The 223,546-nt window shown below is 60.7% G+C and carries 225 protein-coding genes, 3 tRNA genes and 1 pseudogene (1 of these 229 cut by a window edge); 115 read left to right on the forward strand and 114 right to left on the reverse strand.

Annotation, left to right across the window (positions count from 1 at the left end):
- The 4 genes from Q1A63_RS06810 to fabI form a co-directional block, all read right to left on the reverse strand.
- Positions 1-549: the 5' portion of an aminotransferase gene (locus Q1A63_RS06810; protein ID WP_298969823.1), read on the reverse strand. Its footprint begins 633 nt before the window's first position; 549 of the gene's 1,182 nt are visible here — the first part of the coding sequence; its start codon is at positions 547-549; its stop codon lies beyond the left edge, outside the window.
- Positions 550-642: 93 nt separating this feature from the next.
- Positions 643-1,170, reverse strand: coding sequence for a xanthine phosphoribosyltransferase (gpt, locus tag Q1A63_RS06815; RefSeq protein ID WP_298969822.1), 528 nt, complete (start codon positions 1,168-1,170; stop codon positions 643-645).
- 1 nt (position 1,171) lies between these two features.
- Positions 1,172-1,777, reverse strand: a complete 606-nt coding sequence (locus Q1A63_RS06820; protein ID WP_298969821.1) for a LysE family transporter — start codon at positions 1,775-1,777, stop codon at positions 1,172-1,174.
- Positions 1,778-1,780: 3 nt separating this feature from the next.
- On the reverse strand, positions 1,781-2,587 hold the full coding sequence (gene fabI, locus Q1A63_RS06825; RefSeq protein ID WP_299631109.1) for an enoyl-ACP reductase FabI: 807 nt from the start codon (positions 2,585-2,587) through the stop codon (positions 1,781-1,783).
- A gap of 153 nt (positions 2,588-2,740) precedes the next feature.
- Here fabI and pdxH point away from each other — a divergent pair, with 153 nt between their 5' ends.
- The 4 genes from pdxH (at position 2,741) to Q1A63_RS06845 (ending at position 4,738) form a co-directional block, all read left to right on the forward strand.
- Entirely contained in the window at positions 2,741-3,346 is a 606-nt protein-coding gene (gene pdxH / locus Q1A63_RS06830; protein WP_299631111.1) for a pyridoxamine 5'-phosphate oxidase, read from the forward strand.
- A gap of 243 nt (positions 3,347-3,589) precedes the next feature.
- Entirely contained in the window at positions 3,590-4,162 is a 573-nt protein-coding gene (locus tag Q1A63_RS06835) for a cold-shock protein (RefSeq protein WP_299631113.1), read from the forward strand.
- Positions 4,159-4,620, forward strand: a complete 462-nt coding sequence (locus tag Q1A63_RS06840) for a DUF192 domain-containing protein (RefSeq protein WP_299404285.1) — start codon at positions 4,159-4,161, stop codon at positions 4,618-4,620. Before Q1A63_RS06835 ends, Q1A63_RS06840 begins: the two co-directional genes overlap by 4 nt.
- 41 nt (positions 4,621-4,661) lie before the next feature.
- Positions 4,662-4,738: transfer RNA gene (locus Q1A63_RS06845), tRNA-Pro, on the forward strand.
- 36 nt (positions 4,739-4,774) lie between these two features.
- Here Q1A63_RS06845 and Q1A63_RS06850 read toward each other — a convergent pair.
- Positions 4,775-5,299, reverse strand: a complete 525-nt coding sequence (locus Q1A63_RS06850; RefSeq protein WP_298969816.1) for a hypothetical protein — start codon at positions 5,297-5,299, stop codon at positions 4,775-4,777.
- A gap of 768 nt (positions 5,300-6,067) precedes the next feature.
- Between Q1A63_RS06850 and Q1A63_RS06855 the strand changes: the two genes are divergently transcribed.
- Together Q1A63_RS06855 and Q1A63_RS06860 are read left to right on the forward strand one after the other, a co-directional pair.
- Positions 6,068-9,721, forward strand: coding sequence for a vitamin B12-dependent ribonucleotide reductase (locus tag Q1A63_RS06855; protein ID WP_299631116.1), 3,654 nt, complete (start codon positions 6,068-6,070; stop codon positions 9,719-9,721).
- Positions 9,722-9,933: 212 nt separating this feature from the next.
- Positions 9,934-10,149 (forward strand): DUF3892 domain-containing protein, encoded by a 216-nt coding sequence (locus tag Q1A63_RS06860; protein ID WP_299631119.1) that lies wholly within the window; start codon positions 9,934-9,936, stop codon positions 10,147-10,149.
- A 464-nt stretch (positions 10,150-10,613) separates the two neighbouring features.
- Here the strand turns inward: Q1A63_RS06860 and Q1A63_RS06865 are convergent, their stop codons facing one another.
- Entirely contained in the window at positions 10,614-11,117 is a 504-nt protein-coding gene (locus tag Q1A63_RS06865) for a sigma-70 family RNA polymerase sigma factor (RefSeq protein ID WP_298969813.1), read from the reverse strand.
- Between the two features lie 305 nt (positions 11,118-11,422).
- Here Q1A63_RS06865 and Q1A63_RS06870 point away from each other — a divergent pair, with 305 nt between their 5' ends.
- Positions 11,423-11,617 (forward strand): hypothetical protein, encoded by a 195-nt coding sequence (locus tag Q1A63_RS06870; RefSeq protein ID WP_298970479.1) that lies wholly within the window; start codon positions 11,423-11,425, stop codon positions 11,615-11,617.
- Between the two features lie 107 nt (positions 11,618-11,724).
- Here the strand turns inward: Q1A63_RS06870 and Q1A63_RS06875 are convergent, their stop codons facing one another.
- On the reverse strand, positions 11,725-13,263 hold the full coding sequence (locus Q1A63_RS06875) for a trimethylamine methyltransferase family protein (RefSeq protein ID WP_298969812.1): 1,539 nt from the start codon (positions 13,261-13,263) through the stop codon (positions 11,725-11,727).
- A gap of 399 nt (positions 13,264-13,662) precedes the next feature.
- Here Q1A63_RS06875 and Q1A63_RS06880 point away from each other — a divergent pair, with 399 nt between their 5' ends.
- On the forward strand, positions 13,663-14,268 hold the full coding sequence (locus Q1A63_RS06880; protein WP_298969811.1) for an outer membrane beta-barrel protein: 606 nt from the start codon (positions 13,663-13,665) through the stop codon (positions 14,266-14,268).
- 50 nt (positions 14,269-14,318) lie between these two features.
- On the opposite strand, the gene Q1A63_RS06885 is transcribed toward Q1A63_RS06880, so the two are convergent.
- Positions 14,319-15,494, reverse strand: a complete 1,176-nt coding sequence (locus Q1A63_RS06885) for a pyridoxal phosphate-dependent aminotransferase (RefSeq protein WP_299631122.1) — start codon at positions 15,492-15,494, stop codon at positions 14,319-14,321.
- A 222-nt stretch (positions 15,495-15,716) separates the two neighbouring features.
- Here Q1A63_RS06885 and cysS point away from each other — a divergent pair, with 222 nt between their 5' ends.
- The 4 genes from cysS (at position 15,717) to Q1A63_RS06905 (ending at position 20,439) form a co-directional block, all read left to right on the forward strand.
- Positions 15,717-17,147, forward strand: a complete 1,431-nt coding sequence (cysS, locus tag Q1A63_RS06890) for a cysteine--tRNA ligase (protein WP_299631124.1) — start codon at positions 15,717-15,719, stop codon at positions 17,145-17,147.
- Positions 17,148-17,334: 187 nt separating this feature from the next.
- A complete protein-coding gene (cimA, locus tag Q1A63_RS06895) occupies positions 17,335-18,954 on the forward strand; it encodes a citramalate synthase (protein ID WP_298969808.1) in 1,620 nt (539 codons plus the stop codon).
- Positions 18,951-19,679, forward strand: a complete 729-nt coding sequence (locus Q1A63_RS06900) for a class I SAM-dependent methyltransferase (protein WP_298969807.1) — start codon at positions 18,951-18,953, stop codon at positions 19,677-19,679. The genes cimA and Q1A63_RS06900 overlap by 4 nt, the downstream gene beginning before the upstream one ends.
- A complete protein-coding gene (locus tag Q1A63_RS06905; protein ID WP_299631127.1) occupies positions 19,669-20,439 on the forward strand; it encodes a squalene/phytoene synthase family protein in 771 nt (256 codons plus the stop codon). The genes Q1A63_RS06900 and Q1A63_RS06905 overlap by 11 nt, the downstream gene beginning before the upstream one ends.
- A gap of 56 nt (positions 20,440-20,495) precedes the next feature.
- Here the strand turns inward: Q1A63_RS06905 and Q1A63_RS06910 are convergent, their stop codons facing one another.
- Positions 20,496-21,719: an MFS transporter gene (locus Q1A63_RS06910; RefSeq protein ID WP_298969805.1), complete on the reverse strand. Its 1,224-nt coding sequence runs from the start codon at positions 21,717-21,719 to the stop codon at positions 20,496-20,498.
- Between the two features lie 75 nt (positions 21,720-21,794).
- On the opposite strand from Q1A63_RS06910, the gene Q1A63_RS06915 reads away from it, so the two are divergent.
- The 4 genes from Q1A63_RS06915 (at position 21,795) to Q1A63_RS06930 (ending at position 24,512) form a co-directional block, all read left to right on the forward strand.
- On the forward strand, positions 21,795-22,538 hold the full coding sequence (locus tag Q1A63_RS06915; RefSeq protein ID WP_298969804.1) for a precorrin-6A/cobalt-precorrin-6A reductase: 744 nt from the start codon (positions 21,795-21,797) through the stop codon (positions 22,536-22,538).
- Positions 22,535-23,167: a DNA-3-methyladenine glycosylase 2 family protein gene (locus Q1A63_RS06920; RefSeq protein WP_298969803.1), complete on the forward strand. Its 633-nt coding sequence runs from the start codon at positions 22,535-22,537 to the stop codon at positions 23,165-23,167. Before Q1A63_RS06915 ends, Q1A63_RS06920 begins: the two co-directional genes overlap by 4 nt.
- Positions 23,164-23,829 (forward strand): alpha/beta fold hydrolase, encoded by a 666-nt coding sequence (locus Q1A63_RS06925; protein ID WP_298969802.1) that lies wholly within the window; start codon positions 23,164-23,166, stop codon positions 23,827-23,829. Before Q1A63_RS06920 ends, Q1A63_RS06925 begins: the two co-directional genes overlap by 4 nt.
- Positions 23,830-24,023: 194 nt before the next feature.
- Complete coding sequence (locus Q1A63_RS06930) at positions 24,024-24,512, forward strand: DUF995 domain-containing protein (protein ID WP_298969801.1); 489 nt, start codon at positions 24,024-24,026, stop codon at positions 24,510-24,512.
- A 143-nt stretch (positions 24,513-24,655) separates the two neighbouring features.
- Here the strand turns inward: Q1A63_RS06930 and Q1A63_RS06935 are convergent, their stop codons facing one another.
- Positions 24,656-25,645: an AraC family transcriptional regulator gene (locus Q1A63_RS06935; protein ID WP_298969800.1), complete on the reverse strand. Its 990-nt coding sequence runs from the start codon at positions 25,643-25,645 to the stop codon at positions 24,656-24,658.
- 138 nt (positions 25,646-25,783) lie between these two features.
- Between Q1A63_RS06935 and Q1A63_RS06940 the strand changes: the two genes are divergently transcribed.
- Positions 25,784-26,839 (forward strand): alpha/beta fold hydrolase, encoded by a 1,056-nt coding sequence (locus tag Q1A63_RS06940; RefSeq protein ID WP_298969799.1) that lies wholly within the window; start codon positions 25,784-25,786, stop codon positions 26,837-26,839.
- Between the two features lie 224 nt (positions 26,840-27,063).
- Complete coding sequence (locus tag Q1A63_RS06945) at positions 27,064-27,648, forward strand: HNH endonuclease (protein WP_298969798.1); 585 nt, start codon at positions 27,064-27,066, stop codon at positions 27,646-27,648.
- Between the two features lie 67 nt (positions 27,649-27,715).
- On the opposite strand, the gene Q1A63_RS06950 is transcribed toward Q1A63_RS06945, so the two are convergent.
- Positions 27,716-28,159 carry a hypothetical protein gene (locus Q1A63_RS06950; protein ID WP_298969797.1) on the reverse strand — a complete coding sequence of 148 codons (444 nt, stop codon included), beginning with the start codon at positions 28,157-28,159 and terminating at the stop codon, positions 27,716-27,718.
- Between the two features lie 80 nt (positions 28,160-28,239).
- Between Q1A63_RS06950 and Q1A63_RS06955 the strand changes: the two genes are divergently transcribed.
- Positions 28,240-28,683, forward strand: coding sequence for a MarR family transcriptional regulator (locus Q1A63_RS06955; protein ID WP_298969796.1), 444 nt, complete (start codon positions 28,240-28,242; stop codon positions 28,681-28,683).
- 12 nt (positions 28,684-28,695) lie between these two features.
- On the opposite strand, the gene Q1A63_RS06960 is transcribed toward Q1A63_RS06955, so the two are convergent.
- From Q1A63_RS06960 to xth, 9 genes are all read right to left on the reverse strand, one after another.
- Entirely contained in the window at positions 28,696-29,355 is a 660-nt protein-coding gene (locus tag Q1A63_RS06960; RefSeq protein ID WP_298969795.1) for a DUF2461 domain-containing protein, read from the reverse strand.
- 12 nt (positions 29,356-29,367) lie between these two features.
- Positions 29,368-29,712, reverse strand: coding sequence for a TfoX/Sxy family protein (locus Q1A63_RS06965; RefSeq protein ID WP_298969794.1), 345 nt, complete (start codon positions 29,710-29,712; stop codon positions 29,368-29,370).
- Positions 29,712-30,110, reverse strand: a complete 399-nt coding sequence (locus tag Q1A63_RS06970; RefSeq protein ID WP_298969793.1) for an MAPEG family protein — start codon at positions 30,108-30,110, stop codon at positions 29,712-29,714. Before Q1A63_RS06970 ends, Q1A63_RS06965 begins: the two co-directional genes overlap by 1 nt.
- Positions 30,111-30,133: 23 nt before the next feature.
- The gene (locus tag Q1A63_RS06975; protein ID WP_298969792.1) at positions 30,134-30,520 is read right to left on the reverse strand and encodes a VOC family protein; all 387 of its coding nucleotides are present in this window, start codon (positions 30,518-30,520) and stop codon (positions 30,134-30,136) included.
- Between the two features lie 68 nt (positions 30,521-30,588).
- Positions 30,589-31,824, reverse strand: a complete 1,236-nt coding sequence (locus tag Q1A63_RS06980) for a sigma-70 family RNA polymerase sigma factor (RefSeq protein ID WP_298969791.1) — start codon at positions 31,822-31,824, stop codon at positions 30,589-30,591.
- A 16-nt stretch (positions 31,825-31,840) separates the two neighbouring features.
- A complete protein-coding gene (locus Q1A63_RS06985) occupies positions 31,841-32,212 on the reverse strand; it encodes a YciI family protein (RefSeq protein ID WP_298969790.1) in 372 nt (123 codons plus the stop codon).
- 92 nt (positions 32,213-32,304) lie between these two features.
- The gene (locus Q1A63_RS06990; RefSeq protein ID WP_298969789.1) at positions 32,305-32,904 is read right to left on the reverse strand and encodes a short chain dehydrogenase; all 600 of its coding nucleotides are present in this window, start codon (positions 32,902-32,904) and stop codon (positions 32,305-32,307) included.
- The gene (locus Q1A63_RS06995; RefSeq protein WP_298969788.1) at positions 32,901-33,263 is read right to left on the reverse strand and encodes a MerR family transcriptional regulator; all 363 of its coding nucleotides are present in this window, start codon (positions 33,261-33,263) and stop codon (positions 32,901-32,903) included. The genes Q1A63_RS06990 and Q1A63_RS06995 overlap by 4 nt, the downstream gene beginning before the upstream one ends.
- A gap of 90 nt (positions 33,264-33,353) precedes the next feature.
- Positions 33,354-34,136 carry an exodeoxyribonuclease III gene (gene xth, locus Q1A63_RS07000; RefSeq protein ID WP_299631135.1) on the reverse strand — a complete coding sequence of 261 codons (783 nt, stop codon included), beginning with the start codon at positions 34,134-34,136 and terminating at the stop codon, positions 33,354-33,356.
- A 350-nt stretch (positions 34,137-34,486) separates the two neighbouring features.
- Between xth and Q1A63_RS07005 the strand changes: the two genes are divergently transcribed.
- Positions 34,487-34,768 carry a DUF6749 domain-containing protein gene (locus Q1A63_RS07005; protein WP_298969786.1) on the forward strand — a complete coding sequence of 94 codons (282 nt, stop codon included), beginning with the start codon at positions 34,487-34,489 and terminating at the stop codon, positions 34,766-34,768.
- A 95-nt stretch (positions 34,769-34,863) separates the two neighbouring features.
- Positions 34,864-35,913, forward strand: coding sequence for a hypothetical protein (locus tag Q1A63_RS07010; RefSeq protein ID WP_298969785.1), 1,050 nt, complete (start codon positions 34,864-34,866; stop codon positions 35,911-35,913).
- A gap of 43 nt (positions 35,914-35,956) precedes the next feature.
- On the opposite strand, the gene Q1A63_RS07015 is transcribed toward Q1A63_RS07010, so the two are convergent.
- Positions 35,957-36,280, reverse strand: a complete 324-nt coding sequence (locus Q1A63_RS07015; RefSeq protein WP_298969784.1) for an iron-sulfur cluster assembly accessory protein — start codon at positions 36,278-36,280, stop codon at positions 35,957-35,959.
- A gap of 83 nt (positions 36,281-36,363) precedes the next feature.
- Here Q1A63_RS07015 and Q1A63_RS07020 point away from each other — a divergent pair, with 83 nt between their 5' ends.
- The 7 genes from Q1A63_RS07020 to Q1A63_RS07050 all read left to right on the forward strand — a co-directional run bounded on the left by Q1A63_RS07020 (position 36,364) and on the right by Q1A63_RS07050 (position 43,266).
- A complete protein-coding gene (locus Q1A63_RS07020) occupies positions 36,364-37,506 on the forward strand; it encodes a deoxyguanosinetriphosphate triphosphohydrolase (RefSeq protein ID WP_298969783.1) in 1,143 nt (380 codons plus the stop codon).
- A 162-nt stretch (positions 37,507-37,668) separates the two neighbouring features.
- A complete protein-coding gene (gene argS, locus Q1A63_RS07025; RefSeq protein WP_298969782.1) occupies positions 37,669-39,411 on the forward strand; it encodes an arginine--tRNA ligase in 1,743 nt (580 codons plus the stop codon).
- A gap of 80 nt (positions 39,412-39,491) precedes the next feature.
- Positions 39,492-40,511, forward strand: a complete 1,020-nt coding sequence (locus Q1A63_RS07030; protein ID WP_298969781.1) for an SPOR domain-containing protein — start codon at positions 39,492-39,494, stop codon at positions 40,509-40,511.
- Positions 40,508-41,506, forward strand: a complete 999-nt coding sequence (gene nagZ, locus Q1A63_RS07035) for a beta-N-acetylhexosaminidase (RefSeq protein WP_298969780.1) — start codon at positions 40,508-40,510, stop codon at positions 41,504-41,506. The genes Q1A63_RS07030 and nagZ overlap by 4 nt, the downstream gene beginning before the upstream one ends.
- 15 nt (positions 41,507-41,521) lie before the next feature.
- Positions 41,522-42,313, forward strand: coding sequence for a ScpA family protein (locus Q1A63_RS07040; RefSeq protein WP_298969779.1), 792 nt, complete (start codon positions 41,522-41,524; stop codon positions 42,311-42,313).
- A gap of 50 nt (positions 42,314-42,363) precedes the next feature.
- Positions 42,364-42,969: an SMC-Scp complex subunit ScpB gene (gene scpB, locus Q1A63_RS07045; protein ID WP_298970477.1), complete on the forward strand. Its 606-nt coding sequence runs from the start codon at positions 42,364-42,366 to the stop codon at positions 42,967-42,969.
- A 72-nt stretch (positions 42,970-43,041) separates the two neighbouring features.
- On the forward strand, positions 43,042-43,266 hold the full coding sequence (locus Q1A63_RS07050) for a hypothetical protein (protein WP_298969778.1): 225 nt from the start codon (positions 43,042-43,044) through the stop codon (positions 43,264-43,266).
- Between the two features lie 10 nt (positions 43,267-43,276).
- On the opposite strand, the gene Q1A63_RS07055 is transcribed toward Q1A63_RS07050, so the two are convergent.
- From Q1A63_RS07055 to Q1A63_RS07090, 8 genes are all read right to left on the reverse strand, one after another.
- Complete coding sequence (locus Q1A63_RS07055; protein WP_298969777.1) at positions 43,277-44,353, reverse strand: 2'-deoxycytidine 5'-triphosphate deaminase; 1,077 nt, start codon at positions 44,351-44,353, stop codon at positions 43,277-43,279.
- A 67-nt stretch (positions 44,354-44,420) separates the two neighbouring features.
- Positions 44,421-44,497 (reverse strand) — tRNA-Pro (locus Q1A63_RS07060).
- Between the two features lie 56 nt (positions 44,498-44,553).
- Positions 44,554-45,816 carry a MerR family transcriptional regulator gene (locus Q1A63_RS07065; RefSeq protein WP_299631140.1) on the reverse strand — a complete coding sequence of 421 codons (1,263 nt, stop codon included), beginning with the start codon at positions 45,814-45,816 and terminating at the stop codon, positions 44,554-44,556.
- 4 nt (positions 45,817-45,820) lie between these two features.
- Complete coding sequence (gene ihfA / locus Q1A63_RS07070; protein ID WP_298969775.1) at positions 45,821-46,123, reverse strand: integration host factor subunit alpha; 303 nt, start codon at positions 46,121-46,123, stop codon at positions 45,821-45,823.
- Positions 46,124-46,221: 98 nt separating this feature from the next.
- Positions 46,222-47,193, reverse strand: coding sequence for a beta-ketoacyl-ACP synthase III (locus Q1A63_RS07075; protein WP_299631143.1), 972 nt, complete (start codon positions 47,191-47,193; stop codon positions 46,222-46,224).
- On the reverse strand, positions 47,190-48,263 hold the full coding sequence (gene plsX, locus Q1A63_RS07080; protein WP_298969773.1) for a phosphate acyltransferase PlsX: 1,074 nt from the start codon (positions 48,261-48,263) through the stop codon (positions 47,190-47,192). Before plsX ends, Q1A63_RS07075 begins: the two co-directional genes overlap by 4 nt.
- Before the next feature lie 49 nt (positions 48,264-48,312).
- Entirely contained in the window at positions 48,313-48,519 is a 207-nt protein-coding gene (rpmF, locus tag Q1A63_RS07085) for a 50S ribosomal protein L32 (RefSeq protein ID WP_159979744.1), read from the reverse strand.
- A gap of 209 nt (positions 48,520-48,728) precedes the next feature.
- Complete coding sequence (locus Q1A63_RS07090) at positions 48,729-49,292, reverse strand: DUF177 domain-containing protein (protein ID WP_298969772.1); 564 nt, start codon at positions 49,290-49,292, stop codon at positions 48,729-48,731.
- Positions 49,293-49,379: 87 nt separating this feature from the next.
- Between Q1A63_RS07090 and bamE the strand changes: the two genes are divergently transcribed.
- From bamE to Q1A63_RS07105, 3 genes are all read left to right on the forward strand, one after another.
- Positions 49,380-49,862, forward strand: coding sequence for an outer membrane protein assembly factor BamE (gene bamE / locus Q1A63_RS07095; RefSeq protein WP_298969771.1), 483 nt, complete (start codon positions 49,380-49,382; stop codon positions 49,860-49,862).
- 75 nt (positions 49,863-49,937) lie between these two features.
- Positions 49,938-50,657 (forward strand): GNAT family N-acyltransferase, encoded by a 720-nt coding sequence (locus Q1A63_RS07100; protein ID WP_299631145.1) that lies wholly within the window; start codon positions 49,938-49,940, stop codon positions 50,655-50,657.
- A gap of 84 nt (positions 50,658-50,741) precedes the next feature.
- Positions 50,742-52,550, forward strand: a complete 1,809-nt coding sequence (locus Q1A63_RS07105; RefSeq protein ID WP_298969769.1) for an ATP-binding cassette domain-containing protein — start codon at positions 50,742-50,744, stop codon at positions 52,548-52,550.
- Positions 52,551-52,552: 2 nt separating this feature from the next.
- Here Q1A63_RS07105 and Q1A63_RS07110 read toward each other — a convergent pair whose 3' ends face one another.
- On the reverse strand, positions 52,553-53,308 hold the full coding sequence (locus Q1A63_RS07110) for an SDR family NAD(P)-dependent oxidoreductase (RefSeq protein ID WP_298969768.1): 756 nt from the start codon (positions 53,306-53,308) through the stop codon (positions 52,553-52,555).
- 55 nt (positions 53,309-53,363) lie between these two features.
- The gene (locus Q1A63_RS07115; protein ID WP_298969767.1) at positions 53,364-54,248 is read right to left on the reverse strand and encodes a GNAT family N-acetyltransferase; all 885 of its coding nucleotides are present in this window, start codon (positions 54,246-54,248) and stop codon (positions 53,364-53,366) included.
- A 47-nt stretch (positions 54,249-54,295) separates the two neighbouring features.
- Between Q1A63_RS07115 and Q1A63_RS07120 the strand changes: the two genes are divergently transcribed.
- Positions 54,296-54,427, forward strand: coding sequence for a hypothetical protein (locus Q1A63_RS07120; RefSeq protein ID WP_298969766.1), 132 nt, complete (start codon positions 54,296-54,298; stop codon positions 54,425-54,427).
- Here Q1A63_RS07120 and tyrS read toward each other — a convergent pair.
- Positions 54,424-55,674 (reverse strand): tyrosine--tRNA ligase, encoded by a 1,251-nt coding sequence (tyrS, locus tag Q1A63_RS07125; protein ID WP_298969765.1) that lies wholly within the window; start codon positions 55,672-55,674, stop codon positions 54,424-54,426. The genes Q1A63_RS07120 and tyrS overlap by 4 nt on opposite strands.
- A 64-nt stretch (positions 55,675-55,738) precedes the next feature.
- On the opposite strand from tyrS, the gene Q1A63_RS07130 reads away from it, so the two are divergent.
- Positions 55,739-56,863, forward strand: coding sequence for an anhydro-N-acetylmuramic acid kinase (locus Q1A63_RS07130; RefSeq protein WP_298969764.1), 1,125 nt, complete (start codon positions 55,739-55,741; stop codon positions 56,861-56,863).
- Positions 56,864-56,886: 23 nt separating this feature from the next.
- Here the strand turns inward: Q1A63_RS07130 and Q1A63_RS07135 are convergent, their stop codons facing one another.
- Entirely contained in the window at positions 56,887-57,306 is a 420-nt protein-coding gene (locus tag Q1A63_RS07135) for a cupin domain-containing protein (protein WP_298969763.1), read from the reverse strand.
- 47 nt (positions 57,307-57,353) lie between these two features.
- On the opposite strand from Q1A63_RS07135, the gene Q1A63_RS07140 reads away from it, so the two are divergent.
- Positions 57,354-58,433: an FAD-dependent oxidoreductase gene (locus Q1A63_RS07140; protein WP_298969762.1), complete on the forward strand. Its 1,080-nt coding sequence runs from the start codon at positions 57,354-57,356 to the stop codon at positions 58,431-58,433.
- On the opposite strand, the gene Q1A63_RS07145 is transcribed toward Q1A63_RS07140, so the two are convergent.
- From Q1A63_RS07145 to Q1A63_RS07155, 3 genes are all read right to left on the reverse strand, one after another.
- Complete coding sequence (locus Q1A63_RS07145; RefSeq protein ID WP_298969761.1) at positions 58,423-58,935, reverse strand: GNAT family N-acetyltransferase; 513 nt, start codon at positions 58,933-58,935, stop codon at positions 58,423-58,425. The genes Q1A63_RS07140 and Q1A63_RS07145 overlap by 11 nt on opposite strands.
- Positions 58,935-60,209 (reverse strand): phosphopyruvate hydratase, encoded by a 1,275-nt coding sequence (gene eno, locus Q1A63_RS07150; RefSeq protein WP_298969760.1) that lies wholly within the window; start codon positions 60,207-60,209, stop codon positions 58,935-58,937. Before eno ends, Q1A63_RS07145 begins: the two co-directional genes overlap by 1 nt.
- Positions 60,210-60,270: 61 nt before the next feature.
- Positions 60,271-61,143, reverse strand: a complete 873-nt coding sequence (locus Q1A63_RS07155; protein ID WP_298969759.1) for a DMT family transporter — start codon at positions 61,141-61,143, stop codon at positions 60,271-60,273.
- Positions 61,144-61,442: 299 nt separating this feature from the next.
- Between Q1A63_RS07155 and Q1A63_RS07160 the strand changes: the two genes are divergently transcribed.
- Positions 61,443-62,414, forward strand: a complete 972-nt coding sequence (locus Q1A63_RS07160; protein WP_298969758.1) for a hypothetical protein — start codon at positions 61,443-61,445, stop codon at positions 62,412-62,414.
- An 85-nt stretch (positions 62,415-62,499) separates the two neighbouring features.
- On the opposite strand, the gene Q1A63_RS07165 is transcribed toward Q1A63_RS07160, so the two are convergent.
- Positions 62,500-62,913 (reverse strand): Fur family transcriptional regulator, encoded by a 414-nt coding sequence (locus tag Q1A63_RS07165; protein WP_298969757.1) that lies wholly within the window; start codon positions 62,911-62,913, stop codon positions 62,500-62,502.
- Between the two features lie 347 nt (positions 62,914-63,260).
- On the opposite strand from Q1A63_RS07165, the gene Q1A63_RS07170 reads away from it, so the two are divergent.
- Positions 63,261-64,574: a DEAD/DEAH box helicase gene (locus Q1A63_RS07170; RefSeq protein WP_298969756.1), complete on the forward strand. Its 1,314-nt coding sequence runs from the start codon at positions 63,261-63,263 to the stop codon at positions 64,572-64,574.
- Between the two features lie 72 nt (positions 64,575-64,646).
- On the opposite strand, the gene Q1A63_RS07175 is transcribed toward Q1A63_RS07170, so the two are convergent.
- The gene (locus Q1A63_RS07175) at positions 64,647-65,444 is read right to left on the reverse strand and encodes a tellurite resistance TerB family protein (RefSeq protein WP_298969755.1); all 798 of its coding nucleotides are present in this window, start codon (positions 65,442-65,444) and stop codon (positions 64,647-64,649) included.
- Here Q1A63_RS07175 and Q1A63_RS07180 point away from each other — a divergent pair.
- Positions 65,419-65,589 (forward strand): hypothetical protein, encoded by a 171-nt coding sequence (locus Q1A63_RS07180; RefSeq protein WP_298969754.1) that lies wholly within the window; start codon positions 65,419-65,421, stop codon positions 65,587-65,589. The two genes, Q1A63_RS07175 and Q1A63_RS07180, sit on opposite strands and share 26 nt — an antisense overlap.
- A 31-nt stretch (positions 65,590-65,620) precedes the next feature.
- Positions 65,621-66,508: a DMT family transporter gene (locus tag Q1A63_RS07185; protein ID WP_298970474.1), complete on the forward strand. Its 888-nt coding sequence runs from the start codon at positions 65,621-65,623 to the stop codon at positions 66,506-66,508.
- Between the two features lie 2 nt (positions 66,509-66,510).
- Here Q1A63_RS07185 and Q1A63_RS07190 read toward each other — a convergent pair whose 3' ends face one another.
- From Q1A63_RS07190 to mazG, 4 genes are all read right to left on the reverse strand, one after another.
- Positions 66,511-67,923: a protein adenylyltransferase SelO gene (locus Q1A63_RS07190; RefSeq protein ID WP_298969753.1), complete on the reverse strand. Its 1,413-nt coding sequence runs from the start codon at positions 67,921-67,923 to the stop codon at positions 66,511-66,513.
- 121 nt (positions 67,924-68,044) lie between these two features.
- The gene (locus Q1A63_RS07195) at positions 68,045-68,494 is read right to left on the reverse strand and encodes a GNAT family N-acetyltransferase (RefSeq protein WP_298969752.1); all 450 of its coding nucleotides are present in this window, start codon (positions 68,492-68,494) and stop codon (positions 68,045-68,047) included.
- A complete protein-coding gene (locus tag Q1A63_RS07200; RefSeq protein ID WP_298969751.1) occupies positions 68,491-69,432 on the reverse strand; it encodes a nucleoside hydrolase in 942 nt (313 codons plus the stop codon). The genes Q1A63_RS07195 and Q1A63_RS07200 overlap by 4 nt, the downstream gene beginning before the upstream one ends.
- Positions 69,433-69,715: 283 nt before the next feature.
- Complete coding sequence (gene mazG / locus Q1A63_RS07205) at positions 69,716-70,534, reverse strand: nucleoside triphosphate pyrophosphohydrolase (protein WP_298969750.1); 819 nt, start codon at positions 70,532-70,534, stop codon at positions 69,716-69,718.
- Between the two features lie 63 nt (positions 70,535-70,597).
- Here mazG and Q1A63_RS07210 point away from each other — a divergent pair, with 63 nt between their 5' ends.
- The 4 genes from Q1A63_RS07210 to Q1A63_RS07225 are packed head-to-tail and all read left to right on the forward strand — an operon-like array spanning position 70,598 to position 74,153.
- The gene (locus Q1A63_RS07210) at positions 70,598-71,767 is read left to right on the forward strand and encodes a M20 aminoacylase family protein (protein ID WP_298969749.1); all 1,170 of its coding nucleotides are present in this window, start codon (positions 70,598-70,600) and stop codon (positions 71,765-71,767) included.
- A 3-nt stretch (positions 71,768-71,770) separates the two neighbouring features.
- Entirely contained in the window at positions 71,771-72,739 is a 969-nt protein-coding gene (gene speB / locus Q1A63_RS07215; RefSeq protein ID WP_298969748.1) for an agmatinase, read from the forward strand.
- A gap of 2 nt (positions 72,740-72,741) precedes the next feature.
- Entirely contained in the window at positions 72,742-73,692 is a 951-nt protein-coding gene (gene speB, locus Q1A63_RS07220) for an agmatinase (RefSeq protein WP_298969747.1), read from the forward strand.
- Positions 73,693-73,751: 59 nt separating this feature from the next.
- Positions 73,752-74,153 carry a DUF1499 domain-containing protein gene (locus tag Q1A63_RS07225; protein WP_366524290.1) on the forward strand — a complete coding sequence of 134 codons (402 nt, stop codon included), beginning with the start codon at positions 73,752-73,754 and terminating at the stop codon, positions 74,151-74,153.
- Here Q1A63_RS07225 and Q1A63_RS07230 read toward each other — a convergent pair.
- Positions 74,091-74,378, reverse strand: coding sequence for a hypothetical protein (locus tag Q1A63_RS07230; RefSeq protein ID WP_298969745.1), 288 nt, complete (start codon positions 74,376-74,378; stop codon positions 74,091-74,093). The two genes, Q1A63_RS07225 and Q1A63_RS07230, sit on opposite strands and share 63 nt — an antisense overlap.
- A gap of 62 nt (positions 74,379-74,440) precedes the next feature.
- Between Q1A63_RS07230 and prfA the strand changes: the two genes are divergently transcribed.
- From prfA to Q1A63_RS07245, 3 genes are all read left to right on the forward strand, one after another.
- Entirely contained in the window at positions 74,441-75,496 is a 1,056-nt protein-coding gene (gene prfA, locus Q1A63_RS07235) for a peptide chain release factor 1 (RefSeq protein ID WP_298969744.1), read from the forward strand.
- A 14-nt stretch (positions 75,497-75,510) separates the two neighbouring features.
- The gene (gene prmC, locus Q1A63_RS07240) at positions 75,511-76,326 is read left to right on the forward strand and encodes a peptide chain release factor N(5)-glutamine methyltransferase (protein ID WP_298970472.1); all 816 of its coding nucleotides are present in this window, start codon (positions 75,511-75,513) and stop codon (positions 76,324-76,326) included.
- Between the two features lie 222 nt (positions 76,327-76,548).
- Positions 76,549-77,094, forward strand: a complete 546-nt coding sequence (locus Q1A63_RS07245) for a DUF4167 domain-containing protein (protein WP_298969743.1) — start codon at positions 76,549-76,551, stop codon at positions 77,092-77,094.
- Between the two features lie 36 nt (positions 77,095-77,130).
- Here Q1A63_RS07245 and rsmA read toward each other — a convergent pair whose 3' ends face one another.
- The 6 genes from rsmA to lptF are packed head-to-tail and all read right to left on the reverse strand — an operon-like array spanning position 77,131 to position 84,535.
- Positions 77,131-77,973: a 16S rRNA (adenine(1518)-N(6)/adenine(1519)-N(6))-dimethyltransferase RsmA gene (gene rsmA / locus Q1A63_RS07250; RefSeq protein ID WP_298969742.1), complete on the reverse strand. Its 843-nt coding sequence runs from the start codon at positions 77,971-77,973 to the stop codon at positions 77,131-77,133.
- A gap of 3 nt (positions 77,974-77,976) precedes the next feature.
- On the reverse strand, positions 77,977-78,951 hold the full coding sequence (pdxA, locus tag Q1A63_RS07255) for a 4-hydroxythreonine-4-phosphate dehydrogenase PdxA (RefSeq protein WP_298969741.1): 975 nt from the start codon (positions 78,949-78,951) through the stop codon (positions 77,977-77,979).
- Entirely contained in the window at positions 78,948-80,168 is a 1,221-nt protein-coding gene (locus tag Q1A63_RS07260) for a peptidylprolyl isomerase (protein ID WP_298969740.1), read from the reverse strand. The genes pdxA and Q1A63_RS07260 overlap by 4 nt, the downstream gene beginning before the upstream one ends.
- Before the next feature lie 5 nt (positions 80,169-80,173).
- Entirely contained in the window at positions 80,174-82,312 is a 2,139-nt protein-coding gene (gene lptD, locus Q1A63_RS07265; protein WP_298969739.1) for an LPS assembly protein LptD, read from the reverse strand.
- A complete protein-coding gene (gene lptG, locus Q1A63_RS07270) occupies positions 82,305-83,402 on the reverse strand; it encodes an LPS export ABC transporter permease LptG (RefSeq protein WP_298969738.1) in 1,098 nt (365 codons plus the stop codon). Before lptG ends, lptD begins: the two co-directional genes overlap by 8 nt.
- Positions 83,399-84,535, reverse strand: a complete 1,137-nt coding sequence (gene lptF / locus Q1A63_RS07275; protein ID WP_298969737.1) for an LPS export ABC transporter permease LptF — start codon at positions 84,533-84,535, stop codon at positions 83,399-83,401. The genes lptG and lptF overlap by 4 nt, the downstream gene beginning before the upstream one ends.
- 136 nt (positions 84,536-84,671) lie before the next feature.
- On the opposite strand from lptF, the gene Q1A63_RS07280 reads away from it, so the two are divergent.
- Positions 84,672-86,144 carry a leucyl aminopeptidase gene (locus Q1A63_RS07280; RefSeq protein WP_299631148.1) on the forward strand — a complete coding sequence of 491 codons (1,473 nt, stop codon included), beginning with the start codon at positions 84,672-84,674 and terminating at the stop codon, positions 86,142-86,144.
- Positions 86,145-86,147: 3 nt separating this feature from the next.
- Positions 86,148-86,606, forward strand: coding sequence for a DNA polymerase III subunit chi (locus Q1A63_RS07285; RefSeq protein ID WP_298969735.1), 459 nt, complete (start codon positions 86,148-86,150; stop codon positions 86,604-86,606).
- A 36-nt stretch (positions 86,607-86,642) separates the two neighbouring features.
- Here Q1A63_RS07285 and Q1A63_RS07290 read toward each other — a convergent pair whose 3' ends face one another.
- The 3 genes from Q1A63_RS07290 to Q1A63_RS07300 all read right to left on the reverse strand — a co-directional run bounded on the left by Q1A63_RS07290 (position 86,643) and on the right by Q1A63_RS07300 (position 89,864).
- Positions 86,643-87,224 (reverse strand): TIGR02281 family clan AA aspartic protease, encoded by a 582-nt coding sequence (locus Q1A63_RS07290; RefSeq protein ID WP_298969734.1) that lies wholly within the window; start codon positions 87,222-87,224, stop codon positions 86,643-86,645.
- A 50-nt stretch (positions 87,225-87,274) separates the two neighbouring features.
- Complete coding sequence (locus Q1A63_RS07295; protein WP_298969733.1) at positions 87,275-87,904, reverse strand: MarC family protein; 630 nt, start codon at positions 87,902-87,904, stop codon at positions 87,275-87,277.
- 97 nt (positions 87,905-88,001) lie between these two features.
- Positions 88,002-89,864 (reverse strand): ABC-F family ATP-binding cassette domain-containing protein, encoded by a 1,863-nt coding sequence (locus Q1A63_RS07300; RefSeq protein ID WP_298969732.1) that lies wholly within the window; start codon positions 89,862-89,864, stop codon positions 88,002-88,004.
- 229 nt (positions 89,865-90,093) lie between these two features.
- Here Q1A63_RS07300 and ndk point away from each other — a divergent pair, with 229 nt between their 5' ends.
- Positions 90,094-90,516, forward strand: a complete 423-nt coding sequence (ndk, locus tag Q1A63_RS07305; RefSeq protein ID WP_298969731.1) for a nucleoside-diphosphate kinase — start codon at positions 90,094-90,096, stop codon at positions 90,514-90,516.
- Between the two features lie 54 nt (positions 90,517-90,570).
- Here the strand turns inward: ndk and Q1A63_RS07310 are convergent, their stop codons facing one another.
- The 3 genes from Q1A63_RS07310 to Q1A63_RS07320 form a co-directional block, all read right to left on the reverse strand.
- On the reverse strand, positions 90,571-90,900 hold the full coding sequence (locus tag Q1A63_RS07310; protein WP_298969730.1) for a TfoX/Sxy family protein: 330 nt from the start codon (positions 90,898-90,900) through the stop codon (positions 90,571-90,573).
- 263 nt (positions 90,901-91,163) lie between these two features.
- A complete protein-coding gene (locus tag Q1A63_RS07315; RefSeq protein ID WP_298969729.1) occupies positions 91,164-92,171 on the reverse strand; it encodes an aldose epimerase family protein in 1,008 nt (335 codons plus the stop codon).
- Positions 92,172-92,186: 15 nt separating this feature from the next.
- A complete protein-coding gene (locus Q1A63_RS07320) occupies positions 92,187-92,864 on the reverse strand; it encodes a hypothetical protein (protein ID WP_298969728.1) in 678 nt (225 codons plus the stop codon).
- Positions 92,865-93,107: 243 nt separating this feature from the next.
- Here Q1A63_RS07320 and Q1A63_RS07325 point away from each other — a divergent pair, with 243 nt between their 5' ends.
- The 4 genes from Q1A63_RS07325 (at position 93,108) to choV (ending at position 99,311) form a co-directional block, all read left to right on the forward strand.
- Positions 93,108-96,341, forward strand: a complete 3,234-nt coding sequence (locus tag Q1A63_RS07325) for a chemotaxis protein CheB (protein WP_298969727.1) — start codon at positions 93,108-93,110, stop codon at positions 96,339-96,341.
- Between the two features lie 118 nt (positions 96,342-96,459).
- Complete coding sequence (locus Q1A63_RS07330; RefSeq protein ID WP_298969726.1) at positions 96,460-97,386, forward strand: choline ABC transporter substrate-binding protein; 927 nt, start codon at positions 96,460-96,462, stop codon at positions 97,384-97,386.
- A 63-nt stretch (positions 97,387-97,449) separates the two neighbouring features.
- Positions 97,450-98,283, forward strand: coding sequence for a choline ABC transporter permease subunit (gene choW, locus Q1A63_RS07335; protein WP_298970471.1), 834 nt, complete (start codon positions 97,450-97,452; stop codon positions 98,281-98,283).
- Positions 98,280-99,311 carry a choline ABC transporter ATP-binding protein gene (gene choV, locus Q1A63_RS07340; RefSeq protein WP_298969725.1) on the forward strand — a complete coding sequence of 344 codons (1,032 nt, stop codon included), beginning with the start codon at positions 98,280-98,282 and terminating at the stop codon, positions 99,309-99,311. Before choW ends, choV begins: the two co-directional genes overlap by 4 nt.
- Positions 99,312-99,320: 9 nt before the next feature.
- On the opposite strand, the gene Q1A63_RS07345 is transcribed toward choV, so the two are convergent.
- Positions 99,321-99,710 (reverse strand): cytochrome c, encoded by a 390-nt coding sequence (locus Q1A63_RS07345; RefSeq protein ID WP_298969724.1) that lies wholly within the window; start codon positions 99,708-99,710, stop codon positions 99,321-99,323.
- A 203-nt stretch (positions 99,711-99,913) separates the two neighbouring features.
- On the opposite strand from Q1A63_RS07345, the gene Q1A63_RS07350 reads away from it, so the two are divergent.
- Positions 99,914-100,405: a ClbS/DfsB family four-helix bundle protein gene (locus tag Q1A63_RS07350; RefSeq protein WP_298969723.1), complete on the forward strand. Its 492-nt coding sequence runs from the start codon at positions 99,914-99,916 to the stop codon at positions 100,403-100,405.
- Positions 100,406-100,420: 15 nt separating this feature from the next.
- On the opposite strand, the gene Q1A63_RS07355 is transcribed toward Q1A63_RS07350, so the two are convergent.
- The 4 genes from Q1A63_RS07355 to Q1A63_RS07370 form a co-directional block, all read right to left on the reverse strand.
- Positions 100,421-101,728, reverse strand: a complete 1,308-nt coding sequence (locus Q1A63_RS07355; protein WP_298969722.1) for an HlyC/CorC family transporter — start codon at positions 101,726-101,728, stop codon at positions 100,421-100,423.
- 187 nt (positions 101,729-101,915) lie between these two features.
- Entirely contained in the window at positions 101,916-102,878 is a 963-nt protein-coding gene (locus Q1A63_RS07360; protein ID WP_298969721.1) for a site-specific tyrosine recombinase XerD, read from the reverse strand.
- On the reverse strand, positions 102,878-104,419 hold the full coding sequence (locus Q1A63_RS07365; RefSeq protein ID WP_298969720.1) for a hypothetical protein: 1,542 nt from the start codon (positions 104,417-104,419) through the stop codon (positions 102,878-102,880). The genes Q1A63_RS07360 and Q1A63_RS07365 overlap by 1 nt, the downstream gene beginning before the upstream one ends.
- Positions 104,409-104,558: a hypothetical protein gene (locus Q1A63_RS07370; protein WP_298969719.1), complete on the reverse strand. Its 150-nt coding sequence runs from the start codon at positions 104,556-104,558 to the stop codon at positions 104,409-104,411. Before Q1A63_RS07370 ends, Q1A63_RS07365 begins: the two co-directional genes overlap by 11 nt.
- Before the next feature lie 82 nt (positions 104,559-104,640).
- Here Q1A63_RS07370 and Q1A63_RS07375 point away from each other — a divergent pair, with 82 nt between their 5' ends.
- Both Q1A63_RS07375 and aroB read left to right on the forward strand, forming a co-directional pair.
- Positions 104,641-105,234 carry a shikimate kinase gene (locus Q1A63_RS07375; RefSeq protein WP_299631149.1) on the forward strand — a complete coding sequence of 198 codons (594 nt, stop codon included), beginning with the start codon at positions 104,641-104,643 and terminating at the stop codon, positions 105,232-105,234.
- Positions 105,227-106,342 (forward strand): 3-dehydroquinate synthase, encoded by a 1,116-nt coding sequence (aroB, locus tag Q1A63_RS07380; RefSeq protein ID WP_299631150.1) that lies wholly within the window; start codon positions 105,227-105,229, stop codon positions 106,340-106,342. The genes Q1A63_RS07375 and aroB overlap by 8 nt, the downstream gene beginning before the upstream one ends.
- Here the strand turns inward: aroB and Q1A63_RS07385 are convergent.
- Together Q1A63_RS07385 and ssb are read right to left on the reverse strand one after the other, a co-directional pair.
- Positions 106,339-106,785 carry a GNAT family N-acetyltransferase gene (locus Q1A63_RS07385; protein WP_299631151.1) on the reverse strand — a complete coding sequence of 149 codons (447 nt, stop codon included), beginning with the start codon at positions 106,783-106,785 and terminating at the stop codon, positions 106,339-106,341. The two genes, aroB and Q1A63_RS07385, sit on opposite strands and share 4 nt — an antisense overlap.
- Positions 106,769-107,266: a single-stranded DNA-binding protein gene (ssb, locus tag Q1A63_RS07390; RefSeq protein ID WP_299631152.1), complete on the reverse strand. Its 498-nt coding sequence runs from the start codon at positions 107,264-107,266 to the stop codon at positions 106,769-106,771. Before ssb ends, Q1A63_RS07385 begins: the two co-directional genes overlap by 17 nt.
- Positions 107,267-107,448: 182 nt before the next feature.
- Here ssb and Q1A63_RS07395 point away from each other — a divergent pair, with 182 nt between their 5' ends.
- The 3 genes from Q1A63_RS07395 to Q1A63_RS07405 all read left to right on the forward strand — a co-directional run bounded on the left by Q1A63_RS07395 (position 107,449) and on the right by Q1A63_RS07405 (position 109,388).
- Entirely contained in the window at positions 107,449-108,060 is a 612-nt protein-coding gene (locus Q1A63_RS07395) for a lytic transglycosylase domain-containing protein (protein WP_298969714.1), read from the forward strand.
- A gap of 153 nt (positions 108,061-108,213) precedes the next feature.
- Positions 108,214-108,627, forward strand: a complete 414-nt coding sequence (locus Q1A63_RS07400) for a hypothetical protein (protein WP_298969713.1) — start codon at positions 108,214-108,216, stop codon at positions 108,625-108,627.
- Positions 108,628-108,881: 254 nt separating this feature from the next.
- Entirely contained in the window at positions 108,882-109,388 is a 507-nt protein-coding gene (locus Q1A63_RS07405) for a hypothetical protein (RefSeq protein ID WP_298969712.1), read from the forward strand.
- A gap of 152 nt (positions 109,389-109,540) precedes the next feature.
- Here the strand turns inward: Q1A63_RS07405 and Q1A63_RS07410 are convergent, their stop codons facing one another.
- From Q1A63_RS07410 to miaA, 5 genes are all read right to left on the reverse strand, one after another.
- On the reverse strand, positions 109,541-111,631 hold the full coding sequence (locus Q1A63_RS07410) for an ABC transporter ATP-binding protein (RefSeq protein WP_299498843.1): 2,091 nt from the start codon (positions 111,629-111,631) through the stop codon (positions 109,541-109,543).
- A gap of 100 nt (positions 111,632-111,731) precedes the next feature.
- On the reverse strand, positions 111,732-112,949 hold the full coding sequence (locus Q1A63_RS07415) for an ABC transporter permease (RefSeq protein WP_298969710.1): 1,218 nt from the start codon (positions 112,947-112,949) through the stop codon (positions 111,732-111,734).
- Between the two features lie 13 nt (positions 112,950-112,962).
- Entirely contained in the window at positions 112,963-114,006 is a 1,044-nt protein-coding gene (locus Q1A63_RS07420; RefSeq protein ID WP_298969709.1) for an ABC transporter permease, read from the reverse strand.
- 207 nt (positions 114,007-114,213) lie between these two features.
- Positions 114,214-115,020 (reverse strand): AraC family transcriptional regulator, encoded by an 807-nt coding sequence (locus Q1A63_RS07425; protein WP_298969708.1) that lies wholly within the window; start codon positions 115,018-115,020, stop codon positions 114,214-114,216.
- A 101-nt stretch (positions 115,021-115,121) separates the two neighbouring features.
- Positions 115,122-116,009, reverse strand: coding sequence for a tRNA (adenosine(37)-N6)-dimethylallyltransferase MiaA (miaA, locus tag Q1A63_RS07430; RefSeq protein ID WP_298969707.1), 888 nt, complete (start codon positions 116,007-116,009; stop codon positions 115,122-115,124).
- Positions 116,010-116,105: 96 nt separating this feature from the next.
- Here miaA and pyrH point away from each other — a divergent pair, with 96 nt between their 5' ends.
- From pyrH to lpxB, 13 genes are all read left to right on the forward strand, one after another.
- Positions 116,106-116,834 (forward strand): UMP kinase, encoded by a 729-nt coding sequence (gene pyrH, locus Q1A63_RS07435; RefSeq protein WP_298969706.1) that lies wholly within the window; start codon positions 116,106-116,108, stop codon positions 116,832-116,834.
- A 141-nt stretch (positions 116,835-116,975) separates the two neighbouring features.
- Positions 116,976-117,539 carry a ribosome recycling factor gene (gene frr, locus Q1A63_RS07440; protein ID WP_298969705.1) on the forward strand — a complete coding sequence of 188 codons (564 nt, stop codon included), beginning with the start codon at positions 116,976-116,978 and terminating at the stop codon, positions 117,537-117,539.
- 166 nt (positions 117,540-117,705) lie between these two features.
- Complete coding sequence (gene uppS, locus Q1A63_RS07445) at positions 117,706-118,446, forward strand: polyprenyl diphosphate synthase (RefSeq protein WP_298969704.1); 741 nt, start codon at positions 117,706-117,708, stop codon at positions 118,444-118,446.
- Positions 118,443-119,237, forward strand: a complete 795-nt coding sequence (locus Q1A63_RS07450) for a phosphatidate cytidylyltransferase (RefSeq protein WP_298969703.1) — start codon at positions 118,443-118,445, stop codon at positions 119,235-119,237. Before uppS ends, Q1A63_RS07450 begins: the two co-directional genes overlap by 4 nt.
- 3 nt (positions 119,238-119,240) lie before the next feature.
- On the forward strand, positions 119,241-120,413 hold the full coding sequence (dxr, locus tag Q1A63_RS07455; protein ID WP_298969702.1) for a 1-deoxy-D-xylulose-5-phosphate reductoisomerase: 1,173 nt from the start codon (positions 119,241-119,243) through the stop codon (positions 120,411-120,413).
- 3 nt (positions 120,414-120,416) lie between these two features.
- On the forward strand, positions 120,417-121,769 hold the full coding sequence (rseP, locus tag Q1A63_RS07460) for an RIP metalloprotease RseP (protein WP_298969701.1): 1,353 nt from the start codon (positions 120,417-120,419) through the stop codon (positions 121,767-121,769).
- Between the two features lie 99 nt (positions 121,770-121,868).
- A complete protein-coding gene (locus tag Q1A63_RS07465) occupies positions 121,869-122,000 on the forward strand; it encodes a hypothetical protein (protein WP_298969700.1) in 132 nt (43 codons plus the stop codon).
- Positions 122,001-122,230: 230 nt separating this feature from the next.
- Positions 122,231-124,522, forward strand: a complete 2,292-nt coding sequence (bamA, locus tag Q1A63_RS07470; protein ID WP_298970470.1) for an outer membrane protein assembly factor BamA — start codon at positions 122,231-122,233, stop codon at positions 124,520-124,522.
- Positions 124,523-124,526: 4 nt separating this feature from the next.
- On the forward strand, positions 124,527-125,087 hold the full coding sequence (locus Q1A63_RS07475) for an OmpH family outer membrane protein (RefSeq protein ID WP_299404498.1): 561 nt from the start codon (positions 124,527-124,529) through the stop codon (positions 125,085-125,087).
- An 81-nt stretch (positions 125,088-125,168) separates the two neighbouring features.
- Entirely contained in the window at positions 125,169-125,627 is a 459-nt protein-coding gene (gene fabZ / locus Q1A63_RS07480) for a 3-hydroxyacyl-ACP dehydratase FabZ (RefSeq protein WP_298969698.1), read from the forward strand.
- 6 nt (positions 125,628-125,633) lie between these two features.
- Positions 125,634-126,416, forward strand: a complete 783-nt coding sequence (gene lpxA, locus Q1A63_RS07485; RefSeq protein ID WP_298969697.1) for an acyl-ACP--UDP-N-acetylglucosamine O-acyltransferase — start codon at positions 125,634-125,636, stop codon at positions 126,414-126,416.
- Positions 126,416-127,207, forward strand: a complete 792-nt coding sequence (gene lpxI, locus Q1A63_RS07490; RefSeq protein WP_298969696.1) for a UDP-2,3-diacylglucosamine diphosphatase LpxI — start codon at positions 126,416-126,418, stop codon at positions 127,205-127,207. The genes lpxA and lpxI overlap by 1 nt, the downstream gene beginning before the upstream one ends.
- Positions 127,207-128,358, forward strand: coding sequence for a lipid-A-disaccharide synthase (lpxB, locus tag Q1A63_RS07495; protein ID WP_298970469.1), 1,152 nt, complete (start codon positions 127,207-127,209; stop codon positions 128,356-128,358). The genes lpxI and lpxB overlap by 1 nt, the downstream gene beginning before the upstream one ends.
- A 106-nt stretch (positions 128,359-128,464) precedes the next feature.
- On the opposite strand, the gene mnmA is transcribed toward lpxB, so the two are convergent.
- Positions 128,465-129,607 carry a tRNA 2-thiouridine(34) synthase MnmA gene (mnmA, locus tag Q1A63_RS07500; RefSeq protein ID WP_298969695.1) on the reverse strand — a complete coding sequence of 381 codons (1,143 nt, stop codon included), beginning with the start codon at positions 129,605-129,607 and terminating at the stop codon, positions 128,465-128,467.
- A 126-nt stretch (positions 129,608-129,733) separates the two neighbouring features.
- On the opposite strand from mnmA, the gene Q1A63_RS07505 reads away from it, so the two are divergent.
- The 5 genes from Q1A63_RS07505 to Q1A63_RS07525 all read left to right on the forward strand — a co-directional run bounded on the left by Q1A63_RS07505 (position 129,734) and on the right by Q1A63_RS07525 (position 135,396).
- Positions 129,734-130,012: a DUF1153 domain-containing protein gene (locus Q1A63_RS07505; RefSeq protein ID WP_298969694.1), complete on the forward strand. Its 279-nt coding sequence runs from the start codon at positions 129,734-129,736 to the stop codon at positions 130,010-130,012.
- Positions 130,013-130,110: 98 nt separating this feature from the next.
- Positions 130,111-130,830, forward strand: a complete 720-nt coding sequence (gene ctrA, locus Q1A63_RS07510; protein ID WP_298969693.1) for a response regulator transcription factor CtrA — start codon at positions 130,111-130,113, stop codon at positions 130,828-130,830.
- A 132-nt stretch (positions 130,831-130,962) separates the two neighbouring features.
- Positions 130,963-133,083 (forward strand): NAD-dependent DNA ligase LigA, encoded by a 2,121-nt coding sequence (gene ligA / locus Q1A63_RS07515; protein WP_299631153.1) that lies wholly within the window; start codon positions 130,963-130,965, stop codon positions 133,081-133,083.
- On the forward strand, positions 133,080-135,170 hold the full coding sequence (recG, locus tag Q1A63_RS07520) for an ATP-dependent DNA helicase RecG (protein WP_298969692.1): 2,091 nt from the start codon (positions 133,080-133,082) through the stop codon (positions 135,168-135,170). The genes ligA and recG overlap by 4 nt, the downstream gene beginning before the upstream one ends.
- A 97-nt stretch (positions 135,171-135,267) precedes the next feature.
- A complete protein-coding gene (locus tag Q1A63_RS07525) occupies positions 135,268-135,396 on the forward strand; it encodes a hypothetical protein (protein WP_298969691.1) in 129 nt (42 codons plus the stop codon).
- Between the two features lie 193 nt (positions 135,397-135,589).
- Here the strand turns inward: Q1A63_RS07525 and Q1A63_RS07530 are convergent, their stop codons facing one another.
- Together Q1A63_RS07530 and Q1A63_RS07535 are read right to left on the reverse strand one after the other, a co-directional pair.
- Positions 135,590-136,984 (reverse strand): methyl-accepting chemotaxis protein, encoded by a 1,395-nt coding sequence (locus Q1A63_RS07530; RefSeq protein ID WP_299631154.1) that lies wholly within the window; start codon positions 136,982-136,984, stop codon positions 135,590-135,592.
- 64 nt (positions 136,985-137,048) lie between these two features.
- Complete coding sequence (locus tag Q1A63_RS07535) at positions 137,049-137,501, reverse strand: iron-sulfur cluster assembly scaffold protein (RefSeq protein WP_298969689.1); 453 nt, start codon at positions 137,499-137,501, stop codon at positions 137,049-137,051.
- 78 nt (positions 137,502-137,579) lie between these two features.
- Here Q1A63_RS07535 and hisI point away from each other — a divergent pair, with 78 nt between their 5' ends.
- Positions 137,580-137,963, forward strand: coding sequence for a phosphoribosyl-AMP cyclohydrolase (gene hisI, locus Q1A63_RS07540; RefSeq protein ID WP_298969688.1), 384 nt, complete (start codon positions 137,580-137,582; stop codon positions 137,961-137,963).
- Here the strand turns inward: hisI and gluQRS are convergent.
- From gluQRS to trmFO, 3 genes are read right to left on the reverse strand one after another with little or no spacing between them, the layout of a single operon-like run.
- The gene (gene gluQRS / locus Q1A63_RS07545) at positions 137,960-138,814 is read right to left on the reverse strand and encodes a tRNA glutamyl-Q(34) synthetase GluQRS (protein ID WP_298969687.1); all 855 of its coding nucleotides are present in this window, start codon (positions 138,812-138,814) and stop codon (positions 137,960-137,962) included. The genes hisI and gluQRS overlap by 4 nt on opposite strands.
- Positions 138,811-139,425, reverse strand: coding sequence for a methyltransferase domain-containing protein (locus tag Q1A63_RS07550; RefSeq protein WP_298969686.1), 615 nt, complete (start codon positions 139,423-139,425; stop codon positions 138,811-138,813). Before Q1A63_RS07550 ends, gluQRS begins: the two co-directional genes overlap by 4 nt.
- Positions 139,426-139,447: 22 nt before the next feature.
- Positions 139,448-140,803, reverse strand: a complete 1,356-nt coding sequence (trmFO, locus tag Q1A63_RS07555) for a methylenetetrahydrofolate--tRNA-(uracil(54)-C(5))-methyltransferase (FADH(2)-oxidizing) TrmFO (RefSeq protein WP_298969685.1) — start codon at positions 140,801-140,803, stop codon at positions 139,448-139,450.
- A 345-nt stretch (positions 140,804-141,148) separates the two neighbouring features.
- Between trmFO and Q1A63_RS07560 the strand changes: the two genes are divergently transcribed.
- Entirely contained in the window at positions 141,149-141,577 is a 429-nt protein-coding gene (locus Q1A63_RS07560) for a PaaI family thioesterase (protein WP_298969684.1), read from the forward strand.
- A 45-nt stretch (positions 141,578-141,622) separates the two neighbouring features.
- Here the strand turns inward: Q1A63_RS07560 and Q1A63_RS07565 are convergent, their stop codons facing one another.
- Together Q1A63_RS07565 and Q1A63_RS07570 are read right to left on the reverse strand one after the other, a co-directional pair.
- On the reverse strand, positions 141,623-142,087 hold the full coding sequence (locus tag Q1A63_RS07565) for an NUDIX domain-containing protein (RefSeq protein ID WP_298969683.1): 465 nt from the start codon (positions 142,085-142,087) through the stop codon (positions 141,623-141,625).
- 172 nt (positions 142,088-142,259) lie between these two features.
- The gene (locus Q1A63_RS07570) at positions 142,260-142,493 is read right to left on the reverse strand and encodes a DUF1127 domain-containing protein (RefSeq protein WP_298969682.1); all 234 of its coding nucleotides are present in this window, start codon (positions 142,491-142,493) and stop codon (positions 142,260-142,262) included.
- Positions 142,494-142,586: 93 nt separating this feature from the next.
- Between Q1A63_RS07570 and Q1A63_RS07575 the strand changes: the two genes are divergently transcribed.
- The 4 genes from Q1A63_RS07575 to Q1A63_RS07590 all read left to right on the forward strand — a co-directional run bounded on the left by Q1A63_RS07575 (position 142,587) and on the right by Q1A63_RS07590 (position 146,362).
- A complete protein-coding gene (locus Q1A63_RS07575) occupies positions 142,587-144,002 on the forward strand; it encodes a PLP-dependent aminotransferase family protein (protein WP_298969681.1) in 1,416 nt (471 codons plus the stop codon).
- A gap of 162 nt (positions 144,003-144,164) precedes the next feature.
- Positions 144,165-144,626, forward strand: a complete 462-nt coding sequence (rplM, locus tag Q1A63_RS07580; RefSeq protein ID WP_298969680.1) for a 50S ribosomal protein L13 — start codon at positions 144,165-144,167, stop codon at positions 144,624-144,626.
- 2 nt (positions 144,627-144,628) lie between these two features.
- Entirely contained in the window at positions 144,629-145,123 is a 495-nt protein-coding gene (gene rpsI, locus Q1A63_RS07585) for a 30S ribosomal protein S9 (protein WP_298969679.1), read from the forward strand.
- Between the two features lie 207 nt (positions 145,124-145,330).
- Complete coding sequence (locus Q1A63_RS07590) at positions 145,331-146,362, forward strand: Hint domain-containing protein (protein WP_298969678.1); 1,032 nt, start codon at positions 145,331-145,333, stop codon at positions 146,360-146,362.
- 12 nt (positions 146,363-146,374) lie between these two features.
- Here the strand turns inward: Q1A63_RS07590 and Q1A63_RS07595 are convergent, their stop codons facing one another.
- From Q1A63_RS07595 to guaA, 9 genes are all read right to left on the reverse strand, one after another.
- Entirely contained in the window at positions 146,375-146,992 is a 618-nt protein-coding gene (locus tag Q1A63_RS07595; RefSeq protein WP_298969677.1) for a TetR/AcrR family transcriptional regulator, read from the reverse strand.
- Positions 146,985-147,854, reverse strand: coding sequence for a polyphosphate kinase 2 (gene ppk2 / locus Q1A63_RS07600; protein ID WP_298969676.1), 870 nt, complete (start codon positions 147,852-147,854; stop codon positions 146,985-146,987). The genes Q1A63_RS07595 and ppk2 overlap by 8 nt, the downstream gene beginning before the upstream one ends.
- Positions 147,855-147,902: 48 nt before the next feature.
- Complete coding sequence (locus Q1A63_RS07605; RefSeq protein WP_299631155.1) at positions 147,903-148,868, reverse strand: alpha/beta hydrolase; 966 nt, start codon at positions 148,866-148,868, stop codon at positions 147,903-147,905.
- A 1-nt stretch (position 148,869) separates the two neighbouring features.
- Positions 148,870-149,787 (reverse strand): homoserine O-succinyltransferase, encoded by a 918-nt coding sequence (gene metA, locus Q1A63_RS07610; RefSeq protein ID WP_299631156.1) that lies wholly within the window; start codon positions 149,785-149,787, stop codon positions 148,870-148,872.
- A gap of 90 nt (positions 149,788-149,877) precedes the next feature.
- Complete coding sequence (locus Q1A63_RS07615; RefSeq protein ID WP_299631157.1) at positions 149,878-150,726, reverse strand: ATPase; 849 nt, start codon at positions 150,724-150,726, stop codon at positions 149,878-149,880.
- Positions 150,727-150,790: 64 nt separating this feature from the next.
- On the reverse strand, positions 150,791-151,717 hold the full coding sequence (locus Q1A63_RS07620; RefSeq protein ID WP_299631158.1) for a DMT family transporter: 927 nt from the start codon (positions 151,715-151,717) through the stop codon (positions 150,791-150,793).
- A 107-nt stretch (positions 151,718-151,824) separates the two neighbouring features.
- On the reverse strand, positions 151,825-152,940 hold the full coding sequence (locus Q1A63_RS07625) for an outer membrane protein transport protein (RefSeq protein WP_299631159.1): 1,116 nt from the start codon (positions 152,938-152,940) through the stop codon (positions 151,825-151,827).
- Positions 152,941-153,073: 133 nt separating this feature from the next.
- A complete protein-coding gene (locus tag Q1A63_RS07630) occupies positions 153,074-153,937 on the reverse strand; it encodes a DMT family transporter (protein WP_299631160.1) in 864 nt (287 codons plus the stop codon).
- 61 nt (positions 153,938-153,998) lie between these two features.
- A complete protein-coding gene (guaA, locus tag Q1A63_RS07635) occupies positions 153,999-155,561 on the reverse strand; it encodes a glutamine-hydrolyzing GMP synthase (protein ID WP_298969669.1) in 1,563 nt (520 codons plus the stop codon).
- A gap of 197 nt (positions 155,562-155,758) precedes the next feature.
- Between guaA and Q1A63_RS07640 the strand changes: the two genes are divergently transcribed.
- Complete coding sequence (locus Q1A63_RS07640; protein WP_298969668.1) at positions 155,759-157,309, forward strand: trimethylamine methyltransferase family protein; 1,551 nt, start codon at positions 155,759-155,761, stop codon at positions 157,307-157,309.
- Positions 157,310-157,314: 5 nt separating this feature from the next.
- Here Q1A63_RS07640 and Q1A63_RS07645 read toward each other — a convergent pair whose 3' ends face one another.
- Positions 157,315-157,605, reverse strand: coding sequence for a DUF6477 family protein (locus tag Q1A63_RS07645; RefSeq protein WP_298969667.1), 291 nt, complete (start codon positions 157,603-157,605; stop codon positions 157,315-157,317).
- A 390-nt stretch (positions 157,606-157,995) separates the two neighbouring features.
- Here Q1A63_RS07645 and Q1A63_RS07650 point away from each other — a divergent pair, with 390 nt between their 5' ends.
- The 3 genes from Q1A63_RS07650 to Q1A63_RS07660 all read left to right on the forward strand — a co-directional run bounded on the left by Q1A63_RS07650 (position 157,996) and on the right by Q1A63_RS07660 (position 160,616).
- Positions 157,996-159,165 carry a DUF6456 domain-containing protein gene (locus tag Q1A63_RS07650; RefSeq protein ID WP_298969666.1) on the forward strand — a complete coding sequence of 390 codons (1,170 nt, stop codon included), beginning with the start codon at positions 157,996-157,998 and terminating at the stop codon, positions 159,163-159,165.
- Positions 159,166-159,359: 194 nt separating this feature from the next.
- The gene (lipA, locus tag Q1A63_RS07655; RefSeq protein ID WP_298969665.1) at positions 159,360-160,319 is read left to right on the forward strand and encodes a lipoyl synthase; all 960 of its coding nucleotides are present in this window, start codon (positions 159,360-159,362) and stop codon (positions 160,317-160,319) included.
- Between the two features lie 72 nt (positions 160,320-160,391).
- A complete protein-coding gene (locus Q1A63_RS07660; protein ID WP_299631161.1) occupies positions 160,392-160,616 on the forward strand; it encodes a hypothetical protein in 225 nt (74 codons plus the stop codon).
- Positions 160,617-160,628: 12 nt separating this feature from the next.
- Here Q1A63_RS07660 and Q1A63_RS07665 read toward each other — a convergent pair whose 3' ends face one another.
- The 3 genes from Q1A63_RS07665 to hpt form a co-directional block, all read right to left on the reverse strand.
- Positions 160,629-161,558 (reverse strand): cytochrome c, encoded by a 930-nt coding sequence (locus Q1A63_RS07665; RefSeq protein WP_299631162.1) that lies wholly within the window; start codon positions 161,556-161,558, stop codon positions 160,629-160,631.
- Entirely contained in the window at positions 161,525-162,007 is a 483-nt protein-coding gene (locus Q1A63_RS07670) for a cytochrome c (RefSeq protein ID WP_299404566.1), read from the reverse strand. The genes Q1A63_RS07665 and Q1A63_RS07670 overlap by 34 nt, the downstream gene beginning before the upstream one ends.
- Before the next feature lie 150 nt (positions 162,008-162,157).
- A complete protein-coding gene (hpt, locus tag Q1A63_RS07675) occupies positions 162,158-162,700 on the reverse strand; it encodes a hypoxanthine phosphoribosyltransferase (RefSeq protein ID WP_298969661.1) in 543 nt (180 codons plus the stop codon).
- Between the two features lie 69 nt (positions 162,701-162,769).
- Here hpt and Q1A63_RS07680 point away from each other — a divergent pair, with 69 nt between their 5' ends.
- Positions 162,770-163,225 (forward strand): type II toxin-antitoxin system RatA family toxin, encoded by a 456-nt coding sequence (locus Q1A63_RS07680; protein WP_298969660.1) that lies wholly within the window; start codon positions 162,770-162,772, stop codon positions 163,223-163,225.
- Between the two features lies 1 nt (position 163,226).
- Positions 163,227-164,540, forward strand: a complete 1,314-nt coding sequence (locus Q1A63_RS07685; protein WP_299631163.1) for an MmgE/PrpD family protein — start codon at positions 163,227-163,229, stop codon at positions 164,538-164,540.
- Here the strand turns inward: Q1A63_RS07685 and Q1A63_RS07690 are convergent.
- The 4 genes from Q1A63_RS07690 to ispD are packed head-to-tail and all read right to left on the reverse strand — an operon-like array spanning position 164,526 to position 166,615.
- Positions 164,526-164,990, reverse strand: a complete 465-nt coding sequence (locus Q1A63_RS07690; protein WP_298969658.1) for a CinA family protein — start codon at positions 164,988-164,990, stop codon at positions 164,526-164,528. The genes Q1A63_RS07685 and Q1A63_RS07690 overlap by 15 nt on opposite strands.
- Entirely contained in the window at positions 164,987-165,481 is a 495-nt protein-coding gene (locus tag Q1A63_RS07695; RefSeq protein WP_298970466.1) for a phosphatidylglycerophosphatase A, read from the reverse strand. The genes Q1A63_RS07690 and Q1A63_RS07695 overlap by 4 nt, the downstream gene beginning before the upstream one ends.
- A complete protein-coding gene (gene ispF / locus Q1A63_RS07700) occupies positions 165,481-165,960 on the reverse strand; it encodes a 2-C-methyl-D-erythritol 2,4-cyclodiphosphate synthase (protein WP_298969657.1) in 480 nt (159 codons plus the stop codon). The genes Q1A63_RS07695 and ispF overlap by 1 nt, the downstream gene beginning before the upstream one ends.
- Positions 165,950-166,615, reverse strand: a complete 666-nt coding sequence (gene ispD, locus Q1A63_RS07705) for a 2-C-methyl-D-erythritol 4-phosphate cytidylyltransferase (protein ID WP_298969656.1) — start codon at positions 166,613-166,615, stop codon at positions 165,950-165,952. The genes ispF and ispD overlap by 11 nt, the downstream gene beginning before the upstream one ends.
- Positions 166,616-166,794: 179 nt before the next feature.
- On the opposite strand from ispD, the gene dusB reads away from it, so the two are divergent.
- The 5 genes from dusB to Q1A63_RS07730 all read left to right on the forward strand — a co-directional run bounded on the left by dusB (position 166,795) and on the right by Q1A63_RS07730 (position 173,998).
- Positions 166,795-167,778, forward strand: a complete 984-nt coding sequence (gene dusB, locus Q1A63_RS07710) for a tRNA dihydrouridine synthase DusB (protein WP_298969655.1) — start codon at positions 166,795-166,797, stop codon at positions 167,776-167,778.
- Positions 167,775-168,851 carry an ATP-binding protein gene (locus Q1A63_RS07715; RefSeq protein ID WP_298969654.1) on the forward strand — a complete coding sequence of 359 codons (1,077 nt, stop codon included), beginning with the start codon at positions 167,775-167,777 and terminating at the stop codon, positions 168,849-168,851. Before dusB ends, Q1A63_RS07715 begins: the two co-directional genes overlap by 4 nt.
- Before the next feature lie 13 nt (positions 168,852-168,864).
- On the forward strand, positions 168,865-170,229 hold the full coding sequence (locus tag Q1A63_RS07720; protein WP_298969653.1) for a response regulator: 1,365 nt from the start codon (positions 168,865-168,867) through the stop codon (positions 170,227-170,229).
- 155 nt (positions 170,230-170,384) lie between these two features.
- The gene (locus tag Q1A63_RS07725; RefSeq protein ID WP_299631179.1) at positions 170,385-172,589 is read left to right on the forward strand and encodes a PAS domain-containing sensor histidine kinase; all 2,205 of its coding nucleotides are present in this window, start codon (positions 170,385-170,387) and stop codon (positions 172,587-172,589) included.
- Positions 172,586-173,998 carry a sigma-54 dependent transcriptional regulator gene (locus tag Q1A63_RS07730; RefSeq protein WP_298969652.1) on the forward strand — a complete coding sequence of 471 codons (1,413 nt, stop codon included), beginning with the start codon at positions 172,586-172,588 and terminating at the stop codon, positions 173,996-173,998. Before Q1A63_RS07725 ends, Q1A63_RS07730 begins: the two co-directional genes overlap by 4 nt.
- Position 173,999: 1 nt before the next feature.
- On the opposite strand, the gene Q1A63_RS07735 is transcribed toward Q1A63_RS07730, so the two are convergent.
- Together Q1A63_RS07735 and Q1A63_RS07740 are read right to left on the reverse strand one after the other, a co-directional pair.
- Positions 174,000-175,019 (reverse strand): nuclear transport factor 2 family protein, encoded by a 1,020-nt coding sequence (locus Q1A63_RS07735; protein ID WP_366524295.1) that lies wholly within the window; start codon positions 175,017-175,019, stop codon positions 174,000-174,002.
- A gap of 60 nt (positions 175,020-175,079) precedes the next feature.
- Positions 175,080-175,562, reverse strand: a complete 483-nt coding sequence (locus tag Q1A63_RS07740; RefSeq protein WP_298969650.1) for a hypothetical protein — start codon at positions 175,560-175,562, stop codon at positions 175,080-175,082.
- A gap of 104 nt (positions 175,563-175,666) precedes the next feature.
- Between Q1A63_RS07740 and trkA the strand changes: the two genes are divergently transcribed.
- The 4 genes from trkA to hflX all read left to right on the forward strand — a co-directional run bounded on the left by trkA (position 175,667) and on the right by hflX (position 180,264).
- A complete protein-coding gene (gene trkA, locus Q1A63_RS07745; protein WP_298969649.1) occupies positions 175,667-177,043 on the forward strand; it encodes a Trk system potassium transporter TrkA in 1,377 nt (458 codons plus the stop codon).
- Positions 177,044-177,046: 3 nt separating this feature from the next.
- Positions 177,047-178,600, forward strand: coding sequence for a potassium transporter TrkG (locus tag Q1A63_RS07750; RefSeq protein WP_298969648.1), 1,554 nt, complete (start codon positions 177,047-177,049; stop codon positions 178,598-178,600).
- A gap of 129 nt (positions 178,601-178,729) precedes the next feature.
- Positions 178,730-178,969, forward strand: coding sequence for an RNA chaperone Hfq (hfq, locus tag Q1A63_RS07755; RefSeq protein WP_007119530.1), 240 nt, complete (start codon positions 178,730-178,732; stop codon positions 178,967-178,969).
- Between the two features lie 17 nt (positions 178,970-178,986).
- The gene (gene hflX / locus Q1A63_RS07760) at positions 178,987-180,264 is read left to right on the forward strand and encodes a GTPase HflX (protein ID WP_298970463.1); all 1,278 of its coding nucleotides are present in this window, start codon (positions 178,987-178,989) and stop codon (positions 180,262-180,264) included.
- Positions 180,265-180,273: 9 nt separating this feature from the next.
- On the opposite strand, the gene Q1A63_RS07765 is transcribed toward hflX, so the two are convergent.
- Together Q1A63_RS07765 and Q1A63_RS07770 are read right to left on the reverse strand one after the other, a co-directional pair.
- Positions 180,274-180,837 carry a pseudouridine synthase gene (locus tag Q1A63_RS07765; protein WP_298969647.1) on the reverse strand — a complete coding sequence of 188 codons (564 nt, stop codon included), beginning with the start codon at positions 180,835-180,837 and terminating at the stop codon, positions 180,274-180,276.
- Between the two features lie 4 nt (positions 180,838-180,841).
- Complete coding sequence (locus Q1A63_RS07770; protein WP_298969646.1) at positions 180,842-183,307, reverse strand: penicillin acylase family protein; 2,466 nt, start codon at positions 183,305-183,307, stop codon at positions 180,842-180,844.
- 103 nt (positions 183,308-183,410) lie between these two features.
- Between Q1A63_RS07770 and Q1A63_RS07775 the strand changes: the two genes are divergently transcribed.
- Positions 183,411-184,283, forward strand: a complete 873-nt coding sequence (locus Q1A63_RS07775; protein ID WP_298969645.1) for an NAD(P)-dependent oxidoreductase — start codon at positions 183,411-183,413, stop codon at positions 184,281-184,283.
- A gap of 52 nt (positions 184,284-184,335) precedes the next feature.
- Here Q1A63_RS07775 and Q1A63_RS07780 read toward each other — a convergent pair whose 3' ends face one another.
- Both Q1A63_RS07780 and hemB read right to left on the reverse strand, forming a co-directional pair.
- Positions 184,336-184,902, reverse strand: a complete 567-nt coding sequence (locus Q1A63_RS07780) for a YSC84-related protein (protein WP_298969644.1) — start codon at positions 184,900-184,902, stop codon at positions 184,336-184,338.
- A 106-nt stretch (positions 184,903-185,008) separates the two neighbouring features.
- On the reverse strand, positions 185,009-186,013 hold the full coding sequence (gene hemB / locus Q1A63_RS07785; RefSeq protein ID WP_298969643.1) for a porphobilinogen synthase: 1,005 nt from the start codon (positions 186,011-186,013) through the stop codon (positions 185,009-185,011).
- A 121-nt stretch (positions 186,014-186,134) separates the two neighbouring features.
- On the opposite strand from hemB, the gene Q1A63_RS07790 reads away from it, so the two are divergent.
- Both Q1A63_RS07790 and mfd read left to right on the forward strand, forming a co-directional pair.
- A complete protein-coding gene (locus Q1A63_RS07790; RefSeq protein ID WP_298969642.1) occupies positions 186,135-186,662 on the forward strand; it encodes a component of SufBCD complex in 528 nt (175 codons plus the stop codon).
- 33 nt (positions 186,663-186,695) lie between these two features.
- Positions 186,696-190,163 (forward strand): transcription-repair coupling factor, encoded by a 3,468-nt coding sequence (gene mfd, locus Q1A63_RS07795; protein WP_298969641.1) that lies wholly within the window; start codon positions 186,696-186,698, stop codon positions 190,161-190,163.
- Here mfd and Q1A63_RS07800 read toward each other — a convergent pair whose 3' ends face one another.
- The 3 genes from Q1A63_RS07800 to Q1A63_RS07810 all read right to left on the reverse strand — a co-directional run bounded on the left by Q1A63_RS07800 (position 190,164) and on the right by Q1A63_RS07810 (position 193,663).
- Complete coding sequence (locus Q1A63_RS07800; protein WP_298970462.1) at positions 190,164-191,330, reverse strand: MFS transporter; 1,167 nt, start codon at positions 191,328-191,330, stop codon at positions 190,164-190,166. It lies immediately after the preceding gene.
- A 180-nt stretch (positions 191,331-191,510) separates the two neighbouring features.
- Complete coding sequence (locus Q1A63_RS07805; RefSeq protein WP_298969640.1) at positions 191,511-192,152, reverse strand: DsbA family oxidoreductase; 642 nt, start codon at positions 192,150-192,152, stop codon at positions 191,511-191,513.
- A complete protein-coding gene (locus Q1A63_RS07810) occupies positions 192,149-193,663 on the reverse strand; it encodes a class I adenylate-forming enzyme family protein (RefSeq protein ID WP_299631164.1) in 1,515 nt (504 codons plus the stop codon). Before Q1A63_RS07810 ends, Q1A63_RS07805 begins: the two co-directional genes overlap by 4 nt.
- 64 nt (positions 193,664-193,727) lie before the next feature.
- Here Q1A63_RS07810 and Q1A63_RS07815 point away from each other — a divergent pair, with 64 nt between their 5' ends.
- Entirely contained in the window at positions 193,728-194,351 is a 624-nt protein-coding gene (locus tag Q1A63_RS07815; protein WP_298969638.1) for an XRE family transcriptional regulator, read from the forward strand.
- Between the two features lie 10 nt (positions 194,352-194,361).
- On the opposite strand, the gene Q1A63_RS07820 is transcribed toward Q1A63_RS07815, so the two are convergent.
- Positions 194,362-196,077, reverse strand: a complete 1,716-nt coding sequence (locus Q1A63_RS07820; protein ID WP_298970460.1) for an extracellular solute-binding protein — start codon at positions 196,075-196,077, stop codon at positions 194,362-194,364.
- Between the two features lie 455 nt (positions 196,078-196,532).
- Here Q1A63_RS07820 and Q1A63_RS07825 point away from each other — a divergent pair, with 455 nt between their 5' ends.
- Together Q1A63_RS07825 and Q1A63_RS07830 are read left to right on the forward strand one after the other, a co-directional pair.
- A complete protein-coding gene (locus Q1A63_RS07825; protein ID WP_298969637.1) occupies positions 196,533-197,318 on the forward strand; it encodes a 3-hydroxybutyrate dehydrogenase in 786 nt (261 codons plus the stop codon).
- Positions 197,319-197,382: 64 nt separating this feature from the next.
- A complete protein-coding gene (locus tag Q1A63_RS07830) occupies positions 197,383-198,420 on the forward strand; it encodes a patatin-like phospholipase family protein (protein ID WP_299631165.1) in 1,038 nt (345 codons plus the stop codon).
- A gap of 1 nt (position 198,421) precedes the next feature.
- On the opposite strand, the gene Q1A63_RS07835 is transcribed toward Q1A63_RS07830, so the two are convergent.
- The 4 genes from Q1A63_RS07835 to Q1A63_RS07850 all read right to left on the reverse strand — a co-directional run bounded on the left by Q1A63_RS07835 (position 198,422) and on the right by Q1A63_RS07850 (position 201,864).
- Entirely contained in the window at positions 198,422-199,141 is a 720-nt protein-coding gene (locus tag Q1A63_RS07835; RefSeq protein WP_298969635.1) for a DUF502 domain-containing protein, read from the reverse strand.
- A 75-nt stretch (positions 199,142-199,216) separates the two neighbouring features.
- Complete coding sequence (locus tag Q1A63_RS07840) at positions 199,217-200,149, reverse strand: pseudouridine-5'-phosphate glycosidase (RefSeq protein WP_298969634.1); 933 nt, start codon at positions 200,147-200,149, stop codon at positions 199,217-199,219.
- Positions 200,146-201,039: a PfkB family carbohydrate kinase gene (locus Q1A63_RS07845; protein ID WP_298969633.1), complete on the reverse strand. Its 894-nt coding sequence runs from the start codon at positions 201,037-201,039 to the stop codon at positions 200,146-200,148. Before Q1A63_RS07845 ends, Q1A63_RS07840 begins: the two co-directional genes overlap by 4 nt.
- A 42-nt stretch (positions 201,040-201,081) precedes the next feature.
- Complete coding sequence (locus Q1A63_RS07850) at positions 201,082-201,864, reverse strand: DUF4198 domain-containing protein (protein WP_298969632.1); 783 nt, start codon at positions 201,862-201,864, stop codon at positions 201,082-201,084.
- Between the two features lie 25 nt (positions 201,865-201,889).
- Here Q1A63_RS07850 and Q1A63_RS07855 point away from each other — a divergent pair, with 25 nt between their 5' ends.
- Positions 201,890-203,035, forward strand: a complete 1,146-nt coding sequence (locus tag Q1A63_RS07855; RefSeq protein ID WP_298970458.1) for a HupE/UreJ family protein — start codon at positions 201,890-201,892, stop codon at positions 203,033-203,035.
- 4 nt (positions 203,036-203,039) lie between these two features.
- Here the strand turns inward: Q1A63_RS07855 and Q1A63_RS07860 are convergent, their stop codons facing one another.
- The gene (locus tag Q1A63_RS07860) at positions 203,040-203,660 is read right to left on the reverse strand and encodes a thiamine phosphate synthase (protein WP_298969631.1); all 621 of its coding nucleotides are present in this window, start codon (positions 203,658-203,660) and stop codon (positions 203,040-203,042) included.
- Between the two features lie 143 nt (positions 203,661-203,803).
- Here Q1A63_RS07860 and Q1A63_RS07865 point away from each other — a divergent pair, with 143 nt between their 5' ends.
- The 3 genes from Q1A63_RS07865 to Q1A63_RS07875 all read left to right on the forward strand — a co-directional run bounded on the left by Q1A63_RS07865 (position 203,804) and on the right by Q1A63_RS07875 (position 207,251).
- Positions 203,804-204,559, forward strand: a complete 756-nt coding sequence (locus Q1A63_RS07865; protein WP_298969630.1) for an RNA methyltransferase — start codon at positions 203,804-203,806, stop codon at positions 204,557-204,559.
- Between the two features lie 65 nt (positions 204,560-204,624).
- Entirely contained in the window at positions 204,625-205,779 is a 1,155-nt protein-coding gene (ctaA, locus tag Q1A63_RS07870) for a heme A synthase (protein WP_298969629.1), read from the forward strand.
- Positions 205,776-207,251 (forward strand): carboxypeptidase M32, encoded by a 1,476-nt coding sequence (locus tag Q1A63_RS07875; RefSeq protein ID WP_298969628.1) that lies wholly within the window; start codon positions 205,776-205,778, stop codon positions 207,249-207,251. Before ctaA ends, Q1A63_RS07875 begins: the two co-directional genes overlap by 4 nt.
- A 3-nt stretch (positions 207,252-207,254) precedes the next feature.
- On the opposite strand, the gene Q1A63_RS07880 is transcribed toward Q1A63_RS07875, so the two are convergent.
- Positions 207,255-207,605: a DUF6614 family protein gene (locus Q1A63_RS07880; RefSeq protein ID WP_298969627.1), complete on the reverse strand. Its 351-nt coding sequence runs from the start codon at positions 207,603-207,605 to the stop codon at positions 207,255-207,257.
- Positions 207,606-207,661: 56 nt separating this feature from the next.
- A complete protein-coding gene (gyrA, locus tag Q1A63_RS07885; RefSeq protein ID WP_298970456.1) occupies positions 207,662-210,379 on the reverse strand; it encodes a DNA gyrase subunit A in 2,718 nt (905 codons plus the stop codon).
- Between the two features lie 230 nt (positions 210,380-210,609).
- Between gyrA and Q1A63_RS07890 the strand changes: the two genes are divergently transcribed.
- Complete coding sequence (locus tag Q1A63_RS07890) at positions 210,610-210,879, forward strand: usg protein (RefSeq protein ID WP_298969626.1); 270 nt, start codon at positions 210,610-210,612, stop codon at positions 210,877-210,879.
- Positions 210,880-210,884: 5 nt separating this feature from the next.
- On the opposite strand, the gene Q1A63_RS07895 is transcribed toward Q1A63_RS07890, so the two are convergent.
- Complete coding sequence (locus tag Q1A63_RS07895) at positions 210,885-211,832, reverse strand: radical SAM protein (protein ID WP_298969625.1); 948 nt, start codon at positions 211,830-211,832, stop codon at positions 210,885-210,887.
- Positions 211,833-212,005: 173 nt separating this feature from the next.
- On the opposite strand from Q1A63_RS07895, the gene zwf reads away from it, so the two are divergent.
- From zwf to pgi, 3 genes are read left to right on the forward strand one after another with little or no spacing between them, the layout of a single operon-like run.
- Positions 212,006-213,472 carry a glucose-6-phosphate dehydrogenase gene (gene zwf / locus Q1A63_RS07900; protein ID WP_298969624.1) on the forward strand — a complete coding sequence of 489 codons (1,467 nt, stop codon included), beginning with the start codon at positions 212,006-212,008 and terminating at the stop codon, positions 213,470-213,472.
- The gene (gene pgl, locus Q1A63_RS07905; RefSeq protein ID WP_298969623.1) at positions 213,469-214,140 is read left to right on the forward strand and encodes a 6-phosphogluconolactonase; all 672 of its coding nucleotides are present in this window, start codon (positions 213,469-213,471) and stop codon (positions 214,138-214,140) included. Before zwf ends, pgl begins: the two co-directional genes overlap by 4 nt.
- Positions 214,137-215,729, forward strand: coding sequence for a glucose-6-phosphate isomerase (gene pgi, locus Q1A63_RS07910; protein ID WP_298970454.1), 1,593 nt, complete (start codon positions 214,137-214,139; stop codon positions 215,727-215,729). Before pgl ends, pgi begins: the two co-directional genes overlap by 4 nt.
- 29 nt (positions 215,730-215,758) lie before the next feature.
- Here the strand turns inward: pgi and Q1A63_RS07915 are convergent, their stop codons facing one another.
- Positions 215,759-216,241 (reverse strand): thioesterase family protein, encoded by a 483-nt coding sequence (locus Q1A63_RS07915; RefSeq protein WP_298969622.1) that lies wholly within the window; start codon positions 216,239-216,241, stop codon positions 215,759-215,761.
- Positions 216,242-216,371: 130 nt separating this feature from the next.
- Here Q1A63_RS07915 and Q1A63_RS07920 point away from each other — a divergent pair, with 130 nt between their 5' ends.
- Positions 216,372-217,991: a long-chain-fatty-acid--CoA ligase gene (locus Q1A63_RS07920; protein ID WP_298969621.1), complete on the forward strand. Its 1,620-nt coding sequence runs from the start codon at positions 216,372-216,374 to the stop codon at positions 217,989-217,991.
- Between the two features lie 116 nt (positions 217,992-218,107).
- A complete protein-coding gene (locus Q1A63_RS07925) occupies positions 218,108-218,551 on the forward strand; it encodes a hypothetical protein (RefSeq protein ID WP_298969620.1) in 444 nt (147 codons plus the stop codon).
- An 11-nt stretch (positions 218,552-218,562) separates the two neighbouring features.
- Here Q1A63_RS07925 and Q1A63_RS07930 read toward each other — a convergent pair.
- The 3 genes from Q1A63_RS07930 to Q1A63_RS07940 form a co-directional block, all read right to left on the reverse strand.
- Positions 218,563-218,636: transfer RNA gene (locus Q1A63_RS07930), tRNA-Gly, on the reverse strand.
- A gap of 50 nt (positions 218,637-218,686) precedes the next feature.
- A complete protein-coding gene (locus tag Q1A63_RS07935; protein WP_298969619.1) occupies positions 218,687-219,538 on the reverse strand; it encodes a methyltransferase domain-containing protein in 852 nt (283 codons plus the stop codon).
- On the reverse strand, positions 219,535-221,586 hold the full coding sequence (locus tag Q1A63_RS07940; RefSeq protein WP_298969618.1) for an ASKHA domain-containing protein: 2,052 nt from the start codon (positions 221,584-221,586) through the stop codon (positions 219,535-219,537). The genes Q1A63_RS07935 and Q1A63_RS07940 overlap by 4 nt, the downstream gene beginning before the upstream one ends.
- A gap of 327 nt (positions 221,587-221,913) precedes the next feature.
- Here Q1A63_RS07940 and guaB point away from each other — a divergent pair, with 327 nt between their 5' ends.
- The gene (gene guaB, locus Q1A63_RS07945; protein WP_298970452.1) at positions 221,914-223,362 is read left to right on the forward strand and encodes an IMP dehydrogenase; all 1,449 of its coding nucleotides are present in this window, start codon (positions 221,914-221,916) and stop codon (positions 223,360-223,362) included.
- 36 nt (positions 223,363-223,398) lie between these two features.
- Positions 223,399-223,524, forward strand: a pseudogene (locus Q1A63_RS07950) (RsmB/NOP family class I SAM-dependent RNA methyltransferase); the annotation flags it as partial.
- Positions 223,525-223,546: the final 22 nt, after the last annotated feature.

The raw sequence follows: 223,546 nt of genomic DNA on the forward strand, positions 1-223,546 counted from the left end.
CGCAGAAGGGTATTCGACACCAGCCGGATTGTTCGGCGACACCAGGGCGATGGCCCGGGTGCGGGGCGTGATCAACCGCTCTGCGGCCTCAGGTTCGGGCAAAAGCGCTGCGTTGGTTTTCAGCGGCACTGCTTTGATGCCGGACATATCCAGCCACATTTTATGATTGAAATACCATGGCGTTGGCAGGATAACTTCATCTTCTTCCGCGCAGAGTGAGGCGATGGCTGCGGCAAAGGCCTGATTACATCCTGAGGTAATCCCCACATGACCACTGGTGATCACCCCACCATATATCCGCGAGGTCTGTGCGGCGAGTTCCTCGCGCAACTCCGGCAACCCCAAAACTGGACCATATAGATGCGCGTCATCGCGCCCCAGGGCCACATCGGCCATGACCTGACGCAGCGCGTCGGGGGGCGGGTCAACCGGTGCGGCCTGGCTGACATTGATCAGCGGGCGATCACCCGGAAAACATACGCCCTCCAGCCAGCGCCGCGCCTCCATCACCGGCGGGGCAAAAGTCGTGGCCGTTCGCGACAAAATCATCTGCGTCCCTTTCGTCTGCCTGTTCCTTTGCAGAAACAACACCGGTTTCTTCTGGCCGGAAATATCCCCGCCGGAGGCATTAAACTCTTTGGCTCAGTCGGTGCCGCGATAGGGCTCGACATATTGCAGCGCCATATCCCAGGGGAAGAAGATCCAGGTATCCTGACTGACGCCGGTGATGAAGGTGTCGACCTGTGGCTCGCCCTGCGGCTTTGCATAAACGGTGGCGAAATGCGCCTCGGGATATTGGGCGCGCACCAGTTCGAGGGTTTTGCCGCTGTCCACCAGATCATCGATGATCAGGATGCCCGTGCCATCTCCCATCACCTCGGCATTGGGCGCTTTGAGCACTTGAGCATCGCGGCGCTGATCGGCTTTGCCGCCGCCGGAATGATACGACATAACCGAAATTGTATCGACCTTGCGAATATCAAGCTCGCGCGCAACGATCATTGCGGGGGCCATTCCGCCCCGGGTGATGGCTACAACCGCGCGCCAGGCCCCATCGTCAGGACCTTGCCCGTCCAATCGCCACGCCAGGGCGCGGCTGTCGCGATGCATCTGGTCCCAACTGATGTGAAAACCCTTCTCATGGGGCAGGCGGCTTGGATCTTTGCTCATGTCAGGTCCTTTCGACAAGCAGACGCAGCCCCAACGCCCCCAGAAGGGTTGCGGCGATGCGATCAAGAATGGGTTTTGCGCTCAGATATCCGCGTCGCGCGGGCGGGCTCGACAGTAAAAACGCAAAGAGGCTGTAGAAGCTGATTTCCAGCGCCAGGTGATTTGCAACGATCAATCCGATCTCCGCCCCGGTCAGCCCCTGCGGGAACACCACCAAAATCACCGCCGCGGCAAAGAGCATGGATTTCGGGTTGCCGATGTTTACAAGCAGCCCGGAAAGGAAGGCACGGCCCTTGGGGCGGTTGGTGTCGTTCAGCGGCTTGCGCGCGTGGCGCCACGTCTGCACGGCGATCCAGATCAGATACAGCGCGCCGCCGATTTTCAGCGTTGTGTAGGTCCAAGGAAAGAAACGAAACAGGCTCTCCAAACCCAGCAGCGCGCCCAAGGTCCAACAGGCGGCGGCAACCCCCAGCCCAACACCTGTGGCCAGCCCCGCTGTACGGCCTGACGCCACGCAGGTCTTGATAAAATAAAGCAGCGCCGCACCCGGGCTGGCGATGGCCGCCATCAGCACCAGATTGAACGCGATCAGGCTTTCGACACTCACCGGTTAGTCCTTGCTCATGTCCGGTGCGTCCACCGCCTTCATCCCGACCACATGATAGCCCGCGTCGACATGCAGGTTCTCGCCCGTGGTGCCGGAGCCCAGATCCGAAAGCAGGAAGAGTGCCGCCTTGCCCACATCTTCGGTGGTAACATTGCGACGCAGCGGCGAATTATATTCGTTCCACTTCATAATGTAGCGGAAATCACCGATGCCGGAGGCCGCCAGCGTCTTGATCGGCCCGGCGGAAATTGCATTCACGCGGATGCCGTCCTTGCCCAGATCTTCGGCCAGATATTGCACGGAGGCTTCAAGTGCTGCCTTGGCCACACCCATCACGTTGTAATGCGGCATCACCTTTTCCGCGCCGTAATAGGTGAGCGTCAGGCAGGACCCGCCTGCGTTCATCATCTTCTCGGCGCGTTGCACCACGGCCGTGAACGAATAGACGGAGATATCCATCGACATCGCGAAATTGCCCCGGCTGGTGTCCACGTAGCGGCCGCGCAACTCGTTCTTGTCGGAAAAGCCGATGGCGTGCACCACAAAATCCAATGTGCCCCAACGCTCCTTGAGGGCGTCGAAAAGCGCATCGAGTGACGCCTCATCGCTGACGTCGCAGGGCAATACGATGTCGCTGCCCAACTGCCCGGCCAAAGGGTCCACCCGTTTTTTCAGCGCATCGCCCTGATACGAGAAGGCAAGCTCCGCGCCAGCGTCCGCGCAGGCTTTGGCGATCCCCCAGGCAATGGATTTGTCGTTGGCCAGACCCATGATCAGGCCGCGTTTGCCTGCCAGAAGCTCATTTCCCATGAAGGTTCCTCGGTTGATATGTGGTGTTTTTATCCTGTCAGACCTTTAGGCGATTGCGCAGGGGCCATCAAGGCTGGTCGGTTCCTGCACCGCTGCCCCTTGACCTTTGCGCGACTTCCGCCACTTGCTGTGGCGTAAGCAAATGAGGGTGCCATGGAACGCAGAAGTGGAAAATTCGCCGGCGACAATCCGTTCGAGATCGCAAAAGCCTGGTTGGCCGAGGCCGAACAGGAAGAGCCCAACGATCCAAACGCCATCGCATTGAGCACTGTGGATGCCGACGGCCTGCCCAACGCGCGTATGGTGCTGTTGAAAGACATCGAGCCGGATGCCTTTGTCTTCTACACCAACTATGAGAGCGCCAAGGCGGGTGAGCTGGATGCATCGGGCAAGGCCGCCTTTGTCATGCATTGGAAGACCTTGCGCCGCCAGATCCGCGTGCGGGGCGTGGTGGAACGCGAAGATGGTCCTGCCGCAGATGACTATTTCGCCTCGCGTTCGCTGAAAAGCAGGCTGGGGGCCTGGGCCTCGAAACAATCGCGCCCGCTGTCGAGCCGCGGAGCTTTGATGGCAAAGGTTGCCAAGATCACCGCGACCCATGGCACCAACCCGAAACGGCCCCCGTTTTGGGGCGGGTTTCGGATCAGACCGCTGGAAATCGAGTTCTGGGCAGACGGTGAATTTCGCCTGCATGACCGGTTTCAATGGCGGCGTGCGGCGCTGGAAGAGGAGTGGTCAATCACCCGTCTCAACCCCTAGGGGTGCGAGGCGCTCCTCAGTCGCCTAAAAACTGTGTTTGTAAGCGCACAGCATTATGTGCAAAGATCGCAAGGGAAGTGGTTTATCAGACGATTACATCATGATTTTCAATCATGACGGGAAAACCTGAGATTTTCACGGACGCGTGATACTTGTGTATCGCATTATTGCTCTGTAGGCGGGTTTTTAGGTGGAATTTATTTTGTTTCAATTGCAAACATGAAAGTTACTTCAGCGAATACTATGCTAGAAGACCCTGCGACGATTGAAAGATTACGTGTGAGCGAGACCGAAGACATATCGTCCCCCGTTTCTGGGTTGGTTAAATGGTTTGATCCGGTAAAGGGGTTTGGCTTCGTCGTCTCTGACGCCGGTGGGCCTGATATTCTTTTGCATGTGAATGTGCTGCGGAATTTCGGACAAAGTTCCGTCGCCGATGGCGCGCGGGTCGAGCTCGAAGTCCAGCGTACGGACCGTGGGGTGCAGGCGACGCAGGTGATTGCGCTGCAACCGCCGCAAACCGGCGAGGCGGTGGGCCTGTCCGATATCGCGGCCCTTGATCCGGCCATCGTTGCCGCCGCGCCATTGGAGCCAGCACGGGTGAAATGGTTCGATAAAGGCAAGGGCTTTGGCTTTGCCAATGTCTTCGGGCGTCGCGACGATATCTTTCTGCATATGGAAGTGCTGCGCCGCTCGGGCCTGTCTGATCTGGCGCCCGGCGAGGCGCTGGCCCTGCGCGTGATCGAAGGCAAGCGGGGCCATATGGCGGCCGAAGTCTTCGCCTGGGAAGCGGCGCTGGATTCCTCCGACACATGAAGATCCGCCTGGCGTTGTGTCTGGCGTTTCTGGGGCAGGCTGCCGGGGCGCAGGAGTGCCGCGATGACACCGTCTTTCTGAAAGGGGAGTGGGGTCAGGCGCGATTCGCCGTCGAGATTGCCGATGATGTGGAAGAACGGGCCCAGGGGTTGATGCATCGCGAAAGCATGCCAACGTCGGCGGGCATGTTGTTTGTCTACGAACGCCCCCAAACCCTGTCGTTCTGGATGCGCAATACGCTGATCGAACTGGATATGCTCTTCATCGACGCCACCGGCACCGTGCGTCATATTCATCATTCCGCGCAGCCTTTGGACGAAACGCCGATTTTTGGCGGTGATGATCTGACCCATGTGCTCGAAATCAATGGTGGCTTGGCAAAAGCCATGGGAATTGCCCCCGGAACGGTGCTGCGCCACCCAACATTTTCAAATCCTGACACCGAATGGCCCTGTTAGGGGTTTTCAAACCGCTTGCCCCCGTCTAAAGAGTGCTTCGTCGGAGCGTGGCGCAGCCTGGTAGCGCACCTGTTTTGGGTACAGGGGGTCGGAGGTTCGAATCCTCTCGCTCCGACCACTTTCTCAGCATGATCCAATCCGCCTGCTGTTGGGCCTATGCCAACAAGGCGCGCGCCTTGCGAAGACGCACGGCCACCGCGCCCTTGGGGTGCTGTTGTGCCGCTTTTTCCAAAACCTCACGTGCGGCGGGCTGATGGTCGCGAAATTGATGCGCGAGCCGTGCCAGCCCGTAAAGCCCCCAGGCCTGCACGAGTTTTCTGTCGGATGTGGCCGCGGCCTGCGCAAACGACCATACGGCCTCGACGGTGTCCGGGGGAATGGCGATATGGTCCATGCACTGCAGGACATGCAGCCTGGCCTCCCAATGGGTGAGGTGCCGGGTCGCTTGATAATACTGTTGCCGCGTTTCTTTGGAGAACTGCACCGCGCCTTGCTCCAGATGATGTTTGATCAGCCATGTCGCGGCGCGTTCCGTCTCGGGCGCGCGACAAGACAGGACAAGCCCTTCGACAAAGCCGGGCATTTGATGAAACTGCGCGTAGAGGGCGGTGATGTCATCCGCTGAGCGCCCATCCCATCCGCGGAGCGCGGTTACAAGGTCGTGATCGGGGGCGGACATCGCGGTTTTCTCCTGCTGCTCTCGGGTGCCGTTTAAGCCTAGCGTGATCGGCCCAGACCTCGAAACCCGGAATCAGCCCCCCCGACTCCTCGAAAAACGCCCGTGAGCGCCGAAATAGAGGGCCACTAGATATAGTGGCCGTTGCGTCCGAATACGCGCGCCCTCACCATATCTGGGGAGGTCGCTTTTGTAGATTGCGCCGCGAGCGACACAAAATTGTAACACTCCGTGATTAGCTTGCGCGCCTTTGGCATTTTTCCGCAATTATCGTTCCGGTTGTGGATCCGAAGCGGACGGCCATTTTGTTAACTTATCCGATGCTTCAAATTTCCGGGCTAAATCTGCCAATTCAATAGATTATTGACGGTCCTGTCGCGCGGCCCGACAAACGGCTGGGTTGTGGATATTAACCAGCTGTTAACGTGTTGAATCACGGCGCCGTGAGCGCTGCTCAAAAAACCCAGACCGTCAAGCCGGTAAACTTCAAAAAAAGTATAAAAATATCGTTGACCGAGTAGGGGGTGATACGTCAGGTTGTGCAAGCCGACGATGACGCCACAACATGTAGTGGTTAACACACAGGGGTGCATCGGCGGGACAAGGGGCAAACAGACGATCAATATCATCGCTCTGAGGCAAAACGACGGCACCGTTATCGCGGCGCCGATCACAGAAGTTTTGTGCGCTTTTGACCGAAGGCATAAGCGAGACGTCCTGCAATGACAGGGTCGGCTCTTTGATGAAGACGCTGGAGATGAGGCAGCTAAAATGAAGATTGAACGTAAATTCACCAAAGTCGACCAAGACGCCTATGCTGAACTGGATTTCGTGACCACCGCGTCCGAGATCCGCAATCCCGATGGGACCGTTGTGTTCCGCCTGGATGATGTCGAAGTGCCCAGCTCCTGGAGCCAGGTCGCCAGCGACGTGATCGCGCAGAAGTATTTCCGCAAAGCGGGCGTGCCGTCAAAAACCCGCAAGGTGAAAGAAAAAGGCGTTCCCGAATTTCTGTGGCGCTCGGTCCCGGCTGAAGGTGCTGAGATGGGCGGCGAGATTTCCTCCAAGCAGGTCTTTGATCGTCTCGCCGGTGCCTGGGCCTACTGGGGCTGGAAGGGCGGCTACTTCAGCACGGAGAGCGACGCCAAGGCGTATTTTGACGAGATGCGCCACATGCTGGCCTCTCAACGTGCCGCGCCCAACTCCCCCCAATGGTTCAACACCGGTCTGCACTGGGCCTACGGCATCGATGGTCCGGCGCAGGGCCACCATTATGTCGATTACAAAACCGGCAAACTGACAAAATCCAAATCTTCCTACGAGCACCCACAACCGCATGCCTGCTTCATCCAGTCTGTCTCAGACGACCTCGTAAACGACGGCGGCATCATGGATCTGTGGGTTCGGGAAGCGCGTCTGTTCAAATACGGCTCCGGCACCGGCACCAACTTCTCCAGCCTGCGGGCTGCGGGGGAGAGCCTGTCGGGTGGTGGCAAGTCGTCCGGACTGATGGGCTTCCTGAAAATTGGTGACCGCGCAGCGGGGGCCATCAAATCGGGTGGCACCACGCGCCGGGCCGCCAAGATGGTGATCGTCGACGCGGATCACCCCGACATCGAGGATTTCATCAACTGGAAGGTCATCGAAGAGCAGAAAGTGGCGAGCATCGTCGCCGGCTCCAAGATGCACGAGCAGAAACTCAACGGTCTCTTCGAAGCGATCAAGACATGGGACGGTGCGGAAGCCGACGCCTATGACCCTACCAAGAACGACGCGCTGAAAATGGCGATCCGGGAGGCGAAAAAAGTTTCGATCCCAGAGACTTACGTCAAACGGGTGCTAGACTATGCCAAGCAGGGCCATACCTCGATCGAATTCCCGACATACGACACCGACTGGGACTCCGAGGCCTATAACTCTGTCTCCGGCCAGAACTCCAACAACTCGATCCGCGTGACCAACGCCTTCCTGACGGCCGTTGAAAAAGACGCCGATTGGGAGCTGATCAACCGCGTCGACGGCAAAATCACCAAGACCGTGAAGGCGCGCGATCTCTGGGAACAGATCGGCCACGCCGCCTGGGCCTGCGCGGATCCCGGCATCCAGTACCACGACACCGTGAACGACTGGCACACCTGTCCCGAAGATGGCGCCATCCGCGGCTCCAACCCCTGCTCGGAATACATGTTCCTGGACGACACCGCCTGTAACCTGGCCTCGATGAACCTGCTGACCTTCCTCAAGGACGGCACCTTCCAAGTCGAAGACTACATGCATGCGGCCCGCCTCTGGACCGTGACGCTGGAAATTTCGGTGATGATGGCGCAGTTCCCCTCCAAGGAAATCGCGCAGCGCTCCTATGATTTCCGCACGCTGGGTCTGGGCTATGCCAACATCGGCGGGCTGCTGATGAACATGGGGTACAGCTATGACAGCGACGAGGGCCGCGCCCTTTGCGGTGCGCTGACCGCGATCATGACCGGTGTGTCCTACGCCACCTCCGCTGAAATGGCGGGGGAACTGGGGCCTTTCCCGGGTTATGAAAAGAATGGCGCACATATGCTGCGGGTCATTCGCAATCACCGCATGGCCGCTTTGGGAAAAACCGACGGCTACGAAGACCTGGCGGTCAAGCCGGTTGCCCTGGATCACGCGGGCTGCCCGGATCAGAAGCTGATCGAAGTGGCCGTCTCCGCCTGGGACGAGGCGCTGGCATTGGGTGAAAAGCACGGCTACCGCAACGCGCAGGTTTCCGTCATCGCCCCCACCGGCACCATTGGCCTTGTGATGGACTGTGACACCACCGGGATTGAGCCAGACTTCGCGCTGGTCAAGTTCAAGAAACTCGCCGGGGGTGGGTATTTCAAGATCATCAACCAGTCGGTGCCCGCCGCCCTTGAAAAGCTCGGCTATGGCTCGGCGCAGATCGAAGAGATCATCTCCTACGCGGTCGGTCACGGCACCATCGGCAACGCGCCAGGCATCAACCACACCTCGCTTGCGGGCCACGGCTTTGGTGCCAATGAGCTGGCCAAGGTGGATGCGGCACTGGCCTCGGCCTTCGACATCCGCTTTGTCTTCAACCAGTGGACGCTGGGCGAAGAGTTCTGCACGCAAGTGCTTGGCATCCCAGCCGAAAAGCTGAACGATCCAACGTTCGACCTGTTGCGGCACCTGGGCTTCTCCAAGGCGGACATCGACGCGGCCAACGACCACGTGTGTGGCACCATGACGCTCGAAGGCGCGCCGTTCCTGAAAGACGAGCATCTGCCGATCTTCGACTGCGCCAACCCTTGCGGCAAGAAAGGCAAACGCTTCCTCTCCGTGAACAGCCACATCACCATGATGGCAGCGGCACAGAGCTTCATCTCCGGCGCGATCTCCAAAACGATCAACATGCCGAATGACGCCACCATCGAGGACTGCCAGAAGGCCTATGAACTCAGCTGGTCGCTGGGGGTGAAGGCCAACGCGCTCTACCGCGATGGCTCGAAACTCTCGCAACCGCTGGCGGCAGCGCTGGTCGAAGACGACGAGGACGCGCAAGAGACGCTGGAAAGCGGCAGCCAGCAGGAAAAAGCCACGGTGCTGGCGGAGAAGATCGTCGAGAAGATCATCGTGAAGGAGATTGTGAAATCTCACCGCGAAAAGATGCCTCAGCGTCGCAAGGGCTACACGCAGAAAGCCATCGTGGGGGGGCACAAGGTCTATCTCCGTACGGGCGAGTATGAAGATGGCAAGATCGGCGAGATCTTCATCGACATGCACAAGGAAGGCGCGGGCTTCCGGGCGATGATGAACAACTTCGCCATCGCGGTCTCCGTGGGCCTGCAATACGGGGTGCCGCTGGAGGAGTTCGTGGACGCCTTCACCTTCACCAAATTCGAGCCTGCGGGCATGGTTCAGGGCAACGAGACCATCAAGAACGCCACTTCGATCCTCGACTACGTGTTCCGCGAGCTTGCGGTCTCCTACCTTGATCGCACCGATCTGGCGCATGTGGCTCCCGAGGGCGCGACATTCGACACCATTGGACGCGGCGAGGAAGAGGGTGTGAGCAACATCTCCGAGCTCAGCGACACGGCGGCGACCAAGTCCCTGGAAGTGCTGAAACAAATCAGCTCCACCGGGTACCTGCGCAACCGGTTGCCACAGGAACTGGTGGTGCTGCAGGGCGGTCAACAAGGCTTTGCCGAAGACGCGGTTGCCTTTGACGGTCTGGCCCCGGTCTCCGACGGCAGCGTCGCGGTGGCCATGGCCACCACGGCGGTCTCCAGCGGATCGGTCAGCCTCGATGCCCGCACCAAAGCCAAGATGCAGGGCTACGAGGGAGAGGCTTGCGGCGAATGCGGCAACTACACGCTGGTGCGCAACGGGACTTGCATGAAGTGCAACACTTGTGGCGGCACGTCCGGGTGTAGCTGAGAAATTGAGGGTTGGGAGAAGGTGTTGGAGCACCTTCCCCCGGCTTACCCTTCCGCTCGATCAGTGTGTACGGAAGGGACAACCAATTCGACCTTCTTAGGTCGTACGAAAGGAGAGAACACGACTGGAATTGGCGATCAAGCACGCACTGACATACCCACAGGTTTGCCACCAACAAAAGCTCGTAACCTGTGGATAAGGAGGTCAATGAAATGGCCAAAACACCGAAGATTAAAGTGACCAAGGAAAGCTCTACTGGTTTGAATACGCGCTTCAAGGTGCGCGGGAAATCTGCGGAGGTTCCGAGGACAAAGTTAGTAAATGAAGTGAAGCAGGGAAAACACCCCGAATACCACGTCCGAAGCAATGGTCGGGTTGAGTACGTCGCTTCAAACCCAGACGGTTCGAAGAGGAACAACCTGGGCTAAGCCAAACGCGTCCCTGGGGGACGTGTAGGGGTCGCGGTTCTGCGAAGGCAGGCCGCACCCCGACGAACAAGGGAAGCGGACGGCGGGCCGGTCGCTTCCGATATTAGCGGGTGAGACTCCGCAGAAAACGAGGACGTTTTCCGCTCTGTCTCACGCGTCGGAAATCCACAGGATTTCCAACGTGATTGGGGACGGGCAGGGTGGGACCTTGGCCTCTCTGATATCCGGGGCGGGTGCGCTCGCCCTCGACGACGTTCAGGCCGCAGGCAGAAAAATACCGAGCGGTTAACATATTGAGCCTGAACGGCGAACCTTGGGGAGGTGCTTTTGCATCTCCCCTTTTTTCCGGGCACCAACGCGTTGCAAAGGGGGGGGCTGTGCTCTCGCGAAGCCGGCCCGCGGCCTGAAATCCACCCGAGGAAATCAGGCCACTGAGAGCCGGGTCCGGGCGCGTGTTTGGCCGGTCAGAAAAGCTCCGACACCGGCGCTTTGCGTTCGATCCCCATTTCCTGTCGCAACGTTGCACGGGCCCGCGCCAGACGCGACATCACAGTGCCCACGGGCAGGCCGGTGCGTTCGGCCAAAGCGGAAGGGCTGGTCTCGCCCGCAGCGATCATCTGGATCAGCAGCGCCTGAGACTCGGGCAGCTTATCGACCGCGACAGCGAGATCGGCGCAGGCCATGCGCGCAGGCGCCGTAGGTGGGACAGAGGCGCTTTCATCCTCAAGCGGGTCAGTTGGCTTGTCAGAGCGCCACCTTTGCCGTGCCAGGTTGCGCAGAATGGTCATCGCGTAGCGCTCCAGATCGTCGACGTCGGTCCCCTTGTGCAGCGTGGTCCAGAGCTTCAGCGCGGCCTCCTGCGCCAGGTCGTCGGCATCGCTCTGGCTGTCGCTCAAACGCCGTGCACGCGCCGATAGCCGGGGCAACAATGCGTCTAGTTCGTCGGGAAGATGGTGCAACTGGTACATGTCGAGCTCCTTTTCGGGTGGAACAAAACCAACATGGCACCTTAAAAGTTGCACACCAGACGGGGGCTTTTTGCCGATTATGTCAATTGCCCCTTTTTAGGCGATGCACCGCCGCTGTGCGCCGGGCAGATCGGCGGGGAATGGCGCGATTGGAACCCACCATCAGATGGCACGGACGGAACCGGCTTTTCATGCATCTGACAAAGTGAGGCGCAGAGCAGCGCCTTGGACACTTTTGTTCAAACTTTAATGGGAGTACCCAAATGAAACTGATCACCAAACCCACAATCGCACTGATCGCACTGATGTCGGCCTCCGCGGCTTTCGCACAGCTGGCGGCAGATGCGAATGGTGATGGCGTTCTGACAATCGATGAGGTTCAGGCAGTTTATCCTGACATCACCGCAGAGTCCTTCACCACGATGGACCTGAATGCTGACGGCGCACTCGACGAAGCAGAAGTACAGTCCGCGCAAGAAGCTGGCCTGATGCCGGCCTAAACAGCCAGCAGACCTCTCGCCCTTTGATACAGAGCTGACACTCGAGGCTTGAGGTCCAAGGTGTCCGGGTCCTCCCCCAGGATCCGGACATCTTTTAGCGGTAGGTGCTACGCGGGCAGGTGAATGTTGAAACGCGCCCGTATGTCGGCATCCAACCGGGGATCGAACCGCGCCGCGGAGTGCTCGGCCAAAATAGCGTTTTTGCGCGCCGTGGCTTTTTCAATCAGATCGGGTTTGCCCAATTCATCCCATTCTTTTGGTGAGGTACGGTCGCCAAACTCCGGGTAGACGTGATCCTGCTGCATCCGGCCCAGCGTTTGTTCGGTGCCCAGATAGTGGCCGGGTCCGCCGATGCAGACCTCGCGGATTTGCTCCAGCGCCAGGGTCTCATCGCTGACTTCGATCCCGCGCACGCAGCGCAGGGCCTGACCGATCAGATCATTGCCCAAGATCAGCGATTCATGACAAAACCCCAGCAGCGAGGCATGCATGCCCGCCGCCTCATAGACCATGTTCAGCCCGGACAGCCCGGCCATCACGTTTGAGCACATCTGCTCCCACCCGGCCTGCATGTCGGGCAGTTTGGAATCCGCGATACCGGCCGCCGCCCCACCGGGCAGGTCGTAATACTTGTGCATCTGCGCGCAGCCTGCGGTGAGCAGGGCCTGTTCGCCGGACCCGCCGGTCATCGCACCGGTGCGCAGATCCAGCCCGAACGGCCAGGTGCCAAACACCGCCGGATGCCCGGGGCTGACGGCGTTCACATAGACCAGACCGGCCAGACATTCCGAGACCGCCTGCACAATCGCGCCTGCAATCGTGGAAGGGGCGGTGGCCCCGGCCATCCCCGCAGAGAGCAGCAACACCGGCATGCCCGCCTTGATGCATTCCTCCATGACCTCGCAGGATTCAGTGGCGAATTTCATCGGGGGCACAACGAAACAATTGGTATTGCTGACAAAAGGCCGTTCGCGCCATTTGTCCTCCCCCCCCGCGATCATATGCAGCATCTCGACGCCATGTTTGACGAAATCCGGCTCGGTAAAGGAGACGCCGATGTGTTTGGTCGTCCCGGCGCAGCAGGCATAGATGGAATTGAGGTCCATCTCCAGATTATCGGTGATGTCACGGCAGACCATGGGGCGCTGCAGGAAGTGGATGTTTTCCAGCGTATCGGCAATGCGGGCCGCATCATGCAGGTCCTGAACGCCGCATTCGCGGTAGGAGCTGCCATCGATCTCCACCAGATGCACGGCCGCCCCCGCGGTGCCGTAATGCACGCGGTTTCCCGACAGTTGCAGATCATGGGCCGGGTCGCGGCCCATCAGGGTCACGGCGCGGTTGGCCCGGGCGATGGTGTCCTCAATGAGGGCGCGGGGAAACCGGATGCGCCCATCCTCGCCCAGGATCGCGCCAACCCGGGTCAGATGTTCGATGCCAGAGGGCGGCGCATCGGCCAGCCCGATCTGTTCCAGCGCATCCAGTGCGGTGGCATGAATGCGGTCCATCTCAGCAGGGGTCAGGGGCGCGTATCGGCCCCCCTCCATGCCGGGGCGAATGGGGCGCAGATGGGTGGCCAGAGGGGCCGCGCGCGCAGCACGGCGGGCCGAGCGGCCTCCGCTGCGGGATTGGGTGCGTTGTGTCATGATGTGGTCCTAAGAGAAGTGTCGGTCAAAAGCGGCTGTTGCTAAACAGGTCGCCCCCGGGCCGCGCGCCCGCGTTCCGCACCGATCGTTCGTATGATCAGGTTAATCTTGCTCAGATGACCTTGCATCCCGGCTCCTTCTTCTATGACAATCTGGAGCGAAGCGATTTGACCGGTCAAGCCTGTTTGCGACCTCATGTCGCAATTGGATTGTGCGCGCGTACGGGGCCACGTAGCGGAGAATTGCCAAGTGGCGGCGGGATTTTGCGCCAATACCGGCTCGTTTTGGCCCGTTCACATATGATTGACATGCTGTGCATTGAACCATTTGGGCTGCTGCCCAGTTAGTAGTTCAAGGGCGCGCGTAAGAGCGTCCCAAACCTAAATCAAGGATATGAAAATGAAGAATATCTTGAGTGCAGCAGCCGCAACGGCCTTGACCCTTGTTCTGACAGGACCCGCCTTTGCCGGCGCTTTAGACGAACCCACCATTGCACCAGCGCCAGCCGCACCACCCCCTGCGCCCGTTTATACGGGTGGTAACTGGACCGGTTTCTACGCAGGTGCGCAGATCGGTAATCTGGATGCTGACGGCGAATCCGGGCTTGCGGGCAACAGCGGTGATGACACCACTTTCGGTCTGCACGCCGGGTACAACTACGACTTCGGTTCCTGGGTTGTGGGTGGCGAGTTGGACTATGACGACGCCAGCGTGGATCTGTCGCCTGTAGGGGCTTCCATCGATTCAGTCTGGCGCGCAAAGCTGCGCGGCGGCTATGATTTCGGCCGCACATTGCTTTATGCAACCGCAGGTCTGGCCGAGGTGGACACCTCCGTCGGCAGCGACACCGGTGATTTCTATGGTGTCGGTGTGTCGTATAAAGCGACAGAACAATTCATCGTTTCGGGTGAATACCTGATGCATGACTTCAGCGACATCGGCGGCAATTCCGGTTTCGATGCCGAAGCTGATACATTCACAATCCGCGCCTCCTGGCAGTTCTGATTGCGGATGATGGTACCGAGACCCGGCGGCAACTGCCTGCCGGGTCTTTTTTATGCTGCCGCCAGTGTCTTTGCGTGGTCGCACAGCGTCTGGAGCGCGCTTTCAAAAGCGCCATCTTCAATCGTCATGGCCACCCGGATATGTCCCGCCGCTGAGGTGCCAAAGCTTTCGCCCGGCATGACGGCAATGTGGTGCGCATCCAGCAGGTCATAGGCAAAATCCTCGCCCGTCATCCCGGTCGCTCGGATGTCGAGCATCAGGTACATCGCCCCCTGCGCGGGCACCAGGCCGACCGTGTTCTGCTGCGCCAGCACATGCGTGGCGATGGCGCGCCTACGCTGGAAGGGCGCGGCGATTTCAGCCTCGAACGCCTCGCCTTGTGTCAAGGCAAACTGGCTGGCGTCCTGTATGAACCCGGGCACGCCATAAGTGGTATGCGTGGCCAGGGTGATCAGCCGTTCAATCGCGGCTTCCGGGCCCACAATCCAGCCACAGCGTGAGCCCGTCATCGCATGGGATTTCGACATTGATCCGACAACAAGGGTGCGTTCGGCCATGCCGGGCAGCGCGCGCGGCGATAGGTGCCGCCCCTCCCAGACCTGCGTGTCGTAGACTTCGTCCGAGATGAGCCAGAGGTCATCGGTCTGGCAAATCTCGGCGATCTCCTGCAGGGTCGCATCGGAATAGACCACGCCGGTAGGATTGTTCGGCGTGTTGATCAGCAGCGACCTTGCCGGTTTCGAATGCGCTCTGATCGCCTCTGCTCTGGGTTGAAACGCGTCCCGCGCACGGGTCTCAATGGCCTGCGGGATCGCACCTACGCCCCTCAGTGTGCCGGGATAGGTCGCATAATAAGGGTCGATATAGAGCGCCGTGTCACCGGGGTCGCAAGCGGCCATATGGGCGGCGAAAAGCGCTGCCTGCCCGCCGGGCGTGATCAGCACGTTCTTGCGGGTCGTGGGCACGCCGGTACGTTCGGCAACACGCGCAGCGACGGTATCACGCAGGCTGCCGGTGCCCGGCACCGCGGCATAGCCGGTATGACCCCCCATCGCTGTGGCATGCATTTCCTGCAAAATGGGGGCGGCGGTGCGGATATCATGTTCACCGATCGTCAGTTCGGTCACATCAACCCCTTGGGCGATCATATCGCGCGCCTTGAGAAACACGTCCCAGCCGTCAGATCCTCCCCCGGTCAGCCCGGTAATCCGCGTCGATAACTGCATTGTCGCCTCCCTGTCTCGCGTCCGCGCAGGGGCGCAGAGGGCGCACGATTCGTCAATCACCCTTGACCGCGGATGCGCGCGCGCGGTAGGGATGCCGCATGACCCAAACCACGCTCATTTGCTGTATTATTTGCTGATCACCCCCAGCGGGCGGTTTTAGGTCGTTTTCATCCCTGATCGAGATTGCTATGCCCGCGCCACACCCGCGCAAGGACGCCTGTCATGACGACACTCAAGCTCTACAACACCAGGACCCGCAGCAAGGAAGACTTCGCACCCATCAATGCGAATGACGTGCGGATGTATGTCTGCGGACCCACCGTCTATGACCGCGCGCATCTGGGCAATGCGCGGCCTGTGCTGGTGTTCGACGTGCTCTACCGGGTGCTGCGGCATGTCTACGGCGCGGATCACGTGACCTATGTGCGCAACTTCACCGATGTGGATGACCGCATCAATGAAACCGCGCAAAAGCGCAAGGCGGCGGGGGAACCTGGTACATTGGAAGAGCTGATCCGCGCGCGGTCGGATGAGACCATCGTCTGGTATCACGCGGATATGGATGCGTTAGGCGCGCTGCGGCCGTCGATCAAAGGAGAGGTTTCGCCGAAGGCGGAGCCGCGCGCCACGGAATATATCGATCAGATGATCGCGATGATCTCCGATCTGATCGACAAGGGCCATGCCTATGCCACCGAAGGCCATGTCTTGTTCGCCGTGGAAAGCTGGAAAGAAGGCTATGGCAAGCTGTCGGGGCGGTCTGTCGACGACATGATCGCAGGCGCTCGGGTCGAAGTGGCCCCCTACAAGCGCAACCCGATGGATTTCGTGCTGTGGAAGCCCTCAACCGATGATCTGCCCGGATGGAGTAGCCCCTGGGGTCGGGGCCGCCCCGGCTGGCACATCGAATGCTCCGCCATGGCGCATGACCTGCTGGGCGAGACCTTTGACATCCACGGCGGCGGGATCGACCTGCAGTTTCCGCATCACGAGAATGAAATAGCGCAATCGACCTGCGCGGGGCACGGCTTTGCGAAGGTCTGGATGCACAATGAAATGCTGCAGGTCGAGGGCAAGAAGATGTCCAAATCCCTGGGCAATTTCTTCACCGTCCGCGATCTGCTGGATCAGGGCGTGCCGGGCGAAGTCATCCGATTTGTGATGCTCTCGACGCACTACCGCAAGCCGATGGACTGGACGGAGAAGAAGCGGGAGGAGGCGGAGAAGACTCTGCGGAAATGGTATCGTCTTGTCGGACTTGCCGACACTGCGAGTAGGTACTCACCTCTTGAAAATGCGTTAGGCGATGATCTGAATACTCCAGAAGCCATCACGTTGTTACACCATTTGGCGAACAGCGGAGACGTCAACACGCTGTTGTTTGGATTGGACATTTTAGGGCTTTGGCCGGGCGAAGTACCGGCTTGGGCAACGGTTCCAGGTTTCACTGACGCTGAAACGGGACTTTTGTCCGATTTAATGCAACGGCGCAACGCTGCTCGCCGCCGTAAGGATTTCGCTGAAGCCGACCGCATCAGGGATGGCCTTATTCGCGCTGGTGTTGAGATACGAGACACTGCCAACGGTACAGATTTCAGCAAGCTCGCAAATTTCGATGTGAATGTTTTGGATCGAGTATGGGGCGGGGAGTGATGTCCATGGCCGCACATAACTCGGTCTTCAGTTCGGTCGTAGCTCGAATGCCAGAGGACGGCCCTCGACCGCGGGTGAGGGTGAAGCCCCCGCCCGGGGGGGCGGTCGGGGACTGTCCGGGCTTACAACCCGGACCGTCGTTTTCGCGCGGCTTGCGCCGAGCCATCTACTTTTGCGAAAGACAGCCATGACCGAACGCCTTTATCTCTACGACACCACCCTGCGCGATGGGCAGCAGACGCAGGGCGTCCAGTTTTCCACCGAAGAGAAGCGTACCATCGCCGAAGCGCTGGATGCGCTGGGCGTTGACTACATCGAAGGCGGCTGGCCCGGCGCCAACCCCACCGACAGCGCGTTTTTCGATGCCGCCCCGAAGACCCACGCGACCATGACGGCTTTTGGCATGACCAAACGTGTAGGCATGTCCGCGGAAAACGACGATGTCCTTGCCGCGGTCATGAACGCGGGCACCAAAGCGGTCTGCCTGGTGGGCAAAACCCATGATTTTCATGTACGCGCGGCCCTCGGGATCGCGCTCGAAGACAACACTGAGAACATCGCGCGGTCGATGGCCCACCTTAAGGCCGCGGGGCGCGAGGCGCTGTTTGATGCCGAACATTTCTTTGACGGATACCGGTCCAACCCGGCCTATGCGCTGGAAACCGTGCGTGCGGCCTATGACGCGGGCGCGCGATGGATTGTGCTATGTGATACCAACGGCGGCACGCTGCCCGAAGAGGTCGGGCGGATCACCGCAGAGGTGATTGCCGCGGGCATTCCGGGGGATCATCTGGGCATTCACACGCACAACGACACGGAAAATGCCGTGGCCTGCACGCTCGCGGCCGTGGATGCCGGCGCGCGCCAGATCCAGGGCACGCTGAACGGTCTGGGCGAGCGCTGCGGCAATGCCAACCTGACCTCGATCATCCCGATCCTGCTGCTGAAAGAGCCCTATGCCAGCCGGTTTGAGATCGGCGTAACGAAAGAAGCGCTGAAAGGGCTGACACGGACCAGTCGGATGCTGGATGAAATCCTCAACCGTGTGCCGTTCCGGCAGGCGGCCTTTGTCGGTTCTTCAGCCTTCGCGCATAAAGCGGGGCTGCATGCCTCGGCAATTGCCAAGGACCCGACCACCTATGAACACATCGCGCCCGATGACGTGGGCAATGCGCGCATCATCCCGATGTCGAACCAGGCCGGGCAATCCAACCTGCGCGAACGTCTGACCGCTGCGGGCATTACCGTGGCAAAAGGCGACCCAGCGCTGGGCCTGATCCTCGACCGGATCAAGGCGCGAGAGGCGGAGGGGTATTCCTATGACACCGCGCAGGCCAGTTTTGAACTTCTGGCCCGCGCGGCCTTGGGCCAGATGCCGGACTTCTTTGAGGTCAAACGCTACCGCGTCACGGTGGAGCGGCGCAAAAACAAATATGACAAGATGATCAGCCTGTCGGAGGCCGTGGTGGTCGTGAAAGTCGATGGTGTCAAAAAGCTGTCGGTGAGCGAATCCATGGATGAGACGGGCTCGGATCGCGGCCCCGTAAACGCGCTCGCCAAGGCGCTGGCCAAGGATCTTGGGCCCTATCAGGCGATCATCGACGACATGCGCCTGGTGGATTTCAAGGTGCGCATCACCCAGGGCGGCACCGAAGCGGTGACCCGTGTGATCATCGATTCCGAAGACGGGCAGGGGCGGCGCTGGTCGACGGTCGGGGTGTCCGCGAACATAGTGGACGCTTCTTTCGAGGCGCTGCTGGATGCGATCCGCTGGAAACTGCTGCGCGACCGAAAGGTTGCGTCATGAGCGACGCCTACTGGGACGCCTTTTTCGAATTGCACCGCGATCTGCCGCGCGAGGGACCCGGCGAAGACGCCGATGTGGCCTGGGCCGCAGAGATCGCCGATCTGAAACCTGATGCGCGGATTTGTGACGCCGCCTGTGGTCCGGGTGCCGATATCGCGGCGCTGCGCCGGGTGGCCCCTCAGGGGCATGTCGACGCGATGGACAAGGTTGCGGGCTTTGTGGAGCAGGCCCGCGCGCGGCAGGGCGATGATCCGAATGTAACGCTTTCGGTGGCGGACATGTCCGACATCACCGGCCCCTACGATATGATCTGGTGTGCCGGCGCGCTCTATTTTCTGGGCGTGACCGAAGGATTGCAGTGCTGGCGTAAGGCGCTCGCCCCCGGCGGCGTGGTCGCATTCTCCCAGGTCTGCTGGTTCACCGAGGACCGCCCGAAAGCGGCGGTGGACCTCTGGGCGGACTATCCTGAGATGACCGATGTGGCGGGCGTGGCTGCGTGGGTGGAGGCCGCAGGCTATACCACTCTGGCGACCCGCAAAATATCCGACAGGGCCTGGGAAGACTACTACGGGCCGCTTGATCAACGCATCGCAAAGTTGAGCCCCGGCGCAAGTGGTGCGCTGACGCAGGTTCTGGAGGAGGCCCGCACCGAAGCGGCGGTCTGGCGTGCGCATCGCAAAAGCTTCGGCTATCTGCTCAGCGTTGTGCGCCCGAATGCAGTTTGACGCGGACCTCAACGCCTGTGCGGCGCTGGTGGAAAAAGGCGACCCGGACCGATTTGCGGCCACGATGGCCAGCCCGGTCACGGCCCGGCGCATCCTCTTCCCGCTCTATGCTTTCAACGTCGAGGTGTCCCGCGCGCCCTGGCTCACACAAGAACCGATGATCGCGGAAATGCGCTTGCAGTGGTGGCGCGATGCCCTAGAGGAAATCGCCGAAGGGATCCCAGTACGCCGCCACGAAGTGGTCACGCCGCTCGCCGCCTGCCTTGATGCCACAGGGGCCAGGCTACTAGACGATCTGGTGGCGGCCCGTCGCTGGGACATTGGCACTGACGCCTTCGAGGATGAAGCCGCGCTGTGGCAATATCTCGACGCGACCACTGGCAACCTGCTGTGGACGGCGGCGCGCGCGCTGGACGCCGCCGCTGAGGATGAAGCTGATTTTCGCCAGGTGGCGCGCGCCATCGCACTGGCCAACTGGATGCAGGCGCTGCCTGAGCTGGAAGCGCGGGGCAAAAAACCGATGCACGACGGGCGACCGGAAACGCTGTCGCAGCTCGCAAACGCCGCCTTGAGTGATCTCAAGCGGCAAACCCGCCTGAGCGCGCCCTCCCGTCTGGTGCTGCTCTCAGGGTGGCGTGCGCGCGGCATCCTGCGCCGCGTACAAAAGACCCCGCAGCTTGTGGCCCGCGGCCAGCTGGCGGAACCTGCGATCCTGCGCAGCGCCGCGCTGATCCTCGCACGCCTGAAACGCCGTATTTGACTTCTTCTGGCTAAAAATATCCCGGGGAGGTGCGACGCACCGGGGGCAGCGCCCCCTCAGACGGTCTGTTCTTTGGGCCGCAGCACCAGCCAGATCAACGCCCCCCCCGCAAGCACGAGGAAAGGCACCATCGCGATATTGACCGCGGCCCAGCCCTCCTGCGGCGTGCCGCCGGAGCAATTCATCAGACCGCCGGAAGACAGCGACGCCAAGGTCACACCGCCAAAGACCAGCAGATCGTTCAGTCCTTGCATGCGTCCGCGCTCATGCGGCGCATGCGCGCCTGCCAGCATCGTCGTGGCCCCGATGAAACCAAAGTTCCAGCCCAGCCCCAGCAGGATGAGCGCCACGAAGAAATGCCCCAGTTCCACACCAGAGAGGGCAACAGCCCCGGCGGCGCCCAGGATCAGCAGACCCAGGCCCATGATCCGCTCCACGCCGAAACGCACGATCAGATGGCCGGTAAAAAAGGACGGCGCAAACATCGCCAGCACGTGCCCGGTCACCACATTGGAGGCGTCGGCCACCGCAAAACCGCACCCAACCACGGCCAGCGGTGTGGAGGTCATCACCAGGTTCATCAGCGCGTAAGACACCATGGCGCAGATGACAGCCACGGCAATGCGCGGCGTTTTCAACAGTTCTGCCAGGGAACGACCATGCGGGCTGTCCACCGTCTTTTTGGGCGGCTTGGGGATGTCGAGGAAGGCAAAGAGGAACATGCCCATGACGTTCAGCGCCATGGCAGCCAGATAGACCGGAAAGAACCGCATGACCGTCGCGTCGGGATTAGTGCTGGTCAGATACCCCACCAGCTGCGGCCCGATGATGGCAGACAGGAGCCCGCCTGCCATGACATAGGAAATCGCTTTAGGCCGGAAGGCATCAGAGGCGGTATCGGCAGCGGCAAAGCGGAAAAAACCCTGCGATGACATATAGATGCCTGTCAGGTAGCTGCCGACCAGAAAGATCCAGAAATTCGAGAGGGTCAGCGCATAGGCGCAAATCGAGGCCCCAAGAAGCCCCCCCGCCGCGCCGACGATAAAGCCCGCACGCCGACCAAAACGCTGCATCAACCCCGAAAGCCAGGGTGCCGTGGTCATCGAGCCAAAGACAATCATTGAAATCGGCAGGGTGGCAAGGCAGGCATTCACGGCCATTTGCTGCCCGGCCAGACCGCCGACAACGAACATCATGGTGATCTGACTGCCCAGAAAGGCCTGTGCCATCACCAGCACCGCCACGTTGCGCTTGGCGCGACTATCATCCACATGTTGCATGCCGTGTGCGTAATCCTCTTGCGCGAAGTGAGCAAGCCCTCTTGCACCCCCGGCGATCTGACATAAAGTCGCTCCATGCGGAACGGTACAAAAACTCTGGTCATGGCGGGTGCACGCGAGGCGCATAGCATCGTGTCGCGGCTGGTGACCCGGGGGCGCAACGTCATTGCCAGCCTGCCGGAGCCGGAACGCGTCTTTGACCCCTTGCCGGTGCCCACGCGGATCGGTCCGTTTCATGACGCGAATGCCTTGGATCAATGGTTTGAGGACAATCAGGTGGCCTGTGTGATCGATGCCAGCCACGCGTTCGATGCAACCATTTCGAGCCGCACGGCGGTGCTATGCGCAAAGAGAAATCTACGTTACGTGCGGGTGCTGCGGCCCTCCTGGCGTCCCACTGGCCAGGACCGGTGGATACGCTATACTTCGGTCGAAAAGGCCGCAAAGGAAATCCCGGCAAATGCGCGGGTTTTCAGCAATACCGGCCGCGCCTCGCTGCCGGAATTTGCCGAATTTGCCGGGCAGGCGCTGTTTCTACGCCAAACCCAAAACCCAACAGCGCCGCCCCCGTTTTCCTTCGTGAGCTATGTGGTTGGGAAACCGCCTTTTTCGCAACGCCATGAAGAGCAATTGTTTCGCGATCTCCGCATCTCGATGCTGATCTGTCGGAATGTTGGGGGCGCTGCGAGCATGTCCAAACTGCTTGCTGCACGGCGTCTGGGCGTGCGGGTTTCCATGATTGACCGGCCGGATCCGCCAGTGGCCATGCCCGTGGTTGAAACCGTCGCAGAAGCCCTGGCCTGGGAAGCCAATCCGTGAGCATTGGCCGGATTGTCGAAACCGACGCGGATGTTGCCGAAGGTGCTGCGTGGCTGGCGGCACAAGATCCTGTCCTGGCGGTGGCCTACAAAACCACCGGGCCGCTGCCCCTGCGGCGCAGACCGGATGGGTTCGCCCAATTGCTCAGTGCGATTGTCAGCCAGCAGGTCTCCACCGCCTCGGCCCGCGCGCTTTGGGGCAAATTGGAAGCGGCGGGTGTGATTGACGCCGAGGCGGTGCGTGCCCGCTCCGAGGGCGATTTGCGCGATCTCGGTCTCAGTCGTCAGAAGGCACGCTATGCCCATGCGCTGGCCGCGGCGGAGATCGACTTTGCAGCACTGCGCCAGTCGCCTGACGCAGAGGTTGTCAAAACACTCACCGCCGTCACCGGCATCGGCGTCTGGACTGCCGAGATCTATGCGATGTTTTCGTTGGGACGTGCCGATGTATTCGCCCCGGGCGATCTGGCGCTGCAGGAAGCGGCGCGCCTTCTCTATGACCTGCCCGAACGCCCACGTGAACCGGTCCTGCGGCAGCTGGCGGAAAACTGGTCGCCCTGGCGGTCGGTTGCGGCGCGGCTGCTCTTTGCCTACTACAGACACGCAAAGCAAAGGGACGGGATTACATGACACGGGTTTTGAATGCAGGGCGGCGTGCGCCGGTATCCGGGGACACGCGGTCCGTTGTCGTGTTCCTGCACGGCTACGGGGCCAATGGTGCCGATCTTCTTGGTCTCGCCGACCCTTTGGGTGAACACCTGCCGGACACGCTTTTTGTCGCGCCTGACGCGCCCGAAGCCTGCGCCGGTGCCCCAATGGGATTTCAGTGGTTTCCGATCCCCTGGATTGACGGCTCCTCCGAAGAGGAATCGATGCGCGGGATGATGCAGGCGGTTGAGGATCTGAACGCCTTTCTCGACGCGCTGATGGTGGATGAGGATGTCTTGCCGGAACAGGTCGTGCTCTTTGGCTTCAGCCAAGGCACTATGATGGCGCTGCACATTGCCCCGCGCCGCGAAGATGAGATCGCGGGTGTGGTCGGGTTTTCGGGCCGTTTGCTCAGCCCCGAAACACTGGCGGATGAGGTGGTTGTGCGCCCGCCGATCCTGCTGGTGCACGGGGATGCGGACGATGTTGTCCCGCCACAGTCGCTGCCCCAGGCGGCAGAGGCATTGCAGGAAGCGGGATGGAAAGACGTCTATGCGCATATCATGAAGGGCACGGGCCACGGCATCGCGCCGGACGGTCTGTCGGTGGCGCTGGCCTTCATGCGGGACAAGCTCAGCCTGTAGCGGCCTGTCGCAATACGCGCCATCGACGATCAAGGCCACGCACCCGCAAGCTCATTGTGGCCGGTTGCCGTCCTCACAGAAAATCCTCACGCCAGAAGTAAATGACGGCTTTTTCACCGGCATAGTCCAGATGGATCATGACGCGGTTCGGGGGAATCGCGTGGAATAGAGGCACGTTTCATTTGGAGGAAAATATGATTTTTAAAACGATGAAAGGTGCTTTGGGCGCCGTGATGACCGTTGCTTTGATGACCGCAGGCACCGCCGCATTGGCGGATAAAAAACCGCGCGGATCGAAACCGGCTGATCCGCAACGGGTCATCGAAGCCTATTTGGGCAACACCTGGAACTGGTCACGCGGCGGGTCCTACTGGGGCGGCAGCGGCGTATTTCAGGCCGTCTGGACCAGCGAAAAGGACGACAGCAAGTCCTACGCCGATGGCAAATGGTATGTGACCTCGAAAGGCACGCTCTGCTATGAGGCAGTCTGGGAGTGGAAAGACAAGGACGAGCCGGATGAGGTCAAGAAAAACTGCTGGCGGCATGTCGTCGACAAGGAGGGGCGGCTTTGGCAGCGCCATCATGAAAAGGAAGAATGGTACAAGCCCAATCCCGACAAGATCACGAGCGGTAATGGGATCGAAGCCGCCTACAACGCGCACCGCAAGGCCGTAGGCGGGTAGCGGGTCCGCCTGTCCTCCCAGAGGCAGGCCCGGGCGCCGCGCCGGAAAGGGACACATATATATGTGTCCCTTTTTTCTGTTCTTGAGGCAGGGAGCACATCTTCGCGGCAACGGTGCAGGTGCGGCGGGATGCGGGCCTGCGTCTAGCCTTTGCGATAGGCGCCCGGGCTTTGGCCATAGGCGCGCTGGAATTCCGTGTAGAAATTGGAGCGGGTCAGAAACCCTGCTGCCTCGCCAATGGCGCTCACCGGGTCATTGGTGGCGCGCAGCAGATCAGCCGCTGCCGCCAGCCGAAACCCGTTGATGAATTGCGACACGTTTTTGCCGGTTTGCCGGTTCACGGCTGTGGACAGCGCCCGATCCGTCACGCCAATGCGCCGGGCCAGCCGCGTCAACGATAGATCGGGATCGGTGAAAAGCCGGGTCTCCTCCAAAAACTGCGTGGCGCGGGTGACGACATCATCGTCCTGATCAGAGAGGGATGTGGTGGTCTCCTTGCCGGCGGGGGCCTTGCCGATCCAGAAGGCGGCTCCTGCAAAGAGCGCGATGAGGATCAGGCTACCAAGGGACAGCATCCGGGTGACGTTTGCCCCCTCGTTGCGGATGAAATCGACGGCAATCACCGTGTCCATCAGGCAGGTCACGGCCAGGAGCAGCACACCCAGCACCATGAAGCGCCGCATCTTGGAAATATGGGCCACGGCCAATTGCGACAACCGGTCCGGGCCGCCGCGCCACAGACGCATCAGCAGCATGGCGTAAAACGCGTAGCTGAAGGCGATCAGAAAATCGAGCGCGATACGGACATGCGGCACCGCGGCGACCACCAGGGTCATAATCACGGCCCAGCCCAGATGACGGACGACAAGGCGGCGCAGATGCTCTGCACGGTCGCTGAGCGCCAGAAACCCCAGATAGAGTAGCGGGCCAATCCAGAAGGGCAGCAACCGCTGGATCACCAGCACGCCCTCAATCTGGTAGGCAAAGCGCAGGGCCACCAGAATGGTTTCGATCATCATCACGGCAGCCAGCACCACAAACAGTGTTTTGGCGCGCGTCCCGAGCCAGCCCCGCGTGATCACGAACGCCGCCATCAAGGCGGCAAGCCCGGTCAGAAAAAGCGGTAGGGGCACGGAAATCACTGTCTTTCCTGCTCGTTAGGGGCGCGAACCTGTCCTGAAACAGCTTTCAGGACAGCCTCTCCATTGCCCGAAAAACCCAAACGGCTCAAGTGGTCAGCATCACGCAGATCAACATAAAGGATGCATGCCATGACCCGAGACCTTTTCAACCTGACCGCCAGTTTGAGCTTCGCTCTCATCGCGCTGTCGCCCACATTGACCGAGGCGCAGGACCACCGCCCGGGCGTTGCCGAGTTTCAGGCGGCCCATCCCGGTGGCGCGCGTGCGCTCGACGGCCATGTCTGGTACCCCACCGAAGCCGAAGGAGACGAAAAGCTGTTGCGCGGCAGCGCCGTCTGGCGCGACATCACCGGCCATCTGGATGCGCGCATCGCGCCGGGTGTCTTCCCGGTGGTGATGATCTCGCACGGGATGTACGGAAATTCGGTCAATCAGGCGTGGCTGGCGAAAAGGCTGGCCGCCGAGGGGGTGATTTCGATCCTGCCCAACCATCCCGGCACCACCAGCTTTGGCCGGGACCCGGATCAGGCCCGGCAATTATGGCTGCGTGCCACCGATCTCAGCGTCAGTTTTGACCAGCTGCTGACCGATCCGCGGTTTGCCGATCACATGGACCCCACCCGGGTGGCTGCCACGGGGCATTCGCTGGGCGGCTATACGGTGATGGCCGCGGCAGGTGCCAGGCATGATGCGGCGCATTTTGCCGCCGGCTGTGTTGATGCGCCGGAGCGCGTGGATTGTGATGTGCTCGACGGCTGGAAGGTCGGGCACAATGCGGATGATCTTGAGATGTTGCAGAGCGACCGGTCCGATCCACGTATCCGCACGGTGATCCCGCTGGATCTCGGCGGCGCGCAGACCTTCGCTCCGGCCAGCCTGCAGGCCATCGACATGCCGGTGCTGGTGTTGGGGTCCGGGCGCCAGGATATGCTCAATCAGGACGTCGAGTCCCGCGCCCTTGCAGCGGCCCTGCCGGACGCGCTGGTCACTCATGTGGAAATCGAAGATGCGGGACACTTTGATTTCATGGGCGCCTGTGTCGAGGGTGGCTATGAGATCCTCAAGCGGGAGGAACCCGGCGACGAGATTGTCTGCGTCAAGGGCGCTGAGGAACGCGTGGCCCAGCACGACCGGATTTTTGCGCTGATCCTGGACCACCTGCGTCAAACCGGTGTGATGCCATAACCCGTAAAGTCGCGCGCCGGGCGGGTCTTGTGCCCGTCCGGAGTGCGCCTGTGGATAACTGTCACTTAATCGTTACGGAATCGACTTAACCAAATGGCGAGATATTGTGGTCACACTAGGACTTGTCAGCTTGCAACCACGATATATAGTCTTCTTGAGACTCGCGCGCTGGTGGCGCGGTTGGCGCGAGGGTACAGGCAAATCGGCATAGGGTGAGCCCAGACATGGACGGCGATTTCAGAACGGATTTTACGCGCAACCCGGCGGCGTTGAGGCACAGGCCGGCCTTGGTGCTGAATGCCGATTATCGGCCGCTCAGCTACTACCCGCTGTCGCTCTGGCCCTGGCAGGAAGCCGTCAAGGCGGCTTGGCTCGACCGGGTCGATATCGTCGCCGAATATGACGATATTGTCCGAAGCCCGAGTACCGAGATCAGAATACCGTCGGTCGTTGTTCTCAAGGACTATGTGAAACCTCAAAAGCGCGTGGCCTTCACGCGCTTTAATTTATTTCTGCGGGACGAATTCAGGTGCCAGTACTGCGGTGCCAAGGGCGAATTGACCTTTGACCACGTGGTGCCCCGCGCCAGCGGCGGGGTCACGAGCTGGCAGAATGTGGTGGCAGCGTGTTCGCCCTGCAATCTCAAGAAGGGGTCAAAACCGCTGCACCGCACTGGCCTGTCCCTACGCAAGCCGCCGCGTCAACCGGGCGCAGAGGAACTGCGCAACATGGGCCGCAAATTCCCACCCAACCACTTGCATGAAAGCTGGATGGATTTCCTTTATTGGGATGCCGAGCTGGAGGCTTGAAGCCCCGTAAGGGCGCCGCGCGGCCTGCGTCCAACGCAGGATGCGATCTAAAATCACCCGCCGAGGCTCAGGTCAGGCGACGCCGCCACCGGGTCAGGGACAATCCGTCGCGCATATTGAGCCCCAGCAAGGCAATGTTCACCGCGCCCGCAATCAGTTCGATGGTTTGCACCGCATAGAATGCTGCATCGAAGTCGCCCGCCTGTGCCTTGAAAGATAGGTAAAGCGCCGAGGGGATCAGGATCAGGATGCCATTGGCCGCCAGAAAAGGCATCCGTTTTTGTTTCTTGGCAACCAAAGGTCCGCGGAACTTTTTCGAGAGTGTTGCACCTGTGATGCCTGCGGTCATCAAGGCCGGGATCAGGATCACGAAGCCCCAGGGAATGAGCGTTTTCACCATGACGATTGCCGCGGTGCTGCCAAAGAGTTCTGAAAGGATCGTCGACATCCAGAAGGTGAAGATCGTGAGCAGGGCGATGCCTCCTGCAATTGGGTGAAGGGTTTTGACCATTGGTTTGCTCCTGATGCATGATTTAACATAGCAAGCTATATAATATTGCATAGCTTGCTATGCAAGTGGTATTCAGAAGAATGACATCCTTTCAAAACCACTCTGCCGGATATCTGGTGAATCACATGGCGCGGCTCTTTGCACGGGGCCTGTCGGAGCGGATCAAGCCGCTGGGCCTGACGACCGGTACCTTTCCGGCGCTTTTGGAGCTTTGGGAGAAAGACGGGTTAACGCAAAAGGAACTGGTGGCCCGGCTTGATATCGAACAGGCGACCATGGCCAATACGCTGACCCGGATGGAACGGGACGGGATGATTGTGCGCAAACGGGATGCTTCGGATGGTCGGGTGCAACGGGTCTGGCTAACGGATCAGGCGCGCGCGTTGAAAGAACCCGCCATTGCCGCGGCGGTGGCTCAGAATGCCGATGCGCTTGTCGGGCTGTCGGAGGCCGAGAGGGGCGTTTTTCTGGACCTGGCGCAGAGGATCATTCTGGCCATGAAAAGTGACACGCCCCCGGCATGATAGCTGCTTCGCTCAAGCGATATCCGACAGGAAGTCGAACACCTCACGCAGGGGGGTCATCTCTGACACTGTTCTGGTCACAAGGTCGGGCTGCGTGACAAACCCAGTGTCTGAGATGTCTTTCCAGGCCGAAAACCCCTTGCGGCGCAGTGCTTCCGCATGCGGATGGTCTTTGTCGAAGCCCGAAGGCACGCGTTTCAATGCCGGTGCACTGACACGCAGGCCCGTGTCCTGCAAACGTGTGGTCAGCGCGATCAACGCGGCGCCCTTGTCACCTGCCATCTGGGCGCGAAACGCCGTGAGCCCGTCCTTGTCGAACTGAAACACCCCGCAGCCCAGCGAAAGCCTTTCGAGGCCAAGCCCGAAAAACCACATCGGCGCGTTGGGTCCTCCCTCCTCTGGCGCAAAGGACAGGTGGATGTGAGTGTTGTAGGGTGTCTTGTCTTTGGAGAAACGGATATCGCGGTGAATGCGGTAGATTTTCGCGTGATGCGCTCTGCCGGTTGTCGTGCTTAGTGCCGCGCTCATGGCCAGGGCAAAGCCTTTGGCGGGTTCTTTAATCTCCTGCTCGTAGACCTGTTTGTGCGCTGCAAACCAGGTCTTGTCATTATGCGCCTTCAGGTCCGACAAAAAGGTGAGGGCCTGCGGTGAGAAATGGTCAAATGGATCCATGGGGCCTCCGGATCAGGATTTAGGGGGCAGGGATGCCGCGTGGGTGAGGCAGAGGTGCAGCCATTCCTGTAACTCTTTTGCGTCGCACTCATCATGTGTCACATGCACAAGACCACCAAGCTTGCGCGCGCCCTGGACAACCGGGCGCGCGACGGGGTTGCGCAGGGCGGCAGCTTCCTGCGCCTTGCCGACCCGGAACATGAAACGGCGCAGGCCATCCTTGTCGCGCCGGGCACCGCTCAGCATATGACCGTTCAGGAAAAAACAGGTGCCGCCCATCATCCGTTTTTCGCTGATCCCGGCATGCCCCTCAAGGGCGGCCCGCATCCTTGCGATGAGCTCTTCGTCCTGCGGCATCAGATCACCCCGCCCAGGGTCAGCAGGATCGACGCCGCGAGGACCAGCATCGTGAGCGAGGTCAGGGCCGCTCCGATCAGGCGCCCCGACCCCGTGGGGTTCCGGCGCAGGGCAACGTAATGGATCAGCCGCGCGGCGAGCAAGGCGACCCCGCAGGCCAGCACCAGCCAGGAGGGCGCGCCTGCGATCTCGGCCCCGGCCATGGCCAGCAGAGCCAGCGGGACATATTCGATGAAATTGCCATGCGCGCGAATACGGCGCAGCAGATCCTCATCATCGCCATGCAGCATCATGATACCGGTCTCCGCGCGCCGCAGGCCTACCAGGATCGAAATGGGCACGCTCATGAGGACGAAGAGGGCGGTGAAGATCAGCGTTGTTTGCGGCATCTGGTCCATGGTCAGGTCTCCTCTCAGGGCGCTCAGCCGGTCATGCTTTCATAGGTGATCAGGGCAAAGCGCGCGCCATGCGGATCGGTCAGCGTCGCCATGCGCCCGACCCCTGGCATGTCCATTGCGGGGGCGACGAGCGTCGCGCCTTTGGCCTGCGCGGTGGCCACGCTTGCATCCACATCGGCCACGGTGAAATAGATCGTCCAGACGCCGGTTTCCTCCGGCATCGGGGAAAAGCCGCCGATGGCTGTTTCACCCACCGCAGCGGCGGAATAGCTGGACCCGTCCTGCATCGGCATGTCGTTGATCGTCCAGCCCAGCACGTCCTTGTAGAACGTCTTGGCCGCGTTCTGGTCTGGTCCTGAATGGCCGATCCAGCCGGAATTGCCGATGGTTGTCATGTCGAGAATGCTCATAATGTCGCTCCTTGTTGCGGTGTCCCACATCGGGGACTGAACCAAGGACGCGTGATCGGCCTGCGATCCTACAGGCCTTCCATATTTTTTCGACACGCGGCGATTTTCTCTTCGATCACGGTGCGTTCCGGCCCGGTTGGCCCAAGGTCCAAGGCCGCGCGATAGGCATCGATGGCAGCCTCCGGGCGGTCCGTCTGTGTCAGCAAGGCAGCCCGCATCGTGTGATACCACCGGTAGGTCCGAAGATCCGTTTTCAACGTCTCCATCTCGCGCAGCGCAAATTCCGGTCCTTGTGTCTTGGCCTGCACCGCGATCAGGTTCAGACGGATCACCGGCGTCGGTTGCAACACGTGAAGAGCGGCGTAATGCGCCTCAATCACCGGCCAGTTGGTATGCGCCGGCGTTGGCGCAGCGGCATGCTCTGCGGCGATGGCCGCCTGGATGCGGTAGGGGCCCTGATGCCCGATCCGCTGCGCCTTGTGGAAGAATGCCGTGGCTTCCGCAGTCGCCGCACGGTCCCAGAGCTGCCGATCCTGATCCTCAAACGCCACCAGATGTCCGGTCGCATCGATGCGTGCGTCGCGCCGGGCGTGCTGGAACAGGAGCAGGGACAGCAGGGCCGCCGGTTCGCCCATGCCGGGGAAGAGCTCTGTCATCAGCCGGGCCAGCCGTATCGCCTCCTCACAAAGCGTCAGGCGGATTTGCGTTGGCGCATCCGAGGTCGACCACCCCTCGTTGAACATCAGGTAGATCATCAGGGAAACTTCGCCCAGACGCCTGCCGCGTTCCCGCGGGCTGGGGGTTTCAAAGGCCACCGGCTGGGCGGCGATCTTCTTTTTGGCACGGGTGATGCGTTGTTCCATCGCCTTGGGTTTCGCCAGAAAGCCCCGCGCAATCTCCGGCACGGTCAACCCGCCCACGATCCGCAGGGCAAGGGCGATCTGGTCCTGTCGCTCCAGCGCCGGATGGCAGCAGATGAACAGAAGGCGCAGAACATCATCCCGCAATTCATGCGGATCGGGGGGCGGGGGCGCATCGCTTTCCATGACAATCCGGTTTTCCGCCAGCAGGCGCGTCTGGCGCTGTGCCTTGCGCAGCTTGTCGAGGCCTGCATGTCTGGCTGTGGTCAGAAACCAGGCAAAGGGGTCGCGCGGCGTCCCGTTTTTGGGCCAATCGGTCAGGGCCTTGATGCAGGCCTCTGAAAAGGCTTCCTCGGCGGTTTCCACGTCGCGAAAATACCGGGTCAGCGCTGCAATAGCCCTGGGGCGTTGGTGGGCAAAGCTCGCTTCCAGCCAATCCGACATGCGCCGCCTTTCCCGATCAATCGGTTGAAATGGCCCCTCCGGCCCAGGCGATCGGGCGGACCTCCAACCGGGCAATGGGCGACGAAATCATCCGCGCATGGGTGATCGCTTCCTCCAGATTGCTGAACTCGGCGGCATAAAACCCCAAAAAGCTCTCTTTTGTCTCGGCAAAGGGGCCGTCGATAATCAGCGGATCAGCCGCCGCGTCGGGCGCAGGGTCGATGGTTACCGCCGACGATGGCGGCATCAGCTTGACGGAAATAAAGTCGCCCCGGTCCTGCAGTTTTTCCTGCAAGGCGTGGTGGTTTGCCATGACCTGTTCCTGCCGGTCTTTCGGCAGATTTTCGAACATCCCGGCTTCTCCGTAGATCGTGATTGCGTACATCATGGCGCGGTCTCCCTTGTGGTCCCTGATGATGCGAGGACGCGCGAAGGATTGCAAATCCGACAGTCCGCCCAATATTTTCTGCCCATGACCTTTCAGTCGACAGTGATGACCTGCCCGGTAAGCGCACCCTCGACGCTTTTTGCATAGGCCAGCCCAACGCGCCGGGAGGATACCGGATCATGCCCGGGAAACCATGCCCCATAGCGCGGCGCGGAGACATCCAGCAGGCCGGGGCTCACGACATTCACGCGCAGGCCCCGGGGCATTTCAATCGCGGCGCCGACGACAAACCCGGCCAGAGCCCCATTTGCCATGGCCGCACCAGTGCCCATCGGGATCGGGTCGCGGTCCAGCACGCCGCTGGTCAGGGTAAAGGAACCGCGATCCCGGATCCTGCGCAACCCCGCCAGCACGAGGTTGATCTGCCCCATGACCTTCTGGCGCAGACCGATCATGAAGGTTTCCGCGGTGTGCTCCTGCAAGGCGCAGAAATGCACGTCGCCCGCAGTGGCAACGACAGCGTTGAACTGGTCGACGCTTGCGTACATGTCGTCGATTGCGGAGAGGTCCGACATATCGATCTGAAAATCCCCGCTGGAGCGTCCAACCGTGACGATATCGTGTCGCGCGCCCAACGCGTCGCAAACCACTTTGCCGATGTCACCGTTTGCGCCGACCACAATGATCTTCATGAGCTCTGCCCCAGTATCCGGTCATACCGCGCCAGCTTGTGCGCCAGTAAAGCCTTGCACCGATTGATCGTTTCGTGTCGCGCCTCCAGTCGTCTGGAATGTTCGAGCAGCAGGTGTTTGCGTTCCGGGATCGTGGCATCGCCTGTTTGGTAGAGACCCGCAAAATGCCGCATGTCTTTGGTGGGCATGCCCGTGTCGCGCAGCGAGGACAGCAGGGTCAGCCATTCCGCGTTTTCCGCCGTGAACTGACGCGTGCCATCACGGCCCCGCGCGATGGGAGGGCAAAGGCCGGATTTCTCATAATACCGGATGGTGTCGATGCTCAGACCGCTCTTTGCGGCCACCTCTGAAATGCGCATAAGCCCTCCCGTTTTCTGTCTTCGGGTGGACCATAGCGGGCTGGAGTAACTTCAGGTCAAGGGAAAATCCCGCCGCCTGACACGGTTAGCTCACGCGGCCAGATCGACCCACACCGGGACGTGATCCGAGGGTTTGTCGCGCCCGCGCACGTCCTTATCGATTACGCAGTCGGTCAACATGTCCGCCGTTTGCGGGCACAAGAGCAAATGATCGATCCGGATGCCGTTGTTACGGTTCCAGGCCCCGGCCTGATAGTCCCAGAAGCTATAATGTCCCGGGCCTGGCGTGCGCGCGCGAAAGGCGTCCGTCAGCCCCAGATTGATCAGTTTGCGGAAGGCCGCGCGGCTCTCAAGCCGGAAGAGCGCATCCTCGCGCCAGCTGTCCGGTTTTGCGGCGTCTTCGGCCTGCGGGATGATGTTGTAGTCGCCCGCCATCAGAAAGGGGGTCTCCTCCGACAGCAGTTGTTCCGCCCGCGCCAGCAGCCGCGCCATCCACGCCAGTTTGTAGTCATATTTCGGGCCCGGCGCCGGATTGCCGTTCGGCAGATACAGCCCGCAAACCCGGACCGGATGGGTATCGCCCGTGATGGTCGCCTCGATCCATCGGGCCTGTTCGTCGGTATCATCGCCGGGCAGGCCACGTGTGACATCCTCCAGCGGGCGTTTGGACAGGATCGCGACGCCGTTGAAGCTCTTTTGCCCGTGTGTGGCGATGTTATAGCCCCGTTCTTCGAAAATCTCGGTCGGAAAGGCCTCATCCACCGATTTGATCTCCTGCAAAACCGCCACATCGGGCTGCGCCTCATCAAGCCAATCAGGCAGCGCGTTGATCCGGGCCTTGATGCCATTGATGTTGAATGTGGCGATTTTCATGGTCGGCTCCTGCTGGTGGGGTGCCTCAGCTATCGCGCAACCATCAGGTCAGGGCAAGAGCCATGACGGCGCGCGGCCACGGGATGCTCGTCGCGGCGACGCCATGATTCTCGTTAATGGTTAACGCAGGCGTTTTGGAAATGGTTAATATCCACAGATTTACCCACTGTGGATAAAAAAAAATTAACCAAGATTACCAGATCAAGATCTTTGGCGCATCGGGTCGATAGGCCGATTTCCGCCTGTGGATAAGTAAGTGTTAACACATTGTTAACGCGAAAAAAACTTGGAAGCTCTCGTTAAACGGGCAAGCGTGAAACGGCGAAAACTTCATTTGAAAGGGATATGCTATGAAGACGAACGCAATGATCGCCACACCTGCTGCCGACGCTTTTTTCCACGCCGAAAATGATCTCCACAGCGGCGCAGGAACGGCACTTTTCACAACCAGCATGGGACCTGCCGGCACCAATATGATGAGCGGTGCGGGGACAGAGCTGTTCACCACATCGATGGCTCCCGAAGCCGATGTGATGGCAGGCTCTGAAACCGGCCAGTTCACTACCAGCATGGTGTCCGGGCGGGACACGCTGTCAGGCGATGTCACCGGTCTTTTCACGACCTCCATGTAACCCGTCTCTTTTGGCTCGGGCCGGGCCACATCCTCCGGCGCGGTCCCTGCCAGGAGCCTTGCGCGGCAGATCCTAAAGACAAAGGAAGAACCCCCATGTCTAACGTCGTCTCTTTGGATCTGCCGCGCAGAAAGAGCTTGCCGGAACGCCAGGCGCTCTTGCTGCAGAATTTCGCCTGCCATCGACGCAGCTCCGACGATGTGTTCTGGCTGAAGGAAAACGCCGAAATCCTCAATATTCTGGCCACCGGTGGCGCGCAATTGGCGGGGGCGGCACTGGAACCCTACACCCAAGTTTATGATGGGTTGGAGGAACGGCTCCGGTTTTTCCCGCAATACTACCGGTTTTTACTGTCGATTTGTCTGGATCTCGAGGATCTCGGATTGGGCAAAGACAAAGGAACAGCGCTATGCCACTGGGCGTCGCAGGCCGGGGTGGCCGAGGCGGAACTGTCAGATTTACAACGCGCAGAAGCACGACGCCTATTGAGCAGGCGCGGTATTGAGCAGGAAGATCGGGGCCTGACAGAGCGGTTGCATCGTTTCGTCAATCGTTCCGATACTTTTGCTCTGCCCAACAAAAAAGCAGCCTATGAGCTGACGCATATTGTTTTCTATCTGTCTGAATACGGCGCCAAAAACCCACATCTGGAGGAAGCCGCTCTGGCAAGTCTGGAATTTGCGGGGCTCCTGGCCTATCTCGACCAGGACGTTGATTTACTTGCTGAAATCTGCGTCGCCATGCGGTTTGCCGGGCATTTCCCAAGTCTGATCTGGGAAGACTGGATTGCCCGGGAAATGGGTGGGTTCGTGTTGCGGGCCAACGGGGCAGGGCCAACGGACGCCTATCACGAGTATCTGGTGACATCCTGGTGGGCTGGTTTTGCCGATCACAGCAGCTTTCCAGGCACGCCGTCGGATGCAGGGTTGCATATTGACCGCCACGTCAGCCGCAGGGGGCCCTTGCGCGCGATGTCGGAATACATGTTTCACCTTGGTTCCGCGCGCCGCGGCGATTGGGAAAGGATGCGCCAGGGACTGACGGATGCGGTGGGGGATGACGGGGTGGAAATCCTCTTTGGTGCGGAGCAGTCGTCCGACCGGTTTGGTGCTTTCTTCGAAGGGTTTGCGCGCGCGGGTTCTTAACTGAAATTATTTTTGAACAGAAAGTTACACGGCGTTCTTGATGTCACATCGAAAACGATGTGCCACATCCGCAGGAACTCGACGCATTCGGGTTGTCGATCACGAACCGCGCACCGATCAGCTCTTCGGTGAAGTCGATTGTTGCCCCGCCCAGAAACGGCAAGGACACCGCATCCACAACGACTTTTTGCCCGGATCCTTCCAGAATCAGATCGTCATCGCGCGGCTCATCCAGTACAATCTCGTAGTGAAAACCGGAACAGCCGCCGCCCTCGACCGCCACCCGCAGGGCTTTTCCCTCCGTGGCAGCACCGATTTCGACCAGCCGGTCAAAGGCGCGGGGTGTGACTGTGGGCGGAAGTTGCATCTGCGGACTCCGTCAAGCGGTTTCATTAAGGCTTCTCGTGCAATATAGAAACTCTCAGGACAGGCCACAAGGACCAGCCAGCGATGACGGCTCTTTATGCCTCGGACCCGATGCGCGCCAGGGGACGGCGTGTGCGCGAAGAGGAAAGCACGTTTCGGTCATGTTTTCAGCGTGATCGGGATCGGATCATTCATGCAAGCGCCTTTCGCAGGCTCAAGCACAAAACGCAGGTCTTCATTGAACATGAGGGCGATTATTACCGCACGCGTCTGACCCATTCGATTGAGGTGGCGCAGGTGGCGCGCACCATTTCCGGGGCGTTGGGGCTCAACCCCGAACTGACCGAAGCCGTGGCGTTGGCGCATGATCTGGGCCACACGCCTTTCGGGCACACGGGCGAAGATGCGCTCTCAGAGCTGATGGCGCCTTTTGGCGGTTTTGATCACAACGCACAGGCGATCCGGATCGTTACCCATCTGGAGCGGCATTACGCCAGTTTCGACGGGTTGAACCTGACCTGGGAGACGCTGGAAGGGTTGGCCAAGCACAACGGCCCGGTGACCGGCCCCGTGCCCTGGGCGCTGGAGATCTATAACGCGCAGCATGATCTGGAACTGCATACGTTTGCCAGCGCCGAGGCGCAGGTTGCGGCCATCGCGGATGACGTCGCCTATAACCACCACGATTTGCACGATGGCCTGCGGGCGGAACTTTTTTCCACCGATGAGCTGGCGGCGCTGCCGATCCTGAACGCCTGTTTTGAAGAGGTGGACGAGCTTTACCCCGGCCTGAACTACTACCGCAGGCGGCACGAAGCACTGCGTCGGTTCTTCGGTGTTCTCGTGGAGGATGTGATCAATTTTGCGCAGGCCCGTCTGATGTCGCTGCAGCCGCAATCTGTTGACGATGTGCGCGGGGCAGGGCAGACGATCATCCGGTTTTCCGATGATGTGTTTTCCGACCTGAAGGTCATTCGGTCGTTTCTGTTTGATCGGATGTATCGCGCGCCGAGCGTTGTCGAGATGCGCGCACAGGTGACACAAGTGGTCGAAGAGCTTTTCCCCTATTTCATGTCGCATCCCGATCAATTGCCGAAACAGTGGCGCAAGGATGTGGACGAAGCCCAGGGTGAAACCGCGCTGGCGCGCATTGTCTCCGATTATATTGCAGGTATGACCGATCGTTTTGCGTTGCAGGAGCATGACCGGCTGATCTCAACCGGATAATTCATCGGGCAACCCTTCAAGATGTTGCGAAACTGCGGGGGCAAGCACCGTCAGCTTGCCCTAGCATGTCTTTGGAGCACGGTCGCCAGGCGATGGCCTTGGATGATTGACCCGGTTTTTGTGCGTGATAAACCGCCGAAAGCTTCGGTCAGGACCCATGAAATGAACCTTTTCGCCGATATTCAAGCGCTTGTGCTGGACTGCCTGCAGGACATGGTCACCACCGGTGAGTTGCCCGCGGGCCTTGCGCTGGACAATGTCACGGTCGCCCCCCCGCGCGATGCTGCCTACGGCGACATGACGACCAATGCGGCGATGGTGCTGGCCAAACCTGCCGGCATGAAACCGCGAGACATTGCTCAAACGCTGGCCGCTCATCTGATCAAGGACGCGCGGATCACCCACGCGGCGGTCGCGGGGCCTGGATTTGTGAATCTGCGCCTTGCGCCTTCTGTCTGGCAGGGTGTGATCGCGGCGGCGTTGTCCAAGGGCATCGATTTCGGTCGGACCACACTTGGGCAGGGCAAGCGCGTTCATGTCGCGTATGTCTCCGCCAACGCCACCGGTCTGTTGCACGTTGGGGACCTGCGGGGCGCTGTTTTTGGCTGCGCGCTGGCCTCGCTGCTGGAGTTTGCGGGCCATGACGTCACGCGAGAATACTTCATCAACGGCAGCCGCGGGCAGGGTGATACGCTCGCGCGCTCCGTCTACCTGCGCTACCTCGAAGCGCAGGGGCAGGAGGTTGCCTTTCCCGAAGGCACCTATTCCGGGGACTACCTAATCGCGGCGGGCGAAGCGCTGAAAGAGAAGGTCGGCGACGCCTATCTGGGCAAGGGTGAGCAGGTCTGGCTGCGGGACGTGCGGGCGTTTGCCATCGACGCGATGAGGGACCTGATCCGCGCGGACCTCAAATCGCTTGGGGTGGAGATGGATGTTTTCTGCTCCGAAAAATCATTCGGCGGCAGCGGGCAGATCGAGGCGGCGATCAACGACCTGAACGATAAGGGTCTGATCTATGACGGCACCCTGGCGCCGCCCAAGGCCAATGAGGCCGATGATGGGGAGCCGCGGGTGCAAAGGCTGTTCCGCGCCACCGCCCACGGCGATGACGAAGATCGCCTGATCAAGAAATCCGATGGCAGTTGGTCGAATTTCGCCGCTAATATCGCTTATCACCATGACAAGCTGCAGCGGGGTTTCGATCTGCTGATCGATGTTATGGGGGCGGATCATGTCGGCCATGTGAAACGGAGGAAGGCGGCGGTCTCAGCGCTGTCCGAAGGGCAGGTGCCGCTTGATGTCATACCGACGCAGCTGGTGAAGCTCTTCAAAGACGGGCAGGAGTTCAAAATGTCCAAACGGGCAGGGACCTTCGCGAGCCCGCGCGATGTGGTGGATCAGGTCGGACGGGACGTGACGCGGTTTGTGATGCTTACGCGCAAGCACGACACAACACTCGATTTCGATGTCGACAAGGTGATGGAGCAGAGCCGGGAAAACCCGGTGTTTTATGTGCAATACGCGCACGCCCGGGGGGTGTCTGTTCTGCGCAAGGCAGGCGAAGCAGGTATCCCGGTGGATGACGAAACCCTGCAATCCGCAGATCTGAGCCAGCTGGATCATGAGGCCGAACTGGGGCTGGCCGCCAAGCTTGCCGAGTGGCCGCGTCTGGTGGAAACGGCGGCGCGCCGCAATGAGCCGCACCGCGTGGCGATTTATCTTAACGAGCTGGCGGGCACCTTCCATGCGCTCTGGAACAAGGGCCATGATGTGCCGTCCTTGCGGTTCGTGCAGGATGACCCAAAAGTCACAACGGCGAAAATCGCGCTGGCACGCGCCACGAGCGTTGTAATTGCAGCCGGTCTTGGTATTCTTGGTGTCACACCGGCGCAGGAAATGCGGTAAGAAAATCGCGACCTTCGCCAGAGCAGGCAAGCATCAGACAGACCATTGGGGCATCGTATCCCGGTGGCAGCGAGGCGAAGATGGCGGACATTGAATTCTCCCATGGAATGGGGGCTTACGGGCGTGATTCCGAAAGCCAGCAGGGTGACGATGTGGCACCCAACTCTTTGACGATGATGACAAATGTTGCAGGCGCGGTTGTGTCGCTGGCCCTGATCGCGGGCATCGGGGTCTGGGGCTACAAGCTGATGGTGCGCGATGTATCGGGCATCCCCGTGGTCCGCGCGGCGGAGGGCGAGATGCGCATCCGGCCCGAAAACCCGGGTGGTCAATTGGCGCGGCATCAGGGGCTGGCGGTCAATGCCGTTGCCGCCGAGGGCGAAGCGGCAGGGCCGGTCGATCAGGTTGTCCTTGCCCCGAAAGACACGGAACTGGCACCAGAAGATCAGCCGATTGCCGCGGCTGAGGTGGCGCCGGTGACCCAGCCCGAACCACTGGCACCCGCCGCGGAAACCATTGGGGGCGCAAAACGCGTGCCCGCAAAGAGCGGAAACTCGGTTGCCGACAACCTGCAAAGTGGTGCGATCGATGCGGTGGTTGCTGAGTTGACGGCGGGCGTTACCCCGCTGGCGACGCCGGAGGTATCCGCGTCTGACGAGACTTCGCCGCTATCAGAGACATCTGCGGATCCGGCCGATGAGGCAGGGACGGTCGCGGAGCTTGAACCCACCCCACCCCAAAAGGTCGTCAAACGCCCCCGGTTGCGCCCCGCGAATGCCGCGACGCTGCAGGCTGCATCTTTTGTGGCCGACACGCCGACCTCGGAAGTTGACGCGGCGGCGATCCCTGCCGGGACACGTCTGGCGCAGCTCGGAGCCTTTGACAGCGCCGATGTGGCACGGGCCGAATGGTCGCGGCTGGATGCGCGCTTTGGCGACTATCTGCAGGACAAATCCCGCGTGGTGCAAAAGGCGCAATCGGGCGGACGCACCTTCTACCGCCTGCGGGCCATGGGGTTTGTCGATCTGGCGGACGCGCGCCGGTTCTGCTCCGCTTTCAAGGCCGAAGGCGTCGACTGTATTCCCGTCGCCGTGAAATGACGCGGTTTGGCGCAACGATCCTTGATGCGGATGGCCTGAGCCTGACGGCTGAGGAAAAAGCGTTTTTTCGCACCGCCAATCCCTTCGGGTTCATCCTCTTTGCACGCAATATCGACAGCCCTGATCAGGTACGCCGTCTGTGTGCTGAGATGCGCGAGGCGGTGGGGCGGGATGCGCCGATCACCATCGATCAGGAAGGCGGACGGGTGCAGCGGCTGCGGGGCCCGGTCTGGACAGAATGGACGCCGCCCTTGGATTTTGTGGCCCAGGCAGGGGCTGATGCGGCCCAAGCGATGTATCTGCGCTACCGGCTGATTGCGGCGGAGCTCAAAGCGGTCGGGATCGACAGCAATTGTGCGCCCATGGTGGATCTAGCAGGACCTGCGACACATGAATTTCTGCGCAACCGGTGTTACGGGTCTGACCCGTCCACGGTCGCCGGTTTGGGCCGCGCGGTGGCAAATGGCCTGCTGGACGGTGGGGTGTTGCCGGTTCTCAAACACATACCGGGGCATGGTCGCGCCACGCTCGACAGCCATTATGATCTGCCGCAGGTGGGCGCAGACCACACTGCGCTGAGTGCCGAAGATTTTGCACCTTTCGCGGCGCTGACGGATCTGCCGATGGGTATGACCGCGCATCTGGTCTATGAGGCGCTCGATGACCGCCCCGCAACCCTGTCGCCCAAGGTCATGCAAATCATCCGCGAAGAGGTCGGTTTCGACAATCTGATTATGACAGATGACATTAGTATGAAAGCGCTCAAAGGCAGCCTGACCGAGATCACGCAGGGCGCGCTTGCCGCAGGATGTGACGTGGTGCTGCATTGCAACGCGCCGCTGGCTGATCGGCGCGCGGTGGCCGAAGCTGCCGGAGAGATGACGCAAGCCGCCCAAACCCGCGCGGAACGCGCATTGGCGGCGCGTAAAACCCCTGACGATATTGACATTAACGCCCTGCGCGCGCAGCTTGAGACGCTGTTAAACGGGGCGTGAAAATCGTTATGGTGCATGGCTGAAGACCCCTTTGAAGAAGATACGATATCCGTCGCGGACCGGCTGGCTGCCGAAGCGCTGATCATCGATGTCGATGGGTTTGAGGGCCCGCTTGACCTGCTGCTGACATTGAGCCGGACGCAGAAGGTGGATTTGCGCAAAATCTCCGTGCTGGCGCTGGCCAAACAATATCTGGCCTTCGTGGAACGCGCCAAGGCGCTGCGGCTGGAACTGGCGGCGGATTATCTGGTGATGGCAGCCTGGCTGGCGTTCTTGAAATCGCGCCTGTTGCTGCCCCCCGACCCGGCCGAAGAGGGCCCCTCTGGCGAAGAACTGGCCGCCCATCTGGCGTTCCAGCTTGAGCGGTTGCAGGCGATGCGCGATGCCGCCGCCCGGCTGATGGGGCGCGACCGACTGGGCCGCGATTTCTTTGCGCGCGGTCAGACGCATGAGGTGACGCGTACCCGCAAGATACAATATACCGCCACGCTGCTGGACCTGATGCAGGGCTATGCGCGCATTCGCACGCGTGACGATTTCCGCCCCTTCGTGATGGACCGCGATGCCGTGTTCACGATGGAACAGGCGCTGGAACGGATGCGCGGGCTGATGGGCTTTGCCGGCGACTGGACGGATATTTCCAGCTACCTCCCGGAAGGCTGGGAGCTGGACCCGGTGCGCCGCCGGTCAGCCACGGCCGCGACCTTTGCGGCCTCGCTGGAGCTTGTTAAAGAGGGCCATCTGGAAATCCGCCAATCAGAGACATTCGCGCCCATTCAGCTGCGCAAAAGGGACAGCCCACAGTGACCGACGACGCCCCGCAAGAGACCGAAGAAAGCCTGTTTGAAGCGCCTCCGATGGGCGAACAGGAGCGCATGGTCGAGGCCATTCTCTTTGCCACGGCAGAGCCGATTTCCTTACGCGAATTGGCCGCGCGGATGCCGCATGGGTCTGATCCGGCAGAAGCGCTGGTGCATTTGCGCAAACGCTATGAGGGGCGCGGCGTAAACCTGTGCAAGATCGGCGATGCCTGGGCAATGCGCACCGCACCCGATCTGGGGTTTTTGATGCAGCGCGAAACGGTCGAGACGCGCAAGTTGTCGCGTGCCGCCATCGAAACCCTTGCCATCATCGCCTATCATCAGCCGGTGACGCGCGCCGAGATCGAAGAGATCCGGGGTGTTTCCGTCAGCCGTGGTACCGTGGATCAGTTGCTGGAAATGGAATGGATCCGGTTCGGGCGCCGCAAGATGACACCGGGGCGGCCCGTAACCTTTGTGGTGACGCAGGAGTTCCTGGATCACTTTGGTCTGGAAAATGCGCGTGATCTGCCGGGCCTGAAAGAGCTGCGGGCTGCGGGCCTCCTGGAAAATCGTCCGCCGCCCGGTGCGGGTTTGCCCGGTCCTGAGGAGGAGGGGGAAGACGAAAGCGCCGAAGGACAGAGCGAGCTTTTCGAGGATTAACCGGCTTTGCTCTGAAAATTGCCGCAATTGGTGCTATAGTATACGCGAGGCAAAGATCCAAAGGGCGAGATAATGGATAGAATTCTGAACATGATCCTGCGCCAGCTGACGCGGCGTTTGGTCAACAAGGGCATCAATATGGGGATCAACAAGGCCGCATCCATGGGACGCGGGAAAAACCCCCAAACCGATATGGTGGATGAACCGGCCAGCCCGGAACAGCGCCAGCAGAACAAACGCGCCGCCCATCAGACACGCCGCGCGGCCAAGATGATGGGCCGCATCACCCGCATGTAAGGGCTGTCGTTCAGGCGGAGCGAAAATGCTTGCTCAGCTTCAGCCCCTGGCCCTGGTAGTTGGATGCAATCCCTGCGCCATAAAGCTGTGTGGGCACCTCGGCCATCCGTTCATACACAAGTCGGCCCACGACCTGACCGTGTTCCAGCACGAAAGGCGCCTCATGACAGCGCACTTCCAGCACGCCCCGTGATCCGGCACCTCCCGCGGCATCATGCCCGAAACCGGGGTCGAAAAAGCCTGCATAATGCACGCGGAATTCCCCCACCATGGCCAGAAACGGCGCCATTTCGGCGGCATATTCGGGTGGGATCGTCACCGCCTCGCGGCTGACAAGGATGTAGAAGGCGCCGGGGTCCAGAATGATCTGCCCGTTGCTGCTGTGCACTTCTTCCCAGTATTCCGCAGGCGCGTAGTGGTCGATGCGATCGAGATCGATGACACCGGTGTGCGGTTTGGCCCGGTACCCCACAAGGGTCGTGTCGGGCAGGCGCAGATCGACGGAGAAACCCAAGCCATCGTCAATCACCGCTGTACCGTCGACCAGTGGCGTCTCTGCGTGCAGCGCACGCAAGGCGTCGTCCCCCAGCACCGCCTGACCGTCGCCAAAGCGGATCTGGTTCAACCGCATGCCGGGCCGAACCAGGACCGAGAAAGACCGCGGGCAAATCTCTGCATAAAGCGGGCCGCAATAGCCTGGGGCCACGCGATCAAATTCCGTGCCCCCATCGGTGATGGTACGGGTCAACAGATCGAGCCGCCCGGTGGAGCTTTTGGCATTGGCGACCGCCTGGATGTCTTCTGGCAGTGCCAGTGATTCCATCAGCGGCACCACATAGACGCAGCCTTTTTCCAGCACGGCACCGTCCGAGAGATCGACGCTGTGCATCTCGAATTCTTTCAGGCGGTCGGAAACGCGGTTGCCGAGGCCTGCGAGAAAGGAGGCGCGCACCCGGTAGGCCGTTGTGCCCAGGCGCAGATCAAGGCTGGCAGGCTGGATCTGCGCGTCAATGATCGGGCGTGTCGATGCGATCTGACTGTCGTCGATCATCTGGCTGATCTGTTGGTTCGGTAGCACACCACTCATATCGTCTCTCCTGAATGCGCAAAGGCCCGCGCGGGGCGCGCGCGGGCACTTGGCATATGTCGGATAGTGGTCGGGCTAGCAGGACTCGAACCTGCGACCTTCCGTCCCCCAGACGGACGCGCTACCAGGCTGCGCCATAGCCCGACATGAGCCGCTTCATACCCGATCTGAGGGCCGAGACAAGAGGGAAGTGCCATCTGTCAGTCTTTGTGGGTGTCTTTGCGCGGGTTCGCCATGCTGGCCCGCAGCCGGATCAGTTGCGCGAGCAACGGCTTGGCGGCATCGCGGTCCTTGGCGGCCAGCGATTTCGCCCGTGCCACGGCAGAGAGCGCCGAAGGCGCGGCTGGAAGATCCGCCTCCACCGGGAGATCCGGCAGGTCGATGACGCGCGGTTTCAGCTGCGCCGGTTCTGCCGGAGCGGCGTCTTCTGCTGCAGGCTCTGGCGCGGGCTGCTCAGCAGTGGCATCATCCCCTGCCGCGACCTCTGGTTCCGCGGTTTCCGGTTCAGGTTGGACGGCTGGGGCGGCATCTTCTGGCGGCGTTTCTGGGGTCGCTTCTGCTTGCGCCGGCGCATCCGGTTCCGCGAGCGGTCGACGAATGAAGCTGGGCAGCGCCGCCGCGTCAACCTCCTCGGCATCGCCGGTTTCTTCCTCGGGTGCCGGGTCCTCGGGCGCGGGCTCTGGTTCCACAACCTCTGCCGCCTCCGGGCTGGCTTCTACTGGCTCCGGTTCCGGATCGCTGATCGATTCTGGTTCTGGAACAGGAGCGATTGGGGCAGTTTCTTCTTCGGTTTCAGGTTCAGGTGTTTCGCGTGCTTCTTCGGGGAGCGGGTCAGGCTCGGGCGGTGTCTCCGCAGCCGCCGGGGGGGCCGGTTCAGGCGTTCCATCGGGCTCCGGACGCGCTTCCGGCGCCGGATCGGGCTCAGAAACGGGCGCGGGTTCCGCCTCGGGCGCGACCTCAGCTTCGTCCGCCTCAGCGTCGTCAGAGAGCAAAGCCTCTATTTCCGGCGCTGGCGCACTCGCGTCATCGACGTCCTCTTCCGCCTCGACAGAAGAGGCCTCGGCCTGAAGCATTTCGCCCGTGTCATCGGGGGTATCATCGACCGCGACTGTTTCAGGCTCCGGTTCGGCGGCAGCCTTTGGCGCCTCCGAAGCTGTGCTGCCCTCGATGACGGCCATGGTCAGGTCATCAAGCGCCTGCGACTGATCCGCGACATGGCTCATCCCCTGTTCGCGCAGGATCTTTTGCACGCCCTTGATGGTCAGACCGTCATCGTGCAACAGCTTCTTGATCCCGCCCAACAGCAGCATATCCGCCGGTCGGTAGTAACGGCGGCCCCCTGCGCGTTTGATGGGTTTTACCTGGGTGAATTTGCTTTCCCAAAAGCGCAGCACATGCGCCTGCACGCCCAGCCAGTCGGCGACTTCCGAGATTGTGCGAAAAGCATCGGGCGATTTGGCCATCAGATCAGGACTTGTTCCCGTCTGCCACGCGATCTTTCATCAGATGAGAGGGGCGAAATGTCAGCACCCGCCGGGGATTGATCGGAACCTCTTCGCCGGTCTTGGGGTTGCGACCGATGCGGGCCGATTTGTCACGGACCGAAAAAGTGCCAAAGGAAGAGATCTTGACCTGCTCACCTTTGACCAGCGCTTCGGAGAGATGTTCCAGCACGGATTCAACCAGTTGCGCGCTTTCATTGCGAGATAATCCGACCTCGCGAAACACTGCTTCACTCAGATCCATACGCGTCAAAGTCTTTTCCGACATGGTTGTCCCCCCGTTGATTTTCAGCAACCATAGGGGAGAGGGATTTTCAGAGTCAATATCAATGGCTTGGCGGATGCAGTTTGGGCAAAATTAGTCCCTTACCAGCGCAGAACAACCGCCCCCCAGGCCAGTCCGCCGCCAATTGCCTCGGTGACAATCAGATCACCTGCCTTGATTTGGCCACGTGAACGGCCCACGGAGAGCGCCAGGGGAATCGATGCCGCAGAGGTATTGCCGTGATCCTGCACGGTCACCACGACATTTTCCATCGGCAGGCCCAGCTTTTTCGCCGTGCCCTGGATGATGCGGATGTTGGCCTGATGCGGCACGATCCAGTCCACATCCTGCGGCGCAACCCCGGCACGTTCCATGGCCTTGGTTGCGGTGGAGGCGAGCTTTTCAACGGCGTGGCGGAAAACCTGATTGCCTTGCATGCGCAGATAGCCGGTGGTGCCGGTCGACACGCCGCCATCCACATAAAGCAGATCCTTATGGCGCCCGTCGGAATTCAGATCGGTTGAGAGGATGCCACGATCCTCCGGGCCGCCTGTGCCGTCCTGCGCCTCCAGGATCAATGCGCCCGCGCCATCGCCGAAAAGCACGCAGGTTGAACGATCCGTCCAGTCCATGATGCGGCTGAAGGTCTCCGCACCAATGATCAGAACGCGTTTGGCCTGACCGGAGAGGATCAGCGCATTGGCATTGCTGAGCGCATAGATGAACCCGGCGCAGACGGCCTGGACATCAAAGGCGAACCCCTGATCCATGCCAAGGTCGGCCTGCACCATGGTGGCGGCCGAGGGAAAGGTCAGATCCGCGGTGGAGGTGGCCACGATGATCGCGTCAATATCCGCCGCCGTCAGGCCCGCGTCCTTGAGCGCGGCCCGCGCCGCAGCGCTGGCCATCGACGAGGTGGTCTCCCCTTCGGCGGCAAAATGACGGCGCTCGATGCCGGAGCGGGCGCGGATCCATTCGTCATTGGTGTCGAGTGTCGCCTCGAACTCCGCGTTTGGCACAACGCGTTCCGGCAGATAGTGACCGACACCTTTGACAACGGCACGCAGGGTCATGTTTCGCTCTCCTCTGCGGGCAGGGCGGCGACACGCGCGGCCAATTTGTCCGTGAATTTGATATCGGCCAGTTGCGCGGCCAGCTTGATTGCCGCAGATACGCCTGTAGCATCTGCCGATCCGTGTGATTTCACAACCGTGCCGTTCAGGCCCAGAAAAACGCCGCCGTTCACCCGGCGCGGATCGATCTTCTTTTTCAGACGATTCAGCGAGGTATAGGCCAGCAGCGAGGCCAGCCGCGACAGCGGCGAGAACTTGAAGGCCTCGCGCAGGCGGTCGCCGATCAGGCTCGCGGTGCCTTCGCCGGTCTTGATGGCCACATTGCCGGTAAAGCCATCGGTCACGACCACATCGCAGATGTCGCCGGAGATATCGCCGCCTTCGACAAAGCCGACAAATTCGAAACCGGCCACATCGCGCTGATCGCGAATCAGGTCATAGGCTTCCTTGAGTTCGGTGCGGCCTTTGTGCTCTTCGGTGCCGACGTTCAGCAAACCGACACGCGGGCGCGGTAAATCCAGACCGTTGCGAGCATAAGACATCCCCATTAGCGCATAGCGCAGCAGATCATCCGCATCCGCCTTCACATCGGCGCCGACGTCCAGCATCACATTGAAGCCCTGCGGGTTTGAAGAGGGGTAAAGCACCGCGATGGCCGGGCGATTGACGCCCGGCAGCTTGCGCAGGCGGATCATCGACAGCGCCATCAGCGCGCCGGTGTTGCCGCAGGAAACCGCCACAGTGGCAGAGCCTTCGCGCACCGCCTCGATGGCCGACCACATGGACGTGTCCTTGCCGTTGCGCACGACCTGGCTGGGCTTGTCATCCATCGTCACCACGTCCGAGGCGTCGCGAATTTCCACCCGGCCTTCGAGCGCGCGTTTGCGGTCCACCAGGCCGGAGAGTTCCGATTTGGGGCCGTGCAGGATGAATTGGATGTCAGAATTCTTGCGGGCGGACACGTCACACCCTGCAATCACAGCGGCGGGGCCTTCATCCCCGCCCATCGCATCTACGGATATTGTGATGCGTCTGGCCTTCGCGTGTGCCTGATCGGTCTGCGCCGTCATAGTGCGACTGCCCCCAAAACCTCTGCCCTTTATTGTTTAAGGGAAAGGTTTAGGCCGCGTCGTCTTCCAGATCAATCTCTTCTGTGAGTGCCACGACTTCTTTGTCGTCATAATGGCCACAGGCAGCACAGACGTGGTGCGGGCGTTTCAGCTCGCCGCAGTTGGTGCATTCGTTGGGGTTTGCCGCGACCAGCGCGTCATGCGCGCGGCGATTGTTGCGGCGCGATTTGGAGACTTTGTTCTGTTGAACAGCCATTGTCTTGGGCCTTTTGTCATTCGGGGCCGGGCGCATCAGGACGCGGGGCCGAGTTTCAATTCTATTCCCATCAGCCGGGTGTGACGTGCGTTTAGGCCCAAGCCCACGCCTTGTCCAACCCTAATTGGGTGAGCGGCGCAAAATACTCAGAAAAATCCGCAGTGCAAGGCGTTTTTTGGCGCGATCAACGGCAATGTGATCCAACCGCGTCAGCCCTTGTCCTTATCAGGATCGGACAATTGATCCTTCAGCGACGCCAACCCGGCAAAAGGGCGGGCATCCTCATCCCGCATCGGTGCGATGCCGGGTTCGGAATAGACCATTTCGCCCAGCTCCGCGCCGTCACTGCGCGGATAGAGCGGCAGGGCGAGCACCAGCGCTTCGATCATCACCTGCTCGGGATCGATCCAATAACCCAGAGGCTCGCAGGTATCATCCTCGGGCATCTCAACCTCCGGCGCGTCCTCTTCGACATAATCGCTGAGATAGCGGCGGGTGACCGGGACATCGATCCGCGTGGTCACCGGCTCCAACGTCACGCTGCAGGGCTGGATCACCGTCGCGCCCAGTTTTGCAGAAAGATGCCAGTCAGAGCGCCCCTGCGCCGTCACGTCACCGGCAAAGGACAATTTGCGCAGGCCCAGCAGGTCCAGTTCCGCCGCAATGGCTTTCAACGCCTCGGCCTCAGGGCGCAGCGCAAAGGCGGTTGCGCTGTTTTGATTGAGGTCGGCCACGCGCAGGGCGCCGGGGCTGGGAGGGGTTTGCTTGGACATCTGATGCTTTCGTTTCTTGAACCATGTGCAGTGCATGGTGTAAGCGGGATAAAAGCCACGAAGCACAAGGGCAAGAGGGCAGCGGTTATGGGTACGGTGAATTCGGTAAAAGGCAGGAGCCTCAGGGGCGCGCGCTGGGGTGCAGCGGTGCTATTGTGTCTGACGCTCGCGGCCTGTGACGGGCGCTACCGCGATCACGGCTATGTGCCGCCGCCCGAGGATCTGGAACAGATCGTTGTGGGCATCGATACCCGCGCGAGTGTCGAGGAAACGCTGGGCTCTGCCTCCTCGCGGTCGGTTACCGACGAAGGCAACATCTATTTCGTGCGGAGCCGGGTGCGCACCTTTGCCATGCTGGCCCCGGAAGTCGTTGAGCGCGAGGTCGTTGCCATCAGTTTCGATTCCGGTGGCATTGTCTCCAATGTTGAAAGTTTCGGGTTGGAAAAAGGTCAGGTCGTGCCGCTGGCGCGCCGGGTGACCAGTTCCAGCGTTAAGGATAAATCCTTCTTGCGGCAGCTGCTGGGCAACATCGGACGCTTCACACCTGGCGGCGGTGATCTGGACTTCTGACCTGTCATGCTGCCGTCAGAAACGGTGGTATAGAAGGGCTGCGACCCCGTCGAGCGGGCAGAAGGAGCCAGGATCATGGTGAGAAAACCACGCTACGCAGCACGCCTTGCAACGGACCCGGATGACATTCTGACAGCACAGGAATTGCGGGCACGCTGTTTCGGGCTGGACTGTGCCCGCGACGCGGACGGCTTTGACGCGCGCTGCGCCCATATCCTGGTGGAAGATGCCCAGAGCGGCGCGCTGGTCTGCACCTTTCGGATACTGGATCTGACGGGCGCGGATGTGGGTGCCAGCTATTCCGCGCAATACTATGAGCTTTCCGCGCTGGAAGCCTTCGAAGGGCGGATGGTGGAAATGGGCCGCTTCTGCATTGATCCCGATGTGAAGGATCCCGATATCCTGCGCGTCGCCTGGGCGGCGATGACCGCCTATGTGGATGATTACGACGTCAAACTGCTCTTTGGCTGTTCGTCTTTTGTGGGTACGGAAACGGCGAATTACCTTGACGCCTTTGCCATGCTGAAAGCGCGGCACCTGGCCCCCAAGCGATGGTTGCCGCGGGTCAAGGCGCCGGATGTCTTTCGGTTTGCCGCTAGGCTGCGCCGCAAACCGGACCTGAAAAAGGCGATGGCGCATATGCCCCCCTTGCTGCGTACCTATCTGATGATGGGCGGCTGGGTCAGTGATCACGCTGTGGTGGACCGGCAGATGAATACGTTACATGTGTTCACTGGGGTGGAGATCGGCGCGATCCCTGCCGCACGCAAGCGGTTGTTGCGCGCGCTTGCATGACTTTTATGCCTCCGGCGGGGATATTTGGGGCCAGAAGAAACGAGATGCGTTGACGCTTGTCGCAATGCGGCATAGCTGCGGCGCATGGCACGTGTTCCTTTACTCCAACTGAATGAAATATCGCTGACCTTTGGCGGCGATCCGGTGTTCGAAGACCTCAGCCTTGTGGTGCAGCCCGGGGATCGGGTGGCGCTGGTCGGGCGCAACGGGTCCGGCAAATCCACCTTGATGAAGGTCATGGCCGGTCTGGTGGAGCCGGACAGCGGCGAGGTGGTGCCGGGGCCGGGGGTGTCGGTCGGCTATATGGAGCAGGACCCGGACCTGAGTGGTTTTGAAACGCTGGGAGATTTCGCTGCTCACGGGTTGGAACCATCAGAGATGTATCTGGTCGAACGTGCGGGCGAGGGGCTGAAGTTTGACCCCGCGCGCCCGGTGGAGACCGCCAGTGGCGGGGAACGGCGGCGCGCGGCGCTGGCACGTCTGATGGCTGGTAGCCCCGATCTGATGTTGCTGGACGAGCCCACCAACCACCTGGACATCGAGGCCATTGCCTGGCTCGAAGAGGAGCTGAAACAGAGCCGCAAGGGCTATATCATCATCAGCCACGACCGGGCGTTCCTGCGGGCGCTGACACGTGCGACGCTCTGGGTGGATCGCGGCGCGGTGCGGCGGCAGGAAAAGGGATTTGCCGATTTCGAGGCCTGGCGCGACCAGGTCTGGGCGGAGGAAGACAGCCAGCGGCACAAGCTCAACCGCAAGATCAAGGCGGAGGCCCGCTGGGCGGTCGAGGGGATTTCGGCGCGGCGCAAGCGCAATCAGGGGCGCGTGCGGGCCTTGCAGGATTTGCGCGCTGAGCGCAGCGCTCAGATCAACCGGCAGGGCACAGCGGCAATGGCGCTGGATGCGGGGCCAAAATCCGGGCGCAAGGTTATCGAGGCCATGGGCATTTCCAAAACCTTTGGTGAGAAATCCATTCTCAAGCCGTTTTCCCTGACCGTGCAGCGCGGCGACCGGATTGCGCTGGTGGGGCCGAACGGCGTGGGCAAGACGACGCTTTTGAACATGCTCATTGGTCGCGAAGCACCGGATGCGGGCACGGTCAAGCTGGGCACCAACCTGGAACTGGCGCTTTTCGATCAGGCGCGCGCGCAGCTGGATCCAGAGATGAGCCTTTGGGACAGCCTGACCGGCGATCCCGATATGCGCGTCTCCGGCAAGGCGGATCAGGTGATGGTGCGCGGCACGCCCAAACATGTGGTGGGCTATCTCAAAGAATTTCTCTTTGACGAGGCACAGGCGCGGGCCCCCGTGCGCGCCTTGTCGGGCGGTGAAAAGGCGCGTCTGCTGCTGGCCAAGATCATGGCGCGGCCCAGCAACCTGCTGGTGCTTGACGAACCGACCAATGATCTCGATGTGGAAACGCTGGACCTGATACAGGAATTGCTGGGGACTTATGACGGCACGGTTTTGCTGGTCAGCCACGACCGGGATTTTCTAGACCGGGTGGCCGCGACAACCATCGCGATGGAAGGTGACGGTCGGGCGACGGTTTATGCCGGTGGGTGGAGCGATTACATCCGTCAGCGCGGTCAGGATGATTTTGCCGGTAGTGTGACCAAGCAGAAATCCTCCGGTGGGGCGGGGAGGCCCAAAACCGCCCAGACATCCGGCCTGAGTTTCACCGAAAAGCACCGGCTTGACGCGCTGCCTGCGGAGATTGAGCGTTTGGAGGCCGAGATTGCCAAACTGGAAGAGCTGTTGAGCGATCCAGGCCTCTTCACCGATCATCCGGTGAAATTTCAAAAAGCGACGGACGCGCTGGTGGCGCGGCATGAATTGCTCAGCGCGGCGGAAGAGGAATGGCTGGCGCTGGAGGAGAAATCCTCCGCCTGAATTCAGCGCATACGCAATGCACCGTCGATGCGGATCACCTCGCCATTCAGATATCCGCATTCGACGATAAATCCGGCAAGGCGCCCATATTCCGCAGGATCGCCAAGCCGGGGCGGGCAGGGGACGTCGGCGGCGAGTTGCGCCTGCACCTCTTCCCCCAACCCCGCGAGCATCGGCGTCATGAAAATGCCTGGTGCGATGGTCATTACGCGGATGCCGGTCTTGGCCAGATCCCGCGCCATCGGCAGGCAGAGCCCGACCACACCGCCCTTTGACGCCGCATAGGCGGTTTGCCCTTTCTGACCATCGAAGGCCGCGATGGAGGCGGTATTGATGATGACACCGCGCGCGCCATCCGGGGCGGTGTCGTTGGTCTGCATCGCCTCTGCAGCAAGCCGCGCGACGTTGAATGTGCCCACCAGATTGATGTCGATGGTGCGCTGAAACGCGTCCAGCGGATGCGGCCCTTCACGGCCCACGGTCTTGATGGCATCCGCGATGCCCGCGCAGTTGACCGCGGCGCTGATCCCGCCCATCCGCTCCTTGGCCAGCGCAATGGCCGCCTGTACCGATGCTTCATCCGTGACGTCGGTTTGCGCGAAATGGCCGCCGATCTCCTCGGCGACCTGCGCGCCGCGCGTCGCATCCCGGTCAAGCAGCGTCACCTGTGCGCCCTGCGCTGCGAAATGCCGCGCTGTGGCCTCGCCCAGACCGGAAGCGCCCCCGGTGATGATCGCAGCTGTCTCCTTGAGGTGCATCGCGCTCTCCTTGATCTGAACGTATGTTCATTTAATCATGGCGGGTATGAGCTGTCTAGATGCCGTGCATCAGCCCTCTGTCCAGACGGGCGATGGGGGCAAAGAACCTGCTCATCGGCGGCCACCAGACCCAGGTGCCCCCCAGCCGGTGGGCCCGCGCGCCCGTGCCCAGCTTGAAACGTGCCAGTCCCTGGCCCTCTTCGGTATCGATCAGGCCCAGCTCAAGGTCGTCGATCCCTTTCTTCTGCGCCCAGCAGATCACCTCCCACATCAGCAGCGTATGCGCGGATGCAATGCGGCCCGAGGGACGCGCATGGCCAATGTGATAAGTGGCTGTCGTTCCGTGTCGCAGGATCAGCATGGCGGCCACCGGTTCGCGGCCCCAAAAGGCGGTGAAGAGCTTGGATTGGCTGGGGTTTTCGCGCCCGTAGGCGAGCGTCAAAGCCGTAGGCCAACTGCGATACCGACGCTGACTTTGCTGCAAGGCATCGGCTTGCAGCAGCCAATGCGCTTGATCATCCGGCATGTTCTGCCGCTTCACCCGCAGGTCCTGGTTTTGTGCGTGTCGTAGCCGGTTGCGCCATTTCTGATGCAGGTTCGCCTTCAGCGTTCCAAGATCGGGCCGCAGATCCAGCCGGGCGACCGTATTAGGGCTGACCAGCGGCAGCGCGCCGATCCTGTCCAGCGGCAGGGGCATCTCCGGCGACAGGATGACCGGCCCCCTCGACCCCAGGCTTTTTGCAGCGGTCAACAGAGCCTCGGGTGATGCGGTTTGCGGTCTGCTGATCATGTGAACCGGCAAGGGGCCAAAGCTGCGGTGCACCGCTAGGGTCCCTTCCTCCAGGCGCCGGACGGGTTGGCCCAAGGCGCGCAGCGTTCGTTCAAAGGCATCGCTTTGCTGAAGGGGGATCGGATCGGCGGTGGGGGCGGCATCAAACATGTCAGCCATTAACCGGGTATAAACCTAATTGCCGGTTAATGGGTGACATGAAAAAGACTGTTCAAGGCGTTGCCGCCCCCGCACCCCGCATGACAAAGACCGCCGCATTCCTGATCGCGACCGGCATGTCGATCCCGGTCTTCGCGATCCTGTCGCTGGTGGAGTGGCTCTGGTTCTAGGCCAGCTGCACCAAGGCATGCCGCTTCTTGCCCGCGCTGAGTTTGATTGGGCTTGAAAGCGCACCTGCGTCGATCATCAGCCCGGCATTGGTCAGCGGCTGATCATCCAGACGCGCGCCGTTTTCCGCAATCAGGCGCTTGGCCTCCTTGCCCGAGCCTGCAAGGCCTGACTTCACGATCAGCTGCACGATGGAAATACCATCACCGAGGTCTGACGCGCTTAGTGTCAACGTGGGCAGATCGTCACCGACCCCGCCCTTTTCAAATACCTCCCGCGCCGTTGCTTCAGCCGCCGCTGCGGCATCAGCCCCGTGCAAAAGCGTCGTGACCTCCCCCGCCAGCCGCGCCTTGGCCTCGTTGATCTCGGCCCCCTGCAGCGCGCCCAGCCGATCACATTCGTCGACCGGCAGTTCGGTGAAAAGCTTGAGGAATTTGCCGACATCGGCATCCGCCACATTGCGCCACCACTGCCAGAATTGATAAGATGACATCATGTCTTCGTTCAGCCAGACAGCGCCTTCGGCAGATTTGCCCATCTTCTTGCCATCCGCGCGCGTGACCAGCGGCGTGGTCAACCCGTAAGCGTCCTCGCCGTCAACACGCCGGATCAGATCAGCGCCGGAAACGATGTTGCCCCATTGATCGGAGCCCCCCATCTGCAACCGGCAATCGTAGCGGCGATGCAGTTCCAGATAATCATAGGATTGCAGCAACATGTAGTTGAATTCGATGAAGGACAGCGCCTGTTCGCGGTCCAGCCGCGACTTCACACTCTCAAACGCGAGCAGCCGGTTGATCGTAAAATGCCGCCCGATGTCGCGCAGGAAATCGATGTATTTCAATTGGTCAAGCCATTCGGCGTTGTTGACCAACGGTGAATCCAGCGGCCCGTCGCCATAAGAGATATAGCGTGAGAAGACCTTGCGGATGCCTTCGGCGTTCGCATTGATCTGATCGACCGAGAGGATCTTGCGCATCTCGTCCTTGCCCGAGGGGTCGCCGACCTTGGTGGTGCCGCCACCCATCAGGGTGATCGGCCGGTGCCCGGTCTTTTGCAGCCAGCGCAGCAGCATGATCTGCACAAGATTGCCGATGTGCAGGCTGGTCGCGGTCAGATCGAAGCCGATGTAGCCGGTCACGACACCCTTCACCATCCGCTCGTCCAGTTCCTGCAGATTGGTGCAGTCGGCGATGAAGCCGCGGCTGCTGAGTTCGTTCAGGAAATCCGATTTGGGGTGGTAGGTCATCTTGCTTGCTCTCGGCTTGAATTGCGCCCACTCTATAGGCGGTGAGCAGACAAAGGAAAAGGCTTTGAAAAGGGCCATCGAAAAAACGGGCACCCTCACGGCATTGGGCGCGATGAGCGGCACCTCTCTGGATGGCGTGGACGCGGCCGTGGTGAGGACGGACGGGCACCGGATCGCAGGGTTCGGGCGCACATCCTACCGCGGCTATTCCGCTGAGGAGCAGGCCGTTTTGCGTACCGCATTGGGGCAGTGGTCCGGGGATGTGGTGGAGGCGGCCACCGATGTGGTGGAGCAGGCGCATCTGGCCCTGCTTGAGCCCTATGACGAGGTCGATCTGGTAGGGTTTCACGGCCAGACGCTGGCCCATGCTCCGCGCACAAAGGGCACCTTGCAAGTGGGTGACGGCGCATGGCTGTCCGAAGCGCTCGGGCGTCCGGTGGTCTGGGATTTCCGCACCGCAGACGTGGAACTTGGGGGCGAGGGCGCGCCGCTGGCCCCGTTTTTCCATTTTGCCTGCGCCAAACACATCCGCGCCACTGATCCCGTGGCCTTTCTGAACCTTGGCGGCGTGGGCAACCTGACCTATGTTGATCCGTCCTTTGAGCGCCCGGAAGAGCCCGGTGCGCTTCTGGCCTTTGACACCGGTCCTGCGAATGCGCCGCTCAATGATCTGCTGCAGGCGCGCCGGGGGCTGGCCTTTGACAAGGGGGGTGAAATTGCCCGGCGCGGCACGGTGGAGCAGGGCGCGCTGGAGCTTTTCCTCGCAGAGCCTTACTTTTCAAAAATACCACCCAAATCTCTGGATCGAAACGATTTTTCGGAGATGATCGCCCTGGTGGCCGAGTTGAATGATGGCGATGCCGCGGCGACGCTAACGGCGATGTGTGCAGCAGGCGTGGCCGAAGGCATGCAGCACTGCCCGCAGCCGCCGGCACAGGTGTTGGTCACGGGCGGTGGGCGCCATAATCCGGTGTTGATGCAAATGCTCGCAGTGTCGCTGGATTGCCCGGTTGCCCCGGTAGAGGACGTGGGGCTGGACGGCGATATGCTGGAAGCGCAGGCCTTCGCCTATCTGGCCGTCCGCGTTGCGCGGGGCCTGCCGACATCCTGTCCCGGCACCACCGGGGTGCGGGCCGCGGTGGGCGGCGGTGTTGTGAGCTGGCCAAAGGCAACGGACATCGCTGTCTGAGCAGGGGAGACGAGCACGGGGCTTCAGCCGCGCGGGATATCGAACCCGTTATCGGCGAGCGTAAACCCGTCGAATTGAAAGCCCGGCGAGACGGTACAGCTGACCAGAGTATAGGCGCCCGTGCTGCGCGCCGCCTGCCAGTGATCTTTGGGCACGATGATCTGCGGCGCACCCTTTGACAAATCGGGGGTCAAGAGATGATCGCGCGCCGGGCCCGCATCCGTGGCGCTCATCGATAAAACCAGCGGTGCGCCTGCATGATAGAGCCAGATTTCGGTGGCATCCACCCGGTGCCAATGGCTGGATTCCCCCGCGGCCAACAAAAAGTAGATGCAGGTGCCGCTGGGACGCCCGTCATTTTCGGCAATCCATGTCTGCCGAAAATGTCCGCCCTCGGGATGCGGCGCGAGGCGCAGACGCGCGATGATCTCTTGTGCTGTCATGGGGGCAGGTTAATCTCAGGGTACCTGAGGGCCAAGAGGCATTCGTCATGAAAGTGATCATCGTTGGGGCCGGCATCATCGGTGCGTTGACCGCCTTTCGGCTGGCGGAACGTGGTGCAGAGGTCACGGTGATTGACGCCGGTCAGCCTGCGGGTGCGGCCTCGGGGGCGTCTTTTGGATGGACCAACGCCAGTTTTCATGCCGATCAGGATCATTTCAACCTGCGTTTGGCGGCGATCGCGGCGCATCGCCGCCTTGGCGCGGATCTGCAAAGCGATGCGATCAGATGGCCGGGGTGCCTGTGCTGGGAAGCACAAGGCGATGCCTTTGATGAACAGCACAAGGCTTTGAAAGCGCTGGGATATGCGGTTTCCGAGGTCTCCGCACAAGCGTTTGCCGAACTGGAGCCGTCGGTCGTTGCCCCATCTCGCGCCTTGCATTTTGCGGATGAAGGAGCGGTGGATCTGGCCCAATTGGCCTCCGAAGCGCTGCAGGCAGGCGCGCGCCATGGTGTTCGTGTACTGGCCGGGCTGTCGGTCACCGCGCTGCAAGAGACATCAGGGCGGATCGCCGGGGTGCAAACACTCGCCGGGGTGCTGACCGCAGACCGGGTCATTGTCGCGGCAGGTGTGGCAACGGAACAGCTGATGGCCGAGGTGGGCGCGCCCGTGCCGATGCTGCGACGGCCGGGATTGATGGTGCGGTCGGAACCCTTGCCGCCCTTGCTGAATCATATTCTGGTCAGCCCGGAGCAGGAACTGCGGCAGACGCCGCAGGGCCATTTGCTAGCGCCCACCTCCGCCTGGCATCAAGGAGACAACAGCGACACCGTGCCAGAGCCGCTGGATGCGCTGGCCAACAGGACTATGGCGCGGGTGCAAGAGATGATCGGACGGCAGGTCGCTTGGGATCAGGTGACGCTTGCGTTTCGACCGGTGCCGCAGGATGGGTTGCCGGTGATCGGGGCCTGCGGGCCGGCGGGGCTTTACGTGACGGTCATGCACTCCGGCGCGACGCTTGCACCCCTGGTTGCTGAACTGGCCGCAGCGGAAGTGATGGAAAGCGCGCTCAGCAATACGCAACTGGCACTGCTGTCGCCCTACCGGCCTGCGCGGTTCACAGGGTAAGTTCGTAGAACGTCAAATACTCCGCCGTGCCGGGCGGCAGTGCAGAATAGGGTCCCCGGTTCTCAAACCCAAGCTTTTCATAGAGCCCGCGCGCAGGCGCGAAGGTCTTGTTGGTGTCGAGCAGGATGCGGCGATACCCATCTGCGCGGGCCTGATCAATCAGGGCCTGCGACAGCTTTTGCCCCGCGCCGGTGCCGCGAGCCGCTTCTGCAACGAAAACGCGTTTTATTTCAGCGTCTTGCTTATTGAGCGGGTGATACATGCCGCAGCCTACGGCGGCGCCATTCAACTCCGCCAGAAGGATAGTTCCATATGGGCGCGCGTGTTTGACCGGCAGGGCGTCCATCAGCGCAGTGTAGACATCCTCTGGATAGAACGCCTCGACCAGCTGCTGCATTTCAGGGCCACAGCTCAGCAGGTGGTCGCGGTAGTCCCAGCACAACTGTTGTACATCCGGCAGGTCGCGCGGCATCTCCGCCGGGCGGATGCGAAGATCCCCCATCACCGCAGGATCGATCGCCCGGCGTATTCGGCTGTCTCGCCGAGGGCTTCTTCGATGCGAATGAGTTGGTTGTATTTGGCCAGCCGGTCCGAGCGGGCCAGTGATCCGGTCTTGATCTGGCCGCAGTTTGTGGCCACCGCCAGATCGGCGATGGTCGCATCCTCGGTTTCGCCGGAGCGATGCGACATCACATTCGTGAAACCGGCGCGATGCGCCATATCAACGGCTTTAAGTGTTTCGGTCAAGCTACCGATCTGATTGACTTTTACCAGCATGGAGTTAGCTGACCTGCGTTCAATACCCATGGCCAGACGCGCCGGATTGGTGACGAAGAGATCGTCCCCCACGAGCTGCACCCGGTCCCCGAGCGCCTGGGTCAAAGCATGCCACCCGTCCCAGTCGTCTTCGGACATGCCGTCCTCGATGGAGATGATCGGATAGTCGTTCACCAGGGCTGTCAGATAAGCCACGTTCTCTTCGGAACTCAGTGTTTTGCCTTCGCCGGCCAGAACGTATTTGCCATCCTTATAGTATTCAGTCGCCGCGCAATCCATCGCCAGATAGATGTCGTCGCCCGGTTTGTACCCGGCCTTTTCGATGGATTTCAAAATAAAATCAAGCGCATCCCGCGTGGAGTTGATGTTGGGCGCAAAGCCCCCTTCGTCGCCGATACCCGTGGAAAGCCCTGCAGCAGAGAGTTCCTTTTTCAAAGTGTGGAACACCTCGGAGCCCATGCGCACCGCTTCGCGGATGTTCTCCGCCGCAACCGGCATGATCATGAATTCCTGAATGTCGATCGGGTTATCCGCATGTTCGCCGCCATTGATGATGTTCATCATCGGCACCGGCAGAACCCGCGCCGAGGTGCCGCCGACATAACGATAGAGCGGTTGCGTGCAGTAATCCGCCGCCGCCTTGGCCGCCGCCATGGAAACGCCAAGGATGGCATTTGCCCCCAGACGCCCTTTGTTGTCGCTGCCATCCAGTTCAATCATGGTTGTGTCGATATCGACCTGTTCGGTCGCATCGATCCCCACCAGCGCCTCGGCGATTTCGCCATTGACCGCCGCGCAGGCTTCCAGCACGCCTTTGCCCATATAGCGCGCCTTGTCACCGTCGCGCCGTTCCACCGCCTCATAGGCGCCCGTGGAGGCACCGGAGGGTACCGCAGCGCGGCCCATGGTGCCGTCTTCGAGGATCACGTCGACCTCCACCGTCGGGTTGCCCCGGCTATCAAGGATTTCGCGGGCGTGGATGTCGATGATGGTGCTCATGTCGGGCTCCTTTGATACCAGTTATGCGCGTCATAACGGGCCGTGGACGTTAAGGAAAGGGTCAGGCGCTGTTAGCGCGAACATTCCCCTCCCGCCAAAGGGTATAGAGCCCCGAGGCCACGATGATGAAGGCGCCTGTCAGGGTCCAGAGGTCCGGGTTTTCGTTAAAGACCGCAATGCCCACGACGAGCGCGAATATGATGCGCGAATAGCGAAAGGGGGTGACGAAACTAACCTCGCCAATGCGCATGGCAGCGACGATGAGATAGTAGGCAACAATGCCGATGAGCAGCGCGATGATCAGGTAAACCCAGTTGGCGGTGCTGACGGTGACCAGCGCGCTGCTGTTGATCCACATCAGCAGTGCCGCAGAGGGGATCAGCACGAGAAACGCCAGGAAGCTAAGTTGCAAGGAGGATGTCTCCCGCGGCACCCGGCGTGTGGCCAGATCGCGGATGCCAAGCCCGACAACCCCCTGCAGGGCAAAGAGCGAGAGCCAGTCGAAAGCCTCCATGCCCGGGCGGATGATCAGCAACACCCCAAAGAACCCCACGATGATCGCCGACCAACGCCGCCAGCCCACCTTTTCCTGCAGAAACAGCGCGGCCCCCAGGGTCACAAAGAGCGGTGTCGCCTGCAGGATGGCCGAGGCCGAAGAGAGCGGCGTGAGCGCGATGGCCGTCACGAATCCAAGCGTGCCGACCAGTTCGCCAAAAGCGCGCAGCGCAATGACGGGTGTCAGCATCGCGCGGGTGAAAAGCGCCTGGCCCTGTAGCACGAGAAGGAGGCCGACAAGCACCGCGCTGCCCAGTCCCAGCATGCCGATGATCTGCCCCACGGGCAGCTCCACGGCGAGGAATTTAATTAGCATGTCCTCGATTGCAAAGCCGAGCATCGCCAGGACCATGAAGGTCGCGCCGCGTAGGTTTTCCATTGACTGCCCTTTGGTAGAAGTGCCTGCCTCCTTTCAGAAATCCAGGCCAGGGTCAATCTGGCGCGGCATCGGGCGACGGGGTGGGGCGGGATGTTTTGATCTGACCGCTGCGGCCTTCTGCGCATCAGCAATCAGGGATCGTAGGTGGGGAAGGTCGCGCGTGGCACGCGCAAGGAAAAAAATGCTGAAATTTGCGATCATTTTGACGGTGCAGAATTCGTGCGCTGTTAACTCTGGGTCGGGCATGCTCAGACAATCGTGTTGGAGTGTTTGTGGTTCGGTTCATTGCGAGGGATGTCATGCAGGTTAACCAGTCGTTGAATGCCTATACTGTGTCCTTGTTTCAAGCTGCCGCCTCAGCGGCCAAGGTCGAACCGTCCGTCGGCCCACCTGGACCAGCAAGCAGTTTTGCGCCCGCCGCGACAACAGAAATGACGGGTATTTATAGTGACCCGCGCATCGGTCCGACACCCGCCGTTGCTTTCTCGGAGACCACGCAGAGGATACTGGATGCGATCCACTCCCTGATCAGCAATGAGTTGAAAACCATCGGAGCGACGTTTCGTCAGATGGTCGAAACGGATCTGGAGTTTGAGCCGGAAGACAGATTGCCGGAGAGTACCAAATACACCGATCTCACAAATGAGCAGATGCGGGGACTGTCTGAGGAGACCCGCGACGCCGGCCTCCTTGAGCTCAAGTTTTCCATTATCTCGGCTCTTGCAACAAAGGACGCCGCCAGCTTGAAGGGCGCGGGTTCTATTCTTTTCGGTGAAAAATACGTCGAAATGAGCACCGAAGAACTGGTGGAGCACCAGATAAACACGCTGGTGGATGGTCAGATCGGAGCCATAAAAAAAGCTATAGAGATGTCGCGCGGGGAGGACTTCACTACGTTCTCCGAGGGGACGCGCGATCCGACAGGTGTGCTCGACTCCATGACCGAAGAGGAAGTGGAAATCCTGCGTAACGATTTGCTGGCGCAACGCAGAGCGGAATACAAACGCGGAGAGCTGGATTTCAACATCAACGTCTTTGCGAGTACCCATGCCGCCAACTATGACAAGATCCACAAGACGCTGAACATGGCCACGGGGGAGACAGTGGTGAATGAGGCGAACACCGTCGTCTTTGACGAGGCCTGGGAGCTGAGCGAGCGCAAGAAAGCCTCCTTCCAGCGCCTGCTCATCGGGGAGGGAGAGTTCTTTGAGGATAATCTGGAGAGATTTGGGGTTTACGCGGAGGAGTACCTGAGGGACATCGCGTCCTGACGAAGCGCTTGCAGATGGCGGAATGGACTGCTGTGGGAGAATTGACGCTGAGAAGGCCGGCCCGGGGCCGTGCGACCGGAGGAGTTCAGCGCTTTTTCAGCGGTACGCCGTAAAGCTCCAACCGGTGGCCGCGCAGCTCATAGCCCAGTTTGCGCGCGATGCGGTCCTGTAGTTCCTCGATTTCGGCATCGACGAATTCGATGACCTCGCCGGAATTCATATCGATCAGGTGATCATGATGATCCCGCTCGGCATCCTCGTAGCGGGCTCGACCGTCGCCGAATTCCAACTTGTCCAGAATGCCCGCCTCTTCGAATAGCTTCACCGTCCGGTAGACGGTCGCAATCGAGATGCCTGCGTCGATGGCAGAGGCACGGGCATAGAGCTCTTCGACATCGGGGTGATCGTCGCTGTCTTCCAGCACCTGGGCAATCACGCGCCGCTGACCCGTCATGCGCAGGCCTTTCGCTTCGCAGCGTTTGATGATGGATTTGCTCATGCCGGTGCCCTTGATTTCTGGCCTGCAGGTTTAACGGTATTTCGCATCAGCATCCAGACGCGTTTTGAAGCTTTCAGTTGACTTCCGGGGCATAAACCCCCATGTGCCATCTCAAGCGATGCCTTCTGCCGCGTGAGCAGTCATGAGCGCCCCGGGAAACACCCGCAAGCGGCGCATCATTCCGAAAGGCGCGCTTTGTGTTCCCAAAATCACGCGTGGGTCCAGACGCTGCGGACAGGTGCAGGCATTTGGCCTCGCTTGCGATCCGTTTTGCGTGTCCCAAGCGGTGCCCGATGCGGCGCAGCAAGAATAATGATGTACCTACATGGTATGCTGGAAAGAATTGAATGAGCGATTTTGACATGATGGATCTGCCACCGAAACTGGTGGCGCGCCTGAATGAAATGGGTATGAAAGATCCGACCCCGATCCAGAAACAGGCGATCCCGCACGCGCTGAACGGGCGGGATGTAATGGGTCTGGCGCAGACCGGCACCGGCAAGACGGCCGCCTTTGGTGTGCCGCTGGTGGCGCAGATGCTGGAACTTGAAGGGCGCCCTGCGCCCAAATCCGTGCGCGGGCTGGTGCTGGCCCCAACGCGCGAATTGGCGACACAGATCAGCGTGAACCTGCGCGGCTTTGCCGAGAAAACGCAGATCAGGGTGGCGATGGTTGTGGGCGGCCAGTCGATCAACAACCAGATCAAGCGGCTGGAGCGGGGGGTTGACCTGCTGGTGGCCACGCCCGGGCGGTTGCTCGACCTGATGGACCGGCGTGCGGTGCGGCTTGACGAGGCGGTGTTCCTGGTGCTCGACGAGGCGGATCAGATGCTGGACATGGGCTTTATCCATGATCTGCGCAAGATCGCGAACGTGATCCCCAAGGACCGCCAGACCATGCTGTTTTCGGCCACGATGCCCAAACAGATGAACGAATTGGCGCAAAGCTATCTGCGCAGCCCCATTCGTGTGGAAGTGTCCCCCCCCGGCAAGGCCGCGGATAAGGTCACGCAGGAAGTACACTTCATCGCGAAATCCGAAAAAGCAGGGCTGCTGATCGAGATGCTGGACAAGCACCGCGACGAACGCGCGCTGGTCTTTGGCCGCACCAAACACGGCTCCGAAAAGCTGATGAAGACGCTGGTGAAGGCGGGTTATGCCGCCGGGTCGATCCATGGCAACAAATCACAGGGCCAGCGGGACCGGGCGATTGCCGCCTTCAAATCCGGGGAGATCAAGGTGCTGGTGGCCACGGATGTGGCGGCGCGTGGCCTCGATATTCCCGATGTGAAACACGTCTACAACTACGACCTGCCGAATGTGCCGGACAACTATGTGCACCGGATCGGCCGCACCGCGCGGGCGGGCAAAGATGGCGCGGCGATTGCCTTTTGCGCCCCTGACGAGATGGGCGAATTGAAGGCCATTCAGAAAACCATGGGCGTTGCGATCCCTGTAGGATCCGGACGGCCCTGGGAAGCGATGGACATTCCCGAAGGCACCAAACCGAAAGGTCGCGGACGGGGTCGGGGACGCGGTGGGCGTCCGCAAGGCGGCGGCGCCAGTACCGGCGGTCAGCAACCGCAGGGCAAGAAACCCGGTGGTGGTCGCAGACGTCGCCGGGGTGGCAAGCCGGGTGGCGGCGGTCAGCGCGCCGCCTGAAGCCAGCGTTCAGGATGAGAGTGACAGCGGCGTGCCGGGAACGCCGCCGTTTTCGTGTTCAGGTATCGGTTTTCAGGTATAGAGCGATGGCACGCCCAGCTGATCGTGGATATCGTTCACCGCGCGCGCGTCCAGCCCGTAGGCCTGCGCCAGCTTGTGCAGGTATTGCGCTTCAGATTGATCATCGAGATTGATGCCCAGAACCGACATTGCGTAGACCTGACTTTCCATGCCGCGCGGTGTTTGCTCGACCAGACCATCAACATCCACGGGTGCTTGCAGTTCGGCCTGGACAAAAGCGGCCTCTTCCGCGTCCACCTCGTCACCGAGCTGACCCAAAAGCTTCTCGCGCTCGGCATCATCCAGCTTGCCGTCTGACTTGGCCGCCTGGATCATGGCGCGCAGCATCAGGGCCGCCGCGGCTTCCTGATCGGCGCTGGGTTCGATTTTCGGTTGGGGCGTCGCGTCAAAGGATGAATTCAACACCTCACCAAAACTTGCCGTGCTGGTCTGTGGTCGCCTTTGCGCCTGACCGGTCAAAGCCCCCAGCAAACCACCCGCACCGGCGCCACCCGCAAGCCCCGTCAGCATCCCTTGCAAACCGCCGCCGCCCTGGGTGCCGCCAAGGTTTTCCAGCAGACCGCCAAGCCCTCCCGGCAATCCCCCGGCTGATCCCGCGCCGGTGGTGCCCCCGAGCAGTCCGCCCAGCATATCCTGTAGATCTCCGCCGCTGCTGGCTGATCGCTGACCGCCCACACGGGCGCCCGCGTCGCGCATCATGCCGCCAAGGCCACCGCCGCCGCCCTTCATCATGCTTTGCGCGCCCTTGGCCACGGCCACACCGATGGCCACCTTGGCCAATGTCTTCATCAAACTCATTTTTGAAAATCCCCCCAATGTTTTCAATGTACACGCGCCGAGTGTGCCATCATTTGCCATCGCCGTAAGGGGAATTATCCGCAAGCAGCACCTTTTTGCCATCAGGCCGGTTGAAACCGATGCCGCAGGTGATTGACATTCCGCGGGCGGCACCGCCCTTTTGCGGGATGGAAAAGAAATCGCATATGGATGCCTTTGGCGCGGCGGCCCTGATCGCCTTCGCGCTGCATCTGGCGTTCAATCAGGTGGTGATCAAGCTGACCAACGGTGGGTTTGGCCCGGTTTTCGCCGCCGGATTGCGGTCTGCCGGGGCGGTCATTGTGCTGCTGATCTGGATGCGGCTGCGCGGCGTGACGCTGAATGTGCCGCGCGAGGCGCTGCCCGCCGGTATTCTGTCAGGATGCCTCTTCGGGCTGGAATTCATGTGTCTTTTCACGGCGCTCGATTTCACCACCGTCAGCCGCGCCTCCGTCATTTTCTATTCGATGCCGGTCTGGCTGGCGATTGCCAGTCATTTCCTGATCCCGTCGGATCGGATGACGGGGCTGCGCAGCATCGGTTTGGTTCTGGCCATGGGTGGGGTGGCGCTGGCGCTGCTGGATCGCAGCGATGCCACGGCGAGCCTGACCGGCGATATTCTGGCGCTGACCTCTGCGATTTGCTGGGCGGGTATTGCGCTCTGCGTCAAGATCACACCGCTCAGCACCGTGCCCCCCGCGCAGCAGCTGATGTTTCAGGTCCTGGTCTCTGCGCCGATATTGCTGATTGCCGCCGCGTTTTTCGGTGATTTCATCCGCGATTTGCAACCGATCCATATTGCTGGCCTGCTGTTTCAGATCATCGCCGTCGCCAGTCTCGGCTTCCTGGCGTGGTTCTGGCTGATGTCGATCTATCCCGCGTCCTCAGTGGCTTCCTTCAGCTTTCTATCGCCGGTGTTCGCAGTGATCCTGGGCTGGTTGCTCTTGAACGAGGACGTGGGGCCAAAGGTCTGGGCTGCCTTGGTGTTGGTGGCCGCGGGCATCTATCTGATCAACCGGCGACCCAAGACCGCCTGAAGTCAGGTTCCGCAAAAGGTTGCAGGCACACGCTGTTCTTTGGTGGGCGCGCGCATCAATTCCGCGTCATCGGTGTTAAATGGGTCCGCCAGCGCCTGCATCAGCCGTTCGAACGGGGCATAGTCGCCGGCCACGGCGGCGGCGATCATCTCTTCGATCCGGTGGTTGCGCGGGATGATCCGGGGGGACGCTTGTTGCATGAGGGCCTGGGCGGTATTTTCATCCGCCACCCGCGCGCGCCAATCTTTGGCCCAAAGGTCAAAAGCGTCGCGATCCAGAAACTGGTCGCGGGCATCGCCACGGGCCAGCGCATCAAATGTATTGGTGAAATCCGCACCGTCTTCTTGCATCAGGGCCAGCAGCCGCTCAACCAGGGCCGCGTCTTCAGGCGTTGGATTGGCAAGGCCCAGTTTTGCGCCAAATCGCTTAAGCCAGGCCGCTTCGACCTGTGCCGGCATGGCGTGCACGATTTCCGTCGCCTCCGCCACCATGCTCTGCGGATCATCATATTGCTGCAAGAGCGATGTCGCCAGTTGCGCCATGTTCCAGACAATGATGCGCGGCTGATTGGAATAGGCGTAGCGGCCTGTTTGATCGATTGAACTAAACACCTTATCCGTATGATAATCATCGATAAAAGCGCAGGGACCATAGTCGATTGTTTCGCCAGAAATGGTGCAGTTGTCCGTGTTCATCACGCCGTGGATGAAGCCAACGGACATCCAGGCGGCAACCAGATCGGCCTGCGCCTTGCAAACTTCGCGTAAGAGGCCCATTGGGCCATCCGCCTCCGGATAGTGCCGGTCAATCGCGTAATCGGTGAGCTGTTTCAGCTCCGCGCGCTGACCGCGGTGGGCAAAGACCTGGAAGGTGCCGACGCGCAGGTGACTTTGCGCAACACGTGTCAAAACGGCGCCCGGCAGCATGGTTTCGCGGATGATGTCTTCGCCGGTCAGGGTCGCCGCAAGCGCACGCGTGGTGGGAATGCCAAGCGCATGCATCGCTTCGGACACCACATATTCCCGCAGCACCGGGCCAAGCCAGGCGCGCCCGTCACCCATGCGGGAATAGGGCGTGGGACCAGAGCCCTTGAGCTGGATGTCGCGGCGGATGCCGTCGGTGCCAACGACCTCACCCAAAAGCAAAGCACGACCGTCGCCAAGCTGTGGATTGAAAGACCCAAATTGATGCCCTGCGTAGAGTTGCGCGAGGGGCGAAGCACCTTCCGGAACTCTGACACCTGAAAATACCGCGGCCCGCGCTTCCTCCGAGGCGGCAGAAAGCCCAAGGATGTCGCCAAGTGCTTCGTTGTACACCAGAAGCTGAGGCGCCTTCACCGGCTTTGGGTCAAGCCGGGTGTAGAAGGCTGCGGGCAGACGCGCATATGTGTTATCGAAGGGGGCGGTCAGTGTCATGGGGTGGATATAGGTCTTTGCCGCCTGCCGCGCCAGTAGATCGGACTTTGCAAAGGGGTCTGGCGGATTTGCAAAGTGAATTGGAGGTTTGCAAACTGAAGGGGCGGACTTTGCAAACTAGTCACAATTTCCGGGTCATCAGCATGTATTTTGATCGCGGGGAAAATCCTGCGCGAGTGTAAAGCTTCTGCGTTTTCTCCGCATCTCGGTCGACCTCCAAATGCAGTGCTTTCAGACCGGCACCCGCCAAAGCGCGGGGCAGGCTTTGCAGGGTCTCAGATGCGATGCCGCGCCCCCGCACTCCGGGGCGCACGTAGACTTCATCAATGAACCCATCAAGCCCGCCATATTCCAAGGACCACCCAAAGGTCACAACGATATAGCCGATCGGTGCTCTGGGCGGTCCGATCAGATAGGCCGCGCCATGCGGAGAACCCTCCAATAGGGGCATAACCCCAGCGCGTCGTGCGTCGGTATCTATCGAAATGCCGCTTTCAAGGTGAAAGGCAGCAACCAGCGTGTCCAGCTTTTCCAAGTGATCGGGCGTCGCCAATGTCAGGGCGGCGCTCACAGCCTTGCCAATCTATCAGTCAACAATGCGAAAAATCCGTCAGCATCAATGTCCCCCATGAAAAGCGCATTTGAGGGCCGATCCGTCACATCCCACCAATCCACAACCGTCATACCCATCGTCAATTCAGATTGCGTTTCAATCTCCACATTCACGTGACGCCCGGAAAAGAGTTCAGGATCAATCAGATAAGCCGTAACGCAAGGGTCATGCAGCGGCGCGCCTTCCGAGGCATATTTTTCCTTATCGAACCGCTCAAAAAAATCGGTCATCTCCGCAACCGCGGTGCCGACACGCGTGCCGAGCGAGCGGAAGGCGTCATTACGGGCGCTGGTCACCAACGCCTTGTGGGTCACATCCAGTGACATTACGACGATATGAATGTCGGATTTAAAAACAATATCAGCGGCTTGCGGATCGACATAAATGTTGAATTCTGCGGTTGGGGTGATGTTGCCCACTTCAAAATACGCGCCGCCCATCAACACGATTTCTTGAACACGATCTGCGATATCAGGTGCTTTTTTCAAAGCTTTTGCGAGATTGGTAAGCGGTCCCAATGCACAAAGGGTCACCGTGCCCGGTTTTTCGCGCCGCAAAGTCTCAATGATGAAGTCCACCGCATGATCGCTCTGCAGCGCCATTTCAGGGTCCGGCAGGACCGGGCCATTCAATCCGGTTTCGCCGTGCACATGTTCTGCCGTTACCAGTTCCCGCCCAAGAGGCCGGTCGCATCCGGCATATACAGGGACATCAACTTTTCCCGCTAACTCACAGATCATAAGTGCGTTTTTAGATGTCAGGGCAAGCGGCACATTGCCCGCAACGCAGGTGATGCCAAGAACGTCGATATCCTCGGGGCTGGCGAGCGCCAGCAACAGGGCGACCGCATCGTCCTGACCGGGGTCGGTATCAATGATGACTTTTCGGGGGGACATGCCAGCTCCAGATTCTCGTGAGCGCGACACTCGCAAGCTGGTGGGAATTTGTCCAGATGGTCAGCTTTACCTGCGCAGAGCTGCGCCCATGTGCAAAGCCCCGCGATGCGCTGTAGGCCCGACGCCACCTGCATCACGGGATCGCACCGCGAACCAGCTGCTAACCAAAGTTCATCCCGAAAGATGCGATGCGACATTGCGAGTCCCTATCCGAACTCATCAGCTCGATGTTTCGCGTCTCTCTCCGCGGCATTACAGGACGCAGATAAACAGAATGGTTGGTTTACATCTTCTGACGCTCAGAGGCCTTCACCGCGTCCCACAGCGCATCCATCTCCTGCAAATCGCTCTGCACGGGGGTTTTTCCCCGTTCCGCCAGCAGCGCTTCAACACCTTCGAACCGGCGCGTGAACTTGGCATTGGCAGCGCGCAACGCCGCCTCGGGATCCAGCCCCAGATGCCGCCCGAGGTTTGCCATCACAAACAGCAGATCGCCAAATTCCTCTTCCACCTCCTGCTGTGAGAGCCTGTCCCTGGCCTCCACCAGCTCCGCCGCTTCCTCGGTGATCTTGTCGAGCACCTCGCGGGTTGAGGGCCAGTCAAACCCCACGCGCGCAGCCCTTTTTTGCAGCTTGAATGCGCGCAAGAGGGCGGGCAGGCCAATGGCGACACCGTCCAGCGTGCCTTGCTGCGCTTTCCCCGCGCGCTCGGAGGCCTTGATGGCTTCCCAATCGGCGCTCTGCTGATCCGCGGATTTGTCGCGGGAGGCATCGCCAAAGACATGCGGGTGGCGGGCGACCATCTTGTCGGAGATTGCCCGCACCACCGTTTCAAAGGTGAAATGCCCGGCTTCTTCGCCCATCGCGGTGTGGTAGACGGTTTGCAGCAGCAAATCGCCCAGTTCACCTTCCAGCTCCTGCCAGTCGCTGCGCTGGATCGCGTCGGCGACTTCATAAGCCTCCTCAATGGTATAGGGGGCGATGCTGTCGAAATTCTGCTCGATGTCCCAGGGGCACCCGGTCTCGGGGTCTCGCAGGCGCCGCATGATTTCCAGCAAACGTTCAATTCCCGCATTGCGGTCGTGGATCAGGTCGTCAACCATTGCAGCGTGCCCATCTGTCGTGTCACAAGCACCTGACAAACAATTCCACAAGGAGTCCACCCCATGCCCGTGGTAAACCGGATCGCTGATATGAGTGCGGATATGGCCGCCTGGCGCCAACACCTGCACAGGATCCCGGAGCTGGGGCTGGAATGCCATCAGACCGCCCGTTTCGTGGCCGAGCGTCTGCGTGAATTTGGCGTTGACGAATTGCACGAGGGGATCGCGAAAACCGGGATGGTGGCGATCATCAACGGGCAGGGCGAGGGGCCGACCATTGGGCTGCGCGCGGATATGGACGGGCTGCCGATTGGCGAAGAGACCGGGCTCGCCTATGCCTCCACCCATGACGGCAAGATGCATGCGTGTGGGCATGATGGGCATACGGCGATGTTGCTGGGGGCGGCGAAATACCTGGCCGAGACACGCAATTTTGCAGGCCGGGTGGCGCTGATCTTTCAGCCGGCCGAAGAGTTCGGCGGTGGTGGCGAGGTGATGGTGCAGGAAGGGATCATGGAAACCTTCGACGTGAGCCAAGTCTACGCCATTCACAACGCGCCGGGAAAGGATTTCGGCAGCTTCAGCACCCGTGCCGGCCCGATCATGGCGGCCGCGGACACGTTCCACATTCGGATCACCGGCAAGGGCGGGCATGCCGCGCGTCCGCATGATGCGGTGGACCCGGTGGTGGCGGCCTGTTCGATTGTGCAGGGGTTGCAGACCATCATCAGCCGGAACCGTAACCCGATGGATTCGCTGGTAATCTCAACAACGCAGATCCACACCGGGACAACGGATAATGTGATCCCCGAGACCTGCTACATCAATGGAACCGTGCGCACGTTCAAGAAGGATGTGCAGGCGATGGTGATCAAACGCATGGAGGAGATCATCGCCGGTCAGGCCGCAAGTTTTGGGCTTGAGGCGGCGTTGGAGTTTGAATTCGGCTATCCGCCCACGGTGAATCATGCCGCACAGGTCGATTTTGCGGCGGAAGTGGCGGATGAGGTGGCTGGTGAGGCGGGGGTCAAAACCGATATCGACCCGGTGATGGGCGCGGAGGATTTTTCTTACATGCTGGAAGCGCGGCCCGGGGCCTACCTGATGCTGGGGCAGGGCGACACGGCGGGCGTGCACCATCCCAAGTATAATTTCAATGACGAGATCGCGCCCATCGGGGCGTCTTTCTTTGCGCGATTGGTGGAGCGGGCGCAGCCTGTCGCCGGGACCTGACCCATGGCACTGGAAGATGCCAAGACGCAGATGGATCACGCCTTCACGCGTGACGACCTGAAAGGCCCCAGCTTTGAGCTGACCTTCGGCGGCGCGGTTTCATTTCTGCGGCGCAAATACACCAAGGACCTTACTGGCGTGGATATCGCGGTCACGGGCGTGCCTTTTGATCAGGCGGTGACCAACCGTCCCGGCACCCGTTTGGGGCCGCGCGCCATTCGCGAGGCCTCGACCCTGCAGGCGCCGGATGCACCCTATGGCTGGCCCTTTGACGTGCTGAGCGAACGCGCGATTGTCGATTACGGTGATCTGGCCTTTGATTACGCCAATATCCCGGATTTTCCAGACGCTTTGACGGCGCATATTCGCGGTATTCTTGAGGCCGGTGCGGCAAGCGTTGTGCTGGGCGGCGACCACTACATCAGCTTCCCGATCCTGAAGGCCTATGCGGAGAAATACGGCCCCCTCAGCCTGCTGCAGTTCGATGCCCATACCGACACTTGGGTGGACGATGATTTCACCCGCGTCGATCACGGCACGATGTTCTACAAGGCGGTGAAATCCGGGATCGTGGACCCGGCTACCTCGGTTCAGGTTGGCATCCGCACAACCAATGCCGATACCCTCGGTGTGAACATCATCGACGCACGTGAGGTGCATGAAACCGGCACGGCAGCTGTGGTGGACAAGATCAAGACCATTCTGGGCGACCGCCCCTGTTACCTGAGTTTCGACATTGATGCATTGGATCCGGCCTATGCGCCGGGCACGGGCACGCCGGTCTGGGGCGGGCTGACCTCGGCGCAGGCGGCGATGATACTGCGCGATATGGCGGGCATCAACATCCGTGGCGGTGACGTTGTCGAGGTCTCGCCGCCCTTTGACACCACGGGGGCGACGGCCATTGCAGGCGCCCATGTGGCGACGGAAATTCTCAGCCTGCTGGGCTGGCGGATGCGTGAAGAGGCGTAAAGATGAGCACAAAGAACCAACCGATCAGCGGCAATGACCTGGCGCGGTTTTCCGGCCCGGGCAGCTTTATGCGGCTGCCCTTTGTGAATGATCTCAAGGGCCTGGATGTCGCGTTTCTGGGGGTGCCGATGGATATCGGTACATCGTGGCGGTCAGGCACGCGGTTTGGCCCCAAGGAGGTGCGGTCGCAATCCGCGATGATCCGGCCCTATCACATGGGCACGGGGGCTGCACCCTTTGACAGTCTGCAGATGGCCGATATCGGCGATCTGGCCATCAATACCTTCTCACTGGAAAAGAGTTTGAAGATCATTGAGCAAAGCTATGACGCGATCCTGAATTACGACGCAATGCCTATGGCCATTGGCGGCGATCATTCGATCACCCTGCCGATTTTGCGCGCGATGCATCGGCGGCACGGACCTTTGGCGCTGGTGCATGTCGATGCCCATGCAGATGTGAACGATGAGATGTTTGGCGAGCGTGAAACCCACGGCACGGTGTTTCGGCGGGCGCATGAAGAAGGGCTGCTGATCCCGGAGAAGACCTATCAGATCGGGCTGCGCGGCACCGGTTACACGGCGTCGGACTTCACCGAAGCGCAGGGCTGGGGGTTCCAGCAATTCCCCGCGCAGGAGCTGTGGCACCGGAGCCTTGCAACGCTGGGCGGCGAAATACGCCGCGACATCGGGCCGGACGTGCCGGTCTATGTCAGCTATGACATCGACAGCCTGGATCCGGCCTTTGCACCCGGCACCGGCACACCGGAGATTGGCGGGCTGAGCACGGCGCAGGCGATGGAGCTGATCCGGGCCCTGAAGGGGCTCAACATCGTGGGCTGCGACCTGGTGGAGGTCTCGCCCCCCTATGACACCACCGGCAATACGGCGCTGGTGGCGGCGAACCTGCTCTTTGAGCTGTTGTGCGTTCTACCGGGCGTGAAGTACCGCTGAGGCCGAGGGACGCTCCGCGGGGGATATTTGTGGCCAGAAGAAGCTTTGGAGTGCGAAAGATGATCGGGCTTGCCCTGGCGGTGCTGATTTTGGGGGGGATGGCGTATGTGCGGTTGTCGCCGATGGATCCCGCGCGCTGGCATCAGCCTGTAGAGATGCAGGCCGATCAGGATTTGTCCGTTGGTACGGTGCGGGTGCTGGCCGGGGGCGACGCGCTTTTTCGTGCCATCGATCGGCAGATGCGCGCATTGCCCCGCACGCAGGTATTGGCCGGGTCGATGGAAGAGGGGCGCGTGACCTATGTGACCCGCTCCGCGGTTTTCGGGTTCCCGGATGCGACCACCGTGGAATTGCGCGCGGATGAGGTCAGGATTTTCGGGCGCTTGCGTTTTGGTGCGTCAGATCTGGGCGTCAACCGCAAACGACTGGAGGGGCTGATCGCCGCGGTCCAGGGAGGATGAGAGGCAGCCTTGCTGCACTTCGCGCCACATGGGCACGTTCAGCGACATCTGGCACTGCGCCATGAACATGCGCCCGTCCACCTGCAGGCAAATGGTTTGTCCCAATTCGATGCGTGTGCCCGATTTATCCGTGCAATAACACTCCACTGTCTTGCCACCGGGGTAGGTGACGTCCGCCACGCCGGGCAGCGCGACCCAAATCAGAAGCAGGCTAAATCGTTTCATGGCGAAAATATTAGCATGACTGCGGGTCTTGACCAACGGCTTTCAATATCGGACAGAACGGCATGATCCCACGCGAGCGATTAGAACAGATTACGGCCCGCTTTCAGTATCTTGAGGCGGCGATGGCGGCGGGCGATCCTGCGGCGGATATTGCGACGCTGGCCAAGGAGTATTCCGACCTGCGCCCGGTGGTTGAGCAGATCGCAACCTATCAGCAATTGCAGAGCGATCTTGAGGACGCGCAAGACATGCTGTCGGACCCGGATATGGCGGCGCTTGCGCAGGAAGAGATCCCGCGGATCAAGGCGGCACTGCCCGAGGCAGAGGCTGATCTGCAGCTGGCGCTTTTACCCAAGGACAAGGCGGATGCCAAACCCGCGATGCTGGAGATTCGCCCCGGGACGGGCGGGGATGAGGCCGCGCTTTTTGCCGGGGACCTTTTGCGGATGTACCAGCGGTATGCGGAGGCCAAGGGGTGGCAGTTCGAGATCATCGAATTGCAGGAGACCGAGTTGGGCGGGATCAAGGAATTGGTCGCGCATGTCAAAGGTCAGGATGTGTTCGCCCGGCTGAAGTATGAGAGCGGCGTGCACCGGGTGCAGCGGGTGCCAAGCACCGAAAGCGGCGGGCGCATTCATACTTCCGCGGCGACGGTCGCCGTGCTGCCGGAAGCCGAAGATGTGGACATTCAGATCGACACAAATGATTTGCGGATCGACACCATGCGGTCCTCCGGTGCTGGCGGGCAGCACGTGAACACCACCGATTCGGCCGTGCGCATTACCCATCTGCCCACGGGCATCGTGGTGACCAGCTCTGAGAAGTCCCAGCACCGCAACCGCGAGATCGCGATGCAGGTGCTCAAGGCCCGGCTCTATGATGCCGAAAGGAACCGGGTGGACAGCGAACGCTCCGCAGATCGGGCGGCACAGGTGGGGTCGGGTGATCGGTCGGAGCGGATCAGAACTTATAATTTCCCGCAGGGGCGCATGACGGATCATCGGATCAACCTGACGCTTTACCGGCTGGACGCAGTGATGCAGGGCGATCTGGACGAGATCGTTGATGCGCTGACGGCGGATGCGCAGGCGCGCCTGATGGCGGAGATGGGGCAGTGACAGCCGCCGAAGCCATGGTTGCAGCGATGGCGCGGCTGCGGGCGGCGGGCGTGCCGGATCCGGCGCGGGATGCGCGCGTGCTGCTGGCCCATGCGGCCAAGGTCGATGCGGCGCGGGTGACGCTCATTGCGCCTGAGGATATCGCGCCGGAGATTGCGGAGCGCTACGACAATCTGATCGCGCTGCGGGCGGTACGTGTGCCGGTGTCGCAACTGATCGGCGCGCGGGAGTTTTACGGACGGTCCTTTGACATCAGCCGGGACGTGCTCGACCCGCGCCCGGAGACGGAAGCGTTGATCGAGGTGGCGCTGTCGGAACCCTTTGACCGGGTGCTGGATCTGGGCACCGGGTCGGGCTGTATTCTGGTGACCTTGCTGGCGGAACGCGCGGACGCCGAAGGGGTTGGTGTCGACATCAGCGAAGCCGCTTGTTTGCACGCCAGCGCCAATGCCGCGCGTCACGAGGTGGCCGGGCGGGCGCAGATTGTGCAATCCGATTGGTTTGCCGATGTGGAGGGGCGCTTTGATCTGATCGTATCGAACCCACCCTATCTGGCGGCGGCTGAAATGGACGAGGTGCAGCCCGAATTGCGCGACCACGAACCGCGTCTGGCGCTGACCGATGAGGGTGATGGCTTGACCGCCTACCGGGTGATCGCGGCGGAGGCCCAAGGGTATCTGAATGCCCAGGGTCGCGTTATGGTTGAAATTGGCTGGAAGCAGGGAAACAGCGTCTCTGGCATCTTCACGGCACAGGGCTGGGGGGAGGTGGCGATTCTCCCCGATCTGGGCGGGCGGGATCGCGTTGTCGTGGCCTCGAAACCGGGGTAACGGGGCCTGAAAACGCAGGAAAAAACCGTAAATCTGCGTAAAATCCGCCATTACCCCTTGCAGCAATGCGCGCGCCGTGCTTATTCAAGGGTGTTGCAGCGGTGGATGCTCCAAAGAGCGGTCCCGCGCGGCGTTATGCCCAACATATCGACACCCCGGTTTCCCAAAAGCGCATGGCGCATCCGGTCACACGATCCACAGCACGAAGGCTGAGCGAACTTCATGAAATCATCGAGATCCCGGTCCCGCTCGAAGAGCAACCGCAACCGGTCCCAAGGCAATCAAGGCGGCAACGTCGTCAACCGCGTGTTCGACAGTTCGGGCCCGGAAGGCAAAGTGCGCGGCACGCCGCAGCAGATCATCGAGAAATACAATCAGCTGGCGCGCGATGCACAGCTGAGCAACGACCGCGTGGCGGCGGAGAATTTCCAGCAGCACGCCGAGCACTACACCCGCATGCTCTCGGAGGCGCAGCGCGAGATCGAAGCGCGCCGTGAGGAGCAGGACCGCCAGAACCGCGAACGTCAGGCAGAACGCGACCGTGAGCGCGCCGAGCGTCAGGAGCGCGAGGCCAATCAGGCGACAGAGCAGCAGGCGGCCCAGCCGCAGGGCGACGCGCCTGTTGTCGAGGGGGACAGCAATCTAGTGGAGACACCGGAAAGCCAGCCCAAACCCAAACGGCAGCCACGCCGCAAGCCGCGGCCAAAGCCGGAAGCCGTGAATGAGGACCCACCCGGCGGCGATGACGCGCCCAAGGCAGCGGAATAGACAGCAAGAATAAACCCCGGGTTGTCCCCGGGGTTTTTATTTGGCGGCAACGGCGCGGGCCAGCGCGCAGAACCCTTCGAGGGGGATCTGTTCGGCGCGGTCGGTTGGTTTCAACCCGGCGGCTTGCAGGCGATCTTCGATGTCCGGTGCGATGCCCTTCAGGGCCGCGCGCAGCATCTTGCGGCGCTGGTTGAAGGCAGCAGCGACGACACGGCTCAGCACGGCAGCATCCGCAGGGTAGCGTGGTGTCGGCAGGGCATTGAGATGCACCACGGAGCTGGAGACCTTGGGGGGCGGCGTGAAAGCTTCAGGCGGCAGTTGCAGAACGATCCGCGCCTCGGCCCGCCATTGCGCAAGAATGGCCAGACGCCCGTAGGTCTTGCTGCCCGGCTGCGCCACGATCCGCTCGGCCACCTCGCGTTGGAACATCAGCGTCAGGCTTTGCCAGAAGGGCGGCCAGTCTTTCGGGGTCAGCCAGCGCACCAGCAGTTCGGTCCCGACATTGTAAGGCAGGTTCGCGGCCACGCGGATTGGTGGGCTCAGATGGCTCAGCGGATCGATCTCCAACGCGTCGCCCTCCAGCACCGTCAAGCGACCCGGATAGGCAGCTGCGATCTCGGCCAGCGCGGGCAGGCAGCGGGCGTCCTTTTCGATCGCCAGCACGTGGCGGGCCCCTTCGGAGAGCAGACCGCGCGTCAGGCCCCCCGGGCCGGGGCCGATCTCCAGCACATCGCACCCGGTGAGATCCCCGGCCTGGCGGGCGATCTTGGCGGTGAGGTTCAAATCCAGCAGGAAATTCTGCCCCATCGATTTGCGGGCCTGCAGGTCATGGGTGCGGATCACGTCGCGCAGGGGGGGCAGGGCATCGATTGTCGCCATGGCTCAGCCCGGTCTGGCCATTTTGGCCGCCATTTTGATCGCCTCGATCATGCTGGTGGGGTTGGCCACCCCTTTACCCGCAATGTCAAAGGCGGTGCCATGGTCCGGCGATGTCCGCACGAAAGGCAGGCCCAGTGTCACATTCACCCCCTTGTCGAAATCGAGTGTCTTGATCGGGATCAGGGCCTGATCATGGTACATCGCAATGGCGGCATCATAGCTGCGGCGCGCGGCGGCGTGAAACATCGTATCGGCGGGCAGCGGGCCGCGCAGGTCGCGCCCCTCGCGCGCCATGTCTGCGATCAAGGCCTCGATCCAGTCCAGCTCCTGTCGGCCCATAGCGCCCCCTTCGCCCGCGTGCGGGTTCAACCCGGCAACGGCGATCCGGGGTGCCGCAATGCCGAAGCGGTCGCGCAACGCGGTCTCGGTGATCTCAATCGTTTCACGCAGCAGCGCCGGGGTGAGGGCGGTGGGGACGTCTTCCAGCGCGATATGGATGGTTGCGGGGACCACGCGCAGCGCGTCGGAGGCTAGCATCATTACCGCGCGCGCCCCGCCTGCCAGAGCGGCAAGATATTCGGTGTGACCGGGGTAGGCGAAATCGGCGCCGTCGATCAGGGCCTTCTTGTGGATCGGCGCGGTACACAGCGCCGAGGCCGCCTCGTTTTTCACCAGATCGACGCTGGCGGCAATCACGTCGATCACCCCCTGAGCATTGGCCGGATCAGGTGTGCCGGGCGTGGTGGGATTGGGAAAGGCGTGGTGCAGCACCGGCAAGACGTCTTGCCCGACATCTGCTGCGGCGGCAGGGGTGGTGATGACCTCGAAGGGGGTGCCGGTTGGCAGATGGCGCGGATCGCCCATCCAGGCCAAGGGCACCTTGCCCTTCAGCTCTGCCCAGGCGCGGGCGGCGATTTCCGGGCCAATCCCGGCAGGTTCGCCGCAACTGATAACAACCGGCGCCGCGGCCCCTGTCATGGGGTCACGATACGGGCATCTGCGCGCAGCTGATCGAGAAAACCTTCGGCATAGGTGGTGATCCGGGCAGAGCGCAGGGCGCGCGCGGCGTCTTCACGCGCAACATCCTCGTTCACTGCGGCGGTGCGCCCACACATCATCAGGAACACCAGCGTCTGACCATTGTTGCGCGTCAAGGCCGTTGAGACTTCGCCGGGATCTAGCTTGCTGAGCTCAAGCGCGATGTCTTGCGGAATTTCCGCGGGCGGCAGGGTGGTACGATCAAGGATTTCCTCGGGCTGGCCTTGGGCGATCCCGTAGAGGTCATCGCATTGATCCACCCGCGCCTGCAGTTTCTGCGCCGCCGAGAGACCCGCAGGGGTGCGCCCGCCGGGGATGTAATAGGCCGCGTATTCGATGGCGACGAATTCCTGTGTCGGCGCGCCGGTTTCTTCGATCCCGCGCAGCTGGAACAGGGCGACGGCATTCGGGATGGTGAGCGGGTCGGTGATCTCTCCCGGGGCCAGGGACAGCAAGATCGGGCGCAGGGCTGCGGGCAGTCTGTTCAGGTCCTGCCAGGGCAGGCGGCCGCCCGCCTCGCGGGAGGCGGTTGCAGAAAACTCGCGGGCATAGTCCGAGAATTCATCCTGCGATTGGGATTGCGCGATTTCTTGCGCCAGTTGGTCGACGTCCGCCTTGCGCTCCGGCGGGGCCGGAATGATGATCTCGGACACAAGCACCCGGATCCCGGTGGTGCCGGTTGTCGACCCGAGCGCCCTGTCGATCTCTTCTTCGGAGATCTCGACCCGGGACCCAAAACGCGCGGAGATCAGCTCCCGCCAGGCGATGCCAACTTCAACAAAGCTGCGAAAGCTCTCTTCGGCCACGCCGTTTTGGCCCAGAACCGCGATGAACTGATCCTTATCCATATCGGCCCGCCCGGCAAATTCAGTCAGACCTGCGTCAATGCCCTCCTCGGTCATCTCCAGACCGGAGGCGGCGATGGCCTGCGCCTGCAGACGTTCGTCCACCAACGTGTCGATCACATCCTGACGGTTCGAGCCCGGGGCATTGAGAAAGCGCATGAAGGTCTGGCGCTGCTCGACTTCGAATTCGGTCACAACAGCGTCATTGACCACCACAACCGGGTCAAAGAGGCCCTGTGCCACCGCTGGGCCGGACAGTGCCAGGGCACAGAGGGCGGCCAAAATATGTCTGATACTGCTCGATGCGCTCATTTTTCTTATTTCCCGCATGTTCTTGTGTAAGTTTCGGTGCCTTTTTTCGCTGAAAACCCGCGTAGCCCGATGGATAAGCCCAAAGACGTTGAAGGCGCAAGGCTTTGAGAGGTTGCATAGCTGCGATTGACGGAGAACTGAACCGATACGCACTCGTTGTTATAGGTCACACCAAGCCCGGCGTTGGCCGCCCTATCCAGTGAGATATCGTAGCGCCAGTCGGCGGAGGCGGTCCAGTATTTGTCGACCCGGTAAGAGCCATCGAGCGAAATCTCGGCGATGCTTTCGGCGCGCTCCTCCTCAATGTCCTTGGTCAGCCAGACATAGCTGCCACCGAGGCGTGCACGACGGTTGCCGAAATCGCCGCGGATCTCGGCTTTGGCAAAGTCGAAGTCATCGTCAAAAAGGGTGCGGGCGGTGATGGCCCAGGTGTCCTGCGATTTGATCTGACCCGCCACCAGATAGCTTGATGACGTCCCGGTGAGACCGGAGGTGTCGGTAAAGGCCGTATCCGCCTCGTCACGCAGCACCTGTCCGAGGGTCAGGGAGGTATCAAGCCCGTCGGGATCAAAACGGGCCCAGTTTACGCCGATGGCCGTGGCCCGCCCGCGTTCGCGGCGGTCAGGTTCGGGAAACCGCGACAGCGAAATCAGATTGCCGCCGTCAAACTCGACCCGGGTGCTTTCCTCATTGGGAATGTCGAGCCGGTCGCCGCCCGTCCAGGCGAGTTGCACGATGGGCTCCAGAAGTTCGGTGACGCCGCCCGAGCTGCTGCGCGACATCGGGTAGCGCAGGGCGACGGTGCCATGGGGGCTCAACTGGGTCTGATTTTGCGGCACAGTGCTGTCTTGGGTGATGTTGAACAGATCGGTGCTGGCGCCAAGGGAAAGCTCTGCGCGCAGACCATAGGCCAGGGTCCAGCTGCGCAGCCAGTCTGCTTCGGCGCTGAAACGGGAAACATCGCGCCCGACAATATCATCATCCGAATAGCGGTAGTGGCTATGCGCATCGAGGTCCAGGCGCAGCTCGCCGCCAATTGTGGTCGGGAAATACCGCGTTTCATAAATGCCATCGGCAACAATTGTCGGCAGCTCGGCATTGATGTCATCGTCGCGCAGTGACTTGAAGGCAATTACGCTGCCGGAGATGAATTCGTCCCGCCGCGCGCGGCTGATGGTGATGGCGCTGTCCAGGCGGTCTTTTTCCGAATAATCGTAATTCCGCAGATATGAATCGTCCGAAGTGATCTCGACGTCAAAATCGAGACGGAAATCATTTCTGAGCGAAAACTGCCCATTGCCGAAAATGTAGCCGCGCGTTTCGCCTGGGCGTTCATCATCACGGCTGATCGCACCATTGAATTCGATGCCGCCTTTGACAAAAGCCTGACGGTACCGCAGTTCCAGCGTGTGTGTGCTGGAGGAGATATAGGGCGTGACCGTGAGATCCCGGTCATCACGCAGTGCGATGAAATATGGGATCTTGATGCCTGTGCCCAATTCGGAAGTGGTCCGCAGCGAGGGGATCAGGAACCCGGTCGCACGTTCCAGCGTCGGGTCAGGCAGCCTGAGTTGCGGGATGTAAAACACAGGGACGTTCAGGATCATGAACTGGGCCTGATCAAAGTAAAGCTGTTGCTCCTCTTTGTCATGCACCACCCGTTTTGCGCGGATTTGCCAGAGCGGCGGACGCCCGTCGTCGCAGATCCGGCATGAGGTGACGGCGGTTTTGTAAAGCTGGCTGTAGCGCCCGTTCACCCGTTGAATCTGCACGGCTGCGAGTTGAAGCTGATCTTCCAGCACCAGGCGGGCGCTCGTCAGAAGGCCGGTTTTCAGCGTGGCATCCAATTCGGCAGCGGAGGCCAATATGGTGACCCCCTCGCCATCCTGCAGGGTGATGGGACCGTCAATGGTCAGCGCACCGCTGTCTCGGTTGTAGCGTATTTCGCGGGCGGTGATGCGGGTTGTGCCCTGAAACGCTTCGACATTCCCGCGCGCCACCAGCTCGCGGTCATTGGTGATAAAGAGTTCATCGGCGATCAGCACTGCCGGTACCGCATCGGGGTCCGCATCCTGCGCCCATGAGATCACCGGGCAGATCAGGAAAAGACATGCAACAAGCGCGCGCACCACGAGGCTAACCATCCTCTGCGTGCAGCAAGAGACCTAAGGCAAGCAACACCGCGGCAACAGGCGTCGCCCAGGCCGCCAGATAAATCGGGATCTGCCCGTTTTCGCCCAGAATTTGCGCGAAGCTGCGAATGAAATACAAACCAAACCCCAAAAGTACCGCGGCCAGCACTGCGATGCCGGTCCCCCCAAAACGGGTATGGCGCATGGTGAACGCGCTCGCAACCAGAACCATCGACATCAAAAACAGCGGACGGGCCAATTCGGACTGAAACCAGACCCGGTGCTGGCGCGACGAAAACCCGGCCTGGTCCAACTGCTCGATGAACTCTGGCAGCTTCCAGATCGAGATGGCGCTGGGGCGGGCGAAACTTTCGCGAATGCGTTCCAGCGTCAGGCTGGAGGGGACAAAGAGCTCATCGTGACGCTCCGCATTGGCCTCGGAGTTCCAGCCGGCTTTCAACTGCCAAAGCTTGGCATTGCGCAGCACCCAGCCGCCGTCCTGCAGGGCAGCACTTTGGGCAGCGATCCGGCGGACGGGGCCCTGACCGGGCGCGTAGGTGATGATGGTGACATCATAGAGCACGGAGGCATCCGCGTTGGAGCGCAAGGCGCGAATTACAGATTGACCGGTTTCGTCGCCCTGGCGCAGCCATAGGCCCTCACCGGAAATCGAGAGGGTGGAGGCGCCCCCGGTTCGGTAGCTCTCCGCCAACTCGCTGTACCGTTTCGAGGTGGCTGCGACGATCGGGTTCAGCATGCTCACGGCCAGGCCCCCAATGATCAGCGCCACAATCACCGGGGCCACAAGCGCGCGCAGGGCGGACCTGCCCGCGGCACGTGTTGCGACAAGCTCCGAGGAGCGGGCCAAGCCGATGAAGAGCGCGATGGTCGCAAGGATCATGATCAACGGCAAAATCTCATTCACCGTCTGGGGGGCATTGAGCAGGGTGAGACCGACGATGCGCCCAAAGCTGATATCAAAATCGCTGAACCCGCGCGTCTGATCCACCAGATCCACCAGTGCGACCAGGGAAAACAGAACCGCTGTCAGGACGAGGAAACTCATCGCGAAGCGGCGCGCAAAGTAGAGGTGCAAAATCATGCAGGCGCCTCCGCTATGGGCGCTGCGTTGCGTCGCCGCCATCTCGGTCGGGCCACATACCACAGCATGGCGAATGCCAGCAGCGTGCCGAAGATCACCGGCAGATAGAGCAGCGGCCAGAGGTTGGCATCGCTACGCACCGGGTTCTGCATTGTGGAGCGCGCGCCATTGATCAGCAGCAAAAGTCCGAAAGCGATCACCACCTCGCGCCAGACGCCAAAGCGGGAATAGCCACCGATCAGCAGGGTGGTAAAACCAATCATCGCCGCCACGATGCAAAACAGGGGTTCGGCAAAGCGGGAGTGAAATTCCTCGGCCAGATGCCCGGCGGATTGTCCGGTATCTTTTGACAAGTCCTTATAGGACATCATCAGCTCAGGCGTGGTCATGTTGCGGGCGATCTGGATTGGCGAGGCATCGTTGCGCACCAGAGAGCTGATATCGAAGGAGAAATCCTGAAAGTTGGCCGTGGCCAGCCGGTTACTTTCGTTGCTGAGACGCTGGGCCATGCCGTCGAGCATGATCAGAGTGGTCAGATCCTGATTGCGGATCAGGTAGGCTTCGGCGGCAGTGTAAATAACCCCTTCTTCGGGTTTGCGGCCATCGGAGAGAAAGACATCGCGCAACACGCCGTCTTCGCTGATTTCACCGGCGTAGAACGTCACCGCGCTTGACGGGTGCAGGAACGCACCTTCGGTCAGCAGGCGGGAGGTGGCGTTTTGCGAAATCTCCGCCTCGCGTTCGCTCAACTGTCCCAGCGCCAGCGGCAACAGGACGTGCTGCAACGTGGAGGACATCAAAAAGACGATGACACCAAAGGCGAGGACCGGGCGCGCCAGACGGTAGGGGCTTGACCCCGTGGCCTGCATCACCGTGAGTTCGCTTTCGTTGTTCAGCCTGTTGGTGACATAGACGGTCGCGGCAAAGGCGGAGATCGGCAGCACTGTGGTGATCAGCTTTGGCAAACCCAGCGCCGTGAATTCCAGAAACACCAGCGCCGATTGCCCGTCGCTGATCAGCCGGTCAAAAAGCACGACCGCCCGGTTGATCCAGAAAACCGCCACCAATACGAGGGAGAAAAACCCAAACAGGATGAGCAATTGCGACAGGACATATCTGTCGATTCTGCTCACATCGGCCCCCTTTTGCCCGCACTCTTGCCTATGCGCGACGATAGACCAATCTTTGCTGCTGTAAAACTGCTATCTGGTCATTGGCGAAGGAGCGCGCTAGGTCGATGGGGAACCCCATTTTGGAAAGGCTGCCCCGATGACCACGCTCACCGCCGTTACATACTCCGAAACCGATATTGAACGTCTGTCGGATCACGCGGGCCGCATCGGTTTGATCGTGGATGAGGCGGGCAAACTGGATGTCGCCGGACGTCGGGTCAACCGGCTGAGCAAAGGGGCGCTGAAACGGGCATTGGAGGCGCGGGTCGAGAAGGGCCTGAAGGAAGGCGACAGCCTGACGCTGGCCTATCCTGCCGGTATGGCGGCAGAGGCGGTGGACGTGCTGTGCCTGCCGCGATCTGCACCGGAAAACGCCGCACGCAATGCTGGCGCCGTTTTGGGCGGTAAACGCGGCAAGGCGGATTTGCTGCTGGCGGTAGGTTCGGCGCGCCGGGCTGCGCATGTGGTGCAGGGCGCCGTTTTGCGCGACTACCAGTTTCGCGATCACAAGACCTCGGACGAAGCTGCCGAAGGGTCCATCGAGGTGATGTGCAATGATCCAAGCGGCGTTGAGGCTGCTGCTGCGCCGCTGCTGGCCACTGCTGATGGGATCTTCATGACCCGCGATCTGGTCAATGAACCGGCAAATATTCTGACCACAACCGAATTCGCCGACCGGCTGGTGGAGATGAAGGCGCTGGGCCTCAAGGTCGAGGTGCTGGAAGAAGACAAGCTCGAAGAACTGGGCATGCGCACGCTTCTGGCCGTGGGGCAGGGCTCTGCCAGCCCCTCCAAGGTTGTGGTGATGCAATGGAACGGCGGCGCAGAGGGCGCGGCACCCCTGGCGCTGATCGGCAAGGGCGTGGTCTTTGACACCGGTGGCATCAGCCTAAAACCCTCGGCAGGCATGGAAGACATGACCATGGACATGGGCGGCGCGGGCACGGTGGCGGGCGTGATGCGTGCGCTGGCGCTACGCAAGGCCAAGGCAAACGTCGTGGGCCTCGTCGGCCTGGTGGAAAACATGCCCTCCGGCACCGCCATTCGTCCCGGCGATGTTGTCCGATCGATGAAGGGGGACACCGTTGAGATCCTGAACACGGATGCCGAAGGGCGCTTGGTGCTCTGCGATGTGATGTGGTACGCGCAGGAGCGGTTTGAGCCTGCGGGCATGATTGACCTGGCGACCCTCACAGGAGCCATAATCATCGGTTTAGGTCACGAAAACGCCGGGGTTTTCTCCAATGATGATGCGCTTTGCAATGCCTTCCTGAAAGCGGCTGAAGCGGAGCAGGAAGGCGCGTGGCGCATGCCCCTGGGGCAGGCCTATGACGACATGCTGAAATCCCCCATCGCTGATATGAAAAACATCGGCGGGCGTCCGGGTGGGTCGATCACCGCGGCGCAATTCCTGCAGCGCTTCGTCAAAAAGGATGTCCCGTGGATTCACCTTGACATCGCCGGGGTTGCCTCGCTGAAATCACCGACCAAACTGGCTCCGAAAGGGGCAACAGGCTGGGGTGTGCGGGCGCTGGACCGGCTGGTCGCCGATCGGTTCGAGAAAGGCTAGGCGTTGGGCACGGCGCTCTTTTATCACCTGACCCGGCGTCCGATGGAAGAAACGCTTGCGATGTTATTGAGCAAGGCAACCGGCGCGGGCATGCGCGTCGTTGTGCGCGGCACGGATCTGGGCCGAATGGGGTGGCTGGATGAGAAACTGTGGCTGGGCGCGGATGACGGGTTTCTGCCGCATGGGCTGGCAGGCGGGGACCATGATGCGCTGCAGCCGGTGCTGCTGACAACCACGCCTGAGGCGCCAAATGCGGCGACCTGCCTGATGACGGTGGATGGGGCGGCGGTCAGTGCCGAGGATGTCACGGCGATGGATCGTGTCTGCGTGCTCTTTGATGGCAATGACACGCAGGCACTGGACGGCGCACGGGCGCAATGGAAGGCGCTTAAGGACGCCGGTGCCAAGGCACAATACTGGTCCGAGGAAACAGGCCGTTGGGAGAAAATGGCGGAGACGTGAGCCGCGATGAACCGGTGCCGCCCCAGGCCTGGGCAGTTATCTGGTCAGGGTCAACTCGCCGCCGGTAATCTCGATCTTGCCCCAGCGCTGCAGGTAGGTCATGCCCAGCAGGCTTTGCGACATCTCGCTGCCATTGACCACCGCCGTCACATTCTCATCCGTGGCAGGCCCAAGCTGTACCCGGTCCAGCCGCACTGGTGCTGTGCGCACCTCGCCATTGGCGGTCATGGCGCGTCCGGTAAAGTTGAGCGTGTCGGGGGCAAGGCCCACCGCTTCGGCGTCTTCCCGGGTCAGGACAATTTCGGTCGCCCCGGTATCGAGGACGAATTGCACCGGGGCGCCATTGACCTCGGCCGCGATATAATAATGCCCGTCGGCACTGCGCGGCACCACGATCTTGCCCTGTTCGGCAAAGACGGATTGCTGCGGGCGGACGGTCTGGCTGATGTCATCCCAAAGACCGTAGGCCGCGATGGCGCCCAGAAAGATGAACCCCCAAAGGGCGGCCTGCTGCAGCGTCTTGTTCATGGATTGGCGGTTCTGTGTGAAAAACCAACTCACCACCATCAATCCCAGCAGGATGAGGTAGATCAGGCTGCCAGTGTCATTACCATCCATATAAGGCTCCCATCGTCTCTCGGCCTAATATAGGCGTTTCGGCACAGAAATCAGCCCGCGCCCGGCCCAAAGCCAAAAGCGCTGAGACCGTCGAGCACGAATTGCACGGAGAGGGCGGCCAGCAACATGCCCAGCAGGCGGGTGACGACGGTGATGCCGGTTTTGCCCAAAGCGCGTTCGATGAGACCGCTGGCCAGAAAAAACCCCATCACGATGATCATGACACCAGCGGTGGCGCCCAGCACGATGACGGTGCCTTCGATGCCTGGACGTTGCCCCATGAGCAGGATGACCGAGGCGATGGCGCCCGGCCCGGCGATCAGGGGAATGGCGAGGGGGAAGACGGAAGGGTCGTTCACCTCCTCTTCGCTCTGATCCTCGCGGCGTTTGGTGCGGCGCTCGAAGAGCATGTCGAGCGCGGTGATGAACAGCAGGATGCCACCCGCGACGCGGAAGGCGGCCATCGAGATCCCGATGAAGGACAGCAGCGCCTCGCCGAAGGCGGCAAAGGCGAGCAGGATCAAGATGCCGGTGGCGGTGGCGCGCAGGGCAATCCGGCGGCGCGCGGCATCGGTCATGCCCTGCGTCAGCGCCACGAAAAGCGGCGCGAGACCAATGGGATCGATGACCACGAACATGGTGACAAAGGAGGTGATCAGAAAAGCGGTGTCGATGGTCATGGCATCTGCCTCTTGGGGCTTTGCCCATCGCCATTGTCGCCCAGACCAATGGCGCGACAAGAGCGCCCCCAGGATGTTTTGGGCCAGAAGAAAGGGGTCATGGCGCTTCTGCCCGCTCCAGTTTTTCCAGAGCCGTCATCCAGAGGGATTCGGCCCGGTCCAGCGCGTCCATGACTTCGGCATATTTGCGGTTCCAGACTTCAAGCTCCCCGACATTGTTGTCCTCATAAAGCGCGGGGTCGGCGAGTTTCTTTGCCAGCTTGTCCCGCATCTCATTGAGCTTCGCGACGCGGGCCTCGGATTTGCGGGTTTCCGATTTGAGCGCGAGAATATCCTCGCGGCTGGCGCGTTTGGGCTTGGGCGCGGCCTGTGGCTTCTTGCTGGATTTGCCCATCGGTTTGGCCGGGGTCAGCAGCATCTTGCGGTAGGCTTCGAGATCATCCTCATAGGGGGTGACCGTGCCCTCCGACACCAGCCACAGCCGGTCCGCTACCATCGACAGCAGGTGCATGTCGTGGCTGACGAGGATCACGGCACCGGAATAGGCGGTCAGGGCCTCAACCAGCGCTTCGCGGCTTTCGATGTCGAGGTGGTTGGTGGGCTCGTCGAGGATGAGCAGATGCGGCGCGTGCAGCGTGGCCAGCAGCAGCGACAGCCGTGCCTTTTGGCCGCCCGAGAGCCGTCCGACCTCGGTTTCTGCCTGATCCGGGCCGAGACCGAAGCCAGCCAGTTGTGCGCGCAGTTTCGAGTGCAGCACGCCGGGGCGGGCCGAGATCATATGCTGCAGCGGCGTTTCATTGATATGCAGTTCCTCCACCTGATGCTGGGCGAAAAACCCGATGCGCAGCTTGTTGGATTGCACCGATTTGCCCGCCATCAGCGACAGGCGATTGGAGAGCAGTTTCGACAGGGTCGATTTACCCTGACCGTTCTTGCCCAGGAGCGCGATGCGGTCGTCCTGATCAATGCGCAGGTTCAACCGACTGAGCACCGGCGTTTCGGTATAGCCCACCGCGCCGCCTTCGATGGAAATGATCGGGGGCGAGAGTTCTTCGGGTTCCGGAAAGGTGAAGACGCGCTTGGCCACCTGTTCGGGGCTCGCGATCATATCCATCTTTTCGATCATCTTGAGGCGGGATTGCGCCTGTTTCGCCTTCGATGCCTTGGCTTTGAAGCGGTCGACAAAGGCCTGCATGTGATCGCGGCGCGCCTGTTGTTTCTTGGCCATGGCGGCCTGCACCGCGCGCTGTTCGGCGCGTTGGCGGGCAAATTGATCGTAGGGCCCCTGATAAAACGTGAGCTTGCGCTCGTCGAGATGCAGGATCGCCCCAACGGCCCGGTTCAGCAGGCCCCGGTCGTGGCTGATGATGATCACCGTATGCGGATAGCGCGCCAGATAGGCTTCGAGCCAAAGGGCGCCCTCGAGGTCAAGATAATTGGTGGGCTCGTCGAGCAGCAACAGGTCCGGTTGGGCAAAAAGCACCGCGGCCAGAGCCACCCGCATGCGCCAGCCGCCGGAGAAATCGGAGCAGGGCATTTGTTGCTCCGCATCATCAAAGCCCAGACCCTTCAGGATCGTCGCGGCGCGGGCCTCCGCAGACCAGGCATCGATATCTGCCAGCCGTGTCTGGATCTCGGAAATGCGGGCGGGGTCGGTGGCGCTCTCGGCCTCGCGCATCAGGGCCGCGCGTTCGGTATCCGCTTCCAGCACCGTGTCGATGAGCGAGGTCGAGGAAGAGGGAACCTCCTGCGCAACACCACCGATCTTGGCCCGGCTGGGCAGGGAAATATTGCCGCCATCCAGACCAAGCTCGCCGCGAATGATCTTGAACAGGGTGGTTTTGCCCGCCCCGTTGCGCCCGACCAGCCCGACCTTGTGACCATCCGGGATCACCGCGCTGGCGCCCTCAAAGAGCGGGCGACCTTCGACGGAATAGTTGATATCTGAAATGCGTAACATGGCCGCTGCACTGAACCACGCCCGCGCCTATGTCAATGCGTGGGATTGATATCTATCTACCCCTCGGGCCCTTATGGGGCGCGACCCGTCTCTGACACACCACATCAGCCGTGAAACCTGCGCCGTGGGGACGATCCGATGCGGCGGGTATGGGCACGCACAAACCGCTTTCCCCTTGCAAACTCCCATGGTAGACGCGCCGCAAATTAACATTTGCAGGAGACCTCTGATGGCCCTTGAGCGCACATTTTCGATCATCAAACCTGATGCGACCCGCCGTAATCTGACAGGCAAGATCAACGCCAAATTCGAAGACGCCGGTCTGCGCATCGTGGCGCAAAAGCGCATCCATATGACCAAGGCGCAGGCAGGGGTGTTCTACGCGGTGCACGCCGAGCGCCCGTTCTATGACGAGCTGTGCGAATTCATGGCGTCCGCGCCGGTTGTGGTGCAGGTTCTCGAAGGCGAAGGCGCCATCGCAAAGAACCGCGAAGTCATGGGCGCGACCAACCCTGCAGATGCCGCTGCGGGCACCATTCGTGCAGAGTTTGCCGAAAGCGTTGGCGAGAATTCGGTTCACGGGTCCGATGCACCGGAAACAGCCGCAGTGGAGATCGCGTATTTCTTCTCCGGGCTGGAATTGGTCGGCTAAGCCGTCACACCTCAGAAATCCAGAAAAAGGGTCAGCCAGGCGCTGGCCCTTTTTTTATGAGGTCGGACGGACCCCGATCTGATCCATCATCTGTTCGAAAGCATCGAGACCCTTGTCGAAAGAGGATGATTTGATCGCGTCAAACCGCTGGCGCAGCGCCTTCTTTTCTTCGCCCTTGCAATCGTTCCAGGGACGGTTTTGCAGCGCCATCACCAACACGTAATACCCGATGAAATGCGGTCTGGTGCCGTTTTTCAACAAACGCGCATAGGCAGCATCCGCCCCTAGGGCGCGCAGCTCTTCGGCAGAGTGGATGCCAGCCTCCGCGCAGGCGGCCTCAAAGGCTGGCCCGAGATTCCGGATCGAGGAAACAGGTGTTGTCATACGCCGCAGAATAGGCGGTCGCAGTGGGTATTGTCACCCGGAAATCCCTGTCAAAGACTTGCATAATCCGTGATTGGCGGCGGTGGTGGCGCGGGCGTCTGAGCGCTGCCTTGCGGTTTTGGGGCATGGTTTGGTTTTGGTGTATCTTTGGTCATCGTTACGGTCCTTTACACATGAAGCGGAGGGGCCGCCTCATGCTCAGGATTGCCAGCGTTTTCTGCCGGGGGCAGGGCGCTGACATGGCCATAAAATGACTTTTGGGCTCAATCTGCGGAAGTTCGGTACCGCGTTTCCTGCCGGTATTCTGCGCCCGCTGGGAGCAAAATGGACGGAAACTGCGGGTGATTTGGGGCGTCCGGCCAGCCCTGCGGTTCAAGGGCAATGCCCGCAAACGGGGCGATGTTCTGACCGGGTAGGGCGCTGGGGCCGTCGCTTGGCAACCCGCTGCCGTTATAGACCTGAAGGCCGGGTTCGGTGGAGGCGATATGCAGCGCAAGCCCGGTCCCCCCTGTCAGGGTTGCGACGTCCCGTGGCGTGTCAGAACGGGCGGTGGCCACGCAAAGGTTTGCATCCAGCGTGCGGTCAACCGGAACCGCTCTTTTCGTCCGAAAGTCATAGGCGGATCCGGCGACCGGTGTGATATGCCCCGTAGGCAAATTCTGATGATTGACCGGCAAATAGGTATCGGCATGGATCTGCAGCTGATGATGCGACACATCCGCTTTCTCATCGAGGGTCCAATAGGGATGATGTGCAAGGTTCATCACCGTATCGCAGTCGCTGCTGGCAGTGATCGTCAAGACCAATGTGTTTTCCGCTTCCAACGCATATGTGGCACGAATCCGGCGCGCGCCGGGGAGGCCAATCGCGGCATCGGGCAGCGCGGTCTCCAGCGTCACAGTGTTTACCGTCTGGTCCGAGATCGTCCAATCCTGCGCGTGCAGGCCGTCATCTCCACTGTGCAAACACGTCGTGCCCTCGTTGGAGGGCATCTGGAAGACCTGATTGTCGAGTTCGATCTGACCCCGTGCCACCCGATTGGCCACTGGACCCACAATTGCGCCCGCGTAGAACGCAGCGCTGTCGAAAGCCAGCGGATCCTCGAACCCAAGGACAAGGCTGCGGGGGTGACCACGTAGCCAGAAACCGGCGAGCGTCGCGCCGCGCGTCAGAATATGCGCTTTCAAAGTGTCGGACTGCAAAACGATCATCGGCGTCAGGGGCTGGCTTTCCTTAAAGCTGTCGTACCACCCGAAAGACCCGCTGTTCATTTTGCGACCATCTTCCTAAATCTGCGGCAGCGACAGGGGTCGCGATTGATATTCCGGTTCAAGATAAACCTGCGTCGGCTGCGCATGTCCAATACCGGCATTGTAAATGAATCGCTTCAACAATTCGGTCTGGAACTCAAACTCCTGCGCGCGCTCGGAGAAGCCGCTTGGCAAATGATCCTGTGTCTCGACCTGCGCATATTCCATTTCCCGGCACATGTTCAACAGCGGCAAACAGATATCGGCCAGCACATTTGCCGCCAGTTTTTCCGCGTGATTGGAATAGGGCTCCTGGAAACCGATGTCAGGGTGGAACGCATTGTTGAGCGACCCCATGAATTCCTTGAACCTGAAGATCGCATTTCTCATGCCGTCTTTCAGTTCCATGATCAGAACATGAACCCCGGAAAGGACCAGGCCCGGCAGCTCCACCAGAAACTCCGGCAAAGACAGCACATGTGTCCCATCTGGTATCGTCGCCATGCATTTGCGAACAGAGTGCGCCATTCTGGCTACGAGGATCTGATCAATGTCACTTGTGTCCTGAAAAGAAACACGGTTCCGAAACCCGCGCCCGAGCACTTCGCAAGACCGCACCGAGATGGTTGCGTTCTCTCGCAGCGTCAGGTTCAGCGTCAGAACACGACCGGAGAGATCGGACGACAGGGGTACAACGCTATTTGTGTCAACCATTTCAATAATCCATGCATAAAGTCTATGGCCCTAACGTGCCCTAAAACTGGCAGTCAAAGGTAAACACACCGTACGGTGCCTGTTGCGTCAGCCAAAGATTAATTTTAAGGAGCGTCGATCTTTTGGTTGAACATTCCGCCAATAACCACGTAGTTTGCAACTGTGGGTTGCTAGATACATGCTATGGTTGGGGCGTGATTTCAAGCCCAACTTTAAATTGACCTGAGGTAAGGGAGCGGGCATTTGGATGGGGCAGACAGCGCAGAGTTGACCATTATTGGTATCGGCTCATCGGCGGGGGGGCTGGAGGCGATCCGCGAATTGGTGGCGACGTTGCCGACCGATCTGCAGGTGGCCTATGTCGTGGTGCAGCACATGTCGCCACACCACAAGAGCCTGATGACCGAACTGGTTGCCCGGCAAACCCGGCTGGTGGTCCGCGATGTCGTGGACGGCTGCGTGCCGGAACCCAATGTGATCTACGTGACACCGCCAAAGACCGATGTTGTCTATGACAATGGCAAGCTGTGCCTGGTTGATCCCAGTCACGAAGTGGCCTCCCCCAAACCTTCGGTGGACCGGTTTTTGTTGAGCATCGCCGACAAGCATGGCGAAAAATCGATGGCGATCATCCTGTCGGGCACCGGGACCGATGGCGCCTACGGCGTGCAGGCGATCCGTGAAGCAGGCGGCATCACGATTGCACAAGACACGGAAAGCGCGAAATACGACGGGATGCCGATGTCGGCCATGCAGACCGGCTGCGTCGACCTGGTGTTGCGGCCCTTTGAGATCGGCACGCATCTGCAGAAGATCCTGACGTCGCCGCGGGATTTCGATGCCTTCCGGCAGGAGGCGGCGGAAAAGAGCCCTTCGTCGGATCTGTTGCAGATCCTTCTCGCCCGCACCCGCGTCGATTTCCGGGAATACAAACAAACCACGATCAACCGCCGGATCGAGCGCCGCATGATCGCTCTAGGGATCGACAGCCACGAAGAATACACGCAATTCTGTCGGGTCAATCCAAACGCGGTGGATGCGCTGTTCAAGGATTTGCTGATATCGGTCACCCGGTTTTTCCGCGACAAGAGCGAATTTGAAGCGCTGAAGGAATTGTTGCCGCCGCTGCTGCAGAAAAAGTCCAATACCCCGTTTCGGGTCTGGATTGCCGGCTGTGCCACGGGTGAGGAAGCCTATTCCATTGCCATTCTGCTCAGCGAAGCCCTTGGTGGATCGAAGGTCCAGCTCAAGGACCACGTGCAGATTTTCGCGACAGATATCGACAAGGATGCCCTCGAAGTGGCCCGCAAGGGTGTCTACGGCATGGCGGCCCTCAACGACATTCCCAGAGATTTGTCGGATCGGTACTTCATCCAGCAGAACGATGGCATCCGCGTCATTGATTCCCTGCGCTCGGCCATTCTGTTTTCTGATCACAACGTCTGTCAGGACCCGCCGTTCCAGAAGGTTGATCTGCTGTGCTGCCGTAACCTGTTGATTTATTTTGGAAATGCGCTGCAGCACAAGGTCATGTCGCGGTTCCATTACGCGCTGACTGAAAGCTCTTTGATGTTCTTGGGCACGGCTGAAACCGTTGCGGGATCCGACGAGCTGTTCATTCAGGACAGCCAGTCTGCGCATATCTATCGCCGCAGGTCCATTCGCCGCTCCGAACAGACGCCTTTTGCGAATACGCGGAATGTCCCGCAGTCGCGCCGCATTCCGCCACCGACGCAGGCGGCACAACCGGGCGATTCCACCGACCGCCAGATGTTCGAGGCCTTGGCGCTGGCGCTGGGCAAGAATTCGGTGCTGGTGACCGACGAGTATTCGATTGTGCGGATCTACGGGAATGTCAGCTCGTTTATTGAAATGAGCGAAGCCAGCAACCTGAAAATGCACATTGATTTGTTGCGACGACCCTTCCGTGAAGAGGCGCGCAGTCTGGTGACCCTCGCGCTGAAAAACGGCGAACATCGCTCGGGCGTCCGGCACCTGCTGGCGGATGACGATGATGCCGAAATCCGGCTCGATGTCTTCCCGATCATTGCCCGCGATCTGAACGAACGCGCCGCGCTGGTGGTTTTCAGCGAAGTGAAGGTGGATCGCGCCAAAGGGTTGGAGCCGACAAACAAGAGCGGCGACGAAACCTTTGAAAGCGACCGTATCCGGTTGCTGGAAGATGAGGTTGCAACGACGCGGGAAGCGCTGCAGCAGACCATCGAAGAACTGGAAACCTCCAACGAGGAGCTGCAATCGCTCAACGAGGAACTGCAATCCACCAACGAGGAATTGCAGGCCACGAACGAAGAGCTGGAAACCTCGAATGAAGAGCTGCAATCCACCAACGAAGAGCTGATCACCGTCAACGAGGAACTGCAGGTGACGGCTGCAGAGCTGAGCGGGCGCACCGGCGAGCTGATGTCGGTCTTGGAGACCGCGCCGCTGGCGATTATGGTTTTGGATACGGCGCTGCAAATCTCGCAGGCCACCAATGCCGCTGCTGAAATGTTCGGCCTGTCGCGTCCGGTGTCGAACCCGCATGTCAGCCAGTGCATCCTGCCTGAAAACTGCCCCTCACTTGCGCCGATCTGCAATGAAACCCTCAAACTCGGCGAGCCGATCTCGCGTGAATTCACCTCCAAGGGTGGGCGCTACAAGCTCACCTGTTCGCCTTTCTTTGACATGCGCGGCCAGATGAAGGGCTCGACGATGGTCGTCTCCGAATTCCCCGGTCTGGCGCAGGAACTCGACCTGATCCTCGATCACGCCGAGATCTTCATGCTGAACCGCTCCACCGACGGGACGGTCCTGCGGATCAGCCAGAAATCGGCCAATATTCTGGGCACGACCCGACAGGAAGCGGAAGGCAAGAACTTCTTCAAATTGGCAAATAAGGCAACGGCCGATGCCGTGAAAGCGCGCGACAATGAGCTGATGAACAGCACCACGGGGCGTGTGCACCACATCAATGCCGTTTCTGCACGCGATACCGGCGAAAAATACTGGATGAGTACCGAGAACTTCATTTTTGCGGACCCCTCGCAGAGCACGTCCTCGATCTACTCGGTCGGCACGGATATTACCGGCATCATCGATGCAAGGGACAAGGCCGAAGACGCGCTGGAACAGCTCACGCTTTTGCAGGACCTCGCGCAGGTCGGGTACTGGGCGGTAAATCTCAAAGACAATTCGGTGCATTGGTCCTCGGAGGTCTATCGCATTCACGGGTTGGACCCGAATGGACCGCCACCTGATCTGCAAGCAGGATTGGGCTACTACCATCCCGATGACCGCGCGAAGGTCGAAAAGCTGGTCAACAAGGTTGCGAAGAAGGGTGGGGATTTCCAGTTCCGGCACCGGATCGTCACCAAGGACGGCGAGACCGTGGAGGTCGAATCCTTCGGGATGGCGCGGGCGGATGAAACCGGCGAGATCAAGCGGATCATCGGCGTCTTTCGCCAGGCACCCGACTGAAAACCCATCCTCTCTCAGGCGGATCAAAGCCCGGACCAATCGAACGGTCCGGGCTTTCGCCTTGACCCTATGATGCAACCTGCGCATTTATGGGCAAAAATCAGATGGGAGATATTTCATGACACTCAAGACAACCGCAAGCACGCTTGCCTTTATCGCCGTTGCGGGCGTGGCCGGTGCCGAATGCACAGAAGTCACCTTCTCCGACGTGGGTTGGACGGACATCACCGCGACCACCGCCGCGACCACTGTGGTTCTGGATGCTTTGGGGTATGAGACAGATATCAAGGTGCTGTCGGTGCCGGTGACCTACACCTCGATGGCGCAGGGGGACGTTGACGTATTCCTGGGCAACTGGATGCCGACCATGGAAGCGGACATCGCACCCTACCGTGAAGCGGGCACTGTCGACACCGTGCGGGAAAACCTCGAAGGTGCGAAATATACCCTCGCCGTGAACCAGGCAGCGCTGGACCTTGGCATCAAGGATTTCGCTGACATCGCCAAACACGCGGACGCGCTGGACGAACAGATCTATGGCATCGAGCCCGGCAACGATGGCAACCGCCTGATCCAGTCTATGATCGACGCTGATGCCTTTGGTCTCAGCGGTTTTGAAGTCAAGGAAAGCTCCGAACAGGGCATGTTGGCGCAGGTGGAACGTCTGTCCAAGAAAGACGAACCCATCGTGTTCCTCGGCTGGGAACCACATCCGATGAATGCCAATTTCGAGATGGGCTATCTGACCGGGGGCGATGAATTCTTTGGCCCGGATTTCGGTGGCGCGACGGTCTATACAAACACCCGTTCTGGCTATAGCACCGAATGCCCGAACGTCGGCAAACTGCTGGGCAATCTGAAATTCACGCTGGCGATGGAAAATGAGATCATGGGGGCCATCCTGAACGACGGGACCGAGCCTTCGGACGCCGCCAAGGCGTGGCTGACGGCAAACCCTGATGCCTTCATGGCGTGGCTCGATGGCGTGACCACCGTTGACGGTGGCGACAGCGTCGCGGCTGTGAAATCCGCGCTGGGTCTGTAATTATCTGACCCCGCCTGCATCTGTGGGCGGGTTAACATTAAACTGAGGTAGGGGTAGGTTTTGCTGGACTGGCTGACTGAAACGAAGATACCTGTCGGCAAAACTGCAGCGGCGTTCTTTGACTGGCTTCAGACCAATGGCGAGTGGTTCTTTGACGGGCTCGCCGTGGCGATGGAAGCGATGATCGATGCGATCCTCTGGGTGCTGCAGACGCCGCATCCCTTTGTGATCATCCTCGCCTTTGTGGCGCTTACCTGGGCGCTGCAACGCAGCTGGAAAATCTGCCTTTTTGTCGCTTTGGGCTTTCTGTTCATCCTCAACCAGGACTATTGGGAGGAGATGACGGAGAGCATCACGCTGGTGCTGTCGGCCTGCGTGGTCTGTATGGCCATCGGGGTGCCCATCGGCATCGCCGCCGCACACCGTCCGCGATTGTTTCAGGCGATGCGCCCGGTGCTGGACCTGATGCAGACGCTGCCAACCTTCGTCTATCTCATTCCGGCCATTGTGTTTTTTGGCATTGGCATGGTGCCGGGCCTGATCGCCACGGTGATTTTTGTGGTGCCAGCGCCCATTCGTCTGACCCATCTGGGCATCAGCACAACGCCGAAACCCCTGCTCGAAGCCGCAGATGCCTTCGGCGCCACCCCGCTGCAGAAACTGTGGAAGGTCGAGTTGCCCTATGCCTTGCCGCAGATCATGGCAGGGCTCAACCAGACGATCATGCTGTCGCTCTCGATGGTGGTGATCGCCGCGCTGGTGGGCGCGGATGGATTGGGCGTGCCGGTGGTGCGCGCGCTCAATCAGGTGAACACCGCCCTTGGATTTGAGAGCGGCTTCATCATCGTCGTTGTCGCCATCATGCTGGACCGGATGCTGCGGGTGGATCGCAAATGACAAATGCCGTTGAGTTTGACAATGTCTCCATCGTTTTTGGTGACGCACCTGCATCGGCGCTGCCAGGCATGGATGCGCTGAAATCCCGGGCGGAGGTGCGGCAGGAAACCAGTCAGGTGCTTGGCGTACACAACTGCTCGCTGGACGTGCCAGCCGGTGAAATCCTGGTGCTCATGGGGCTTTCCGGCTCAGGGAAATCCACCTTGTTGCGGGCTGTGAACGGTCTCAATCCGGTGGTGCGCGGGGCCGTGCGCGTGTTCGATGCGGATTGGTCCTGCGACGTCACCCATAGCTCCGCCAATGACCTGCGCCGGGTACGGCGCGAATGCGTTTCCATGGTGTTTCAGCAATTTGGCCTGCTGCCCTGGCGCACGGTGCGCGAAAACGTGGCGCTGGGGCTGGAACTGGCGGATGTGCCCAAGAAAGACCGCTATGCGCGGGCAGACCGGCAGCTTGAACTGGTGGGATTGTCCGATTGGGCGGAGCGCAAGGTCGGCGAGCTTTCGGGCGGCATGCAGCAGCGGGTCGGTCTGGCGCGGGCCTTTGCCACGGATGCGCCGATCCTGCTGATGGATGAGCCCTTCTCGGCGCTGGATCCGTTGATCCGCACGCGGCTTCAGGACGAACTGCTCGATCTGCAGCGCGATCTCAAACGCACGATCATCTTTGTCAGCCACGATCTGGATGAAGCCTTCAAGCTCGGTGATCGCATTGCCATCATGGAAGGCGGGCGCATCGTGCAATGCGGCACCCCGCAGGAGATTTTCTCCAATCCGGTGAACGACTATGTGGCGGACTTCGTCGCACATATGAATCCGCTTGGGGTGCTGAACGCCAGCGATGTGATGGAACCGGCCCAAGCGCCGCCGGATCAAGCGGTGCCAGCGGATATGAACGTCGAAACCGTGATGCGCAAGCTACTGGAAACCGATGGCCCATTGGGGGTTGAAGAGAATGGCGACCTGGTGGGACAGGTCACCAAACGCGGTGTGATCGCGCGCATTCTCGACCCGCGCGAGACACCTTAACCGCCAAATCTATTCCTGAATGGTCTTGAGCCAGGCCACCAGGTCCGCCACCGGTTTGCTGGTCATGATCGGCTGACCATCGTTGGCGGCGATGGCGACGCCCTGACCTTCGAAAAACCAGCCATAGACGGGCATGTCGCTGCCGTGGCTGACCAGTGGGTCACGCCCATCGATCCGCTTGACGACCCGGAACACCGGAAACGCCCCATCGGCTTTCTGTGACAGCAGCGTCAGGTTGGCGGGCTGCACCAGCAGCACCGGTGACATCGGGCCGTTCCCCTTGGCCTCCACGCCGTGGCACGCGGCACAATGCAGGTTATAGAGCTTCTCGCCATCCTCCAGATTCTGGGCGCCCGCGGCACTGGCCAAGCAAAACAACAGGGCGGAAAGAAAACGCATGTCCATCTCCTAATGGTTTATGATCGCTAACTTATCCGACGGGCGGCGCGACACGCGTTGACCTGTATCAATTGCGGTGTCGAATTTCACAACGGGCCAGCGGCGGCTTTCGGGTTCGGGACCGGAATGCCCGGGCCCGCGTTGACAGGGATCAATGCCGCTGCCGCAAAACACGGTCAATCTGGGCCGGAAAGGCGGGACACATGGCGGCGGCAAACAAATCCGAATTGATCGACATATTGCAAAAGGAATACGCAAAGCTGGACGGGCTGATCACGCCCATCCCGGCGGAGCAGGCCATGCTGAAGGATGAGGCGGAAACCTCGATCAAGGATGTGGTTGCGCACCGCGCCCATTGGATCACGCTTTTTCTCGGCTGGTATGCGGACGGGCAGGCGGGCAAAACGGTCCATTTCCCCGCCGAAGGGTACAAGTGGAACGAGTTGAAGCGGTACAATGCAGATCTGCGCGCGGCGCAAAAGGACGTGGATTGGGCGGCGGCGCAAGCGCTTTTGAAACAGGAATACGCCGCACTCCTGGTCTTCGTGCAAACCTGTTGCAATGAAGATCTCTATGGCGGCCCGATGCAGGGTGCGAAGAATCACTGGACGCCCGGCCGTTGGGTCGAGGCGGCAGGGCCAAGCCATTTTAGATCCGCGGCCAAATACATTCGCGCGCGGTTACGATCACTCTAGGCGTGACACCTCACGTCAGAGCGGTCGGATTTTCAACTCGGTGATCCTGTTGCCATCTCGCGCGGTGACCTCGAACCGGAAGCCGTGGAAGGAAAACACCTGTCCCGATGTCGGGATCATCTGCGCCTCATGGATCACCAGCCCAGCGACGGTATTGGCCTCGTCATCCGGCAGGTTCCAATCGGTCGCGCGGTTTAAATCCCGGATCGTCATGGCACCGTCGACCACAAATTGACCGTCCTCGCCGCTGGTCACCGTCTGATCGTCACCTTCGTCAAACTCATCCGTGATTTCGCCGACGATCTCCTCCAGAATATCCTCCAGCGTGATCAGACCCTGCAGCGAGCCATATTCATCCACCACGAGGGCAAAATGGGTATGCCGGCGCAGGAACTGGCGCATCTGCTCCGCCAGCGTCGAGGTTTCCGGCACAAAATAGGGCTCCATGGCGACATCGAGGATTTTGAAGTCGCGCAATTGGGCTGCGTCGCCTTCGGGGCCGCCGATGGTCTTGTACATCGCCCGCAGCAGATCCTTGGCGTGGATCACGCCGATGATGTTCTCCGGATCGTCCTGATAGACCGGGAGGCGGGTGTGGTTCGAGGTCAGGCACTGTTCCAGAATTTCCTGCGGGCTGTCTTCGCCATTGATCATCTCGATGCCCGAGCGATGCAGCATGATCTCTTCCACCGTGCGGTCGTTGAGGTCCAGCGCACCCAGGATACGGTCGCGGTCTTCCTTCTCCACCACCCCTTCGGAGTGGCCCAGTTGCAGCGCCCCGGCGATCTCCTCGCGCACGGCCAGAATATTGCTGTCAGGGTCAATGGTCACGCCGAACACCCGCAGGACACCGCGCACAAAGAGGCGCACCGCCGCCACGATCGGTGAAAACACCGTTACCACCAGCGAAATTGGCCGAGAGACAAGGGCGGCTGCGGTCTCGGAATTGGTGATCGCGTAGGTCTTGGGCAGCACCTCCGCAAAGATCAGCACCAGCAGGGTCATCACCAACGTGGCCAGCGCCACACCGCTTTCCCCGAAGGCGCGGGTAAAGATGGCCGTGGCCAGCGAGGCGGCCAGAATGTTGACCAGATTGTTGCCCAGCAGCACCGACCCGATCAGCCGTTCATTGTCCTCGGTGATCTTCAATGCGCGTTCCGCCCCGCGCGAACCTTTATCGGCCTGTGCGCGCAGCTTGCCTCGGGACGCGGCGGTCAGGGCAGTCTCGGATCCGGAGAAAAACCCTGACAGCACAAGCAGAAAGAGGATCACACCTGATGTGAGCCAGAATGCGCTATCAAGCGTTGCCGTCGCCGTTTCCATTTGGAATTCACCCTTTGAATGTGGATGGTACGGTTATGGGCACGGCGCTTGCGTCAATCAAGAGAGCTGCGGCAAATGCACCGCGTTCCGAGTGCAATCAAAGCCGTAGTGTTGCTGTTTGGTGAATCATCCCCCGCACCAGGGGCTGGCAACGGTTTCCCCGGTAAAACTACCCGCTGCGCGCGCGTTAGTCCGAGGAGACCTTGTCACCGTTTTTACGCGGCGCGTCATTGGCCAGCGGGTGATGGGTGAGCACCAGTTCCGACAGGCGCGCCTCCAGCACATGGGTGTAGATCTCCGTCGTTGCGACATCCGCATGGCCCAGCAACGTCTGGATTGAGCGCAAATCGGCCCCATTGGCTAGCAGATGGGTGGCAAAGGCGTGGCGCAACGTATGCGGCGTCACTTTGTCCGGGGAGACACCCGCCGTTACGGCGAATTCCTTGATCAGCAGATAAAACCGGTGGCGCGTCAGGTGCCCGGCGGCGGAATGCGACACAAAGAGGTACTTTGACGCAGGCTTGCCAGCGACGCGACGATCATCCTCCATCCTGTCGCGCAACTCGATCCACTCTGCCAGTGCTTCGCGGGCGGGTGGAGAGAGCGGCACCATACGTTCCTTGCCGCCTTTGCCGCGGATCAGCAGCATGCGGGGGTCGCCCCGTGCCGCACTGACCGGCAGGCTCACCAGTTCCGACACCCGCATGCCCGTCGCATAGAGCAATTCCATCAGGCAGGTGTTGCGCTTCCGGTCCCGCTCCGACCGACCAGAGGCGCGCGCGGCTTCCAGCAAGCGGTCCACCTCCGCCTCGGAGAGGGTTTTGGGCAGGCGTTTGTCCCGCCCGGGGCCCGCAATCTGGATCGCGGGGTTGTCGCTGCGCCAGCCTTCCTCAAAGGCGAAGCGAAACAGCTGCTTGATTGCCGACAACCGGCGCGCCCGCGTGGCTTTTGACAAGCCCTGGGCGTCGCAGCTCACCAGGTAGTTCTCCACATCCGCTTTGACGACCTTGTCGAAGCCCATGTCGCTGTGCGCCAGCCAGCTTTCAAAATCCTGCAAGTCGCGGCCATAAGCCAGCAGGGTATTGCGGGCAGCCCCAAGTTCGGCTGCCTGCGCTTCGAGAAACGCGGAAATCCAGTGCCGTTGTGCCATTACCCGAACCTTTCCAACAGAAGGATCTGCAAACTTGCGCGCCGCATCGTATCTTCGAACCCCAGCGCGCGCAGGGTGCCGAGGGCTTCGGTGAGGGCGCCGGGATCTCCCGCCGCGCCGTCTTCCAGCAGAACCAACGCGCGCAGCACGACCTCGCCCAGCCTCCCGGTGCGCGCCATGGTCATCAGCTCGCGGCTCTCGGCACCGGGCTTGAAGCTGTCGATGACAGCGCTGGTGACAAGATCATTCGATGTCATGCCGGAGGGATCGCCTGCCGCCACCGCCCGCAGCAGGCTGTTATCGGATCGCTCAGCGGCTGCAGCGTAGTCTGGCGAGAGATAGGCCATGGTCTCGGCGATGTCCGCTGCGCGCCCGGATAGATCAAGATTTGACAGACGATCATTGAAGAGACCGGCAAAGGCCGTTTCTAGTTCGGCCTGCTGCATGGCCTGCCAGGCCCTGGGCAGCGTCTTCGACACCGCATCGGCAGATCGGGCACCAAGCCCGGTATCGAACTGCTGCACGGCCTCGACCCGGTCCCAGATGCTGCCGGAGGCCGCAGGCGCACGTTCGGTATAGAGCCCGAGCAGGCGATTGTCGGGCAGGGCACCGGTTTGCGCCAATCGTTCTGCGGCTTCCAACTGCGCTTTCCAGCCCGCCAGATCCCGCAGATCGGCAACCGCGTAGGCGCGCGGCAGCAGCCGGGTGGGCAGCGGTTCACCAATCGCTTCATGCAGTCGAAAGAGCAGGGGGGTGATGTCGCGCGGCGGGCGCAGCGGCGGTGCGCCGTCAAAGAGTTCCGGATGTAGAAACCGGTCAAGCAATTCCTGATCTGCGCGCGACATCATCGACAGCGCCCGCGCGGTATCAAAGAGCAACGCCGCGGTGGCCCAGTCCCCCTTGCGGGCGGCGCAATAGATGCGGTGGCCGATGCTGGGCGACAGATGCAACTGCGCGGCCAGAATATTGCAGGCAGGCCACTCCTGCGCGGTGAGCAACGCCAGATCCATGTAGGCGGCAAAATGTTCCTTGTCGCGTGTCACGTCTGCTTGCTCGATCAGCGCGAGCGCCGGGTCGAGCGCGCCGAACCGTTGCAAGGCTTCGACCCGCGCAAGGGTGAATATATCCTCTTCCCGCGCGTCCCGTCCCGGGCCTTGCGCCTCAGTCAGCAGGGCGGTGAACAAAAGGGCCTGCGCGGCAGGAAGGCGAAAGTCCGGAAGCCCGGTGAGCGTGGCGCTGAGCTCCTTGGGATCGCTTTTGCGCCACAGATCCTGCGGCAGGCCGGTGACGCTGGCCGGGACCAGTCCGATGATGCGGACCGCCTCGTCTTCAAGCGGCTGCACAGCAACCGTCGGGACGGTCCCCGAATGGGCAACCGGCGGTTCGGCGTTGGGCATGGCAACAGAGGTCATTGCGGGCTGATCGGGGTTTTGTTGCACCCAATCGATCACCGACAATGGCTGATCTTGCGCTGCGAGCTTTGCCCCCAAGCCACCGCACAGCACCAGAACCGTCAGAGATATGTGCGGGTTAATTGGCATCCAGCGTCACAGGTACGCGGACTTCTTCCTGGGGCGCCGAGAAATCAGCGCCGAAATAGGGGCCGACATAGGCGTAGCCTACGAGCCCGATCAGACCGAGTACGATGAGGTAGACCAGAAGTTTAAAGACGCGCGACATTGTTGATACTGCCTTGATTGCCTGCCGATTTTTCCAAACTTATATATGGCCTTTTGCACAATATCACGTCATTCACATAATTATGAGCGAATTTCAGCAATCCGTGGCCAACGGGGCCCAGGCAAACCCCTATGTGCTGAAAAAAACTGTTGTCATGGTCGGGATGATGGGGGCCGGTAAGACAGCGGTGGGACGGGTGCTGGCGCAACTGCTGAACGTGCGTTTTCTCGATTCGGATCAGGAAATCGAGGCCGCGGCGAATATGACCGTGCCGGAGATTTTTGCGCGCGACGGCGAGCCGTTTTTCCGCGCCCGCGAGACGGAAGTGATCTCGCGCCTGTTGCAGGATGAGCGCTGCGTCTTGTCCACGGGGGGCGGCGCTTTTCTATCCGCAGAAAATCGGGAAAACATTTCCCGCAACGGTGTGGCCGTCTGGTTGGACGCGGATTTGGAGCTGTTGTGGAGCCGTGTGCGCCACCGCGATACACGCCCCTTGCTGCGCACCGCTGACCCCAAGGCGACCCTGACGGATCTCTATACCAAGCGGGTGCCCGAATATAGCAAGGCCGATCTGCGCGTCCCTTGCGCGCCGCCTGTGACGCTGGACCAGATGGCCCAGCGGGTGACCTCGGTGCTCTTGACGCGCCCTGATGTGCTGGAGCGCCGCGATGCTTGAGACTGTACATGTCGATCTGCCGGGGCGCGCCTATGACGTGCGCATTGGGCCGGGGCTGCTGGCCCAGGCAGGCGCTGAGATTGCGCCGTTTTTATCACGCCCAAGGGTGTCGATTTTGACCGACGCGACCGTGGCGGGGTTGCATCTCGACACGCTCAAGGCTGGGCTAGCGCAGGAAGGGATAACGAGTGAGGCGCTGGCGTTGCCGCCGGGCGAGGCCACGAAATCCTGGGGGCCGCTGGAGCAGAGCGTCAGCTGGTTATTGGACCAGCGGGTTGAACGCGGCGACGTCGTTGTGGCCTTTGGTGGTGGCGTCATTGGCGATCTGGCGGGGTTTGCCGCGGCCATCCTGCGTCGCGGCGTGCGATTTGTGCAGATCCCGACCTCCCTGCTGGCGCAGGTCGACAGCTCGGTAGGCGGTAAAACCGGCATCAATGCCGCGCAGGGCAAGAACCTGATCGGCGCTTTTCATCAACCCGCGCTGGTTCTGGCAGATACGGATGTGCTGGGCTCCCTGGAGCCGCGCGATTTTCTGGCCGGGTACGGCGAGGTCGTGAAATACGGGCTGCTGGGGGATGCGGCATTCTTTGAATGGCTGGAGAAGCAGGGGCCTGCGCTGGCGGCGGGCGATATGGCCGCACGGGTCGAGGCGGTGCGGCGCTCGGTTCAGATGAAAGCCGATATCGTGACACGGGACGAGACCGAGCAGGGGGACCGTGCCCTGCTGAACCTCGGACATACCTTTGGTCACGCGCTGGAAGCGGCGACGGGCTATTCCGACCGGCTGCTGCACGGCGAGGGGGTGGCGGTGGGCTGCGCGCTGGCCTTTGAGCTGTCGTCGCGCATGGGACTCTGTGCGCAGGAAGACCCCAGCCGGGTGCGCGCGCATCTCAAGGCGATGGGTATGAAGACAGACATGGCCGACATTCCCGGCGCATTGCCGGATGCGGACGGCTTGCTGGACCTGATGGGGCAGGACAAGAAGGTGGTGCAGGGGACATTGCGGTTCATCCTGGCCCGTGGGATTGGCGAGGCCTTCATCACCTCCGACGTGCCGAAGGACGCGGTACGCGCCGTTCTGCAGGACGCTCTGGCTGCGCGGCGTTAAGCCCGGCGCAGCACCATGCCGAACTTGTCCTCGCAATCAAAGCCGAGCGCTTCGTAAAACTCGCGTGCGCCGCGCCGCTGCCCGGTCATCAGCATGATCTTATAGGCATCTTCCGCCCAGGCGGCGTCAATCGCGGCCTGCATCACGCTGCGGCCGATCCCGCGTTTGCGAAACTCTGCTGCGGTCGCCACATTTTCGATCAGCGCGTAGGGTCGACCATCATATGTCACATTCGGCAGGATATGCAGCGTGACCATGGCGATGATCCGGCCCTGAGTTTCCGCGCCGTAAATGCGGGTGCCGGGATGCGCCATCACCGCAGCAACACGGCGCATCCGGGCCGTCTTGGGCCCGAAGGTCAGTTCATTATAGAGAGTGATGAGGTTTTCAGAATCCGCCTGCTCAAGCCTGCGAACCAGAACGTCTTCAGAATGGGATTTCATCATCCAGATCGCGTGAAGGGGCCGGGCTGCCGCCTCCTGAGCCGCCGCCATAGCTGTCGCCGCCCCGGTCGTCATAGCCAGCGGAGCCGCCACCGCCACCGCCAAAGTTACCACCACCGCCGCCACCTTCGCGACCGTCCAGCATGGTCAGCGTGCCGCCGTAGCCCTGCAGCACCACTTCGGTGGAATATCGATCCTGTCCGGACTGGTCCTGCCATTTGCGGGTCTGCAACTGCCCTTCGATATAGACCTTGGACCCTTTGCGCAGATACTGCTCCGCGATGCGCACCAGACCTTCCTGAAAGATCGCGACGGAATGCCATTCGGTGCGTTCCTTGCGCTCGCCCGTATTGCGGTCTTTCCATGTCTCAGAGGTGGCGATGCGCAGGTTGCACACCTTCCCGCCGTTCTGAAAACTGCGCACTTCCGGGTCGCGCCCCAGATTGCCAATGAGAATAACCTTGTTCACTGAGCCGGCCATGGTGCCCCCTTTTGGTATTTTTCCGCCTGCATCGGGCCTTTGCGAATCCCGACCTGTGCAATTTGACTAAACCTATACCGACAGCGCGGCGCTTTCCACTCACTAAAACCGTGGGTTGAACAAACCCGTGCCTTGCGCAAAACACTGGATCAAAAGTTAATTTCGGTATATTGGCCAATCTGATGAGTGGGATGCCCAAGACCCTGGCCCGGCTGGTATGCTGTGGTGCCGTGATCGTTGCATTTGGTGCGGTGAGCCTGCCCGTGGACGCGCAGACGCTCTCCAGCAAGAACCGCGCCAAGCTCTTTTCCTCGCAGACGCGCATTTTGGATACGCGGGCGGCGAGCCAGTACAACAATTCAGTGCGCCTGCAGCCGCCGACGGTTCATACCCCCAGCAAATGGGCCACACCGCAATATGATGGTCGGTATCGCGGGCAATTTCTGGAAATGGCGCGGTCCGCGGCCCGCAAACATGGGGTGCCGGAGGATCTGTTCCTGCGGCTGGTGCAACAGGAATCTAACTGGAACCCCAAGGCCAAGTCGCATAAGGGCGCCCTGGGTCTTGCACAGCTGATGCCGGCAACTGCGCGCAAGCTGCGCGTGGACCCGCTCGACCCCGAACAGAACCTCGAAGGGGGGGCCCGCTATCTGATGGCCCAATACCGCGAATTCGGGACGTGGCGGTTGGCGCTGGCCGCCTATAATGCGGGCCCGGGGGCTGTGAAGAAATACGGTGGCGTGCCGCCCTTCAAGGAAACCCGCAACTATGTGAAAGTCATCGGCGGTCAATAACGATTTCAGGATCGCCCGTCTGACGTCAATCCGGGCTGCACAAGTATCCGTCTGACGGATGTCGTGGATTTCACAAACGCTCCTCATCCCGGTCATAGTGCCGCCCGATTTCCCCAACAGGTTATGAGCAACAAAGTTGACGGGGATAGACACATGGCGACGACGAATTTCCAGGCCCGGATTGACCGGATCAACCGCGCGCATCAGGGCATGGCGCCCGCACGGGCCAAGGCCCCCATCCGCGCGTTGAAATCGCAACCTGTGCCGATGACGATGCAACGGCAGCCGCGCAAGCGCTTTGCGATCTTTGACCATTTCCAACCCATCGCGATCGGATCGGTGCTGGGATGCATTGCCGCCGTGCTGCTGACCGGCCTGACATCGGAGAATTCGCCCTGGGGTCCGGGAACCGAACTGAACCAGATGATGTTCCTGCCAGCCTTGGGGGGGTTGGCGCTGGCGCCGGTTCTGATGCTAGCCTCTTTATTTCTGGCGAGCAAAAAGCCAGGCTTTGCGCTCTTTTCCCTAAGTTACCTGACGGGTCTGGTCATTACGATGATGTTTTAACTCACCATCTGTAACGCTTTGTAATGCGGAGTTGTAAAGGCAGGCGAGAAATTGCTTGCCTTTCGTCATGTTTAAGGCGCTGTAAATGTTGAATAAAACACCTTTCATCCATTCAGGGTCCCCGATGTCGTCCATCGTCTGAGGCCCCGGCGAGGTTTTTGACGGAACCATTCCTGCGAGCCTGCTGTTGTTGCCATGCCGCCGCCAAGAAAATCTCTGCGGCGGGTGTGAAACAGGTTTGAAGGAGCATTCTCATGTACGATTTTCTCAAAACCACAGCCCTTGTTGTAAGCGTCGGGACGGCCGCATTCATGGCATCGGGTGCCACGGCAGGACAGGGCATCAGCTCCATTGATGTAAAGGCGCAGGTTGGCGCACCGCAGGGCAGTAACGCGCTGGACCTCTATCCGACAATCGCGGATGATCTGACCCGTGAAATCCTCTCACGCGTCGATACCACCAATGACCCTGAGGGGGGTGTCATTTCCGTAAAAATCAAACGTTTGAGCCTGGATGGCGACACCATTCTGCCGGATTCGGCGGAGTTCAACGAGCTGGAAGGCTTCCTGTCCTATGAGGGCGGCAGCCGGGATTTCGTCGAGATGATCCGGCTCTCAGCCCGCACCGATGAGCAGGCCGTTCCGGAAGGCTTCGTGTCGGTCGCCCCAAGCAACGCAGATTTCTATGACGCAATGTTGGCGGCATTTGCCGACCGTATCGTTGAATTGGTGCCGGAAGAAGACATCACCTCTGGCAGCTGAAGCGTGTTGTAACGAGTGACCGTCGCCCGGGCATCGTTACGCTTGGTCGGCTCGTAAGGGTTTCCACCGAGGGGCACAGCCCCGTGGCCCTCGGTGGTTTGCGGCGCAGATCTTTTGCCGGTCTGCGCCGCACCCTCTCTCCCGGAAGCGGATTATTCGGCGGCGACGCCCACTTCGATCACCGGTTCCATCTCCGCGAGCTTCTCATCGCTCAGGTGGCACTTGATCTGGTGATTGCCGTCCAAATTGCGCACCGGAGGCACTTCTTTCTCGCACAATCCCCCAGGCACTTCGGACTTCCAGCGGCACCGGGTCTGGAACGGGCAGCCCGAGGGCGGGTTCATCGCCGACGGAATGTCACCCTCAAGCACGATGTGCTTTTTCTTCACGGAGGTGTCGGCGATGGGCACAGCAGAGAGCAGCGCTTCGGTATAGGGGTGATAGGGCGGCGAGAACACCTGATCGGTGGTGCCCAGCTCCACCACATGCCCCAGATACATCACCATCACCCGGTCGCTGAGGTAGCGGACGATACTGAGGTCGTGGCTGATGAAGAGCAGGGTGGTCTTGTGCTCGCGCTGAATTTCCATCAGCAGGTCGGTGACCGCCGCCTGCACAGAGACGTCCAGCGCCGAGACCGGTTCATCGGCAACGACGATCCGCGCATCCCCCGCAAAGGCGCGCGCAATGCCCACCCGTTGTTTCTGCCCGCCAGACAGCTGGCGCGGCATCCGGTCGGCAAATTCGCGAGGCAGCTTGACCAGATCGAGCAGTTTCAACATGCGCTGTGTGCGGTCACGGTCATTATCGCCGATGCCAAAGATTTCCAGGGCACGCACGATCTGGCGTCCGACGGTCATCGAGGGGTTGAGCGTGTCAAAGGGGTTCTGGAAGACCATCTGCACTTCGGAGACCGTTTTGGTGTCGCGCTCCTCGATGGGGACGTCCTGGATCTCCTTGTTGCCAAGCAGAATTTGCCCCTCCGTTGCGGTCTCCAGCCCCATCAGCACTTTGGCGAAGGTGGATTTGCCGCAGCCGGATTCGCCCACAATGGCGAGGGTCTCGCTCTCCCGGGCCTCGAAACTGAGGGTCTCATTGGCCTTCACGACTTTTTTGTTGCCACCGCCAAAGATCGCATTGGCCGCCACCTCATAGTACTTCTTGAGGTTGTCCATCTTCAGGACCACATCGCCCACGTCGCCCTTGGTCTTGACGTCAGCCAGCTCCAGCGGCGCCGCCCAATCGATCTCCTGGAATTTCAAACAGCGGGTTTCGTGCCGGGCATCGCCATCGACCTGCTGCATCGGGATGAACCCCTGATCGCAGCGCCCCGCTTCGAAATAATCGCAACGCGGTCCAAAATTGCAGCCATTGGGCCGTTCATGCGGCAGGGGGAAGTTCCCTGGGATGGCCACCAGCGGGCGGGCATTCTTATCCGCGCCGGGCAGGGGGATCGACCGGAAAAGCGCTTGCGTATAAGGGTGCTGCATCTTGTCGAATACATCCTCGATGGAGCCACGCTCCACCGCCTCCCCGGAATACATCACGCAAATGCGGTCGCAGGTCTCCAGCACCAGCCCGAGATTGTGCGAGATGAAGAGCATCGAGGTGCCGTACTTCTTGCCCAGATCCTTGACCAGTTCCACGACCGCTGCCTCAACCGTCACGTCCAATGCGGTGGTCGGCTCATCGAGGATCAGCAGCGAAGGTTCGGACATCAGCGCCATCGCGATCACGATGCGCTGTTGCTGCCCACCGGACAACTGGTGCGGGTAAGATCCCAGGATACGTTTCGGATCGGGCAACTTCACATCCGTGACCACCTGCAGGGCCCGCGCGTAAGCGTCTTTTTCGCTCATGCCCTGATGGATCATCGGCACTTCCATCAACTGCTTGCCGATCTTCATCGCCGGGTTCAGCGAGGCCATGGGTTCCTGATAGATCATCGCAATCTCGGAGCCCCGAATATCGCGCAGCTCCTCATCGCTCATCTCACCCAGATCGCGGCCCTTGAACTTGATCGAGCCGCCAACCACGCGGCCATTCTTGCCCAGATCCTGCATGACCCCCAGCGCCACCGTCGACTTGCCACACCCGGATTCGCCCACCAGGCCAACGGCTTCGCCAGGTTTGACATGGACAGAAAAATCCATGACGGCCGGGATCTCGCGCAGCCGGGTGAAAAACGAAATCGACAGCTTATCGATTTCAAGGATGGGGCCATCGTAGTCGGTCTTTGGCATCTGTATGCTCCTTTCAGGAGGGCCGATCAGTCGCGTCTCGCTTCTTTTGGCCAGAAATATCCTCGGGGGTCCGGGGGCAGACAGCCCCCGGTCCGGTTCATCAATCGCGCAGACTTTCCTCGCGCAGACCGTCGGCCAACAGGTTCAGCCCCAAAACCAGCGTCAGCAGTGCCAGCGCAGGTGCAATGGCCGCGTGCGGGTACAGGGCCAGCAGGCGACGCCCGGCGTTGATCGTACTGCCCCAATCCGGGCTTTCCGATTCCAGCCCGAGGCCAAAGAAGCCCAGGGTCCCCAGCAGGATGGTCGTATACCCGATCCGCAGGCAGAAATCGACGATCAGCGGCCCGCGCGCATTTGGCAGGATTTCCCACAGCATGATGTACCAGGGGCCTTCGCCGCGCGTTTGCGCCGCCGCCACATAGTCGCGGGTCTTGATGTCCAGCGCCAGGCCCCGCACGATCCGGAAGACAGTCGGCGAGTTCACAAAAACCACTGAGACGAAGACCACCAGAATGCCGGGATCGATGTCGAAGAGATCAAGGAACGCCGGGATGCCCGGGATCGAATAGGTGGGCGTTGCCACCACAGCGCCATTGGTGGAGACCAGAGACAGGTAGAGCCAGCCCAACCCGCCCAGCACACCGATGAGCAGGGGCGTGCGCACCGCAGGCTGCGTGTAGTATCGCGAATTCAGCAGGATACAGACAAAGATCAGCGGGAAAACAAAGAGGAACAGCGCCATGTAGTTGGGAATGCCGGTCAGCACGATTTCCGGTGTAACCAGCAGATAAAAGAGCAGGATCACCGGGAAGGCGAGGATCAGGTTGGCAAGGAACGACAGGATCGTGTCCAGACGGCCGCCGTAATACCCTGCGGGCAGCCCCAGCGTAATGCCCACCATGAAGGCGAAAAGCGTGGCAATCGGAGCGATCTGCACCACAACCCAGGCGCCTTTGATCAGACGGCTGAAGACGTCCCGCGCCAGGTTGTCACCCCCCAGCAGGAACCAGGCGTATTGCCCGTCCTCGGCGCCGCGCATCGGCGTGCCGGGCAGCTTGTTCTTCATGCCCGAAACCTGGCTCAGCGGGTCGTGGGTGACCAGCATATCCAGCGGGCCGCCAAAGACGCCGACAAAGACCCAGAACATGACCAGGCCAAAGCCGATCATCCCGATCGTGCTGTCAAAGAGTTTGCCATAAAGCCCCAGACGACGCTTATACGTCATCGAGACGGTGAAAAGGACAATCAGCGCAATCCAGACCGGACCGAGTTGAATGAACATGCGGGCCAGAATGCCGCCCCAGGAAAGTTCTTCCATGACCAGCCCTCCCTTACGCGATCCGGATACGTGGATTGAGGTAGACATAGCCGATATCCGATATCAGCTGGGTCACCAGCACCACGATCACTGAGACAACCGAAACCGCCAGCAGCAGCTCGATGTCGTTGTTGGAGGCGGCCTGCACCAGCAGCCAGCCAAAGCCCTTGTAGTTGAAGAGCGTCTCGACGATCACCACGCCGTTTAGCAGCCATGGGAACTGCAGCATGATCACCGTGAAGGGCGCGATCAGCGCGTTGCGCAGCGCGTGTTTCAGAACGATGTCGGAGAATTTCACGCCCTTGAGGCGCGCCGTGCGGATGTATTGCGCAGTCATCACCTCGGTCATCGAGGCCCGCGTCATCCGCGCGATATAGCCCATGCCGTAAAGGGCAATGGTGATCACCGGCAGGGTGAAATTCTCAAAGGTCACGTTTTCCATGGCGCTGGTCGCCGACCCCTTGAACCACTTCAATCCAAAGGCGGAGGAGGCAAAGACCGCGATGAAAATGACGCCCGATACATATTCCGGGGTCGCGGTCGAGGCGATGGAGAAGGTAGAGAGCGACCGGTCCAGTTTCGAGCCTTCGCGCATGCCCGCCAGCACCCCGATGATCAGCGCCATGGGCACCATCACCAACATCACGCAGAGCATCAGCTTTCCGGTCAGGCCCAATCGCGTGGCGACGATTGATCCAACATCATCCTTGAAAACGGTTGAGAACCCCCAATCCCCTTGCAGCACCCCGCAAAAGCCGTGCCGCTCATCCTCGGGCGTGCCTGCGGCAAAGCATTTTCCGGTGATTTCGCCATCGGTATCGACGGTCCAGCCCGGCAGAACGCCCAGCCACTGGCCGAATTTGACCGGCATCGGCTGCAGATAGCCATTTTTGCCCAGATAGCTTTCCACCGCCTCATCGGACATGCGGAAGTTCCCTTGCGTTTTGGCAAGCTTCTCAAGGTTCGGATAAAGGTTCGTCAGCCAAAAGACGACGAACGTCAGGCAGAGCGCCGTCAATATCATGACGCCCAGCCGTCTGAGTATAAATAGTCCCATTTTCGCCCCTGTTGTCAGGCCATGGCGCGTTGGTCGCGCTGGTTTTCAAAAGCTCTTTTGAGCTTCCGGATTATATTGTTTGGCCATCAGGCATGACTTTTGGGGCGGCGTCAATGTGGGCTTGCGCCGTAAAAATGTATTTTTGCGACATCATATGCGTCGCAAATCGATGATTTTCCGGTGTGTCGGGGGAGGGTCTCTGCCGCTTCAGGCCGCCTCGACCAGTCGCGCGGAAGCTTTGCGCAGGGCCGTCGGCGTGGCATTCGTGTGGTGCTGCATGAAGCGGGTGAAATAAGCCGCACTGCCAAATCCAAGATGCCGGGCGATGTCCTGTGCGGGCACTTTGGTGGAGGCCAACAGACATCTTGCCTCATAAAGCACGCGTTCGGTCAGCAAATCAGCGGCGGTTTTGCCGGTCGCGGCCTTGCACGCGCGCGTCAGATGCGTGGGGGTTACGCCAAGCTCTTCGGCGTGATCGGCCATGGTCATCGGGTGGGAGAAATAGGCGCTGATGCGATCGCAATAAGCCGCGCTCAGCCGCGCCGCCGCGTTGCGGCGCTCAGGCGCGTGCTCTTCCAGCCCCAACTGTCGTTGCACCCAAATGGAGATCAGCGCTCCATAGGCATCCATGGAGAGTTTGCACAAGGGCTTGCCCGCGATCTGTTCCCGCGTCGCTGCGTCAATCAATGTGGTCAACTCGTTCATCGCGCCCGCATCCCGGATCCGCAGCAGCCGTGACATTTGCGGCAATGACAGCTCGGTCGCTTCCGGGAATACGACCACCTGGCCAACGCCCTGCCGCCCCAGATCGAGCGCGAAAAGCTGGCGCGAGGGGACGATGATCGCGTTATGCGTGCCGACGCCGCGCCGTTGACCGCCGAGCAGGACGCGCCCCTGTCCCCGGGTGGTCCAGATCAGCAGATGTTCCGCCCGGTCATGCGCCAGCGACAACCGCCAGTCCTGGCCGTTGCTCAACTGCGATAACGATAGAATTCTCAGCGCGTTGTGCTCCATACACCCTCTCCGCAAGGCATCACCTTCGACTCAGGATATACCGATCTTAGGGCTGAAAACAGTTACCGGCAGTTTAATGTCGGCAAGTCTCAGCCGATGGCTCAGGGCGCAAATGCCTGCCAATCGCGCATCTTCGAGCGAAACCAGGTGCGTTGACGTTTGGCATATTGCCGTGTGGCGATGACGGCGCGGTCGCGTGCCTCCGCCAGCGAAAGAGTGCCATCGAGATGCGCCATCAACTCCGGGACACCAATCGCGCGGTGCGCGGGTAGTGACGGATCATAGCACGACCGAACGGCGCGCACTTCTTCCAAAGCACCGCCCGCAATCATCAGATCGAAGCGCTGTTCGATGCGGGTGTTGAGCCATTCCTTGGCAACATCAAAGACGATGGTTTCCGCCCTCGTTTCCGGCAGCGTGGGCGCGCCGGTTTCATCCTGCCAGGCCGCCAGCGATCGCCCGGTTGCCTGCAAAACCTCCCAGGCGCGTTGGACGCGCGCGCGGTTGGCGGTATCAATCCGCGCCTTGGTGGCTGGATCCAACGCGTCCAAAAGCGCCGGTAGGGCCAATGCGTCGCCGCGCGCCCGGACGGGCGCGGGTGTTGGGGGGATCTCTGCCAACCCTCTCGTCAGCGCCATGAAATAAAGCCCGGTGCCGCCAACAATGATCGGGCGCTCGGGTGCCGCCAGCAGCGGGGTCACCTCGCGCAGCCAATGCCCGGCGGAATAGCTCATTTGCGCGGCGATATGCCCGTAAAGCTTATGGGGGGTGGCGCTTTCCTCAGCAGGTGAGGGGCGGGCGGTGATGACGCGCCAGCAGTCGTAGACCTGGCTGGCATCGGCGTTGATGATGACGCCGCCCTGGCGCTCCGCGATCTCCAGCGCCAGCGCCGATTTGCCCGAGGCCGTTGGCCCGGCGATAAGCACCGGCTTTTCCGGCGACAGGCCGCGGATCAGCGCATGCATGCGGTTGCTGGAGGTGGATGTCATTTTATACGCGGTGCCCGGTCAGGGTGCATTGAAGTCCGCCCGCTTTTGCGACATTTTGCGCGCAAACAAAACCCCATGCCTCAGGAGCCCGCGCCCATGACCGAAACTGACCCTCAGGCCACCTTCAAACGCGTCATGCTGAAAATCTCGGGCGAGGCGCTGATGGGAGATCAGGGGTTCGGCCTGAATCCGCCGACTGTCGAGCGGATCGCACGCGAGGTTCAGTCGGTCCACGAACTGGGTGTCGAGATCTGCATGGTGATCGGCGGCGGCAATATCTTTCGCGGGTTGCAGGGCTCGGCGCAGGGGATGGAACGCACGACCGCGGACTATATGGGGATGCTTGCCACGGTCATGAACGCGCTGGCGATGCAATCGGCGCTCGAAGGTCTGGGCATTCATACGCGGGTCATTTCCGCCATCACCATGAACGAGGTGGCCGAGCCCTATATTCGCCGTCGCGCCGTGCGCCACCTTGAGAAAAAACGGGTCTGCATCTTTGCCGCGGGCACCGGCAACCCTTATTTCACGACGGACACGGCCGCGACTTTGCGCGCGAATGAGATGTCCTGTGAGGCGATCTTCAAAGGCACGAAGGTGGACGGCGTCTATGACAAGGACCCCGCCCAGTACAGCGATGCCAAGCGCTATGACACGGTGAGCTATGACGACGTGCTGCAAAAGCGCCTTGGGGTCATGGATGCCAGCGCCATCGCACTGGCGCGGGACAACAACCTGCCGATCATTGTTTTCTCGCTGGATGAACCGGGTGGCTTCCGCGGCATTCTCGCGGGCGAGGGCACCTATACAAGGGTGCAGGGTTAGAGCGATCTGCAGGTGATCCGTACGGGGTGACACAATTCGGGTGCAACTCCTGCTGGCTTTTCGCCAGCTACCTGATTTATACAGTTTTTCAACGCGAGCGCGCTGAGAGGCGGGCCAAGAAACTTGTGGCAGGATGAATATATGTCAGACGATTTTATGCTCGACACCGACGACCTGGAGCGGCGCATGGACGGGGCGATGGCGAATTTGCGCACGGAATTCTCGTCTCTGCGCACCGGTCGCGCGTCAGCCTCGATGCTGGAGCCGGTCATGGTGGATGCCTATGGCGCCATGACCCCGATCAACCAGGTGGGGACGGTGAACGTGCCTGAATCGCGCATGGTGACGATCAACGTCTGGGACAAGGGGCTTGTCGGCAAGGTGGAAAAGGCGATCCGCGAAAGCGGTCTGGGGATCAACCCGCAGCTCAATGGCACCATCATCATGTTGCCGATCCCCGAACTGAACGAAGAGCGCCGCCGCGAGCTGACCAAGGTTGCCGGGAGCTATGCGGAGAATGCCCGCATCTCGGTGCGCAATGTGCGCCGCGACGGCATGGACCAGATCAAGAAGGCCAAGGGCGAGGGCATGTCCGAAGACGATCAGAAGATCTGGGAGGGCGAAGTGCAGGAAATCACCGATCGCGCCATCAAGACGATTGACGAGATGTTGGAAACCAAGCAAGGCGAGATCATGCAGGTTTAGTGGGCATTGGGCCGCTGCGCCCCTATTTTTTCGCAGCACCCCGGTCGGGGTCATAGGTGTTTTAGGTAAACCATAGTCAAATGCGCAGAACATGCGCGCCGGACCGATTTACCGCAGACCGACGCAATGTCTGGTTTATATGATGTGTCAGGAGTAGGAGAGTATCATGGCTGGTGTGCCGCAACCCCAAGTGAACCTGATTCCGGGATGTCCGCGTCATGTGGCCATCATCATGGATGGGAACGGTCGCTGGGCCACGCAGCGCGGCCGCCCCCGGCTCTATGGTCATCACGCAGGCGCGCGTCGGGTGCGCGAAATCGTGGAAAGCTGTCCGCAGATCGGTGTGGAATACCTGACGATCTTTGCCTTCTCGACAGAAAACTGGAAGCGCACACAGGTCGAGGTTGCGGGTCTGATGACCCTCTTTCGGCGCTATATCGTCAAGGAGACGCGGGCGCTGATCACCTCGGGCGTTCGGGTGCGTTTTATCGGCGACCGGCTGCGCCTGGATGACAAGCTGATTGCGCTGATGAATGATCTCGAAGCGGCGACGGCGCAGAACACGCTGGTGCATCTGACCATCGCGCTCAACTATGGCGGGCGGGATGAGGTGGCGCGCGCGACCAAGCGGCTGGCCGGTGACGTGGCTGAGGGGCGATTGCATCCCGACGATGTCGATGAGGAAACGCTGCCGCGCTATCTGGACACACATGTGCTGCCCGATCCCGATCTGGTCATACGCACCAGCGGCGAAGCGCGGATTTCGAACTTTCTGCTCTGGCAGTCGGCCTATTCGGAATATGAATTCATCGATACGCTCTGGCCCGACTTCACCAGCGATGAATTCAAGAACCTCTGTGCCGCCTTCGGCGGGCGCGACCGGCGCTATGGTGGGGTGCTTGGGTGACGGCAACGCCTGAAAAATGGTCCGATCTTGCGACGCGTATGGGCTCTGGCGCCGCTTTGGTGGTTCTGGGGCTCTGGGGCGTCTGGGCGGGCGGGCATGTGTTCCACGTGATGGTCGCCGCGATTTGCGGTCTGATGGTCTGGGAACTGGCGGCCATGTTGCACGCGCCGAAATCCACCGCGCTGCAACTCGGTGCATTGACCGGTGGTGCCGCACTTCTGGCGATTTATCTGCCCGCCGGATTTGCCCTGCCCATTCTGCTGGCGGCGGCGCTGGTCGGGTTCGGGCAATTGCGCGAGTTCCGCACGATATACATGGTGTTTTCCGTGATGGTGCTGATGGCGGGCTATGGCATGATGTCGGTGCGCGACGATCTTGGATTCAACTGGATGCTCTGGATGGTGCTCGTGGTTGTGGCGACCGATGTGGTGGGTTATTTCGCGGGCCGTTTGATCGGCGGGCCGAAGTTCTGGCCGCGTGTCAGCCCCAAGAAAACATGGGCCGGCACCGGGTTCGGCTGGATCGGCGCGGCCATCGTTGGGGCGCTTTTCATGGCCAATACCGGGGCGGGCGTGCAGTTGATCGGCGTGTCGGTTGCGGTCTCCATGGCCAGCCAGATGGGCGATATCGCCGAAAGCGCGATCAAGCGGCGGGTCGGTGTCAAGGACAGCTCCAACCTGATCCCGGGGCACGGCGGCCTGCTCGACCGGTTTGACGGGATGCTGGGGGCGGCGGTGTTTTTGCTGATCATCGGGGGGCCAATCATGGGATCGCCCCTCATGTTGAGATAGTCGATGCGACGGGTCAGCATCTTCGGGGCCACAGGCTCCATTGGCCAAAACACCATCGATCTGATTGCGCGTGCGCCGGAAGACTATGACGTTGTTGCACTGACCGGGGCCGGCAACATCGAACAACTGGCCAAGGACGCCAAGCGCCTGCGTGCCGAAGTGGCGGTGACCGCCCATGATCACCTGCTGGACGATCTGCGCGATGCCTTGGCAGGCTCAGGCGTTGTCGCGCAGGCCGGGACAGACGCAATTACAGAAGCTGCTGCGCGGCCTGCGGATTGGATCATGTCGGCCATTGTCGGGGCCGCGGGTCTGGCACCGGGGGTCGCGGCGCTGAAACAGGGCACAACCCTGGCGCTGGCCAACAAGGAATCGCTGGTCTGCGCCGGATCCCTGATGCTTGAAACCGCCAAGGCCCATGGTGCACGCTTGTTGCCGGTGGACAGTGAGCATTCGGCAGTGTTTCAGGCCCTGGTGGGCGAGGAAATGACCGCAGTGGAGCGGGTGATCATCACCGCCAGCGGCGGGGCGTTTCGCGATTGGCCGATTGAAGACCTCGCCCATGCGACGCTTGATCAGGCCTCCAGCCATCCAAATTGGGACATGGGGCAGCGGATCACGATTGATTCCGCATCCATGTTTAACAAGGCGATGGAACTCATTGAAACACGAGAGTTTTTCGGCGTTCAGCCGCGCCAGATCGAAGTGCTGGTGCACCCTGAGTCGATGATTCATGCGATGGTCGGTTTTAACGATGGCGCGCTGATGGCGCATGTGGGCCCGCCCGACATGCGCCACGCCATCGGCTATGCGCTGCACTGGCCCGCGCGACAGGCGCTGCCGGTGGCGCGGCTGGATCTGGCCGCCATCGGTCAGCTGAGCTTTCGTGCCCCCTGCGAGACCCGGTGGCCCGCGCTGCGGCTGGCGCGCGAGGTGATGGAAACCGGCGGGTTGGCCGGGGCGGTGTTCAACGCGGCCAAGGAAACCGCGTTGGATGAATTCATCGCGGGCCACATCGGTTTCAACGAAATGGCAATGATTGTCGAAGAGGTTCTGGACACCATCACGTCCACGCCGGGCCATATTGATGCCACCATGACCCTTGATAACGTGGCCAAAGTGGACCATCTGGCACGACAAGAGGCCCAACGGGTCATTCACAACAGAGCAGGTTAGAAATTGGATATTTTCGCGTTGATCCCGCAGTTTGGCGGCCTGATCTGGACACTTGCGGCATTTGTGCTGGCGCTTTCCGTGATCGTCGCCATCCACGAATACGGCCATTACATCGTCGGTCGGTGGTCGGGGATTCACGCGGATGTATTCTCCTTGGGCTTTGGTCCGGTGCTGTGGTCGCGCATGGACCGGCGCGGTACGAAATGGCAGGTCGCGGCCTTGCCATTTGGCGGCTACGTCAAATTTGCAGGCGACGCCAATGCCGCCTCGGGCAAGGACGAAGACGCGATGGCGGCGGCGCAAAATGATCCTGAACGGCTACGCGCCACCATGCACGGTGCGCCACTTTGGGCGCGGGCGGCAACCGTCGCGGCAGGCCCGATTTTCAACTTTGCCCTGTCGATCATCGTGTTTGCCGCCGTGGTTTTGACCAGCGGTGTGTCCCGTGATCCCCTGACGGTTGGCGAATTGCGCCCCTTGCCGGTTGCAGATCGCGGTCTGGAGGTTGGCGATGAGGTGATCGGCATCAATGGCGTGCCGGTGCCCAGCATGGAAGACGCGGTGGCCTATGCCGATTTCATCGATGCCGTGCCGGTGGTGCCTGTGCTGGATTACACCGTGCGCCGCGATGGTTCGGAACGCGATGTGCCTGGGGCCTATCTCTTGCCGCCGCTGGTGACTGGCGTGAGCCCGCAGAGCGCCGCGCTCGGGGCCGGGCTGGTCGTGGGCGACGTGATCACCGCTATTGATGGGGCGCCGATCTTTGCCTTTGACGAGCTTAAGGCGGCGGTTGAGGGCGGCGAGGGCGCGTCACTTGCCCTGCGGGTCTGGCGCGATGGTGAAGAACTTGATGTGACACTGACACCGAAACGTGTGGATGAGCCGCAACCCGATGGCGGCTTTGCTACGCAGTGGCGGATCGGCATTGCGGGCGGTTTGGCGTTTGAGCCCGCAACTCAAACGCCGGGGGTCGGCGAGGCGATCATGAGCGGTGTCCGCCAAACCGGACGCATCATCGAAGGGTCGCTGTCTGGTCTGGGTCATATGATCACCGGGGCCATCAGCACCTGCAATCTCAGCGGGCCGATTGGTATCGCCCAGGTCTCTGGCACCATGGCCAGCCAGGGCGCGCAATCTTTCGTGTGGTTCATTGCCGTGCTGAGCACAGCCGTGGGCTTGCTGAACCTCTTTCCAGTGCCAGCGCTGGATGGCGGACACCTTGTGTTCTACGCCTATGAGGCCGTCACCGGGAAACCGCCCAGCGACAAGGCGCTGCGGGTATTGATGACCTTCGGGCTGGCGACGGTGCTGACCCTGATGCTCTTTGCCTTGGGCAACGATCTTTTCTGCCCGTAACCCAATGGCTGGGCCAAATTGCCCCAGTTGTGCCACAATTGGACAAATTCACGCCGCAATCCTTCGGTAGTTCTTCGGTGACGAGATCGGAGAACTGCAATGCAAGCGATACATAATGGATACCGTGGTCTTAGCCTGCTGATGGATCTCAACTGGGATCGCGCGCTCTATATTGGTACAATTGGTCTGGCACTCGGTGCCGGTGCCTGGATTGGCACGGCTTTCGGCTGATTTCCGGCCATATCTGACGCGCCAGCGCGCCTCGCAAATATTTACAAATCCAGCCAAACCGGCGCGCATGTAGTTGTGTGCCGTTTTTTGGCCACATGGTTTTGACAATACCCGGCATTATCGGTACTCAGATATTAACTAAAATCTGAGGATCGGGGCAGGTCATGAATCGGGGCACATCGGGCACAGGTCCGCGTCAGCTTGGGCATTTCAACGCACTCAAATCGCTGATGCGACTCGGCAGTTTTTGTCTGCTTTTATCAGTGGTTTGGTTGGCACCACCCACACCGGTACTGGCGCAGCAATACACGCTCAACACCATCACCGTGGACGGAAACGTGCGGGTCGGCGATGCGGCCATCCTCACCCGGGCGGGAATCGCACGCGGTCAAACCCTGAATGCCGCCGAGTTGAACACCGCTTTTCAACGGCTTATCGATTCCGGATTGTTCGAGACGGTGGATTTCGACCCGCAAGGCAATTCGCTCCGGATCACGGTTGTAGAATTCCCGACGATCAACCGCATCAGCTTTGAGGGCAATGCCCGGCTGAACGATGAGGCGCTGGCCGCCGCCATCAATTCCAACGAGCGTCGCGTGTTCAACCCCGCACAGGCCGAGCGCGATGCGGCGCTGATCGCTGAAGCCTACGCCAATGACGGGCGTCTGGCGGCGAAAGTGTCACCGACAATCATCCGGCGCTCCGACAACCGCGTCGATCTGGTGTTCGAGATTTTCGAGGGCGACACCATCGAGATCGAACGGCTGAGTTTTGTGGGCAACCGCGCCTATTCCGACCGCCGGTTGCGCCGCGTGCTGGACACCAAGCAGGCCGGGCTCTTCCGCGCCTTTGTCCGGGCGGATTTGCTGGTCGCAGATCGGATCGAGTTCGACAAACAGCTGCTGCGTGATTTCTACCTGTCGCGCGGTTACATCGACTTTCGCACCAACTCGGTCAACGCCGAGCTGACGGAAGAGCGCGATGCCTATTTCCTGGTGTTCAATGTGCAAGAAGGGCAGAAATTCCAGTTTGGCGAGATTTCCGTCACCAGCAACATCCCGGGTGTGGATGCGGATGTGTACCGCGAGGTCGCCAAGGTCAGACCGGGTGTCACCTATTCACCGACCGTGCTGGAAACGGATATTGCGCGCATGGAGCGGCAGGCCCTGCGTGACGGTGTTGATTTCCTGCGGGTCGAGCCGCGTGTGACACGCGACGACCGGAACCTGCGCCTGAACATCGAATATGTGCTGTCGCGCGGCCCGCGTGTTTTTGTCGAGCGGATTGATATCGAAGGCAACACCACCACGCTGGACCAGGTGATCCGGCGCCAGTTCACCAGCGTTGAGGGCGACCCGTTCAACCCACGTGAGATTCGCGAAGCTGCGGAACGCATCCGGGCGCTGGGGTATTTTGAGACCGCAGAAGTGAACGCGCGCGAGGGCACGTCACCTGATCAGGTGGTGGTCGATGTGGATGTTGTCGAAGCGCCGACAGGGTCCTTCAGTTTCGGTGCCTCCTTCTCCAACAACGATGGTCTGGGCTTTGCCATTCGGTTTGCCGAAGACAACTTCCTCGGACGTGGTCAACGGTTGGCTCTGAACGTCTCGACCACCGAAGATTCCCGTCGTTATGGCATCAACTTCATTGAGCCGTCGTTCCTGGGCCGCGAAGTCGCGCTTGGTCTGCGGTTCGATATCGCCGAGACGGACAGCTCCTTCACCACCTATGATACGGAACGGTTCCTGTTCCAGCCGTCGCTGACCTTCCCCGTGGCCGAAAACACCCGGCTGCAGCTGCGCTATACGCTGGAAGATTCGGAAATGCAGCAGCGTGACACACCGGTCAATGGCCCGGTCATCGGCAATGAAATTGCAGCCGGTGAGCAGTTGAGCAGCGCTATCGGATATGAGCTGACGTACGACACCCGGATCACCGGTCTGGATCCAAACTCCGGCTACCTGCTGGAGTTCGCACAGGATTTTGCCGGGCTCGGTGGCGACAGCCAATACATCAAGACCACGGCAAAAGTGGTTGGTCAGACCAAGGTTCTGAGCGAAGAGGTCACCCTGCGGGCGACCCTCGAAGGTGGCGCGCTGTCCTGGCAGAGCGGCACAAACCGTGCGGTGGACCGGTTCCTGCTGAACTCCAACATCATCCGCGGCTTCGAGCCGGGCGGCATTGGTCCGCGCGACCTGACAACCGGTCCCGAAGATCCGCTGGGCGGCAACCTCTATGTGGCGGCACGTTTCGAAGCTGAATTCCCCCTGGGGCTGCCAGAGGAATATGGCATCACCGGTGGTCTCTTTTACGACGTTGGCAACTTGTGGGATCTGAGCGATGTGAACGTCGCAGGCGGCAATATCGTGGGTGAGGGCGGCTCATTCCGCCACGTGATCGGGTTTGCGATCCTGTGGAACACGCCTGTCGGCCCGCTCCGGTTCAATTTCACCGACGCGCTGCGGAAAGAAGAGTTTGACCGCGATCAGTCGTTCGAATTGACGCTCAGCACAACGTTCTGATCCGATGGCACCCGCGGCACGGCTTCTGACTGTCTTGATGGCGGTCTGGCTGTGCCTTGGGGGTGGCGAGGCTCTGGCGCAGCGGGTCGGACCGGTGCAAAGCCCGATCCTGACCATCGATTCCGACAAGCTGTTTTCAGACAGTGCCTTTGGTCAGCGCACGGTCGAAGAATTCGAAGCGCGGGGTGCCGAACTCGCCGCTGAAAACCGTCGGATCGAGGAAGAGCTTTCCGCCGAGGAAAAAGAACTCACCGATAAACGCGGCACAATGACCCCGGCGGAGTTTCGGGTTTTGGCGGATGCTTTTGATGAAAAGGTGCAATCCACCCGCCGCAGACAGGATGCCAAGACGCGGGATCTGAATGTGGCGCTGGAAGAGCGCCGCGTCGTCTTTCTGAACGCGGCGGCACCGGTTCTGGAAATGCTCATGCGCGAAGCCGGGGCCGCGGTCATCATGGAGCGCCGGTCGGTTTTTCTCAGCTCCAACGCCATCGACATCACCCGAACCGCCGTGGAACGCCTAGATGCGGTTTTGGGGGATGGGAGCGATGTGCCCAAGCCCTGAGCCGGTTGCACGATGCTTGCTCCGCCCTCACTGAGTTGCTAGGCAGAGGGTCAAGCCCTTGAGGACAAAAGGACACCTGACATGACAAGCCCGACCACCAGCGCTGACATCCAATTGATTCAGCGGATCCTGCCGCATCGCTATCCGTTTCTTCTGGTGGACAAGGTGGTCGATATTGACGGCACGACATCGGCCAAGGGCATCAAGAATGTCACGATGAACGAACCGCATTTTCAGGGCCATTTTCCGGGGCTTCCGATCATGCCCGGGGTCACGATCATCGAGGCGATGGCGCAGACCGCTGCCGTGATGGTGGGCGTGACGCTGGAGATGGCGGATAAGGAGATGAAGGTCTATTTCATGGCGATCGAAAAGGCCAAGTTCCGCCGCAAGGTCGTGCCCGGCGATGTGCTTGAAATGCAGCTGCAGACCCTGCGTGGCAAGCCAGGTGGCAAGGTCTGGCGCTTTGGGGGGGGGGCGTCGGTCGATGGTGAAATGGCCGCAGAGTGTGAATTCACCGCGATGATGGATCTGGGGTAGCTGCGCATGAGCAATATTCACCCCAGCGCCGTCATCGAAGAGGGCGCGCAGATCGACCCTTCTGCGGTGATCGGGCCGTTTTGCATCGTGGGGCCGGAGGTTTCTCTGGCCGCGGGCGTGCACCTCAAGAGCCATGTGGTGGTGACGGGCCAGACCGAGATTGGCGAGGATACAGAGATTTTTCCCTTCGCGGTGATCGGGGAGATCCCGCAGGATCTGAAATTCAAGGGCGAAGCCACACGGCTGGTGATCGGCAAACGCAACCGCATCCGTGAGCATGTGACGATGAATTGCGGCACCGAAGGTGGGGGCGGCATTACCCGGATCGGCGATGACGGGCTTTTCATGGCGGGCTGCCATATTGCCCATGACGCAATCCTCGGAGATCGCTGCATCATCGTGAATTCCGTGGCCATTGCCGGGCACTGTGTGCTGGAGGATGACGTGATCGTGGGCGGTCTGTCCGGTGTGCATCAATTCGTGCGCATCGGGCGCGGGGCGATCATCGGGGCCGTGACCATGGTGACCAATGATGTGATCCCTTACGGTCTGGTACAGGCCCCGCGCGGCGAGCTTGACGGGCTTAATCTGGTGGGGCTGAAGCGCCGCGGCGTCTCGCGCGCGGACATCACCGCGTTGCGGGCGGGATTTCAGATGCTGGCCCAGGGCGAAGGCACCTTCCACGACCGCGCCCGGCGTCTGGCGGATGAGACCACCAGCGACTATGTGCGCGAGATCGTGGATTTCATCCTGGCGGGCAGCGACCGTCACTTCCTGACGCCGCGCTGATGCTGGCCTTGATCGCAGGGCGCGGGGGGTTGCCCGCCCGCATTGCAGGGGCGCAGTCAACACCGCCGTTGATCTGTGTTTTGCAAGGCTTTGAACCAGACAACCTGACGGCAGATATCACCTTTCGCTTGGAGCACCTGGGTACATTGCTGGGCGATCTCAAGGCCCGAGGGGTGACGGAGATCTGCATGTGCGGTGCGATTGAGCGGCCACCGGTTGATCCAGCAGCGCTGGATGCGGCGACCTTGCCCTTTGTGCCCGTGATCATGAAGGCGCTTGGATCCGGGGATGACGGGGCGCTGCGGGCTGTCATCGCGGTTTTCGAGGCGCAGGGGTTCACGGTGCGGGCCGCGCATGAACTGGCGCCGGATATCCTGGTGCCTGAGGGCGTGCTGTCTACCGCGCAGCCCGATGATCAGATGCAGGCAGATGTGACCCGTGCCGCGGCTGTGCTGGCCGCCCTGGCCCCGCTGGATGTGGGGCAGGGCTGTGTTGTCGGCGCCGGGCAGGTCTGGGCCATCGAGACGCTGGGGGGGACGGATCATCTCCTGCGCACATTGCCCGCTGCGGCGGCCAAGGCCCGGGCGATCTTGGTCAAACGGCCCAAGCAGGGCCAGGATCTGCGCGTGGATATGCCCGCTATTGGCCCCGGCACGATTGCCGCTGCCGCCGCCGCCGGTTTGGCCGGGGTTGTGGTGGATGCGGGCCAGGTCATTCTTTTGGAGCCTGAGGCGACAGTGGCCGCTGCGGAGGCGGCAGGTCTGGTCCTTTGGGCGCGCACGCCGGGCTGATGCGGGTTTTCATCATCGCGGGCGAGCCTTCAGGCGACAAGCTGGGCGGCGCATTGATGAAGGGGTTGAAACAGCTTCTGCCAGAGGTGCAGTTCGATGGCATTGGTGGCACCGACATGCAGGCCGAGGGGTTGGTCAGTCGCTTCCCGATGGAAGAGCTCAGCGTGATGGGAATTGCGGAAATCCTGCCCAAATATCGGGCGCTGATGGCCCGCATCAACGAAACTGCGGCGGCTGTGGTGAAGGCGGCACCCGATGTACTGATCACCATCGACAGCCCGGATTTTTCACTCAGGGTGGCGCGCCGGGTGAAATCCGTCAGCACCATCCGCACGGTGCATTATGTGGCGCCGACCGTCTGGGCCTGGCGTGCGGGGCGGGCGAAAAAGATGGCGCAGGTCATCGACCAGGTGTTGGCGCTGTTTCCGTTTGAGCCGCCGCTGATGACCGTGGACGGCATGGTCTGTGACTTCGTGGGACATCCGGTGGTGGCGGAGCCCAAGGCAAGCGCGGAGGACGCATTGGCCTTTCGCGCAGAATACGGCCTTGGCGATGCGCCGGTTCTGATGGTTCTGCCGGGGTCTCGCCGCGGGGAAGTGTCACGGCTGGCTGCGGTCTTCGGGCAATCCGTTTCACCGGTTCTGATGTGCCATCCCGATCTGAAGGTGGTGGTGCCGGCAGCGGCCCCGGTGGCGGAGCTGGTGCGGGATGCGGTTGCGGACTGGCCTGTAAAAGCAGTGGTTCTGGATCCGCGCGGCAGGACGTTGGCCGAGGCGGGTCATCTCAAACGCGCGGCCTTTCGCGCAGCGGATATCGCTCTGGCAGCCTCGGGCACCGTGTCCTTGGAACTGGCCGCTGCGCGCACGCCGATGGTGATTGCCTACAAAATGAACTGGCTCACCTTTCGGTTGATCCGCGCGATGGCTTCGGTGGACACCGTGACCCTGGTCAACCTGGTTTCGGACACGCGGGTGGTTCCTGACTTCCTGGGCCCTGATTGTCAGCCTGATCGGATCGGAGAAGCGTTGCTCGACATTATGCAGGCGCCGGAGGCGCAATTGGCAGCGATGGAGGTCACCATGACGCGCTTGGGCGAGGGGGGCGAGGATCCCGGGCTGCGCGCCGCCCGCGCCGTTCTGGCGCGGTTGTGAGCGCCGCTTTTGGTAAAAGGACAGGCTGCGCCTGACACGATGCGTTTGGCCCGAGCGGGCCAAACAGTTTGTCGAGAGGGCAGTGCATGTTGCAGCGACCCGTCCTTCAGCCCTTGTGGATCCAGCCGCCTCCGAAAATGCGGCTGCTGTCGGGATCATAAAAGACGCAGGCCTGACCAGGTGAGACGCCCTCTTCGGGGGTAAGCAGTTCGACGCTCGCCTCGGTTTCGCTGATCGGGCGGATGATGGCATCGGTCGGCGGGCGGGTGGAGCGCACCTTGACGGCAACGTGCCATGCGTCACGAGAGGTGAGAGGCGCATCGGCCAGCCAATTGATCTCGCGCACCGGAACCGTTCTGGTGGCGAGCATCTCTTTGGGCCCGACAACCACGGTTTTGGTATCTGCATCGAGCTTCACCACGTAAAGCGGATCTGCCAGACCGCCGATCCCCAGTCCGCGCCGTTGCCCGATGGTATAGTTAATGACACCGGCGTGCTGGCCAAGAACGCGCCCATCGACATGCACGATCTCACCGGGATCGGCGGCTTCGGGACGCAGTTTTCGGATGACCGAGGCGTAATCGCCATTGGGCACGAAGCAGATGTCCTGGCTGTCAGGTTTGTCCGCGACGCTCAGGCCGTATTTGGCTGCCACGGCGCGTGTTTCTGCTTTTGACGTCAGGTGGCCGAGAGGAAAGCGCAGAAATTCCAACTGCTCAGGCGTTGTGGAAAACAGGAAATAGCTCTGATCCCGAGCGGCGTCGGCAGCCGAATGTAATTCAGCGCCTTGCATGCCGACCTTGCGCTGAATGTAGTGCCCGGTGGCCATGCAATCGGCTTCAAGGTCCTTGGCCGTTTCCAGAAGATCCTTGAATTTCACCCGCTCGTTACAGCGGATGCAGGGCACTGGTGTGGCCCCGCCAAGATAGCTGTCCGCGAACTCGTCAATCACCGCATCTTTAAAAATGTTCTCATAATCCAGCACATAATGCGGGAAACCCATCTTCTCCGCCACTCGGCGCGCATCATGAATATCCAGCCCTGCGCAGCAGGCGCCCTTCTTGGCCAGCGCCGCACCGTGATCGTAGAGTTGCAGCGTCACGCCGACCACGTCATAGCCCTCTTCGGCCAGCATAGCAGCGACAACGGAGCTATCGACGCCACCGGACATGGCCACGACGACCCGCGTGTCGGCGGGCGCTTTGGCAAAGCCAAGCGAGTTCAACTGGGGCTTGTGGTCAAGCGGCATGTCACGGGTCTCCGGATATTCTGAGAAAATATAGGAAAATCCTAATTACTCTCAAGAGGCGGCTTCATCGGTCTTTAAGGCGATGAGGTCAAGGTCCGATCAACTGAGTAGATATGGGTATGAGTGATGTATCTGAAGAAAGTTGATGGGCCACGATCTGTGACCTTGGCTGATGGCACGGTAATGACGCTTGCGGACCTTCCGCCCGCGAACACCCGGCGTTGGGTGGCGTCGCGCAAGGCTGCGGTGGTGCGTGGGGTTGCCTACGGGCTGATCACGCAAAGCGATGCGTTGAAAAAATATCAGATCAGCGAAGATGAGTTCCAGGAGTGGGTTAAGGCCGTTTCGGAGCATGGCGAGGATGCTCTGAAGGCAACAGCACTACAAAAATATAGACAACCTTAAGTTGTCGCGATAACATTCTTGCTGACGGTAACGTGTGGTTAACCTTTTTTGTTCACGGTTAATTCCGAGATAAACGTTCATCCGATGCGGAGAAAATTATGCGCGTACTGCTTGTCGAAGACGACCCCACGACCTCGAAAAGCATTGAATTGATGCTGACCCACGCAAACCTGAATGTCTATGCGACAGACCTTGGTGAGGAGGGGATCGATCTAGCAAAGCTGTATGATTACGATCTGATTCTGCTGGATCTGGACCTGCCCGACATGAATGGTCACGAAGTGCTGCGGCAGCTGCGTCTTTCCCGCATCGAGACACCAATCCTGATCCTGTCCGGTGCGGATGATACCGAGAACAAGATCAAAGGGTTCGGATTTGGCGCAGATGACTATCTGACCAAACCTTTCCACCGCGAAGAGCTGGTGGCGCGTATTCACGCGATCATCCGGCGCTCGAAAGGCCATTCGCAATCGGTGATCGACACAGGGCTGATTTCGGTCAACCTGGATGCGAAGACCGTCAGCGCGGACAACAAAGCGGTACATCTGACAGGCAAAGAATATCAGATGCTCGAACTGCTTTCCTTGCGTAAAGGCACAACGCTGACCAAGGAAATGTTCCTGAACCATCTTTACGGCGGTATGGATGAGCCGGAGCTCAAGATTATCGACGTGTTTATTTGCAAGCTGCGTAAGAAACTCAGCGTTGCGACAGGCGGCGAAAACTATATCGAGACAGTCTGGGGGCGCGGCTATGTGCTGCGTGACCCGGAGCCCAACCAAGTCGACGATCCGCAGCGGCTTGCTGTGGGCGCATAAATGCAGCGCTGATGGTCCGGCCCAGGGGGCTGGTGCCGGACCGGAGACGCGACATTTCGAAACTGAATTCGACTGGACCTGGTCCTGACCTGCGCATATCTACGATGATAGGCAGCGGTGAAGGGGCAGGTCTTGGCGTCTTTGAGAAGTATTGAAGAGTTGGACGAAACGTCCGCAAAGGCCGAACTGGCGCAGCTTTCCAAAATACTGCAGCAGGCAAATTTGGCTTATCACGGTCAGGATGCACCCGAAATCTCTGACGCCGAATATGACGCATTAAAGCGGCGCAATGCCGCCATTGAAGAGCGTTTCCCGGCCCTCAAACGCGCCGACAGCCCCTCCGACCAAGTGGGCGCAGCCCCAGCGGAAGGGTTTTCCAAGGTCACCCACGCGATATCGATGCTGTCTTTGTCAAACGCATTTGACGCCGATGACATTACCGACTTTGACACACGTGTTCGAAAATATCTCGGAACGTCGGAGGACGACACCCTCACCTACACCGCCGAGCCCAAAATTGATGGTCTGTCGCTTTCGCTGCGATATGAAAATGGGCGACTGATCCAGGCCGCGACCCGCGGAGACGGGTCGGTTGGCGAAAACGTCACTGCCAACGCGCGCACAATCTCAGACATTCCCGAAAACATCCCCGGCGCACACGATGTGCTTGAGGTGCGGGGTGAAGTCTATATGTCGCATCCGGATTTCGAAGCGCTCAACACCCGGCAATCGGAAAGCGGCGGCAAAGTCTTTGCAAATCCCCGCAATGCGGCTGCGGGGTCGCTGCGCCAATTGGATGCGCGCATCACCAAATCCAGGCCATTGCGCTTCTTCGCCTATGCCTGGGGGGCTCTCTCGGAGCCGCTGGCAAAGACGCAGATGGACGCCATTGCGCGACTGGCTGCATTCGGGTTCTCGGTAAACCCTCTGACAAAACTCTGCGCCGGTCCGCAGGAAATGCTTGAGCATTACACGCAGATCGAAGAAATGCGCGCCACCCTTGAGTATGATATCGATGGCGTCGTCTACAAGGTGAACGACCTGACCCTGCAAGAGCGGTTGGGCTTTCGGTCGACAACGCCGCGATGGGCAACGGCGCACAAATTTCCGGCTGAACTCGCCTGGACGCGGCTCGAAGCCATCGACATTCAGGTCGGGCGCACAGGCGCCTTGTCCCCGGTGGCCCGCCTGTCGCCGGTCACTGTCGGTGGGGTCGTGGTCTCCAACGCAACGCTGCACAATGAAGATTACATCGCGGGTAGAGACAGCAAGGGTGAGACCATCCGCGAGGGCAAGGATATTCGCGCTGGCGACTGGGTGCAGGTGTACCGCGCCGGTGATGTGATCCCCAAAGTCGCGGATGTGGACCTGAGCAAACGCCCGAACGACGCGGAACGCTTTGTTTTTCCGACGGTCTGTCCACAATGCGGCAGCGATGCCATCCGCGAAGAAGGTGACGCGGTCAGGCGGTGCACCGGCGGTTTGATTTGCCCGGCGCAGGCGGTGGAGAAGTTGAAACACTTCGTGTCACGCGCGGCCTTTGATATCGAAGGTCTTGGCGCCAAGCAGGTGGAACAATTCTACGCCGACCAATGGATCAAGGAACCTGCTGATATCTTCACATTGCGCGCCCGGTTCAGCGACGGGTTGCAACAGCTCAAGAACCGCGAAGGGTGGGGCGAAAAATCCGCGACCAACCTCTTTGACGCCATTGACGAAAAACGGCAAATCCCGCTCCCGCGCCTGATTTTTTCGCTTGGCATCAGACATGTGGGCGAGGCCGCATCCAACATGATCGCGCTGCATTACGGCAGCTGGGAGAATTTCGACGCAGCCATGCGCGCGGCAGTTGATCAATCCGGCGACGCCTGGGACGATTTGAATGCGATTGACGGGGTTGGCACCGTGATGGCCAGCTCTCTGACGCAAACGCTTGCGCAGCCTGCCGAGCGTGCTTCGATCGATCGCCTGGTTGCCGAGCTCACGGTCCAGCCTGTCGAACGCCCCGACACCCAAGGCAGCCCCGTTGCCGGCAAAACCGTTGTTTTCACAGGGACGCTGGAGAAAATGACGCGTGCAGAAGCAAAAGCCCGCGCCGAGCGGTTAGGGGCGAAAGTATCGGGCTCCGTTTCGGCGAAGACGGATTTGCTGGTCGCAGGGCCGGGGGCTGGCTCGAAAGCGAAAAAGGCTGCGGATCTTGGGATTGAAACCCTTGATGAGGATGGCTGGCTCGCCTTGATTTCAGACATATGACCGGTCGGCCGGAACGTCTTTTTCCGCTCTTCGCTGAATTGCGAACGCTACAAGGCATCGGGCCGAAAACGGCGGCTCATATGGTGGCGCTTGGTGTTGAGGCTCCGCGGGATTTGCTGTTCACGCTCCCGTATTCCGGGATTGATCGGCGTTTGCGACCTACCATTGAGGGTGCCGTGCTCCCCGCCACGTTGACCGTGGCCGTGACCGTTGGCAGGCATATGGCCGCGCGCGCCAAGGGGGGGGCTTACCGGATTCATGTCGAGGATGCCGAGACGTTCTTTCAACTGGTTTTTTTTCATGCGCGCGGTGATTACTGGAGCAAAGCTCTGCCCGAGGGCAGCCGCCGCATTGTCTCGGGCAAGGTCGAAGCCTTTGATGGCATTGCGCAAATGGTGCATCCGGACCACATAGTGCCGGAGGCGGAAGCCGATAGCATCCCTGATTTTGAGCCGGTTTATCCGCTGACTGCCGGGGTCACGCAAAAGCTCATGTTCAAGGCAACACGCGCGGCCATGGCTTTGGTGCCGGATTTCCCCGAATGGATAGATGCGGCACAAAAAACAAAGGCGGGGTGGCCGGATTTCGACGCTGCCGTGCAGATGGCCCATACGCCGACGCGTCAGGAAGATCTGCTGCCGACGGCGCTCGCCCGCGAGCGGTTGGCCTATGACGAGTTGTTCGCGCATCAACTAACCCTTGCATTGGCCCGCGCCACGGAGCGGCGTAAGCCCGGGCGGGTGAGCATTGGCGACGGTCAATTGCAGGCCCGCGTCATCGCCGCCTTACCCTACAAGGCGACGTCTGCTCAGGAGCGCGCCGTTGCGGAGATCAACGCCGATATGGCGGGTCCGATGCGCATGAACCGGTTGCTGCAAGGGGATGTCGGTGCCGGAAAAACACTTGTCGCATTCATGGCCTTGCTGCGCGCGGTGGAGGCCGCTGGGCAGGGGGTTTTGATGGCGCCAACGGAAATTCTGGCGCGGCAACATTACGAAAGCCTGGTGCCGCTGGCCGAAGAGGCGGGTGTCGTTTTGGCGGTGCTGACGGGACGCGACAAGGGCGTTGAGCGTCGCCGAAAACTGGATGCCCTGGCCCGCGGGGACATTCATTTGCTGGTGGGCACCCACGCGGTGTTTCAGGCGGATGTGGCATTTCGCGATCTCAGATTGGCGATCATCGATGAACAACACCGCTTTGGTGTGCGTCAGCGTCTGGAGCTAGGTCGCAAGGGCGAGGCGGTTGATGTCCTGGTGATGACCGCGACGCCGATCCCGCGCTCCTTGTCGCTGGCGCAATATGGTGACATGGATGTCTCCGTCCTTGATGAAAAGCCGCCCGGCAGACAGCCGATCAAAACCGCCCTGATCAGTACCGGGCGGATGGATGAGGTGGTGACGCGGTTGCGCACGGTCATTGACGCGGGCCGCCAGTGTTACTGGGTCTGCCCGCTTGTCGAGGAAAGCGAGGCGGTTGATCTGACGGCCGCCGAAGAACGTTTCAAACATTTGCGTGCCGCACTGGGCGAGGGGATCGTCGGCTTGGTGCACGGCCAGATGCCCGCAGCGGAAAAAGACGCGGCCATGGCGCGGTTTCAAGCAGGTGACACCAAGGTGCTGGTGGCAACCACGGTGATCGAAGTGGGCGTGAACGTTCCAAACGCAACAATCATGGTGATTGAGCGGGCCGAAACCTTTGGGCTTGCGCAGTTGCACCAGATGCGGGGAAGGGTCGGGCGGGGAGATGCCGCGTCCACCTGCTTGTTGCTCTATCAATCTCCGTTGTCGGAAAACGGCCGCAAGCGACTGGAAGTGCTGCGCGAAACCGAGGATGGTTTTGCAATTGCCGAGACGGATTTACAGATGCGCGGCGCTGGCGATCTGATCGGAACCGCCCAATCTGGTGTGCCGAGGTTCCGGGTGGCCGATCTGGAACGGCAGGCTGGCCTCATGGCAATTGCACAAAGCGATGCGCGGCATTTACTGTCGGAGGACCCAGGCCTGCAAAGCGACAGAGGTCAGGCGGCACGTCTGCTTTTGTGGCTGATGCGACAGGAGGAAGCGATCCGTTTGATTTCAGTGGGTTAAGCAATCTGGTGCATTTTGCTCGCAAATGTTCTCTTTAAGTTCTTTACAAAGGATTAAAAATATGAGAACAAAGTAGCAACAAATGCAGGAGGTTCACATGACCACATTTTTACAGATCAAAGGTATCGCAACCCGATCCCATGCGACTTTGCTGCAAGACGCAGCTGGTGCCGCTGCTTTGATCGTGATGCTTGTGGTCGGTCTGCATCTGCCTGCGTTTATCTGATTTCTGCCTGCGATCTCGCGCCGTGCAAGCGCCAGTTTTCTCCCCAAACTGGTCCTAAAGACTAACACTGCCTGTTCCTGGTCTTTAACTGAGGTTTTCCTCACCGCGCTTGCCCGGGTCCCACGTGAGCATTGCTTTACCTCACGCCGCCGTTCTGTTCAGAACGTGCGGCGTTTTTTTTGCCCGATATGTTCTAGAATGTATAGGCGAGGCGCAATCCCCCCCAATGCCTTCCTTTTACGGAAATCGGCGCGGAGAGGTCTTTCATCATGGTGAATGCGCCACCGCCCATGTCCCTGCGGTAGACCTGCAAGAGAAAGGGTTGCGTATTGCGCCCGGCTTTCAGCCCCACGCGGTCGTCGAAAATACGGCGGTTGCGGCAATGGGCGGTGTTCCAGACCGGATCGTCGCTGGGCGGATGCGAAAACTTGCGATTATGGGTGGGCAGATAGCCGTTGTTGTCCACTGCCGCGCAGAAGACGACTTTGCTGTCCAGCTCCAGCGCTGGCTCCTGAATAGGGGGTAAAATCTTGTCAATCAACGTGGTGAACTCGGTAAGATACTGCTCAGGATTGGTGCCGGGGATCAGGCGGTAGTTTCGGTCAAACAATCGAGACATTGAAATATCCCCCTGATCAACCGCGTTTTCCATCAATTCAGACAGATCCCGCGCCATCGTCTGGATGCGTGCAATAAACGGCGTATCCGCAGAATCGCCGCCCAGCAGGGCCGTGGTCTGGACAATCGTTTCTGACGTATCGATGAGCCGCAACACGCGCTCATGCGTCGTTTCGATCCCGGATGTCGTGCTTGCGACCGCTTCATCGATCCCAGCGAGCGCGGGGGTGAAATCTTCGATGGCCGATTGCATGCGCTCGGCCTGTTCGGCAATGCGTTTGGCCTGCTGGTTTGCCGAGGCGATGGAGGTTTCCATCCGGCCCAGGGCGCTGTCGGTGCCGCCCGCGTTTTCCAATATATCCGCAGCTTCGGTCGCCACGCCGGAGGCTTCCTTTCCAAGGTTGGAAATCCAGCTGGTCAGGGATTCGATATTGTCCGATATCTCGACCGCCGCTTCGCGGGTTTTCCGGGACAATTCGTTGATTGCTTCCGCGACAACCGCAAATCCGCGCCCGGCGTCACCGGCCCGCGCTGCTTCGATTTTTGCATTAATCGCGAGGGTGTTGACCTGCGTGGCGATATTCGCGATCTGCAGATTGTTGCTTTTGACAGCGCTCAAAGTATCGCTGACCGCTTCGGTGCGTTGCGCCAGGTCCTGAACCCAACCTGCCACATTGCGGGTTTTTTCGCCGGTTGTGCGCATCAGCTCAGCGGATGATTTCACATCATGCGCGGTCTCGTCGGTGCTTTGAGCCATTTGTCGCACGGCGCTGCGCACGTCGGAATTCGCCTGCACCATTTCAGTGGCGCGCGCATCCAGGACCGTGAGACCGCTGCGTTGCGCGCGGGCATGTTCTTCGACCAGGTCGAGAAACCCGGCGATGTCTACAATCTCATACCCCAATGCGGCTGCCGCTTCTGTCAGGCGATCTGTTTGCTGGTTTTCGGAAAATTGTGGTTGCGTGTTCATAGGGCCCCGCGCCGTGCTGCGGGGTCTTATTGACACTATTTTACTTAAAAAGTGCTAATGTCCGTTAGGCACAATCGGCTTGCAGCGCCTGTGTCATGGCCTCGCAAGCGGCTTCGATGCTGAGCAGAATGGAGGCGTGGCGGTTCTTGTAATCGCGGGCGGGTTGCAGGACTTCAAAGCCGTCAAATGGGCTGGCGGGCACGGGGCCGTCGTCCTTCAGCATCGCGCGCAATGCATCCCGCGCGGCTTCCAGCTCGCTCAGGGTGCGGCCGATGATGGCCCCCCCGGTCACGGCGGCGGCGGCCTGACCCAAGGCGCAGGCTTTTACGTCCTGCGCATAGGCGCTGACGCGTTCGTCTTCTACGCTCAGATCGACCGTTACAGCCGATCCACACAAAGGCGACCGTTTCTTGACCGATGCCATCGGTGCATCCAGCCGGCCCAGATGCGGGATATCGGCGGCGAGCGCCAGAATACGGCCCGAATACAGATTGATCAGGTCATTTTCACCAGACATGAGACACCTTATGGCTTTCCTTTAACACGTTAATCCATACATAAGACTTGGCGCCAGAGAAGCAAAAAGGTTTTCGCGATGTCAAATGATCTTGCTCCCTTCGACCCCGCGACGCTGACCTATGATGCCGCAGGTCTGATCCCGGCCATTGCGCAGGACGTCGACAATGGCGATGTGCTGATGATGGCGTGGATGAACCGCGACAGTGTCACGCGAACGCTGGAGACCGGTCGCGTGACCTATTGGAGCCGCTCGCGGCAGGTGTTTTGGATCAAGGGCGAGACCAGCGGCCATGTGCAGGAATTGGTCGAGATGCGGGTGGATTGTGATCGCGATTGCCTGCTGATGCAGGTGCGTCAGACCGGGCCCGCCTGTCACACGAACCGGCGTTCGTGCTTTTACACCGGGGTCTCCGCTGCAGGCGAGACTGAATTGATGCAGCCGATGCCGTCTGGCGCCTAACGCAGACCAACCATGCGCCGGATATCTGCCGGCGTCTTGCCATCGGCGCGGTATTTGGCAATCGCGCGCGCATCGTCGCGTTTGGCAAGACGTTTGCCCTGAGTGTCTCGGATCAAGCGGTGGTGATGGTAGATCGGCGTTTCCAGATCCAGAAGCCGTTGGAGCACCACGTGAATTTGCGTGGCCTCAAAGAGATCCGCGCCGCGGGTGACATGGGTGATGCCTTGTGCTGCGTCATCCACAACCACTGACAGGTGATAGGAGGTGCCCATGTCGCGGCGCGCCAGCACGACATCGCCAACGTTTCGGATAAGAGTATCGCGCGGCACCGTGATCTCTCCGGTTTGGCCATCAGGGCCCGCGCCGGTTTCGGTGAAGCGGATACTGTCGACGTCCAGCGCCTTGTTCAGATCCAGGCGCAGGGCCGTGTCGGTCGGGCGTGCTCCGGGGCGTGGCGCGTGCCGACAGGTGCCGGGATAGATCAGCCCATCCGGGCCGTATTTCGCTGCGCCACCTTCCTGTGGGGCGGAAGCCGCTTCTTGAATGTCACGCCGATTGCAGGTGCAGGGATAAAGCAGCCCATGATCCCACAGATCGTCCAGCGCCTGTGCGTAGAGGCCCATATGATCGGATTGGCGCCAGACCGGCGTTTCCCACTGCAGCCCGAGCCAGGCCAGATCCTCATAAATCTGGGTTTCCCACTGCGCGCGCGATCTGCCCTGGTCGATGTCTTCAATGCGCAGCAAAAACCGCCCCTCGGCGGCCATGTCGGCGGCCACCATCGCCGCATAGGCATGACCCAAATGCAATGGTCCCGTCGGCGAGGGGGCAAACCGGGTGGTGCGCGTCACGCTTTTTCGAGCACGTAGACGTTGGACTTCAGGTTGATGCCCGGCAGATGCGGCCCGTACTCGCGAAACAGCAGACAGGCGGCGCCACAGTCGGTCCATTCGTTGAGACGGGCCTCATTGGCGCGATCCTGAAGCGCATGATCGTTGAGCGAAAACACCAGTTTGCCACCGCGTCCCAACGCGTTCATCAGCGTGTCGAGCAGCGAGATAGGCGCGGCACCCGCCCCGATCACACCAATGGCCGCAATCGCGGGGTACGTCCCTTGTGCGAAAGGCAACGGGGCATCGGCTTCGATCTGATGAAGCTCCCGGTAGAGCCGCTTGGCCTTGGCCTGTGCCAGCATCTCCTGGGAAAGATCGAACCCGTCGATCTCCGCAAATCCGGCCAGTTTCAGTGCCAGCCCGGATAGCCCGGTGCCACAGCCGAAATCAAGGATCGGCTCGGTCTGATCATCGGTGAATTTTGCCAACGCCTCGGCGCAGCGCCCGGGCGTGGCATAGCCGTTTTTGCCGACCTCGGCCTCGTAGCTGTCTGACCAGTCGTCATACAATGCACGTGTTTGTGCCGCGTCGCGGGCTGCGTAAGCCTTGTCTAAAAATCCTTGTCCCATCCGCCTAGGATAACCGCCCGGATCAGGCGGCGTCCAGTGCCTCGGGGTTAAGCCACTGCTGCCACGCCAGTTTCGCGCGATCCGTGTAGGCTTTGTACCGGTCTTTGCGCCCGCGCCGACCACCCTTGAAACCCTCAACCGGGGGGAAGAGACCGAAGTTCACGTTCATCGGCTGGAAGGTCTTGGCCTCGGCGCCGCCCGAGATATGGGTGATCAGCGCGCCGGTTGCGGTGCTGGGGGGCGGCGTGTCAACGGGCCGACCCAGGATCTGACCCGCCGCCAATCGCCCGGCCAGAAGACCCATCGCGGCGGATTCGACGTAGCCTTCGACGCCCGTGATCTGCCCGGCAAAGCGGATATTCGGACGTGACCGCAGCCGCATCTGACCGTCCAGGAGCGTCGGGGAATTCAGGAAGGTGTTGCGGTGAATGCCGCCCAAGCGCGCAAAACTGGCGTTCTCCAGCCCCGGAATGCGTTTGAAAACCTCCGTCTGCGCGCCGTATTTCATCTTAGTCTGAAAGCCCACGATATTGTAAAGCGTGCCCAGCTTGTTATCCCGGCGTAGCTGCACGACGGCATGGGGCTTTACGTCTGGCGCATGCGGGTTGGTCAGGCCGACGGGTTTCATCGGCCCAAATCGCAGGGTTTCGCGCCCCCGCTCGGCCATCACTTCGATGGGCAGGCATCCGTCGAAATAACCCGCCGTTTCGCCCTCGTGGAACTCGGTCTTTTCTGCCGCCATCAGCGCGTCGATGAAGCCCTCGTATTGATCGCGGTCCATGTGGCAGTTGAGGTAGGCGGTGCGCTCCTCCTCCGTCTCGCCCTTGTCATAGCGCGATTGCATCCAGGCCTTGGACATGTCGATGCTGTCGAAATAGACGATGGGGGCAATCGCATCGAAAAACGCCAGCGCGTCCGTGCCGGTTTCGGCAGCAATGGCCGCGCCCAGGGCGGATGACGTCAGCGGGCCGGTCGCGATGATCCATTGACCATCGGTCGGCAGCTCAGTGATCTCACCATATTCGATGCGGATGTTTGGATGCGCCATCAGCGCGTCTGTCACCGATTGTGCAAAGGGATCGCGGTCGACGGCCAGTGCACCGCCCGCGGGCAAGCGGTGTTTGTCCGCCGTCTGCATGATCAAGCCGTTGGCCTGACGCATCTCCCAATGCAGCAGCCCGACTGCGTTTTGCTCGTCATCATCGGAGCGGAAGGAATTGGAACAGACCATCTCCCCCAAGAGCCCGGTCTGATGCGCGAAGGTGCCCACCTTGGGGCGCATTTCATGGATCACCACCGGCACACCCAGATGTGCCGCCTGCCATGCTGCTTCGGATCCGGCCATGCCGCCGCCAATGATATGAAGTTCTGTCGCCATGGGCGTCATGTAAGGCAGCGACCGGGCGCGCGCAACATGAGAGGTGATGCTTTCGCTGTCAGGGGGGAGGGGGCATTTTGGGGTCGCCGCTGCGGGAATGTCGAACCAGCGAGAGACTGGTTTGGAGGGACCTTCCGCCCACGGCGACCCAAAAGCGTCATGGCGCTTAAGGCCTTGCCGCAGTCTTGCCACGTTCCTGCCCGAATTGAAATACCGCAGGTAGAAACTCTCCGGACCGGATTTGGAAACAATCATCGGACGTTACGGAAAATGTTCGCAAACCATATGCTGGCTTGCCCTTGTGGGCGTTTCGAACAACTCTGCACCGTCAAAGGGGGCTGAACGATGGACGTAAAAATGACCGCCGCGGAAATGAGCGCGTTTCTCGATCAGGTCTTCGAGCAGGTGAAGGGCGAGTTCACTATTGAAGAGGTCAAACCAAATCGGGTGAGGGTGCGGCTGAATGTTCAGCACAGGCACTTGCGCCCTGGTGGTACAGTGTCGGGGCCTGCGATGTTCGCGCTTGCCGATGTATCCGCTTATATCGTCACCATGGCGATGATCGGCCCGCAGGCTCTGGCGGTGACCACCAATTGCTCTATCGATTTCATGCGGAAACCGGCGGCAGGTGTCGATCTGATTGCAGAGGTGCAGCTGTTGAAGCTGGGCAAGCAATTGTCCGTCAGTGATGTGCTGATCTATTCGGAAGGCATGGCGCAACCCGTCGCGCGCGCGAGCCTGACCTATGCGATCCCGCCCAAACGCCAACCGTAAGGGCAATCTCTGCTGTGAGCCCCGATTGACCGTCGTGGCGCGGATCTAAACGCTCTCAATCAGCAGATGCTTGCTCGGGGGTCTCTTGATAAATTCGTCTTCGATCCAGCTCAGAACGCGTCGCTGCCCGCCAAAGGCGACCATCTCACGGGCCTCTTCGAAGCTCACCCATCGGTATTCGCTGTGCTCATGGTTTAGTGAAACCGTGGCGGCGCTGTCGATGAAGGCAACAAAGACCGGCGCAATCGTAATCGCATCACGGTCTGCTTCATAGAACTGCTCGCAGGTGTCCGCCGAATATAGTGCTTCAGGCTGCAACCCCGTCTCTTCATCAAGTTCGCGCAAGGCCGTTTGCCAGGCTGTTTCGCCTTCCTCGATGCTGCCTGCCACCTGACACCATGCGCCAATCAGCGTCTGTGTTCTCTTCAGCAGGAGAACTTCGTGCCGCGTTTGGGTTCTTCGGATGGCGAAGAGGGATGCAATGAACGACCTGATTGGAATTTCTGCCATGATCTCCGCCTCGCGCTGTATGTTTTACCGCCCTGTTTAGGGGATCGCGGGGGCTTGGCAAAGCGCCGGTTTTCCAACGGAGCAGGCAATCGGCGCGGAAAATAGCGGTGCAAAAAAAAGGCCGGGACAAAGCCCGGCCTTGAGGAAGAGGTCTGGGGGCGTACCGGGGAGGTTACGCGCGCCAGAACACCTTGACCGCCTCGTTACGAGCCTGCCTCGGTGTCAGTCCCACATCGTCCAGCTGCCAGACAGTCAGCTGTTTCAGCGCGCGTCTGGTGCGGCGGCGTGTGGCCCATTTGGACACGCAGACAGCAAACTCTACCGCGATGATGGCCACTGTGGGCATCGTCTTGGCCTCGTTCAGATAGGCCATGGAGTCGGGTGAAGGTGTCATTGCGTGTGTCATGGGAATCTCCTAAATTGTATTGACACAATAAGACGTTTCCGCCATGCTGTATTGATACGATAACGGGTACAAAGACGCTAGGAAAACATTGTAATGGATACAATTTGGCAACCTGAACTGATCGCCGGGCAGGGACCCAAATACCGCGCCGTTGTCGCAACGATACGTGACGGCATTGAAAAGGGTGCGTTACAGGTCGGTGACAAACTGCCGCCGGTGCGTGATCTGGCGTGGAAATTGAGCATCACACCCGGCACGGTCGCCCGCGCCTATACGATATTGACGGACGAAGGTGCGCTGCAGGCCGAAGTGGGGCGCGGGACCTTTGTGGCGCCGCCGCGGGCTGCGCGCGTCTTTGATGCGCCGATCGAGATTGACGTGATCCCGCACAGTGCCGAGGAAGACAGTGATCAATACAATGTCAGCCTGTTTTCCCCGCATCTGCCTTGTGTCGGTCAGGACAAGCTGATCCGCCATCTGATGGCCGAGGTTGCGGCGAACCCGCCCTCCGGCATCATGCATTATCCAAGCCGCGACAGCGCGCGTCCGGCGCGCCGGGCGGTGCTGCGGTGGTTGGAAGGCACACCGCTTGGGCCGCTGGGGGAGAAGGATATCGTGCTCTGTCACGGCGGTCAGAACGGGATACTGATGATCCTGCAATCGATATTGGAGGGGCGCAAACCCACGGTTCTGATTGAAGAGCTGGCGTATCCCGGATTTCGCCGTGCCGCCGAGATGTTGCGGGCGGATGTGGTGCCTGTCCCGATGGACGCGGAGGGCATTATCCCCGACGCGCTTGAAGCGGCCGTCAGGGCGCATGACGCGCAGGTTCTGTGCACATCGCCGGAGGTGCACAACCCCACGGGCGGCTTCACACCGGTGGCCCGTCGCGAGGAGATCGCCAAAATCGCCCGACAGTACGATGTGCAGATCGTCGAGGACGATTGTTACCGGATGGGCGTGAACCGGGCGCCCTCTTACCGAATGCTGGCCCCGGAGCGGGGGTGGTATGTGTCCTCCATCGCAAAGACGGTCACGCCCGCCCTGCGCCTTGGGTTTGCGATTGCGCCCGAAGGCAAATGGTCGGTCCTGCGCCGGACAGCGGAGCACAGCTTTTTTGGACTGGCCACGCCGTTGAGCGATCTGGCGGCCTTGCTGCTAGTGCATCCGCAGATTGACGATCTGACACGCGAGACCCGACGCGCCTTCAACAAATATGTGCAAAGCGCGGTCAATATTCTCGGCGGCCACGATCTGAGCTGGCGCGAGGATGTGCCCTTCCTCTGGCTGCGTTTGCCGATGGGCTGGCGGGCAGGGGCGTTTTGTCAGGCCGCCGAAGCGGTCGGTGTTCAAATCAGATCCGCCGAGGAGTTTGTGTGTCGCGAGGCGCGCGCGCCGCATGCTGTGCGGATGGCGGTCAATGCTGGCGTGTCGATCGGAAGCTTCGAGGCAGCCATGACGCGCCTTTGCCAGCTGCTGGACAACCCGCCGGAGCAAATCAGCGTCTGAATTTTGGGGTAAAATAATACCTATTTTGTAAGTATATGTTTTACAATGATTAAATCGACATTCCCTTGCTTGACGTGACATTTCCCTCCTTTATAACGCCCCAATCGAATTGAGGCCCGTGCGCTTCCGTACCGGTCTGTCACCTCAAACGGGGAACCGTCCATGAAAACCTTCTCTGCAACTCCCGCAGATATCGACAAGAAATGGATCCTGATCGACGCCGAGGGCGTTGTTCTGGGCCGTCTTGCCTCGATCATCGCGCAACGTCTGCGCGGCAAACACAAAGCTTCCTTCACACCGCACATGGATATGGGCGACAACGTGATTGTCATCAACGCCGATAAGATCCAGCTGACCGGCAAGAAGCGCGAAGAGCACCATTACTGGCACACCGGCCATCCGGGCGGCATCAAATCCCGCACCAAGGCGCAGATCCTCGAAGGTGCGCACCCCGAGCGTGTCGTCACCCTCGCGGTCAAGCGCATGCTGCCAGGTAACCGTCTGAGCCGCCAGCAAATGACCAACCTGCGTGTCTATGCAGGTGGCGATCACCCACATGAGGCGCAAAGCCCCGAAGTTCTGGACGTGAAATCCATGAACAGCAAAAACACCCGGAGTGCATGAGCATGGCTGAAGAAATCAACACACTCGAAGAGCTCGGCCAGGCCGCTGGTCTTGAGGTCGCAGCGCCCGAAGCCGAAGTTGTTGTCGCGCGCGAGCCCGTCCGTGACGATCTGGGCCGTTCCTATGCCACAGGCAAGCGCAAAGACGCTGTTGCCCGTGTCTGGATCAAGCCGGGTTCCGGTAAGGTCACCGTGAATGGCAAGCCGCAGAACGATTACTTTGCACGCCCCGTGCTGCAGATGATCCTGGCGCAGCCCTTCTCCATCTCCGGGACCGAAGGTCAGTTTGACGTGGTTGCCACCGTCAAGGGTGGCGGTCTCTCTGGTCAGGCGGGCGCGGTCAAGCACGGTATCTCCAAAGCGCTGCAGCTTTATGATCCGTCGCTGCGCGGCGCGCTCAAAGCGGCCGGTTTCCTGACCCGCGACAGCCGCGTGGTTGAGCGGAAGAAATACGGTAAAGCCAAAGCACGGAAGAGCTTCCAGTTCTCCAAGCGTTAAGCTGCCAGTACTCTTATCGAAAAGGCCGCCCTTCCGAGGCGGCCTTTTTGCGTTTTACGGGGCGGATCACCTGCAGGATCACATCGCGCACGTTGCATTTTAGTGGCTATTTCCAGCTATTTCCCGCGATTTTGACCCTTGGTGTTTCAAATTCCGGGAAATTCCCACTACATTGTTAATCTTTAGATGGTTTATCACGGCGTCATTATGGTTCTTAGATCTTTCGTAGCTTTCGACAATGACAGTCTCATTGTAACCTCCAGCAATAATGGCGGCATTGTCGGCAATCCGATTGTCAACAACTCCAGCACGCCGAATGGCACGGTCTTTCAATATACCGCCGGCAGCGGTACCGAGATCGAGTTGAATGACACCGGCGGCGGCTTTGGCAATTTCAACGACGACAATGCCGCCAACCATGTGATCACGGACGGTGGCGGCATCGTCGCCGATGGGACGGGGGTGGAATCGGAATCCATCATCGAGGTGCGCGCGCTAAACAGCATGGGCAACCCGACCGGGCCCCGAATATCGATTTACGTGTTTTCGCAAAACGGCAATTTCAGCGACGTCTGGGGATATGCGACCAGCGCGCCACTTCAGGACGGTGTGTCCTATGTAAAAGTGGACGGGACGAATTCCGGCACCTCGGGCTATGAAAACTACATCACCTGTTTTGCCGAAGGCACGCTGATCGACACAGCGGATGGCCCGATACCGGTGCAGGACATCACCGTGGGTCAGGCCGTCTGGACACGGGAGTCAGGCGATCTGCCGGTGCGCTGGGTTTCCACCACGGACGTTTCCGGAAAAGGTGCCTTTGCGCCTGTGCGCTTTGCACCTGGTGCCATTGGCAACGACGCGGAATTGCTGGTGTCCCAGCAGCATCGCGTCTGGGTCGAAAACGCCATGGCGGAGCTGTTGTTCGGGGAGCGTGAAGTGCTCGTTGCGGCCAAGCATCTGTGCGGCATACCCGGCGTGAACCTCAGCCCGCAAGAGCGGATCAGCTACACTCATTTCATGTTTGACAGCCATCAGATCGTGCGGGCCAATGGCGCGTTGATGGAAAGCTTTTTCTATGCCGACAGGTCGGTAGGAGCCTTGGAGAGTGCGCAGCGCGAGGAGCTCAAGAGCATTTTTCCGGCCGTGCAAAACCGGTATGAGCAATTCGGCGCCACGGTCACGATGACCCTGAATGCCCGCGAGGCGGCAGCCTTGCGGCCCTATCTGGTCGCGTAGGGCGCTGCCCAATCAATCGTCCGGGTTGATCAATCCAAGACCGCGCAGGTAAATCCCGATCCCCGTTTCCAAAAGGTCATCCGGCGGGAAGGGTGACGCGCGCCCCGGCGAATTTCGGGCGAAGAGTTCAACGACACCGTGGCTCAAGGCCCAGATATGAGCCGAAAACATGGAGGCGGGCGGGCGTTTATCCTCTGGGATGTGTTGACTTAGCCCGGTTGCTGCTTTCTCCAGAACCCCGCTGGCGCGGTTTGCAACGGCTGCCAGTTCCGGCGTGCGGTTGATCGAGATACCGCTTTCAAACATCGCGATGTAATGGCCCGGATACTTGCGCGCAAAGGCCAGATAGGCCCGCCCGGTTGCGGAAAAGGCCGCCAGGGCCGACGGTTGGCCCTTTTCATAGGCGTATTCCATCAGGTCTGCGAAGATTTCATAACCCTGCAAGGCAGCCTCGGCGATCAGATCTTCGCGCCCCTCGAAATGGCGGTAGACGGCGGCGGGTGTGACACCTGCCTGTTTGGCCGCTTCCGAGAGGGTGAACCCCATGGGCCCGCGTGCTTCGATCAGCTCGAGCGCCGCGTCGATCAAAGCCTGCCGCAGATTGCCATGATGATAGCCCCGTTTAGGCATCCCAGATTTCCGGACCGCCGCAGACAGATCTATCAATTTTTCCAATGGCTTGCGGGTTTTTCCTGTCGTAGTCCAAGCCATGCAGCACGGTTCGAATGGCATTGATCCGCGCGCGGCGCTTGTCGTCTGACCGCACAACGGTCCAGGGTGCGGTTTTGCTATGGCTGCGCGTCAGGGTCTCACTGATCGCATCGGTATAAGCATCCCAGCGCTTGAGGCCCTCCACATCGATCCAGCTCAGTTTCCATTGCTTGAGCGGATCAGCTTCCCGTTTCAACAGGCGGCGCAATTGTTCGGCACGCCCCACATTCAGCCAGAATTTGAAAAGAACGACGTTGTCATCGGCAATCAAATCCTCGAAGGGTCCGACCTGACCGAAAAACTGCTCGCGCTGCGCGTCGGTGCAGAAATCGAAGACCTTTTCGACAACGCCGCGATTGTACCAGCTGCGGTCAAAGAAAACCATTTCCCCCGCGCTTGGCATATGGCCGGTGTAGCGTTGGAAATACCATTGTGTGGCCTCGGTTTCTGTTGGTTTGGACAGGGCGACAATACGCGCGCCACGTGGATTAAGGTTAGAGCGGAAGCGACTGATTGTACCGCCTTTTCCGGCGCCGTCCCGACCTTCGAAAACGATCACGATCCGGGCGCCACTGGTTTTGGCCCAGGACTGCATTTTCACCAGCTCGATCTGCAGGGTTGCCAGCGCTTTTTCATAGGGTTTGCGCGCCAGGCGCTCGCCATGCGGATAGGTTGGTGACAGGATATCGTCCTTTTCCCCCCGCTTGATCGCATCTCGAATGTCTTTGGGGGCTTCGGTCTCGAAAAAGCGGCTGATTTCACCGTCAAAGGGCAGAGTCATGGGGCCTCCGGAGGCGGGTGTCTGTTTTAATATGGGATGTTAACAGGCTTAACGCAAACCCGCGCGCGCCGCCACGCGGTCAATCGCGGCAACAATTGTCTCAGGTTCCGCATGGTGTGGCATGTGTCCCACACCTTCCAGCCGGGTCAGCATCGCATTCGGCAGCAATTGCGCCAGCGGCTCGGAATGCACCCGCAGCGGCACAATCGTATCTTCGGTGCCATGCAGGATTTCCACCGGCAACGTCAGGTCGGGGTAGCGCTTTGCCATATCGACGATATAGGGGCGCAGATTGTTCACCTGTTGGGCATTGGCGCGCAGCGTGGTGCGGCGCAATGACATCTCCGGACCGATGTGTTCCAGATAACCCGCAGGCATCTGCTGCGGTGTGAAAATGGACGCGACTGTGTCTTCTATTCTGGAATGTGGTGCAAAAGCGGTGATCAACGGGATCACCAGAGCGCTGCCTAGGCGGGAAGAGTTGATCTGATAGAGCGCGCCAAGATCGCCGGGCCAGGGGTTTGAGGCGGCACCCAGCAAAACAAGCCCTGCGGTCTCCTCGGGGCGTTCCAACGCCCAGGCCAGCGCCACGGCACCGCCGAAGGAATGACCCAGGACAATCGGGCGTTTCACCCCGACGGCATCCGCTGCTGCCTGCAAAACGCGGGCTTGCAAGGCGGGTGGTTCCGCTGATGTGTTCCAGACACCGCCATAGCCGGGGTGTGGCCGGTCGCTCCAGCCCAGTCCGGGACGGTCCAGCGCAATGACCCGGTAGCGGTCTTTCAGCCGACCCACCAGATCAAAGGTGTAGTCTCGCAGCGACCCGCTGGCGCCGTGGATCAGCACCAGATCGGGCCCGCTCCCGGACATGGTCAGGTGTACCTGTGTGCCGTCCACCTCGATGATCTGGCCGCTGGGGGGGTAGGCGTCCGCGGCCTGTGCTTCGCGCGCATTGGCGCGCCATTGCACTGTGCCGACCACCGCCAGGGTGACAAGGAGGCCTACCATCAACATCCTAGGTCCCAATGCGCGACATCTCGAAAGGGGTGGATTGGTAAATCTCGTTGATCCAATTGCCGTAAAGCAGATGCGCATGGCTGCGCCAGCGGTTCAGGGGCATCTGCGTCGGGTCATCGTCGGGGTAGTAATTCGCGGGCAGAGTGATCGCGCTGCCGTCGGCCACGTCGCGGTCATATTCCTGTTTCAGCGTGTCGCGGTCATATTCGAAATGGTTGAAGATATAGAGCGCGCGGTGCTCCGGATCCTCGACCAGACAGGGGCCCACCTCATCGCTGCCGAGCAGCGTCCTGAGACCGGATGCAGTGTCAATTTCATCCTGGCGCATTTCGGTCCAGCGCGACACCGGGATCACGCAGTCATCCGAAAACCCGCGCAGATAGGGCGAGGCCGGTTCCAGATTGCGGTGCCGGAAACAGCCAAAGGCCTTGGCCCCCAGCATGTGTTTATCGACCCCGTGAAAGTGATTGATCATCGCCATGCCCCCCCAGCACACGCCAAAGGTCGACTGCACATTGGTCTGCGTCCAGTCCATGACCTCAAGCAGCTCATCCCAATAGGTGACATCCGGGAAGGGCAGATGCTCGATGGGGGCGCCGGTGATGATCAGCCCGTCGAATTTCTCGTGTTTCACCTCCTGAAACGGGCGGTAGAAACTCGCCATATGCTCGGAGGCGGTGTTCTTGGTCTTGTGTTCTGACATGCGAATGAGGCTCAGCTCGATCTGCAAAGGTGTCGCCCCGATCAGCCGTGCGAACTGGTTTTCCGTCTGAATCTTCTTGGGCATCAGGTTCAAAAGACCGATGCGCAGGGGCCGGATGTCCTGTGTGGCCGCCTGATCCTCGTCGAGCACCATCACCCCTTCGCGCGTCAGCACGTCATAGGCAGGCAGGTCGGCGGGTATCTTGATCGGCATGGGTTTTTTCCAGAACTTAGTCAGGCAAGGCAGATAGTCGGTTGTCAGGGGGGGCTCAAGAGGGGCGCGCTCACAGGTCGGTGACGCGCGTTACAGGCAGCTTGCAATCAGATCGTCAAAATCCTGTGGTGTCTTTAACGCAGCGACCTGATCCGCGGTGACCGTGACGCCCCAGCGCGACATCGACCCATACCTTGGTTGCCTGTGAGCCAGCGCCCGCGCATAGGTGAAGCGGATAAAGTCATCGGGATCAACATCGGCTTCAACGCATTTGTTTTCATTCAGATATTCCTGCCAGACCTGCATCAGAAACGGAGGTTGATAGGCCATGGGTTTCGGCGCCCGGTCAAAGCGCCGGATGAGTTCCTGGGTATGCGCTGCGTCGCCCTTGATCCAGATCAGCAGGCAATGCGCGGACAGATCGCGCATCAGCGCGTCCTCGTCATCCGCGGCCTCCACCCATTCACAGATCGACCCGCCGGAATCGCAGATGAAATGCGGATAGCCATAGAGCGCCTCGGCCCGTTCGGCAAAATGCGCGGTATCGTAGAGCGCGGAGATCTCTGCCTGACGGAACTGCTCCTGTCGCCGGGCGTATTCGTCCATCGGCAGCCCGCCTTTGGCCGGATTGCCGGGTTTGCCCAGATAGGTGGCCACGGGGGCCAGATTGTCGAAGGTGATGTTGGAGCCGATGTAGATGCTGTCGCTCATCAGCAGGTCGCGCAGAAAGGGCACCTTCATCGCCTCGGCCTTGGCGTTGTCGGTGATGTATTCGCCCATGTAGCGGGTGCCGATGCGATAATCGATCGAGTAGTGGAACCAGTCCCCGCTGGCGCGCAGCAGATTGGACATATGGGTTTTGCCCAATCCCGACATCCCGTAGACCAGCACGGATTTGCGCGGGGCGGCCCGCCAATCGGCGGCAGAAGAATAAAGCATGGGGTGCGGACCTTGCGGCAAATGACGTTAGGCAAGTCCTAGCGGCGTGGTCCGGGACGGTCAATCAATCAGCCGCGAGGGGACGGGTTTTGCGCAGCCTGTGCCAGAGCCTGCCGTCCAGGATGATCAGACCCAGCGCCAGCAGGCCAAAACCGGCATAAGCGTTTGGATTGAGCGCTTCGCCCAAGATGAGCGCCCCGAGGACAATCCCGACCGGAGCGATCAGCAATGTGACCAGCAGCAGGTTGCCGCTGCCTGCGCGGGCGAGCACGTAATAGTAGAGCAGATAGGCCCCCGCCGTGGCGATCACGGCGTAATAGGCGATGGCAAAAAGGGTGTCCGTCTGCAGATCAAACCGCATCGGCCCTTCCATGATCAGCGCCAGCGGCAGGGTAACCAGTGTCGATCCGGTCAGCATGCCCGCTGCCGCCACCTGCGGGGCGAGACCCGCCAGCATCTTGCGCGCCCAGACACCGGCCAGTGCGTAGGAAACGGTGCCGCCCAGCACCGCGAGCTGCGCCAGTGACCGCAGATCAAAGTCGCGCAGGTTTTCAAGCCCGATTGCCGTGGCCACGCCTGCAAACCCAAGGGTGACGCCGATGACCTTGCGGGGGCTGAGGCGCTCGTCGGCAAAGAAGATTGCGGCGAGCAGAACGCCAAAAACGGCCGTGGCGGCGTTCAAAATAGAGGTCAGGCCGCTTTCAATATGAAGCTGCCCCCAGGCCATCAGACCGAAGGGAATGACGTTGTTGAGCAGCCCCATGATCAGGAAGGCCCCCCAAATGGCCGGATCGCGCGGGACGGGAAGCCGCATGACCGCAACCACCAGCCACAGCACGAGCATCGCCCAGAAGGTGCGATGCGCCACAGAAGTCAGCGGGCCAATCTCATCCAGCGCGATCCGGATGGAGACAAAAGACGCGCCCCAGATCAACGCCAGTAATACCAGCGCCGCCCATGCTCTCGAAGATATGGTTGTCTGCTCAATCATCCGGGCACCTTACGCAGACGCCTTTGATCCGGCCACCCGGATCATGCGCAAAAAAAGCCCCCGCAAGCGCGTGCTTGCGGGGGCATCTGATCCATGTGTTCGGGGGATCAGAAGTTGTAGCCAACCTTCACGCCAAAGGCGATGGCATCGTTGCCGTCAAACCGGGCCGCCGGGGCAAACGGTCCGGCACGTGTGACCGTATCACCGATGCGCACGTAGCGGATGCCTGTGGTGATCTTCATGTTACCCTTGTTGTAGATCGCAGCCAGACCGATGCTTTCCTGACCGTCGGAGGGACCAAGATTGGTGAAGAAGCTGCCATTGGTTTCTTCATAACCCAGTGTGGCGGCGATGGACCATGTATCGTTCAAACGGCGGCCAATACCGAGCGTGTAGGTATAGACATCATCTTCGTAGCTGAGCAGCGATCCGCCGGTTGCCCCAAGATATACGTTAGGTGTCAGGTCGAAATCGGACCAATCCACCCAGCGCACACCGCCAAAGAGCAACGTTCCTGGTGCAACCCCGGTCTGAAAGGCGAGGTTTACGGATTGCGGTGTCTCCACTTCTGTGGTTGAGCCAAACGGAACGGGTGACGGGACAATGGTTTCAGTCGTATTGACGCGATGCGCAACTTCAGAGTTGTAGGTCAAAGACACACGAAGGGCGATATCGGGGCGCTCGTAGGCAACGCCGGCGACGTAGCCAATGCCCCAGTCGCGGTCAGCCTGTGCTGTGTAGTCCAAGCCAAATGCCGCAAAATCAATGGCCGCGCTAGCTTCTATCGATTGAAGACGCAGGCCACCGTAGACACTGAACCCGGTGGGTGTGTTGTACTGCAGCAAACCAGTCAGGGCATAGGATTGAAATTCGGCAATCGAACCCTGCGCAAAGTACCCGGTGCCGTCCGCATAATTTACATCGGCCTTGAAAGGTTCGTCCAAGATCAGGGCGTACGACCAGGTGTTGTTGATGTCGGCCTTATAGGCGGCAGAAAACACCGTGTAGGATGGTGAGATGTCGCCGGAGCCACTGCCGTTTGTCAAAAACGGGGTCGCGGTGTTCCCCGACAGATCGGGCGAGACGGTGGCGAAGCTGAATTCACCATACCGTCCGGTCTCGAACAATACGTCGACGGATTGGCCGGTGCGGTCCAATGCACCCGCGTGGGCGGCGCCCGATGCAAGACACAATACCGTTGCACTTGTAAGATACGATTTCATTGATCTCCTCCCCAGAAGATTCGCCTGAGTTGGATAATGCATTGTTGCGGAACAGGCGCGGGCACTTAAGCACGATTGCTCTTTCGGTCAATTATTGACGCTAGGGCATATTGCGTTGTGACCTCACGTAAAATCAATTTCTTTGTCGGGTCTCCGACCAAATGTTCAAGTAGTTGCCGGCGAAAATGATCAAGGCCCCCAAAACGACCCAAATCTCGATGGGCTCATTATAAAGCAGCGTGCCGACAACCGCGATGGCGGGCAGGCGAATGAAGTCAATGGGAACGACCACCGTCGCAGGTGCAATGGCCAGCGCATTTGTCATGCAGTAATGCGCCATGAGACCCGCCGCACCGATCAGCATGACAAAGGGCAACCCTTGTGAGGAGGGCAGCGCGGTATCCCCGTCGTACCCGGCGGCGACAATCCCGAAAACCAGTTGCATGGTTGTCAGGTAGAAGAGGATGCAGGTGATGCTCTGCGTGCGGGTCAGGCGTTTGGTGAACATGATGGTGAGCGCGAAGAAAATGGCAGAAGAGGCCGCCGTGACAACGCCCGCGTTGATGCCGGCCATATCAGGGCGCGCTACGATCAGGATCCCAATGAACCCCATCACCGCTGCCACGCCGCGGGTGAACGTTAGTCTTTCTCCCAGCAGGAACGGCGAAAGCACGATTACCCAGAGAGGCGAGGTAAATTCCAACGCGAAAACCTGCGCCAGGGGGATGACCGTCACCGCGTAAAACCACAGGTTCTGGCCGGTGAAATGCGCCATGTTGCGGATGATGTGTACCGGCATATTGCCGGTATTGATCTGGCGCCATGTGCCGGTGACCGCCGCCAAAAATACCACGATCAGCGTCCCGAAGAGGCTGCGGTACATCATGATCTCGAAGGTATCGAGCTCGGATGCCAGCTCCCGGCCTGCCACAGCCATCGAGGAAAAAGACGCGATGGACCCCATCATCCAAAGCGCCGCCTTGAAGGTGGGGCTCATACCGCGTGCTTCTTCTGGCCGAAAATATCCTCGCCGAAGGCAAAAATCTCTCTGGAGATTGTCATTCCCACTCAATGGTGCCTGGTGGTTTCGACGTGATGTCATAAGTGACCCGGTTGATACCCGGCACTTCGTTGATAATCCGCGTCGCCGTTTCCCCCAGAAACTCGTGGCTGAAAGGATAGTAATCCGCCGTCATCCCATCCACCGATGTCACCGCCCGTAGCGCACAGGCAAAATCATAGGTGCGCCCATCGCCCATCACCCCGACCGTGCGCACCGGTAGGATGGCGACAAATGCCTGCCAGATTTGGTCATAGAGGCCATGTTTTCTGATTTGATCGATATAGACCGCATCGGCCTCGCGCAGGATGTCCAGCTTTTCGCGGGTGATCTCGCCGGGACAGCGGATCGCAAGACCCGGTCCCGGGAAAGGATGCCGGCCAATGAAGCTGTCGGGTAGGCCCAACTCACGCCCCAGCGCGCGCACCTCATCCTTGAAAAGCTCGCGCAGAGGTTCGACCAACTGCATGTTCATGCGTTCCGGCAGGCCGCCCACATTGTGGTGCGATTTGATGGTTACGGACGGCCCGCCGGAAAAGCTCACCGATTCGATAACATCGGGGTAAAGCGTGCCCTGGGCCAGGAAATCGGCGCCGCCCATTTCCTTGGCATGTCTTTCGAAGACTTCGATGAACAAACCGCCAATGATCTTGCGCTTGGTTTCGGGGTCGCTGACACCTTCGAGCTTGCCCAGGAAGAGATCGGATTCGTCTGCGTGGATCAGCGGCAGATTGTAATGTTCGCGGAACATGCCCACGACCTGTTCGCTTTCGCCTTTGCGCATCAAACCGTGGTCCACGTAGACACAGGTGAGTTGCTCGCCGATCGCTTCGTGGATCAGCACCGCGGCGACCGACGAATCGACGCCGCCTGACAAGGCGCAGATCACTCGCCGGGTGCCGACCTGGTCCCTGATCCGCTGAATCGCTTCTTCGCGATAGGCGCCCATGGTCCAATCGCCTTTGAACCCGGCCAGACGCACGAAATTCTCATAGAGCTTTGCGCCATTGGGGGTGTGGTGCACTTCGGGATGGAATTGCACCGCGTAGAACTCCCGCGCCGTGTCCCCGGTGATCGCGAAGGGTGCGTTGGGCGAGGTGCCATAGACTTCAAACCCAGGCGCGATTTCACTGACGTGATCGCCATGGCTCATCCAGACCTGTTCGCGGTCTGCTTCAAACCAGCCTTCCAGCAGTGCCAGTTGGCGCGCTTCGGGTGTCACATAGGCGCGTCCGAATTCCGCTGTGCCGTGCCCGCGTTCCACCTTGCCGCCAAGGCAATGCATCATCACCTGCTGTCCGTAGCAGATGCCAAGGATCGGAACGCCTAGTTCGAAAACACCTTTGGGGGGCATTGGTGCGCCATCGGCAAACACCGACGAGGGCCCGCCAGAGAAGATCACCGCTTTGGGCGCAAATTCAGTCAGAAATGCTTCATCAACCGAATTGAAAGGATGGATTTCGCAGTAGACATTGAGTTCGCGCAATCGTCGCGCAATCAATTGCGTGACCTGGCTGCCAAAGTCGATGATGAGAAGGCGGTCATGATCTTGAGTGTTCATAGGTGCTGATTAGGGGCGGCGCGGCCAAGTGGCAAGGGTCGGAATGGGGGCCAGCCCCCATACCCCCGGGATATTTTCGGCCAGAAGAAGCGGGCGGCGCGGCCAATGTCGCTTTTTTCCCTGCAAGGCCGCTATACGCATGAATGCAACCGTCGAATAGGGTAGCACCTGCTCAATAACCTACCGGGAGACGAAAGATGGCGGAAGCAGCAGAGCGTAGAGGTCGACGCGGGCGTGGTGGCGGCGGTGCGGCCCGACGCGCAGAGCGCAGCGCTGTGTCCTTTGAGACCGCCCGTTTCATCGAGCGCAACATTCCCAACTTCGAAGTCCTGACCGAGGAAGCGTTGGAAATCATCGAAACCAATGCCGAGATCGTGCTGGAAGAGGTTGGTGTCAATTTCGTGGAAAATCCGGCGGCTCTGCAACGGTGGCGGGATGCCGGCGCGGATGTCGATGGGGAGCGGGTGCGTATTCCGCGCGGGCTGGCGCGCCAGCTTTGTAAAACGGCACCTTCCAGCTACACGCAACATGCGCGCAACCCGGCGCGCACCGTGGAGGTCGGCGGGCGCAATCTGGTGTTGGCCCCGGTTTACGGCCCGCCTTTCGTGCGCGATGCGTTGGGGGGGCGTCGCTATGCGACGATGGAGGATTTCCGCAAATTCGTGAAGCTGGGCTATATGTCGAAATGGCTGCATCACTCCGGTGGCACGGTTTGTGAACCGACCGATCTGCCGGTGAACAAGCGCCACCTCGATATGCTGCAGGCGCATATGACGCTGAGCGACAAGCCCTTCATGGGGTCGGTGACGGAGCCTTCGCGCGCCCAGGATTCGGTGGACATGTGTGGGCTGCTGTTTGGCGAGGACTTCGTGCAGCAAAACACGGTAATGACCTCGCTGATCAACATCAACTCGCCGATGACTTTCGATGACGTGATGATGGGCGCGTTAGAGGTTTACGCCACGAACAATCAGGCCTGCATCATTTCGCCCTTTATTGTTGGCGGGGCGATGGCGCCGGTATCGGTGGCCGGGACCTTGACGCAGGTGCTGGCGGAGGTGCTGGCCGGAATTGCCTACAGCCAGCTGATACGTCCGGGCGCGCCGGTGATCATGGGCGCGTTCGTGACGTCGATCGACATGAACTCGGGTGCGCCGACATTTGGCACCCCCGAGGCGGCGCATATCACCTATGGAGCAGGGCAGTTGGCGCGGCGTCTTGGCTTGCCCTATCGCTCAGCCGGATCATTCTGCGGATCGAAGTTGCCCGATGCACAGGCCGCTTATGAGACCTCGAACAGCCTGAACATGGGGCTGCTGGCCGGGGTGAATTTCATGCTGCATTCCTGCGGCTGGCTTGAAGGCGGTTTGGTGTCATCCTTTGAGAAATTCGTGATGGATGCAGACCAGCTGGGCACGCTGCATCATCTGGCGCAGGGCGTGTCCATCGATGAAAACGCCCAGGCCATGGACGCCATTCGCGAGGTCGGCCCAGGGGGGCACTATCTGGGGTGCGAACATACGCAGAAGAACTTCCAGTCAGCGTTCTGGAAATCAGACCTCCTGGATTACAAGCCATTTGAAACCTGGGAAGATGAAGGCGCACGCGACACGCAAACTCTGGCCAGCCTGCGGGTCGAGAAGATGTTGGGTGACTATCAGCAGCCCGCGTTGGATCCTGCGATCAACGAGGCGATTTCCGATTTCGTTGCGCGTAAGAAATCCGAAGCCCCTGACAGCTTCATGTAGCCCTTTCAGGCAGCTTGCGAGGCGCGCAGCACGCGGGCTTCGCCCAGCATCGCGATCAGCACATCGACGTGGCGGATCAGGCTGTAGCTGGTGTCACCGCTGGTCCGTTGCGTGTTCAGATCTGCTTCGATCTCGATCAATCGGAACAGGGCAGAGCCATGTCTGGGTAGAACGCCATATCCCAAAAGGCGTGGCAGATGGACCGACCGCCGGTAGTCCTCAGCACCAATACGCGCCGCGCGCATCAGCAGTGGTGGACGTCGAATGGCGTGCAGCATTGAGAGCAGATCTTGCATTTTTGTATTCCTTTGTACCGTCTTTCCCCTGAGGACATTTCTGTCCTTCTGGTGTCGATACTACATGGACAATTTGCCTGTTGCGCAGGCCGGTCGATCCACGCTCGGAGGGTTTAGGAACTTGTTAACACTTTGAAGTGGAGGGGTTTTGTCGGTGGATCGCGCAAAGGCGCTTGGCGCGCGCGGCCCTCTGAACCCGCCCGGTCCATACTGTTGCGTTTGGCAATATTGGGGCGTTCGGAGGTTTAAATACTGTTTATAATTTAGAGACAATACTCGCTAAATCAGAAACTGTTAACGAACGGGTAACTAATTCCTCTTTAGGTTGTGTTGTATATTTTGGGATCAACCATAGTACAATATGACGCCGGTATCGATCAAATGAAAGAGATGGGACACACGCCATTGCAACCCTGCGATCCGAATACGGCTGTATTGCCCGATTGGGTCCCGGCAGCGGCGCAGGTCTACCTCGCTCATACCGAAGCAGGACTGCCGATCAGGGCGCTCGCGCGCGCGGCAGGCTGCCACGCCTCAACGATACTGCGCCAGATCCGGCGGGTTGAGACACGGCGTGACGATCCACTGGTTGATGCCGCCCTCAAGGCTTTGGGTGCTGCGCATTTTGTTCCCCGTTCTAACGCTGCTCTAGAGAACAAAAAGGACCTATCGCGCATGAGTTTTCAAGATCGTATCACGGCTCCGACGGATGCTGGAAACAACCCGCCCAGCGAAGCCTCTCTGCGCGCAGAAGGTGTGCGTGTTCTGCGCAGACTCTGTGAAAAGGGTGCCGTTCTGGCGGTTGCTGCGGAGATGGAAAAAGCGGTGATCGTCCGCGACGGGGCAGGTGCACAGGCCACGCGTACAGGCGTCGTGTCGCGCAAGATTGCCGAGGCCATGGCGCTGAAGGAATGGATTTCGGCCCAGACCTCCGGCAAGATCACCCGCTATACCATCACGCCGGCAGGGCGTGCTGCCCTTGAAGATCTGCTGGATAGTGATGGTAACACGACGGCTGGCGGTTTCGCCGAGGCGCCGGTTGATTTCGCGGAACAGCATCGCAGCTGGGGCGTGAAAACGGTACCGGATGTCGACACCGGTCGCCCGCGCCGGATGCGCTATAATCTGGCGGAAAGCCCGCTGACGGCGCTGGCGCGGCGGCGCGACAAGAACGGCGAAAACTTCCTCAGCGATGATCTGGTCACTGTTGGCGAACGGCTGCGCGAGGACTTTGAACTGGCGCAGATGGGGCCGCGCGTCGCGCAGAACTGGGACCGTTTTCTGACCTCCGGCGGGCGCGGCAGCTTTGTGCCCGACAGCGGTGTGGGCGATGGCCCTTCAAATGCGCGCAAACGTGTTGCGGATGCCTTGGCTGATCTAGGTCCCGGTCTGTCCGACGTTGTGCTGCGCTGCTGTTGCTATCTGGAAGGGTTGGAAACCGCGGAGAAAAAGCTGGGCTGGTCCGCGCGGTCCGGCAAGATCGTGCTGCGCATCGCGCTGATGCGGCTCAAGCGCCACTATGATGAGACCATCGGTCCGGGTGGACCGCTGATCGGTTAAACGGCAGAAAATCAGGCAAGAAAACTCACTTGAAAGGGCGTCCTCGTGGCGCCCTTTACTTTTTCAGTGCTTGTTTTTGCAAGGCAGCCATGCGGCCTGCGACGCGGGGGACTGTTGAAACACCACCCATAAGATGTCTACATAGGAAGCAACGAGGGGTGCCATGGGTGCCTGCTGTTAAAGGAGTGACCCATATGGCCCCGCGGGACCTCAAAATTCCAGAACAGCGCCATCCCGAAAAGGCGCGGCGCCCGGACAATCCGCAACCCAAAAAGCCCAGCTGGATTCGCGTCAAGGCGCCCGGCGGTCAGGGGTACGCCGAAACAGCGCGCATCATGCGCGAGAACAAGCTGGTGACAGTTTGCGAAGAGGCGGGATGTCCGAACGTCGGCGAATGCTGGAGCCAGGGCCACGCGACCATGATGATCATGGGCGAGGTCTGCACCCGCGCCTGCACCTTCTGTAATATTGCGACCGGCAAACCCCCCGAAGCGCTGGACGCATTTGAGCCAGGCCGCGTCGCCCATGCGGTGGAAAAGCTGGGCCTGAACCATGTGGTCATCACCTCGGTGGACCGCGACGATGTCGAAGACGGCGGGGCGGATCATTTCGCCCAGACGATTCGCGCCATCCGGCATCGCAGCCCGGACACCACCATCGAAATCCTGACGCCCGATTTTATCAAATGTGCCCCGGAGGCGCTGGAACTGGTCGTCGAAGCGCGCCCGGATGTCTTTAACCACAACCTTGAAACCGTGCCGGGCCTTTATCCCGAAGTGCGCCCCGGCGCGCGGTATTTTCATTCATTGCGCCTGTTGCAGCGGGTGAAAGAGCTCGACCCGTCGATGTTCACCAAATCCGGGATCATGGTGGGCTTGGGCGAAAACAAGCAGTCCGTGATGCAGGTGATGGAAGACATGCGCGCCGCGGACATCGATTTTCTGACCATCGGTCAGTACCTGCAGCCGACGCCGAAACACCATGCGGTGGATCGGTTCGTGCACCCCGACGAGTTTGCTGCTTATGAAAAAGCGGCCTATGGCAAGGGGTTCCTGATGGTCTCGGCAACACCGCTGACGCGGTCCTCCTATCACGCGGGCGATGATTTTGCGCAGCTGCGCGCGGCCCGGAATCGCAAGCTGGGGATCGCCTGACCGGGCGTGACGTAACGTCCGGTGGGGAAACGCGGCGCCGATTTCCCGTACAGAAAATCGTAAAAGTTGTATATGGCGGAGGAGCAAGTTCCTTTTTCGAAAGCCTATGATATGACCGATAACCATTGGGCTGTGTTTGCCCTTCGTGACATAAAGAAATCTCTCGACCGCAACCGATATGATGTGGCCTGCCATCATATTGACGATGCCATCCACGCGATTTTCGCACGTGATGCGCAAAGCGAAAAACCACGTCGTACGCGACCGATCCCGATGGGCGAATCGTCCAACATCTGACGGGGTCTGTGCTCAGGGGATCGCGGGTACCGCTTGTAGGTAAGCAGCCAGTGCCGCGCGGTCTTCTGCGGGCAGCAGCGCGAGGTTTTCAATCACCTCTGCCATCTCGCCGCCCGCGCTGTCGTAATCCGGTGTGAATCCGCTGGTGAAATACGCAATAAGATCCGCCTCGGACCAATCCAGATCTGACGGCGTGATGTTTGGGATGCGACCTTTTCCGGATGGATTAGGGGCACCTGCGAGCCACCTGCCGGTGTTCAGCCCGCCCAAGGCATTGCGTTCCGTGTGGCATTCGGTGCAATGCGCCAGCGCTTCGGTCAGGTAACGCCCGCGTTCCACCTCCGGGCTCAACGTGCCGGTGATATGGTAGTCATCGCTGACAAAGAGATGTTTCCAGACGCCAAGCGTGCGGCGGATTGAAAACGGAAATCCGACGTCATGGTCGCGGCTGGGGGTCTGCGCGGTGGGCAGGGTTTTCATATAGGCAAAAAGATCCACGACATCCTGCGCGGTCATCTTGCTATATGCCGCATAGGGGAAGGCGGGGTAGTAATGCGCGCCCTCGGGGGACACGCCTTTGGTCAGTGCAACGGCAAACTCATCCTGTGTCCACTGTCCGATGCCGGCCTGCGGATCCGGCGAGATATTCGGCGCGTAGAATGTGCCGAAATCGCTGGGGAACGCGTGGCCCCCCGCCAGCACCAGTTTGTTTTCCGCGCTGGCATCGGGGGCTTTGTGGCACGAGGCGCAGCCCCCCGCCGCAAAGACCAGCGCGCCAGCCTCGACATCCCCAGCAGAGGTACCCGCGAAATCCGGCGGTGTCCTGTCCGGCGTTGTTATGCCCCAGAACACCAGACCGGCGGCGCAGACTGCCAGCACCAGACCCGTAAACAACCGCATCGATGCGATCAGTTCTTGGGACCGCGATAGGCCTTGTGGCATGTCCCGCAGGAATCGCCGAGCGCCTTCATCTGCGCCTGAAGCGACGCAAGATCTGTGCCGGCAGCGGTCACCATATCGGCTGATGCTGCCTCAAGACCGGCGGCAGCCTTTTCAAAACCCGCTGCATCCGTCCAGATGTCCGCCTTGGCGCGGGTGCCTTCGACCGTGCCCTGAACGGATCCTTCGAGCCACAGAATGCTGCGGTCCAGTTTCGCAACAGCTGCGAGGGTCGAGGCCGCCGCCGTGGCCGCCGCAGCATCATAGGGGGTTTCGCCCTTGGCCATCGCGCCCAGCAGGCCGGTGTTATAGCCCACCAATGTCATCTGCGCTTTGCGGGCCTTGATGGCATCTTCGAGGGCTTTGTTTGAATGACCGTCGCCGATGGCCGTACCCGCCACGGCGGTCAGCGCCAATGCAGCCACGAGCGGTAGGGTGAGGGATCGTTTCATTCTCTATCTCCTTGCAGGACAATGGATACGTTAAAGCGAGCCCCTGCGCACATCAGGCCTCTAGGATACTATACGCTTAGATTGGGTGATTTATTCAACGCCCAGATCACAATTCTGCGTGACCTGAGCCGATTGATCACAAGGGGCGCATTATTTTTCCGCGAAGCGGACCTTGCCGATATAGGGCAGGTTGCGGTTGCGTTGCGCAAAATCGATGCCGTAGCCCACGACGAATTCGTCCGGAATCTCAAAGCCGGTCCAGTTCGCCTTGAAGTCCACCTCGCGGCGGCTGGGCTTGTCGAGCAGGGCGATGGACTTCAACCGCGCGGGCAGGCGGCTTTCCAGCAGATGGGTGACGTGGTTCAGCGTGTGGCCGGTGTCGACAATGTCCTCAACCACCAGCACATCGCGACCTTCAATGGCGCCGCGCAGGTCTTTGAGAATACGCACTTCGCGGGTGCTTTCCATGCCGTCGCCATAGCTGGAGGCTTCCAGGAAATCGACCTCGATGGGCAGGTCCAGCTCGCGCACGAGATCCGCGATGAACACGAAACTACCCCGCAACAGGCCCACAACAACCAGCTTGTCCGTCCCGGCAAATTCGGTCTGGATTTCGCGACAAAGGTCTTCGATACGTGCGGCAATCGCCTTGGCAGAGATCATTTCGTCTATGACATAAGGACGCGTGGGCATGTGTTAGACCTTGATATTGAGCGGCGGAAATAGGACATGGATGGCTAACCTTCACAAACTGACAAATCAATGCCTACGCACTCCGAGACCCGAAAACTTCCCTACACAGCGCAGCAAATGTACGATCTTGTGGCCGATGTGGCGCGCTATCCTGAGTTTTTGCCATGGTGTTCTGCGGCGCGGGTGAAGTCGGTCACGCCGCATGGGGACGCCGAAATCATGGAGGCGGATCTGGTGATCAGCTTCAAGGTCTTTCGCGAAAGGTTCACCAGCCGCGTGGAACTCATGCCGGGGGACAAGAAGATCGACACCGAATATCTGGACGGTCCCTTTCGTTACATGAAATCCAATTGGGGGTTTCGTGATGTTGAGGGGGGCTGCGAGGTCAGCTTCTTTGTCGATTTTGCCTTTCGGAACATGATCCTGCAGCGTCTGATCGGTGTTGTGTTCAATGAAGCGATGCAGCGGATTGTGCGTGCTTTCGAGGCACGCGCCGAAGCGCTTTACGGCAAGGAAACCGCCTGAAATGCCTGGCGGCGCAATGACGGGGATCACCGATCAACTGATTGATTTTAAAAGTTATTCGGTGGATGGCGCGGCGCGCGATATGATGCGGCTGTCGCTCTTTGATTGGGCGGCCTGTGGCATTGCCGGTGCGGATGATCCTGAATTCACAGGGTTTCGCACAGCGATGATCGCGCAAGGGGGCGTGGCCGAGGTGACCGTGTTGGGCGGGGGTGCGGTGCCTGCAGCCAACGCGGCGCTGATCAATGGCACCTTGAGCCACGCGCTGGATTTTGACGACACCCATTTTGCGCATATTGGGCACCCTTCCGTGGCGGTGGTGCCTGCTGCTCTGGCGCTTGCGGAACAACAGAATCTGGATTTTGAAACCTTTCTGGAGGCCGCTTTGATTGGGGTCGAGGCCTCCATTCACGTGGGTCTTTGGCTGGGTCGTGATCACTATGAGGTCGGGTTTCATCAGACCGCAACGGCAGGTGCCTTTGGCGCAACGCTGGCAGCGGCGCGCTTGCTGCGGCTGTCACCGGATCAGACGCGGCATGCCCTGGGCTTATGCGCTTCACTGGCCTCTGGCGTCAAAGCTCAATTCGGCACCGGCGGCAAACCTTTGAACGCCGGACTTGCGGCGCGTAGCGGTGTGGAGGCCGGTCTGTGGGCGCAAAGCGGGGTGACCGCAGCGGCTGATGGTCTGGCCGGTCCGCTAGGATTTGGCGCGACCCATCACGGTGCCGGCGACACCAGCTCTCTGGCCACGCTGGGTCAGGCGCCCTGGCAAATACTGTCGATAAGCCACAAGTTCCACGCCTGTTGTCACGGGTTGCACGCGACGCTGGATGCTCTGAGTTCTATTACCGTCGCCCCCCAAAGCATTGAAAAAATAGAGATTAAAACGCATCCGCGCTGGATGTCTGTCTGTAACAAGCCCGATCCCGAAACCGGCCTGGCGGCAAAATTCAGCTATCGGCACACCGCGGCCATGGCGCTGTTGGGCAAATCGACCGCACAGCGTGAGATGTTCACCGACACACTCGCCACTGATCCTGAGCTCAGAGCGATGCGGCAGAAGGTCAGTGTGGAGGCCGACGCGCAATTGTCCGAGATGCAGGCGGAGGTTGCGATCACGCTCAACACGGGTGAAACGCTCCGCGTGGCGCATGATCTGGCCGCGCCGATCACCCTAGAGCAGCGCAAAGAGAAACTGCGCGCGAAGGCGGCGGGCCTGTTGGGAGAAACTCGGGCGTATCCGCTTTGGCAGAGCGTTCAGGACGGCGACATGGCCGGTTTTACGGCCGCATTGCGTGGATCAGAGCGCGGATAATATCAGTCGTAACGCGTGATCCCGCGCGGCCCTGCGCACCTTGTCGCGGCCCAAGGCGCCAAATTCAACGGTTTCGGTGCGCACTTGTGATCCATCCGCCAGCCCGAAACAGACGCGCCCTTCAGGTTTGTGATCCGATCCGCCCGGACCGGCGATTCCGGTCACGGAAATCGCGATCTGAGCGTGGGAGGCCGCCAAAGCACCCTGCGCCATTTCTGCGGCCACCTCTTCGGAAACGGCACCATGGGCCGCCAGCGTGTCGGGTTTGACGCCCAGCAATTCCGTTTTGGCCGCGTTTGTGTAGGTCACGAAGCCGCGTTCGACAACCGCGGAGGAGCCCGCAATATCCGTGAGCGCCGCGGTGACCATACCACCGGTGCAGCTTTCTGCGGCAGCAATCATTTTGCCGAGATATGAGGCTTTTTCAATGAGTTCCGACGCAACGCTCATGTCAACAGGCCGTGGTAGAGACCCGCCAGAACCAAGACCCCGAGGGCGGCGAATACGCCCGCGATCACATCGTCCAGCATCACGCCCAGGGCATCACCGCGCCGGTCTGCCCAGCCCACGGGCCCCGGTTTGAGGATGTCGAAAAACCGAAAGAGCACAAAGGCGGCGATCCAGCCGGGCCACATGGCCAGCACGTTGATCCCCATTGACCAGGCGGCGTAGGAGAGCGGCAGGAGCGCGATCCACTGGCCGACAAGCTCATCCACAACGATCTCCGAGGGGTCGTGATCTTTGCTGCCGCGGGTCATCTGCGCAGTCGCCCACCAGCCTTTGAGAAATGCTGCGACGACCCCCAAAAGCAGCAATGGAAACCCGCCCAGAATATGCAAAAGCCAAGCCCAGGGCAGGGCCACAAGGGACCCCCAGGTGCCCGGCGCCGGACGGATGTAACCCACCCCCAGAACGGTCCCGATCAGCTTCGCCATCCCCATCATGATTTCACCAGAGCGGCCGTGGCGATACAGGCAATCCCTTCACCGCGCCCGGTGAACCCGAGCCGTTCTGAGGTGGTGGCCTTCACCGACACGCGTGCGGGATCAAGCCCCATGATATCGGCAACACAGCCCCGCATCTTTTGCGCGTGCGGGCCGATCTTTGGGAATTCGCAGATTAGCGTGCAATCGACGTTGGAAATGTCAAAACCCATGCCATGCGCGAGGACCACGGCATGTTTTAAAAACACGTCGCTGGCGGCCCCTTTCCACTGCGGATCGCTTGGGGGGAAGTGCTGGCCGATGTCTCCCTCCGCCAGGGCACCGTAAATCGCATCGGTGATCGTGTGCAGCGCCACGTCGGCATCCGAATGCCCGACAAGCCCCTGATCATGCGGGATTTTCACGCCGCAGAGGATAACATGGTCGCCTGGCCCGAAGGCATGCACGTCAAATCCATTGCCAAGTCTAATGTCCATCGCTGGCCCTCAGGATGCGTTCTGCCCGCTCGAAGTCCTCGGGCAATGTGATTTTCAGATTGTCCTCGCTGCCGCGCGTGATGGCAACCGTAAGACCCGCGCGACGGGCAAGGGCGACATCATCTGCGGCCCCATCCGGGAACGCCCGATGCGCCGCGAGAATGGCATCGAGATCGAACCCCTGAGGCGTCTGCGCGCGGTAGAGCGCGCTGCGGTCCACCGTCTCTGCCACGGCGCCGTTTTCACCGCGCCAAAGCGCATCGACAACAGCGACCGCCGGGGCCGCCGCTGGCCCGGAGCGCAGCGCGTCGATGACGCCATCAATAACCGCACGTGATACACAGGGCCGCGCGGCATCATGGATCAACACCTGATCACAGGCCCCCTCCAGAACCTGCAAGCCTGCCAGCACCGAAGCGCTGCGGGTCTCGCCCCCGGTGACAATTTCCGCAGGCGGCGTCGCAGGCCAGCAATCGGTAGCGATGTCATCGGCATGCAGCACCAGAACCAGACGCTCGATGCCCGGATGTGACGCGAATGCCTGCAGGGCGAATTGCGTGCTGGTTTGGCCCGCCAGGGGCCGCCATTGCTTGGGCGTGCCGCCGCCCGCGCGTGCGCCGCGACCTGCCGCAACGATGACCGCGCCAATTTTCATATGCCTTGGGCCTTCTTCATATCCCGTGTCTAGGGCTTTGCAGAAGCGGAGGCAATTGGCGGGTGGGTGTGATTAAAAAATAGGCAGTGAGCCATTAGTCGTGATCGCAAGAGCGCTGATATATTGAGAGAAACCTGCTACATTGATACACCAATGACACTTGCCTAAGGATTAAGCATTTGCCCGCAGTTACCCCGCCATTCGATCTGACGCCGCCGGTGATGCTGGCGCCCATGGCAGGAATCACCGATTTGCCGTTCCGGAATTTGGTCGCGTCCTTCGGCGCGGGTCTGGTGGTTTCGGAAATGGTCGCAAGCCATGACATGTTGAATGCACGCCCCGGCAGCCGGGAGAAAGCGGAGCTGGGGTTGGGTCATGTGGGCACCGCGGTGCAACTGGCGGGTCGGGAAGCCGCCCCCATGGCGGAAGCTGCGCGGATGGTCGAAGGGCAGGGCGCACAGGTGATCGACATCAATATGGGGTGTCCGGCCAAGAAGGTGACACAGGGCTATTCCGGTTCTGCCCTGATGCGCACGCCCGATCATGCGCTGACCCTGATCGAGGCAGTGGTGAAGGCGGTTAAGATACCGGTGACGCTGAAAACCCGCCTGGGCTGGGATGACCGGATGCGCAATGCGCCGGAGATCGCGCGCCGGGCGGAGGCAGCCGGGATCACGATGATCACCATCCACGGACGGACGCGGTGCCAATTCTACAAGGGCGCCGCAGATTGGGCCGCTATCCATGAGGTGAAAAATGCAGTCGCGATTCCGGTGATCGCAAATGGCGACATTATCGACAGCACATCGGCCCGGCGGGCCATGGCGCTTTCGGGGGCCGATGGGATCATGGTGGGCCGCGGTGCGCGCGGCAAGCCATGGCTGTTGGCAGAGATCGCCCATAGGCTTTTTGGCACAGCAGCGCCAGGCATTCCGACCGGTGCCGATTTTGCGGCCATGGTGCAAGCGCATTACGAGGCGATGATCGCCTTTTACGGTCCGGAATTGGGGCTGCGGGTGTCCCGCAAACATCTCGGCTGGTACATGGATACCTGCAAAACCCCGGATGATCTGCGGCGCGCCGTTCTGACGGGCGCGCGTGTTGATAAGACGTTGTCGCTGATCGGGCAGGCCTGCATGCCCAGCGATTTGGTGGCTGCATGAACTCGGACCGCGCGATTTGGGCAAGCCTGCCGGTGCCAACGCTGATCATCGGACCGGATGACAAGATCGTCGACATCAATTCGGCTGCCGAAGGCTTTCTGAACGTCTCGGCCAAATCCGTGCGTGGCATTCCCGTCTGGGATCAGATTGCGGTGAATGATCCGCTGGAGACCGCCTTCGTGCGGGCGCGCGATACCAACACGCCGCTTTTCGTGAACGATGTGGATGTGGGCAGCGGTCAGCGCGCGCCGATGCAATCCGATTTGCAGGTTGCACCCTTGGTTGGGCATTCCGAGCACATGATCCTGATGATCTCACCGCGCGAGCTGGCCGGGCGGATGACGCAGAACCATTCGGTCAAATCGGCGGCCAAATCCGCGATTGGCATGGCCGAAATGCTGGCCCATGAGATCAAGAACCCGCTGGCGGGCATCACCGGGGCCGCCCAGTTGCTGAGCATGAACCTGGGCGCGGATGATCTGGAACTCACCGATCTGATCGTCGAGGAAAGCCGCCGGATCGTGAAGTTGCTGGGGCAGGTGGAGCAGTTTGGCAATCTCTCGATGCCGGATTTCCAACCGGTGAACGTGCATGACGTTCTGGACCGTGCGCGTCGGTCCGCGCTGCTCGGCTTTGGCGCGCATATGAAGATCATCGAGGATTATGACCCCTCCCTGCCGCTGGCGTTGGGGGATCCTGATCAACTGCTGCAGGTGGTGTTGAACCTGTTGAAAAACGCCTCCGAGGCGACCGAAGGCGAGGCGGGCACCATCAGGCTGCACAGCTATTATGAGCATTCGTTTCGTCTGCGCCGGGCTGATGGGTCCGGTCAGTCACTGCCCCTGCAGATAGAGATCATCGATGACGGCCCGGGCCTGCCCGAAAGCATCAAGGGTGATGTGTTCGATCCGTTTGTATCGGGGCGTGAAAACGGAACGGGGCTCGGCCTCGCATTGGTGAGCAAGATCGTGTCGGACCACAGTGGCTGGATTTCAGTCACCTCTGTGCCCGGTAGAACAGTATTTCGGATTTCCCTGCCCCGCGCACCCAAAGGTGCGGCGCAAGACTTGTGAAGGAGAGCTAACGATGGACGGTACGGTATTGGTTGCAGATGACGACAGAACGATCAGGACCGTTCTGACACAGGCCCTGACGCGCGCCGGGTGCAAGGTACATGCGACCTCCAGCCTGACCACGCTGATGCGATGGGTGGGCGAGGGTAAAGGCGATGTCGTGATCTCTGACGTGATGATGCCTGATGGGAACGGTCTGGAGATGCTGCCCAAGATCGCGGATGACCGGCCCGGTCTGCCGGTGATCGTGATTTCAGCACAGAACACCATCATGACCGCCATTCAGGCAGCAGAGGCGGAGGCCTATGACTACCTGCCCAAACCCTTCGACCTGCCGGACCTGATGAAGCGAACAGCGCGCGCGCTGGAAACACGACCGCAAAACCGACGGCTGCCCGAGGACGCCAATACCCGCCCTGACGAATTGCCTCTGGTAGGCCGTACGGCGGTGATGCAGGCGCTTTACCGGGTGGTGGCGCGGGTGATGAACACGGATCTGCCGGTGCTGATCTGGGGCGAATCCGGGACCGGGAAGTCCCTGATCGCGCGCGCCATCCACGATTTCTCGGACCGGCGCAGTCTGCCCTTCATCACCGCCTCGATCGAAGAGCTGCAGGATCTTGAGGGGCCTGCGCGGCTGTTGGCGCGGGTGAAGGGGGGCACGCTTCTGGTCGAAGAGATCGCCGATCTCCCCGCTGAGTTGCAAGCGCGGCTGGTCCATATGATGGACACGCCCGGCGAATATTCCCCGCGGTTCCTCGCCACCAGCCAGTCGGATCTGAACGCCGCGATGGAGGCGGGGCAGATGCGCAAGGACCTCTATTACCGGCTGAGTGGTGCCACCCTAACCGTGCCGGCGCTGCGGGAGCGTGTCGATGACATTCCCATCCTTGCGGATCACTTTCTGGCCAAGGCGGAGGCGTCGGGGGCGGCGCCACGTGAATTGTCGCGGGAAGCTGCCGAGATTTTCCGCAACTACAGTTGGCCCGGCAACGTGCGCCAGCTGGAAAACGCGGTCCGTCGCCTGGGTCTGACCAGCCGCGCCGCCGAAATCTCCGCCAGTGAGGTGGAGCAGGTCCTGGGCGCGCAGCCGGATCTTGAACCGATGCGCGCCTCGGGAAACACCGAAAAGCTGGGCGCGTCAGTGGAGCGTCATTTGCGGCGCTACTTCGACCTGCACGGGAATATGCTGCCCCCAGCCGGGCTCTACGCGCGGATTTTGCGCGAAGTTGAGGGGCCACTGATCGAAATTGCGCTCGAAGCAACCGGCGGAAATCAGGCGAAATGCGCTGATTTGCTTGGAATAAATCGAAATACCCTGCGAAAAAAGATTACCGACCTCGATATTGAGGTGACACGGCGCCGAAAATTGATGTAAAACTGCCACACAAAGCGTGGCCGATTGGGGACACCCCTGCTCAGGACCACAAAATAGAGCGGTACGGTGCCTTGGCGCCACATCATAAGTGAGGGCATCGGGTGAACCCCCGTGTAGAAAGGTCACTATGGCTGCGGCTGGGGCGTTTGCGCCGGATGCGCCGCATGCGGAACTTCACAACCCTGGGCCTTGTCGTTCTGGGGCCGCTTTTGGCGCTTTCGACCTATCTCGTGCTCGGTCCGGTGGGGCAAGCGGGCAATACGCTCGGGCTGCGCCTGATCCTGCTTGCCGATTTGGTCTATATCCTCGTTGTCGCCGCTCTTGTGCTGGCCCAGGTCGGGCGATTGATCGCGGCGCGGCGGGCAAAATCAGCCGGGTCCCGGCTGCACCTGCGCCTGACCGGGGTCTTTGCCTTGATGGCCCTGATCCCCACGGTGACCGTGGCGATTTTTGCCGGTCTCACGATCAGCGTGGGGCTTGAGGGGTGGTTTTCGGACCGGGTGCGCGAGGTGGTCGGCAGCTCGCTTGCCGCCGCACAGGCCTATGAGGCTGAACAGCAGATCGATCTTGCCGAGGATGCGCTGGCCCTGGCACGCAGCCTGAATGAGGCGCGCCGCACCGGTATCAATGTGTCCGACAGTGAATTGCTGGGCGAGGGGCAGCGGCAAATCCAGCGCGGATTGCGCGAGGCCTATCTGATTGACGGCACCGGCGACATTCGGGCGCGGGGCGACCGATCTTATCTTTTCGATTTTGAGAAACCGACACAACAGCAACTGCTTGATGCAGATGAGCAAGAAGTGCTGGTCATCGAAGATTGGGCCAACAGCGAATTCCGCGCCATCGTGCGCCTCTCCGCCTTTGTCGACCGGTTCCTTTACATCAGCCGCGATGTCGATGGCGAAATCCTGTCGCTGCTGGATGAAACGCAGGAAACCGTGCGGCTCTACCAGCAACTCGAAAGCGAACGTGGGCGGCTGCTTTTTGATTTTGTGCTGCTTTATCTGGCCTTTGCGGTGATCCTGATCCTGGCGGCGATCTGGCTGGGCCTGTGGTTCGCGGAACGTCTGTCCGTGCCCGTGGGGCGTCTGACCGGAGCCGCGCAGCAGGTCGGTGCGGGCGATCTCGATGTGCAGGTCCGCGAAGAGGAGGGCGATGATGAGATCGCCATGCTGGGGCGGTATTTCAACCAGATGACCAAGCAGTTGAAGGCGCAGCGCGAAACGCTGGTGGAAAACACCGAACAGATTGAACGCCGGCGGCGCCTCTTTGATTCCGTGCTGAGTTCCGTGACCTCCGGGGTCGTTGGGCTCGATCCGCAGGGACGGGTCACCTTCGTGAATAAATCCGCTGAACGATTGCTGGATTGGCAGGCGGGGCAGGAATCGCTCTCGCTCAAGGTGGCGGTGCCGGAGTTCGGGCCGATTTTTGAGACAATCACCCAGCCACATTACGAAGTGGCGCAGGGCGAGGTCAAAGTCACCCGGCAGAGGCGCTCGGAAAACCTGCTGGTGCGCATGGCCAAGCGGCGCTCGCAGGACGGTGCGCTGGAAGGCTATGTGGTCTCCTTTGACGATGTCACCGATCTGGTCAGCGCGCAGCGGATGGCGGCCTGGGGCGACGTCGCCCGGCGGATTGCGCATGAGATCAAGAACCCGCTGACCCCGATCCAATTGTCCGCTGAGCGGATCAAGCGCAAGTTTTCCCCGAAAGTGGGGGAGGACAGCGAGACGCTGGAACAGATGACCGATGTGATCGTGCGGCAAACCGGCGATCTGCGCCGCATCGTTGATGAGTTTTCCAAATTTGCCCGGATGCCGGAACCGGACCGCAAGGCGTCGAACCTGACGGATCTGGTGCGCGATGCGGTTCTGCTTCAGCAGACCGGACAGCCCGATGTAAAGATCGACGCCGCCCTGCCGGATCGTGCGGTGACCGCTGATCTTGATGCGACGATGATCAGCCAAGCCTTGACAAACTTGATCAAGAACGCCGGGGAAGCCATTGAAACCCTGAGTAAAAATGGCGTGCCAGATGGACATGTTCCGACCATTCAGATCCGGTTGAGCGTCGAGGACGATCGCGCCCGGATCACGATTGCGGATAATGGGATCGGCCTGCCCGAAGACCGAGCGCGGCTTTTTGAACCCTATGTGACAACCCGAAGCGAGGGCACCGGTCTTGGCCTGCCCATCGTGAAAAAGATTATCGAAGAGCACGGCGGCAGCCTGTCGCTCGAAGATGCACCGGCCTTTGACGGCCAGACCCACGCGGGCGCCATGGCAGTGATCACGCTGCCCTGTACAAGCGGCGCCGCAGAAACCGAACTCTCCCCAGTGCTGGAAGGAAATGACCCATGAGCGATATTCTCATTGTAGACGACGAGCGTGACATCCGGGAACTGATCTCGGACATCCTGATTGACGAGGGGTTTGCCACACGATTGGCCGGGAATTCGGATGATGCGATGGCGGCGATCAACGCCGAAGCGCCCGCGCTGATCATCCTGGACATCTGGCTGAAAGACAGCCGCATGGATGGCATCGATATCCTCAAGACGGTCAAACGCGACAATCCGGATGTGCCGGTGGTGATCATTTCCGGGCATGGCAATATCGAGATCGCGGTGGCGGCGATCAAACAGGGGGCCTACGATTTTATCGAAAAGCCCTTCAACATTGATCAGCTGCTGGTGGTGATCCGGCGGGCGATGGAAACTTCACGCCTGCGCCGCGAGAACCAGAGCCTGCGGCGGCGCGATGTCACCAGATCGGAGATGATCGGCACCTCGGCGGCCTTCCGGGCGCTGGTCAGTCAATTGGACAAGGTGACCAAATCCAACGGTCGGGTGATGCTGACGGGCCCCGCGGGTTGCGGTAAAGAGGTGGCCGCGCGCTACATTCACGCCAACTCCAACCGCGCCTCGGCGCCCTTTGTCACGGTCAATTGCGCCGGGGTGGCACCGGAGCGGATGGAAGAGGTGCTCTTTGGCCGCGAGACCGCAGAGCGCGGCGTGGAACCGGGGCTGCTCGAAGAGGCGCACGGTGGTGTGATCTACTTTGACGAAGTTGCCGATATGCCGGTGGGCACCCAGTCAAAAATTCTGCGCGTCCTGGTCGATCAGCAGTTTCAGCGCGTGGGCGGTAATGACAAGGTGCGTGTGGATCTGCGGGTGATCTCCTCGACCAACCGCGATCTGGAGCAGGCGATTGTGGCCGGGACCTTCCGCGAGGAGCTCTACCACCGTCTCAACGTCGTGCCGATTGCTGTGCCGTCACTGGAAGAGCGGCGCGAGGACATTCCGGCGCTGGCGGCGCATTTCATTGCGGAAATGAACGCGGTGCAGGGTCTGCCGATCCGCGAGATCAGCGAAGATGCAGAAGCGCTGATGCAGACCATGATCTGGCCTGGCAATGTGCGTCAGTTGAAAAACCTGGTGGAGCGGGTGCTGATCCTGGGCGATGAGAACGGCGCCATCGAGGCGCGCGAACTGCCCGGCGTTGAAGAGGGCAGCGATGACGAGAACCGCGTGGTCTTGTCCGGGGCCTTGGCGACGCTGGCGTTGCGGGAGGCGCGTGAGGCGTTTGAGCGTGAATACCTGCTGACCCAGATCAACCGCTTTGGCGGTAACATTTCCCGCACGGCGAATTTCGTCGGCATGGAACGCTCAGCCCTGCACCGGAAGCTGAAGTCTCTGGGCGTGGTGACCTCGGCAAAATCCGGCACCCGGGTCGCGCATGTGGATGAGGAGGCGGACGCCGCCGAGTAAATCAGCCCGTCAACTCGCCCAGAACATCGACCCCCTGCATGTTCAGGAAATGCAGCATGTCGATGAAAATCCAGTTTTCCGCGAGTTTGTCACCATCCCGCCGGTAGACGTCGACCACCCGCATATCGGCGCGGGCCTCATTGACGGGCACCCCCATGAACCCGCCGGTGTTGCTCAGCGTCAGGTTGGGCCAGCCGAAAAAGCCGCCATAGGTGCCTTCCGCCATGCGGCAGAGATGCCCGTTGAACTCCCGTCCGGCGAGGCCGGTGCGAAACGGCTGCTGATGCTGGGCGATGTATCTGTCGATGGTGTAGGTGGCGCCGATGCCCGCCGGCCCCCACCAGATCATGTCATCATTCCAGTCCTGCGTCAGTTCTTCCTGCGGTATCAGTGGCTCATTAGCGGCATTCGCGTGATCTATGGAGCCAATCATGTGATTGATGCGTGCCAGGGTACGGGTGCCCTCGGTGGGGTCCTGCGGCTGGTGCAGCAGCCCGTCATGGGTCATCGGGCCGGGCTGGACAAGGTGCACCCCGGTTTGCGGCGCCCGCAGCGGGTTGAGGCCCGCCTGCAGCATCAGGTGCAGCAGATCCACAAAGAGCGCGCTTTGCGTAATCTGGCCGCCGTCGACCTTGTTGAACTCCGCATAGCGCAGAAAACCCATCTTGCCGGTGGCCGGAATGTTCAGAAACGGCGCATCGAAAAGACCCATGAGATGGCCCATCGAACAGGTCCATTGACCTGTGAAACCGTCCATTTCATTCAATCCTGCAAAGAAGATGTCTTCGCGGCGCTGCACCCTGGAGAAAGCGCTCAGAAACGGGACCCAGAAGGTTTCGGCAATCGCTTCAGGCCCTGTCTGCTCATGAAAGGGGTGCATGCCGTACCAGTGGCATTCCGGGTGCAGGCTTTGCCGCAGGATACCACCGACCGTGTCCGGCGTCGCCGCGGCCAGCGCCTTGTAGTGGCGTTGCACCAGAGATTTGGCGTTTTGCAGATCGGGCACGGGGAGATTCGTCATGTTCATGAGGCGCAGCTTTGACAAGGGCGTCGGCAGACTTCCAGCCCAAATGCGACGTGATCAGCCCGGTTGGTTCACAATTTGCCAGGTGCCGTCCTGGTATTTGATGGCGCAGCTTTGCGGGGTCAGGCGGGGCAGCACCCGGGTCGAGGCCTTTGGCGCTGCGCGGAAGACGGTGTTGGGGCAATTCGGAACGGTGGTCGGGGCATAGCCCTTGTCGAGCATGCACTGCTGCTCAGCGCGCGCGCGCAGGTTCGCGTTCACATCCACGGTATAGATGTCGCCTCGTTCAAAGCGCCCGTGTCGAATGTAGCAGTTTCCGGCGCCATCACAGTAGCGGCGCGCGGGAATGAAGATGGGTGGCTCCTGCCGGATCTGGTTGTTGACCGGCACATCCGACAGCGCGGAGATTTCGCATTGAAGCTCATCGGTCTGCAGGCGCGAGACCTCAGCACCTTCCTTGTAATAAATCGACAAGGGTGCGCAGGAGGCCAATGCCATCACCCCGACAAAAACCGCAAAAGAGAGTCGCTGAGATACCATGGTGATATTGTGGCGTGGATTGCGGCCAAGGACAATTGAATTGACCCCCCTTGGGCCATCTGCCATTCAGAGTGTCGCGAAACGGCTCGAAGGACCTCATACGCATGAAGGTGATTATCTGTGGCGCAGGGCAGGTGGGATGGCAGATTGCGCGCCACCTTTCCGGCGAACGCAATGATGTCACGGTGGTCGACAACAACCCCGATCTGGTGCGGCGCGCGACCGATACGCTGGATGTGCAGGGGATCGCTGGGTTTGCGAGCTATCCGGATGTGCTGGACCGTGCCGGGGCCCGCGATGCCGAGATGGTCATCGCCGCGACTTATTCCGATGAGGTCAATATGGTCACCTGTCAGGTGGCGCATTCGGTGTTTGGCGTCAACCGCAAGATCGCCCGGCTGCGCAGCCGCTCTTACCTCGATGCCATCTATTCCGACCTCTACCGGCGCGATCATATGCCGATCGACGTGGTGATCAGCCCGGAAAAGGAGGTTGCCGCCGCCGCCTTGCAACGGCTGTCGGCCCCTGCCGCCTTTGACACAGAGATTTTCATGAACGGGCAGGCGCATCTGATGGGCATCACCATCGAAGAGGAATGCCCGGTGGTGAACACGCCCTTGCGGCAGCTCACGGATCTTTTTTCCACGCTGCGGGCCACGGTGGTTGCGGTACGGCGCGAAGGCTCGCTCTTTGCGCCTGAAGCCAAGGACCAGCTTTTTGTCGGCGACGATTGCTATGTCTTCACCCATGTCGATGACATTCCGCGCACGCTGGAAATCTTTGGCAAAAGGGTCGCCAAGCAGGAACGTGTCGTGCTGGTGGGCGGCGGCAATGTGGGGCTGGCCGTGGCACAGACCCTGGAGGCCCGCGCCAAGCGCGTGCGCGCCAAGGTGATCGAGAAAAACCGCATTTGTGCTGAAAAGGCCGCGGAAGCGCTGGAGCGCACCATTGTGCTCAATGGCGACGGGCTGGATGCGGCTCTTTTGGCTGAGGCGGGGATTTCACGGGCGGATGGCATGCTCGCCATCACCGATGATGATAAGACCAACATGCTGGCCTGTGTGCGCGCGAAGGCCGAGGGTTGCCCCTATACGATTGCGCTGATCAATGATCCGACGCTGGTGCCGTTGATGACACCCTTGGGCATCGACGCCTATATCAATCCGCGCGCCACCACCGTCAGCTCGATCCTGCGCCATATCCGCCATGGTCGGGTGCGCGCCGTCTATTCCATCGGCGACGCCGAGGCCGAAGTGATCGAGGCGGAGGTTCTGTCAACCTCGCCGCTCGCGGGCAAGCGCATATCGGATGTTGATTTCCCCGAGGGCGTTCTGGTGGGGGCCATCAAGAAGGGCGACGAGGTGATCCGCCCGCTTGGCAGCACCCGGATCGACGAAGGCGATGTCGTCGCCATTTTCGCGCTGGCAGGTGATGTGCCGGAAGTGGAGCGGCTGTTGCAGGTCTCCATCGACTTTTTCTAAGCCATGTCGCAGGCGCCACATACCAAGCAACGCAGCGGCGCATTTGTCCAACTGATGGACCTGCCGCTGTTTTTGCTAATTTTTGGCGTCGCCTCTGTTTCCATGCTCGTGCCTGCTTTGCATGGTGGCGTGGCGCGCAATCTCGATACCGCGCGGATGTTCTTTTACTGCGCCATTCTGGGGCTGACGATCTTTACCCTGATTGCGATTGCCCATGCCGGTCGTCGGCAACGCAATGGCGCGCTGGGGTCTTTGATGTCGCTTTTTGCGACTTTCGTGTTCCTGCCTGCGTTTCTGGCCATTCCCTTTTTCGAAGGCTTGGGAACGACCACATTTCTGAACGCCTATGTGGAGATGGTCAGCGCCATCACCACCACCGGGGCCACGCTGTTTGAACAGCCCGAGCGCCTGAACAGTACGCTGCACCTTTGGCGAGCCCAGGTCGGCTGGATGGGCGGGGCGGTGATGTGGATTGCCGCCTCTGCGATCCTGGCACCGCTCAATCTGGGCGGTTTCGAGGTGACGGCGCAGGCGGAACCCGGGCAACGCGAGGCCCGCTCCAGCCTTATCGACCGGGCAGACCCGCGCGAGCGGCTGTTGCGCGTCACCGGGGCACTGCTGCCGATCTATATCGGGCTGACGGTGCTCTTGTGGGTCCTGTTGATGATCAGCGGTGACACGTCTCTTGTGGCGCTGAGCCATGCGATGTCGGTCATGGCCACCTCGGGCATTTCGCCGGTGGGCGGGGCCGAATTTGCCAGATCGGGCGCGACGGGCGAGGCGCTGATGCTGCTCTTTATGTTTTTCGCCCTGTCGCGTCTGACGTTTTCGTCGGACACGATCACCGCGACGCAGGGCGGGCTGCGCACGGATCCTGAATTCCGCCTGGGCATCGTCCTGATTGTCGGCGTGCCGCTGATCCTGTTTCTGCGCCACTGGCTGGGGGCCCTGGATGTGGCGGCCGAAGATGATCTGGAGCAGGCCTGGCGCGCGCTTTGGGGCTCTGTATTCACCGTGATGTCGTTTCTGACGACCACGGGGTTTGCCAGCGCGGATTGGGCACAGACCCAGGCTTGGTCGGGGCTGGAGACACCTGGGTTGATCCTCATGGGGCTGGCGTTGATCGGGGGTGGGGTTGCCACCACTGCCGGGGGGGTAAAATTGCTGCGGGTCTTTGCGCTCTATCTCAATGGTCTGCGCGAGATGGAACGGCTGGTGCATCCTTCCTCGGTCAGCGGCGCTGGCTCGGACACCAGGCGGCTGCAACGCAACGGGGCGTTTATCGCCTGGATATTCTTCATGCTTTTTGCGCTGACGCTGGCGGTTCTGACCGTGTTGCTGGCGCTTTTGGGGGTGTCTTTCGAGGATGCATTGGTGCTGAGCATCGCCGGGTTGTCCACCACCGGGCCGCTGACAACTTTCGCGGCGGATACGCCGATTTCGCTGGTGCAACTGAGCCCCTACGCGAAGGCGGTTTTTTGCGCAGCGATGGTCCTGGGGCGGTTGGAAACACTGGCGATTATTGCGCTTTTGACCCCGGATTTATGGCGGGACTAGGGGAGTTTCGCCGATAGGTCCGTAACGGACTGTTTTTTGGGGTGGAATCTCCGCGTTTAGCGCTTCATAATTGGCGCGAGGGGCGGGCTCGATCTGCGGGCTCCGGCAAGAAAAAAGGCGAGTGCTAAAATGGCGTCGGACAGACAGAACCTTCAGGATGCGTTCCTGAACCATGTACGCAAGACTAAAGTTCCTGTGACAATCTTCCTGATCAATGGGGTGAAGCTGCAAGGTGTGATCACCTGGTTCGATAATTTCTGCGTGCTGTTGCGGCGCGACGGACAGTCTCAGCTCGTCTACAAACATGCCATTTCGACCATCATGCCCAGCCAACCGATCAGCCTGTATGAGGGCGAAGACGCTTCTTGAGCAAAGCGCCATTTCAAATTGAGAATGACGAGGCAGCGCGGGTCACGCGCGCCTGGGTCCTGCATCCTGACATCAAATCCGACCCCGAACGTCGCCTGGCCGATCATGCACTGGCCGAGGCCATGTCGCTGGCACGCGCCCTGCCGGAGCTGGAGGTCGTGGGCGGCGAGATCGTGCCGCTCAAGACCGTGCGCGCGGGCATGCTCTTTGGCTCCGGCAAAATCGCCGAGATCAAACAGATGTTGGAAGCGCAGGAGATTGAGCTGGTTCTGGTCGATGGCCCGGTCAGCCCGGTACAGCAGCGCAACCTTGAAAAAGCATGGGGTGTGAAACTGCTCGACCGCACCGGGTTGATCCTGGAGATCTTCAGCGACCGTGCGGCGACCCGGGAAGGCGTGCTGCAGGTGGAGATGGCTGCGCTCAGCTATCAGCGCACGCGGCTGGTGCGCGCCTGGACCCACCTGGAACGGCAACGCGGTGGTCTGGGGTTTGTCGGCGGTCCCGGCGAGACACAGATTGAGGCGGACAGGCGCGCGATCGATGACCAGCTGACCCGCTTGCGACGTCAGTTGGAAAAGGTGGTGAAAACCCGCGCGTTGCACCGGGCCGCCCGCGCCAAGGTGCCCTATCCGATTGTTGCCCTTGTGGGCTATACCAACGCCGGGAAATCCACGCTCTTCAACCGGCTGACCGGGGCGGAGGTGATGGCCAAGGACATGCTCTTTGCCACGCTTGATCCGACCATGCGGCGGTTGCATCTGCCGGATGGGCCTGAGGTCATCCTCTCCGATACGGTTGGGTTTATCTCCGATCTGCCCACGGAACTCGTGGCCTCCTTCCGGGCGACGCTCGAAGAGGTGCTGGCGGCGGATGTGATCTGCCACGTGCGCGATATTTCGCACCCCGAAACCGAAGAGCAGGCGCAGGATGTGCGCGAGATCATGGCGTCTTTGGGCGTGGAAGAGGCGCGACCCAGCTTTGAGGTCTGGAACAAGCTGGACCTGATGACACCTGAGGCTGCCGAGGCCATGCAGGCCCGTGCCGCGCGCGATGATCATGTCTTTGCCATCTCGGCGCTCACGGGCGCGGGGATCGATGAACTGCTCTCTGCGGTCACCGACCAGGTACAGGGGGCAAAACGCGAGGCTGATTTATCGCTGGGTTTTGCCGAGGGCAGGAAGCGTGCCTGGCTCTTTGCGCAGGAGCTTGTCGAAGATGAGCGTCAGACCGATGAAGGTTTTGAGATCACCGTGCGCTGGACCGCGCAGCAGGAAGCGCAATACGCCAAGCTCTGACGGCGCGCCTCAGGGGCCGTTGTCGGTGCCAAAACGCCATGCCCCGGGCGCCAGCTGGTTCAGCCGCCACTGCCCGATCTGAACCCGGATCAGACGTAGGCACGGCAGACCGACATGCGCGGTCATGCGCCGGACCTGACGGTTCTTGCCCTCGCGGAGGGTGATCTGCAGCCAGGCATCGGGTACGGTTTTGCGGAATCGTACCGGGGGATCGCGCGGCCACAAGGGATCAGGCGGGTCAATCTGACTAGCTTCGGCGGGTTTTGTCATGCCGTCCTTTAGGGGTACACCGCGCCTGAGCGCATCCAGTGCCTGTGCGTCGGGCGTGCCCTCGACCTGCACCAAATAGGTTTTCGCCATCTTATGCCTGGGGTTGGCAATGCGCGCCTGCAGCTTACCATCATCGGTGAGCACCATCAGCCCTTCGCTGTCCTTGTCCAGCCGCCCGGCAGGGTAAAATCCCGGCACGTCGATAAAGGCGGATAAGGTTGGGCGCGGCGTGCCTTCGGTCCCCTTGTCAGTGAACTGCGACAGCACGCCAAAAGGTTTGTGGAGCAGGATGACGCGGGACATCGGGCTATTGCTGCGGTCTCAGCACAGTGACACCCACGGCGGCTGCCCGCGCGAGACCTTCATCCAGCGACATCGGAATATATTCGCCGCGCCGCCAAAGCTGCGCCATGTCATCATAGTGCCGCGACAGGAAGTGACCCGACTGGCCGGTTGAGGTGATGAAGACGGAGCTGTCCGGGTCGGCAAAATCATAGACCCCGCGATAGGCCGCGCCATGCACGTTGTGGAAGGGGTTTTCGCCCCGCCCGCTGGTCAACCCGCGCTGCAGCGTGTTGTCGCCGCCGTTGGTTGATTGCCGGATGTTCACGAAAAACCGCAGGATCGGAATACTACCCAGGGCCGCGTGATCATGCGTGGCCTGATGCGCGTCGCCCCAGCGCAGGGATTCTAGCTGTGGCCCCCAGGTCTCCTCAATCCAGATAAGTGCATCATCCAAGGCCAGCCGCGCCATGTCGGCGCAGGTTTCCACCGGCGCGGATTGGATCACGTCACACCACACCGAGGCCCCGTCGATGTCGCGAAAGGCCCGTTCGATGAACAGTGGCTCCACATGGGTCAGCTCGCTGGCCAGCGGTCCCAGCTCATCCCGCACCATGCGGTCCTGCAGGCTGCGCAGCCATGCCGCATAGATCAGCGGCTCGGGCATGTGTTCGTTCATCTCACCTGACCACCCTGCGAGCAGGGTCAGGGCCCGCTGGCGTTGCCGCAGGGGCGTGCCGTCAGGGGCGGCCTCGCCGGTAAACCACAGCTCGGCACCGATCAGCGGCAAAAGCGAGCGTGCGGTGAAGCTCACCGTGTCCAGTTGCGCCTCGATGAAACTGTCGCGGGTATGGACTTCACGGGCCTGCATCAGGCGTTGCCACCGCTGCACCCGTTGCGTGTCCTCCCAGTCAAAGGAGACGTGGTTGGGAAAGGGGCGGTCTACAAGCTTGTTGTTGGTATTGCCCAATATCCCGCCGTTGGGGGCAATGAATTCCGGGTTGGCGGCGTAGGGCAAGCGCCCCTGCCAGCGGTTGGACTCGATCCAGCCGGGGCTGGGCAGGCGGCCCTGGCTCTGGTGGCGCGCATCCCGACGGGGCATCGCGCCAATCATTTTCATGCCGATCTCATTGCGGTCCGCCAGCATCAGGTTCTGCGCCGGTGCGATGTATTCTTCGGCTGCAGCAACCCCTTCGCGCACGGATTTCGCCCCCATCAGCTTCATCGCCGCGGTCATCGACGTGTCGTTCGGGCTCAGCACGGTCCAGGTGAGGGAGGCGACATGCCCGGGTGGTGTAATGCTGGCCAGATTGTAATGGGTGCCCGGCAACACCGGGCCATTGTCGGTCCAGCGCAGGGTGATGGTGATCGGGGTGGAATCCTTGATGTTGATGATGGACCCGCGTTTTTCAAAGGTCTTGTAGCCATCCGGCGTGCGGTATTCTTCGGGGTTGTCCGGGTTCAGCGCTTCGACATAAACGTCCTGGTCGTCCATGCCGGCGGCGGTCAGGCCCCACCCCAGCGCCTCGCTGCGCCCGCTGAGCACGATGGGCATGCCGGGGATGGTCGCGCCGATGATGCTGCCCGATTGCAGCTGCATGCGTGCCAGATACCAGATGGAGGGGGCGGAGAAACCCAGGTGCGGGTCATTTGCCAGCAGCGTCCCGCCGGAGGCGGAGCGCGAGGGGGCAGCGGCCCAGGCATTTGATGCGCCTGCAAAAGCATGCCTTTGGAAGGGCGACAAGGGGTGCGGGTCGAGCGGTATGCTCTGCGCAAACCGGGACACCCCCGGCACAAGCTGCGAATACTCGGGCAGGGCGGCCAGCCCGCTACCGGGGGCATCGGGCAGAATATCAGCCAGCCGCTCCGCATCTGGCAAGGCCAGCGACATCCGCGCCCGCAGCACCTCCTTATCGAGATGCCCAGAGAGCCGCAGCCCCATCAATTTGATGATCGCAATCGAATCCGATGGCCGCCAGGCCGAGACCGGCGCGTTGAACAGGAACATTTCCGGCGCGCCCCGCCCCAGGGCGCTGGCATTGATCTCGTCGAGCCGGGCATTCACACCGGTGGCATAGGCGCGCAGCATCAGGTTGGTGCGTTCGTCCTGCGCATCCACCGAGGCACCGGCCAGCGCATAAAGATCCAGCCGCCGCATCAGCTTGTCGATATTCACCGTTGCGGCGCCAAAGACTTCGGACAATCGCCCCTGTGCCGTGCGGCGCAGCATCGTCATCTGCCACAACCGGTCCTGCGCATGAGCATAGCCAAGCGCGTAGAAGACATCGGTATCGGCCTCACCGAAGATATGCGGCACATTGGCATTGTCGCGCACGATTTCGACCGGGGCGGTGAGATAGGGCAGTTCGAGGACCTTGTCATAGTCCGGCAGCGACCGTGACGCGAGGTAGTAGACCAGGACCACGCCCAACACGACAATCACCACCAGAGTGGCCGCCAGCCGCACCAACCATCTAAAGATCAGATTCATTCATGCCCCGTGTGAAAAGTCCGACGTTTTGTTGACCCTTGGGTTCTGACTGTTAGGTAGGAGAACAGCGTAACGCAACACGGAAAAAGAGAAGGGCAAACATATGGCCAAGCTGGCATTTTTAGGACTGGGCGTCATGGGAGGCCCAATGGCGGGCCATTTGCAAAAAGCGGGCCACGATGTGACGGTCTACAACCGCACCGCGTCCAAGGCCGAAGACTGGGTGGCGGCCCATGGGGGCGCGATGGCGAAAACGCCTCGCGAAGCGGCCGAGGGCGCTGATTTTGTCATGGCTTGCGTGGGTAATGACGATGATCTGCGATCGGTCTGTCTGGGGCCGGACGGGGCTTTTGCCGGCATGGCGTCGGGAGCGGTCTTTGTTGACCACACAACCGTTTCTGCCGCAGTGACGCGTGAGCTTTATGCCGCCGCCAATGACAGTCAGGTCAGCTTTGTCGATGCGCCGATCTCCGGCGGGCAGGCCGGTGCTGAAAACGCTGCGCTTTCGATCATGTGTGGCGGGGATGCGGGCGCTTATGAACGCGCGCTGCCGATCATGGAGGTTTACTCTAAGATCTGCCGCCGCATCGGCGACAGTGGCGCGGGTCAGATGACCAAGATGTGCAACCAGATCGCCATCGCCGGTCTGGTGCAGGGGCTGAGCGAAGCGCTGCATTTTGCCGATAAGGCGGGGCTCGATGGCCGTGCGGTGGTGGAAGTGATCAGCCAGGGCGCCGCCGGCAGCTGGCAGATGAACAACCGCTATGAAACCATGCTGGACGATCATTTCGACCACGGGTTTGCCACCGACTGGATGCGCAAGGATCTTGGGATTTGCCTGTCCACCGCAGATGAGACCGGCGCAAGCCTGCCGGTGACCGCGTTGGTGGATCAGTTCTACAAGGACGTCCAGAAAATGGGCGGCGGGCGTTGGGATACATCCAGCCTCTTCAAACGCTTGCAGGCGTCGGGCTGACGCAACGCCAAAAGCGCCCCTTGATCGCAGGGGGCGCTTTGGCATTCACGGCTCAGGGAATGATCCGCGAGTATTTGGTGCCTTGCAGCGTGGCACCAACCAGCAGGCCCGCGCGGCCAAAGACAGCGGCCAGGACCGGCGCAAAGGTGGTGGTCGAATCCGCCTTGAACCCGTCCCCCTGATCCGAGATCACATATCTGACGTCGCCCCCCACGGCCCAGCCCGGCGAGCGCCGGAAATTGGTCAGCGCTTCCTCGGTCATGAAGAAGAGCACGTGGGAGTATTGCTGCCCGCCAATCTGCAAGCCGCCGGACAGCTGGGTGGTGGAATAGTAATCGACCGTCACGTCGCCCACGCGCAGCGCGCCGCGCCCGTATGCGCCACCGAACCCGAAGCCGGCCTCTGTCACCAGGGGCATCACCAACATGCCGTTGGCCTTCTCCGCCAGATTACGTGTGTTTGGGAAGCTGCGGTACATTTCCTGCAGCGTGGAGTCGACGCGGGCGTCGATGGTTGCCGCCCCGCGCGACCCGATGCCATTGCCGCAGGCCGCCGTCACCGATACGCCCGCAAGCGCGCCAAGGGTGAAGACCCTGCGTGAGAGTTTTGGATTTTCCATGTTATCCGCCTGTAAAATGTTGCTCGTGTGTCGGTTGATCCGACTTGTGCGCGAACATACGCCGATTGCGTGGCGCTGTCACTGAAAAGGTCACAGGCTGCGCGGCTTACCGCTTTGAGTTCAGCAATCGGGCGGCGGCAGGGGCGAAATAGGTCAGAATGCCATCGCAGCCCGCGCGTTTGAACGCCATCAGGCTTTCCATCATGGCCTTTTCGCCATCAATCCAGCCATGTTCGGCGGCGGCCTGGATCATGCTGAATTCACCGGACACCTGATAGGCATAGGTCGGCGCGCCAAAGGTGTCTTTCACCCGGCGGCAGATGTCGAGATAGGGCAGGCCGGGTTTGACCATCACCATGTCCGCCCCTTCGCGCAGATCCCGTTCGATCAGCCGCAGCGCCTCGTCTGAATTGCCCGGATCCATCTGGTAGGTCTTCTTGTCGCCGGTCAGCGCGCCCGAGGCCCCCACCGCATCGCGGAACGGGCCATAGAAAGCCGAGGCATATTTGGCCGCATAGCTCAGGATCATCACGTTCTGATGGCCATGCGTCTCCAGCGCACTGCGCATGGCGCCAATGCGCCCGTCCATCATGTCGGAGGGGCCAATAATATCGGCACCCGCCTCCGCCTGGGCCAGCGTCATCTTGACCAGGGCCTCGATCGTGCGGTCGTTGACGATTTCGCCGTTCTCCACAAACCCGTCGTGCCCGTTGATGTTGTAGGTATCGAGCGCCACATCCGTCATCACCGCGATCTCAGGCACCGCCTGTTTGATCGCGCGAATGGCGCGGTTGGCGTGGTTTTCCGGATCCCAGGCGCCCGCGCAATCCTCGGTGCGTTCTTCGATCCCGGTGTAGGGAAAGATGCAAATCGCCGGAATGCCCAGATCTGCGGCCTCGCGCGCCGCCTTGACGATCTTGTCGACGGACCGGCGATAGACACCGGGCATCGAGGGGATCGGCTCCTCGATCCCGTCCCCCGCGCGCACAAAAACCGGCCAGATAAAATCATCCACGCTGAGGCTGTTTTCACGGGTCAGGGCGCGCGTGGCCGGGCTTTGTCTGGTGCGGCGCAGGCGGGTCATCGGAAAGGGGGCTTGAGTGGGGCGCATGGGCGATGTGTCCAGTTTGTGTGACACTTCATGCTTGCCACGGATTTTTCCGCAAGCCAAGGGTAGGAATTGCCGAAATCCAAGGCTAAGAGGGGGCGTCAAAACAGGTAAAGCGTTTCCCTTGAGTTTCTATCAAAGTGTCTTCGAACTAATTGACATGCGGTCCTTCTCGAACCTGTGGTTCTGGATCGCTTTGGCCGTGCTCTGGTCGACGGCCAGCCATTGGGTTCTGGGCGTTCCCTACGACATGGTGCTGCGCGCGCGCAGAAATGGCGGGCAGGCCGAGCAGGACCTCGAAGACCTCGTGAGGATCAACACCAACCGGCTGCTTTTCATCGCCAGCGTATCGGGCCTGTGGCTGCTGGGCTTTGGCTGCTTTTTACTGACCGGGCTCTGCGTGCTGGGGTTTTTCTATGGCGTCGAGATCGCCCAGGCGTTGTTTTTACTGGGGTTTCCAATGTCGATTGTCGGTCTGATTTCGCTGTCGACGTCGCGCCTGATCCAGCATGAAGCTGCGAGTGGCGAGCAGTTGCGGCGCAGGCTGACGCGCCACCGTCTCTATGTTCAGATCACGGGTATGATTTCGATTTTTGTAACGGCCCTTTGGGGGATGTATCAAAACCTCGCCGTGGGTCCATTGGGCGGTTGACACCGGCGCCCCGAACGCCAATTGAAGCAGCCCATGGCTGAGCAAACGCATATCACCGTCTCCGGCGTGCCCGAAGGGTTTGACGCGCAGTTTCTGCTGTCGGAACTGGCACGTCAGGACGGGCCGATCCTGCATGTGGCGCGCGATGACAAGCGGCTTGCGGCGCTGCAGGCGGCATTGCGCTTTTTTGCCCCCGATATGCCGGTGGTGGTGTTTCCCGGCTGGGACTGCTTGCCCTACGACCGGGTGTCGCCAAATGCGGATATTTCCGCGCAGCGCATGGCGACGCTGGCGGGTCTGGTGCACGGCATGCCGGACCGCTTCATCCTGCTGACCACGCTCAACGCCGCCACGCAGCGGGTCCCGGCGCGCGCAACGCTCAAGGATGCGGCGTTTTCGGCCCGTGTCGGCGACCGGGTGGACGAAGGCGCTCTGCGGACCTTCCTTGTGCGCATGGGGTTTGTGCAAAGCCCGACAGTCACGGAACCCGGCGACTATGCCATTCGCGGCGGGATCATCGACATCTTCCCGCCGGGTGATCTGGGGCCTGTGCGGCTTGATCTCTTTGGCGATGTGCTGGACGGCGCGCGCCGCTTTGATGCCGCCACACAGCTGACCACCGAAAAGCTCGATGTTGTTGAATTGGCGCCCGTGTCCGAAGTGATCCTGGACGAGGCCGCGATCACGCGGTTCCGGCAGAATTACCGGATCGAATTTGGCGCCGCGGGGACGGATGATCCGCTCTATGAAGCAATCAGCGCCGGGCGCAAACATCAGGGTGCGGAACACTGGTTGCCGTTTTTCCACGAGGCGTTGGAGACGCTTTTCGACTACGTCCCGCAGGCGGTGATCACGCTCGATGATCAGGTCACACCGATCCGTTTGGCGCGGTGGGACAGCATCGCGGATCAGTATGAGACCCGGCGCCTGGCGATGGCGCACCGCTCCAAGATGGACAGCGTCTACAAGCCCAGCCCGCCGGACGGGCTCTATCTGGATGATGCGGCGTGGGAGGCGCTTACAGCCAAGCGTCGGGTCTTGCAGATCGCGGCATTGCCCCAGCCCACGGGCCTTGGCGTCACCGATGCCGGCGCGCGGATTGGCCGTAACTTTGCGCCGGAACGTCAGCAGGAATCTTTAAGCCTTTTCGGTGCATTGGCGGCACATATTAAAGTCAAATTAGACGACGGTCCGGTGCTGATCGCCAGCTATTCCGAGGGCGCGCGCGAACGTCTGACCGGGCTGATCGAGGACGAAGGACTGGCCGAGGCGATCCCAGTGCCAAATGCCACCCGCATTGGCAAACGCGGGCTGCATCTGGCGGTATGGGCGCTGGAACACGGGTTCGAAGCGCCCGGTCTTACCGTGATCTCGGAGCAGGACGTGCTGGGCGACCGGCTGATCCGGGGGGCAAAGAAAAAGCGCCGCGCGGAGAATTTCTTGACGGAGACACAATCGCTCAGCCCCGGCGATCTGATCGTGCATGTGGATCACGGGATTGGCCGCTACAAAGGGCTGGAGGTTGTCACCGCAGCCGGGGCCGCACATGAATGTATCCTTTTGGAATATGCCGAAGGGTCAAAACTTTACCTGCCGGTGGAGAACATCGAGCTGCTCTCGAAATACGGCCATGAAGAGGGGCTGCTTGACCGGCTGGGCGGCGGCGCGTGGCAGGCCAAGAAAGCGCGGCTCAAGGAGCGCATCCGCGAGATTGCCGACAAGCTGATCCGGGTCGCTGCCGAACGCGCGCTGCGCAAGGCGCCGGTGCTGGAGCCGCCCGCCGGTATGTGGGACGCGTTTTCCGCGCGTTTCCCTTATCAGGAAACCGATGATCAGCTGCGCGCCATTGGCGATGTCATCGACGATCTGACCTCCGGCAATCCGATGGACCGGCTGGTCTGTGGCGACGTGGGCTTTGGCAAGACCGAGGTGGCGATGCGCGCGGCCTTCGTTGCGGCCATGTCGGGCGTGCAGGTGGCGGTGATCGCGCCGACGACCTTGCTGGCACGGCAGCATTACAAGAGCTTTGCCGAGCGGTTCCGGGGCTTTCCGATCAACGTGCGCCAGCTGAGCCGTTTCGTTTCGGCCAAGGAGGCCAATGCCACGCGTGACGGCATGGCGCGCGGCACTGTGGACATCGTGATCGGCACCCACGCGCTGCTGGCCAAGGGGATCCGCTTCCAGAACCTCGGGTTGCTGGTGATCGACGAAGAACAGCATTTTGGCGTGACGCACAAGGAACGCCTGAAACAGCTGCGCACCGACATCCACGTGCTGACGCTCACCGCCACACCGATCCCGCGGACGCTGCAGCTGAGCCTCACCGGCGTGCGGGACCTCAGCATCATCGGCACGCCACCCGTAGATAGGTTGGCTATCCGCACCTATGTCAGCGAATTCGATACGGTGACTCTGCGCGAGGCGCTCTTGCGTGAACATTATCGCGGCGGGCAATCGTTTTACGTGGTGCCGCGCATTTCCGATCTGCCGGAGATCGAGGAGTTTCTGAAGGAACAACTCCCTGAACTGACCTATGTTGTGGCCCATGGCCAGATGGCCGCAGGCGAACTGGATGACCGCATGAACGCCTTTTACGATGGCAAATTCGACATTCTGCTTGCCACGACCATCGTCGAATCCGGTCTTGATATCCCGACGGCCAACACGATGGTGGTGCACCGGGCGGATATGTTTGGGTTGGCGCAGCTTTATCAGATCCGGGGCCGCGTCGGGCGCTCCAAGACGCGCGCCTATGCCTATCTGACCACGAAACCGCGCGCCAAGCTGACGGCCACGGCGGAGAAACGGCTGCGGGTGCTCTCAAGCCTCGACACGCTGGGGGCGGGGTTCACGCTGGCGAGCCAGGACCTCGACATTCGCGGGGCGGGCAACCTGCTGGGCGAAGAGCAATCGGGGCAGATGCGGGATGTGGGCTTTGAGCTTTATCAGTCGATGCTGGAAGAGGCGATTGCCAAGATCCGCGCGGGCGAAATGGAAGGGCTCTCAGAGGCCGACGACCAATGGGCGCCACAGATCAATCTCGGCGTGCCGGTCCTGATCCCCGAAGATTATGTGCCCGATCTGGACGTGCGCCTGGGACTTTACCGGCGCCTATCGAGCCTGAGCACGAAAGTCGAACTGGAAGGGTTCGCTGCAGAACTCATCGACCGCTTTGGCAAGCTGCCGCGTGAGGTCAACACGCTGATGCTGGTGGTACGGATCAAGGCCATGTGCAAGCGTGCTGGCATCGCCAAGCTGGATGGCGGCCCCAAGGGCGCGACCATCCAGTTTCACAACGATAAATTCGCCTCCCCCAAAGGTCTGGTGGAATTCATTCAGGACCAGCGCGGCATGGCAAAGGTCAAGGACAACAAGATCGTGGTGCGCCGCGACTGGAAAGCGGATGTCGACAAGATCAAGGGGGCCTTTGCCATCGCCCGCGATCTGGCGGAGAAGGTCATGGCAGAGAAAAAGGCCCGGAAGAAGGCGAAAGCCAGCTGATCATTCAGCGGGCAGGCGCGCCTCGATCCGTCCCATGTAGCGCATCAGCACAAATGCCATTGTCGCCATGAGCAGAATGGCCCCGACCAGCGGGCGGATCGTCCCGTCGAAAAGCAGCCCGATGGGCGATGCGATCGCGGCGGCCAACACGGTTGAGACGGCACCGATCACACTCGCGGCCATGCCCGCGATATGTCCCATCGGTTCCATGGCAATGGCGTTGAGATTACCGATGGTCAGCCCCGCCTGAAAGAACAGATAGGCCTGCCAGAAAGCAAAAACGGCAAAGCTGCTGGTGCCGAAGGTTTCGTTCTGGACCAGCACGGTGGCAGAGAGCAGGATCTGGATCGACAGGGCGATGGTGATCAGGCGGCGCATGCCCAGACGCACCACCAGCATCGCGTTGAGAAAACTCGCCCCCGCAGACACCAGCGCGATGCCACCGAACCAGAAGTGGAAGGTATCCTGCTTGTCGTAGACATGTTCGTAAATCGGTTGGATCAGCATCAGGACCGAGAACAGCATCGACATGCACAGGGTCTGCACAAGGATCGACAGCCGCACGATGGGATGTGTGAACATGTCGCGCACCGCGTCGAGCAGCAGGCGCATTCTGAGCGGGCGACGGTTTTCCCGCGGCAGGGTTTCCGGTAATCGAAGGATAAGCCAAGCCGCTGAAATCACGGAGAAACCGATGAACGCCATGAAAATGCCGCGCCAGCCGCTTGTGGTGATGATCACATAGCCCAGGGTGGGGGCAAACCCGGGCACCAGCGTGAAGATCATCATCACGATGGAGACGATCTTGGCCATTTCGCGCCCGGAAAAGAGATCCCGAATGACGGCGATGGACACGACGCGCGGACCGGCGGCGCCAAGCCCCTGCAGGATGCGGGCGGCAATGACCACCTCGAAACTGGCGCTGGCCCAGGCGATGGCAGAGGCGAGGATATAGACCGCAGCACCACATACCATCACCGTCTTGCGCCCGAAGGCATCGGACAGCGGGCCGGTGAAAAACGTCCCGATGCCCATGCCAAGCACAAATGCGGTCATGATCAGCGGTGCGCGGGTCGGATCGTCGGGCGTTAGCTCCTGCGCGATGTTCGGCAGGGCTGGCAGCATCGCGTCGATTGAAAACGCGATGGTGGCAAACATCATCGCCATCAGGGCAATAAACTCAACCCGCCCAATTGCGGGCTGTGATACTGGTTCCGACACGATAAAACTCCTAGCCGAAAGCGAAATAGAGCCTCGGTTGATCGGGTGTAACTCAGAGTTGTATTACAAACAATGTCACAATTTTACACAATGCGGCCTGCGCTTCTGTGGGGATGAAAATTTCCGTCAGGCGGCGGCAGAAAGCTCGCTGATCACCTTCGCCCATAGCTCAGGCGGTTGTGCGCCCGGCACCGCGTGTTTGCCCGCAACAATGAAGGTCGGGACGGAATTGACGCCCATGGATCGGCTGTGCGCGTCACGCTTGCGGATGTCGTCCTCGTCCGCATCAGAAGCCAAGAGTTTGCGGACCACGGCGGCATCCATCTCGATGCCATCGGCAATATCCGCCAGTACATCGTGATCGCCGATATCGCGAGCATCGACGAAATAGGCTTGAAATAATGCGGAAACGGCGGCTGTTTGCCGCCCCTCAATGCCTGCCCAGTGGATCAGGCGGTGCGCATCCAGCGTGTTGGGGGTGCGTTTCATCCCCTCGAAATCGATCTTCAGCCCGGCCGCTTCGGCGTGTTGCACCACGGGCGCATAGGCGCGCACGGCGCCTTCTTTGCCGCCAAACTTGCCCTCCAGATAGGCGCGGCGGTCCATCCCGTCGCGGGGCATGTCGGGGTTCAGTTGAAACGGGTGCCACTCAATGACAAAGGGATGATCCGGCGTGTCGGCCAGCGCCTTGTCGAGATGGGTCTTGCCGATATAGCACCAGGGGCAAATCGGGTCGGACATGATGTCGAGCTTGATGGTGTTGGTCATTTTGACGCCTCGAAACCGGCCCGCAGGGCGCGCCGCAGAATTTTGCCATTGGCCCCCATGGGCAGCTCCGGCAGGTGAACATATAGGCGCGGTTGTTTATATCGTGCCAACTTATCAGACACATAGGTGTGCAACTCGTGATCGTCCAGTGCCGCGGGGCCGGTGTAGAAAGCCGCAATCACTCGCGCGTCGGTTTTGATCTCGACATCCGTGACCGCGACGGCGGTGATATCGGCGCGCGCGGTCAGCACGGATTCGACCTCGATGGGAGAGACCCGGTAGCCGCCCGCGTTCATCATATCGTCGTTGCGACCCAGATAGGTGATCTGCCCATCCTCGGACATCACCCCCTGATCGCCGGTCAGGAACCACTCTCCCTGCCATTTGGCTGCGGTTTCTTCCGGGGCGTTAAGGTATCCCAGCATCAGGCCGGGATCGTCGCGATGTACCGCGATGGTGCCTTCGGTGCCCAGCGGTACCGGCCCGTCCTCGCCCATCAGCGCCACGCGCCGCCCGGGTTGGGGTCGCCCCAGCGTGTCGGCGGAGGTCGGCAGACCCGGTGCGCTGGAAATGAAGGTCGAGCATTCGGACATGCCATAGGCTTCGAAAACCTGCGTCCTGGTAAGGGCGGTCCAGGCCCTGGCGATGCGGGACGGCAGTTTTTCCCCAGCGCTGAGGCCGTGGCGCAATGCACGGCTTTCGAAAGGCGCGTTTTTCTTGAGAAGTTGGCGGTAAACCCCTGGTGCAGCTGCGAATATCGTGGCGCGATACTCTGCGAGTAAGTCGGGTAAGGCTTGGGCTCCGGTGCCTGCGGCAGGGATCAAGGCGGTGGCACCGACCGTCCACGGGTCCATCAGACCGGTGCCCAAGGTGTAGGTCCAATTGAATGCGCCGGCGTGCAGCACCCGGTCATGTGCCGTCAGCCCGTACCAGCCGTCAAACATCATGCGCCGCGCCCAGATGGCACGGTGCGCGTGCAGCACGCCGCGCGGCACACCCGAAGTGCCCGAAGTATAGATGATATAGCCCAATCGATCAGGATCCCCCATGTGGAAGTCTGCTGGCGGCAACGCCCTGAACGTGCGCAATTGGTCCAGGCCGCAGAGCGCCGGGTCCTCCGGGCAGGCCACGGCAGGATCGCGCAAGATCGCCGAAGGCGTGATTTCCGTGATGATTTTAGCGGTTTCAGGTTCGGTCAGTGCGGAGGAGGTCGGAATGGGCACCAGACCAGCAGTCAACGCGCCCAGATATGCGATGGGAAAATCGACGGTATTGCCCAGCCGCATCAGCACCTTGTCGCCAGGCTTCAGACCAAGACCCAGAAAACCGGTGGCAGTGCCGCGCACCGCAGCTTCGAGCGCTGCAAACGTCCATGTTTCAACGTCATCCTGACCGAGGACCAACAGCGCGTCTTTCTGTGGGTTTTGGTGCGCGGCGGCCAGAACGTAGGCTGCCATGTTGAAGGGCCGGGGGCAGGGCGCGGGGGGCCCTTCGTCGAAAACTGAAAGCATGATGGCGTGCTAGCGCGACGCTCCCTGCGTTGCAAGCCTGCCTGCTTGGCCTTATAGCTTTAGGATGACAAACGCAGACCCAAAAACCCTGATCCAGATTGCACGCCAGACCGGTACGGAGGAACACGGCGCGCCCGTGGACCTTGGCCAGCGCGTGCGTGAGTTGCGCAAGGCACGGAACTGGACACTGGAACATGCCGCCAGTCAGGCCGGGCTGGCACGCTCAACGCTGAGCAAGATCGAAAACGGCCAGATGTCCCCCACCTATGACGCGCTGAAAAAGCTGGCTGTGGGTTTGGAAATCTCGATCCCGCAGCTTTTCACGCCGCCGCAGGCGGGCCAGATCAACGGGCGTATGGCGGTCACGAAATCCGGACAGGGCGCAGGCCAGGCAACGGTGACCTATGAGCATGAGTTGCTCGCTGAAACCTTGACCAAGAAGCAGATGCTGCCCTACCGCGCACGGGTACGGGCGCGGAAAATGGAAGAATTCGAAGGTTGGGTGCGCCACGACGGCGAAGAATTTCTATACGTGCTGACTGGCGTGATCCGGCTCTACACCGAATTCTATGAGCCGGTCGAAATGCGCCGGGGCGACAGTGCCTATTACGACGCGACCATGGGCCACAACGTGGTGTCGGTCAGCGAGGAGGACGCCAATATCCTCTGGGTCACGTCGCTGACCTGAGGCCAGGGGATCAGCTCGGATCGTACCACCATGTTTCCGGCATGAAATTCGGCCCATCGCCATAGATGGGCAGGACATCGGGGTATTTCATTTCCTTGATGTGCGCGATCTGACCGGCGGTGAATTGCCAGAACGGGACGACATAGCGCCCGGCGGTGAGCACACGGTCCAGCGCCCGCACGGCGGCGACAAATTCCTGCTTCTCCTTGGCGGCCAGCATGGCATCGATCATCCCGTCCACGGCGGGTGACGCGACCCCCATCAGATTGCGCGATCCCGGTTGGTCCGCGGCCTCTGACCCCCAGTAAAACCGCTGTTCGTTGCCGGGCGACAGCGACAGCGCGCGTCGGTAGTAGGTCATGTCGAAATCAAATTCATTTGTGCGTGCCGTGTATTGCGCGCTGTCGGTTGTTTCGATGGCGACATCGACACCAAGCCGCTTCAGGCCGGAGACATAGAGGTCGGCGATGGCGATGTTCTCGCTGCTGTCTTGTGCCAGCAGGATGGTGAACCTCAGTGGCTGACCCGATGCATTGCGCATCTGACCATCTTGCGGGGCCCAGCCCGCCTCGGCCAGCAAGGCCATGGCCGCCCGGATGCCCTGGCGGTTGCGGGCGGAGCCGTCGGATTGTGGCAGCGCGTAGCCCTCCAGGGTGCCGGGCAAAAGCTGGGCGGCAAAGGGCGTGAGCAATTCAGACACCGCGCCCCCTGCGGGCCCATCCTGCATCGCCAGGCCGGAGTTGGAGAAATAGGAGGTGATCCGCGGCTGCGCGCCGCCGGTCAGCGTGTCGTTGATGTATTCGAAGTTGAAGGCCTGAATCATCGCCTCGCGCACGCGCCAGTCATCAAAGGGGGGCCTGCGCGTGTTCATCACAAAACCGGTCATGCCGGAGGGTTTCTGATGCGGTATTTCCGACTTGATGACGTCACCACGGTCGATGCTGGGGAAATTATACTGTGTCGCCCATTTTTCGGCGTTGAACTCGCGCAGCGCCGAGATGTCACCGCCCTTGAAAGCCTCGAAAAGGACGGTGGCATCGCCGTAGAAATCCAGCTTGATGCTGTCGATGTTATGGGTGCCGCGCCGGAAGGGCACCTCCGCACCCCAATAATCCGGATTGCGGGTCAATTGCACAAAACGTCCCGCTTCGTAATTGGACACGACGTAAGGCCCGGTCCCGATGGGCACGTCGGCCAGCTGTGCATTGGCAAAATCGCGTCCTTCCCATTGGGCACGGCTGAGGATCGGACGCATGCCAGCCAGCAGCGCCAGCTCACGATTGTCGGTGTTGAACTTGATGCGCAGGGATCTTGGGCCGGTCTGGGTAATGCTCTCGATCTGGTCACCCAGCCCGTGGTAGCGCGGGTGCCCGTCGGTGCCGAGCAGTTCGTAGGAGAAAATCACATCATCCACGGTTACGGGCGTGCCGTCGGAAAACCGCGCCTCTTCGCGCAGGGTGAAAGCGACCCAGGAGCGGTCCTCAGGCACCTCAACCGATTCGGCCAAAAGACCGTAAAGGGTGAAGGGTTCGTCCCAGGAACGGCCCATCAGCGCTTCATGGGTGAAAAAGCTCAACTGCCAGGGAACGGTGCCCTTGCGCACAAAGGGATTGAGGCTGTCAAACCCGCCGGTGTTGCCCAGCGTGATGCTGCCCCCCTTGGGCGCGTCGGGGCGCGCGTAGGGCAGAGACACAAAATCAGGTGGCAATGCCGGGGACCCATACATAGATATCCCGTGTTGCGGTTCAGCAACCGCGGCATTGACCCAGAGAATCGCTGCCCACGCGACCAAAATCCGCAAAAGAGCGCGGAAAAAAACAGTACCCATTTTGGAGACAATCTCCTGCTGCCCTTGTTTTCTTGGGTCTCAGACTACCGAGGTATTTACGTCTTATCAAACTTTTAGCTTGGACTGCGGCGTGAGATTGCTTATAAAGAGGTCACTGCTCGATAGGTTTCTTGCCTGTATGAAACCTGCCTCAATAACTTAACGCCTGCCTTGTGCAGGCGTTTTTTTTGGCCCCCGCAAACTTGCCCATCTTCTGGTCAGGGTTGCAGCCCGCCCCTGGGCGCACAACCACCGGATCGGTCAGACCTGCGAAAAGAGCGTTTCCTTTGCAGTCGCAGCAATGCATGATGTGTGCAACGCAGCATTTGCTCAGACAGGAAGGATCAAGTTTCATGGCATATGAAATTTCATTGGCAGGGAAGACCGCCGTCATCACCGGATCAAATTCCGGCATCGGGCTGGGGATCGCCTGGGAACTGGCCCGCGCGGGCGCGCATGTGGTGTTGAATTCCTTTACCGATGCCGAGGAAGATCACGCGTTGGCGCAGCAGGTCGCAGATGAGGCGGGTGTGACCGCGCGCTACATTCAGGCGGATATGTCGAAGGGCGACCAATGCCGCCGTCTGATCGAAGAGGCCGGGCGCTGCGATATTCTGGTCAACAACGCCGGGATCCAGCATGTGGCCGCCATCCCGGAGTTCCCGGTGGAAAAGTGGGATGCGATCATTGCCATCAACATGTCGTCGGCTTTCCACACCACGGCCATCGCCTTGCCGATGATGCGGTCGGCTGGTTGGGGTCGGGTGATCAACATCGCCTCCGCGCATGGGCTCACGGCGTCCCCCTACAAGGCCGCCTATATTGCGGCCAAACACGGGGTGGTCGGGCTGACCAAGACGACCGCTCTGGAAACCGCGAAGGAGCCGATCACCGCCAATGCGATCTGCCCCGGTTATGTGCTGACACCCATCGTTGAAAAGCAGATCCCGGACACGATGAAAGAATACGACATGAGCCGCGAAGAGGTGATCGAGAATGTGATGCTCACGCGTCAGCCGTCGAAGGAATTTGCGACGGTGGAGCAAATGGGCGGCACCGCCACCTTCCTGTGTTCAGATGCAGCTGCACAAATCACCGGGACAACCATCAGTGTCGATGGCGGGTGGACGGCGCTGTAAGAGGTTTAATGCCTCCGGCGGGGATATTTCCAGCCAGAAGAAACCAATGGGTGAAGGAGCGGAGATGGCGGTCAAGAAAATCAACCTGGCCCTGCAGGGCGGTGGTGCGCATGGCGCCTTTACCTGGGGGGTGCTGGATCGGTTGCTTTGCGAAGAGGGTATTCATATCGCGGCCATTTCCGGGACATCGGCGGGCGCGCTCAATGGCGCGGCGCTCAAGGCCGGTATGATCGAGGGCGGGCGGCAGGGCGCGCGGGATCGGCTGGATTGGCTCTGGCGCGAGGTTGGTGCCCGTCCGGATTTGCAACTGCCGGCCTGGATGCTGCCGTTTTCGCTGGGTGATTTCAGTCAGGCGCTGGAGTATTCTTGGCCGGTGATGGCGGCAGATGCCTGGTCGCGCGCGGTGTCACCTTATGCGTACGGGCCGTTTTACAACAACCCCCTGCGATCGATTGTCGAGCAGTTCGATTTCGATGCGGTGCATGAGGAAGGCGGAAAGGGGCCGTGCCTCTTCATCTGTGCCACACGTGTGCGCAACGGCAAGGTGCGGGTGTTCAAGGACAGTGAAATCGGCACCGATGCCATTCTGGCTTCTGCCTGTCTGCCGACGGTGTTTCAGGCGGTTGAGGTGGAGGATGCGGAGACCGGCATGCGCGAGGCCTTCTGGGACGGGGGCTATACCGGTAATCCGGCGCTGTTCCCGCTGTTTAATCCGTCGCTGCCCGATGACATTTTGATTATCAACATCAATCCGCTGGAGCGGACGGAATTGCCGCGCACGGCGCAGGCGATCCAGAACCGGATCAATGAGATCAGTTTCAATTCCTCCTTGCTGCGGGAGTTGCGCGCCATCGAGTTTGTGCAGCGTCTGCTGGAGCGTGGTGCCCTTACGACCGAACAAAAGAGCCGCGTGCTGATCCATATGGTGGCCGATGATGCGTTGATGAACGAGTTATCAGTGGCGACCAAGCTGGTGCCGACACCCTTTACCCTGTCACGTCTGAAATCCGCCGGTCAGAAGGCGGCGGATGCCTTCCTAACACATCACAAAAACGACCTGGGCAAGTGTAGCTCGGTCGATCTGGTGGATATGTTCCAGTAGGTTACGCGCCGTTTCCGGGAGGCTCGGTGGGGTCTTTGCCGTTGGGATAGACGAGGCCTGCGGAGATCACCAGTTTGGCGGCGTCTTCGACGGTCATGTCCAGCTCGATGATGTCCTTCGATGGGAAAAACAGCAAAAAACCGGATGTCGGGTTGGGCGTTGTCGGGACGAAAATGCTGACCATGGGTTCGGCATTATTCGCCCGCGCGGCGATTTCGCCCTTGGTGCCGGTTGAAATGAACCCGATGGCCCAGATGCCGCGGCGCGGATATTCGATCAGGCAGGCTTTTTCAAAGCTCCGTTCGGATTGGGCAAAAACGGTTTCCGAGATCTGCTTGATGCCGGAATAGATCGACCGCACCACGGGGGTGCGCTCCACCAGGCTTTCGGCAAAGCGGATGAAGGACCGGCCGATGAAGCCTTTGGCCATCCAGCCGACAATCACCGTGAAGATCAAAAAGATCACAACGCCGATACCGCGGATGTTGATCTGGATTTCCGGATCGAGGCCGAGCCAGTCCTGCAACACGCGGTCAGGCTGGTAGGATCCGGGCACGAGCGGCAGCACAAAGCCGTCGATCCAGCCCACAACCGACCAGATCAACCAGATGGTCAGCCCCACGGGGGCGATGACAACAAGACCGGTCAGAAAGGATGCGCGCAAAGCGCTGAACAAGCTGCGTCTTGGGGTGGCGGGCTCTGGATCAAACGGAGTATTCATAACGCATCTCTACTGACGTGCCTCGTAGGTAGGCGCAATCCCACTGCTTCACAATGGCTTTGGCGGGTCACGTGTTCAATTTCCCGTATCGCGGGAGAGGGCCATCAGTTCCGCTGCAATTTTAGCCGCAAGCCGGGCATTGTTGCGCACCAGCGCAATGTTGGCGGTGAGCGAGCGGCCCTCGGTCAGCTCAAAAATACGCTGCAACAAATAGGGTGTCACGGCCTTGCCCCGGATGCCATGGGAATCGGCGTCTTTCTGAGCTTGTGCGATGATGGGGGCAAGGGTCGGTGCGGGGATCTCATCGTCCAAGGGGATTGGGTTCGCGACCAATTGGCCGCCCGGCAGCCCCAACTGACCCCGCATATGATGCGCCCGGGCAATTTCTGCGGGCGTATCCATGCGCAGCGGCGCCTTGAAAGGGGATGTGGCGCTCCAGAAGGCGGGGAATGCGTCTTGCTCAACAGCGATCACCGGCACGCCCTGAGTTTCCAGCACTTCCAGCGTCTTGTCGACGTCCAGAATGGCCTTGGCGCCCGCGGCAACCACGGTCACCGGGGTCTGCGCAAGCTCCATCAGGTCTGCGGAGATGTCGAAGCTGTTTTCCGCACCGCGGTGCACACCGCCAATCCCGCCCGTGCCGAAAACCTGGATACCGGCCAGATGGGCCGCGATCATCGTTGCGGCCACGGTTGTGGCGCCGGTGCCGCCGGTCGCCATACAGGCGGCCAGATCCGCGCGGGAGAGTTTGGCCACCCCCTTGGCCTGGGCGAGCAGCTGCAGTTGCGCATCGTCCAGACCAATGTGCAGCGTGCCATCGATGACGGCGATGGTTGCGGGCGTGACATCCGCGGCGCGAATGTCATTTTCCACCTGCCGCGCCACTTCCAGGTTTTGTGGATAGGGCATGCCGTGGGTAATGATGGTGCTTTCCAGCGCAACGATGGGTTTGCCGGCGGCCTTGGCAGCGGCCACTTCGGTTGAATGGATCATCGGCAGGGCAGTCATAGGGCGGTCTCTCCAGATACATAGGTGGCGGCGGCCTGCAGGGCGCGGCGCAGGGCGTCTTCGGCATTGGCACCGGTGGCGTCGGCGGCGATATGGGCGGCCATGAAGGTGTCCCCTGCGCCTGTCACGCGGGTCACCAGGACGTGCGGTGGGGTTTGGGTCAGCAGGCCGTCTTGTCGTCCTTCGGTTGCGTCCGCCCCCCCATCGGTCACCAGCACCCGCGCAGCGCCGCGTGCAAGCAGGCCTTCTGCCGCACTGCGCGAGGTGTCGAAACTGCGCTGGCAAAGCAGGCTGGCCTCTTCGAGGTTCACATATAGCGTGCCGCGCCCTGATTGCACAAAGGGCGCGAGGCGTTCTGCCTTGCCGGGCGAAGCGGGGGCGACACGCAGATCCGCCTGCGCCAGCAACGGACTGCGGGCGATGTCGCTGAGCAGATTGAGGGTCAGGTTGCCATCCAGTGCGACCAATCCGGTGTAGGGGGCGTCCACTGTGGCCAGCCGCCCATCCGACAACGGTGAGAGGATTTTGGCCCCTGCGGCTTCCAACGAATGGGCATCCGCAATGGCCGCGATCAACCCATTAGCGCCCTCGACAGCCATATAGACATCGGTGGGCAGATCGTCGGAGCGGTACACCGTCTCGGTAATCATCCCGCGCGCCGCACAGGCAGAGATCAATTCATCCCCTTCCTCATCCCGGCCAATGGCCGTCAGCAGCGCCGGGGTCAGCCCGAACCGCGCCAGCGTCATCGCGATATTCATGGCCACGCCACCCGGCAGGCGGGTGATGCGCCCCGGCACATCCGACCCCTGACGCATCGCGCTGGCCGATCGGCCAATGACGTCCCAGAGCACGGAGCCGATGCAGAGAATATCAGGTGTCATTGTCATGAATGTCTTGTGACCGGGAAACCCAGCGGGTTCAAGGGCGTGTCAGCCCGGTACCGCGAATGTCAGCGCCGCCCAAAGGGTTTCCCAGACCGGCGCACGCTCGGAGCTGCCAGCGGCATCGCTGGGGCGCAGGACAACGGCGTCAAAGAGGTAGCTGTGACCGGGGGTGACCGGGATGGTGGCCTCGCCCCTGTCGTCCGTGCGGGTGAGGGTAACGGTGACCTGATTGTCGGGTGAGAGGTCAAAGACTTCGATCTGCGCGTCAGGGCGTGGCGCCCCCTGGTAGTCAACGCGCACCTGCATCTGACCGTCAAAGCCCGGATCATAGGGGTTGGTCAGCGCGACAAATTCTGTGGCCAGCCCATAAGCGCGGTCCGCCCCCAGACCGTCACCGACGGCCATCAGGGATTTGGCATGGCGCGTGTAGCTTTCCCGGAAATCCTGCTGGGGCCAACCGGCGGCCGCGTGATCCGCTGCCGCATTCGGGAAATCCTTGTGTTTTGCAAAGGTCAGGAATTTTTCCCACGTCTTATAGGTCAGCGAAGAGGGGGCCGTTTCATGCAGAATGACCAGCAACCCCTCATCTGGCGCGGTCGTGGCCAAGGCGGGCGTGTCGCCAATGCGGCCTTCGACCGGGAGCAGTGCATTACCTTGGGCCATTTCAAATCGGGTAAAGCGATTTTCGAACCACGCCAGCGCAATACCTTTGAAATTTTCACCATTGCGCAGGTTGGCCACCAGCGCCGCGCCCGGTTCAACTTGATATTTTTTTGGCTCAATCCAAAACTCATGGCTAACCGCTGACGTACCAGTTAGCAGTAGCATAATTATTAAAAGTCGAGAGAGCATGATGACTTCATCCTTCAGAACCCTTGTGACAAAGCTGTTGCTTTTGCTGGCGTTGTCAACCGCTGGTGCCTGGGCATCCCTAACGCGCGCGATGGCGCATGAACTGGTACCGACCATTGCCGATCTGACAGTTGTGGATGGGCAAAGCGTGGTGCTGGATTTCCGGATTAATCTTGAGGCCTTCCTTGCCGGGGTCGATCTGGATGTCGCGGAGAACACCGATGACGATGCCGCCGGTGAGACCTACACGACCCTGCGGGGCCTCTCAGGTGCCGATCTGGCAGCACGGGTGCCGCAGTTGGTTGAATTCTGGAACACGGTGCCCCTGGCCGAGAGCAGTGCGCCGCTCGCATTCGGAATAACGAGCGTGGAGGTGCCGGACGACCTGAGCGCAGAGCTTCCGCGCATATCATTGCTGCGGTTGACGGCGCAAATGCCTGATACGGCCAGCGCGATCACCGTGAATTGGCCCAAGGGATCCGGTGCGCTGGTGTTGCGGCAGCAAGGGGTCGAGGAGCCCTTTACCGGCTATCTTGCCGGGGGTGAAAGCAGCCCGGCGATTGCCTTTGGCGGTGGTGGTGCGCAGAGCCTGATGGGGGCGTTTCTGGCCTATATCCCTGTGGGCTTCGATCACATTCTGCCCAAAGGCCTCGACCATATCCTGTTTGTGCTGGGGCTGTTCTTTCTCAGCACCAAATTGCGCCCGCTGGTCTGGCAGGTCAGCGCCTTCACGTTGGCACATACCGTGACGCTGGCCCTTGGGGCTCTGGGGCTCGTGAAGATTAATCCGGGGCTTGTGGAGCCGTTGATCGCGGCGTCGATTGTGTTTGTGGCGGTTGAGAACATCTTTACCTCTGGCCTCAACCCGTGGCGACCGGTGGTGATTTTCGCTTTTGGGCTGTTGCACGGGTTGGGCTTTGCCTCCGTGCTAGGCGAGTTCGGTCTGCCGGATGGTCAGTTTGTGCCAGCATTGATCGGCTTCAACATCGGGGTCGAAATCGGCCAGCTGACCGTGATCGCGATCGCCTTTGCTGCGGTCGGATGGTTTGCGCGCAAGGAATGGTATCGATCTCGGATTGCCGTCCCGGCGTCCTGTGTGATTGCCGCTGTCGGCGCTTATTGGTTTGTGGAGCGCGTGTTCCTGTAACGGCTCAGCCCATGGCCGCGATCAAAGTGCCAAGGGCCTGGCTCGGGTTCTCCGCGTGCCAGATCTCGTCACCGAGGCCAAAGAAGTCGGTGAAGGGGGCGAGGGTGCGCATCATGTTTTCGTCGAGCGCCCCTTCGGCCACCACGGGCACTTCGATGACCTCGGACCACCACTGGAAGAGGTCGATTTCGGCAAAACTGCCATCGCCGAGGCTGGAGGCCTGCACCGGGCCGAAGCTCACATAGTCGGCGCCTGCTTCCCCCGCGGTCATGCCATCGTGGCGTGAGGTGGCGCAGAAACAGCCGACGATGGCCTCGTCGCCAAGCGCTTTGCGGGTGTCACGGACGGATCGGGCGGCATCCGTCAGGTGCACGCCATCGAGGCCCAGACGGTCAGAGAGCAAGGTGTGATCGCTCAGGACCAGCGCGATGTCGCGGGCATGGGTGATCTCGCGCAAAGCGTCCGCCGCGCGAGACAGGCGATCTTCATCCCGGGTGGCCATGGAAAGGCGCACACAGGCAACAGGATGTGCATCCAGCACCGCAGCCAGCACGTCGGGAAAGCTGCTTAACTCAAACTCGGCGGGGGTGATCAGGTAAAGCTGCGGCTGTTCGGGCGTGTCCATGGGCGGGGTCCTTCGGAAGTCTGCGCAGAGCAGTAGCGCAAGCGTTGGGAAATGAAAACTTTAATGCCTTCGGCGAGGATATTTTTGGCCAAGAGAAAGCGCGCGCGGTTGCGAGCAGGCGGGGGGCGACGTATGAGGCCTTTATGAGCGAGCCTGTTGAACAACCGCAGATCCCGGCCTTTGTGCTGGTGCGCCCGCAGATGGGCGAAAACATCGGTGCTGCTGCGCGCGCGATGTGGAATTTTGGCCTCGACAGGATGCGCATTGTTGCCCCCCGCGATGGCTGGCCCAACCAGAATGCCGTGGCCATGGCCAGCGGTGCCGGGCGGTTGCTGGACGAGGCCCGGGTGAGTGAGGATCTGGCCACATCTATTGGTGACTGTGCGTTTGTTTTTGCAACGACGGCGCGGGCGCGGGATCTGACCAAACCGATCTTCAGCCCGGAAGAAGCGATGCGCCTTGCGTCGGAGAAAGTCGCACAAGGTCAACGGGTTGCCGTACTTTTCGGGCCGGAGCGTGCCGGGCTGGAGAACGAGGATATCGCGCGAGCGAATGCCATCATCTCCGTACCGGTCAATCCGCAGTTTGCCTCTCTGAACCTCGCGCAATGTGTGCTGCTGGTAGGGTACGAATGGATGCGTGCCGTCGGCGATGTAACGCATCAGACCACGGAAATGGCGGGGACGGAGTGGGCCGAGGCCATCGAGGTTGAGCATCTTGCCAATCATTATCAGGATCGGCTGGAAGAGGCCGGGTTCTTCTTTCCTGATCACAAGGCCCAGTCGATGCGGACGAACCTGCGCAACATGTGGAGCCGGATGCCTTTGACCCGTGCGGATGTGCAAATGATGCACGGCATGATGCGGCAATTGATCCGCTGGAAAACGCGCGACGACTAGACGCGCTGGACCTGCCCGGCCACAGGTTCTAGGTATGCAGCGCGAAGGATGACAAGGACGCAGACATGAGCAGCAAGCGCAAGCTCTTTGAAGAGGTAGACAGTGCCGATGCGGCCCGGCCGGTCACGCGGCCGGGACTGATCGATCAGGGCCATGGCGGTGCGCGCGGGGCTATTCGCGTCTGGCTGATGATGCTCTTTGCGCTGGTGTTTATCATGATTGCCGTGGGCGGGTTGACCCGGTTGACCGACAGCGGGCTCAGCATCACCGAATGGCGCCCGATCACCGGGGCGCTGCCGCCGATGTCGGTCGCGGAATGGGAGGCTGAGTTCGCCAAATATCAAGCCATCGACGAATTCCGCATCCAGAACCAATGGATGCAACTGGATGATTTCAAAGTCATTTACTGGTGGGAATGGGGGCATCGTCAGCTTGGGCGCGTGATCGGTGTGGTTTGGGCTTTGGGCTTCGGCTGGTTCGCGATCCGGCGTCAGATCCCCACGGGCTGGACCCCGAAACTGCTCTGGCTGGGCGCGCTTGGCGGCGCGCAGGGGGCCATTGGCTGGTGGATGGTGTCATCGGGCGTGACACAAGGTGAAGGCACCACGGATGTGGCCAGCTACCGTCTGGCGACGCACCTTGGCCTGGCCTTCGTGATCCTGGGGTTCATTGCCTGGTATGTGATGGAATTGGGGCGCAGCGCCCGGGACCTCATGCAAGCGCGGCGCGCGAAAGAAGCAAAGCAGTGGGGCCTGTCCACGGGGCTCTTGCACTTCGCCTTTCTGCAAATTCTCATCGGTGCGCTGGTCGCGGGCATCGATGCCGGGCGCAGCTACACCGACTGGCCGTTGATGGGCGGGCAGATCCTACCTGCAAGCGCCTTCACCCTTGAGCCTCTTTGGCGCAACTTCTTTGAAAGTCCGGGGCTGGTGCAATTCATTCACCGGGTCACCGGGTATCTGTTGGCGGCTTTTGCCGTGGTGGTCTGGCTGCGGGGGCGCAAGTCGTCACATGCAAACACGCGGTTTGCCTTTAACGCTGTGCTTGCGGCGATGGCCCTGCAAATCGTCATCGGCATCGCGACCGTCCTTTATGGCGCACCGGCGCACATCGCCTTGGTCCACCAGCTGATGGCCGTCATCCTGTGGGTCCTGATCCTGCGGGCGCGCTTCCTGAGCGGCTATCCCATTGCCACATCCCTGAGAGGACCTTCCATATGACTGCCTACGAAAATCTGATGGCCTTTGCCCGCGAAACCCAGGCGCTGTCGCTGATCGCCGGGCGTCTGGAATGGGATCAGGAAACGATGATGCCGCGCGGTGCGGCCCCGCAGCGGGGGGAAGAATGCGCGGCGATCGCCAGCGTCCTGCACGCGCGCCGGATCGACCCCAAGGTTGCGGATTGGCTGAACGCGCTGGAAACCGAAGAGCTGGACGGCGTGGCCAAAGCGCAATTGCGTCACATCAGGCGCAGTCATGACCGCGCCAGCAAAGTGCCGGCAGCTTTGGCCGCGACAATCGCCCGCGTCACATCACAAGCGCAAGGCACTTGGGCGGAGGCGCGCGCGGCGGATGATTTTGCGGCCTTCGCGCCAACGCTTGAGGAGGTGATCAAGCTTAAACGCGAAGAGGGGCAGGCGCTGGCCAATGGCGGTGACATCTATGATGCCATGCTGGCCGATTATGAGCCCGGGACCACGGGCGCGCAGTTGGAGGCGATGTTCGGCGCGTTGCGCCCGGAGCTTTCTGTACTGCGGGCGGCGGTTCTGGCGGCGGAGGCCCCGGCGCAACTGACCGGCACCTTCGATGAAGCGGCGCAGATGAAACTGACACGCAAGCTGGCCAAGGCTTTCGGCTACGACATGACACATGGGCGCGTCGACAAGGCCGTGCATCCGTTCAGTTCGGGGTCTGGCCTTGATGTGCGCATCACCACCCGGACCAACCCCGAAGATCCGTTCAACTGTTTTTACTCGACAATTCATGAGGTTGGCCATGCCGCCTATGAGCAGAACATTCATCGCGATTATCTGCTGACGCCGCTGGGCGAGGGGGTGTCAATGGGCGTGCACGAAAGCCAAAGCCGCATCTACGAAAACCAGATCGGGCGCAGCCGCGCCTTTACCGGGTGGCTTTATGGGGAGATGCGTGATGCCTTTGGCGATTTCGGCATCGCCGATGAAGACGCGTTTTATGCCAGCGTAAACCGTGTGTCGGATGGCTATATCCGCACCGAAGCGGATGAGCTGCAGTACAACCTGCATGTTCTGCTGCGTTTTGATCTGGAGCGTGCGTTGATGTCGGGGGACTTGCAGGTCAGTGATCTTGAAGCCGCCTGGAACGACCGCTTTGCGGCGGACTTCGGATTTGCTGTCGACAAGCCCTCAAACGGTGTGCTGCAGGATGTGCATTGGTCTGTTGGTCTCTTTGGCTATTTCCCGACATATAGTCTTGGCAATGTCTACGCCGGTTGCCTGCATGAAGCGATGCGCGCGGCGCTGCCAAATCTGGATGGGCAGCTGGCGCAGGGCGATACGTCTGGAGCCACGACCTGGCTGCGGGAAAACGTGCAGACCCACGGAGGGCTCTATGAGCCCCGGGAAGTCATTGCCAATGCGCGCGGGGCTGAGCCTTCCGAGGCACCACTGCTGGCCTATCTGAAGGAAAAATTCACCGGCATTTACGGTCTTTGAACGTCAGAGAAGCGCCATGCGCTCCGCCCGCTCCATATCCGGGTAGGGGCGGTAGAGCGCGAACTCAGCTGTCGCGATCAGATCGTTCACAGCGCGATGCTTTTCCGCGACATCGTCGTCATGCGCACCGGTCAACCGGAAGGCGTCATCCAGTTGCGCCAGACCATCCACTTCGATCTCCAGCATGAAATCACGATAGCAGTCTGCGGCCAGGTTAAGTTTGCGCCGCATCAGGCGCCACTCACCGATCACCCCGGCGGTGCTCAGATGCCCCAGCCACTCATCCAGCGCCTTGGCAAAGAGCAGGGCCTTTGCATCGTCTTTCAACGTGATCATGCAGCAATAGATATTCATCCGGTCACCTCGCACAGCTTTATGCGCAATGGTGCCGTCAAACTGTTGAAAAGCGGTTAAGCCTCGTCTTCTGTACCAGTTTCGGCATCGCCCTGATCGGCGATCCAGGCCACGCTGACGACCTCTTCGCCCTTGCCTGTGTCGAAGACTTTGACACCGCCCGCGGATCTGGAGCGGAAGGAAATGCCATCGACAGGCACCCGGATCGACTGGCCCTTGGAGGTGGCCAGCATGATCTGATCGTCCATCTCGACGGGGAAGCTGGCGACGAGCTGACCGCCGCGCATCGCCTTGTCCATGGCCTGCACGCCCATGCCCCCGCGTCCGCGCACAGGATAGTCATGGCTGGAACTGAGCTTGCCCGACCCGCTCGCCGTCAGCGTCAGGATCAGGTTTTCCGCCGCGGACATCTCGGCATAGCGCTCGGGGCTGATCGTGGCGTTGGCACTGGCTTCGTCTTCATCCGCCGCCGCGCTGTCCGCATCATCGGCCAGCCCGGCCATGGCCCGGCGCATTTTGAGATAGGCAGCGCGTTCGTCGGAGGTGGCATCAAAGTGGCGGATGATGGACATGGACACGACCTTGTCCTGACCGGTCAGCTTGACGCCCCGTACGCCCACCGAACTGCGCGAATTGAACACGCGTACATCCGTCGAGGGGAAGCGGATCGCCCGGCCAGAGGCGGTGACCAGCATCACATCCTCATCCGGCGAGGCGATGCGCGCGTTAATGAGGGTGGTGTTGGCGTGTTCCTCTTCGAACTTCATCGCGATCTTGCCGTTGGATTTCACATTGGTGAAATCGCTGAGCGCATTGCGGCGGACCGTGCCTGCGGAGGTCGCGAACACGATCTGCAACTCGGACCAATCTTCCTCGTCGCGGTCAATCGGTAGGATCGCGGCAATCGACACACCGGGTGGAATCGGCAGGATATTCACAATCGCTTTGCCCTTCGACGTGCGACCGCCTTGCGGCAAGCGCCAGGTCTTGAGCTTGTAGGCCATCCCGTCTGTGGTGAAGAACAACAGCTGCGTATGCGTGTTCGCCACGAAGAGCGTGGTGACCACGTCCTCTTCCTTGGTCTGCATGCCCGCCAGACCCTTGCCACCGCGGCGCTGGCTGCGGAAATCGGCCAGAGGCGTGCGCTTGATGTAGCCGCCGGAGGTCACGGTCACGACCATATCTTCGCGCGCGATCAGATCTTCGTCGGCCATGTCACCGGACCAGTCGACAATCTCCGTCCGGCGCGGCACGGCGAAAAGCTCGCGCACTTCGCGCAGCTCATCCGCGATGATGCCCATGATCCGGTCGCGCGAGCCCAGAATTTCGAGGTATTCCTTGATCTTACCGGCCAGCTCTTCCAGTTCGTCGGTGACCTCCTTGACGCCGATCTGCGTGAGACGCTGCAGACGCAGCTCCAGAATGGCGCGCGCCTGCGCCTCGGAGAGGTTATAGGTGCCGTCGTCATTGGCGGTGTGGGTCGGATCGTCAATGAGCGCGATGTAATCAAGGATCTGCGCGGCGGGCCAGCGCCGGGTCATCAGCTTCTCGCGTGCTTCGGCGGCGTCGGCGGAAGCGCGGATGGTCGCCACCACCTCGTCGATATTGGTCACGGCGACGGCCAGACCACAGAGGATATGACTGCGTTCCCGCGCTTTGCGCAAGAGATACGCGGTGCGCCGGGCCACGACATCCTCGCGGAAGTCGATGAAATAGGTGAGGAACTTGCGCAGGGTCAGCTGTTCCGGCCGCCCGCCGTTCAGCGCCAGCATGTTGCAGCCGAAATAGGTCTGCATCGGCGTGAAACGATAGAGCTGGTTCAAAACCACCTCCGCCGTGGCATCGCGTTTCAACTCGACCACAACCCGCACGCCATTGCGATCGGATTCGTCCTGAACATGGGCGATGCCCTCGATCTTCTTGTCGCGCACCTGTTCCGCGATCTTTTCGATCATGGTGGACTTGTTGACCTGATAGGGGATCTCGTCCACGACGATGGCCCAACGGTCCTTGCGCAGCTCTTCGATACGCGTTTTTGCCCGAACGATGACCGATCCGCGGCCCTCAAGGTACGCTTTGCGCGCGCCGGACCGGCCCAGCATGATGCCGCCGGTGGGGAAATCGGGGCCCGGGACGTATTCAATGAGTTGTTCGGAGGTCAGATCGGGCTCTTCGATCAGCGCCAGCGTGGCATCGACCACCTCACCGAGGTTGTGCGGCGGGATGTTGGTCGCCATCCCCACGGCGATGCCGCCCGCGCCATTGACGAGCATATTGGGAAAGCGGGCAGGGAGCACGGTCGGCTCCTGCTGCTTGCCGTCATAATTGTCCTGAAAATCGACCGTATCCTTGTCGATATCCGCCAGCAGGTAGGCGGCGGGCTTGTCCATGCGCACTTCGGTGTAGCGCATCGCGGCAGGGTTATCGCCGTCCATCGAGCCGAAGTTGCCCTGACCATCCAGCAACGGCAGCGACATGGAGAAATCCTGCGCCATCCGCACCAGCGCATCGTAGATCGCGCTGTCCCCGTGCGGATGGTATTGACCCATCACATCCCCCACAGGCCGCGCGGATTTGCGGTACGCCTTGTCGTGGCTGTTGCCGGTTTCATGCATCGCAAAGAGGATCCGGCGGTGCACCGGCTTCAATCCGTCGCGCAGATCCGGGATTGCACGGCTGACAATGACCGACATCGCATAATCGAGGTAGGATGTGCGCATCTCATGCTCGATGCTGACAGACGGACCATCGTAAGCGGGCCGCTCTGGCGTCATTTCATCATCATTTTCAGGGGGTTGTGGTGTGTCGCTCACGTATGCTGCCCATCTTTGCCGCAGGGTCTATATCTTGTGGATTAACCTTATCAGAGGGGACATATAAGGTGCAATCCCTCAGTTTGCGCGCAGTTGGCAGCCGCAAGCATAAAGTGCTAGTACATTGTTTTCATTGAAAAGTAATTTGTTCGTGGCATTCTGGTGAAATGTAGCAGTCAAGAGGACGAGAAATGCCCCTATCTGAGACCGAACTGATGTTGAAAGGGTACGGCCTGACCACGGCGGAATTCTTCTATCATATGCCCGATTATACGCATGTGCTGAATACCTTTGTCTGGCAGGAATATGACATCGCACCGGACCATCCCAAACTGTTTAAATTCGTCGAATTCTGGCAGTCAGAGATCGAAGGGCCGTTGCATTCAGTGCGCTTTACCCACCGCAAGATGATCGGTGCGGGTGAGTGGCGCAATGTCACCGGCGAGTTTACCCTGCACTAAACCGTTCAGGCGGAGCAGCTTGCACCGCCCAGCACGCAGAACTTTGCGCAATGCGGATGGTTCAGCGCCACATCCCCTTCGGCCGCTTCCAGGGTTGCGCCCAGCTCGAATTCTGGCGAATAGGGCAACAAGGTACAGGCCAGCACAACAGGCCGCGCATCGCCTTTGCGTTTGACCACCATGCGGGACGACGCGCACATCAGCGCATCGGGGGATTTGTTCAGGATGCTCCAGCAGGAAGTTGTGATCTCCGGCACCTCGACCGTTTCGTCCATTTCCGGGAACAGCACGGTCATGGCAGGATCCTGCGCGTCGATGTCAAAGCCGTGACGGGCATAAAAAGCGGCGTAGCCTGCGCGGCTTTCCGCCTCGCCGTGGGCCATGATGGAGCGCCCGGCCACGGCCATCCGGAAACCATTGTCCCGCAGCCACTTCATGCCGGTCAACGTTTTATCAAACGCGCCCATGCCACGCTCTGCGTCATGCAGGCCGGCGTCGTAGTGATCCACTGAGATCCGGAGGGTCAATTTGCCGGGAAACGCCTTGTTCAGCGCCACCAGACCGTCCTGCATGGCGCGCCGCATCATCGGACGCATGGCATTGGTCAGGATCAGGACGTCATAGCCACGCTCCAGCGAAACCCGCGTGATTTCAATCATTTCGGGGTTCATGAACGGCTCACCGCCGGTAAAGGCAATTTCCGTGACGGGCCAATTGCGGTCCTCGATCTGGTTCAGATAGTCGGTGACCTCCGCCGCAGAGATATAGACCAGCTTGTCGTTGGTGGGGCTGCTCTCGATATAGCAGTTGACGCAGGCGATGTTGCACAATGTGCCGGTGTTGAACCAAAGTGTCTTGGGCGCGGAGAGGCTGACGGTCGCGCGTTTTTCGCCCTTTGCAGTCCATTCAGGGTCGATGAACTTGCCTGCGTTGGCCGGTGCCAGATCTTTCATGAAGTACGTCGCCCTTCGTCTCTTATTGCCGTGAATGTGTGCTAGGGGATACATAAAGGCAAGAAAACCGCTTTTCGCTGGTGAGCACGCTCTTGTGATCGGGTGTAAATCAGGGCATGTTTGCGCTAACAAAAACTGCGGCCGAGGGACGCCGCACAGCAGGATGATTTCACATGGTATCGCGCGTAATTCCGGTCGATCCTTTCGACCTTGTGATTTTTGGCGGCACGGGAGATCTGGCGCGACGGAAAATTTTGCCCGGTCTGTTTCGGCGGTTTTGCGCGGGTCAGATGCCGCAAGAGGCGCGGGTGATTGGAGCTGCCCGGGCGGAGATGGATGACGCAGGCTACCGCGATCTGATCGCTGAGGCGATCGGCGAATTCAGCGATGGGCATAAGGTGGACGCCAAAAATCTGTCTGCGTTTCTGGAAAAGCTCTCATATGTGGCCATCGACGCGCGCGGGGAAAACGGCTGGCGCGATCTGGCAGCGCAGATGCGGCATAAGGTCGTGCGCGCGTTCTACTTTTCCGTCGGCCCCAGCCTTTTTGGCGATCTGGCGGAGCGGCTCAACAATCATGGGCTGACAGATCACGACAGCCGTATTGTGGTTGAAAAGCCCTTTGGCCGCGATCTGACCACGGCACGGCAACTCAACAGCGACTTGGCAGCGTTTTTCGACGAGGGGCAGATTTACCGGATCGATCACTACCTGGGCAAGGAAACGGTGCAGAACCTGATGGCGGTGCGCTTCGGCAACATGTTGTTTGAACCCCTCTGGAACAGCCAGTTTGTTGATCACATCCAGATTACGGTTGCTGAAACCGTGGGCGTCGGTGGGCGTGGCGAGTATTACGACAAATCGGGCGCGATGCGGGATATGGTGCAAAACCACCTGATGCAGCTTTTGTGCCTGATCGCGATGGAACCGCCGGCGCGATTCGACCCCGATGCGGTCCGCGACGAGAAGCTGAAAGTGATCCGGGCCCTGGAACCTGTGGAGCCGCATCACATCGTGCGCGGTCAGTATGGGGCGGATCCGGAGGACCCCGAGGAGCATCCGGACTACCGCACGGCGGTGGAAAATCCAAAGTCAAAGACCGAAAGCTTCATCGCGATGAAGTGTCATATCGCCAACTGGCGGTGGGCGGGCACACCATTTTATCTGCGCACGGGCAAACGCCTTTGCGCGCGCTCCTCCGAGATTTCGATTGTTTTCAAGGACACGCCGCACTCGATCTTTGGCGAGGAGGCGGGGCGGCACCGCAATGTGCTCTCCATCCGGTTACAGCCGAACGAGGGGATCAAGCTGGGCGTGACCATCAAGGAACCGGGGCCCGGTGGCATGCGCCTGATGGATGTCCCGCTGGACATGACCTTTGCCGATGCGCTGGGACCCGATGGGGCCGAAAACGTCGACGCCTATGAACGCCTTATCATGGATGTGATCCGGGGCAATCAGACCCTCTTCATGCGCGGTGATGAGGTCGAAGCCGCCTGGGCCTGGACCGATCCGATCATTGATGGATGGACAAACCGCAACGATGTGCCCAAACCTTACGATAGTCACAGTGCAGGCCCGGATGCATCACTACAGCTGATGCGTCGGGATGATCGGGAATGGCGGGAGGTAACCCCATGAATTTCATAGAGAATGCAGACCGTGATATGGCGGTGATGAACGTGGCACACGCGCTGACCAGCGATTTGCGCAAATGCCTTTTGCAGCATGAATTTGCCAGTTTTGCCGTGCCGGGCGGCACCACGCCGGGCCCGATTTTCGACGCGATGAGCTCGGTGGAGATCGATTGGGACCGGGTGCATGTGATGCTGACGGATGAGCGCTGGGTGCCAGAGGCGCATGCCAGATCGAACGCAGCACTGGTGAAATCACGCCTGCTCACCGGGCACGCGGCACAGGCAAAGTTCATTTCCTATTACCGCGATGGCATGAGTGCCGCGGAGGCTGCGCCTGAGATCTCCGCGGCACTTGCTGACCAGGTGCCGATTTCCCTGCTGCTGCTTGGCATGGGCGAAGACATGCACACCGCCTCGCTCTTTCCCAACGCGCCGGGCCTTGAGGCGGCGATGGCGCGCAATGCGCCTCTCATCTGCGCGCTGGCGCCTGACAGCCAGCCCGAGGCGCGGGTGACGCTGAGCGCGCAGGCGCTGGATGGGGCGATGGACAAGCATCTGGTGATTTTCGGCGATGAAAAGCGTGCCGCCTTTGAGCGGGCGATGACCCTGCCAGCGTTGGACGCACCCATTGGCGCGGTGATCAAGGGGGGGACGGTGCATTGGGCCGCTTGACCGATCACTGGGCCGCGTTGAATGCGCGTTATGACGCCACCAAGACGCGGCCGATCCTGTCGCTCTTCGAGGTGCCGGACCGGGCGGCTGATTTCAGTGCGCAGACCGGCGACATGCTCTTTGACTATTCGAAAACCAACATTGACACCGACATCCGCGATGCCCTGATGGCTCTGGTGGACGCGGCGGGCGTGGCAGCAAAGCGCGACGCGATGTTCTCTGGTGAGGCGATCAATGATACCGAAGGGCGCGCTGTCCTGCACACCGCCCTGCGCAATCTGGACGGCGGGCCGGTGCTGGTGGACGGGCAGGACGTGATGCCCGGGGTGCACGCAACCCTGGAGCGCATGCGGGGCTTTGCTGATCAGATCCGGAGCAGTGGCGTCACGGATGTCGTCAACATCGGCATCGGCGGGTCGGACCTGGGCCCGGCCATGGCGGTACAGGCGCTGTCGCCCTACCATGACGGGCCGCGCTGTCATTTTGTCTCCAATGTCGATGGTGCGCATATCGCCGATACGCTGCGCGAGCTGGACGCCAAAACCACGCTGGTCATCGTGGCCTCGAAAACCTTCACCACGATTGAGACCATGACCAACGCGCGGACCGCCAAAGCCTGGATGGCGGAGCACGGCGGCAATCCGGCGGCGCAGTTCGCAGCGCTCAGCACCGCGGAAGAGAAGACGCGGGATTTCGGCATCCCTGCGGATCGTGTCTTTGGTTTTGAGGATTGGGTCGGGGGGCGGTATTCCATGTGGGGGCCCATTGGCTTGTCGCTGATGATCGCGATTGGGCCCAAGGGGTTTGATGCCTTTCTGCGCGGCGGGCAGGCGATGGACCGGCACTTTCGGGCCGCGGCATGGTCGGAAAACCTGCCGGTGCTGCTGGCGCTGGTGGGTATCTGGCACGCCCAGGTCTGTGGTTATGCGAGCCGCGCGGTTCTGCCTTATGATCAACGCCTGACGCGTCTGCCCGATTATTTTCAGCAGCTCGAAATGGAATCCAATGGCAAGGGCGTGCAGATGGACGGCTCGGATGTCGAGGTGTCCAGCGGCCCGATTGTCTGGGGTGCGGCGGGCACCAATGGCCAGCATGCATTCTACCAGTTGATCCATCAGGGTACGCGTGTGGTGCCCTGTGAATTCATGATCGCGGCGGAGGGGCATGAGGCCGATCTGGCGCATCACCATCAATTGCTGATCGCGAACTGCCTGGCGCAATCGGAAGCCTTGATGCGCGGGCGCAGCCTGGAAGAGGCGCGCGCGAAAATGGCGGCCACCGGGTTAACCGGCGATGAACTGGAAAGACAGGCGCGGCATCGGGTCTTCACCGGCAATCGCCCCTCCGTGACGCTGGCGTATCCCTTGCTGGACCCATTTGTTCTGGGGCAGATCGTGGCGCTCTATGAGCATCGCGTGTTTGTAGAAGGGGTCATTCTCGGCATCAATTCCTACGATCAATGGGGGGTTGAACTGGGTAAGGAACTGGCAACCTCGCTGCAGCCGGTCATCGACGGGCAGGCGGGTACAGAGGGCAAGGATGGCTCCACTGCTGCGTTGGTGGATTTCATTCATCGGCATCAGGCGTAAGATTTGGAACAGACGGTCTGCCCCCGCTTTCAAACGTCGCGGGTGGCGCCGTCCACAGCCTCGAACCGCTTGCGTACCGACGCGGGGATCTCGTAGCGCCCGGTACCATCCGGGTTCAGCAGCACCAGCACACAGTCGAATGTCGCCCGCAGCGTGCCACCCGACCACAGCATTTGCGCCAGCGAAAAGGATGTGGTCCGAAACCCCGTGCAGCCGCAGGTGACGACATAATCCTCGTCCATCCGCATTTCCTGCCGGTAATGGATCTGGCCGGAGCGGATCACGATCCGCGGGTCGGTGCCCGCGCCCATATAGCGCGACAGCCCCCAATCCTGCGTGTATTTGATGCGCAGCCGCTCAAACCAATGCATGTAAACGGCGTTGTTGACGTGGTTGAGCACATCGAGTTCGGAAAAACGCACCTTATCCGCCATGGCCAGCGGCGCCGGGGGCGTGATGCCAAGCTTGGATTGGTCTTCGGGTGAGAGCGGCGTGTGGTAGAGCAGGGTCATACAGTGCCCCTAAGCCCTGTCGCGATGTTTGCCAAGACTTGTCAGCGCAGGGTTGCGGGTGCACGATGCCCTCAAGGGTCGCAAAACGCCGATGGCGCAAAAGACGACCCGGACCTAACGGGAGACGACCATGCTTGGCCAGATGATGACCGCGCCGCTACTGATTTCTTCACTCATTGATCATGCGGCGCGCTACCATCGCGACACCGATGTGATTTCCGTCAATACCGGTGGTGGTGAAGAGCATACGACCTGGGGGCAGGTGGGGCGTAATTCCAGGCAGTTGGCGTCAGCGCTGACCCATCTGGGGCTGGCCCCGCAAACCCGCTGCGCCACCATCGCGTGGAACAACCGCCGCCATCTGGAGATCTATTTCGGCGTGTCGGGGGGTGGCTTTGTCTGCCATACGATCAACCCGCGGCTGTTCCCGGAGCAACTCGTCTACATCATCAACCACGCCGAGGATGAAGTACTGTTTATCGACAGCACCTTTGTGCCGCTGGTCGCCGCGATCCGCGATAAGCTGAGCAGCTTGAAACACATCGTGTTGCTCGAAGCCGAGGTCGGTGAGGCCGCGCGCATCTTGCCCGGGATCATCGCCTATGATGATCTGCTGACGCAGGGCGATGCGGGCTACCTCTGGCCGCAGTTCGATGAGTTTACCGCCTCAAGTCTCTGCTATACCTCCGGCACCACGGGCAACCCCAAGGGGGTGCTGTTTTCACATCGCTCGACCGTGCTGCACAGTTTCGCCTGCAATCTGGCTGACAGCATCGGGTTTTCGGCCATGGATGTCGTGCTGCCCGTGGTGCCGATGTTCCACGTCAATGCCTGGGGCTCGCCCTATGCCTGTGCCATGGTCGGCGCACGGGTGGTCTTGCCCGGACCGGGCTTGGACGGGCCGTCGCTTGTGGGCCTGATCGATCACCATAAAATCAACGTGGCCCTGGGGGTGCCGACCATCTGGCTGGGGCTGCTGGGCGAGGCGGAAAAGGCAGGTAGCACGCTGGAAAGCCTGCAGAAAACCGTTGTGGGGGGCTCTGCCTGCCCGCCCTCCATGATCGCGGCCTTCCGCGAGCGTTACGGCGTGGAAACGATCCATGCCTGGGGGATGACAGAGATGTCGCCCATCGGGTCGGTCAATCAGCCACTGGCCAAACACATGGACCTTGAGCTGGACGCTCTGCACCGTCTGCGCGAAAATCAGGGCCGTCCGCCCTGGGGCGTGGAGCTGGCGATTGTCGATGATGCGGGCAATCCGCTGCCGCATGACGGTGAGACCCAAGGTGAGTTGGTGGTGCGCGGCCAGTTTATTCTGGACGCCTATTTCCGCTCCACACGCGAAGAAACCCTGCAGGAGGGGTGGTTCAACACCGGCGATGTCGCGACCCTTGATCCCGATGGCTATTTGTCGATCCGTGACCGGTCCAAGGACATCATTAAATCGGGAGGCGAATGGATCAGTTCGGTCGAGTTGGAAAACATCGCCATCGCCCATCCGCAACTGGCGGATGCGGCTGTGATCGGGGCGCGGCACGAAAAATGGGATGAGCGCCCGGTGCTGGTCGCGGTCAAATCCGAGGGTCAGGAGCCTGAGGTCGCGGAGATACTTTCAATCTACGAGGGCAAGATCGCCAAGTGGCAGATCCCGGATACGGTTGTCTTTACCGATGTTCTGCCCCGCAATGCCACGGGCAAGGTTTTGAAGCGTGACCTGCGGGACACGTTTGGAAACGTATTGATGCAGTAAGTCAGATTTAACCCCTGTCTGGCAAAATTGGCGTAGAAGTATCTCAACCACAGATTTAATCGCCAACCAGAGTGCGCCTTTTACGTGTTGCGCTTGATCCGACCGGGAGACATTCCATGAAACTGACAGCCCTCATTCTTGCGGCAGCATTGCCGACCACTGCACTGGCAGGGCCGGATCGGCTGTCCATTCTGCTGGGATCAGAGCATTTCAATGCGTCGGAGGATTTCCGGGAGTTCAACCCCGGCGTTTTCCTGACGTGGGAGCAGGAGACCTTCGATTACAGCGTTGGCCTGTTTCAGAACAGCTATTCCAATGTCTCCGCGCTGGTCTCGATCGGGTATGACGTGGAACTGGCAGATGAATTCGAAGTGGGTATTTTTGGTGCTCTGGCGCTCTACCCCGGCGAAGGGGACCGTTTCAGCCACGCCATTGGCGATGTGGTGCCGCTGCTGGGTCTGCAGGCGCGGTATCGCAACTTCTTCACCCAATTGATCCCAGCGGACGGCGATTCCGCAGATGGTGTGCTGACCTTTGGTGTGACCTTCGCACTCAACTGATCGGAATGGGCTGGAGCGGGTAACGAGAATCGAACTCGTAACTTAAGCTTGGGAAGCTCGCGTGATACCTTTTCACCATACCCGCGCTCTGACGGCTCAGATATTGCTTTCGATCTGGAGCGTCAAGGGGCGTGCTCAGGCTGCTGGACGGCGGGCCTGAAAGTAGTTGATTTCGGCCGGGACCCGCAGGCCCTCCGCCGTTTCATAGGCTGCAAAAGCAGCTTGAACATGATCGGCAATCGCGGCGCTGTCGGCGGCATTCCCCTGAAAATAGTCAACTGTTCGCGCAGCGGGACCAACACTTGTCGCCATGCGCGCCACTTCTGCAGGGGTGCCGGGTGGCGTCAGGTGGAGACTGGCGACCTCCGCCTTGATCTCATTAAAACCCGCCTCTGACAGAATCTGTGTGACACGGTCCACGTCCCGAAAGGCAAAGGGGCCCGGCGCATCAGGGTCTACCGCGGGTGGGGCGCCGAGCCGCGCCTTCGCCGCCTGCGCTGCGGTGGTGAACCAGGGATTGTTTGGAATCTGGCCCCAGGAGGCAAACGTCACAGGCGCCCCCGGTTTCAGCCCCTTGATCAGATTGGAAAAAGCCAACACCGGATCGGCAAAGAACATCACGCCAAAACGCGAAATCAAATGGTCAAAAGACGCAGGCTGAAAATCATGCTCTGCGGCGTCTGCGACCTCAAAGACCACATTTGATACGCCCGCGGCACGTTTCTCTGCGTGGGCCAGCATCGTGGGCGAAATATCCGCGCCGAACAAAGATCCGGTGTCGCCGATCATTTCGGCGGCTTGCAGCGTGCTGGCGCCGGTGCCACAGCCAATGTCTAGGATGCGGGCGCCGGGCCGCAGGTCTGCCCGCGCAAAGACGCCGTCCAGAACCGGTTGCATGAACGTATCCAGCATTTCCTGTTGCTCGACCCATTTTTGCCCCGCTGAATGGGTCCAGAATTCCGCCTGATCGGCGTTCGCAGAGGTCACGCGCGCCGCCTTCTGCGCCGTCCGCCGCCCGCACCATCATCCGCGCCACCGCCGCCGGTGTTGAAGGTAGCCTCCGGCAGGGTCACGATGGAATTGAGAATGGGGAAGGGCTCCACCGCATTGGGAATGGCCGAAGCATTCACGAAATGCTCCTGAAACCGGGGCTCGATGGCGGTTTCGACCTTGTGGATGGCGCCGACGGTGGCTTCGATCTCGGCGCGCGCGCCGGTATTGAGCAGGGCGATCCGTGCACCGGTGCCCGCGGCGTTGCCTGCCGAGGTGACCTTGTCCAGCGGTGCGTCCGGGATCATGCCCAGCACCATCGCATGTTTGGTCGAGATATGCGCCCCAAAGGCCCCGGCGAGCACCACCCGGTCCACCTTGTCGACGCCGAATTTATCCATCAGCAGCCGTGCGCCTGAATAGAGCGCCGCCTTGGCCATCTGTATCTCGCGGATGTCGCGGTTGGTGATGGTGATCAACGGACCACCCGACGCCGTGCCGTCATAGACCCGGTAGGAATAGGTGCGCCCGTCCAGAAATACGCGGTCCGACCCGGTCTGTTCCGGTGAGCCGATCAATCCCGGTGCATCCACGATGCCATGGATACGCATCTCGGCCACCATCTCGATGATGCCGGATCCGCAGATGCCGGTCACACCGGTGGTCGCGATCATCTCGTCAAAGCCGTCTTCATCCGACCACAGATCCGAGCCGATGACCTTGAAACGCGGGGCCTTGGTGGCGGGGTCAATCTCCACGCGTTCGATGGCCCCCGGCGCGGCGCGCTGGCCGGAGCTGATCTGCGCGCCCTCAAAGGCGGGGCCGGTGGGTGAGGAGCAGGCCAATACCTTGTCCTTGTTGCCCAGCAGAATCTCCGCGTTGGTGCCCACATCCACGACCAGCACCAGATCATCGGATTTGTCCGGGGCTTCGGAGAGGGCCACGGCGGCAGCATCGGCACCCACATGGCCAGCAATACAGGGCAGTAGGTAGATACGCGCGGAAGGGTGGATGTTCAGTTCCAGATCATCCGCCCGCAGGCGCAGCGCGTTGTTGGTGGCCAGCGCAAAGGGGGCCTGGCCCAGCTCGAAGGGATCAATGCCCAAAAGCAGATGATGCATCACCGGGTTGCAGACAAAAACCGCATCGACGATCAGTTCCTTGTCGATCGCTGCTTCGGTGGCGATCTGGGTGAAAAGCCCGCACATGCCTTCGCGCACCGCATGGGTCATTTCTTCGGCCCCCTTGGCGTTCATCATCGAATAGGAGACGCGGCTCATCAGGTCTTCGCCAAAGCGGATCTGCGGGTTCATCACGCCCGAGGAGGCCAGCACCTCGCCGGTTTGCAGATCGCAGAGATGTGCGGCGATGGTGGTGGAGCCCAGATCGACCGCCAGCCCGTAAACCGTGCCATCGTAGTAGCCGGGCCAGATGTTCATGATGCGCGGGCGGTTTTCGCGGTCGCCCAGATGCACCGCCACGGTGACCTTCCAGTCGCCTTTGCGCAGAATGGGTTGCATTGATTGCAGGATATGCAGATCGGCGGTGACGTGCTCCAGCTCCCATTGGCTTTCAAGCGCATCGCGCAGCCGTTCGAGATCGCCTGAGGGGTCGTGCATGTCGGGCTCTGCGACCTCGACGTAATAGAGCTTGGTGGAGGGGTCGAGCACGATCTCGCGCGCCTCTGCGCGTTTGCGCACCACCTGTTTATGCACCTGGCTTTCGGGGGGCACGTCGATCACCACATCGCCCTGTACCGTGGCCTGGCAGCCCAAGCGGCGGCCTGCTTTCAGACCGCGTTTGTCCTGGTAGCGCTGTTCCACCTTGTTCCATTCCGACAGCGCCGTGTCGTGCACGGTGACGCCATGTTTGGAAAATTCGCCATAGCTTGGGGTGATCTGGCACTTGGAACAGATGCCGCGCCCGCCGCAGACGGAATCAAGATCGACGCCCAGCTGGCGCGCCGCCGTCAGGATCGGGGTTCCCGCCGGGAAACGGCCGCGTTTGCCCGAGGGGGTAAAGACGACGAGGGGGTCGTTGCTCATGAGTATCGGTTACCTGTCATTATCTACCTAAAGAATAGCGCGGGCAGAGCAGCGAAATCGCCCTCCCGCGTCACTTAATACGCTTCTGGCGGCATTACCCGCCTGAAATTGTCATATTGATTATGAAGTCCGGTTGAACCTGGCTTTCTGTCAGCCTCAATATCGCTCTTTTCTGCTGTCTGCGGCGGTAGAAGTGCCCTGCAAAAGAGGGCGTGCTGATCGGGGAAATAAGCCGCCCAGCGGATGTGCGGATTTTGCCCCTTTCCATTCTCGGCGCGGCGTGAAATAGGAAACTGCCAAATGAGACACTCCGCGAGCGAGGTTGCTATGGAGATTCGTGAGGCCCTTACCTTTGATGATGTGCTGCTGGTGCCGGGGGCATCTTCCGTCCTGCCGTCCACCGCAGACACCCGCACCCGCGTGACGCGGGCGATTTCGATGAACATTCCGCTGCTCAGTTCCGCGATGGATACGGTCACCGAAGGGCGCATGGCGATTGCCATGGCGCAGGCGGGTGGCATCGGCGTGGTGCACCGTAACCTCAGCATCGAAGAGCAGGCGCGCGAAATCCGCCGGGTGAAGCGGTTTGAGAGTGGCATTGTCTATAACCCGATCACCCTGCGGGCCGATCAGACGCTGGCAGATGCCAAAGCGTTGCAGGATCGCTACCGGGTCACCGGGTTTCCGGTGGTGGACGCGCAGGGCCGTGTCGTTGGCATCGTGACCAACCGCGATATGCGCTTTGCCAGCGATGATAACACGCCCGTATCGGTGATGATGAGTTCGGATAACCTCGCCGTTCTGCATGAACCTGCGGACCGCGAAGAGGCCATCAGCCTGATGAAGGCGCGGCGGATCGAAAAGCTGCTGATCACCGATAAAGACGGCAAGCTTACCGGGCTCCTGACGCTCAAGGACACCGAACAGGCGGTGCTGAACCCGACCGCCTGCAAGGACGCGCTGGGGCGTCTGCGTGTCGCCGCCGCCACCACCGTCGGCGACGCCGGGTTTGAACGGTCCGAGGCGCTGGTGGACGCCGGTGCCGATATGATCGTGATCGACACCGCGCATGGTCATTCCGAAGGGGTCGCAGCCGCCGTGCGCCGCGCCAAGGCGCTCTCTAACGAGGTGCAGATCGTTGCGGGCAATGTCGCGACCGGAGAGGCCACGCGGGCTTTGATCGACGCCGGTGCCGACGCGATCAAAGTGGGCATCGGACCGGGCTCGATTTGCACCACCCGCATGGTGGCGGGTGTGGGTGTGCCGCAGCTGACGGCGATCATGGATTGTGCCGCTGCGGCGGGTGATACGCCGGTCATTGCCGATGGCGGCATCAAGTTCTCCGGCGATTTCGCCAAGGCCATCGCAGCGGGCGCGTCCTGCGCCATGGTCGGCAGCATGATCGCAGGCACGGACGAATCCCCCGGCGAGGTGATCCTCTACCAGGGCCGCAGCTTCAAAAGCTATCGCGGCATGGGCAGCCTGGGCGCCATGGCCAGCGGTTCGGCGGATCGGTATTTCCAGAAAGATGCGGCCAGCGACAAGCTGGTGCCTGAGGGCATCGAGGGGCAGGTGGCCTATAAGGGCAGCGCGGGCGCAGTGATCCACCAACTGGTCGGAGGGTTGCGCGCGGCCATGGGATACACCGGGTGCGCGACCGTGGAGGAGATGCGCACTAACTGCCATTTCGTGAAGATTACCGGCGCGGGGCTGAAGGAGAGCCACGTGCATGATGTGCAGATCACCCGCGAAAGCCCGAACTATCGGGCAGGGTAACGGGATGTTTCTGGTGGCTGACCCGCGTCCGTTCCGATGACCCCTGGTGCGCGGGTCGCAGCGGCGATCGAGATCCTTGATGTGATCGCCGCAGGGGCCGCCGCCGAGCAGGCCCTGACCCGCTGGGCCGGATCGAAAGACCGCGCACCCTCGCGCGATAATCCTACGCATCTCGATGTTCCGG

The sequence above is a fragment of the uncultured Roseobacter sp. genome, from assembly GCF_947499265.1.
In the GTDB taxonomy this organism is placed as follows: Bacteria; Pseudomonadota; Alphaproteobacteria; order Rhodobacterales; family Rhodobacteraceae; genus Roseobacter.

Bases quoted from the DNA above. Each gene is read 5' to 3' on its own strand.
- Q1A63_RS06840 (WP_299404285.1), top strand. From the start codon at position 4,159: ATGAAGATCCGCCTGGCGTTGTGTCTGGCGTTTCTGGGGCAGGCTGCC.
- Q1A63_RS06965 (WP_298969794.1), bottom strand. From the start codon at position 29,712: ATGCCGCAGGACGAAGAGCTCATCGCAAGGATGCGGGCCGCCCTTGAG.
- Q1A63_RS07280 (WP_299631148.1), top strand. From the start codon at position 84,672: ATGACCACGCTCACCGCCGTTACATACTCCGAAACCGATATTGAACGT.
- Q1A63_RS07825 (WP_298969637.1), top strand. From the start codon at position 196,533: ATGGCATATGAAATTTCATTGGCAGGGAAGACCGCCGTCATCACCGGA.
- mazG (WP_298969750.1), bottom strand. From the start codon at position 70,534: ATGGTTGACGACCTGATCCACGACCGCAATGCGGGAATTGAACGTTTG.
- rpsI (WP_298969679.1), top strand. From the start codon at position 144,629: ATGGCTGAAGAAATCAACACACTCGAAGAGCTCGGCCAGGCCGCTGGT.
- Q1A63_RS07640 (WP_298969668.1), top strand. From the start codon at position 155,759: ATGGCGGAAGCAGCAGAGCGTAGAGGTCGACGCGGGCGTGGTGGCGGC.
- Q1A63_RS07895 (WP_298969625.1), bottom strand. From the start codon at position 211,832: ATGAAAGATCTGGCACCGGCCAACGCAGGCAAGTTCATCGACCCTGAA.
- Q1A63_RS07505 (WP_298969694.1), top strand. From the start codon at position 129,734: ATGTATCTGAAGAAAGTTGATGGGCCACGATCTGTGACCTTGGCTGAT.
- Q1A63_RS07290 (WP_298969734.1), bottom strand. From the start codon at position 87,224: ATGGATGGTAATGACACTGGCAGCCTGATCTACCTCATCCTGCTGGGA.
- Q1A63_RS07615 (WP_299631157.1), bottom strand. From the start codon at position 150,726: ATGCTTTATTCTTCTGCCGCCGATTGGCGGGCCGCCCCGCGCAAATCC.
- Q1A63_RS07410 (WP_299498843.1), bottom strand. From the start codon at position 111,631: ATGCCAAAGACCGACTACGATGGCCCCATCCTTGAAATCGATAAGCTG.
- lipA (WP_298969665.1), top strand. From the start codon at position 159,360: ATGGCCCCGCGGGACCTCAAAATTCCAGAACAGCGCCATCCCGAAAAG.
- Q1A63_RS07360 (WP_298969721.1), bottom strand. From the start codon at position 102,878: ATGGCACAACGGCACTGGATTTCCGCGTTTCTCGAAGCGCAGGCAGCC.
- hfq (WP_007119530.1), top strand. From the start codon at position 178,730: ATGGCGTCGGACAGACAGAACCTTCAGGATGCGTTCCTGAACCATGTA.
- Q1A63_RS07775 (WP_298969645.1), top strand. From the start codon at position 183,411: ATGGCCAAGCTGGCATTTTTAGGACTGGGCGTCATGGGAGGCCCAATG.
- Q1A63_RS06860 (WP_299631119.1), top strand. From the start codon at position 9,934: ATGGCCAAAACACCGAAGATTAAAGTGACCAAGGAAAGCTCTACTGGT.
- Q1A63_RS06995 (WP_298969788.1), bottom strand. From the start codon at position 33,263: ATGCGCATTTCAGAGGTGGCCGCAAAGAGCGGTCTGAGCATCGACACC.
- lpxI (WP_298969696.1), top strand. From the start codon at position 126,416: ATGCTGGCCTTGATCGCAGGGCGCGGGGGGTTGCCCGCCCGCATTGCA.
- Q1A63_RS07570 (WP_298969682.1), bottom strand. From the start codon at position 142,493: ATGACACACGCAATGACACCTTCACCCGACTCCATGGCCTATCTGAAC.
- Q1A63_RS07715 (WP_298969654.1), top strand. From the start codon at position 167,775: ATGAACTCGGACCGCGCGATTTGGGCAAGCCTGCCGGTGCCAACGCTG.
- hemB (WP_298969643.1), bottom strand. From the start codon at position 186,013: ATGCGCCCCACTCAAGCCCCCTTTCCGATGACCCGCCTGCGCCGCACC.
- fabI (WP_299631109.1), bottom strand. From the start codon at position 2,587: ATGGGAAATGAGCTTCTGGCAGGCAAACGCGGCCTGATCATGGGTCTG.
- ihfA (WP_298969775.1), bottom strand. From the start codon at position 46,123: ATGTCGGAAAAGACTTTGACGCGTATGGATCTGAGTGAAGCAGTGTTT.
- Q1A63_RS07355 (WP_298969722.1), bottom strand. From the start codon at position 101,728: ATGGAAACGGCGACGGCAACGCTTGATAGCGCATTCTGGCTCACATCA.
- Q1A63_RS07920 (WP_298969621.1), top strand. From the start codon at position 216,372: ATGCTTGGCCAGATGATGACCGCGCCGCTACTGATTTCTTCACTCATT.
- plsX (WP_298969773.1), bottom strand. From the start codon at position 48,263: ATGACGGCGCAGACCGATCAGGCACACGCGAAGGCCAGACGCATCACA.
- Q1A63_RS07400 (WP_298969713.1), top strand. From the start codon at position 108,214: ATGGCGACGACGAATTTCCAGGCCCGGATTGACCGGATCAACCGCGCG.
- cysS (WP_299631124.1), top strand. From the start codon at position 15,717: ATGACGACACTCAAGCTCTACAACACCAGGACCCGCAGCAAGGAAGAC.
- Q1A63_RS07115 (WP_298969767.1), bottom strand. From the start codon at position 54,248: ATGTTTGATGCCGCCCCCACCGCCGATCCGATCCCCCTTCAGCAAAGC.
- Q1A63_RS07720 (WP_298969653.1), top strand. From the start codon at position 168,865: ATGGACGGTACGGTATTGGTTGCAGATGACGACAGAACGATCAGGACC.
- ispD (WP_298969656.1), bottom strand. From the start codon at position 166,615: ATGAAAATTGGCGCGGTCATCGTTGCGGCAGGTCGCGGCGCACGCGCG.
- Q1A63_RS07670 (WP_299404566.1), bottom strand. From the start codon at position 162,007: ATGAAACGATCCCTCACCCTACCGCTCGTGGCTGCATTGGCGCTGACC.
- xth (WP_299631135.1), bottom strand. From the start codon at position 34,136: ATGAAAATCGCCACATTCAACATCAATGGCATCAAGGCCCGGATCAAC.
- Q1A63_RS07155 (WP_298969759.1), bottom strand. From the start codon at position 61,143: ATGGAAAACCTACGCGGCGCGACCTTCATGGTCCTGGCGATGCTCGGC.
- fabZ (WP_298969698.1), top strand. From the start codon at position 125,169: ATGACAAGCCCGACCACCAGCGCTGACATCCAATTGATTCAGCGGATC.
- Q1A63_RS07175 (WP_298969755.1), bottom strand. From the start codon at position 65,444: ATGAAGACATTGGCCAAGGTGGCCATCGGTGTGGCCGTGGCCAAGGGC.
- Q1A63_RS07225 (WP_366524290.1), top strand. From the start codon at position 73,752: ATGATCGGGCTTGCCCTGGCGGTGCTGATTTTGGGGGGGATGGCGTAT.
- Q1A63_RS07830 (WP_299631165.1), top strand. From the start codon at position 197,383: ATGGCGGTCAAGAAAATCAACCTGGCCCTGCAGGGCGGTGGTGCGCAT.
- Q1A63_RS07145 (WP_298969761.1), bottom strand. From the start codon at position 58,935: ATGGGGGATCTTCGCATCCGCCCGGCGGAGATGCCGCGCGACCTGCCG.
- Q1A63_RS07310 (WP_298969730.1), bottom strand. From the start codon at position 90,900: ATGACAACACCTGTTTCCTCGATCCGGAATCTCGGGCCAGCCTTTGAG.
- scpB (WP_298970477.1), top strand. From the start codon at position 42,364: ATGGGCGAACAGGAGCGCATGGTCGAGGCCATTCTCTTTGCCACGGCA.
- ctaA (WP_298969629.1), top strand. From the start codon at position 204,625: ATGAGCAGCAAGCGCAAGCTCTTTGAAGAGGTAGACAGTGCCGATGCG.
- Q1A63_RS07940 (WP_298969618.1), bottom strand. From the start codon at position 221,586: ATGAGCAACGACCCCCTCGTCGTCTTTACCCCCTCGGGCAAACGCGGC.
- guaA (WP_298969669.1), bottom strand. From the start codon at position 155,561: ATGAACACTCAAGATCATGACCGCCTTCTCATCATCGACTTTGGCAGC.
- Q1A63_RS06865 (WP_298969813.1), bottom strand. From the start codon at position 11,117: ATGTACCAGTTGCACCATCTTCCCGACGAACTAGACGCATTGTTGCCC.
- Q1A63_RS07210 (WP_298969749.1), top strand. From the start codon at position 70,598: ATGCCCGTGGTAAACCGGATCGCTGATATGAGTGCGGATATGGCCGCC.
- Q1A63_RS06850 (WP_298969816.1), bottom strand. From the start codon at position 5,299: ATGTCCGCCCCCGATCACGACCTTGTAACCGCGCTCCGCGGATGGGAT.
- Q1A63_RS07770 (WP_298969646.1), bottom strand. From the start codon at position 183,307: ATGAATCTGATCTTTAGATGGTTGGTGCGGCTGGCGGCCACTCTGGTG.
- Q1A63_RS07805 (WP_298969640.1), bottom strand. From the start codon at position 192,152: ATGACCAACACCATCAAGCTCGACATCATGTCCGACCCGATTTGCCCC.
- lpxA (WP_298969697.1), top strand. From the start codon at position 125,634: ATGAGCAATATTCACCCCAGCGCCGTCATCGAAGAGGGCGCGCAGATC.
- metA (WP_299631156.1), bottom strand. From the start codon at position 149,787: ATGCCGATCAAGATACCCGCCGACCTGCCTGCCTATGACGTGCTGACG.
- Q1A63_RS07090 (WP_298969772.1), bottom strand. From the start codon at position 49,292: ATGTCCAAGCAAACCCCTCCCAGCCCCGGCGCCCTGCGCGTGGCCGAC.
- Q1A63_RS07230 (WP_298969745.1), bottom strand. From the start codon at position 74,378: ATGAAACGATTTAGCCTGCTTCTGATTTGGGTCGCGCTGCCCGGCGTG.
- rpmF (WP_159979744.1), bottom strand. From the start codon at position 48,519: ATGGCTGTTCAACAGAACAAAGTCTCCAAATCGCGCCGCAACAATCGC.
- Q1A63_RS07385 (WP_299631151.1), bottom strand. From the start codon at position 106,785: ATGAAATCCCATTCTGAAGACGTTCTGGTTCGCAGGCTTGAGCAGGCG.
- Q1A63_RS06980 (WP_298969791.1), bottom strand. From the start codon at position 31,824: ATGTCGGATTGGCTGGAAGCGAGCTTTGCCCACCAACGCCCCAGGGCT.
- Q1A63_RS07740 (WP_298969650.1), bottom strand. From the start codon at position 175,562: ATGGTATCTCAGCGACTCTCTTTTGCGGTTTTTGTCGGGGTGATGGCA.
- Q1A63_RS06960 (WP_298969795.1), bottom strand. From the start codon at position 29,355: ATGGATCCATTTGACCATTTCTCACCGCAGGCCCTCACCTTTTTGTCG.
- dxr (WP_298969702.1), top strand. From the start codon at position 119,241: ATGCGACGGGTCAGCATCTTCGGGGCCACAGGCTCCATTGGCCAAAAC.
- Q1A63_RS07320 (WP_298969728.1), bottom strand. From the start codon at position 92,864: ATGGTTGACACAAATAGCGTTGTACCCCTGTCGTCCGATCTCTCCGGT.
- Q1A63_RS06950 (WP_298969797.1), bottom strand. From the start codon at position 28,159: ATGGTCAAAACCCTTCACCCAATTGCAGGAGGCATCGCCCTGCTCACG.
- Q1A63_RS07350 (WP_298969723.1), top strand. From the start codon at position 99,914: ATGGCGGCGGCAAACAAATCCGAATTGATCGACATATTGCAAAAGGAA.
- Q1A63_RS07295 (WP_298969733.1), bottom strand. From the start codon at position 87,904: ATGACCATCGACACCGCTTTTCTGATCACCTCCTTTGTCACCATGTTC.
- Q1A63_RS07590 (WP_298969678.1), top strand. From the start codon at position 145,331: ATGGTTCTTAGATCTTTCGTAGCTTTCGACAATGACAGTCTCATTGTA.
- Q1A63_RS06880 (WP_298969811.1), top strand. From the start codon at position 13,663: ATGAAGAATATCTTGAGTGCAGCAGCCGCAACGGCCTTGACCCTTGTT.
- Q1A63_RS07530 (WP_299631154.1), bottom strand. From the start codon at position 136,984: ATGAACACGCAACCACAATTTTCCGAAAACCAGCAAACAGATCGCCTG.
- Q1A63_RS07730 (WP_298969652.1), top strand. From the start codon at position 172,586: ATGAGCGATATTCTCATTGTAGACGACGAGCGTGACATCCGGGAACTG.
- Q1A63_RS07810 (WP_299631164.1), bottom strand. From the start codon at position 193,663: ATGCTTTCAGTTTTCGACGAAGGGCCCCCCGCGCCCTGCCCCCGGCCC.
- Q1A63_RS06870 (WP_298970479.1), top strand. From the start codon at position 11,423: ATGTCGGCCTCCGCGGCTTTCGCACAGCTGGCGGCAGATGCGAATGGT.
- speB (WP_298969747.1), top strand. From the start codon at position 72,742: ATGAGCACAAAGAACCAACCGATCAGCGGCAATGACCTGGCGCGGTTT.
- Q1A63_RS07185 (WP_298970474.1), top strand. From the start codon at position 65,621: ATGGAAAAGAAATCGCATATGGATGCCTTTGGCGCGGCGGCCCTGATC.
- Q1A63_RS06990 (WP_298969789.1), bottom strand. From the start codon at position 32,904: ATGAAGATCATTGTGGTCGGCGCAAACGGTGACATCGGCAAAGTGGTT.
- Q1A63_RS07140 (WP_298969762.1), top strand. From the start codon at position 57,354: ATGAAAGTGATCATCGTTGGGGCCGGCATCATCGGTGCGTTGACCGCC.
- Q1A63_RS06970 (WP_298969793.1), bottom strand. From the start codon at position 30,110: ATGGACCAGATGCCGCAAACAACGCTGATCTTCACCGCCCTCTTCGTC.
- Q1A63_RS07665 (WP_299631162.1), bottom strand. From the start codon at position 161,558: ATGCCACAAGGCCTATCGCGGTCCCAAGAACTGATCGCATCGATGCGG.
- Q1A63_RS07780 (WP_298969644.1), bottom strand. From the start codon at position 184,902: ATGGAAAATCCAAAACTCTCACGCAGGGTCTTCACCCTTGGCGCGCTT.
- Q1A63_RS07365 (WP_298969720.1), bottom strand. From the start codon at position 104,419: ATGCCAATTAACCCGCACATATCTCTGACGGTTCTGGTGCTGTGCGGT.
- Q1A63_RS07925 (WP_298969620.1), top strand. From the start codon at position 218,108: ATGAAACTGACAGCCCTCATTCTTGCGGCAGCATTGCCGACCACTGCA.
- Q1A63_RS06940 (WP_298969799.1), top strand. From the start codon at position 25,784: ATGACCCGAGACCTTTTCAACCTGACCGCCAGTTTGAGCTTCGCTCTC.
- Q1A63_RS07855 (WP_298970458.1), top strand. From the start codon at position 201,890: ATGACTTCATCCTTCAGAACCCTTGTGACAAAGCTGTTGCTTTTGCTG.
- Q1A63_RS07315 (WP_298969729.1), bottom strand. From the start codon at position 92,171: ATGAACAGCGGGTCTTTCGGGTGGTACGACAGCTTTAAGGAAAGCCAG.
- Q1A63_RS07625 (WP_299631159.1), bottom strand. From the start codon at position 152,940: ATGAAATCGTATCTTACAAGTGCAACGGTATTGTGTCTTGCATCGGGC.
- Q1A63_RS07375 (WP_299631149.1), top strand. From the start codon at position 104,641: ATGAGCGAATTTCAGCAATCCGTGGCCAACGGGGCCCAGGCAAACCCC.
- Q1A63_RS06835 (WP_299631113.1), top strand. From the start codon at position 3,590: ATGCTAGAAGACCCTGCGACGATTGAAAGATTACGTGTGAGCGAGACC.
- Q1A63_RS07645 (WP_298969667.1), bottom strand. From the start codon at position 157,605: ATGCAAGATCTGCTCTCAATGCTGCACGCCATTCGACGTCCACCACTG.
- recG (WP_298969692.1), top strand. From the start codon at position 133,080: ATGACCGGTCGGCCGGAACGTCTTTTTCCGCTCTTCGCTGAATTGCGA.
- rsmA (WP_298969742.1), bottom strand. From the start codon at position 77,973: ATGGCGACAATCGATGCCCTGCCCCCCCTGCGCGACGTGATCCGCACC.
- Q1A63_RS06910 (WP_298969805.1), bottom strand. From the start codon at position 21,719: ATGCAACATGTGGATGATAGTCGCGCCAAGCGCAACGTGGCGGTGCTG.
- ndk (WP_298969731.1), top strand. From the start codon at position 90,094: ATGGCCCTTGAGCGCACATTTTCGATCATCAAACCTGATGCGACCCGC.
- Q1A63_RS07005 (WP_298969786.1), top strand. From the start codon at position 34,487: ATGAAGACGAACGCAATGATCGCCACACCTGCTGCCGACGCTTTTTTC.
- Q1A63_RS06985 (WP_298969790.1), bottom strand. From the start codon at position 32,212: ATGATGTACGCAATCACGATCTACGGAGAAGCCGGGATGTTCGAAAAT.
- Q1A63_RS07535 (WP_298969689.1), bottom strand. From the start codon at position 137,501: ATGTCTGGTGAAAATGACCTGATCAATCTGTATTCGGGCCGTATTCTG.
- Q1A63_RS07620 (WP_299631158.1), bottom strand. From the start codon at position 151,717: ATGATTGAGCAGACAACCATATCTTCGAGAGCATGGGCGGCGCTGGTA.
- Q1A63_RS07245 (WP_298969743.1), top strand. From the start codon at position 76,549: ATGAAATCATCGAGATCCCGGTCCCGCTCGAAGAGCAACCGCAACCGG.
- speB (WP_298969748.1), top strand. From the start codon at position 71,771: ATGGCACTGGAAGATGCCAAGACGCAGATGGATCACGCCTTCACGCGT.
- Q1A63_RS06900 (WP_298969807.1), top strand. From the start codon at position 18,951: ATGAGCGACGCCTACTGGGACGCCTTTTTCGAATTGCACCGCGATCTG.
- zwf (WP_298969624.1), top strand. From the start codon at position 212,006: ATGGTATCGCGCGTAATTCCGGTCGATCCTTTCGACCTTGTGATTTTT.
- Q1A63_RS07565 (WP_298969683.1), bottom strand. From the start codon at position 142,087: ATGGCAGAAATTCCAATCAGGTCGTTCATTGCATCCCTCTTCGCCATC.
- Q1A63_RS07575 (WP_298969681.1), top strand. From the start codon at position 142,587: ATGGATACAATTTGGCAACCTGAACTGATCGCCGGGCAGGGACCCAAA.
- tyrS (WP_298969765.1), bottom strand. From the start codon at position 55,674: ATGACCTACCACCCCAAATCGGATTTCCTGAACGAACTCAGCAGCCGC.
- argS (WP_298969782.1), top strand. From the start codon at position 37,669: ATGAACCTTTTCGCCGATATTCAAGCGCTTGTGCTGGACTGCCTGCAG.
- Q1A63_RS06945 (WP_298969798.1), top strand. From the start codon at position 27,064: ATGGACGGCGATTTCAGAACGGATTTTACGCGCAACCCGGCGGCGTTG.
- Q1A63_RS07890 (WP_298969626.1), top strand. From the start codon at position 210,610: ATGCCCCTATCTGAGACCGAACTGATGTTGAAAGGGTACGGCCTGACC.
- Q1A63_RS07800 (WP_298970462.1), bottom strand. From the start codon at position 191,330: ATGGCGATGATGTTTGCCACCATCGCGTTTTCAATCGACGCGATGCTG.
- Q1A63_RS07815 (WP_298969638.1), top strand. From the start codon at position 193,728: ATGACAAACGCAGACCCAAAAACCCTGATCCAGATTGCACGCCAGACC.
- Q1A63_RS07425 (WP_298969708.1), bottom strand. From the start codon at position 115,020: ATGGAGCACAACGCGCTGAGAATTCTATCGTTATCGCAGTTGAGCAAC.
- Q1A63_RS07075 (WP_299631143.1), bottom strand. From the start codon at position 47,193: ATGACCCTGCGTGCCGTTGTCAAAGGTGTCGGTCACTATCTGCCGGAA.
- Q1A63_RS07650 (WP_298969666.1), top strand. From the start codon at position 157,996: ATGGGACACACGCCATTGCAACCCTGCGATCCGAATACGGCTGTATTG.
- ispF (WP_298969657.1), bottom strand. From the start codon at position 165,960: ATGGACATTAGACTTGGCAATGGATTTGACGTGCATGCCTTCGGGCCA.
- Q1A63_RS06915 (WP_298969804.1), top strand. From the start codon at position 21,795: ATGCGGAACGGTACAAAAACTCTGGTCATGGCGGGTGCACGCGAGGCG.
- Q1A63_RS07695 (WP_298970466.1), bottom strand. From the start codon at position 165,481: ATGGGGATGGCGAAGCTGATCGGGACCGTTCTGGGGGTGGGTTACATC.
- pgl (WP_298969623.1), top strand. From the start codon at position 213,469: ATGAATTTCATAGAGAATGCAGACCGTGATATGGCGGTGATGAACGTG.
- prfA (WP_298969744.1), top strand. From the start codon at position 74,441: ATGATCCCACGCGAGCGATTAGAACAGATTACGGCCCGCTTTCAGTAT.
- Q1A63_RS07370 (WP_298969719.1), bottom strand. From the start codon at position 104,558: ATGTCGCGCGTCTTTAAACTTCTGGTCTACCTCATCGTACTCGGTCTG.
- pdxA (WP_298969741.1), bottom strand. From the start codon at position 78,951: ATGACAGGGGCCGCGGCGCCGGTTGTTATCAGTTGCGGCGAACCTGCC.
- aroB (WP_299631150.1), top strand. From the start codon at position 105,227: ATGCTTGAGACTGTACATGTCGATCTGCCGGGGCGCGCCTATGACGTG.
- Q1A63_RS06955 (WP_298969796.1), top strand. From the start codon at position 28,240: ATGACATCCTTTCAAAACCACTCTGCCGGATATCTGGTGAATCACATG.
- lpxB (WP_298970469.1), top strand. From the start codon at position 127,207: ATGCGGGTTTTCATCATCGCGGGCGAGCCTTCAGGCGACAAGCTGGGC.
- Q1A63_RS07405 (WP_298969712.1), top strand. From the start codon at position 108,882: ATGTACGATTTTCTCAAAACCACAGCCCTTGTTGTAAGCGTCGGGACG.
- Q1A63_RS07630 (WP_299631160.1), bottom strand. From the start codon at position 153,937: ATGAGCCCCACCTTCAAGGCGGCGCTTTGGATGATGGGGTCCATCGCG.
- choV (WP_298969725.1), top strand. From the start codon at position 98,280: ATGACAAATGCCGTTGAGTTTGACAATGTCTCCATCGTTTTTGGTGAC.
- Q1A63_RS07735 (WP_366524295.1), bottom strand. From the start codon at position 175,019: ATGACGAATCTCCCCGTGCCCGATCTGCAAAACGCCAAATCTCTGGTG.
- Q1A63_RS07160 (WP_298969758.1), top strand. From the start codon at position 61,443: ATGCAGGTTAACCAGTCGTTGAATGCCTATACTGTGTCCTTGTTTCAA.
- bamA (WP_298970470.1), top strand. From the start codon at position 122,231: ATGCGACTCGGCAGTTTTTGTCTGCTTTTATCAGTGGTTTGGTTGGCA.
- Q1A63_RS07845 (WP_298969633.1), bottom strand. From the start codon at position 201,039: ATGACAATGACACCTGATATTCTCTGCATCGGCTCCGTGCTCTGGGAC.
- Q1A63_RS07190 (WP_298969753.1), bottom strand. From the start codon at position 67,923: ATGACACTGACCGCCCCCTTCGATAACACATATGCGCGTCTGCCCGCA.
- Q1A63_RS07015 (WP_298969784.1), bottom strand. From the start codon at position 36,280: ATGCAACTTCCGCCCACAGTCACACCCCGCGCCTTTGACCGGCTGGTC.
- Q1A63_RS07300 (WP_298969732.1), bottom strand. From the start codon at position 89,864: ATGTTACGCATTTCAGATATCAACTATTCCGTCGAAGGTCGCCCGCTC.
- Q1A63_RS07525 (WP_298969691.1), top strand. From the start codon at position 135,268: ATGACCACATTTTTACAGATCAAAGGTATCGCAACCCGATCCCATGCG.
- Q1A63_RS07120 (WP_298969766.1), top strand. From the start codon at position 54,296: ATGAAAAAGACTGTTCAAGGCGTTGCCGCCCCCGCACCCCGCATGACA.
- Q1A63_RS07110 (WP_298969768.1), bottom strand. From the start codon at position 53,308: ATGCACCTCAAGGAGACAGCTGCGATCATCACCGGGGGCGCTTCCGGT.
- Q1A63_RS07750 (WP_298969648.1), top strand. From the start codon at position 177,047: ATGTCGCAGGCGCCACATACCAAGCAACGCAGCGGCGCATTTGTCCAA.
- Q1A63_RS07105 (WP_298969769.1), top strand. From the start codon at position 50,742: ATGGCACGTGTTCCTTTACTCCAACTGAATGAAATATCGCTGACCTTT.
- Q1A63_RS07465 (WP_298969700.1), top strand. From the start codon at position 121,869: ATGCAAGCGATACATAATGGATACCGTGGTCTTAGCCTGCTGATGGAT.
- Q1A63_RS06975 (WP_298969792.1), bottom strand. From the start codon at position 30,520: ATGAGCATTCTCGACATGACAACCATCGGCAATTCCGGCTGGATCGGC.
- Q1A63_RS07055 (WP_298969777.1), bottom strand. From the start codon at position 44,353: ATGAGTGGTGTGCTACCGAACCAACAGATCAGCCAGATGATCGACGAC.
- Q1A63_RS07765 (WP_298969647.1), bottom strand. From the start codon at position 180,837: ATGTCCCGCGTCATCCTGCTCCACAAACCTTTTGGCGTGCTGTCGCAG.
- Q1A63_RS07050 (WP_298969778.1), top strand. From the start codon at position 43,042: ATGGATAGAATTCTGAACATGATCCTGCGCCAGCTGACGCGGCGTTTG.
- Q1A63_RS07595 (WP_298969677.1), bottom strand. From the start codon at position 146,992: ATGCCTAAACGGGGCTATCATCATGGCAATCTGCGGCAGGCTTTGATC.
- Q1A63_RS07880 (WP_298969627.1), bottom strand. From the start codon at position 207,605: ATGAATATCTATTGCTGCATGATCACGTTGAAAGACGATGCAAAGGCC.
- Q1A63_RS07605 (WP_299631155.1), bottom strand. From the start codon at position 148,868: ATGTTGATGGTAGGCCTCCTTGTCACCCTGGCGGTGGTCGGCACAGTG.
- gyrA (WP_298970456.1), bottom strand. From the start codon at position 210,379: ATGACGCCAGAGCGGCCCGCTTACGATGGTCCGTCTGTCAGCATCGAG.
- ppk2 (WP_298969676.1), bottom strand. From the start codon at position 147,854: ATGACTCTGCCCTTTGACGGTGAAATCAGCCGCTTTTTCGAGACCGAA.
- mnmA (WP_298969695.1), bottom strand. From the start codon at position 129,607: ATGCCGCTTGACCACAAGCCCCAGTTGAACTCGCTTGGCTTTGCCAAA.
- Q1A63_RS07420 (WP_298969709.1), bottom strand. From the start codon at position 114,006: ATGGGACTATTTATACTCAGACGGCTGGGCGTCATGATATTGACGGCG.
- bamE (WP_298969771.1), top strand. From the start codon at position 49,380: ATGGGTACGGTGAATTCGGTAAAAGGCAGGAGCCTCAGGGGCGCGCGC.
- Q1A63_RS07345 (WP_298969724.1), bottom strand. From the start codon at position 99,710: ATGCGTTTTCTTTCCGCCCTGTTGTTTTGCTTGGCCAGTGCCGCGGGC.
- trmFO (WP_298969685.1), bottom strand. From the start codon at position 140,803: ATGGCGACAGAACTTCATATCATTGGCGGCGGCATGGCCGGATCCGAA.
- Q1A63_RS07330 (WP_298969726.1), top strand. From the start codon at position 96,460: ATGACACTCAAGACAACCGCAAGCACGCTTGCCTTTATCGCCGTTGCG.
- rplM (WP_298969680.1), top strand. From the start codon at position 144,165: ATGAAAACCTTCTCTGCAACTCCCGCAGATATCGACAAGAAATGGATC.
- pyrH (WP_298969706.1), top strand. From the start codon at position 116,106: ATGACCGAAACTGACCCTCAGGCCACCTTCAAACGCGTCATGCTGAAA.
- Q1A63_RS07820 (WP_298970460.1), bottom strand. From the start codon at position 196,077: ATGTATGGGTCCCCGGCATTGCCACCTGATTTTGTGTCTCTGCCCTAC.
- Q1A63_RS07170 (WP_298969756.1), top strand. From the start codon at position 63,261: ATGAGCGATTTTGACATGATGGATCTGCCACCGAAACTGGTGGCGCGC.
- pdxH (WP_299631111.1), top strand. From the start codon at position 2,741: ATGGAACGCAGAAGTGGAAAATTCGCCGGCGACAATCCGTTCGAGATC.
- Q1A63_RS06855 (WP_299631116.1), top strand. From the start codon at position 6,068: ATGAAGATTGAACGTAAATTCACCAAAGTCGACCAAGACGCCTATGCT.
- Q1A63_RS07685 (WP_299631163.1), top strand. From the start codon at position 163,227: ATGCCTGGCGGCGCAATGACGGGGATCACCGATCAACTGATTGATTTT.
- Q1A63_RS07100 (WP_299631145.1), top strand. From the start codon at position 49,938: ATGGTGAGAAAACCACGCTACGCAGCACGCCTTGCAACGGACCCGGAT.
- Q1A63_RS07135 (WP_298969763.1), bottom strand. From the start codon at position 57,306: ATGACAGCACAAGAGATCATCGCGCGTCTGCGCCTCGCGCCGCATCCC.
- gpt (WP_298969822.1), bottom strand. From the start codon at position 1,170: ATGAGCAAAGATCCAAGCCGCCTGCCCCATGAGAAGGGTTTTCACATC.
- miaA (WP_298969707.1), bottom strand. From the start codon at position 116,009: ATGACATCCACCTCCAGCAACCGCATGCATGCGCTGATCCGCGGCCTG.
- Q1A63_RS06930 (WP_298969801.1), top strand. From the start codon at position 24,024: ATGATTTTTAAAACGATGAAAGGTGCTTTGGGCGCCGTGATGACCGTT.
- eno (WP_298969760.1), bottom strand. From the start codon at position 60,209: ATGAGCACCATCATCGACATCCACGCCCGCGAAATCCTTGATAGCCGG.
- hisI (WP_298969688.1), top strand. From the start codon at position 137,580: ATGTCAAATGATCTTGCTCCCTTCGACCCCGCGACGCTGACCTATGAT.
- lptD (WP_298969739.1), bottom strand. From the start codon at position 82,312: ATGGTTAGCCTCGTGGTGCGCGCGCTTGTTGCATGTCTTTTCCTGATC.
- Q1A63_RS07180 (WP_298969754.1), top strand. From the start codon at position 65,419: ATGGCCACCTTGGCCAATGTCTTCATCAAACTCATTTTTGAAAATCCC.
- Q1A63_RS07200 (WP_298969751.1), bottom strand. From the start codon at position 69,432: ATGTCCCCCCGAAAAGTCATCATTGATACCGACCCCGGTCAGGACGAT.
- Q1A63_RS07550 (WP_298969686.1), bottom strand. From the start codon at position 139,425: ATGGGACAAGGATTTTTAGACAAGGCTTACGCAGCCCGCGACGCGGCA.
- Q1A63_RS07395 (WP_298969714.1), top strand. From the start codon at position 107,449: ATGAGTGGGATGCCCAAGACCCTGGCCCGGCTGGTATGCTGTGGTGCC.
- guaB (WP_298970452.1), top strand. From the start codon at position 221,914: ATGGAGATTCGTGAGGCCCTTACCTTTGATGATGTGCTGCTGGTGCCG.
- hpt (WP_298969661.1), bottom strand. From the start codon at position 162,700: ATGCCCACGCGTCCTTATGTCATAGACGAAATGATCTCTGCCAAGGCG.
- Q1A63_RS07020 (WP_298969783.1), top strand. From the start codon at position 36,364: ATGACGGCTCTTTATGCCTCGGACCCGATGCGCGCCAGGGGACGGCGT.
- ctrA (WP_298969693.1), top strand. From the start codon at position 130,111: ATGCGCGTACTGCTTGTCGAAGACGACCCCACGACCTCGAAAAGCATT.
- Q1A63_RS07860 (WP_298969631.1), bottom strand. From the start codon at position 203,660: ATGGACACGCCCGAACAGCCGCAGCTTTACCTGATCACCCCCGCCGAG.
- uppS (WP_298969704.1), top strand. From the start codon at position 117,706: ATGGCTGGTGTGCCGCAACCCCAAGTGAACCTGATTCCGGGATGTCCG.
- Q1A63_RS07475 (WP_299404498.1), top strand. From the start codon at position 124,527: ATGGCACCCGCGGCACGGCTTCTGACTGTCTTGATGGCGGTCTGGCTG.
- Q1A63_RS07725 (WP_299631179.1), top strand. From the start codon at position 170,385: ATGCGCCGCATGCGGAACTTCACAACCCTGGGCCTTGTCGTTCTGGGG.
- Q1A63_RS07865 (WP_298969630.1), top strand. From the start codon at position 203,804: ATGAGCGAGCCTGTTGAACAACCGCAGATCCCGGCCTTTGTGCTGGTG.
- Q1A63_RS07065 (WP_299631140.1), bottom strand. From the start codon at position 45,816: ATGGCCAAATCGCCCGATGCTTTTCGCACAATCTCGGAAGTCGCCGAC.
- Q1A63_RS07560 (WP_298969684.1), top strand. From the start codon at position 141,149: ATGGACGTAAAAATGACCGCCGCGGAAATGAGCGCGTTTCTCGATCAG.
- Q1A63_RS07040 (WP_298969779.1), top strand. From the start codon at position 41,522: ATGGCTGAAGACCCCTTTGAAGAAGATACGATATCCGTCGCGGACCGG.
- Q1A63_RS07030 (WP_298969781.1), top strand. From the start codon at position 39,492: ATGGCGGACATTGAATTCTCCCATGGAATGGGGGCTTACGGGCGTGAT.
- Q1A63_RS07875 (WP_298969628.1), top strand. From the start codon at position 205,776: ATGACTGCCTACGAAAATCTGATGGCCTTTGCCCGCGAAACCCAGGCG.
- Q1A63_RS06875 (WP_298969812.1), bottom strand. From the start codon at position 13,263: ATGACACAACGCACCCAATCCCGCAGCGGAGGCCGCTCGGCCCGCCGT.
- Q1A63_RS07260 (WP_298969740.1), bottom strand. From the start codon at position 80,168: ATGAGCGCATCGAGCAGTATCAGACATATTTTGGCCGCCCTCTGTGCC.
- nagZ (WP_298969780.1), top strand. From the start codon at position 40,508: ATGACGCGGTTTGGCGCAACGATCCTTGATGCGGATGGCCTGAGCCTG.
- Q1A63_RS07415 (WP_298969710.1), bottom strand. From the start codon at position 112,949: ATGGAAGAACTTTCCTGGGGCGGCATTCTGGCCCGCATGTTCATTCAA.
- Q1A63_RS06905 (WP_299631127.1), top strand. From the start codon at position 19,669: ATGCAGTTTGACGCGGACCTCAACGCCTGTGCGGCGCTGGTGGAAAAA.
- Q1A63_RS07680 (WP_298969660.1), top strand. From the start codon at position 162,770: ATGCCTACGCACTCCGAGACCCGAAAACTTCCCTACACAGCGCAGCAA.
- Q1A63_RS07690 (WP_298969658.1), bottom strand. From the start codon at position 164,990: ATGAGCGTTGCGTCGGAACTCATTGAAAAAGCCTCATATCTCGGCAAA.
- Q1A63_RS07165 (WP_298969757.1), bottom strand. From the start codon at position 62,913: ATGAGCAAATCCATCATCAAACGCTGCGAAGCGAAAGGCCTGCGCATG.
- ssb (WP_299631152.1), bottom strand. From the start codon at position 107,266: ATGGCCGGCTCAGTGAACAAGGTTATTCTCATTGGCAATCTGGGGCGC.
- Q1A63_RS06885 (WP_299631122.1), bottom strand. From the start codon at position 15,494: ATGCAGTTATCGACGCGGATTACCGGGCTGACCGGGGGAGGATCTGAC.
- frr (WP_298969705.1), top strand. From the start codon at position 116,976: ATGTCAGACGATTTTATGCTCGACACCGACGACCTGGAGCGGCGCATG.
- lptG (WP_298969738.1), bottom strand. From the start codon at position 83,402: ATGATTTTGCACCTCTACTTTGCGCGCCGCTTCGCGATGAGTTTCCTC.
- Q1A63_RS07660 (WP_299631161.1), top strand. From the start codon at position 160,392: ATGGCGGAGGAGCAAGTTCCTTTTTCGAAAGCCTATGATATGACCGAT.
- prmC (WP_298970472.1), top strand. From the start codon at position 75,511: ATGGTTGCAGCGATGGCGCGGCTGCGGGCGGCGGGCGTGCCGGATCCG.
- trkA (WP_298969649.1), top strand. From the start codon at position 175,667: ATGAAGGTGATTATCTGTGGCGCAGGGCAGGTGGGATGGCAGATTGCG.
- Q1A63_RS07010 (WP_298969785.1), top strand. From the start codon at position 34,864: ATGTCTAACGTCGTCTCTTTGGATCTGCCGCGCAGAAAGAGCTTGCCG.
- Q1A63_RS07850 (WP_298969632.1), bottom strand. From the start codon at position 201,864: ATGCTACTGCTAACTGGTACGTCAGCGGTTAGCCATGAGTTTTGGATT.
- Q1A63_RS07915 (WP_298969622.1), bottom strand. From the start codon at position 216,241: ATGACCCTGCTCTACCACACGCCGCTCTCACCCGAAGACCAATCCAAG.
- Q1A63_RS07835 (WP_298969635.1), bottom strand. From the start codon at position 199,141: ATGAATACTCCGTTTGATCCAGAGCCCGCCACCCCAAGACGCAGCTTG.
- Q1A63_RS07840 (WP_298969634.1), bottom strand. From the start codon at position 200,149: ATGACTGCCCTGCCGATGATCCATTCAACCGAAGTGGCCGCTGCCAAG.
- Q1A63_RS06925 (WP_298969802.1), top strand. From the start codon at position 23,164: ATGACACGGGTTTTGAATGCAGGGCGGCGTGCGCCGGTATCCGGGGAC.
- cimA (WP_298969808.1), top strand. From the start codon at position 17,335: ATGACCGAACGCCTTTATCTCTACGACACCACCCTGCGCGATGGGCAG.
- mfd (WP_298969641.1), top strand. From the start codon at position 186,696: ATGGCTGAGCAAACGCATATCACCGTCTCCGGCGTGCCCGAAGGGTTT.